Raw genomic sequence first — 227,826 nt, forward strand, 5'->3', positions numbered from 1 at the left:
CTGGAACGACGTCACGGCGAAGCAGTTCGAGCAGGCCGTTATCGGCGTCGCCAAGGGCCTCATCGCCTCGGGCATCGAACTGGGCGACCGGGTCGCCATCATGGCAGCCACTCGCTATGAGTGGACCCTGCTGGACTTCGCGATCTGGGCCGCCGGTGGCGTCACCGTCGCGATCTACGACAGCTCGGCCGCCGAGCAGGCCAAGTGGATCCTGCAGGACTCCGAGACCAAGCTCCTGGTCGTCGAGAACGACAAGCACCGCGCCACGATCGACGAGATCGAAGCCGGCTCGCTGCCCGCTCTGGCCGAGACCCTGCAGATCGACAAGGGCGCGGTCGACACGCTGACCGAGCGCGGCGCCGATCTCGACGACGCCGTGGTGCACGAGCGTCGCAAGCAGGTCGGCGCGGCCTCCCCGGCCACCCTGATCTACACCTCGGGCACCACCGGTCGCCCCAAGGGCGTCCAGCTGACCCACGCGAACCTGTATGCGGAGTCGCGGTCGGGCGGCATCGAGCTGTCCGCCTTCGTCTCCGAGGGCCAGAAGACCCTGCTGTTCCTGCCGCTGGCGCACGTGTTCGCCCGCGCGGTCGCGCTGATCGCCTTCGATTCCAAGGTGACCATCCGCCACAGCTCGGACTGGACGACCCTGGTCGAGCAGTTCGGCGAGTTCAAGCCGGACTTCATCCTCTCCGTGCCGCGCGTGTTCGAGAAGGTCTACAACTCGGCCAAGCAGAAGGCGCACGACGGCGGCAAGGGCAAGATCTTCGACGCCGCCGCCGAGACCGCCATCGCCTACAGCGAGGCGCTCGAAAAGGGCAGCCCCGACCTGGTGCTGAAGCTGAAGCACTTCGTCTTCGACAAGCTGGTCTACAGCAAGCTGCGTGCCGCGCTCGGTGGCCAGTGCCTGGCCGCGGTGTCCGGTGGCGGGCCGCTGGGCGCGCGCCTCGGCCACTTCTTCCGTGGCGTCGGCGTCACCATCTACGAGGGCTACGGTCTGACCGAATCCACCGCCGCGTTCAGCGTGAACACCCCGCAGCACATCCGGGTCGGCTCGGTGGGCCGCCCGATCCAGGGCCACGCGGCCAAGATCGCCGAGGACGGCGAGCTGCTGCTCAAGGGCTCGGTCGTGTTCAACGGCTACTGGGGCAACGCCGAGGCCACCGAGGAAGCGTTCGAGGACGGCTGGTTCAAGACCGGCGACCTGGGCGCCATCGACGCCGACGGCTTCATCACCATCACCGGCCGCAAGAAGGAAATCCTGGTCACCGCGGGCGGCAAGAACGTCTCCCCCGCCGTGCTCGAGGACTCCCTGCGCGCGCACCCGCTGATCAGCCAGGTCATGGTCGTCGGTGACGGCCAGCCCTTCATCGGCGCGCTCATCACCCTCGACCCGGAGGCACTGCCGGGGTGGAAGGAGCGCAACGGCGTCGCCGCCGACACCGCGATCGAGACCCTGATCGAGAACCCGACGCTGGTCGCCGAGGTCGAGGCCGCGGTCGCCGAGACCAACAAGAAGGTCTCCAAGGCCGAGGCGATCAAGAAGATCCGCATCCTCCCGGTCGACTGGACCCAGGAGGGTGGCGAGCTCACCCCGAAGATGTCGCTCAAGCGCGCCGTCGTCATGAAGCAGTACGCGGGCGAGGTCGACAAGATCTACTCGTAGTCCCCGCCTGTCCGGAAGGCCGGTTGCGTTCGCGCAACCGGCCTTCCGGCGTTTCAGGCGACGGCCGCGGCCCGTTCCCGCAGGACGCGCAGCCCGGCCAGACCGACGACGAGATCGGCGCCGATCTCGAACAGGGCGGCGAACCAGGAGAAGCCGGTGACGTTCGCCCGCGCGGGCGCGTTGACGAAACTGTCGCTGAGCGGGCCGAACCAGTCGGGCAGCAGGTGCACGACGAAGAAGCCCGCCGCGCTGGCGAACCCGACGATCGCCGCGGCGAGTGGCGCCGCGGCGTGGCGCCGGAACACCAGGAAGACGACGAGCAGGGCGAACAGGAGCTGGATCGTCCCGAGCGCGTTGACCAGGGCGGAGGTGACGTTCATCCCCCGGCGTAGATGGTCGGCGCCGTGGACGAGGAGCGCGACGGCGAACACGGCGGTGGCCGCGCGCAGGGTGGTCTCGGGGGCTGTGGTCTCGGGCATGGGAGCCTCCTGCCGAGGGCGGATTCAGTTCTACTACACAGTGTAGTTTTCAAGGGTGGCCGCCGCAGCCGTTCCGCCGCCACAGGTCGGTGTCGCCGCGCGCGACGTAGGCTCGCTGGTATGGCGTTGTTGCGGGTAGTGGCCGGAATCGCGGCAGCCGCGCTGGTCCTCGGCGTGGCCGAGCTGGTCGCGGTGTTCACCGGTACAGGGAGCGCGCCCGCGTACGCGCTCGGGGCGACCGTCGTCGATCACACCCCGGACGGCCTCCGCGAGTGGGCGATCCAGAGTTTCGGCCGCAACGACAAGGCCGTGCTGTTCGTATGCATGGGCATCGTGGCGGTCCTCGTCGCCGGTCTGGCCGGCTGGTTCGAGCGGGTCACCCGGCCGGTCGGATCGGTCGTGTTCGCCGTGTTCGGCCTGATCGCCGCGGTCATCGGAGCGGGCCGGGTCGGTGGGTTCGGCGGCGCGCTACCCGCCCTGATCGGCACCGCGGCAGGAATTCTCGCGTTGCGCGGGTTGACCCGGCGCATCGATGACGCGTCGACTCCGCCTGGATCGACGGGCGAGGCGGCGGCGGGAGCCGACACCGCGGGCGAGACAGTCGTCGGCGCCGGCGCGACGGCCGGTCCGGCGGCGATCAGGGCCGTCGAGTCGCGCGCGGCGGTGTCCGCCGGGCGGCGGCGGGTGCTCGGCGGGATCGCCGCGACCGGCGTGCTGGCGCTCGGGGCCGGACTCGCGGGACGACTGCTCGGTGGTGCGCGCGGTGACGTGTCGGCGGAGCGGGCCACCGTCGAATTGCCCGGTCCCGCAACGCCGTTGCCGGAGCTGCCCGCCGACGCCGACCTGCGAGTTCCCGGCCTCACGCCGTTTCTCACCCCCGCCGACGAGTTCTACCGCATCGATACCGCGCTGATCGTTCCCCAGGTGTCCACCGCCGACTGGTCACTGCGCATCCACGGCATGGTGGATCGCGAAATCGTGCTCACCTGGGACGATCTCGCGCGCCGGACCCCGGTGGAATACGTGGTGACGCTGGCCTGCGTGTCCAACCCGATCAACGGCGACCTGATCGGCAATGCCCGCTGGCTCGGCTACCGGCTCGACGAACTGCTCGCCGAGGCGGGCCCGCGGCCCGACGCCGATATGGTGCTGTCCCACAGCAAGGACGGCTGGACGGCGGGCAGTCCGCTGGCCGCGCTCACCGACGGCCGCGACGCGCTGCTGGCGATCGGGATGAACGGCGCTGCGCTGCCGATCCAGCACGGCTATCCGGCGCGGCTGGTGGTGCCCGGCCTCTACGGCTACGTCTCGGCCACCAAGTGGGTCACCGAACTGGAGGTGACCCGCTTCGACCAGGCCAGCGCCTACTGGACCCGGCGCGGCTGGTCGGCCCGGGGCCCGATCAAGACCGGCACCAGGATCGACACCCCGCGTGGCCGTGGCCGGATTCCGCAGGGCCGCACCACGATCGCCGGCGTCGCCTGGGCGCAGCATCGCGGCATCACCGGCGTCGAGGTGCAGATCGACAACGGCGACTGGCGGCCCGCCCGGCTCTCGACCGAGGTCTCGATCGACACCTGGCGCCAGTGGGTCTACGACTGGGACGCCACCTCCGGTCAGCACACCATCCGCGCCCGCGCCATCGACGACACCGGGGCGCCGCAGACCGCGGTCCAGCGCGACGTCATCCCGGACGGCGCGACCGGCTATCCCACCCTCACGCTCCAGGTCGCCTGACAGCGAAAGGCCGGTCGCGCCCGCGCGACCGGCCTTTACGCTCCGTTCCTAGAACCGCTGCGCCGCGAATTGTGCCGCGGTGAGGGTCATTCCGTTGACGCTGTAGAGGGTGTGCAGGGCATTGGGCTGGCCGAGCGGGGACCCGTCGCAGATGTTGTCCGCATCGATGCACAGGTCGATGGTCTTGCCCGTGTAGGGCGCGCCGATCACCAGGGCGGGCGCGCCCGCGTCGGCCAGGAACCGATCCGACGGTTTGCCGAACAGCGCGACCGCGGCGACATGCTCGGCCACCTCGGGCGCCAACGGCGCGGGCAGGTAGGACCGGTACTCCGCCGGGACACCCTCGGGCACCCCGGTGCCGGTGGCGAACCCGGCCACCGCCGCACCCTGGGAGTACCCGCCGAGCACGATCCGCGCGGCCGGGCAGTTGGCGGCGACGTACTCGACCCGTCGCTGGGCGTCGTTGATGCCACGCACCACGGTGCGCGCGAAGGCGAGCCGGTCGGCGAAGTCGCTGCTCGCGGGGTAGTCGACCCCGTAGGCGCCGACCGAACGGCCCCCGGAGTTCAGGCGGATCGCTTCGACGAAGGACGCGCCGGTGATCCCGAGCTCGCCACCGGGCTCGGCGGTGCCGCGAGCGAAGACCACCTCGATGTCGGAACACGACGCCGCGGACGCGGAGTGGATGGGCGTTACCAGCGGAATCGCGGCTGCCAGGAGTGCTGCAGACACGAATCGCGAAAGAGAACGTGCTGTCATTCCGGGCAGACTACCCACCCTGGCGGCGCACCAACACCCCTGGTCACCGGCGCGCCGCCGCCGGAAGTCGGCCACGGCCACCGACCGCGCGCTGACCGGCCCGGGTCGGCCGCCGACGCGCCGCGCCGCGGTGGAAAACGAGTGCTGCCCGTCTCGCGCGGGGCGAGACGGGCAGCGGTCGAACGATTCAGGCGCCGGCGTCGGCCTTCGCCAGCTCGGGCTTGGGGGCGGCCCCCGACGCACCGTGGCTGACGAACAGGGCCGAGGCGATCACACCGATGATCAGGATGGCGGCGGGCAACAGCATCGACTGGGCCAGCGAAGTGCTGAACTCGTCGAGGATCTGCGGCGGGAGCGGGCCGGTGGCCGCGCCCTCGCCGACCGGACCGCCACCGCCGAGACCGTTGGCGGTCAGGCGAGCCGCGATCAACGCGCTGATCGCGGCGCTACCGAGCACCGAGCCGACCTGGCGGGTGGTGTTGTAGACACCGGCGCCCGCACCGGCCTGGGTGACCGGCAGGTTGTGCGTGGCCGTGGAGGCCAACGGCGCCCAGATGCAGGCATTGGCCAGACCGGCGACGGCCGCGGCGAGCAGGAACCAGATGATCTGCGAATCCGGCGTCATCAGCGCGGCGAAGGCGAAGGTCGACCCGGCGAACAGGGTGAACCCGATCGTCGGCACCAGTCGCGGCGGCAGCCGGTCGGAGAACTTGCCGACGAACGGCGCGGCGAATCCGGTGACGATCGCCATCGGCGCGAACACCAGCGCCGAGACGGTCGGCGACATCTCGCGCACCGCCTGCAGATAGAAGTACGAGGGCACCATCATCGAGGTGACCGCGGCGCCCATCGCGGCGATGGCCAGGTTCGACAGCGAGAAGTTGCGGTCGCGGAACAGGCTCATCGGCACCAGCGGCTCGCCCCGGTTACGGGCCTGGTTGATCACGAACGCGATCAGCATGAGCACGCCGAACCCGATCAGCAGCCAGATCCGCAGCGACCAGTCCTGCGTGTTGCCCTCCTGGATACCGAAGACCAGCGCCGTCATGCCGATACCGCTGAGCACGACGCCGACGACGTCGAACCGGTGGTCGCTGGTCGGCAGCGCGGGCACCAGCCACACGGCCAGACCGAACGCGATGATGCCGACCGGGACGTTGACGAAGAAGATCCACTCCCAGCCCAGGTTGTCGACGAGCACGCCGCCCAGGATCGGCCCGACCAGCGTCGCGAGCCCGGCGACGCCGCCCCACAGGCCCATCGCGGCACCGCGCTTGTCCGGTGCGAAGGTGCGGGTGATGACGGCCATCGTCTGCGGGGTCATCAGCGCGGCGCCGATGCCCTGCGCGGCGCGCGCGGCGATCAGCATGCCGATGGAACCGGACAGGCCGCACCACAGCGAGGCGCCGGTGAAGATCGCCAGGCCGATCAGGTAGATGTTCTTGGGACCGTACTTGTCACCGAGGCGGCCGGTGACCAGCAGCGGCACCGCGTAGGTGAGCAGGTAGGCACTGGTCACCCAGATGACATTGGAGATATCGGTGCTCAGGTCCGTCATGATCGCCGGGTTGGCGACCGCGACGATCGTCATGTCCAGCAGGATCATGAAGAACCCGACCACCAGCGCGAACAGCGCTAGCCACGGATTACGTTGGGTGGTCATCGAATTCGTTCCTATCGGAAGATGAGCTCGGGATATCAGTCGCGGGCGGCGCCGGCCGCCCACCGGGGTCGTGGCGCGGCGTCGGGGTGATCCCCCGGCGGCCATTCGTGCGGGGACACGGCGTCGTCGGTGCGGCGTTCGCCGGTCTCTGGATCGAATTTCTCCCACTCGACGAGGCCACCGTCGAGGTCGGCGGCGAACCCCTCGATCCAGGTCAGTTCCGCCTGGATGGTCGCCTGGATGTACTCCAGGACGAACCAGTACCGGCGCGGGGTGTCGTGGGCGCGGGCCCAGCCGATCATGGCGTCGACATCGGCCAGCGCCTCGCCCAGATGCCCGGCCCGCTCGCGCAGCAGGGTGACGACCCGCTCGCTCGGCAGGGTGTGCGCCTCGGCGAGCGCGACCCGGAAGATCGGGAACTCCTGCACCGGGGTGCGCAGGAGATCGGTGATGCGTCCGCGCAGCGTGTCGCGGCCGATGTCGGTGATCCGGTAGGTGGTCCGTTCGGGCCGATTGCCCTCGCGCTCGGTGCCTTCGGCGCGCACCAGTTCGTCGGCCGCCAGCCGGGCGACCACGTGATACAGCGAACCCGGACGTACCTTGACCAGCAGGTCTTCCCGCCGAGCCATCAGCACTTGATACATCTCGTAGGGATGCATTGGCCGTTCGTCCAGCAGTGCGAGGACCGCGATGGCCAACGGTGTCATCGCGTTGCGACCCGGCTGCCCCACCGCTCCCACCTCCACTCCCGCGCCTGCGCGCAGGTCCGTGTTCCACACCAAATATTCCAGTAGGAATATACGGAGCGGAACAGAGACTGACAAGCGAACTTTTCAGCACAGTGGTGTCCGACCCGGGCGACCGCGTTGATCCAGAAGTTCATCCAGGAGCGACGAGGTTCCCATCGAGGACGCAACTTTCGGCAGCAAGGTCGACCTCCGGGTCACCCCGGCACGCTGAGGCTCAGCGTTCACCCATCGGAGCGCACGATGTGATCCACCTCTCGAAGGGCATCCAGGGTTCGCAGCATCACAAATTTTGAATTTCCGAATTCCGTTGATGTTGAATCGTCCCGTCTCAGAGAAATTCGATCGAAAGAATTAGGGGGGGACCATGACTCGTCGCCATGCCACCAGAAGGTTCAGCCGAGCGCTCGTCCTGTGCGCGCTGCCGGTGGCGATCGCGGTGACCGGTGCGGATATCGCCTCGGCGGCTCCGGTCGCACCGGTGGTCTCGAGCGCCGAACGCGCTACGAGCTACGACGGGCACGCCATCACGTTCGTCGACGATCGGACGATGACGATCGACGGCCACACCGTCACCGTCGACGACCAGCACGTGGTCCGGGTCGATGACCGCCAGGTCTCGTTCCGGCCCGTCGCGACTCCGGCCGAAGCGCTCATGTCCATCGACGCGCCGCTCGCCGATCCCGGCAAGGTGGGCACCGGAGCGCTGGTCGGCGCCGGAGTCGGTGCCGCGGCGGCCGGTATTCCCGCCGCGATCGTCGGCGCCGTGCCCGGCGCTGTCGTCGGCGGTGTCATCGGTGCCGGAGCCGGATTCCTGATCGGCATCGGCACCGTCGCCGCGGGTGTGCTCATCAGCTCGATGGTCGGCTGTGTCACCACCGGCTGCCTCATCGACGTGCCGATCTTCCTCGCCGGCCTGGCCGCGGAGGCGGTGATCGCGGCGCCGTCCATCGCCGTCGGCGCCGCCCTGGGGGTGGCGGTCGGCGCCGCCATCGGGGCGGGCATCGCCGGTTTGCCGGCTGCCGGAATCGGCGGCCTCGTCGGCGCGGGCATCGGCGCGGCCGCGGTGACGTTGAATCCCCAGCTGGTGCCCTGACCTCGCGCGGGTGTTCTCGTCGACCACCGGATAGCTGGGAGTCAGGGCACCCCGACGCGCTGTTGCTCGGTTCGGGGGTGCCGGTTCGGCGTGGTTGAATACTGCGGATTCGGAAGGCATCCGGGGGATGCGGGGGAGGAAATATCGTGCGGTACTGGGTTTTTGCTGTCCTGACGGGGATCGCGCTGGTGGTCAGCGGGTGTTCGGTGATCGAGCAGGCGACGAATTCCGTCGAGCAGGGCGAGTGCGTGCGGCAGGACGGGGAGGACTTCACCGAGGTGGGGTGTGCCGCGCCCGAGGCGAGCTTCGTGGTGTTGAAGAAGCTCGGGAGCGGGGAGTACTCGTGCAAGAACGTCGCCGGGGTGACCTACACGTACTACGAGGACTCGACGCAGATCTGCCTGGGAGACAAGGGCGCCGACCCCGCGCAGGCGGTCAATGCCGCGCAGCAGGGCGACTGTGTCACCGAGTCCTCGGACCGGGCACGCAAGCTGCCGTGCACCGACCCGGCGGCGGTGTACAAGGTGCTCGACCGCCAGGAGGGCGGCCTGGCGAACTTCGCCTGCGACAGCGTGACCGGCACCGAGGTGACCTACACCTGGGAGCTGAAAACGGTCGGCACCAGCACGATGCCCAAGCTCGGCCCCGACCTGATCTTCTGCCTGGCGCACAAGGAGGTCGACACCACGCGTTCGCTGGAGAACGCCGAAGCCGGTGACTGCCTGCGCCCGACCACGATCACCCCGAACCTCGAGATCGCCGACTGCGGCGGCCATGACGCGAAGTACCGCATCCTGAAGGTCGCCGCGAGCTCCGCCCAGTGCGCCAACGTCGCGGGCGCGACCTCGTCGTTCACCTACACCCCCGGTGGCATCCCGATCCCCCGCGTCTTCTGCGTGGCCGACCTCTAGGGGCCCGCGCTGCCCCGACGCCGGGTGCTGCGGCCGGGGTCGACCAACAGAACCGACGGGTGACAGTGGCTAGCTAGAGACCGTGGGCGTCGAGCCAGGCGCGGGCGGCGATGGCCGGGTCGGTGCCCGTCCGAACCTGGCGGACGAGGTCGGTGATCCCCTCGGTGGTCAGTTCGCCCGCCACGTAGTTGAGTTTCTTCAGCTGGACGCGGTCGAAGTGGCCGGAGCGGTAGAGAGCCAGGATGTTCTGGGCCCGCAGGGCGTATTTCGGGTCGTCCAGGACGACCAGACCCGCCGCGGCGTCGGCGGGCGGGCCGTTGACGATGCCCACCTGGATCTCGCCGTCGCGCAGGGCTTTTCCGAGCGCTTGCGGGTCCGGGTAGTGCCTGGTCGTGGCGAAGGCGCAGTCGGCGATCGTGGCGGGGGCCGGGGTGGTGCGGGGGAAACCGGGAAGTTCGGTGTAACCGGCGGTGAGGTCGGCGCAGCGCGGGGTCAGGGCAGCCAGCGTGCGGACGGTGTCGCGGGCGGCGAACTCCTCGGTGACCAGGAGGCGGGAGCGCAGGTCGGTGCCGTCGGCGGCGTCGGAGGCCGACAGGCCCTGCGGGAGCGCGGCGTTGACGGCGGCCACGACGTCCTCGGGGGTGCGGGCGGGGGCGGCCGGGTTCCAGCGGTCGAGCAGCGCGCCGTCGCGGGCGGGCAGGACCGCGATCCGGCCCGCGTCGAGGTCGGCTTGCGGATTCGCCGAGTCGCGGACGACGGCGGTCGGGGTGCCGGTGCGGGCCAGCGCCTGGGCATAGATCTGGGCGAGCACCAACGATTCCGCCGAGGAATCCGCACCCACCGCGACCACGTTCCGCGGCTCGTCGGCCCCACACGAAACGGTGGTGAAAGCCCAGGTGGTGACCAGTAGCGCAGCCAGCTTCCGGCGCACCGCTCCCGACACCATCCGGCGACACCAACTTCCTGTATTTGCGGTCAACCCACGCAATTCGGCGCGACGCGGGCAGTATGAACTACCAGAATGTACCTGCGGCCCCCGGGTCGCATGCACAGCGCACTGCCCGCCTTTGCCGGAAGGACACCAGTGAAAACCGCGTTCGCCTCCTCTTCGCACGGACAACGTCGACCGGCACGCCGCCTCGCGGTTCGGGCGGGCCGGGTGCTGGCAGCCGCAGTCGCGCTGGCCGCCGCCATGATCGTCTCCGCCTGCGGCAACTCCGACCCACTGGCCGCCAAGGGCGATTGCGCCAGCGACGCGCTGATCATCGGTTCGGCCAATTTCCCCGAGTCCGAGACCGTCGCCAACATCTACACCGAGGTCCTGCGGATCAACGGTTTCAAGGTCGACACCAAGTTCAACATCGGCAGCCGCGAGGCCTACATCCCCGCCTTACGCCAGTGCGCGATCTCGCTGATCCCGGAATACACCGGCAACCTGCTGCAGTATCTGGACAAGAATGCCACCGCCACCTCCGCGGCCGACGTTAACGCGGCCCTGACCACAGCGCTGGGCAGCGACCTGGCCATCGCGACGCCGGCCCCGGGGCAGGATTCCGATGCCGTGGTCGTCACCCGCGCGACCGCCGATCGGTGGAACCTGCAGAGCATCGCCGACCTCGCGCCGCATTCGGCCGAGGTGAAATTCGGCGCGCCCGCCGAATTCGCGCAGCGCCCCGGCGGGCTGCCCGGTCTGAAGAAGAACTACGGGCTCGACATCAGCGACGCGAATTTCGTGCCGATCGCCGACGGCGGCGGTCCGGCGACGGTGCGCGCGCTGGTCGACGGCCAGGTCACCGCAGCCGATATCTTCACCACCTCGCCGGCCATCGCCCAGAACAACCTGGTCGTGCTGGCCGATCCGAAGAGCAACTTCGCGGCCCAGAATGTGGTGCCGCTGTTCAACGCCGCCAAGAAGACCGACAAGGCGGTGGCCGTACTCGATGCCGTATCGGCGAAACTCACCACCACCGAACTGATCTCGCTCAACACCGCCGTCTCGGGCGATGCCAAGATCGAACCGAAGGCCGCCGCGCTCGCCTGGATCACCGCGCAGGGACTCAACTCCCCGATCGGCTAGGCGCGCGCCCACTAGGAGAATCCGTTGTCCGACATCGAATTCCGCGGTATCGACAAAACCTATCCGGACGGGACGCAGGCGGTTCGCGACCTGAATCTGCGGATCGAATCGGGCTCGTTCACCGTCTTCGTCGGTCCGTCCGGCTGCGGCAAGACGACCTCGATGCGGATGATCAACCGGATGGTGACGCCGAGCGCGGGCGCCATCAGTATCGACGGCCGCGACATCGCCACGGTCGATCCGGTGAAGCTGCGCCTCGGCATCGGCTACGTGATCCAGAGCGGTGGCCTGCTGCCCAACCGCAAGGTGATCGACAATGTGGCGACCGTGCCGATGCTGCTCGGCGCCTCCCGCAAGTCCGCGCGGGCCGCGGCGCTGGACGTCCTCGACCGGGTCGGCCTGGATCGCGCGCTGGCCGACCGGTATCCGGCCCAGCTCTCCGGTGGTCAGCAGCAGCGCGTTGGGGTGGCGCGGGCGCTGGCGGCCGACCCGCCGGTACTGCTGATGGACGAGCCGTTCAGCGCCGTCGACCCGGTGGTGCGGGCGGAACTGCAAGTCGAGATGCAGCGGTTGCAGGCCGAACTGCACAAGACGATCGTGTTCGTCACCCACGACATCGACGAGGCGATCACCCTCGGCGACAAGATCGCGGTGTTCGGGCGCGGCGGGGTGCTGCAGCAGTTCGACGCGCCCGAGCGGGTCCTGGCCCAGCCCGCCACCGACTTCGTCGCCGGGTTCGTCGGACGTGATCGCGGCTATCGCGCGTTGTCGTTCCGCACCGCCGAGGCCGTGACGCTGGCGCCGATCCGGACCGTCGAGGCCGACGGGGTCGCCGGGTTGCGGCTGGCGCGCGGCGAGTGGGCGCTGGTGGTCGACGCCGACGGCAAGCCGGGCGGCTGGGTGGACGTGACCGGCGCGGAAGCGGTCCGCGCCGGAAAACCGTTGGCCGCCAGCGTGTCCGCGGGCGGCTCGCTGTTCACACCGGACGGTGACCTGCGCCAGGCGCTGGACGCGGCGATCTCCTCGCCCTCGGGCATCGGGGTGGCCGTCGACGACGCCGGCGCGGTCCGCGGCGGCCTGCTGGCCACCGATGTGCTCACCCAGCTCGCCGAGCAGCGCGGCTTCGAGGACGCCGAACGGAACCGGGAGTTCTTCGACCAGGACGTCTCGTGAGGTACCTGATCGACAACTTCGCCGAGGTCATGGCGATCACCCGCACCCATCTGGTGCTCGCGCTGGTGCCGCTGCTGCTCGGCCTGCTCATCGCGATCCCGGTCGGCGCGCTGATCCGGGGCACCGGCTGGGCCAGGAAGATCACCACGACGGTGTCGAGCCTGGCCTACACGATTCCCTCGCTGGCGCTGTTCGTGATCATTCCGCCGCTGGTCGGTATCTCGGCCATCGATCCGCTCAATGTGATCATCGCGCTCACCGTGTACTCCACGGCGCTGCTGCTGATCGCGGTGCCGACCGCGCTGGACACGGTGCCCGCCGCCGTGCTCGACGCCGCCGACGCGATCGGGTTCGGCCGGCTGCGCCGGACCCTCACCGTCGACATGCCGCTGGCGCTGCCGGTATTCGTCTCCACGCTGCGCGTCGTGGTGGTCACCAATATCGCGATGGTGTCGGTGGGCGCGCTGATCGGGGTGGGCGGGCTCGGCAAGCTGTTCACCCAGGGCTACCAGCGCGACTATCCGGATCAGATCGTGGCGGGCATCATCGTCACGCTGGTGCTGGCGCTGGTCTTCGACCGGCTGGTGTTCCTGCTCGGCAAGCTCGCGACCCCGTGGACCCGCGCCGACACGCGCGTCGACCGGACAGGGGCACGCGCGTGAATCTGTTCGTCGACGCCTGGCAGTACCTGACCGACGGCGCCAACTGGGGCGGGTCGGCCGGGATCGACACCCGTCTGCTGCAACATCTCTGGTACAGCTTCCTCGCGGTCGCGCTGTCGGCGGTGATCGCGGTGCCGCTGGGTCTGGTCATCGGGCACACCCGGCGGGGCAGCGCGCTACTGGTCGGCTTCGCCAACGCCATGCGGGCGCTGCCGACGCTGGGCCTGCTCACCTTCCTGGTGCTGCTGCTCGGGCTCGGGCTGATCCCGCCGCTGCTGGCGCTGATCACCGTCGGTATCCCGCCGCTGCTGGCGGGCGCCTACGCGGGCATCGCGAACGTGCCCGCCGATGTCGTCGACGCCTCGCGCGCGATGGGGATGACCGAGCGCCAGATCCTGTTCCGGGCCGAACTGCCCAACGCGCTGCCGGTGCTCCTGGGCGGATTGCGGGCCGCGACCCTGCAGGTCGTCGCCACCGCGACCATCGCCGCCTACGTCAACCTGGGCGGGCTCGGCCGCTACATCTTCGACGGGATCGGTCTCTATCGCTACGACCTGGTCCTGGTCGGGGCGCTGCTGGTGGCGGTGCTCGCGCTGGTGCTCGACGCACTGTTGGCCGCGGTGGTCTGGGCCAGCGCGCCGGGCAGCGGGCGACTCGCGCGCGGGACGATCGTCGGCACCGACGTCTCGCCGGTCACGGAGTAGTTCGGCCGATCGGTGCGGGTCCGCCTGCTCGGCGAGGCCGCACCGCCGCGGTGCCGCAGCGGTGATCAGTCGTCGCCGAGCAGTGCCCGCAGGTGCGGATCGGCCGCCAGCACCTGCTGCATCCGGGCGCGCTCCTGGACCCGCTGGGCTCGCGACTGGATCCACTCCTGCACCGCCGTCACCACGGCCGCGTTCATCGACAGTCCATCGGCATCGGCGGCCGCGGCGAGCTGGGCGTGCACCTCGTCGGGGAGCTGCACGGAGATGGTGGTCATCTCCCGATGATCCCAGACAACGCGAGAGCGCCCCGTTCCGGGGAACGGGGCGCTCTCGGTCGATATCGCTGCGGATACTAGGCGACGCCCTCGGCGCGCGCGGCCTCGGCCACGGCCTCGGCGACGGCCGGAGCCACGCGCGGGTCCAGCGGGCTGGGGATGATCCGGTCGACGGCCAGCTCGTCGGCGACGACACCGAAGATGGCGTCGGCGGCGGCGACCTTCATGCCCTCGGTGATCCGGCGGGCACCGGCGTCGAGCGCGCCCTTGAACACGCCGGGGAAGGCGAGCACGTTGTTGATCTGGTTCGGGAAGTCGCTGCGGCCCGTCGCCACGATCGCGGCGTACTTGGCGGCCACCTCGGGGTGGATCTCCGGGTCCGGGTTCGACATGGCGAACACGATCGACTCCGGCGCCATCGAGGCGATGAGCTCCTCGGGGATCGTGCCCGCGGACAGACCGAGGAACACGTCGGCGCCGGCGAGGGCCTCCGCGGCGCCACCGGTCAGGCCGCGCGGGTTGCTGCGGGCGGCCAGCTCGGCCTTGACGCCGTTGAGGCCGTCGCGACCGGTGCTGACGATGCCCTTGGAGTCGAGCACGACCACATCGGGCACACCGGCGGCGAGCAGGATGTTGGCGCAGGCCACACCGGCCGCACCGGCACCGGACACCACGACCTTCAGCGCCGACATGTCGCGGCCCTGCTGCGCGGCCGCGCCCTTGAGGGCGGCCAGCACCACGATGGCGGTGCCGTGCTGGTCGTCGTGCATGACCGGGCAGTCCAGCGCCTCGATGACCCGCTGCTCGATCTCGAAGCAACGCGGCGCCGAGATGTCCTCGAGGTTGACCGCGCCGAAGCTCGGGCGCAGGTGGATCAGCGTCTGGACGATCTCGTCCGGATCGGTGGTGTCGAGCACCAGCGGGATCGAGTTCAGGCCGGCGAACTTCTTGAACAGCGCGGCCTTGCCCTCCATCACGGGCAGCGAAGCGCGCGGGCCGATGTCGCCGAGGCCGAGCACGGCGGTGCCGTCGCTGACCACGACCACGAGGCGGTCGGTCCAGGTGTAGGTCTTGGTGAGCGCCGCGTCCTCCGCGATCGCCCGGCTGACCTGGGCGACGCCGGGGGTGTAGGCGATCGACAGATCACGCTGGGTCTCGAGCGGGGAGCTGAGCTCGACCGACAGCTTGCCGCCGAGGTGACCCGCGAAGATCTCGTCGTGGGTGATGGCAGCGAGGCTCGCTGCGTCATCGGCCTTGGGCGCCGCGGTGGCATTCGGTGCGTCAGTCACAGGTGACACGATTTCACTCCTGCTCGAGTCGGACTCAACCGGGGGACGGTTACCGCCGGGTATATCGGGATTACGGAATTGCATGACGCTCATAGGGTGCGCAGCCAGGGCGAATGCCGGAGAAAACCGGACGCGTGGCGCGGCACTGATCCGCCGAGCGGAGCCGGACGGGTGGTCCGGTCGGACAAACGGGTCGACCCTCGGCCGCGACGGTGCGTCGCGGGGCGGAAGGCCGCCATGGTTCCCGAACCCGGCGGTGGCAAGGGAAGGGAATCCGCAACATTCTGCCAGCACGGCCGACCAGTTGCCAAACCGGTTCCGTGTGTCACCCGGCCGCGCGTCATGGATCGAGGGTAGCCGCGCCGAATTGCCATGGCGTTAGAGAAAACTCGCAGCTGAAGGGGAACATGCGGTGAACAATCACACCGCGGCGGGACGGCCCGCGGTGAGCTGACCGTCGAGCGGATCGTCCGCGACGGCCCGGCGGACCCACACCTCGTCCAGCCCACCACAGCGCAATCGCGACTGCCACTCCGGCACCGCCAGCGGGTGGTCGATGCGGCGGTGGATGCCGCGGCTCTCGGTCCGCACCAGCGCGCTGTACCCGGCCCAGCGCGCGACGGCGAGCAACGCCGCCGCCTGCCTGGCCCGCACCCGTTCGGCGCCGATGCCGCCCAGTTCGAACTGCGCGCCCGGCCACATGATGTCCAGCTCGGCGATGCTGTCGGCCAGGCTACCCGCACTGCGCCGGTAGCTGCGCCGCAGCGGCAGGGTGTGCTCCTGGACCAGTCCGATCACCGAGCGCGGATCGATGTGGGCGTGCAGGCCGAGACCGGCGCCCTCGACCGGACGCGCGCTGGTCGCCCGTTCGTTGGCCACCGCGAAGGCGGCGGCGCCCTCCCCCGCCCAGGTTCCCGAGGCCAGCGCCCACGCGCCGCTCAGACCACCGGTCGCGCCCGCGGCACCCGTCACGACCTCGCGTCCGGCGACGGCGCCTGCGGCGTACAGCCCGCGCACGGTGGTCGCGCAGTCCGGTCCGGTCAGGGCCACCCCGCCCGCGCCGAGGACGGTGCCCTCGAGGACCGCGCGCACCGGCACCCGGCCCGTCGCGTCGACCGCGCCGTGCCTGCTCAGCCAGTGCCGGACGGTGTCGGGCACCTCGTGCAGCGCCGCGAAGACCCGCCTGCCGTCGGCGAGCGCGGCCAGGGCCGCCGTGTGCCTGCCGGGGAGTTCGGCGCCCGCTTCGTCGTAGAGCGCGGCGAAACGCACCGAGAGTCCGGGGGCGACAGCCGGATTCGGATGCACTCGCGACAGCACCGGCGCCAACCCGTAGGCGCTGGAGAATTCCATCCCGGACAGCTCGGCGCCGGCCTCGGCCGCCATCAGCAGGCCCTCGCCGGTGTTCACCTCGGTCCCGGCGCCGCCGGACAGGAACGCGCAGCCACCGGTGGCCACCACCACCGCGCCCGCCCGGATGGTCCACGGCCGGAACCGGTTGTGCCGCTGGATGCCCGCGGCACCGACCACCGTGCCCGCCGGATCGACGAGCAGTTGCAGCGCCGGATGGTGATCGAGGATGCGCACGCCCGCCTCGAGCGCGCCCCGGCGCAGCCTGCGCAGGTAGCTCGCGCCGTCGAGGTGCACCACCGGCGGATCGACACCCGCGGTGTCGGGCACCCGGTTCCTGGTGCCGGACCAGACCCGCAGGCGGCGGTGGGTCTCGTCGGCGACCCGGTGCAGCCAGTCGGCGTCACCCAGGCCACCGCCGCGGACCAGCGCCGTGTCCACCACGTCGGCACGGCTGTGACCAGGAGCGACGTCCCAGATCATGGTGCTGCCGTAGACCGAGGGCCCACTCGACCCGCACCTGCTCTTGTCGACGAGGACGACCCTGGCCCCCGCGGTTGCGGCCGAGACGGCGGCCCAGAGCCCGGCGGGTCCACCGCCCAGGATCAGAACATCCGTCTCGATGTTGCTCACAAAGAGAAATATTCGGGGACAGTTCACCCGGGCGCAACCATTACGCGCTCGTCAACTCCACCATTGTGTCCAAAGCAGTACACCGGTCGTGATCATCACGACCGCCGAGGCGGTGAACGCGGCGACGCCCCGGCTCCGATCGGCGTAGAGCTGGGCGGCCACGACGACCACCGCCGCGAGCACATGCCAGGTCAGCGATTCGGCGCCCGGCCCGGGGAAGTCCCGGCGCGAACCCATCACCGCGGCCCCGATCACCACGCACAGCAACGCGACCACTCCGCCCGCGACCAGGCCGCTGAACCCGCGCACCAGCGTCACGGGGCGATCACCGGCACCCCGCTCGCCTTGCCGATCAGCGCCTCGAACTGTTCGGGATCGGTCCGGCAGGCGCCGATCTCGATGGTCTTGTTGCTGCCGTGGTAGTCCGACGACCCCGTGCGCAGCAGGCCGAGTTCGGCCGAGAGGTCGGTCAGGACCGCGCGATCGGCGGCGCTGTGGTCCGGGTGGTCGATCTCGAGACCGCCCAGGCCGAGGGCGGCCAGGTCGCGGATCTCGTCGAGGGCGAGCAGCCTGCCGCGCTTGCGCGCCCGCACGTGGGCCAGCACGCTGACCCCGCCCGCGGCCGCGATCAGTCCGACCGCGCGGGTCAGCGGGGTGTCGGCCTTCTCGGCGTAGTACGGGCCGTGCGGGGCCAGCAGTTCCTGGAACGCGGCGTCGACGCTCTCGACCACCCCGGCCTCGACCAGCGCCCGCGCCAGATGCGGACGACCGGCCGCCGGGCCCGCGCCGGCCAGCACCGCGTCGGGATCGATGGGCAGCCCGTCGGCGACCATCTTGTCGGCCATCGCGCGCACCCGGGCCACCCGCTCGGCGCGCAGGCGTTCGCGTTCCTCGGCGAAGCCGGCGTCGGCGGGATCGAACAGGTAGGCCAGCAGATGCACCGGGACGGGCCAGCCGTCCTCGCCCATCCCCTGGCACGACATCTCCATGCCGCGTACCAGCGTCAGCCCCGGCGGGCGCGCCGCCTCGGCCTCGGCCCAGCCCGCGGTGGTGTCGTGATCGGTGATCGCGACGACGTCGAGGCCGGCCGCGGCGGCGTTGCGCACCAGCTCGGCCGGGCTGTCGGTGCCGTCGGACGCCGTCGAATGGGTATGCAGATCAATGCGCACACCCTCAGTCTTACAGTGCCGTCTCGACCGGCGCGCGGTCCTCCACCGAGACAGCGCTGGCCGTAGCATCCACCTCGTGCCTTCGCTACCGCAGATGCCGTCGTTCCGTGGGCCGAGCCGGGCCGGTCCGGCGCGGCCGCGGATTCCCGTGCCGACCGCGCGGGCCATCGTCGACTGCGGGGTCTACGTCGACGGGAAACGGCTACCGGGTCACTTCACGCCACAGCAGGCGCTGGCCGAGGCGAGCAAGACCGAGACCGGATTCGTCTGGCTCGGGCTGCACGACCCCGACGAGGGACAGATGAACGAGGTCGCCGCGATCTTCGGCCTGCACCCGCTGGCGGTGGAGGACGCGGTGCAGGGCAGGCAGCGTCCCAAGCTCGAGCGCTACGACAACACGCTGTTCCTGGTGCTGCGCACCGTCAGCTATGTCGAGCACGACATCCACGCGATCAGCGAGATCGTCGAGACCGGCGACATCATGGTCTTCACCGGACCGCATTTCGCGATCACCGTGCGCCACGGCGAGCACACCGGGCTGGCCGGGGTGCGCCACGACCTGGAGGGCAAGCCCGACCAGCTGCGGCTGGGCCCGTGCTCGGTGCTGCACACCGTCGCCGACCACGTCGTCGATTCCTATGTCGACGTCTCGGAATCGGTCGAGTCCGACATCGACGAGATGGAGGAGGCCGTGTTCACCCCCGCCTCCAAGATCGGCATCGGGTCGATCTACCAGCTCAAGCGCGAAGTGGTCGAATTGCGCAGGGCCGTCTCACCGTTGGGGCAGCCGCTGCAGATGCTCGTGCACAGCCAGGACATTCCGGTGCCCAAGGAGATCCGCCGCTATCTGCGCGACGTCGCCGACCACCACACCACCGTCACCGAGCACATCACCTACTTCGACGAATCGCTGAGCGGCCTGGTCAACGCGGCGCTGGCCAAGATCAGCGTCCAGCAGAACACCGACATGCGCAAGATCGCCGCCTACGCCGCCATGGCCGCCGTGCCCACCATGATCGCCGGCGTCTACGGCATGAACTTCGACTACATGTGGGAACTGCACCAGCCGTGGGGCTATCCGGCGGTGCTGATCATCATGGTCGTCGTCTGCGGGGTGCTGTTCCGCAGTTTCCGCCGCAGCAAGTGGATCTAGAGGTTCACCGCACCGCGCGCGGGGTCGCGGATGTCGATGCCCGCTTCGGCCCACGCGTCGCGCAGGGCCTGGGCGCCGCGGACGCGGACCCAGGCGGCTTCGGTCGCGGTGATCGGGGTGACGCTGAGATACCGCACCGGCTCGGCGGGTTCGGGCAGGGCGATCTCGGTGATGTCGCTCTCGCCGAGCAGGACCGCGGTGAAGGTGGCGTTGTGCCACAGCGGTTCACCCAGGTCGAGCAGCGCGTCCGCCTGGAGCACAACGCCTTCCACCGACGGGGTTGCGACGAGCACGCCCAGCGAGCGCGCGACGCCCGCCTGCGGGCCCGCGCTCAGCAGCAGAGTCAGCACCAGTTCGGCGCGCGGGCCGCGGACGGGGTCGGCCAGCAGATCGGCGGGATCGCCCATCGGATGGCGTGATCCGCCCAGCGTCGCGTAGTGCACCGCGTCGTCGCCGGGGATGCGCAGGATCTCGATCGGTTCCAGGCCGAGGAAGGTCACCGAGGCCGAGTCGACCCGGGCGCGCTCCACGCCGTAGTGGTCCAGCACCGCGGTGCGGACCGTGTCCACCACATCCATTGCGTCACAGGGCCAATCGGGCCAGCATGTCGCGGGCGCGCTCGGCGGTCTTCGGGTCGCACAGCACGTCGTAGCGGCCGGCCACCAGCTGCATGGTCGAGGCGAAATCGCGCTGGCCCTTGGTGGCCGCGTACGGGATCGAGGTGGTGATCACGCCGAACACGATGCCGCCCAGCAGGCCGACGACCAGCGGGCCGAGGGCGCCGCCGGTGGTGGTGAACAGACTCAGCAGCAGGCCGAGGAACAGGCCCAGCCACGCGCCCGAGACCACGCCGCCGCCGATGACCTTGCCCCAGGTCAGCCGGTACAGCACCCGCTCGACCTGCATGAGGTCGACGCCGACGATGGTCACGTCCTGCACCGGGAACTGTCCGTCGGCCAGGTAATCGACCGCGCGCTGTGCCTCGGCGTAGGTCGGATACGAGCCGACCGGCCAGCCCGACGGCGGCGTCGGCAACGCCTGCCGTCCGCGATTCGGGTTGCCCAAGGGATTCGTCATAGTCCCATTCTGCTAGTTCTGGACCGGCTGTGGCGGAGTGAAACGCGTTGTGCGCGTCATTCCCGCAGCTCGCCCCTTCTCCGCTATGACCTGCGCCATCTTCGCGCTGGCTTCGTCGATCATCTCATCTCCCAGCATGACGGCGCCACGAGCGCCGCCGGCGTCGGAGGTGTGGAAGGCGTAGGCCTCCAGGATCAGCTCGGCGCGGTCGTAGTCGCCCTGGCGCGGGCTGAAGATCTCGTTGCAGGCGTCGATCTGATCGGGGTGCAGCACCCACTTGCCGTCGAAGCCGAGCGCGGCGGTGCGTCCGGCCGCCCGGCGGAATCCGTCGACATCGCGGACCTGCAGGTAGGGACCGTCGATCGCCTGCAGGCCGTGCGCGCGGGCGGCGAGCAGGATGGTCATCAGGATGTGGTGGTAGGCGTCGCCGACGTCGTAACCCACCGGCTGCTCGCCCACCACCAGCGTGCGCATATTGATACTGGCCATGAAATCGGCCGGGCCGAACACCAGCGCCTGCACCCGTGGGCTGGCCGTGGCGATCGCGTCGATATTGCGCAGGCCGAGCGCGTTCTCGAGCTGCGGTTCGATCCCGATCCGGCCGACCTCGAGCCCGCTCGCCTTCTCCAGCTGGGTGAGCAGCAGGTCCAGCGCGTGAACCTGGCCCGCGTCGGTCACCTTGGGCAGCAGGATCGCGTCGATCGCCGCGCCCGCGCCCTCGACGACGCTGATCACGTCGGCGTAGGTCCACTCGGTCGACCAGTCGTTGACCCGGACCACCCGCAGCTGCGCGCCCCAGCCCGGTTCGTTGAGCGCGGCGACGATATTCGCCCTGGCCGCGGTCTTGGCGCCGGGCGCGACGGCGTCCTCGAGGTCGAGGAAGACCTCGTCCACCGGCAGGCCCTTGGCCTTGGCGATCATCTTCGGATTGCTGCCGGGTACGGCCAATACTGAGCGGCGGGGCTTCATGGGCCCTCCTCCTTCGTTCGTCACACCGGCCGTGGCGTGTGGTGACCGGCCGTTGTGGACCGCCTAGCCTGAGGGTCATGGCAACCACCAGGGTGTACGTCGCCCGGCTCGCCGGCCTGACGGTGCTGGGTCCGGACGGGGAGTCTATCGGCCGGGTCCGCGATGTCGTCGTGGCCGTGCGGCACGGACGGCAACAACCACGGGTGCACGGCCTGGTCGTCGAATTGGTCACCCGGCGGCGGATTTTCGTGCCGATGCTGCGCGTCACCGCGATCGAACCGGGCATCGTCACCCTCAACACCGGCACCGTCAGCCTGCGGCGATTCGCCCAGCGGCCCGGCGAGATGCTGGCGCTGGCCCAGATCGTGGACTCGCAGGTGCGGGTGAACGATCCCGGACTGCCGGATCTGGACGGCGTCGACGTCCATGTGGCCGACCTGGGCATCGAGCAGACCAGGACCAGGGATTGGGTGATCGGCCGGGTCGCGGTGCGCGGGCACCGGCGGATCGGGCGCAGGCGCACCGTGCACGTGGTGGACTGGTCGCAGGTCGAGGGCCTGACCCCGGCCGAGGTCGGCAGACCGGGCCAGGACGTCACGACGCTGCTCGAACAGTTCGAGGGGTTGCGCGCGGCCGACGTCGCGCACCGCCTGCGGGAGCTGCCGGAGAAACGCCGGGTCGAGGTGGCGATCGCCCTGGACGACGAACGCCTCGCCGATGTCGTCCAGGAACTGCCCGACGACGATCAGGTCGACCTGCTCGGCCACCTCGAGGTGCGCCGCGCGGCCGACGTGCTCGAGGCGATGGACCCCGACGACGCCGCCGACCTGCTGGGCGAGCTGCCCGAGAGCGAAGCCGAATCCCTGCTGGCCCTGATGGACCCGGAGGAATCCGAGCCGGTCCGCAGGCTGCTGGCGCACTCCCCCGATACCGCGGGCGGTCTGATGACGCCCAAACCGGTCGTGCTCAGCCCGTCGACCACCGTCGCCGAGGCGCTGGCCCGGGTCCGTGACCCCGACCTGACCCCGGCGCTGGCCTCGATGGTCTTCGTCGTTCGCCCACCCACGGCGACCCCCACCGGCCGCTACCTGGGCTGCGTGCACATCCAGCAGTTGCTGCGGGAACCGCCGGCGCACCTGGTCGGCGGAATCGTCGACACCGACCTGATGCCGCTGGCGCCGGAACTGCCGCTCTCGGCGGTGACCCGGTACTTCGCCACCTACAACCTGGTCAGCGGCCCGGTCGTCGACGCGGAGAATCATCTGCTCGGTGCGGTGACCGTCGACGACGTCCTCGATCACCTGCTGCCCGAGGACTGGCGCGAAGAAGAAGAGCAGACGTTCGCCCATGCCGAAAGGGTCCCGCGTGAGTGAGAAGAACCCGGCCCGTCAGCGGCTGGAAACCCCGGTCGGCTCCCGGTTCACCCTCGACTGGGACTCCGAGGCGTTCGCGCGCAGCAGTGAGCGCGTGGCACGGTTCCTCGGGACCGGGCGATACCTGGCGATCCAGACGATCATCGTCATCGTCTGGATCGTGCTCAATGTGTTCGTGGTCGCGCTGCGCTGGGACCCGTACCCGTTCATCCTGCTCAATCTGGCCTTCTCCACGCAGGCCGCCTACGCGGCGCCGCTGATCCTGCTGGCGCAGAACCGCCAGGACAACCGGGACAAGGTCTCGCTCGAGGAGGACCGCAGCCGGGCCGCGCAGACCAAGGCAGACACCGAGTTCCTCGCCCGCGAGCTGGCCGCGCTGCGGCTGGCCGTCGGCGATGTCGCCACCCGCGACTACCTGCGCCGCGAGCTCGAGGAGATCAAGGACGTGCTCGACCGCATCGACGCGGTCACCACGCCCGACGGCGCGCCGAAGCCGGAGAAGAAGCGAAAAGCCGTCCGCAAGAAAACCTCCGGTCAAACGCCCTCTGCTGCCCCGGTTTCGCCAGGTGGTTCAGACGAGTAACCGGAAATGCTCTACAACTTCCTGACCGGTAGGTAACCTGGATCACGTTGTTCCGGGCGGGCCGGAGGGGGACTCTGCGGTGCCGCTGCTTCGACGTAAAGGGTTGGTGTGGCCGTGCGAATCTCTGCTCCGATAACGATGTCGGCCCTTGTCGTCGCTGGACTCGTCGCCTCCGGGTCGGCCGTGCAGACCGCGACGCCGAGCACCGCCCCCACCGCGCCCGAGGCTCTGCTCGCCGCGACCGCGAGCACCACCGAGGACACCCCGGAGACCGATCCGTCCGAGATCGTCGGGCTGCTGCCGATCGCGCAGGAGGCGCCGCGCAAGCTGCGCGCGCTGTCCCCGTCCGCGAACAGTCTGGCCCCCTTCGCCGGGACGGTTCCGTTGCAGAGCATCTCGCTGCCCACCGGCAGTGGCGCGCTCGGCATCCCCGAGATCGTGCTCGCCGCCTACCGCAACGCGGAGCTGGCGCTCGAGACCGCTCAGCCCGGCTGCGGGCTCACCTGGAACCTGCTGGCCGGCATCGGCCGCATCGAGTCCGGGCACGCCAGCAGCGGCCGCACCGACGCCGCGGGCACCTCGACCACGCCGATCTTCGGCCCCGCGCTCGACGGCACCCTGCCGGGCAACGAAATCATCAAGGAAGCCGACGGCGGGTTCGTGCGGGCCGTCGGCCCGATGCAGTTCCTGCCGAGCACCTGGGCGCTCTACGCCGCCGACGGCAACGGCGACGGCACCGCCGACCCGCACAATGTCTTCGACGCCGCGCTGGCCGCGGGCAAGTACCTGTGCTCGGGCGGGCTGAACCTGCGCGACGCCTCGCAGGAACTGCGCGCGGTGCTGCGCTACAACAACTCGATGTCCTACGCGGCCAATGTGCTCAGCTGGTCGGCGGCCTACCGCACCGGTGGCGCGCCGAGCTCGGTCGCCATCTCCCCCGACATCGTGCCGCCGGGCAGCGCGCCGATGGTCTCGCCGAATGTGCTGGCCGCCTCGACCGACGCGCCGGTCACCGCGGCGCCGCCGTCGACGACCAACCAGCTGCCGCCGAACACGCCGAAGGTGACCACGCCAACCCAGGTGATGATCACCCTGCCCGGCCTGCCGCCGATCCCCTGCGGCATCTTCTGCCCGGCTCCGGTCGCACCGGCTCCCGAGGTGTGTGTGAGCGATCCGGCGCCGGCCCAGATGCCGAACCCGCTCGAGCCGGCCAAGCCCGTCGAGCAGACCTTCGGCGCTGCGGCGCCGAAGGATCCGGCGCAACCCGAGCAGACCGACCCCGCGCAGCAGGCGGCCGAGCAGCAGGCCACGGCGCCGGTGTGCACCCCGGCCCAGACCGCCGAGCCCGCGCCCGCCGAGTCGAAGGCCCCCGCCCCGGAGAAGACGCCGGAGCCCGGCATCGAGCCGACCGAGGCGCCCGCGCCCGTCGAGCAGGCGCCGGCGGCGCCCACGCCGCCGCCGGGGATCACGTTGCCGTTCAACATCGTCATCCCGCTGCCGCCCGGTCCGGCGGTCCCCTAGAAATCAAACCGAAATACAGGTCACGGAGGGGTAACAAAAAGGTCTCGGGTGCGGTAATCTCTTCTCATCCAACACGGTTGAGGAGGGCACCACACAGTGGGTCGTCATCGGAAACAGCCTGCTACGACGGTTCGACGTAGCTCGCTCATCGCACTGACCGGATTGGTCCCCGCCGGACTCGTGGCCGTTACCGCCGCCGCGACCGACGCGACCATCGCCAGCAACGCCGCTGTCGAGCACGACCTGCCCGGCGCCGACGCCGAGGCCGCGCCGGAGCTCGTGGCCGCACCGCAGGCCGATATCACCGAGGTCGCCCACGCCGAGGCGCGCCAGTCGCCCTCGGCCGCGCCGGTCGTGAAAACCGTTGCGCTGCCGGATGATCGCGCGGCCGCCGATCTCCCGGCCGGCCCGCTGGGCATCCCGGGCATCGCGGTCGCCGCCTACCAGAGCGCCGAACAGCAACTGGCCGTGGAGAATCCGACCTGCGGGATGTCCTGGTCGCTGCTGGCCGGCATCGGCCGGGTGGAGTCCACCCACGCGTACGGCAAGGCCGACGCGGACGGCAACCCGATCAAGGCCGTCTACGGTCCGGTCCTGGACGGCAGCCTGTACGGCAACAACGTCATCCACGACAGCGACGGCGGTGAACTCGACGGCCTCGGCGGCTACGACCGCGCCATCGGCCCCATGCAGTTCCTGCCCGAGACCTGGCACCGCTACGCCGCCGACGGCAACGCCGACGGCATCGCCGACCCGCAGAACCTGTTCGACGCCGCCCTCACCGCGGGCCGCTACCTCTGCGACGGCGGCCTCAACATGCGCGACCTCTCCCAGCAGTCCAAGGCGATCCTGCGCTACAACAACTCCATGGCCTACGTGGCCAACGTCATGGCCTGGTCGACCTCCTACTCCAGCGGCCTCGCTCCCAAGCCCTCCGACCTCCCCCGCATCTGACCTGAGAGGACATGGCCCCGCCGAGGGCGCTCGAATGAGCAGCAGCATAAAATCGGGCATATGCCAGTGATTACGGAAGCGGATGTGCGGGCCGCGCTCGCGAAGGTCGACGACCCGGAGATCCGCAAGCCGATCACCGAGTTGGGCATGGTCAAGAGCATCGCCATCGCCGACAGCGGTGACGTGCACGTCGAGGTGTATCTGACGACGTCGGGCTGCCCGCTGCGGACCGAGATCGTCCAGCGGGTGACCAAGGCCGTCGCCGATGTACCCGGCGCCGGTGCGGTGACCGTGGATCTCGACGTGATGAGCGACGAGCAGCGCACCGAGCTGCGCAAGTCGCTGCGCGGCGACTCGGCCGAACCGGTGATCCCGTTCGCCCAGCCCGGATCGCTGACCCGCGTCTACGCCGTCGCTTCCGGCAAGGGCGGCGTCGGCAAGTCCAGCGTCACCGCCAACCTGGCCGTCGCGCTGGCCCAGCGCGGCCTGTCGGTCGGCGTGCTCGACGCCGACATCTACGGCCACTCGATCCCGCGCATGCTCGGCACCGACGCCCGTCCGACCCAGGTCGAGCGGATGATCATGCCGCCGATGGCCTACGACGTGAAGATGATCTCGATCGCGCAGTTCACCCAGGGCAACACGCCCGTGGTGTGGCGCGGTCCGATGCTGCACCGCGCGCTGCAGCAGTTCCTCGCCGACGTGTTCTGGGGCGACCTGGACGTGCTGCTGCTCGACCTGCCGCCCGGCACCGGCGACGTCGCGATCTCCATCGCGCAGCTGATCCCCAGCGCCGAGATCCTGGTCGTCACCACCCCACAGATCGCCGCCGCCGAGGTGGCCGAGCGCGCGGGCGCGATCGCCCTGCAGACCCGTCAGCGGATCGCCGGCGTGGTGGAGAACATGTCCTGGCTGGACCTGCCCGACGGCACCCGGATGGAGCTCTACGGCTCCGGCGGCGGCCAGGTCGTGGCCGATCGGCTGACCCGCGCGGTCGGCTCGACGGTGCCGCTGCTCGGCCAGATCCCGATCGAGCAGGCCCTGCGCGAGGGCGGCGACGCCGGTACCCCGATCGTCCTCGGCGACCCGGACAACCCGGCCGCCAAGGCCCTGCGCGAGGTCGCCGACAAGCTGGCCGTCCGCAAGCGCGGCCTGGCGGGCATGTCACTGGGCATCGATACGACCCGGCACCTCTGAGCCTGGGGTTGTCGGTGGGGGTGCTTAGGCTGTCTGCATGCTGACGCTGCTGCTCTATGTGCTGATCGTCGGACTGGTCGCGGCCATGTTGTTCCTCGTGGCGAGCGCGGTGTTCGGCCGGTCCGAGGAACTCGGGCCGCTGCCCGAGGGCACGACGGCCACGGTGCTGCCCGCCCACGGCGTCACCGGCGCCGACGTGCGCGCGTTGCGGTTCCAGCAGGTCGTGCGCGGCTACAAGGCCGGCGAGGTCGACTGGGCGCTGGGCAGGCTGGCCGAGCGGATCGACGAACTCGAACTCGAGCTGGCGCAGGTGCGGCAGTGGCAGGCGCAGGTCGCCGCGGGCCAGGACCGCCCGTGACCGAGCTCGCCGACGACGGGTACGAGCGCTGCCCCTGGTCGACCGGCTCGGCGCTGTATCGCGACTACCACGACACCGAGTGGGGCAAGCCCCTGCACGGCGACGACGCACTGTTCGAACGGCTGTGCCTCGAGGCCTTCCAGTCCGGCCTGGCCTGGATCACCATCTTGCGGAAGCGGCCCGCGTTCCGCGCGGCGTTCGCCGACTTCGAGATCGCGAAGGTCGCCGAGTTCGGCGACGCCGACCGCGAGCGACTGCTGGCCGACGCGGGCATCGTCCGCAACCGCGCCAAGATCGACGCGGTGATCGCCAACGCTCGGGTTGCTCGGGACCTGCCGGTGGGCTTGGACGAGCTGCTGTGGTCCTTCGCCCCCGCGCCACGCCCGCGGCCGGCGACGATCGCGGATGTGCCCGCCACCACACCCGAATCCATTGCTCTGGCAAAGGAATTGAAGCGCCGAGGCTTCGTCTTCGTCGGCCCGACGACGGCGTATGCCCTCATGCAGGCGACCGGGATGGTCGACGATCACCTGGAGGTTTGCTGGGTGCGCCAGGCCGCGAACGGAACCGACTCGCGAGTCACATTTCGTACTCAGGTGTCCGTCCGAGACGGCAATAGGGAAGAATAGGACCGGTGTGGCCCGCCGAACACCCGGCGAGCCCGCTGGTTGGCGACAACCGGCAGACGAGAATCAGTGCGCAGACAGACCGCGCAGATCTGGAGGGAGCAGAGGATGGCGGCCATGAAGCCCCGTACCGGGGACGGTCCCCTCGAGGCAACCAAGGAAGGTCGTGGAATCGTCATGCGGGTTCCACTCGAGGGTGGCGGGCGTCTGGTCGTCGAACTCACACCGGACGAGGCTGCGGCGCTCGGTGACGAATTGAAGAGCGTCACCAGCTGACGGCACTCACCGAGGTGGCCGCACTCCTGGCCTGCCCGGAGTGCGGTGACGAACTGCAACCGCGCGATCGCGCGCTGCGCTGCGGTACCGGCCACAGCTTCGACATCGCCCGACAGGGCTATGTCGGGCTGCTGACCGGCGCAGCGACGAAGATGACCGGCGACACCGCCGATATGCTCGACGCCCGCGCCGCTTTCCAGGGCGCGGGACACTTCGCCCCCATCGCCGCGGCCGCGACACATGCTTTCACCGCGGCACCCGCGCCCGACCTGCCCGACGCCCAGGTGATCCTCGAGGTCGGCGCCGGCACCGGCTACTACCTCGCCACGATCCTGGCCGCCGAGCCCGGGTTCGCCGGCATCGCGCTCGATGTCGCCAAGCCCGCCGCGCGCCGGGCCGCTCGCGCGCACCCGCGCTTGGCCTCGGTGCTGGCCGACGCCTGGCGCGGTCTGCCGATCCGCGACCACTCCCTGGCCGGCGTGCTGTCGGTGTTCGCCCCGCGCAACCCCACCGAGGTCGCCCGGGTGCTCGCGCCCGGTGGCAGCTTCGTGGTGGTCACGCCCACCGTCGACCACCTGAACGAGCTCGTCGGCCCGCTCGGCATGGTCCGCGTCGACCCCGACAAGGAGCGCAGGCTCGCCGATTCGCTCGCAGGGCTGTTCACCCGCTCCGCGCACACCCGGGTCGAGTTCGGGATGAAGCTGTCCCGGCGCGACGTCACCGACGTCATCGCGATGGGCCCCTCGGCCTTCCACGGCACCCCGGCCGACGATCCCCGCATCGCGGCGCTCCCCGACGTCACCGAGGTCACCGCCGCGGTCACGGTCTCGACCTACCGTCCGGCGAGCTGACCGCACTCGACGGGCCGACCGCCCGGGATCGCGACCGCTGCGCGACGAACCGCGCCGCGGCTACTTCAGCACGCTGCGATACACCTCGACGGTCTGCTCGGCGATTCGCGCCCAATCGAATTCCGCGATGGCGCGCGCCCGCCCGGCGTCACCGTAGCGCCGCGCCAGCTCCGGATCGCCCGCCACCGCGTTGACGGCGGCGGCCAGTCCGCGTTCGTACTCCGCCGTCGACCCCGCGTCGTAGTGCACGAGCCGACCGGTGACCCCGTCGTCGACGACCTCCGGGATGCCGCCCACATCGGAGGCGACGACCGCGGTGGCACAGGCCATGGCCTCCAGGTTGACGATGCCGAGCGGTTCGTAGACCGAGGGACAGACGAACACCGCGGAGGCGGTGAGGATCTGGCGGACCTGCTCGGTCGGCAGCATCTCCTTGACCCAGAACACGTTGCCGCGCTCGCGCTGCAACCCGTCGACGGCGGCGGCGATCTCGAGTTCGAGTTCCCTGGTATCGGCCGCACCGGCGCACAGGACCAGCTGGATGTCGGGATCGAAATCGGCGGCCGCGGCGAGCAGGTGGCCGACCCCCTTCTGCCGGGTGATCCGCCCGACGAAGGACACGATCGGCAGCTCGGCACGCACCCCGAGCCGTTCCAGCACGGGGGCCTCGTCGCCGGCGGGCGCGCCCGGATGCCAGACCGTGGCGTCGATGCCGTTGTGCACCACGTGGACCCGGCCCGGGTCGACCGCCGAATAGGCGTCGAGCACGTCGTGGCGCATGCCCTCGCTCACCGCGATCACGGCGTCGGCGTACTCCATCGCGTTGCGTTCCGACCAGGACGAGAGCCGGTACCCGCCGCCGAGCTGCTCGGCCTTCCACGGCCTGCGCGGTTCCAGCGAATGCGCGGTGAGGATGTGCGGAATGCCATAGAGCGCGCCGGCGAGATGGCCCGCGAGCCCCGCGTACCAGGTGTGCGAGTGGACCACGTCGACGGCGCCGACCGCGTCGGCCATCCGCAGCTGCGCCGACATCATCTGCAACGCGGCGTTGGCGGCGTAGAGCTCGGGGTCGGGCCGATGCACGACGGCGCCGGTGCGCGGCGCGCCCATACAGTGCACGGTCACCTCGGCCAGCGCGCGCAGCCGGGCGGTGAGTTCGGTGACATGAACTCCCGCACCGCCGTAGACCTCGGGCGGGTATTCCCGGGTCAGCATGGCGACCCGCAGCTGTTGCGCCGGCTCCTGGTCGCTGTCGGTGCCATAACTCACTGGTCCAAATTAGACCCTCGGGTCGACATGAGCCACCGTTGTGCCGCCCAGCCTGTACTTTGAGCAGGGTGAGGAGCCAGCCGCACGTACTCGGGATCGTGCTCGCCGGTGGCGAGGGCAAACGACTGTTTCCGCTCACCGCAGACAGGGCCAAGCCCGCGGTTCCGTTCGGCGGCGCGTACCGGCTGATCGATTTCGTCCTGAGCAATCTCGTCAACGCGGGATACCTGCGCCTGTGCGTGCTCACCCAGTACAAGTCGCATTCGCTGGATCGCCACATCTCGCAGACCTGGCGGCTGTCCGGTTTCACCGGCGAGTACATCACCCCGGTGCCTGCCCAGCAGCGCCTCGGGCCGCGCTGGTACACCGGCAGCGCCGACGCGATCATGCAGTCGCTCAACCTGATCTACGACGAGGACCCCGACTACATCGTCGTCTTCGGCGCCGACCACGTGTACCGGATGGACCCGGAGCAGATGGTCGCCAGCCACATCGCCTCCGGCGCCGGTGTGACCGTCGCGGGCATCCGGGTGCCGCGCAGCGAGGCGAGCGCGTTCGGCTGCATCGACTCCGACGAGTCCGGCCGGATCACCCAGTTCCTGGAGAAGCCCGCGCATCCGCCCGGTACCCCCGACGACCCGAACGTGACGTTCGCGTCGATGGGCAACTACGTGTTCACCACCCGGGTGCTGGTCGACGCGATCCGCGCCGACGCCGAGAACTCCGACTCCGACCACGACATGGGCGGCGACATCATTCCCGCGCTGGTCGCCGCGGGGAAGGCCGCGGTCTACGACTTCGCCGACAACGAGGTGCCCGGCGCCACCGAGCGCGACCGCGGGTACTGGCGTGACGTCGGGACCATCGACGCCTTCTACGACGCGCACATGGACCTGGTCTCGGTGCACCCGGTGTTCAACCTCTACAACAAGCACTGGCCGATCCGCGGCGCCGCCGAGAACCTGCCGCCCGCCAAGTTCGCCAGGGGCGGGCTGGCGCAGGAGTCGATCGTGGGGGCCGGCTCGATCCTGTCGGCGGCCACCGTCCGCAATTCGGTGCTCAGTTCGAACGTGATGATCGACGACGGCGCCACCGTCGAGGGCAGCGTGCTGATGCCGGGGGTGCGGATCGGGAAGGGCGCGGTCGTGCGGCACGCGATCCTGGACAAGAACGTCGTGGTCGGCGAGGGCGAGATCATCGGTGTCGACCTGGATCGCGACCGGGAGCGGTTCGCGGTCAGCCACGGCGGGGTGGTCACCGTCGGCAAGGGGATCTGGGTCGGCTAGCAGCGCGAAGCGCAGAGCAGCCCGTCACCGATCGGGATCAGCACGCTGGTGAGGTCGGGGTTCTCCGCGATGGCCCTGGTGGCCGCCCGCACCGCCTGCGTGGCCGGGTCGCGCTGGGATTGGTCGGGCACGCGACCGCCGAGCAACGCGTTGTGCAGGATGAACGCGCCGCCTTCGCGCAGCAGCCGGACGCCCTGTTCGACGTAGTGCGGGTGTTCCATGGGGGCCGCGTCGACGAAGACGAGGTCGTAGGCGCCGTCGGCGAGCCGAGGTAGGACGTCGAGAGCGCGGCCGTTGATCAGCCGGGTGCGCGCGGGCGGGATCTCCGCGGTGCGGAAGGCCTCCTTGGCCGCGCGCTGATGCTCGGGCTCGGAGTCGATCGTGGTGAGCGTGCCGTCCTCGCGCATGCCGTCGAGCAGCCATAATCCGCTCACCCCGGCGCCGGTGCCCACCTCGACGACCGCGCGGGCGCCCAACATCTGCGCGTACATGCTCAGCAGGGCGCCGACGGAGGCGGGCACGGGCACCGCGCCCAGCTCGGTGGCCCGCTCGCGCGCGTCGAGGAGGATTTCGTCCTCGACGACGGACTCCTCCACATAGGCCAGGTTCCGCTCCACGTTCGATGCCACAGCTATGAGGCTAGGGCACCGGAGGGGTCTGTGTATTCAGCGAATGCGCCGATCGCCCCGAGTGTCGCGCACCGATCGAACAATTGCCACAAGTTTGCGGAAAGGTCACGAAGGGGCTGGAACTGCTGCTTTCCGCGTGCCGGCGGGACTAGGGTCGGCATCGATAAGGATTCTCAGGACACACTCAGGATCTCCACATCTGACCCATATCGGGGCAGGAAATAGTTGCCCTACGCAAGACCAGCCGATCGCGGCGGGTACGAGACGCGGGAACAACCTCACACAGTTGCTGGTTGATTCCGATAGCAAGGTTCGCTGACCCGGACCGGCGTGGTTTCGTGCCAGCGGTCCCGAGTAGGAGGTGTCCCATCCCGATGGTAGACACGGCGCGTCACGCCACACCGACCGATCAGACTCTCCCCGCCGACCTCCTCGCCGCCGACGGCGAGCAGCTCGACGCCGAACTCACCGGCACCGCCGCCTTCGACGCGACCGGTGACCGCACGGTCATGCCCTCCTGGGACGAACTCGTCCGCGAACACGCCGACCGGGTGTATCGCCTGGCCTACCGCCTCTCCGGCGACGCCCAGGACGCCGAGGACCTCACCCAGGAGACCTTCATCCGGGTGTTCCGCTCGCTGCAGAACTATCAGCCGGGCACCTTCGAGGGCTGGTTACACCGCATCACCACGAACCTGTTCCTGGACATGGTCCGCCGCCGCAACCGCATCCGCATGGAGGCGCTGCCGGAGGACTACGACCGGGTCCCCGCCGAGGGCCCGACGCCCGAGGAGTCCTACCACGACGCCCGTCTGGATCCCGACCTGCAGAAAGCCCTGGACTCACTGGCGCCGGAGTTCCGTGCCGCCGTGGTCCTGTGTGACATCGAGGGCCTGTCCTACGAGGAGATCGGCGCGACGCTCGGCGTGAAACTGGGCACCGTGCGCAGCCGGATCCATCGTGGGCGGCAGGCACTGCGCGAATACCTTGCGCATAATGGAACTGAGCAGCGGTACTCCGCTGACGCCTACGCAGGGTGACGCAGTTGTCGGCGTCACCGGGCCTCTCGGTTGATGTCGGTCGGAAGGAAGAACTCCGCATGAGCGTGGACCCCAGTGCCTCAGGTCGTACCCCGCGCTTTCAGCCCACCGAGCACCTGGCCAGCGAGGCGATCGCGGCCTATGTCGACGGCGAGCTGCGCATGAACGCGTACCTGCGCGCCGCCCAGCATCTTTCGGTGTGCCCGGAATGCGCGGCCGAGGTCGATGCCCAGCAGCAGGCGCGCATCGCGCTGCGCCGGGCCGCCGAGGTGGCCGTGCCGCGCAGCCTGCACGACAGCCTGACCAGGATCCCGCTGGCCGAACTGCCCGGCACCACAGCCGAGCCGCCGCGCCGTAACGAGGCATTTCTCGGATTCATCACCGATTCCTTCACCGCGACCCGGTGGACAACCTGGCGGCGCAAGTAGAGTCACGGGCGTGACAGGCGAATCGACGAATTCCGGATCGACCGAACACGCGGATTCGGCGGCCTACCGGGGGAACCTGCGGCCGTCGGACGCGCCGAACCTCGGCCCGCGCCCGGTGTACCGGCCGCACATCGACAGTCATACCGCGCGCGCGTTCCGTCGCCCGAACGGTCAGACCGGCTCGTTCGCGCCGCACGACCCGCAGCGACCCGGCCCGGCCGCAGGCGCCGATCAGCTCGTCAGCCAGCGCCCGCCGGACGGCGTGCTGGCCGAGGCATTCTCCCGCCCCGAAGGTTCCGACGAGCTGCTGCAGCGCGAACCGGGCTCCGAGGAGCCGCGCACCGTCGTCGCGGGCCCCGTCGATCCCTGGCGCGATCCCGCCGCCACCGCGCGCCTCGGCGCGCCTGCTGTCGAGACGCCCGCGCCCGAGCGCCTCCCCGCCGCCCCCAAGCTGACCGCCCGCGAGGTGCTGTTCGGCTCCCGCGTCGCGCCCAAGGCGCTGGCGCTGCTGGCCGTGCTCGCGCTCGGGATCGCCGTGCTCGGCGGCCTGGTCGGGCGGATCACCGCCGAGACCGCCTCCACCCTCACCTCCCGCAAGGTCACCCTGGACCAGACCGCGGGCATCGAGGAACCGCACAGCCGCATCGCCGCGGTGGCCAACGCCGTGCTGCCCTCGGTGGTCTCCATCCGGGTCACCGTCGGCGACAACGGCGCGACCGGTTCGGGCGTCGTCATCGACGGCGCGGGCTACGTCGTCACCAACAATCACGTCATCTCGATGGCCGCGACCGACAAGTCCGATCGCGCCGCCATCCAGGTGCAGTTCTCCGACGGCACCCGGGTGCCCGCCGAGATCGTCGGCCGCGATCCCAAGACCGACCTCGCCGTGCTGAAGGTCGAGGCCAAGAACCTGACCGTGGCCAACCTCGGCAAGTCCTCCGACGTGCAGGTCGGCGACGACGTGCTGGCGGTCGGTTCGCCGCTGGGCCTGAGCAAGACCGTCACCTCCGGCATCGTCAGCGCCCAGCACCGCCCGGTGAAGCTGGCCGGTGAGGGCAGCGACACCAACGCCGTCATCGACGCCGTGCAGACCGACGCCGCGATCAACCCCGGTAACTCCGGCGGCGCGCTGGTCGACATGCAGGGCCGGGTGATCGGCATCAACACCGCGATCCGCAGCGAGACCGGCGGTTCGGTGGGCCTCGGCTTCGCCATCCCGGTCGACGTCATGCAGACCGTCGCCCAGACCCTGATCCGCGACGGCCAGATGCACCACCCGGTGATCGGCCTGAGCGCGCGCACCAAGACTGTCGCCAACGAGGTGATGAGCGGTGCCGCCGTCGCCGATGTGAGCCCAGGCAGCCCCGCCGCCAAGGCCGGCATCGTCGAGGGGGATGTCATCGTGAAGATCGGCGACCGCGAGGTCACCGGACCGGACGAGCTGGTCGTCGCGGTGCAGGCGCGCAAGATCGGCGAGACGGTGAACGTGCAGTTGATCCGCGATGGCAGGCAGGTGGACGTCCCGGTCACGCTCGAATCCGACTGAGCCGCGACCGCGCCGTCCAGGTAGCCTGGACTGCGTGTTCAGCAACATCGGGTGGAGCGAGATGATGATCCTGCTCGTCGCCGCCCTCGTGATCCTCGGCCCGGAGCGCCTCCCCGGCGCGGTCCGCTGGACCACGCGTTCCCTGCGCCAGGTGCGCGACTACGCCAGCGGCGCCACCTCGCAACTCAAGCAGGAGCTGGGGCCGGAGTTCGACGAGCTGCGCAAGCCGCTGGCCGAGCTGAACGAGCTGCGCAACATGAGTCCGCGCGCCGCGGTCACCAAGCACCTGCTGGGCGGTGACGATTCGGTGCTGCGCGGGCTGGAGAGCGCGGTGCCCGACAAGCAGCAATTGTTCGGCACGAGCAGTGGGATGCCGGGCGGATCGGGGTCGTCCTCGCCCTCGCTGTCGAAGCCGCTGGGCCACAACGAGCGCCCGCCGATCGACTTCGACGCGACCTAGACCCCCGGATCACACCGCACGGTCGGCATTTGCCACGAGGTCGCGCGCTCCGGACACAGCCGCGGCTACCTCGAAAGATTGTGATAGCCGACAAGTCGGACATGATACGCGTTGTGCCGCAATACAGTTCGATGTCAACCGATATAGACACGGAATGCTGTCGAGCTGTCTAGACTTCGCACATGTCGGCCGATGACGTGGCACGAGTCTTCGCGATCGAGGACAAGGTCGAGAGACTCAAAGCAGCCACCGACGGGGTGGCGGCTGCCCAGCAGACCATCAACGAACTCACCAGGATCAGGCGCGCCGTGATCCGCGAACTCCACGCCGAGGGCTGGACGTTCGCCCGGATCGGGGCCGCCGCCGGCCTCTCGCGTGCGCGCATCCACCAGGTGAGCACCCAGGGACCGGTCCCCGAGGGCCTGTTCTTCGGGCACGGCACGCTGACCGTGCTCGCGCCCGAGGTCCGCGCCGGGCGGCTACTGGGCGCCCCGGACCCGGCCGCGGCCCAACGGCTGACCGAGCTCCTGCGTCAGCTGGGTTTCGTGGCGAATGTGGAGACCTTCCTGCCCGGCAGGCCGGTCGACCTCAATCGCGACGGCCTGGTGATCCTCGGCGGCCCCGAGCTCTCCCCCAGCCTGCGCCAGCTGGTGGTCGCCGATCCACGCCTGCGCCGGACCGTCACCCGCGCAGGCGACACCCGTCGCGGCATCGAGGACCGGGCCGCGCGGCGCGTCTACCGACCCGGCGGCACAGAGCCGCACGACATCGCCTACCTGGCCCGGCTGCCCCGCCCCGACCGGCGCGGCAGCGTCATGCTGATCGACGGACTGCACCCGCCGGGGTCCCTGGGTGCGATCCGATTGCTGGCCACCCGGCTCGCCACCCTGCACGAACGCGCGAGCAGTCACTTGTTTTCGGTACTCATCGCGGTCCGTTACGACCGCACGTCGGGCGAGCCCGTAGATGCCGACCTTCTCACCCCGGTTTATCGGCACGAAACCGACCCAAGGTTGGCTACGACCCGGGTTCGTCCATAGTTAGATCTAAACTGAGCTCACTTTGTGATCTGCATCACGCTATTGTTATGCAGCACAGAATACCGACGATGTTTAGATTGCTAGCGAGTAACCGAATGTGAGTAGGTGAGCGTCACATGTTCTCGTCTCCCGAGGCCAGCGCGTGCCGGGTCCTGCCCGTGCGGGCGGCAGGCACCCAGGATCCCCGACCCGTGCCCCCGTTCGAGGCCGAGTCGACCGCCGCCGACGTGATCGTCGCGACCCATCGCCTCACCTACAGCGACCGCCTGAAGGTCTTCATCGGCCCGCACGAGGACGTGGACAGCTTCCTGCGCCCCCTGCGCCGGATGGACGGCAGGCAGCGTTACGCGCTCGATCTGACCGTGCTGCCCGAGCCGATGCCCGCCACGGAGGTCACCACGGCGGTGAGTGGCGCCCGTGGCGATCTCGCGCTGCGCTGCGCGGGCTCGGCCGACGCGATGACCCTCCAGCTACGGGTGACGGTCGACCACATCACCCGCCGCTACACCCTCGGGTTCCCCGGCGGCAGGCTGGGCCTGCCGACGGTCTACCTGCCGCACGGCGACGACGACACCTACGTCTACCCCGAAGAGGTGTTCACCGCCGAGCGCGCGGCCGCGGTCTTCCGTGGCTTCTTCCACGACGGCGCGATCGGCGCCGATCTGCAGCACCGCGAGATCCTCGACTGACCGGCGCTCACCGCGCGCCAGTGCTGCGCGATAGCTAGGCTGGTCACAACGGTCACAACGCCTCGGTGACTGTGGAGAGGCCGGTGGGCGATGCGGGAGCTGTTCGACGAGATCCTCGCGCTACTGGCCGTCCAGCCGGTGGCGCTGGCCCGAATCGTCGACCGGACCGGCACCGGACCGCGCGACACCGGCGCCGCGATGGCGGTGGCCGCCGACGGGCGGGTCGTCGGGTCGCTGTCGGGCGGATGTGTCGAGGCGGCCGTCGTCACCACCGCGAGCCAGGTCCTGCGTGACGGGCACGCGAGTACCGAACGCTTCGCCGCGGCCGACGAGTTCGCGGTCGGCCTGCCCTGTGGCGGCGAGATCGAGGTCTTCGTCGAACGCCTCGACGCCACCGATGCCCCGCTGTTCGGCGCGCTCGTCGCCGCGCTCGCGGCGCACGAGCCGGTCGCCTACGCGACCACCCTCGAATCCGCCCCGGATCGCCGGCTGCTGCGGCCCGGGCGCGTGGAGCCGTGGCGCGAGCTCGACCGGGACGCGGCCGCGCTCCTCGCCGCGGGCCGCAGCGGCCTCATCGGCGCGCAGGACTGCACCCCGGCCGCCGCCGACAGGCCACGCACCTTCGTCCAGGTCTTCCGCTCCCCCGCGCGCCTGATCCTGGCCGGGGCCAACGACTACACCCGCGCGCTCGGCGTGGCGGCGGCCCAGCTCGGCTACCACGTCACCGTCGTCGACGCCCGCGAAACCTTCACCACCCCGGCCCGTTTCCCCGCGGCCGACGCGGTGGTCCTCGACTGGCCGCACCGGTACCTGGAGGCGGAGCGGCGGGCGGGCCGGATCGACGAACGCACCGTCGTCTGCGTCCTCACCCACGACGCCAAGTTCGACGTCCCGATGCTGGCGAGTGCGCTGCGCCTGCCCGCCGTCGCCTTCGTCGGCGCGCTCGGGTCCCGCCGCGCCCACGCCGACCGCACCGCGCGCCTGCGCGACGCGGGGCTCACCGAGGCCGAGATCGCCCGCGTCCGTAGCCCGCTCGGCCTCGACCTGGCCGCGCACACGCCTGAGGAGACCGCGATCTCCGTCCTCGCGCAGATCCTCGCCGAGCGCGGTGGCGCGTCGGCGCGGCCGCTCGCCGACCTCGACGGGCCGATCCACCGCCCCTGACTCGAATCGGGTCGCCCCTCTTGTTCTTGCCGCGCCAATTTCGATACAGTTTGTTTCATAGATTCGAAACAAGCTGTCTCGCAAGGAGGTTCTGTGCGACCACCCGATCCCCGTACCGTGCGCAGTCGTGAGGCCGCGCTCGTCACGGCCAGGCAGCTACTGGTCGAGCAGGGCCTGGCCGGGCTGACGCACGGCGCGATCGCGGCACGCAGCGGAATCAGCCGGGCCACGCTGTACCGCCTCTGGCCGGAGCCGACCGATCTGGTGCGCGCCACCATCACCTGGCACATCGCCCTCGCCCAGGCACCGCCCACCGGGAACCTACGCGCCGACCTGCTGACCGCACTGGCGGGCACCCACGCGATGTTGCACGAGCCTGCCAGCGAACAGGCGATACGGGTGCTGATCGAAAGAGCCGCTGTGGACCCGCAATTCGCGGCCGTCAAGGAGTCGGCGTACCGGTCGGGAACCCGGGTGGTGCGCACAATCCTCACCGCCGCGGTCGAGCGCGGCGAGCTGCCCGCCGATCTCGATGTCGACCTCGCCGTCGACCAGCTGCACGGCCCCCTGTTCTTCCGCAGGCTGGTCGCCCACCGCACCTTCGACCTCGACTACGTCCGGGCGGTCGCCGACGACTTCCTGCGCCATCGCCCGACGAATCCGCCCTCCCGGCAAGGACCTTCGTGACATGACGAGCACCACCCCCGTAACCCGCTCCGCCCCACGCCTGCTCGCCGCCTCGATCGCCCTCGTCACCGTCTTCGGTGCGCTCCTGGCCGATGTCGTCATCCCCGCGAGCGCCGACCAGCACCTGGCCAACGACGCCTGGCCGCCACACGCGAAATTCCATGACGCCCAGTACATCGTGATGTCGATCCTGCTCGGCGTGCTCGCCCTCTACCTCCTGCGCGGCGACGTCACCCGCTCCCGCCTCCGCACCGCCTGCGCCCTGCTCGCCACCCCCTGGCTGGGCCTGCTCGGCGCCTTTCTGTTCCCCGGCACCGCCGTTCAAGACCCCGAATTCCACAATCCCGCGCCCCTGGGCCTGCACCCCCAGGTCCTGCTGGCCGTGGTCGCGCTGATCGTCCTGGCCGTCGCCACCACGCTCGTCGCCCGCGAGGACTCGCCCGGTTGCGCGGGCCGACGCAGCGGGTGACGACGAACGGCGGACGAAGCCGCAGAACGGTCCCTCGGTGGTCTCTACCGCGCTCGCAACCCGGACAGTGGACGGGCGCCCCGTCGACGTGACGAGGCGCCCGGTGGGTGGGAGATTACGCGGCGACCTGTTCGGGGCGCAGGGTTTTCATCGGGGGGCGGTCTTCGAGGGAGACCTCGGTGGAGTGGGCGATGAATTCGCCGCCGATCATCGGGAACTGGGTGAGCGCGGCGCCGGAGTCGATGACGCCGCTGCGGCCCAGGGCGGTGCCGAGGATCTGGCGGCTCATCACGCCGAGATCGGCCAGCGGGCGATTGCGGTGGGTGCGCACGCCCAAGTTGACCTGGGTGATGGCGTCCAAGCCCATCTGGTCGTAGGTGTCGAGCAGCAAGCCGATCTCGACACCGTAGCCGGGGGCGAAGGGGACGGCGGTGAGCAGTTCGCGGGTGCCCGCGTACTCCCCACCGAGTGGCTGCAAGACCTGGGACAGTTCGGGCCGCAGGGCCGCCAGCAGCGGCCGGGCGACGAGCTCGGTGACCCGGCCGCCGCCGTTGGCGTCGACGGACTCGCCCTGGCGCAGCGGACGGCGGTAGTAGGCCTTGGACAGATGCGTGCCCGGCATGGTCAGCAGCGGGCCCAGCAGCTTGGGCACGAAGTCGGGATCGGGGTCGATCAGATCGGAGTCGACGAAGGCGATGAGATCGCCGGCGGTACAGGCCAGCGAGCGCCACAGCACCTCGCCCTTGCCGGGGACCGGTTCGAGCTCGGGAACGGCTTCCTCACGGGTGATCACCTCGGCGCCCGCCGCGCGAGCGCGTTCGGCGGTGGCGTCGGTGGAGCCGGAGTCGAGCACGATCAGTTCGTCGACCAGTGTGCCGAGCAGGGGCCGGATGCTGGCCACCACCGCGGCGACGGTGTCTTCCTCGTTCAGCGCGGGCAGCACCACCGAGACGGTGCGACCCGCCTTGGCGGCGACCAGTTCGCCGACCGTCCAGTCAGGGGTGTCCCAGGTATGGGTAGTGGCCCAGGCGGGCTCGCGGTGTTGGATTTTCATGCCAGACCTCGCAGAGTTCGTGCGGGGGGCCGGATGCCCTGGATCGCGGCGATCATGTCCACCACCCGCCGGGTTTCGGCGACCTCGTGGACCCGGAAGATTCGAGCGCCCGCGGCGGCCGACCACGCGGTCGCCGCCAATGTGCCCTCGACCCTTTCGGTCAGACCGACACCTAAAGTCTCCCCGATAAAATCCTTGTTGCTCAGTGCCATCAAGACTGGCCATCCGGTTTTTACAAGACCGTCGATTCCGCGCAACAACTCGAGCCCGTGATAGGTGTTTTTCCCGAAATCATGGGTGGGATCGATCACGATGCCATCGCGGCGCACCCCCGCGGCCGCCGCGTTGTCGGCCGCGGCGACAACGGTCGCGGTCACCTCGGCGACCACATCGGCATAGCGGACCCGGTGCGGGCGGGTGCGCGGAATCGCGCCGCCGGTGTGGCTGCAGACGATGCCCGCGCCCGTCTCGGCGGCCACGTGCACCAGCTCGGGGTCGGCTCCGGCCCAGGTGTCGTTGACGAGGTCGGCCCCGGCCGCGACCGCGCTGCGGGCGACATCGCCGCGCCAGGTGTCCACACTGATCAACAGGTCGGGATACTTCGCGCGGATCGCCGCCACGAACGGCACCACCCGCCGCGTTTCCTCGGCGGCGTCGACCGTGGCGCCAGGTCCGGCCTTGACCCCGCCGATATCGACCAGGTCGGCGCCCTCGTCGACCGCGCGGGCCACCCGGTCCATGGCGGCCTCGTCGCTGAACGTCGCGCCGCGGTCGTAGAAGGAATCGGGCGTGCGATTCACGATCGCCATGACCAGGGCCCGGTCCGTCTCCACCGGCCGCCCGCACAAGGTGGGGCCGGGCCGCCCCCGCGCGATTTCCGCCGACGGGTCGGAACCGCTACTGCTGGCGCTGCGGGCAGGCGGTTGTTCGTGTGGTCGGGGTTCGGGCGTGCCCGACGAGGTACCCATGTTCATGCGAGCTCAGACGTTACCTTGCTAGCGCGGGGCCTGACCGGCCGCGACGTCGGCCGCGTAGCCGTCGTAGGCGGGGACGTAGCCGGTGGCCGGGCCGGACAGGACGTAGAGCCGACTGTCCGGGTCCGGGGTGTAGCCCTGTTTGCGCAGCTCCACTTTGCGGCTCTTGAACGTCGAGGTCTGCTCCAGTTCGGCCACCACCCGGACGAACAGCGGGATCGCGTAGATCGGCAGACGCTGGTAGACCGTCGCGGCCAGCGACTTGCCGTCGAATTCCCCGCCGGGGCGCAGGGTGACCGCGGCCATGCCCGCCTTGCCGTCGGTGCCGGGGATGTCGACGCCGTAGACGACGGCCTGCTCGATGTTCTCGTCGTGGTCGAGCGCGCCCTCGACCTCGGTGGTCGCGACGTTCTCGCCCTTCCAGCGGAAGGTGTCGCCGAGCCGGTCGACGAAGGCGATGTGCCAGAAATGCTGGTCGCGGACCAGGTCGCCGGTGTCGAACCAGCAGTCGCCCTTCTTGAAGCCGTCGCGGACCAGCTTGGACTCCGAGGCCCGCTTGTCGGTGTAGCCGTCGAAGGGCTGACGATCGTTCACCTTCGCCAGCAGCAGGCCGACGCCGCCCGAGCGCACCCGGCGCAGCTTCCCGTCGCGCCCGCGCTTGGCCTTGCCGGTCTCGTCGTCGTACTCGACGACGGCGTAGGGCAGCGGGCACAGACCGGCGGTGCGATCGAGGCCGAAGGCGTTGACGAAGGCCAGCGGCGCCTCGCTGGACCCGTAGAACTCGACCACCCGGCCGATCCCGAACCGGCTGCGGAACTCGTCCCACAGTTCCGGGCGCAGGCCGTTGCCGACGGCCAGGCGCACCCGGTTGTCGCGCTCGGCCTGCCGCACCGGCTGGTTGAGCAGGTAGCGGCACAGTTCGCCGATGTAGATGAACGCGGTCGCGCGCTCGCGGGCGATCTCGTCCCAGAAGCCCGAGGCCGAGAACTTGCGGCTGAGCACGTAGGTCGACTCGCCCGCCAGCACCGCCGACAGCGCGACCGTCAGCGCGTTGTTGTGATAGAGCGGCAGACAGCAGTACAGACCGTCGTCGGCACGCAGCCGGACCCCGAGGCCGCCGAGCCCGGCCATGCTCTTGGTCCAGCGGTGGTGGGTCATCACGCTGGCCTTGGGCAGGCCGGTGGTGCCGGAGGTGAAGATCAGGAACGCGCGTTCGCCGGCGGTCACCCGCGCGCACACCGCCGGGTCGGCATCCGGTGCGGTGCGGGCGGATTCGGCCAGTTCCTCGGCGGCGAGGACGTGCTCGGCGGGCGCGGGCAGCGAGGCCAGCGCCTCCCCGCACTCGGCGCCGACCACGGTGAGCACGCTGTCGAGCAGGCCGATGCTGTGCGCGAGCACCTGATCGCGCTGGTTGTAGTTGAGCAGGCCGACGGTGCCGCCGAGCTTGAGCACCGCGAGCACGGTGAACAGCGTCTCGGGACGGTTGGTCATCAGCACGCCGACCACGTCGCCGCGGCGCACCCCGCGCCCCGACAGCACCGACGCGTACCGGTTGACCTCGCTGTTGGCCGCGCGATAGGTGTAGGAGCGGCCCTCGAACCGCAGGAACACCCGATCGGGCCGCCGGTGCGCGACGCGCTGGAAGTACAGGCCGATGGAGGCTTTGTCCTTGGGCCCCACCAGCATTCCGCGCGCGTTGCGCAGCATGCCGGGCGCGTCGAGCGCCATGGCGGGCAACGCCTTGGCGAGATCGAACACGCTGACGGTCGAGCGGGCGTCGTTGCTCACGTCGAATTCTCCTAGCCCTGAGCCGGTTCCAGCGCAGCGAAGGCGGCGGGCAGATCGGCGACCACGGTGATGCGGTCGCGCGCCTGCCGCGTCACGATTCTGCGTTCGTACAGTTCATCGATCCAGCGGAAGAGCCCGCCGTAGAAGCCGTCGGCGTCCAGCACCACCACCGGTTTGGCGTGTTCGCCGAGGTAGCCGCCGGTCCAGGTCTCGAACAGTTCCTCGAGCGTGCCGACCCCGCCGGGCAGGGTGAGGAAGGCGTCGGCGCGGGCCTCCATCAGCTGCTTGCGCTGACGCATGGTGTCGGTGACCAGCAGTTCGTCGGCGTCGACATCGGCGACTTCCTTGTGCACCAGGTGTTTCGGGATCACCCCGATGGTGTGCGCCCCGCCCGCGCGGGCGGCGGTGGCGACCGCGCCCATCATCGACACATGGCCGCCGCCGGAGACCAGTTGCCAACCGCGCCGGGCGATCTCGGTGCCGACGCGGGCGGCCAGGCTGATCAGGTCGGGATCGGTGGTGCTGGCCGAGCAGTAGACGCAGATCGAGTACGGCGCGCTCACCACTCGTCCTCGGTGCCGAGCCGCTCGATGTTCGCGTGATCGCCGGTCTCGCCCTGGATGATCCGCACGACCTCCTCGACGCTGTCGGTGAGCTGGATCAGGTCGAGGTCTTCCGCGGCGATCTTGCCCGAGCCGGCCAGCGACTCGCGCAGCCAGTCGACCAGGCCGGACCAGTACGCGGTGCCGAACAGGATGATCGGGAAACGGGTGATCTTGCGGGTCTGCACCAGGGTCAGCGCCTCGAACAGCTCGTCGAGGGTGCCGAACCCGCCGGGCAGGCAGACGAAGGCCTGCGAGTACTTCACGAACATGGTCTTGCGGACGAAGAAGTACCGGAAGTTGATACCGAGATCGACCCACTCGTTGAGGCCCTGCTCGAACGGCAGCTCGATGCCGAGCCCGATCGAGTAGCCGCCCGCCTCCGAGGACCCGCGGTTGGCGGCCTCCATCGCGCCGGGCCCGCCGCCGGTGATCACCGCGAAACCGGCCTTGGTGAGCGCGGCGCCGATCGCCATGCCCGCCGCGTATTCGGGATGGTCCTTGGACGTGCGCGCCGAACCGAACACGGTCACCGCGGGCGGCACCTCGGCGAGCGCGCCGAAACCCTCGACGAACTCGGCCTGGATCCGCAGCACCCGCCACGGATCGGTATGCACCCAATCGCTGTCCTGGCGGGTGTCGAGCAGATTCCGGTCGGCGGTCCGCACACCCTGCTTGCGTTCGCGGCGAAACATCACCGGCCCACGGAACTTCGCCGTCGATTTGACCTTCCCAGCCTGATCAGCGGAATCGGTAGACATGCCCCCACGCTACTGGGTCGGGTCGAACACCAGTCGTCAGCGGGCTGACAGGTAGGTGCGCAGCATCGCGGTGACGGCGGTGATCTGGCTCAGCGGCACGTGCTCGTCGCGCTTGTGCGCGAGGTTGGGATCGCCGGGGCCGAAGTTGACCGCGGGGATGCCGCGCGCCGCGAAGCGGGAGACGTCGGTCCAGCCGTACTTGGCCCGGACACCGCCGCCGCCGTGGGCGTTGACCGAGTCGATCAGGGTGCGCGCGGCGGGCGCGGTGAGGCCGGGCAGGGCGCCGGGCGAGGAGTCGGTCACCACGAACTCGACGTCGAGCCCGGCGACGACCTCGCGCACGTGCGCAACGGCCTGCTCGACGGTCCGGTCGGGCGCGAAACGGAAGTTCACATCCACCTCGGCGACATCGGGCACCACATTGCCCGCGACCCCACCGGAGACCCGCACGGCCGACAGCCCCTCGCGGTACACGCAGCCGTCGATGTCGACCTCGCGCGCCTCGTAGGCCGACAACCGCGCCAGTACCGGCGCCAGCCCGTGGATGGCGTTCTCGCCCAGCCAGGCCCTGGCCGAGTGCGCGCGCACGCCGGAGGTCGTCAGCCGGACCCGCAGCGTGCCCTGGCAGCCCGCCTCGATCCAGCCGCCGGAGGGCTCACCCAGAATCGCGAGGTCGCCGTCGAGCCACTCGGGCAGCTCGCGCTCGATCTGGCCGAGGCCGTTGAATTCCGCGGCGATCTCCTCGCCGTCGTAGAAGATCAGCGTCAGATCGTGGGCCGGGTCGGCAATAGTGGCCGCCAGATGCAGGAACACCGCGTCGCCGGACTTCATGTCGACGGTGCCGCAACCGAACAGCACCGGCTCCCCACCGACCTCGTCGGGCCGGCTCGGCACGTTGTCGGCGATCGGCACGGTGTCGAGATGACCGGCCAGGATCACCCGCGTCGGCAGCCCGCGGTTTGTGCGCGCCAGCACCACGTTCCCGTGCCGCAGCACCTCGAACCCGGTGGTCTGCTCCCGCAATGCCTGCTCCACCAGATCCGCGATCTTGGCCTCGTCGCGCGACACACTGGGAATGTCGACCAGGGCGGCGGTCAGCTGGACGGGATCGGCACGCAAATCGAGAGTCACATCTCGACAGTAGTACGGACGCCGCCCCGGCTCGCCGCGTTCACCGGGCGGCGCGTTCGCACGAAGCGGCCACTCGACGTCGGGCAGCCGAGAACGCGGCCACTGCCGACGCTCTGCCCTGAACCGGTGGACGCCCGGGTCTGCGGACGATCGCCGTCCGCACACCCGGGTTCGGTGTCCGGCCCGGGGGTGGCCGACACAAAGCGTCGCGGACCCGGCAAAATGAACTCCGTGAGCATTCAGGGAGCAACCGCAGTCGGTATCGCCAACGTGACCTCGGACGGCACCGTCCTCGACACCTGGTACCCCAGCCCCGAGCTGGGCGAATTCACCGAGACCGGCTCCAAGCGCGTCGACGCCGCCGAGGCGGGCGAGTTCGCCGAGCTGCTCGGTGTCGACGCGGCGCGCGGCGTCGAGGTGATCGCGGTGCGCACCACGATCGCCGACCTGTCGGCCGCCCCGGTCGACGCGCACGACGTCTACCTGCGCCTGCACCTGCTCTCGCACCGCCTCGTGCAGCCGCACGGCCTGAGCCTCGACGGCCAGTTCGGCCTGCTCAGCAATGTGGTGTGGACCAACCACGGCCCGTGCGCGGTGGACGGCTTCGAGCAGACCCGGCTGAAGCTGCGCGCCCGCGGCCCGGTCACCGTGCTCAGCGTCGACAAGTTCCCCCGCCTGGTCGACTACGTGGTGCCCTCGGGCGTCCGCATCGGCGACGCCGACCGGGTCCGCCTCGGCGCGCACCTGGCCCCGGGCACCACCGTCATGCACGAGGGCTTCGTCAACTTCAACGCGGGCACCCTGGGCAATTCGATGGTCGAGGGCCGCATCTCGGCCGGTGTCGTGGTCGGCGACGGCACCGACGTCGGCGGCGGCGCGTCGATCATGGGCACCCTGTCCGGCGGCGGCACCCAGGTGATCTCGGTGGGCGAGCGCTCGCTGCTCGGCGCCAACTCCGGCCTGGGCATCTCGCTGGGCGACGACTGCGTGATCGAGGCGGGCCTCTACGTCACCGCGGGCACCAAGGTCACCGGCCCGGACGGCACCGTGGTCAAGGCCGCGACCCTGTCCGGCCAGAACAACCTGCTGTTCCGCCGCAACTCCACCACCGGCGCGGTCGAGGTCGTCCCGCGCAAGGGCACCGGGATCGAGCTCAACGCCGCGCTGCACGCGAACGACTGAGCCGGGCTTTCCGGCGGCCCCGCACTCGCGCGAGTGCGGGGCCGCTGCTGTTTCCGGACCCACGTCCGCGACCGCCCGATCGACAGTGACGAGCGTCACCATCACAACCGGGCGTCCACCCGCATCCCATGGTCGACCCAGTTCTTTCCGGCAGGAGGCAGACGATGGACATCGTGGTGATCGGCGCAGGGTACGCGGGCACAGGGGCGGCGAACCGGCTGGCGAAGAAGGTGCCGACAGCCCGGATCACCGTGGTCAATCCACGGCCCGATTTCGTTGAACGGGTGCGGCTGCACGAGCACCTGGCCGGCACGGGCACGGCCGCGACTCCCCTCGCCGAGATGCTCGTGCCCACCATCGCGACCCGGGTGGCGGGCGCGGACAAGATCGGCGACGGGACCGTGACCCTCGACGACGGGACCGAGCTCGATTTCGACTACCTGTTCGTCGCCGTCGGCAGCACGGCCGCGCCGCTGCCCGGCGCGATTCCGGTCGGCACGTGGGAGGGCGCCGAACAGGCCCGCACGGCGCTGGCGGCGCTGCCCGCCGACCGGACCGTCACCGTCGTCGGGGGTGGGCTCACCGGCATCGAGACCGCGGCCGAGCTCGGACAGGCCCGACCGGATCTGCGCATCCGGCTGGTGGGGGCCGAGATCGGCGCGAGCTTGTCGGCGGGCGGACAGCGGCGGGTGCGGCGCGGATTGGCCAGGCTGGGCGTCGAGGTCGTCACCGGCGCGGTCGAGCGCGTCGGCGACGGCACGATCGAGCTGAGCTCGGGCGCCGCGCTCGCGTCGGACCTGACGCTGTGGGCGGTGGTGTCGGCCGTGCCCGACCTGGCCGCGCGCAGCGGGCTCGCGGTGAACGCGGGCGGTAGGGCGCTGGTGGATCCGTACCTGCGCAGCGTGACCGATCCGCGGGTGTTCGTCGTCGGTGACTGCGCCGCGGTGCCCGGCGCGCGCATGGCCTGCGCGACCGCGGCGCCGCAGGGCGCGCACGCGGTGGATACGCTCGCCCGGATGATCGAAGAACGCGAGCCGCAGCCGTATTCGATGGGATACGGCGGCCAGGCGCTGAGTATCGGCAGGCGCGACGCCGTCGTCCAGGCCTCGCGCCGCGACGACAGCCCGCTGCCGGTCTCGTTCGACGGTCGCGGCGCGGCGTTCGCCAAGGAGCGCATCGTCCGCTACGCCGCGTGGGCCGCGCGCACCGGCAACAGCGTGTGGTTGAGCGGCCCGAAACAGTGACCACCGAGCCCGAGCGGGTGTTCGCCGAGAACCGCAGACTGCTGTTCTCCATCGCCTACGAGATCCTCGGCTCGGTCGTCGACGCCGAGGACGTGCTGCACGACAGCTACCTGCGCTGGCGCGAGGCCGACCACGCGAGCGTCGAGAATCCGCGCGCCTACCTGGCCCAGATCGTCACCAGGCAGGCGATCGGCGTGCTGCGCTCGGCCGCGCGCAGGCGCGAGGAGTACATCGGGCCGTGGCTGCCCGAGCCGCTGGCGGCGGCGTCCGAGGGTGGGGTCGAGCATGTACTGACCGGCGAGGCGGTGACCACCGCGATGCTGCTCGTGCTGGAGACGCTGACGCCGGTACAGCGCGCGGTCTTCGTGCTCCGCGAGGTCTTCGCGTTCAGCTACGCCGAGATCGCCGCGGCGGTCGGCAAGTCCGAAACCGCGGTGCGGCAACTGAATCAGCGGGCCAGGGATCGCGTGCACGAGAAGCGGCACACCGCGATCGCGACCCCGGCCGAGGCGCAGTCGGTGGTGGAACGGTTCTCGATCGCGGCGGCCACCGGCGATGTGCAGGCGCTGATGGACGTGCTCGCGCCCGATGTGGTCTATATCGGCGACGGCGGCGGCGTGGTCAACGCGGTGCGCAGGCCGGTCCTCGGCCCGGACAAGGTGGCGCGCTTGGTCATCGGCCTGCTCGCCAAGGGCGACCGAATGGGCGAGGTGGGCGTGCGCGTCGGCGTCTTCAACGCGATGCCCGGCGTGGCCGTGACGATCGACGGCGTCCTGGACCAGGTGACCTCCATCGAGGTCACCGACGGCGTCGTCACGGCGGTGTACTGCGTGCGCAACCCCGAAAAGCTCAGCGCGGTACGGATTCCGGGGTGAGACCGAAGGCGATGACCCTGGTCGGGTGGATTCGGATGAGCGCGTCGGGGCGCTCGGTGATGTAGGACTCGACCTCGGTCAGCGCCTCGGCGGTGCCGCGGATCTCCAGACAGCGCACCCGCCACGGCCGCACCGAGGCGATGTCGTCGACGACGAACGCGACGTGGTCGTTGTCGGCGAGATTGCGGAACTTCTTGGAGGCGGCCATGTTCCAGCCCGCGATGTCGATGGTCCCGAGCTCGGCGTTGTAGCGGAAGCCGACGGGGTTGTTCTGCGGGGTCCCGTCGGCCCGCACGGTCGCCAGCCTGCCCAATTTCTGGGTGGCCAGGTAGTCGAGATGCTCGGGCGTCAGCGTTGCGCTCATGCCCCGACCGTAGGACCTGAACCGCACTCGAGGTCAATCCCCGGCTCTCGACGACGGCGCCGACCCGCGCTAGGCTGCCAGTTATACGGAACCGTATAAATGGAGGATCGTCATGGCACTTCCCCCTGGTCAACGCGCGGTCGAGGGCTTCCCGCGCTTCGGCACCCACCTCCACCACCCGCCGCCACCGATCCCCGCCGATCCGGGAATCGAGCTCGGCGGAGCGCTCACCGACACCGTCACGCTGTCGCCGGCCGCACTCGCGGAGCTCCCCCGAACGCAGATGCTGGCCGACTTCCACTGCGTCGCCGGATGGTCGGCGACCGGGCTGCGCTGGGAGGGCATCCCCTTCGAGACCTTCTACCGGCTGCGGGTCGAACCACTGCTGCGCCCGGACGCGCGGATCAGCCACGTCGTCTTCGCGGGGCTCGACGGATACCAGTCGATCGTGCTGCTCGACGACGTCCTGACCGGCGACGTCCTGCTCGCCGACCGGCTCGACGGACAACCGCTCGACAGCGACCACGGCGCGCCGATCCGGCTGGTGAGCCCGAGCCAGTACGGCTTCGTCAATACGAAACACCTGTGCCGCATCGAGTTCCACGTCAGCGAGCCGCCCGATCCCGAACGGTTCTCCCCGCTCGCGGCCCACCGCAGGGCGCGGGTGTGGGCGGAGGAACGGCATCGCTATCTGCCCGGCCGCGCGGTACGGCCCATCTATCACGCGCTGATCGGACCGATCCGGAAACTCAGCGCGCGCGGGAGCACCACACGGCCCCGCTGAGTCAGCCGAGCAGCTTCTTCTGCACCTTGCCCATGGCGTTGCGCGGCAGCGCGTCGACGAACCGGACCTCGCGGGGCCGCTTGTGCGCCGAGACCTGGGCGCCCACATGGGCGATCAGCTCGGTGCCGAGCTCGGCGGAACCGCCGTCGCGCGGCACCACGAAGGCGACGATGCGCTGGCCCAGGTCGTCGTCGGGCAGGCCGACCACCGCGACCTCGGCGACCGCCGGATGGCCGAGCAGCGCGGTCTCGATCTCGCCGGCGCCGATCCGGTAGCCGCCGGACTTGATCAGGTCGATGGACTCGCGTCCGACGATGCGGTGGAATCCGTCGGCGTCGATGACGGCCACGTCACCGGTGCGGAACCAGCCGTCCTCGGTCCAGTCCGCCGCGGTGGCATCGGGACGGTTGAGGTAACCGTCGAACAGCATCGGACCGCGCACCTGGAGCGCGCCGATGCTCTCGCCGTCATGCGGGACCGCGGCGTCGGATTCGTCGCGCAGCCGGGTTTCCACGCCGCGCACGGGCGTGCCGACCCAGCCCGGCCTGCGCTCGCCGTCGGCGCGGGTGGACAGGGTGATCATGGTTTCGCTCATGCCGTAGCGCTCCACCGGCGGCTGCCCGGTGAGCTCGGCCAGCTTCTCGAACACCGGCACCGGCAGTGGCGCGCTCCCCGACACCAGCAGTCGCGCCTTGCCCAATTGCCGTGCCGAATCGGGCTTTTCGACGATCCGAGACCACACCGTCGGCACCCCGAAGTACAGGCTGCCGCCCGCCGCCGCGTAGGCCTCGGGCGTCGGCTTGCCGGTGTGGATCACCGGGCTGCCGACCCGCAGCGGCCCGAGCAGGCCCAGGATCAGCCCGTGCACGTGGAACAGCGGAAGCCCGTGCACGAGGGTGTCTTTCCAGGTCCAGCCCCACGCCTCGGCGAGCGCGTCGAGGCCGGCCGCGATGGCAGCGCGGCTGAGCATCACGCCCTTGGGCGCGCCGGTGGTCCCGGAGGTGTAGAGGATGAAGGCCGTCGACGCGGGATCGGGTTCGGGGTAGGTGTGCCAGGACCGCGCGTGCAGCCGCACCGGCACCACCGGCAGCCCGGTGCCCTCCGGCGCCGCGCCGAGCCAGGCCTGCGCACCGGAATCGCGCAGGATGTGCTCGAGTTCGGCCGCACCGGAATCGGGCGGCACCGGCACCACCGTCACGCCGGCGATCAGACAGCCGACCACGGCGAGCACGGTGCGCACGGTCGGTTCGGCCAGCACCGCGACCCGGTCGGCGCGCGCGATCCGCTCGGCCACCGAGGTCGCCGCACCCAGCAGATCGGAGCGCGACAGAGTGGCATCATCGATGGTGACGGCGTCGGGAATGTCGGCACCGGCGGCGACGGCGACCGGATCGAGCGAGGCGAGCAGCAGCGGCGGACCGTAGGGCATCCGTCCACGCTAACGCGGCGCGGTTGGGCCCGCGCGCGCCGCCGTCCGTTGACTCCCCGACGACATGATGAGACATTCATCATATAGTTCTCTCACCGATGAAGGGGTCAACGATGACCATCCTTGCTCGCGCACGTTCGGGTCACACCGAACCGGCCGAATTCGACATCCGGGACTACGTGGACGGTTCGACCGCCTTCTGGGGCGCGACCGCGAACGTGATCATGCAACTCAGCCTGGCGCCCGTCGGCTACGGTGTCGCGGAATCCCGAGTCCACAGCGGCAGCATCATGCGGCATCCGGTGAAACGAACACGCACCACCCTGACCTATCTCTCGGTGGCCCTGATGGGCGATGACGCCGATCGCGCCGCCTATCGGACCGCGATCAACGGCGCGCACAAGTACGTCCGCTCGACCGCGGACAGCCCGGTGCAGTACAACGCCTTCGACAAGAACCTGCAGCTGTGGGTGGCTGCGTGCCTGTACTGGGGCGCGGTCGACGTGATGGCCCGCATCTACGGCCCCGCCGACGACGACATCGCCGACACCTTCTACGAATACGCCCACCACCTGGGCACCACCTTGCAGGTCCCGAGGCAGATGTGGCCGGCCGATCGCGCCGCCTTCGACGCCTACTGGACCGAACATCTGCCGCAGGCGCACATCGACGCCACCATCAAGGCCTACTTCGACGACCTGCTCGATCTGAAGATGATCAGCCCGGCCCTGCGGCTGCCGTTCGCCCGGTTCCACCGCTGGTTCACCACCGGCCTGCTCCCCGCCCACCTGCGCGACGAGATGGGCATGACCTGGACCGACCGCGACGAACGCACGCTCAACCGGCTGATGCGGGCGAGCGGCACGGTGACGGGCCGGCTGCCGCGGGTGATCCGCAACTTTCCGTTCAACCTGACTCTGGCCGACATGCGCCGCAGACAGCGCCGGGGCAAGCCACTGATCTGACCGGTCCTGCCGCGCGCCTTCCGCGCCGACCTGCGACGTTCGGGTTTCATACCCACGATCGGTCCGTCGCACAGAACTGGAGGACGCTCATGAGCAGGCGAACAGTCATGTGGTGCGTGGCGGCGGCCGCCGCCGGTCTGCTGATCGGCGCGCCCGCCGCCAACGCCGACGAGGACCCGGCCACCGTGCCGTCGCGGACGGCGCTGTCGGTGCGGACGCCCGGCGGATTCGCCTGGGGCACCGCCAACGAGCACGAATCGCGGTCGGCGCTGTCGATGTCGAAGCTCTACATCGTCGACTACGCCCTGCGCCACGGCGACGGCGCGCCGGAGGACCGCGCGCTGGCGGAACGGATGATCCGCGACTCCGACGACGGTGCGGCCACCCAGCTGGCGAACAAGTATCCCCAGGCCATCGAGGCCACCGCGAGCGAATACGGGCTGCGCGCGACGCACGGCAGCGCCGACTGGGGCCGGTCCAGCACGAGCACCGCCGATCTCACCGAGTTCCTGGTCACCAAGCAGCGCACCGATCCGGGCTCGCCGATCTTCGGCTGGATGGCGGGCGCGAGCAACACCGCCGCCGACGGCACGCCCCAGAACTGGGGCACCGCCCAGCTGCCCGGGGTGCAGGGCAGCAAGTGGGGCTGGTCGGACCTGGACACCCCCGAGGTGGCCTCCGCGTCCTTCGGCACCGGGTTCTCGGTCGCCGCCCACACCTACGGCACCCCGGCCGAGCAGTCCGCCGATGTGCTCGACGCGCTGCCCGCGGTGCTCCTGCGGCTGGTCAGCGGGCGCTAGTCCATGTGCGGATAGCGGTAGCCGGTCGGCGGGACGAAGGTCTCCTTGAGCACGCGCGGGGCGACCCAGCGCAGCAGGTTCAGCGGAGAGCCCGCCTTGTCGTCGGTGCCGGAGGCCCTGGCGCCACCGAACGGCTGCTGACCGACCACCGCGCCCGTGGGCTTGTCGTTGATGTAGAAGTTGCCCGCCGCGTAGCGCAGTGCGGCGGCGGCCTTCTCGATCACCGCGCGGTCGCGGGCGAAGACCGCGCCGGTGAGCGCGTAGGGCGAGGTCGAATCCACCTCGGCCAGCAGCACCTCGAAGGCGTCGGGCGCGTCGTCGTCGTAGACGTACACCGAGAGGATCGGCGCGAAGTACTCGGTCCGGAAGGCCTCGTCGTGCGGATCGTCGGCGAGCAGCACCGTCGGCCGGACGAACCACCCCACGCTGTCGTCGTAGGTGCCGCCCGCGGCGATGGTGATCCCCGCGTCCCTGGCGCGCTCGATGGCGGCCACCGACTTGTCGTAGGCGCGCTGATCGATCAGCGCCCCACCGAAATTCGCGAGATCGGCGACATCGCCGTAGGTCAGCTCCCCCACCGCGGCCAGGAACTTCTCGCCCATCGTCCGCCACAGCGATCGCGGCACGTAGGCGCGCGAGGCGGCCGAGCACTTCTGGCCCTGATACTCGAAGGCGCCGCGAATCATGGCCGTGGACAACGCCTCCGGATCGGCGGAGGGATGGGCGAGAATGAAGTCCTTGCCGCCGGTCTCCCCGACCAGGCGCGGATAGCTGTGGTAGCCACCGATATTCGCGCCGACCTGCTGCCACAGGTGCTGGAAGGTGCGGGTCGAGCCGGTGAAATGGATACCGGCCAGGCGCGGATCGGACAGCGCGATCTCGGAGAGGTTCCTGCCGTCGCCGGTGACCAGATTGATCACCCCGGGCGGCAGGCCCGCCGCGATCAAGATCCGCATCGTGACCCACGCCGCCAAGGTCTGGGTGGGCGCGGGCTTCCAGATCACGGTATTGCCCATCAGCGCGGGCGCGGCGGGCAGATTGCCCGCGATGGCGCTGAAGTTGAACGGGGTGATCGCGTAGACGAAGCCCTCCAGCGGCCGGTAGTCCATCCGGTTCCAGACACCGGGCCCCGATCGCGGCTGCTCCTCGAGGATCTGCCGCGCGTAGGCGACATTGAACCGCCAGAAGTCGACCAGCTCGCACGGCGCGTCGATCTCGGCCTGCACCGCCGACTTGGACTGCCCGAGCATGGTCGCCGCCGCCACGGTCTCACGCCACGGTCCCGACATCAGATCGGCCGCGCGCAGGAAGACCGCGGCCCGCTCGTCGAAGGACAGGTCGCGCCACTGCGGCGCCGCCAGCACCGCCGCCTCGATCGCGTCGCTCGCCTCCTCGTGCGTGGTGTCGGTGTAGGTCCCCAGCACCAGCGATCGCCGGTGCGGCGCCACGATCCCGTGCCGCTCACCGTCGCCGCCCCGCTCCTGTCCCCCGATCACCAGCGGCACGTCGACGCACTCCCCCGCGATCTCGGCCAGCCGCGCCCGCAGCCGCTCCCGCCCCGCCGTCCCCGGCGCGTACGACTGCGCTGGCTCGTTCGCGGGCACCGGAACCACCGTGACAGCGTCCATACTCCGAGGCTATCGCCGCGGCCCCGAGATCGCCCGGATCGAGATGTCGCTCGGCGCGTGGCGGATGGCTACAGCGGCGCCCACAGGTACCAGTTGAGCTGGGTCGATTCGAACGAGCCGCCGGGCGCGGCGACCTCGACGATGACCGGCTGGCCGACGCCGTCGACGGCACGGCGCACCGCGAGGGTGAACGGCTCACCGGCGCGGGGACGCCAGGCCGTGACGGTGGCGTTGGCGCCGACGGCGGCGCCCCGGGTGGTCGTGGGGTCCGCCGTGGCGTGCCGGTCGAGATAGGCGTCCGCGTCGGCGGACGTGGCGTACTGGGTGTACCAGGAGGTGACACCCTGGGAGTCGGTGCAGGTGATCTGCCGGATCGGCACCGGATCACCGGTGTGCACGACCAGCGCGCCCGTGGCGAAACACGTCGAGTCCGACCAGCCGGTGGCGGTCGGGTCCTTCGGCAGGATCTGGGAGAAGTCGTAGAGCAGCGAGCGGTGCTCGCCCCACGACGCCACCGGCGGCGGCGCGATCCGGCCGGGTCGCACGAACTTCCAGTAGATCGCGCCGATCCCGACCACGCCGATACCGGCGACCATGGCCAGGACCAGCAGGGCGACCGCGAGCGCGCGCCAGCGCGACGACACCGCCTTGCGCGGCGCGGCGGATCGCGCGGCCGGATACGAGCCGTAGCCGGGCGGTCCCGCGCTCCAGCCGGGGCCACCGGCGATCGGCAGCCGGGCTCCAGAGGGTGGCGCCGTCACCAGGGTCGCCGTCGAGCTCGACGTCGGCAATGCGCCGGCTCGCTGCGGCGCCGAGCCTCCCGGGCCGGGGGCGCGCACCCCCTGCGATGCCGGCGCATGCGCCGCCGGCGCAAGGGCCGACAGCACTGGATGATTCGGCGCGGACGTGGCCGACGGCTGTGCCGACGCGCCGGTCACACCACCCAGCGCATCCACCGCCGCCTGCGCGAACTCCGCACAGCTGCCGAACCTTTCGGCCGGGTCCTTGGCGAGCGCCCGGGCGATCACGGCATCGATCCCGGGCGGCAGGGTCGGCACCGTCGCGGACGCGCGCGGCACCGGCTTGCTCAGGTGCGCGGCCACCACCGCGCCGGGATTGTCGGCGGGGAACGGACTTTCGCCGGTCAGCAGGGTGAACAGAGTGCAGCCCAGGGAGTACTGGTCGGAGCGGTGGTCCACCGGCGCGCCGGAGAGCTGCTCCGGGGAGGCATAGGCGAGGGTGGCCAGGAAGGCCCCGGTGCGGGTCAGCTGGCGAGCGTCACCGCGCAGGCGGGCGATGCCGAAGTCGGTGAGCAGCACACGGTCGCCGGCGCGGGCGGCGGCCAGCAAGATGTTGGCGGGCTTCACATCCCGATGCAGGACCCCGCGCTCGTGGGCGTAGTCCAGCGCCTCGGCGGTCTGGGCGACGATGTCGATCGCGCGCGCGGGTTCCACCGGCGAATTCCGGAACACCGACGCGTCGGTGCCGTCGACGTACTGCATGGAGATCCACATCAGCCCGTCCTCGACGCCGCGGTCGAGCACCGACACGATGCCGGGATGGTCCAGGTGCGCCGACACATCGGCCTCGCGTTCGAACCGCCCGCGCACCTCCGGGTCCGACGACAGTTCGCGATTCAGTAGTTTCAGCGCCACCTGACGCGGCAGCCGCGGATGCGCCGCCAGGTAGACGGTTCCCATCCCACCCCGGCCGAGCAGTCGTTCGATCCGATACCCGGCGAAGACCGTACCCGCGCCGAATTCCACCCCGTGCATCCGTGACGAGCCTTTCGATCCCAAACCGCTCCGACTGCCGGACCCTAGCCGATCCGGCAGCCGGAACGCGAGATCAGCGCAGATCGTCGGCGATGATCCGCTCGATATTGCGCTCGGCCAGCGCAGTGATGGTGACGAACGGATTCACGCTGGTATTGCCGGGAATCAGCGCGCCGTCGATGACGTAGAGGCCCGGATAGCCGTGCAGGCGACCGTAATTGTCGGTGGCCTCGTTGAGCACGCAACCGCCCAGCGGGTGATAGGTGAAGTCGTCACCCCAGGTCTTGTAGACGCCGAACAGATCGGTCCGGTAGATCGTGCCCTCCTTCTTGTTGATCTTGTCGAAGATCCGCTTGGCCGCGTCGATCGAGGACTGGTTCCAGGCGGTCTGCCAGTTCAGATCCACCTTGCCGGTGCCGGAGTTGAAGGTGAATTTGCCCCGGTTCGGGTTCTTCGTGATCGCCAGGTACAGGCTGACGTAGGTCTCGATGCCGGACGGGAACGGCGCGACCTCGGCGAAGGCCGGACCGCCCGCGTCGGCCCAGTTGTCGATGCCGAGGCAGGGCATGGCCGACTGCAGACTGCCGGTGGCGTCCCACATGTGGTTGGCCCGGCCGACCATGACATTGCCGTTGTTGCCCCACTTCTGCCCCACCGCGTCGGACAGATTGCGCAGCTGCCCTTTGGCTTTCAGCGCGACCAGCAGCTTGCTGGTACCGACGCTGCCCGCCGCGAAGAACACGCGGTCCGCGACGACCTTCTTGGTCGAGGTGGTCCGGCCCTGGGTGTCGATCACGGCCATCTCCACCTCGTAGCCGCTGCCGCTGGGCGTCACCGAGGTGACCATGTGCTGGGCGGCGATGGTCACCTTGCCGGTGCCGGTGGCCGCCGCCAGGTAGGTCTTGTCCAGCGAGCGCTTGCCCGCGTTGTTGCCGTAGATCACCTCACCCGCCAGCGCGGAGCGGCGCACCGTGTTCGCCTGTTCCTTCTTCATGTACTCGAAGTCGTAGACGTTGGGCACGAAAGTCCAGCCGAAACCGGATCTTTCGGCATGTTTGCGGCCGACCCGCGCGAACTGGTAGCACTCGGCCGACTCGAACCAGTTCTGGTCGATGGTGTTGACTCCGAGCGCGCTGTTGGCGCGTGGGTAGTAGGTGGCGTACATCTCGTCGGCATTCACCGAGGGCAGGATGGCGCCGAAGTTCTCCCGCTTGGGCGTCACCGCCATGCCGCCGTTGACCAGCGAGCCGCCGCCGACGCCGCGGCCCTGGTAGACCCGGATGCCACCGAAGCCCTCGGAGTCGAGCACGCCGGTGTAGCGGTCGATGTCCTTGTTGTAGGACCCGCCCATGAAGTACCCCACCGGCTGATCGGTGGTCTCGCGCAGCCAGTAGGACCGGCCGTCGGGCTTCAGGACCGGACAGAAGATGTCGCCGTCGGGCCCGGGTTTCGTCCAGGACATGCCCATCTCGGCGACGAGGACGTCGACGCCTGCCTGGGCCAGGCGCAGCGCGGCGACCGAGCCGCCGTAGCCGCTGCCGATCACCAGGGCGGGCACCTTGTCGCCGTCGGCCGCGGGCGCTGCTGCGGCGACCGCGCGACTCGCCAGCACGGCCGCCCCTAGCGTGAAACCTGTTGCAGCTAGGAACCCGCGGCGTGAAATACCCCCGGTGTATTGGTACTGACCTGGCTTTTCATACAAGAATTCACGCACCGAGCGGCTCCTCATCGAGACTGCAATGAGAACCTGTTATACCGAGACTTTCAGTGAAACAACCGCGTTTCGAACAAACGAAACCCCGGGCACGTGGGTGCCCGGGGTTTGCGGAAGCGGTGGGTCAGGCCAGCCGTTCGGCCGCGGCGGCCACCCGTTCGTCGGTCGCGGTGAGCGCGATGCGCACATGTTCCGGCGAGCGCGGGCCGTAGAAATCACCGGGCGCGGCGAGGATTCCACGCTCGGCGAGCCAGTCCAGGGTGCGCCGGCACGACTCCCCGCGGGTGACCCACAGGTACAGCCCGGCGTCGGAGAAGTCGATGCGGAAACCGGCCTCCTGCAATGCCTTTCGCAGGATCTCGCGACGGGCGCGGTAGCGCTCGCGCTGGCGCGCCTCGTGCTCGTCGTCGCTCAGCGCGGCGGTCATCGCCGCCTGGATGGGGAACGGCAGCATCATGCCCGAGTGCTTGCGCACCTCGAGCAGTTCGGCGACCAGCTCCGGATCGCCCGCGACGAAGCCGGCGCGGTAGCTGGCGAGATTCGAGGTCTTCGACAGCGAGTGGATCGCCAGCAGACCGGTGTGGTCGCCGTCGCACACGCGCGGGTCGAGAATCGAGACCGCCTCGCCCTCCCAGGTCAGACCCAGGTAGCACTCGTCGGAGGCGACGATCGCGCCGCGCTCGCGGGCGAACGCGACCACCTTGCGCAGATGCTCGATCCCGAGCACCTTGCCGGTCGGGTTCGACGGCGAGTTCACGAAGATCAGCGCGGGCTTCTGCGGGCCGATCTGGGTGAGCCCGTCCGCGCGCCACGGCTTCGCCCCCGCCAGCAGCACGCCGACCTCGTAGGTCGGGTACGCGATCTCGGGAATCACGACCAGATCCTCCGAGCCCAGCCCGAGCAGACGCGGCAGACCGGCGATGAGCTCCTTGGTGCCGATCACCGGCAGCACGGCGGCCGGATCGACGCCGGTGATCCCGAACCGGCGCGCCAGCGCCGCCACGGCGGCGGCGCGCAGCTCAGGGGTGCCGTGCGTGGTCGGGTATCCGGGTACCTCGGCCACCGACCCCAGCGCCGCCTGGATCAGCGGATCGACCGGGTCGACCGGCGTGCCGACCGAGAGGTCGACGAGCCCGCCGGGATGCGTGGCCGCCTTCTCCTTGACCGCGGCGATCGTGTCCCAGGGAAAATCGGGCAGCAGGCTGCTGACCCTCATTCTTCTGCCATGGGGGGCAGCGCCTTGATGAAGGCCGGGTCGAAGTCGACCTTGCCCACCTTGGTGGCGCCGCCGGGGGAACCGAGCTCGTCGAAGAAGTCGACGTTGGCGTTGATGTAGCCGCTCCACTGGTCCGGGGTGTCGTCCTCGTAGAAGATCGCCTCCACCGGGCAGACCGGCTCACACGCACCACAGTCAACGCACTCGTCGGGTTGGATGTAGAGCATGCGGCCACCCTCGTAGATGCAATCCACGGGGCATTCCTCGATGCACGCCTTGTCCTTCACGTCAACGCACGGTTCAGCGATGATGTACGGCACTGCCGTTCTCCTAGTCTGTCCTCACCTGCGGTGGTACTCCGCCACCGAAACCCTATCCCGAGACCGCACCTCAGTCCCAGGTCAGCCTGCCCTAACTCACACTCTCGATCAGCCGATCACTCTTTCCCTCCGGCGTATCGGGCCCTGGATTCGGGATCAGCCGATCGACAGCGGCAGCGCCACCGGCTTGGGTGGCACCTGTCCGTAGACGGTGGTGCGTTCGCGCACCGGCCGGTCGATGCCCGCGGCGATCTCGGTGAGTTCGGCCACAGTCTTGGCCGAGCCGTGCTGGGAGCCGGCCATCCGGGAGATGGTCTCCTCCATCAGGGTGCCGCCGAGGTCGTTGGCGCCGCCGGTGAGCATCACCTGGGTGCCGACGGTGCCGAGCTTGACCCAGCTGGTCTGGATGTTGTCGATACGGCCGTGCAGCATGATCCGGGCCAGGGCGTGCACCGCGCGGTTGTCGCGGTTGGTCGGGCCCGGCCTGGCCGCGCCCGCCAGGTAGAGCGGGGCGCTCTGGTGCACGAACGGCAGCGGGACGAACTCGGTGAAGCCGCCGGTCTCGTCCTGGATGCCGCGCAGCACCCGCAGGTGCCCCACCCAGTGCTTCGGGTTGTCGACGTGGCCGTACATCATCGTCGAGCTGGACCGGATGCCCAGCTGGTGCGCGGTGGTGATCACCTCGATCCAGGCCGAGGTGGGCAGCTTGCCCTTGGTGAGGACCCAGCGCACCTCGTCGTCGAGGATCTCGGCCGCGGTGCCCGGAATCGAGTCGAGCCCGGCCTCTTTCAGCGCCGCGAGCCAGTCGCGGATGCTCTGGCCGCCGCGGGAGGCGCCGTTGACGATCTCCATCGGGCTGAACGCGTGCACGTGCATCGACGGGACGCGGGCCTTGATCGCGCGGACCAGATCGGCGTACCCGGTGACCGGCAGCTCGGGATCGATGCCGCCCTGCATGCAGATCTCGGTGGCCCCGTCGACGTGCGCTTCCCAGGCGCGGTCGGCGACCTCGTCGGTGCTCAGCGTGAACGCGTCGGCATCGCCCTTGCGCTGGGCGAACGCGCAGAACCGGCAGCCGGTGTAGCAGATGTTGGTGAAGTTGATGTTCCGGTTCACCACATAGGTGACGTCGTCGCCGTTGACCGTGCGGCGCAGCGAATCGGCCAGTGCGGCAATGGCGTCCATGTTCACGCCGTCGGCGGTGGCCAGCGCGAGATACTGGTCGTCGGTCAGGCCGGCCGGATCCCGCTCGGCGGCGCGCAGGGCGGCCAGGACGTCGGAATCGAGCCGCTCGGGCGCGGTGACGGCCAGGTCGCGGGCGTGTTCGCGGATGGTCTCCCAGTCGCCGAAGGCGCCGACGACTTCCTGACCGAGGCCGGAATCGCTGCGGCTCTCGGTGTTTCGGCCCTCGGTGTCGATGGCGGTGTTCAGGTCGACGCGCCCGACCGAGTCCCACGATTCGTCCGGCTCCTGCCACGGCAGGCCGACCGGCAGCGCGTCGGGCCTGGCGAGCCCCGTCGCCGGGTCGGTGAGCGCGGCGACGTGCGCGCCGATGCGCGGATCGATCCACGGGTGCCCGGCGCGCACGTATTTCGGGTGCGCGGAGGTGCGCTCCACCAGCGTGAAGCCGGCCGCCTCGGTGATCTCGCGCAGGGTGTCCAGGTTCGGCCACGGGCGTTCGGGATTCACGTGGTCGACCGTCACCGGCGACACCCCGCCCCAGTCGTCGATGCCCGCGTCGATCAGGGCGCGGCAATCGCTGTGCGAGACCAGGTTCGGCGGCGCCTGTACCGGAACATCCGGTCCCAGCAGCAGTCTCGTGACCGCGACGGTGGCCAGGAACTCGGCGACATCGGCGTCGGGGACATCGCGCATGGCGGTGTCGTCCTTGGCCCGGAAGTTCTGCACGATCACTTCCTGGATGTGCCCGAACTCGCGGTGCTGCTTGCGAATCGCCATGATCGACTCGGCGCGCTCGGTGAGCGTCTCGCCGATGCCGACCAGGATGCCGGTGGTGTAGGGCACCGAGAGCCTGCCCGCGTCGGTGATCGAGCGCAGCCGCACGGCCGGGTCCTTGTCGGGGCTGCCGTAGTGGCACTGGCCCTTCTCGGTGAACAGCCGCGTCGAAGTGGTCTCGAGCATCATCCCCATCGACTGCGCGACCGGCTTGAGCCGGGCGATCTCGGCCCAGCTCATCACGCCGGGGTTCAGATGCGGCAGCAGGCCGGTCTCCTCGAGCACCAGGATGGAGACGGCGCGCAGGTAGTCCAGGGTGGAGTCGTAGCCGCGCTCGTCGAGCCACTGCGCGGCCTCGGGCCAGCGGTCCTCGGGCCGGTCGCCCAGGGTGAACAGGGCTTCCTTGCAGCCGAGCGCGGCGCCCTCGCGGGCGATCGCGAGCACCTCGTCCGGTTCCAGGAACATGCCGTGGCCCTCGGCGCGCAGCTTGCCCGGCACCGTCACGAACGTGCAGTAGTGGCACTTGTCCCGGCACAACTTGGTGAGCGGGATGAAGACGTTGCGCGAATAGCTGATCGTGCGCGGCCTGCCCGCCGACTCCAGGCCGGCGTCGCGGACCCTGGCCGCGCTGGCGCACAGATCGGCGAGATCGTCGCCGGTCGCGTGCAGCAGGACGGTGGCCTCGTCGACATTGAGGGTGACACCGTCGCGTGCCCGGCGCAGCGCCCGGCGCATGGCGGCGGGACTCGGCGGCGGCAGGGGAACGCTCGGGTTCGGAAGCTCGGTCACCCCGTCGATCATGCGCTACTTCTTTCCCGAACGTGCGGTCGGCTGGTCACGGGCCCGGATGGGCACGAGTTTGTCGTCCTCGTCGCACGACAACCCTCCGCACGACCCCGCGTATTCCCGAGGGGGTGAACTCACCGGCCGCGCATGCAACCATGGCCTCATGTCGCTGCCGCGTTCCACCATTCTGGCCGAACCGGCCTGGCGTCCGAGTGCCAAGGCCAAGCTGCTGTGGGCGCTGGAGAACGCGATCGCGGTCGCGGTGCTGTGCGTGGTGCTCGTCGGGTGGGCGCTGCTCGACGCCGACCGGCGCAGGTGGCAGTTGGTCGCGGCCGTGCTCGTCGTCGCCTGCGCGGTGCTCGGGGTGGTCGTGGTGCCACTGTGGCGCTACGCGGTACATCGCTGGGAGGTCACCGACGAGGCCGTGTACACCCGGGTCGGGTGGCTGGACCAGGAGTCGCGGGTCGCGCCGATCTCGCGGGTGCAGACCGTCGACACCGAGCGCGGGCCGCTGGAGCGGATACTCGGGCTGGCCACCGTCACCGTGACCACGGCGTCCTCGGCGGGCGCGGTGAAGATCAGCGCGCTGGATCTCCCGGTCGCCGAACAGACCGTGGCCCGGCTGGCCGCCATCGCCGCACAGCATCGCGGGGACGCCACGTGAGCACCCCGCCCGCGCCGCAGGCCGAGTGGCAGCGGCTCGACCCGCGCATGCTCATGGTCTATCCGATCAACGAGATCATGAAATACATTCCGGTGCTGCTCGGTTCGATCATCGTCGGCACCACCAGCGGCAATCCGCTCTGGAGCCTGATCCCGGTGACCCTGGTCGCGGGGTTCGGCGTCGCGCGCTGGTTCACCACCTCCTACCGCATCGACGCCGATCACGTGCAGCTGCGCAGCGGGATCGTGCAGCGCCGGACCCTGTCGGTGCCGCGCCCGCGCATCCGTTCGGTGGACGTGGAAGCGCCGCTGCTGCACCGCGCGCTCGGGCTGGCGGTGCTGGCGATCGGCACCGGCAAGCAGACCGACAAGGGCGAGGAGTTCAAGCTCGACGCGCTCGACACCAGCCGTATCCCCGCGCTGCGGGCCGAATTGCTCTCGCACACCGGGCAATTCCCCACCGACCAGCCGGAGTCACCGGGCGTCCCGCATGTCGCCCCGCACGACGCCGCCGCCGAATCGGGGGTCGAGATCGGGCACTGGCGGGCCGCGTGGGTGCGCTACGCGCCGCTGTCGCTGACCGGGCTGGCCGTCGTCGCGCCGATCGCGGGCCTCGGCGCGCAGTACGGGCTCATCGACATCCTGTCGGAATCACCCGCCGTGCAGCACCTCGACGACGACAGCCCGCCCATCGTCGCGATCGTCATCACCGGACTGACGCTGCTGTCGGTGGCGCTGGTGAGCCTGGCCGCCTGCGCCCAGTACCTCGCGACCTGGTTCGGGCTCAGGGTCATCGACAACGGCGCCACCCTGCACCTGCGCCACGGCCTGTTCACCACCCGCCAGATCACCCTGGACCTGGCCCGGTTCCGCGGCGCGACGCTCAACGATCCGCTGCTGCTGCGCGCCGCCAAGGCCGCGCAGCTGGAGATGATCATGACCGGGGAGAACCCACGACAGAAGATCCTGCCGCAGGCGCCGCGGACCGCGGTCGAACGCACCCTCGACGAACTGCTGCGCACCCGCCGCAAGCCCGACGGGCCGCTCGACGCCGACCCGGCACCACCGGATTCCGGTGCCGAGCCGTCCCGGCCCACGTCAGCCGCGTCGCCGTCGTCGACGAAACAGGCGGCACCGCAACCGATCACCGGCACCGCCCTGGGCACGATCGAGCTGATGCGGCACGGTCCGGCGGCGCGGCGGCGCCGCTACACCAAGGCGGCGTGGCCGGTCGGCGGGCTGGTCGTCGTGCTGCTCGCCGTCGCCCTGAGCTTCGGCCCGCTGCCGGGCTGGCTCTGGGGCCTGCCGGTGGTGTTCGCCGCGATCATGGCCGCGCTCGCCGAGGACCGCTACCGCAGCCTCGGCCATCGGGTGCTGCCCTGCAGCACCGGACCGACCTGGCTGATCACCCGGCGCGGCAGCCTCGACCGCAATCGCGACTGTCTGGAGGCACCGGGCATCATCGGCTGGACCATCCGCCGGACCTACTGGCAGCGACGGGCCGGGCTGGCGACCGTCGTCGCGGCGACCGCGGCGGGCAAGAAGGCCTACCTGGTGGACGACATCCCGTTCGACCAGGCCGTCGCCCTCATCGAGGCCGTCACGCCCGGGATGCAGGGCAGCCGCTGACCGGCGCGGCGCTGCCGCCGACCCCGGGCGGCACCGAGTGTCGGCCCCCACGCACGCCCGCGCGCGGCGTAGCGTTTCCTCTGGAGCCGAGGGCGGACGGAGGGTGGTTGGTGTGGAGTTCACCGAGATCATCGAGACCGCGGGTCAGGCGCTCGACGGCGCCGGCGTGGCGGCGATCGTCATCGGCGGGCTCGTCGGGACCGTCAAGTTCCTCCGCGCGCTGGCCGGGCACACGGAGTTCGACCTCGCCTACCGGGTCTACCGGCGCGGCCTCGGCCGAGCCATCCTGCTCGGGCTGGAATTCCTGGTCGCCGCCGACATCATCCGAACCGTCGCCATCGCACCCACGTTCACCAGTGTCGGGGTCTTGGCGCTGATTGTGCTGGTCCGGACGTTCCTGAGCTATTCGCTGGAGCTCGAGCTCACCGGCCGGTGGCCGTGGCAGCAACCGCAACCCGCGGACGCGCCGACTCCGCGCCCGGTGACCTAGACGGCCGCCGCCTCGAGCTCCGGCTTCGGCTCCCCCGCATCGGCTTTCGCATCCCGCATCAGGAGGACCGCGAGCCCGGCGGCGGCGACCGAGGCCAGCGCACCGACGCCGAAGGTGACCTGCATGGCGGTGCAGAAGGCATCGCGGGCCAGCCCGATGACGGTGCCGTCTCCGGTGCCGAGCGCGCCCGCGATCGACTCCTTGGCCACGGCGGGCGCCGAATCCGGCATGGCGCCGGCGAAGGTGCCCGCCAGCACCGCGCCGAGCACCGCGACACCCAGCGCCGCACCGGCCTGCTGAATGGTGTCGTTGAGGGCCGAGCCGACGCCGGCGTGGTCCTCGGGTACCGCGCTCATCAGCGCGCCGATCGCGGCGGGCATCGCCAGGCCGCCGCCGGCGCCGAGCAAGGCCATCGCGACGGCGGGCAGAATGAAGCTCGCCCCGGCGTCGAGGGTGGCCAGTACCGCGAAGCCCGCGGCGACGACGAACAGACCGGCGATGGTGACGATCCGCGCGCCCAGCTTCCCGACCAGCACCGCGCCGATGCCGTTGGCCATCAGCAGGGTGACCGCCATCGGGGTGAAGGCCAGCGCGGTCCGCATCGGCGAGTAGTCGAGCACGAACTGCAGGTACTGGGTGAGCACCAGGACCAGACCGCCGTTGGCGAAGGTCACCAGGACCAGCGAGAAGCTGGAACCGGTGAAGGTGCGGTTGCCGAACAGCTGCAGCGGCACCATCGGTTCGTCGGTGCGCAGTTCGCGAATCACGAAGGCGCCCAGGGCCAGGACCGTGACGGCGAAGCCGACCAGCACGTCGCGATCGGTCCAGCCCGCGTGCGGCACCGAGATGATGGTCCACACCAGCGCGGTCATGCCGATGATCGAGGTCAGCATGCCGGGCAGGTCGGGCCTGCGCCACGGCCCCTTGGACTCGGGCATCAGCACCAGCGCGGCCACGATGGCGACCGCCGCGATCGGCACATTCATCACGAACACCGAACCCCACCAGAAATGATCGAGCAGCACGCCGCCGACGATCGGGCCGCCGACCATGCCGACCGTGGCCACCGCGCTCCACGCGCCGATCGCCTTGGGTCGTTCGTCGTCGTCGAAGACGGTGATCAGGATCGACAGCGTGCTTGGCATGATCAGCACACCGCCGATGCCCATCAGCGCCCGGCCCGCGATCAGCAGTTCGGCGCTGCCCGCGTAGGCGGCCAGCAGTGACGCGCCGCCGAAGAGGACCAGGCCGATCACCATCACCAGCTTGCGGCCGAACCGATCCGACAGGCTGCCCGAGGTGAGCAGCAGGCCGGCGAACACCAGCAGGTAGGCGTCGATGATCCACTGGATCTGCTGTGCGCTCGCGTCGAGATCGGTGGCGATCTGCGGGATGGCGACGGTGAGGACCATGTTGTCCACCACCAGCACCAGCGAGCTCAGGCACAGCACGATCAGGATCAGCCACCGGCGGGGGTTGCGGACCACCGGGTCCGCCGAAGGTGTTGCGAGCGCGTCCATTCTGCTCTCCTCTCGACTATCGCCGCACACTGTGCGGTCATGTCGAACACTGTACGATCACTGAACGTCGTACGCAACAGGAACGCCGTTCGAAATCCGTACAGTGTTCACAGCGAGCTATGCTGTGCGCACACGCGACGTGGAGACCGACACATCACCAGCACAGGAGGCAGCGATGGCCGCGGGCAGCACGAACTCGACCGAGATCGCATCGGTGTGGACCAGGCCGACCCGCGAACGCCGAGATCAGCCCGCGCTGAGCCGAGATCAGATCGTCGCCGAGGCGATCGCGCTGCTCGACGAAGAAGGCTTCGACGCGCTGAGCATGCGCAAGCTGGGCGCCCGGCTCGGCGCGGGCGCGACCTCGCTCTACACCCATGTCGCGAACAAGGACGAGCTACTCGAACTGGTCGTCGACCAGGTCATCGGAGAGGTCCCGTTCCCGGAGCCGGACCCGGCGAACTGGCGGGCCACGGTGCACGAACAGGCCGACGGCCTGCGCGCGACCCTGCTGGCCCACCCGTGGGTCACCATCGTGTTCGGCAACGCGGCGCTGACCTACCTCGGCCCCAACATGATGCGGCTGACCGACTCGATGCTGTCGCTCGTGGAGGCGGGCGGCTTCCCCGACGACGTCGTCGACGTCACCACCAACACGGCCTTCCGGTTCATCGTCGGCTCGTGCGCGAACGAGGCCGTGATGCTGACGACCATCGCCCGCAGCGGACTGCCGCCGCAGCAGTGGGTCGACCGGGTGATGGCGGCCAGCGCCGCCGCGTCGCAGCGGTACCCGCGCCTGCACCGGCGCTATGTCGCCCAGCGCGAGCAGGTCGTCGCCGAGGCGGCGGGCGGGAAGGTGAGTCAGTTCTCCGAGGCGATCGATCTGATCCTGGACGGCGCCGAGACCCGGCGCCGCTGACGCCTCAGCTCCGGAACAGGCCCACGTTGGAGCGGTAGTAGAGGTAAGCGGCCGGCGCGAGCACCCCGCAGGCGAGCAGCAGCAGGGTGCGACCGTCGCTGCCGAGCAGCACGTCGCCGCCGGGTCCGCGCGAGGCCGCCACCAGGAATCCGAAGACCCACACCACGATCGGCGCGAAGGCGAAACCGAGCCGGGAGGTCACCGATTCCATCCCGTAGACCAGCGCCACATTGATCGGGGCGGCCAGCAGCGCCGCCACCGGCAGCGCGACGGCACCGACGTAGAGCGGCAGGAACAGCACCTCGACGGCCAGCGTGATCAGCGCGTCGACGAGCAGCAGCACCACGATCAACCCCGAGATCACCGGGTCGAACCGGGCGGGCAGACGCACCGACCGCAGCACGGCGGTCGGCGTGCCTGCGGGCTGAGCGGAGTCGGTCACCATGGGGGCGAGTCTATTCGGCCGAACCGGTCGACCGGGCCGCCCGCACGCGTGGCCCGGCGATGCGCCAGCCGATCAGCAACGCGGGCACGATGAGCACCAGGCTCGCCACCGTCCAGGTGCCCACCGGCCGGTCGATCGCCATCAGGACCAGCACGGTGAACAGGAACGCCAACGTCAGCAGGCCGGTGTAGGGCGCGCCCATCATCCGGAACGCGGGGCGCTCGATCCGGCCCTGTCGCCACAGCCGCCACATCTGCAACTGACACAGCACGATGGTGCCCCAGGAGGCCAGGATGCCCAGCGAGGCCAGGTTCAGCACGATCTCGAACGCCTGATCGGGGACGACGCCGTTGAGCACCACGCCGAGCAGGGCGATGCCGAAGGTGAGCAGGATGCCGCCGTAGGGCACGCCGTGGCTGCTCATCACGGCCGTGAACCGGGGCGCGCTGCCGCGCACCGACATCGAGCGCAGGATTCGGCCGGTCGAGTACAGCCCGGCGTTGAGGCTGGAGAAGGCGGCGGTGAGCACCACGATGTTCATCAGCGAACCGATTCCCGGCACGCCGAGCGCGGCGAAGAAGGTGACGAACGGGCTCTCGCCCGCGTGATAGGCGGTGTAGGGCAACAGGAGTCCGAGCAGCAGCAGCGACCCCACGTAGAACACCGCGATCCGCAGGATCACCGAATTGATCGCCCGCGGCATCAGCTTCTCGGCGTCCTTGGTCTCTCCCGCCGCCGTGCCGACCAGCTCGACGGCCGCGTAGGCGAACACGACCCCCGAGGTGACGGTGACCAGCGGCAGGATGCCGGTCGGGAACAGCCCGCCGTACTCGGCGATCATCGGCGGCCCGGTCGGCTCGCCGCGGACGGTGAACCGGCCGAGCAGGAACACCGTGCCGACGACCAGGAACGCGCACAACGCCGTCACCTTCACCAGCGCCGCCCAGAACTCCATCTCCCCGAAGGCCTTGACGCTCACCAGGTTCACGATGAGCACGATCACCAGCGCGATCAGCGCCAGCAGCCACTGCGGCACCACCGTCAGCGGCGACCAGTAGTGGAAGTACAACGCGATCGCGGTGGAGTCGGCGATGCCGGTCATCGACCAGTTCAGGAAGTACATCCAGCCGGCCACGAAAGCCGCCTTCTCCCCGAGGAATTCGCGGGCATAGGAGACGAAGGAGCCCGAGGTCGGCCGGTGCAGCACCAATTCGCCCAGCGCCCGCAGGATGAAGAACACGAACACACCGCAGACGGCGTAGACGATCCACAGCGACGGCCCCGCACTGGCCAGCCTGCCACCGGAACTCAGGAACAACCCGGTCCCGATCGCGCCGCCGATGGCGATCATCATCAGCTGCCGTTTGCCCAGGGACTTGTGGTAACCCGCGTCCTCGTCTTCGAGTTCCGGCCGATCACCCACTACGGTCATGACGCCACCCCTTGTGCTGAGAACACCCGGATACGCGGACATCGGAAACCTACCGGTCGACCCACCCGGCAGGCACGGCAACCCCGTGGCTAGCGACTCAGTCGAGGCCGGCGAACAGGTCGTGCTCGAAGCCGTCGGCGCCCACCTGGCCGCGCGTACCGCGCACGAGCGTGAAGTGTTCCTCCGGCAGCACCGGCAACGCGATGTTGTTGGACAGGGCGAACTCCCGGCCACTGGGCGCGACGGTCACCTGGGTGGCGTGCGCGCGCATCGCGGCGCGCTTGGCCGAGACGGCGTCGGAGACGTCGACCACGGTGGTCACGCCCGTCGTCGACATGGCGGCCAGCTCGGCCTCCACCGGCAACCGCCAACCGGCGGGCAGCGCGCCGGGCAACTCGTCGACGGTGCGGCGGGCCAGCGCGGCGGTGTGCTGGCGCAGCAGGTCGCCGTCGGTGACGGTCCAGTAGAACTTGGGCACGTCCCAGCCCCGCTCGGCCGCCGCCGCGACGGCCGCGGTGGTGATCTCGTGCGCGCGGATGTGGTCGGGGTGGCCGTAGCCGCCGCGCGGATCGTAGGTCACCACGACCTTCGGCTTCAGCTCCAGCAGCACCTCGACGAGCGCCTCGACCGCGGCGTCGCCGGAGTTCACGAAGGCCCGTGGATGCGCGGCCGACGGCGTGCCCGCCATGCCGGAATCGCGCCAGCGGCCCGCGCCGCCGAGGAACCACGGCGCGCCCGCGTCCAGCGCGTCCAGCGCCGCGGTGAGTTCGGCGATGCGGTAGCCGCCGAGCTGGTCGGCCTCGGCGGCGATCAGGCCCGCCCAGCGCGCACCGATGACCTCGCCCTCCTCGCCGAGGGTGCAGGTCACCACCGTCACCGGACGGCCGCGCTTGCGATAGTGCGCGATCGTGCCACCGGTGGTGAGGGTTTCGTCGTCGGGGTGGGCGTGCACCAGCAGCAGGCCGCCGGTCTCGCGGGTCGAATGCGTCACGGGATCCTCCGCCATTGCGCCGTGTCTGCGAAGATGCCGACCTGGATCGCACCGGCCAGCGAGACGCCGTCCACCCGCGGGCCCGCCGCGGCGACGACGTTGTCCTGCACGATCGGCAGCACCGTCGACAGTTCCCACAGCTTGGGCTCTGCCTCGGCCAGCACGCGCGGCACCTCGACCCCGCGCAACGCCTCGTCGATCGAGGGTTGCAGGGTCGGGTCGCACACGCCGCCGATGTTGCTGGGCGCCTTGCGGTAGGCCTCGGCCGCCGCCAGCGCCTTGCTGTCGGCGCCGGGAAGCTCCGGCGGGGCGCAACCGTAGCGCGAGGCCAGCACCGTCGCGGGGTCGTCCCCGGCCAGCTCCCAGCCGACGATGGCGTCGATCGCGGATTCGGTGAGGTCCTTGCCGTACAGCTCGTCGGCGGGCACGCCGCGCACGGTGGCATCGATGCCCGCGCTGCGCAATTGGTCGGCGGCGGTATTGGCCACGGCCAGCGCGGCCGCGTCCTCGTTGACGGCGCCGATCCGCACCGACAGACCCTTGCCGTTGCGCGCCACCGAGCGCGGGCGCGGCGCGGGCGAGGTCGGCGAGCCGGTCTGCGGCGTCTCCGGCGCGCGGCCGAAACCGGCCTCGGCCAGCAGCGCGAACGCCTCCTCGGTGCTCAGCCGGGGCGGCGCGGTCGGGACGTAGCCGGGACTCGACGGCGGGAGCACCTGGGCGCGTGCGGGTTCCACCCAGCCGCCGGTCTGCGCGCCGACGGTGGCCAGCAGCGCGGGATCGAGCAGCGCGAGCACCGCCTTGCGCACGCGCACGTCGGTGAGGTCACCCGAGCGGCCGTTGAGCGCCAGTTGCAGCTCGCGGGCCTGCGGCATGATCGTGGTCCGCACCGACGGGATCGCGGCGAGCTGGGCCTGGGTCGCGACGCCGCCGTGCACCAGCGCCATCTGCGCGTCGCCGGTGCGCAGCGACTCGGCCAGCTGCGAAGGCGTACCGCCGCGGCGGAACAGGATCTGGTCCGGCGCGGCCGGGGTGCCCCAGAAGCGGTCGTTGCGCTCGAGCAGGATCTCGTCGCGCCCGCGGTCGACCGACTTGATCGTGAAATTGCCGCCCGAGACCGGAATCCGGTCGACCAGGCCGCTGGTGAACCCGCCCGGCGAGTCCTTCACCAGGTGCGAGGGCAGCAGGTTCGAGAACAGTTCGCGCCAGGCCGGATACGGCTGGGTCAACGTCACGGTGACCGTCTTGCCGCCCCCGGACGACGCCACGTCCGAGATCAGCCGGTAGCCGGCCGGGTCGACCACGCCGGGCTGGGTCGTCATCTGCTGCCACAGGAACCGGAAGTCCTCGGCCGCGATCGGGGCGCCGTCGGACCAGTTGGCCTGGTTGCGCAGCGTGTAGGTGATCGTGAACGGCTCCTGCGCGGTGACATCGGCCGACTCGATGAGCGAGGCGTCGGGCACCCAGTCGACCACGGCCGGATGCGCCTGCGCCGCCACCGGCCGGAACGGGCTCGGCAGCACCATCGAACTCACCGCGTTGGTGGCGGGCGACTGATCCGAGCGCAGATGCGGATTGAACCCGATGCCGATGTCGTCGATCGCGACCACGACCGTGTTCTTCCCCGGCTTGGCCTGGGTGGTCTTGGGCGAATCGGTGCTCTCGATCGGCGGCGGTGGATTCGCGGTGCAACCGGCGAGGACCGCCGTCGAGGCCGTCATCACCATCACCGCCACGCGCCACCTCGCGCGTCTGACCCCCGAACTCACTCTGGCACCCTACCTCGCCCATCTGTCCGGATCACGGCACCGGTCTCTGCGGAAACGACAGTGGGACGGTACCGAAGTACCGTCCCACTGTCAGAACCTGATCAGGAGTTGCTCACCGCGCGGTCGCGGGCCTTGCGGCGCGACAGGTCGCGCGCACGCTCGTTGGCGCCGAGCACCACCTTGCGCACACGGACGACCTCGGGGGTGACCTCCACGCACTCGTCGCCGGCGCAGAACTCCATCGCCAGCTCCAGGTCGAGCTGCAACGGCTTGGCCATGGTCTCGAACGTGTCCGCGGTCGCGCTGCGCATGTTGGTCAGCTTCTTCTCGCGGGTGACGTTGATGTCGAGATCCTCGGCACGCGGGTTGATGCCGACGACCATGCCCTCGTAGGTGTCCGAGCCCGGCTCGACGAAGAACTGACCACGGTCGGCCAGCTGGATCATCGCGAACGGGGTGACGGTGCCCGCGCGGTCCGACACCAGCGAACCGGTGTGGCGGGCGCGGATCTCACCGGCCCACGGCGCGTAGCCGTGGGAGACGGCGTTGGCGATGCCGGTGCCGCGGGTCTCGGTGAGGAACACGGTCCGGAAGCCGATGAGGCCACGCGACGGGACGATGAACTCCATGCGCACCCAGCCGGCGGCGTGGTTGCTCATCTGCACCATCTTGCCCTTGCGGGCGGCCAGCAACTGGGTGATGGCGCCCAGGTACTCGTCGGGGCAGTCGATGGTCAGCTCTTCGAACGGCTCGTGCACCTTGCCGTCGACGGTCTTGGTGACCACCTGCGGCTTGCCGACGGTCAGCTCGAAGCCCTCGCGGCGCATCTGCTCGACCAGGATGGCCAGCGCCAGCTCACCACGGCCCTGCACCTCCCAGGCGTCGGGACGGCCGATGTCGAGCACGCGCAGCGACACGTTGCCGATCAGTTCCTGGTCCAGGCGCGACTTCACCATGCGGGCGGTCAGCTTGTGGCCCTGCACCCGGCCGACCAGCGGCGAGGTGTTGGTGCCGATGACCACCGAGATGGCGGGCTCGTCGACGGAGATACGCGGCAGCGCGACCGGGTTCTCGGTGTCGGCGAGGGTGTCGCCGATCATGATGTCCGGGATACCGGCGATCGCGACGATGTCACCGGCGACGGCGACCTCGCCCGGCTGACGCTCGACACCGATGGTCTGCAGCAGCTCGGTGATCTTGACCTGCTTGGCGCCCTCGGCGTTGATCCAGGTGACGTTCTGACCCTTGCGCAGCTCACCGTTGTGCACGCGAACCAGGGCGAGACGGCCGAGGAAGGCCGAGGCGTCGAGGTTGGTGACGTGGGCCTGCAGCGGCGCCTCCGGGTTGCCCTTGGGCGCCGGGATGTTCTCCATGAGCACGTCGAACAGGGCGTCGAGGTTCTCGGCGTCGGGCGCCGAGCCGTTCTCGGGACGCTCCTTGGAGGCCTTGCCCTCGCGGCCGGAGGCGTACAGGACCGGCAGGTCCAGCGCCAGCTCGGCGGCTTCGGCGGCCTCGTCGTCGAGGTCGGAGGCCAGGTCGAGCAGCAGGTCGTGCGACTCCTCGACGACCTCCTCGATCCGGGCGTCGGGGCGGTCGGTCTTGTTGACGACCAGGATCACCGGCAGCTTGGCCGCGAGCGCCTTGCGCAGCACGAACCGGGTCTGCGGCAGCGGGCCCTCGGACGCGTCGACGAGCAGCACGACACCGTCGACCATGGACAGGCCGCGCTCGACCTCACCGCCGAAGTCGGCGTGGCCGGGGGTGTCGATCACGTTGATGACGGTGACGGAGCCGTCGGGGTGATGGCGGTGGACCGCCGTGTTCTTGGCGAGAATGGTGATGCCCTTCTCGCGCTCCAGATCTCCGGAGTCCATGACCCGGTCGACCAGTTCGGCTCGCTCAGCGAACGCGCCCGACTGACGAAGCATGGCGTCGACCAGCGTCGTCTTGCCGTGGTCGACGTGGGCCACGATGGCGACGTTGCGAAAATCGCGTGTAGACGACACGCCTCAATCCTCCTGCTGTTGGTGTATTGGCGCGCATTCATCTGGCATCGCGGCCTGTTACACCCTACCGGTACCGGAGTGGCACGCACGTGTCAGGCATTGTACTTAGGGTACGCTAACCCTCATGGGCAAGGTGAAGGCGAAGAAGGTGTCGAGCCTGAAGCCGAAGAAAAAGTGCTGCAGAAAGAAGACGCGCTGCTTCAAATGCCCCGTCGTCATCATGCGCATGAAGAAGGCCGAGGCCGCCGGAGTGTGCGGTAAAGATCTCAAAAAGGCGCTCAAACACGCGCGTGCGGCCTGAGGCGGATGACCACGGGCGATGCGTGCCGCCCGAAGCAGGCGTAGAACTGCAGGTATGGGTACTCCGAAACCGGCGTTGCTCTCCGATCCCGAGATCACCATCGCCCTGGCCACCCTCCCGCAGTGGTCACGCGACGGCGACGCGATCACCCGCACGGTGCAGGCGGAGTCGTTTCCGGCCGGCATCGAACTGGTCCGCAAGGTCGCCACGGCGGCCGAGGCGGCCGATCATCATCCCGACATCGATATCCGATGGCGCACACTGCGATTCACCCTGAGTACACACTCGGCCGGCGGCCTCACCGCCAACGACACGACCATGGCGCACACCATCGACGACCTCGTCGGCGGCTGAAACCTCAGCTCGCGGCGGGCACTTCGGCCCGGCGACCCAGCCCACGCGCCTGCGCGCGCAGGGTGTCGCGGCCGTGCCAGATCAGCCAGCCGAGCAGCACGAACACCCCGATCACGTCGACCGCGCCGAGCCAGGCCAGCGGCCACGGCCGGGGGATCGTCCAGATGGTCGGCTGTGCGAACGACAGCACCCAGGGCACGCCGATCAGCATCGTCAGCACCCAGAATCCGGCGATGATCCGCGCGACGCGCTGCTCCCGCAGCGGGCCGTAGAGCAGCCACAGCACCGTCGGGATCAGCCAGACCCAGTGGTGCGACCAGGAGATCGGCGAGATCATCAGGCCGAACAGCTGCACCAGCACCAGGGTGCCGAGCCGGTCGTCGGGGCCCAGCGTGCGCCAGGCGAGGACCGCCAGCACCGCCGTGACCAGGACCGCGGCGAGCCACCACGGCCCGGACTGCACGTCGTAGCCGAGGATCCGGCTCAGCGCGCCGCGCAGCGACTGGTTCCACACCGACCCCACCGGCCCGATCCGGTCCGCGTCCCCGAGCAGCGTGCCGAAGTACCGCTTCGCCTCGTGCGCGTTGATGAGAAAGCTCACAGCGACGGTCAGCCCGAAGGCCGCCGCCGACCACAGCACCGTCGCCCAGCGGCGGCGGGCCACGAAATACAGCCCGGTGATCGCGGGCGTCAGCTTGATGCCGGCGATCACGCCGACCAGCGTGCCCGAGATCCACCACCGCGCACTGCGCACCGCCAGCATCGCGCCGAACACCAGGAACACATTGACCTGGCCGTAGTCGATGGTCGTGCGCACCGGCTCCAGCCAGACGCCCAGCGCCGTCCAGCCGACCGCGGCCGTGATCCACCGCGTCCGCTTGGCCCGCTCCGCGCCGAGCAGCAGTTCGAAGCTGATCCGGATCACGCCGTAGAGCGCGGCGACGGTGGCCAGCATCCAGCCGACGGCGACCGCCGCGAACGGCAGATAGTGCAGCGGGAAGAAGACCAGCGCGGCGAACGGCGGATAGGTGAACGGCAGCGGGAAGTCCGGCGTCTTCTCCGCGTAGGTGAAGTCGTAGAGGCGATCGGTGAGCAGCGCGGCCGAGCCGTCCACATACACGTGCAGATCGACGACATTGAGGCCGTTCTTCGCGAACAGCATCCAGCCCAGCCTGGCGAGCACGGACAATCCGAGCAGCGCGAGAGCCCATCGGAGGTGTCGGTTCAATGCCAGGCTTTCGGTCGAGTGGGCGGCGTCGCGGTGCTTTCCTCACCTTAACCGGGCGACCACGGACAGCCGCGCGCACGGGTTCGCGCGAGGGCGCGCGACACCATCGGTAACATTTGCATCAACATCCCCAGCTGTAACACCAACGGGGGTTAGCGTCGATGAACACGGCCGCCGGTTCGCCGCCAGCGGCCGGGCGGCTGTACAACACGGCAGCGATGTCCTTAGAGTGACCCCGACATCGAAGGGCTCGATACCCCTCGCCCCATCGCAACACCGAGGTAAGGACGGCTGGACAAGTGCTTCGTAGCCGAGGATCGCGGATCGCAACGACCGCATTCGCCATTGCGGCAAGCGCCATGCTCGCCGCGCCGGCGTCGACCATCGCCGCTCCGGCACCTGCTCCGCAGGCCGCGCCGATCAGCGTTCCGATGGTGCCCGAGGGCGTCCCGGTCGACGCGCTGGCCGCCTTCGCCCCCGCCGTCGCGGGCCTGATCGCCGGCCCCGCCGACGTCGCCAGCCCGCAGACCGCGCTGCTCGATCAGGCGCGCGCCCTGCTGGCCACCCTGAACCTGCCGCCGGCCATCAAGTCCACGCTCGAGCGGATCATCACCTTCCTCGACGGCAGCGGCGGCGGTGGCCCGGAGATCCCGCAGGACGGCCCGGTCATCGCGCAGTTCCTGTACCCGACGATCGGCAAGGGCTGCATCGGCGACGGCGCCGACTCGGTCGGCACCGCGCTCGCGGTCGCGGGCCCGGCCCAGCTGCCCCCGCCCGGCGTCGCCGCCGGTCAGGCCGGTTTCGTGTTCACCGCGCTCGGCACCAAGGCGCCGACCGCCGAGCAGAACCCGCCGATGACGGTGCAGTGGCTCAACCTCGACACCCGCCAGTCCGCGATCCAGACGCTGACCGACGAGGCCAAGATCAACCCCGGCGGCCCGGCCACCCTCTCGGCCATCGCCAGCACCGGCCACGGTCGCGTCGTCGCCGTCGTCTCCGGCTCGCTGACCACGCAGGCCGAGGGCGCCGCCCCGCGCACCTGCACCTTCATGCCGACCCTGGGCTTCTTCACCGTCTAGGTCCGCGACGCACCGAGCCCGGTCCGTTCCCTCGGGAACCGGCCGGGCTCTGTCGTTGTCGGCGGGTTCCCGCGGGCATCGCGATGTGGTAGACCGAGAACCATGGCGACCACGCAAGGTTCATCCCGCGCCGCTCGGTCGATCCGCAGCAGGCGGTCCAGCCGTTCCATCCTGTCCTACCGATCCGAGGGTTCGATCCTGTCGATCGGCTCGGCCTATTCGATCCTGTCGATCGGCAGCGTCGGCTCGGTGCTCTCGATCGGCTCGGTCGGCTCGTTCGGGTCGGCGATCTCCTCGGGCTCGTTCGCGAGCCTGGGTTCGGCGCTGTCGGGTCTGTCGCGCTGGTCGTTGCTGTCGTGGCGCGGCGTGCTCGCCGAACCCGAAGGCCGGGCCGCGCTGCGGGTCATCCCCGACGACGAGCCGGATCTCCGGCTCGCGCCGACCTGCCACTGCCAGACCTAGCTCACCACTGGCCGTAGTCGGTGGCCAGCACCCGGTTCAGATCGACGCCGATGCCGTCGATATCGCGCTTGTCGATCTCGAACTGGTGCAGCTGGGCGGCCGGGTGCACATAGCCCTTCGGCGTGCCCCAATTGTGCTGCCAGAACCAGGAACCCAGCCCGGCGTCGAGCGCGCGGTCGATGGTGGGGGTGTTGGCGTAGATGCCGACGAGATCGGCGCCGAGCACCGACTGCCACCCTTCGATGTAGGGCGCGATCATCTCGTCGAACTCCTCCTCGGAGGGGTTGTCGTCGATCGAGGCGTAGATCGGCGCGGTGTCGGGACCACCGGCGGCGGTGTGCAATTCCCAGCCGCGCTCGGCGTGCTGCTTGCCCGCTTCCAGGCCGCCGCGCCAGTCGGCCGTCGGGCCCTTGCCGAACTGATAGTTCGACACGATCGACAACCCGGCCGCCCACAATTGCTCGACCTCGGCCGCCAGCAGCGGCTTGCCCGCCATCCACTCCGCGCCGGGCCTGCGGTCGGAGACGTAGCGGATCACGCCGATGTGCCCCGCGTCCCTGATCGCCTCGGCCGAGGGCACGCCCGCGGCGTAATCGACCAGGGTGCCGAAGGATTGGGCGGCCGCGGGTGCGGCGGAGGTGGCGGCCAGGCCGAGCCCGACCGTGGTCGCGGCAGCGGCGAAGCCGAAGAACTCCCGCCGGGTCACCGGAACAGAACGCATCGCAGAGCTCCTTCGCGCAACCCGACCTTCAACCGGCAGCGTGCCCGGCGCGCCTTCCCCGAATCCCGCGCGCCGGGAGCCTCGAACGTGCACTCATTTCACCACAACCACAGGGGAACCGCCAGAACCAAAGGTCACTTTCGTCCCAGCTGTCACACAGGTCAGGTGGCGCTGTCGATGGCCGCGCCCACGTCGATGGTGCGGCCCGACGGATCGGCCAGCTCGGTGCTGACCACGGCGACGACCTGTGCCATCACCTGCTTCTTGATCCCGGCCAGCCGGGCCAGGGTGGCCGCGCGCAGCCCCTTTGCGGTGAATTCCATCGAGATGTCCTCGAGCGCGGGCGGCGGCACGTCGATGACGATCTGCAGCGGCTCGGCGGCCCTGGCCGTGAGGACCAGCGGAATCTCCAGGTCGGCGCGGTAGTGATTGGCCTTGAGCACGTCGACGGTGATGTCGAGGCCGACGGGCAGCGTCATGTCGAACACCCGGGGATCGCCCGGGGCGCCCATCCCGCGGTCGATCACGCGCGCCTGCTCGATCGCGCCGCGCACGGTCACCGTGGCCGCGCCCCGCGGACCCTCCGAGAGCGGGCCGACCACGATCTCGCTGCCCGCCATCTGCGCGACCACGTCGTGCACGCGTTCCCTGGTGACGATGTGGGTGAAGAAGCGCAGGCCGAACTCGCGGAAGTCGATCCACTCGAAGACGGTGTCGTTGCGATGCGGCGAGCGGTAGCCGTCGAGGATGGCCTCGATGTCGAAGACCCGCTCGGAGCGGACCTTCGGGTCGCCGACGATGGCGTTCACCCGGTTCGCGACCTCGCGCTGCACCAGGCCCGCGATCGGGTCGAGCAGCATCTCCCAGGCGGTGTCGATGGCCTCGGCGCGCAGCGTGAAGCTCACGTCCTTGGCGGTCACGGGGGCCACGTCGATCACCACCAGCAGCGGTTGCGCGGTGCGCGCGTGCAGCGTCAGCCCGATCTCGACGACGGCGGCCAGGCGTAGCTTGCGTCCGCCGAGCACCAGGTTCACCGCCAGCGTCAGCGGTATCCGGACACCGAAGGCCAGCGCGTCACCGGAATTGCGGGTGACCACGGGTGTCCCGAGGGTGCCCTCGGCGACGAAGCCGGCGAGTCCGGCGGGGCCGAGGGAGAACGGGCCGATCGTCACGCCGCGGCCGGTCATGCCCGCCACCGCGGCGGCGATGCGCTCCTCGGTCACCGCGTAGGCGACGAAGCGCTCGCCGAAATCGGCGTACTCGATCCACTTCGGGTCTCGTCGAGCCTGCTCGGTCACCTTCGCGCGCACATCGGACACCGTACGTGACGCAGGGAAACCCCCGGTTGATGGCACAACACCCCCGTCCTGCCGATGAGGGGGAAGCAGGACGGAGGGGTCGGCCGGGGCGCTGCCGGGCGCCACCGCTTCCATCGTACGGGTACCCGCGTGGTACCGCCGTCCAGCTTCATGGCAGTTGTCTTGAGCGACAATCGATTTCAGAAACGTCCATAACCGACCAGATCAGCGGTTTCGGCCGGTCGGATGGTGCGCACCCGTACCCCGCCCAGCTCGTTGCCGCCGATCGTGGTGATCGTGTCGCCCTCGGCTTTCAGCACGATGTTGGTGTGCTGGCCGAGCGGGCTGGCCGGGCCGTAGAGCACCACGTCGCCCGTGCGGGGCCGGTAGCCGACGTCACCGGGGGTGAACCGACCGACCTGCTGGTAGTACTCGGTCAGGGTGTAGACGCCGGGGATACGCCAGGAGCCGGAATTCGGATTGGCCAGCGGTCTGCCCGCCGCGCGCATCGTCCAGCTGACGAAATCGGCGCACCAGGCCTCCTCGACGCCCTCGGCGTACTTCGTTCCGGCGCCGGGGCGGTCGTATTCGCGACGCAGCACGTCGACCAGGGCGATCTGCTGTTCGTCGAGGTGTTCGCTGTCGAGCGCAGGGAACTGCTCGCCCCAGTCGTGCTGCCACCACACCAATCCGACGACGACCACGGCCGTCACCGCGAGCAATCCCGAGATGCCGAGCGCCCAGCGCCCCCGGCGACCGGTACGTTCGGCTTGCACTAGCGTCATCGCCCCCCGCTTTCGATCTGTCTTCTGATCTCTAAGACGAACCGGAGACGGCCGCGGTTCCCGAAACGGGCCGCGAATATTGCGTGCTCCGGAGCGGGCCGGGTGGGAGACGATCACCGGGTGGACCCCTGCGCCACCCGGGTATCGGCTCGCTACCGCGCTCTCGGCGCGCATCCAGCGTGCGTGCCGTCCCCTCCGGCGACGTCCACGCGCGGGGCGCGGACGTGGTTTCGAACACGTACCGCTCCGGAACACACAGTCTTGACCAGCGCGTACTCCGGCCTGGATCACCGTGCCGCGATGGACTGACAGCCGGGCGCTGTCCCGTCCGGCTGTGAGAATTTTTGCGAACGCTTTACTGTCGGTCAAGCTAGACGACTGTCCCAGTTTGTCCCAGTACGGCCAGAAAGGCGGGATCGCCCAGGTGGAGGACGCCCACGTCTCGATCGCCCGATATCTCCGCGAACGTCGCGAATCGTCGGGCCTGACCAGGGCGGCATTGAGCCAGGCCGCGGGCATCTCCCCCGCCCTGATCCAGAAGATCGAACAGGGCACCCGCACGCCGACCCTGGAGGCCCTCGCGGCGCTGTTCGACGCGCTCGACGTCCCCGAGCTGTTCCGCAGCCACATCATCATGATGTCGCTGTCGCATCGCTTCGACAGCCCGCTGCCCGCCACCGCCCCGGCGGTCCCGGCGGCGGACCGGCTGCTGATCGACAGCCTGCCCTATCCGGCCAGCCTGCAGGAGTATCCGGCGTTCGACGTGCTGGCCGTGAACGAGGCGTGGCGCAAGCAGTTCCCCGGCCTGCTGCCGGGCATCACCGTGCTCGAGTGGATGCTGCTGCACCCGACGTCGCGCGCGGTGATCCACGACTGGGAGCGCCACATCCACCTGAGCGTCTACGCCTTCCGGCTGATGGGCCCCAGCTCGATGCCGCAGGCGCGAATCGACGAATTGATCGCGATCCTGTCCGCGGCGCCGGAATGGGAGTATTTCTGGACCACCGAGCCGCCGGGGCCGCACGCCCTCGACGACCCGGAAGTGACGGTGGTGCACGCCGAGACCGGCGAGCCGACCACCCTGGCCATGCACAATCTCGATTTCGCGCTGCCCCGGCGGAACTGGTCGATGATCACGTTCACGCCGAAGGCGACCGACTAGCCGAAAGAGCACCCGACGTGGAGAACCCGCATCCGCCGATCGCTCGGTACCTGCGCGAACGCCGCGAATCGGCGGGACTGACCCGGGCGGCGCTCAGCGCCGTCGCCGGCATCTCGCCCGCGCTCATCCAGAAGATCGAACAGGGCACCCGGCCGCCGACGCTCGAGGCGCTGACCGCGCTGTTCGACGCGCTCACCGTCCCGGACGTGATGCGCGATCACCTGATCTCGCTGGCGATCGCCGCGCGCTACGAGTCCGTGCCGCTGCCGCTGGTTCGACCGACCGACCTGGTCCTGCTCGACGGGATCACCCATCCGGCCAGCCTGCAGATGCACCCGACGTTCGACGTGGTAGCCACCAACGCCGCGTGGCGGCAGTGGTTCCCCGGCCTGGAGGCGGGCGCCTCGATGCTGGAGTGGATGCTGCTCGACCCGCGCGCCAGGACCGCGCTCGTCGACTGGGATACCCAGACGCACCTGTGCGTGTACGGGTTCCGGCTGATGGGGCCGGGCCTGGCCCCGCAGCAGCGGATCGATGAGATCGTCGAGACCTGCGCGCAGGCGCCCGAGTGGACGAAGTTCTGGACCAGCGACCCGGCCGGGGCGCACAGCCTCGACGGGCCGCGCATGTATCTGCGCGATCCGGCGACCGGCGCGACGACCGCGATGACCGTGCATTCGCTCGGCTCGTCGCTGGTGCCGCGCCGGGACTGGTCGCTGGTGGTCTACGCGCCGATCCCGGCGGACTGAGCCCTCAGTCGGCCTTGCGGATCGGGATGAGCGCGGTCAGCACGATCGCGACCGCCGCGCCCGCCATCGCGATGAAGAAGGCGGTGTGGAAACCCTCGCGCGAGGGCAGCACGTGCGGGCCGAGCTGCATGGTCATGTGCGCGAGCACCACGCTCATCACGGCCGCGGAGGTGGAGGTGCCGATCGAGCGCATGAGCGAGTTCAGGCCGTTGGCCGCGGCGGTCTCGCTGATCGGCACCGCGCCCATGATCAGCGCGGGCATGGCGGCGTAGGCCAGGCCGACACCACCGGCGACGATCACCGCCGACAGCACGATCTGCCAGACGCTGTCCATCATCACCACCGCGCACAGGTAGCCGATGCCGATCACCGCCGAGCCGAGGGCCAGCGTCAGCTTGGGGCCCTTCTTCGCCGACAGCCGCGCCGAGACCGGCGAGAGCAGCATCATGACCAGACCGGTCGGCGCCATCGCCAGACCGGCGACCACCATCGACAGGCCGAAGCCGTAGCCGGTCGCCTCGGGCGCCATCAGCAACTGCGGGAAGGTCAGCGACATGCCGTAGAGCGCGAAACCGACCGCGATCGAGGCCAGGTTGGTGAACAGCACCCGCGGTCGCGCCGAGACCCGCAGGTCGACCAGCGGCGCGGACTGACGCAGTTCGTAGACACCCCAGAGCAGGAAGCTCGCCAGCGAGACGGCGAACAGGATCAGGATGGAGGCGCTGGCCCAGCCCCAGTCGGCGCCCTTGGTGATGCCGATCAGCAGCGTCAGCAGCGCGATCGACAGGCCCACCGCACCGCCGAAGTCGAACCGCGACGGCGTGCGCACCGGCGATTCCGGCACGAAGACGAACACCAGCACCGCGCACACCGCGCCGAGTCCGGCGGCGGTCCAGAACAGCACGTGCCAGTTCGCGTTCTGCGCGATCACGGCCGCGAACGGCAGGCCGATCGCGCCGCCGACGCCGAGGGTCGCGCTCATCACGGCCATCGCGCCGCCGACCTTCTCGGCGGGCAGTTCGTCGCGCATGATGCTGATCCCCAGCGGGATCGCGCCCACCGCGGCGCCCTGCAGCGAGCGGCCGACGATCTCGGGCAGCAGCGAGGAGAAGCTCGCGCAGATCACCGAGCCGACGATCATGAAGCCGAGATTGACGACGAGCACCAGCCGCTTGCCGAACATGTCGCCGAGCTTGCCCGAGATGGGCGTGGAGACCGCGCCGGCCAGCAGCGTGGCGGTGACCACCCAGGAGGCGTTGGACGCCGAGGTGTTCAGCAGGCCGGGCAGCGACGGGATGATCGGGATGACGAGCGTCTGCATGAGCGAGACGACGACGCCGACAGTACTGAGCACCGCGATGAGCACGGCCGGCGTGACGCCGCGGGTTTCGGGAGAGGCCGGCGTGACGTCGGCCGCGGTAACAGACACATTATGCACCGTACACAGCATGTGTATAGTACACAATTTTGATTCGCGGTGATCCACGCGACATAGTTGGCATATGTCCGATTCCGGCCCCGCCGACGACACCCCGTTCACCCGCCTGGTGTTCGAGCTGAACCTGATCTCGCGCCACTTCCCCACCACGACGCGGCGCAGGCCCGGGTTCGCGCTGGACCGCTCCGCGTTCCTCATCCTCACCCGCCTGGACCTGGGCGAACCGCTGAGCCTGCGCGAACTGTCGGAAGCGTTCCAGCTGGACATCTCCACCATCAACCGCCAGGTCGGCGCGATGCTGAAGCAGAACCTGGTGGAGCGGGTGCCCGATCCGGACGGCGGCGTCGCCAGGAAGGTGCGCGCGACCGCCGAGGGCAAGGCCGCGCTGGCCGCCGATCAGAAGCACCGGGCCGCGGGCATCGGCGTCGTCGTCGCCGACTGGGATCCCGACGACGTGGCCGAATTGAGCAGGCTCATGCAGAAGTTCAACCACTCGGTCGAACGGATCGAGGAAAACCCGTGGCCCAGACCTCCGCGCGCGCACGACTGAGCGCGCTAAGCTCCGCCGCGTGGTCACTCAACGGTCTGCCCGCCCGAGCTGGCTCGCCTGGGACAACTACTTCGTCGGCGTCGGCGGATTGGTCCTCGGCCTGTGCTTCGGCACCTGCGCCGCGCTGATCGCCGGCCCCGGCCGCAATCTCGCGGCCATCGTCCTGGTCGTTCTCGCCGCGATCTGCGTGCTGCCCGCGCTGCTGCGCGCCGTCGCCGAACTCAGCGTCTGGGTCCGGCTCGCCGTGCTCGTCATCGGCTTCGCGCTGCTGCTACCCGCGATCGCGCTCAGCCCCGACGTGCGGGACTGGGCGGCGGAACGCTGGGAACGGGCCTGGAAGTAGCCGCCCTACAGCTGATTACGCGGCACGGCGAGCAGCATCTGGATCGCCTTCTGGATGAACTGCGCCGACTGCCAGGTCAGGTAGGCGCCGGCGGCGCCCGCGGCACCCGCGCTCGAGGACCCGGAGGCCGAGCCCGAGGCCAGATCCGCTGACCCGGTGGCCGATCCGGTCGCCGAGCCCGAGCCCGGCAGCGCCGACGCGGGCGCGGCGGCACCGAGCAGCCCGATCGTCATCGCGACGCCGACCACCGCGGCGCGCACTGCGTACTTGGACGTTTCACGACCGGACACCATCAGCTGAATCCCACTCTCCGAAAAGCACTGCGAACATGCAGTATTCACGCCGAATGCGCCCGCCAAACCCGATTCGCGTGGATTGCCCACTTCGCGCGGTTCTCGGCGTGCATTTTTCGGCGATACGGCCCGACCCGTGTTCATTCTCCGCCGGGTCGGGCACCGGTGACAGACCACGGATCTCGGGGCAGCCCCGGCACCGTGGTCCGGCCGTCAGTGGGTCGCGGCCCGGCGTTCCCGCGCCGCCTCCTCGAATCGCTCCGCCCGCTCACGCACGACGTCGGCCGCGTGCGCACCCCGGGTCAGGGCGACATCGAGCAGGTGCGCGCCGCGCTCCTTGGCGGCTTCGGCCAGCACCGGCCCCCGCTCCCTGGCCACCTCGGCCAGCTGCGTTCCCCGTTCCTTCGCGGCTTCGGCCAGCACCGGCCCCCGGTCCTTGGCGACCTCGGCCAGCTGCGCGCCGCGCTCCTTGGCGACCTCGGCCAGCACCGGGCCGCGCTCCTTGGCGACCTCGGCGAGCTGCACGCCGCGCTCGCGCGCCGCCTCCGCGATCTGCGGGCCCCGATCGCGGGCGATCTCGGCCAGCTGCGCGCCCTGCTCGTTGGCGACCTCGGCGAGGTGCGCGCCGCGCACCTTGGCCGCGCCGACGAGGGCCGCGCTCTCCGCCGCCACCCGCGATTCCCGGCGCGACAGCGCCTGCCTGGCCCGCCAGCCCAGTGACGGCTTGCCCGCGGTATCGGACGCGGCGATCAGCAATCCACCGAGCAGCCCCAGATCCTTGAGGAACCCCGCCAGCTTGGCCGCGCGGCGATCCGGGTCCGGCTCGGCCCAGAAGTCCTGCTCGGTGACGGTGCCGGGGACCACGGTCGCGGCCAGCACCAGGGCGGCCGGTCGCGGCGCGCGGCCGCTGGCCAGCAGCACACCACCCGCGATCTGGGCCACGGCGTTGACCTTGACCAGGCGGCCCGGGTCGTCGGGTATCCGCGCGGCCAGCGAATCGGGCAGCGTCGCCCTGCTCTGGTCGGCGAGTGCGGTCGCCGCGGCGGCACGCGGTTTCGGGTGCATCAACGCGTTGACACCACCGGCGACGAATGTGGTCGCCAACAGAGTGCGGGCAACACGGCGGACTGGCTTCATCGGCATCGTCTGATCCCTTCGTCTACGACTGGGGAGAACGGCTCCTCCCCATTCGACTACCCGGGACCCCACACCACAAACGATCCACACAACGATCCGGTCACACCCGCCCGCTACCGTCGACGCCGTGTCCGACACCACCGTCCGCACGGCCTACGCCGCGATCCACGAGCTCTACATCGATCTGTTCGGCAGCCCCGACGACCTGCATCCCGACGACGCCGACCTGGTCCTGCGCCGGCTCACCGACGTGCCCGGTCCGATCCTCGATCTGGGGTGCGGCCCCGGCCACTTCACCCAGCTCCTGCACGCCGCCGGCGTCACCGTCACCGGCGTCGACCTGGTCCCCGAATTCATCGCCCACGCCCGCTCGCGCTACCCCGACCTGGCGTTCCGCGTCGGCTCCTTGCGCGCGATCGACGCGCCCACCGCCTCGGTCGGCGGCATCCTCGCATGGTTCTCCCTGATCCACTTCACGCCGGCCGAGTTGCCCGCCGTCCTGGCGGAATTCGCCCGGGTGTTGAGGCCCGGCGGCCGGCTGGTGCTCGGCTTCTTCGACAGCGCCGAACAGGTCGAGACGTTCCCGCACAAGGTGACCGCGGCCTATCGCTGGCCGGTCGACGAGCTGGCCGAGGTGCTTCGCGCGGCCGGCTTCACCGAACTCGAACGGCGGCAGCGTCCGGCCGAGGGTGACATCCGCCCGGTGGCCGCCCTCGCCTGCTCACGCGCTCATCGGTAGTTCGGGTGGGGCGGGCAGTCGCACCGAGGTCGCCCGCACCACGCGGAACTGCCCCGGTGTCATGCCGGTCTCGTGCTGGAAGACCCGGTAGAACTGCCGCGTCGAGGAGAACCCGCTGGCCTCGGCGATCCTGGCCACCGACCGCGCCCGGTCGCGCAACAGCAGCTGACGGGCATGGCGGACCCGCATCCGGCGCAGCATGGCGGCCGGACTGGTGCCCAGCAGGGTCTCGAAGGCGCGGTGCAGGGTGCGCCGGGAGACCAGGCACCCGCGCGCGATGCCGTCGACGGTCAGCCGCGGATCGGTGAAGTGCCTGCGCAGGAACACCAGCAGCTGTCCACGCGAGAGCGCCCGCGCCTGTGTGACGACCGTCCGGCGCGCCGAGGCGGCGACGATCGATCGCACCAGGTCCAGACCGCCCGCCGCCAGCGGCCCGGCCTGCTCGGGCCGCGGCAGCGCCGCGACACCCGCGAAGAACCGGGCGATCACCTCGCCCGCGCCCGCGGCCGGGACGTGTAGCGGCAGCGCCGCCCAGAACGCCGGACTGGCGGCGAACACCTCGACCGGCAGCCGCAGCACGACCTGGGCCCAGTCGCCGTGCATCGCCCACCGGAACGACTCGCTCGCCCGGTAGACGACGAGATCGCCGGGGCCGAACGCGATCCTGCGCCCGGATTGCTGGATCTCCCCGGTCCCGTCGAGCTGAATGCTCACCAGCAGCTCGTCGCCCCGCGCGGCCGACTCACGCCGCCGCAGCGTCTGGCGTCCCGCCCGCAGGATCGTCAGCTCGAAGCCGGTGAATCGATGTGATTCGATCCGCCCCGGCGTGCGCGGCTCCGTGCCGTATTCCACCCGAACCGGGGCGAGAGCCTGCGATACCCGGCGCACCCAGTCCTCATCAGCGCCCATCTCAGATTCCCCCTGACCCGACACATTTCGCGTCCTGAACGGATTTTCGAAGACTTATTCCTCGAGATCACCTCTGCGCCAAAGGTTTTCAGACGAAGGTGACGCACACCAACCGAGCGGCCGGAATGCCTTCTCCGGGGATAGTAAAATCTTCAACGAATAGCCCCCCGACATCACTGTTCGCGGTGCGGACAAATAGCCTCGGCGCACCCGATGTGATCGACATCAACCCGGTAATATCCGCGCCATGGCGGACGAGCGTTCCCGCTCGGCGAACGAGAGCGACAACGAACTGACGCCACGGGAGCGACTGGCTTGGCGTATCTACCTCGCCGGAAAGTCCGATCTCGACGAGGTCGTCAACCGCCAATTGGAACAGGGCTACAACCTGAGCTTTCCCGAATTCCGGATTCTGCTCGCCCTGCACCGCGCACCCCATCGCGCCCTGCGCATGAGCGTGCTCGCCGACCGCGTCCACGTCTCCCGTGGCCAGCTCACCCACCTGGTCCGTGCCCTGGAGTCCCGCGACCTGGTGCTGCGGCGGCCCGACCCGCACGACCGCCGTGGCGTCGTCGCCCACCTCACCCCCGCGGGCACCCGCACCGTGGCCGCCGCCCTGCCCGGCCACGAGAAAATAGTCCGCGACCACTTCGTCGAACCCGTCACCGACACCGCGCTCGATACCGTCGCCGACGCCTTCGGACGTATCGTCCGAAATACGAAGGAATTGTCGTCAGGGACCGGAAAGAGCTCCGAAAAGGCCCGCCCGGAACCCACTGATTCGAATAATTGAATAGAAAGTCGGCCGAGTTCCGTTAGTGCGCGGCAGCGCTGATGACGCCGCGCACGACGCTTTCCAGCGCCTCGGCGGTCCGGTCGAGCGGCCGGATATCGCGCTGCGCCCGGCACAGGGCGACAGTGCCCTCGAGCGCGGCGACGATCAAGGTGGCCGTCCGCTCGGCGGCGCCCTCGGCCGCCCCGTGCGCGCGCAGCGATTCGGCGAGCAGGACCGTCCAGTGTCCGAACGCCTCGGCGGCGGCCCGGCGTGGCTCGTCGTCCTCGTCGGGCTGATCCTCCACCGACACCGCCAGCACCGGGCAGCCCGCCTGGAAATCACTGTCCACCAAGATCTTTCGCCACATGGCGACAAACGCGCGCAGACCGGACACCGGACCGGCCGACAACTCGGCGGTCAGTTTGCGCACGGTCAGCGCGTCGGCCAGGCGCACCGCCTCGGCGGCCAGTTGCGATTTCCCGCCGGGGAAATAGTGATAGGTCGAGCCCAGCGGCGCACCGGAATGCTTGGCCAGCTCGCGCACGCTCGTCGCGTTCAACCCGCGCCGCCGCAGCATGTCGGCGGCACCGGCCACCAGTCGATCGCGCGCGTCCGACTGCGCCATCCCGCACCTCCTTGCCCATAACGACCGTCATAGCGTACCGTCCATGATTTATAACAGTCGTTATAACGGAGGCGTTCCCATGCCGATGATCCAGCTCACGCTGCCCGCGGGCGTCCTGACCGGTGAGGCCCGGCAGCGGTTGCAGAAGACGCTCGCCACCACCCTGCTCATCTGGGAGGGCGCTCCCGACACGGCGTTCTTCCGGGCCCAGGCCTGGTGCCTGATCACCGAGGTCTCTGCCGGCGCCTTCGGCACCGCCGAAGACGAGTTGCCCCGCTTCCGGGTCGACGCCACCGTCCCGGAGGGCGCGCTGTCGGACCGCCGCAAAGCCGGTCTGGTCGAGCAGGTGACCGCCGATGTCCTCGCCGCCGCCGCTCTCACCGAGGCCGACGCGCTCCGAGTCTGGGTCCTCATCCACGAACAGCCCGAGGGCACCTGGGGCGCGGCGGGCAACATCATCCGCTTCGCCGAGCTGAAAGCGCTCGCGGCCCAGGCTCGCGGCTGATGCGCGAACTGCACCTGGTCCGTGCTCATCACCTCGCCTGGCGCGAACGACCCGACCCGGTCCTGCGGGGGCCACGCGACGCGCTCGTCCGTCCGTTCGTCGCCGCCAGGTGCGACGGCGACACCATGCCGATCCACCGGCACGTCTCCCGGGCCATGCAGCTCGGCCTGCGTGCCGGATTCATCGACCCGGTGGTGGCGAGCATTTGCGGTGACGTGCCGTTCCGTGGTCCGTTCGGCATCGGCCACGAGTGCGTCGCGGAAGTCGTCGAGGTGGGCCCCGAGGTCACCGGCTTGGCCCCCGGTGACGTCGTGGTCGTGCCGTGGGCGGTGTCGTGCGGGGCATGCCCGGAATGCGCGCGCGGGCTGACCGCCAAGTGCGCGACGACCCGCACCGGCACGCTGGCCGCGTTCGGTTTCGGACCGGCCAGCGGACCGTGGGGCGGCATGGTCGCCGATCTGCTGCGCGTCCCGTTCGCCGACCACATGCTCGTGCGCGTGCCCGGCGGAATCGACCCACTGCGCGTCGCCGCCGCCAGTGACAATCTCACCGATGCTTGGCGCTGTGTCGTCGGCCCGCTCGCCGAGCGCCCCGGCGGTTCCGTGCTCGTTCTGGCCGGCGCCGCGCAGAGCATCGGCCTCTACGCGGCCGGGCTGGCGGTCGCGCACGGCGCCGAGGTCGTCGACTACGTCGATCACCGCCCGGAACGCCTGGCGATCGCCGAAAACTCGGCGCCCGCGCGCATCCGATCGCCAAGGGCAAGCTCCGCCGCACCGACCTTCCCGCCCGGCACTACGACATCGCCGTCGAGTCCACCTCCACCGCCGCCGGCGTGGACGCGGCCCTGCGCGCCCTCCAGCCGGGCGGAATCTGCACCCCGGTCGGCTACTACCTCGCACCGGGCACGAAGGTGCCGCTGATGCACATGTACGCCAACGACGCGACGCTGAAAATCGGTGTGTCCCATGTCCGTCCGCATCTGCCGGACCTGCTCGACTTCATCGCCGGTACCGAGTTCCCCGCCGAGACCGTCACGACCCTGCTGGCGGACTGGGACGACGCGCCCGAGGCCTACCGAGCCCACACCACCAAGCTCGTCCTGCACCGGCCGCCGCTGGGGCCGGCCGCGTAGCCGGGCGCGGAGGTCAGGCCGCCAGAGCCAGGCTCTCGACATCGAGGCGGTCGGCGCTCGCCCGGGCGACCAGCCGCGCGACGGCCTCGGCGACCCGCGCGGGCTGCTCGAGGATCACCGAGTGGCCGGCGCCGTCGATCAGGACGAAATCCGCGAAGTCGACGGCGGCGGCCATGGCGACCGAATGCGACGGCGGCGTCATCAGGTCGGCCGAGCCGCACAGCACCAGGGTGGGGATCTGCGACAGCACGGGCAGCGCGTCGGTGCGGTCGAACGCCTTGAAGGCGCTCAGGAAGGTCGCCATCGTGACGATCGACGTGGCGTTGTGCATCGCCTCGGCCAGCGCCAGCACCCGCGCGCTGACCGTGCGATCACCGAACTCGGCGGCCCGCACGACCGGCGCGAAAACCTTGCATGCCAGCACCTTCACCTGCTGCATCAGCCGCGGCGCGCGCCGGACGGCGGCCTGGAAGACGGCGATGATCGGGTTGCGCAGCAGCCGCCCGAAGCCCGCGTCGGCGAGCCCGTTCGCGGCGGTCGCGACCAGCCCGACGCCGACGATGCGGGTGCCGATCTCCGCGCGGTACAGGTCGGCGTAGGTCAACACGGTCATGCCGCCCATCGAATGGCCGACCAGCACGACCGGCCCGGTCGGCGCGACGGCGTCGAGCACCTCGTGCAGGTCGCGGCCGAGCTGTTCGAGGGTGTAGGTCTGGCGCGGCGCCGTCGCCGAGTCGCCGTGGCCGCGATGGTCGTAGCAGACGACCCGCGCGCCGGGATGATCGCGCAGCAGGGTGTCGCGCACATCGGTCCACGACTCGGTGCGCAGGCAGTGCCCGTGGATGAGGACCACGGTGAGCTCGGCGTAGCGGCTGCCGTATTCGCGAACCGCGAGCTCGACTCCGTCACCGGTCGTGACCGTGACCCGACGCTCCGAGTGGGCGGTGATGCTGCTCGACATCGGAACCTCCGGATCGCTGACGGTGACAGGTTCAACTCTGCGCCGAATCCGTCCCCGTCATCAGGTCCCCGAGTGCTGGCGCCGAACCCCCGAGGGTGCGCAGAACCCCACCTTGGTGCACCGGGGCTACCGCGGCGCGGCCCGCCGCTTCGGACGCATGCCGTCGACTTGGCCACCCGAACGCACCCACCTCTTCATCGCCGATCACTACGCCGACCCGCTGGCCCCCAGCCTGATCACCCGTGCCGCCCTCGACCCCGACAGCGCAGGCGCCTACGTCATCGGCGGCCTACGCCACGGCATCGCCCAGTGACTCCGCACGACACCCCACCGGCCAGCACCTGGCAACCGACCGCCTCTGGCACCTGACCCCCGCTACCCTCGGAATCACCAGGAGCCAGGGGGGCACATGACAAACGACCGGACAGCCGCGACCGCACTACGACAGCGATCACGAACCTTCCGAATCGCCACGGACATAACGCAAGTAGTCCTCGGCATCGGCGCCGGCTATCTGATCAACTGGGCAACCCTGCTCGGCACTCTGAACCTCCTGATCGCCGCCGAGTGGGAACTCCCCTGGCTGCTCGACATCTGGTTCGTCCCCCTCGCGGTGACCTCCGGCCTCGCAGCCACCCTCTGGTTCACCCGCCCGACGATCAGGCCAGCCCTGATCGCAGCAGCGACGAGCTCCCTGCTGACCACAGCCACGTTCGTCTGGATCTTCGCGACGTGGTAGCACTCAGCATGCGACGCCAGGGAGACACGATCGTCACCGACCGGTTCGTCATCTGAACAGCCAGCTCGAAGATGCCCGATATGCGGTTCAACAGCGCTGTGGCCGGCAGTCGTATTCGCCGGACGGCGGCGGCATGTGCGGATGTTCGCTCGTGAGGCACTCCAGCGCGCAGGAGGCTTCGATGGAGTGGACGTCCGACTGACCGCGATCGTCGGATTTATATGCGACTCGTGGATACGCATATTTCCTACATCGAGGAGGATCACGATGCATGCGACCGAACATCCTCTGGCGAACCGCGAAACCGGCGTTATTCCGCGTTCTTCCCTGGTTCTCCGGACTGGCGATCCGCGCGACCAACCGTCCCTTCACACAGCCGGGCATGCTGAAGCCGCACGTCGGCGGGCATCGGTACGGGTGGACCCACTACGGAGTGATGATCCCGGATCTGCCTGAGCCGCATCGATATTTCAGCACCATGGTGATCGCCGGACTGCCGGGCGCGACCGCACTGGACAATGACCACGCGGTAACCACCACTCCCCGTGACACCGTCACCGTATCGGTGTCGACGGCCGCGCCCGGGGCGGCCTTCTATCGGGCGTATTCGATGACCGAACAATGTCGACTCGAAGCGGACGGCTCGCTGCTGGACTTCGGTGGCGGCGACGTCGTCATCGAGGGCACCTATCCCGACTTCCGGGTGTCGGTGCGGACCGCTGGATTGACCGCCGACCTGCGACTACACGCGACCGGCCAGGTCGCTTGGTTCGCGCGCATACCGGCCTATGACCACTTGAGCCTGTGTGTCGAATACGACGGCTGGGTCGCTGCCGGCGGCGAGCGCACTGCGGTCTCAGGGATCGGCACCTTCGAATACGCCGCCTGTGTCGGTCTCCACGGTCTCATTGATCGACCACTGAGCGCCGCATCGAAAGCGCCGGTCGACTTCTTCAGCTACCAGGTGATCGCGATAGACGACCGCACACATCTACTGCTGGCCGACGTACATGCAGTGGGCGAACCGCTGTTGACCATGGCGTACCACCGCTCCGTCGACCAGCCCACCTGGGTGACGCACCGGGATGTGCGGTTCGAGGTCACCGAATATGCTGCCGAAACCACGACCGACCCGTACGGCAATCAGATGCGTCTCCCGATTCGATTCACTTGGACCGCGGGCGAGGACCTTGTCGTTCACGGCACGGTCGACTCGCCTCCACGTTTCGGTGTCGGCCGCGGATACATCATCGGCTACCGCTGTCACGGCAATTTTCAAGGCCGAGAGTTCACTTCGCGAGGCTACATGGAGTACATCGACAACGAGCCAGCCAATCGGGCAGCTGCGAGCTTCCTCGACCAGCTCGCAGAACCGATCTGATCGAGTTCCGAGTATTCCGAGTTCGCGGTCATCGACAGCAGCGGACGACTATGCCCTGTGCGGGTGAGACGGTGTGGATGCCACCGGCGGCCGTGGGCGGGGTGGCCGATGGACTCCAGCAGCTCAACGGGTCGATGTACCCGGCGACCTCGAGAACCCGACGGATCTCGAACGGAACATCGACGTTCGACAGATCTCACCGAAAAGGGTTCGAAGCTGACTCCTTCGATTCACCCCAGGCGCAACGACTTACACGTTGAAGCGGAACTCGACCCACTTGACAGCCCACTTGCTTGCCATGTGCCACACCTCCGCGTCAGCCATGCGGTGACAGTATCAGCCCCCGGAACACGCTGGCACACAACCAGTTCATCGATCCGCGCTGGACCACCGCCCAGCGTCGGGCCGTGTCAGCTGAGGTTGAATCGTGACACCGACATGACACTGACACTGACACTGACACCAGCAAGGCGCGTGGGCAGCAGAAGGGCCGGACTCAGCTGACTTCGTCCGGCGACGCCGGACGCCTTCCCATTAGCTCGATGTACCTATCGGTCATCCCGTACAGGAGATCCCACGCGACCTGTATCCCTTGGAGCAGATCCTCACCTTGTGGGTTCCAGATCGACAACTGACGACCCTCGTCGGTCGTCGCCTCGACCACCGACATGCGCGCGGCCCAACTCAACCCGTGGGCGTGGGCGCTCATAGTCCGCCATCGGAGCAGAATCTCGCTCTTGGCGCCGAAGTCGGCGTAGTACGCGTGCGGTGTGACGAGAGCAGCGGCAGCGCCGATGATCTCGGTGTCGGCCGGCTTCTCCTTGATGTGCTTCTCGATCGTCTCTGCGGTCGGGCTGTCGCCTACCCCAATACGGACAGCGTCAGCCACAATCGCGTCGAGTTGAGCGTTCAACTTCTCGATCGTGCCGAGCGCGGAGTCTCGGCGCGTGTTGTAATGCTCGTTCTCCGGCGTGGCATCCCGCTCGGAGTGGTTGTTGACGAGTTCACGGGCGGCAGTTCGGTTGTTCTTTGCCTCGTGGTACGCCACGCAGAGCGTCCGGGACTGCCGTTCCTTCTCCGTCTCGGCAGCGAGAATCCACCCGCCGAGTCCAGCGGCAGTGATCGCCGACCGAACGAGAGTGAAGGTCGAGAACGTCGAGATCTGACGTGCGCGCAGCACACCCCTGGCAGCCATTTGCAGGTGGTCGAGCGCGTTCAACCCGATGACAGGGATGGTTGCCACAGTCGTCTGCGTGGTCAGCGCCTCGAAATCGGACGCCAGTTGGCTGCCTGGCATAGGGTGGCCCGCATCGCAGTAGAAGTCCGCCAGCTCCTCGATTTTGGGAGTTAGCGCCTCCAATCGCTCTCGGGTCTCATCGTCCAGCGCGACCAATTCCGTAACTGTCGTCCTCTGCGTCATGCCGCCGAGCCTAAGCACCCACCCTGACAATGCGCGGCTCGGTGACCGACACGACCGCTCCCCTGACCGAGTGGGGCTGCGGCCCCATCCCTGGCCTGGAACCGTCGTCCAAGCCCTCACCGACCCGGCCGCCGCAACGGATCTGGCCGGCGTAGATGGATTGCAGCAAGAGTCTGGCGGCGTGGAGGGCGGAAGGAGTTGCATGGCTCCTGCCTCCTCGTGGCCCGATTGTCTGACTTCTGCCGAATCAGTGGAACAAGGTCGCCCGGAGCGTGCGCTCCGGCCACCAATTCATCGCACCCGCCTACTACACGCAGACCCTCGCCGATCCCTAACCGGGGATCCGATGAGGTTCAGCGAGACTTCTACCAGCAGTTGAAGCGAGATACCTGAACCAGGCTCCACGACGACTCGTGACCACCTGCGGGGGGTGTCCGAGGTTCTCACGCATCGGAGCACAGAAGAGCCACCGATCATTCATAATATCCTGATGGATGCTGCTCCAAGCGATCTTAATGGTAGAGGGAATCGCGTTGACGAGCCGAGCGACGCAGTTGTCGTCAGGCCACTGCCATGGAGGTCCCGTCTCTCGGCTATGCCGTACCTGCCTGGCGGCGGGGGGCGACAGATCGTCATTTTGCGCGAGCTGCTGCAGGCTGTCCTCGCACACGATGGACTGTTGACGGTCGCGATCAGCGACGGGAGCGGCCAAGAGCGATCGCTACGCGACGCGTTGAAGCCGTTGTCATCCGCTGGGTTCGTACAGCCGGTCGACCGTACCCACGTTGCGGTCGCTGACGAGGCACTGGCTTGGCTCGAGTCGGGCGATGACGCCGCACTTTTGGCGATCTTCCACCGCCACGTCAGGTATGTGGGCGAGTTGTTGGACACCCTTCGACCAGGCCCACTCTCGGTGCGCGAACTCATGGAGGCAGCAGCTACCCGGTATGACCTCATGTGGACCACGGCCGATCAGGCGCGACGGCGTGTGACTTGGCTTTCATGCATGGGCGCAGTCGAGTACCGGACTGCAACACTCGTGGCTCTCACCGACCGCGGCGAAGAGTTGCTATCTAGCCTCGCTCTCGACGGCCCAACAGAGGTAGATAATTCCCCGGCGCAGCCAGTAGAGATTAAAGACCCACCAACCGCCATTGCGGACCTCCTTGCCGACCTGACACCGACGGCGCTCGAATCCCGGAATCAGATTCTTGGGTACGTGCCGCGCGGCAAGGGAGAGACCGACGTCGTCCAAGCCCTGCAGGCGTTGGTCAATGCCGCTTCTCCTTCCGTTAGTAAAGCTCAACTGCTCACTTTTGCCGAAAAGCACTTTGGGGTGAGTGAATCTTCTTTTGGCGCGATCCTCACAACGCTCACCAAGTCCGGCCTGATCGAACAAACATCGTTAAATGTCTACGAGCCCACACCCGCTGCCCGTGCTTGGCTGGAGACGGCAGAGCCGCTCGACTTGGCGCTTGCAATGCACACCCGATACCTGTTCATGCTCGAAATCATCCCCATGCTGCGGGAGCACGATCGAGCACCGGATCTCGCTCGCGCGGCCGTGGAGAACTACGGGCTTCGCCGTGCCGATGTAGGTGGCGTCCGAACACGCCTTCAGATCCTCATGGCGGCTGGGCTGATCATGGAGCGGGCGAACTGGCGCTACCAGTCGACCGCTCTCGGTGAGGAAATCGCAGCCCGGTATCCCCTGCAAACACCACGCGACGTTGCAGAGACCAGCGGGTCCGGCGAGACGGGCGTGAGCGAGACCTGCGAACCGACGGGCGAGACCCAGCTACAGCAGGCCGCGGACATCGGCCGCGATTTGATGAACGGGGGCAGGGATTCCGATAGCCCAGTCCGGCTCGAGCAAGCCGTAGCGCGCGCGTTTCAATTTCTCGGTTTCGAGGCCCGCCATATCGGTGGCGGCGGCAAGACAGATGTACTGGCGACTGTGGACAATAACGAGCTAAAGCCAGTGAGAATCATCGTGGATGCCAAGTCTGCGAGATCAGGATCTGTAAACGAGGGGGCGGTATCATTTGATACGCTGCGCGAGCATCAAGCCAAGCACCGAGCCGACCATGTCGTCCTGGTTGGACCCAGCTTCGATACAGGGCGGATACGAACGCGAGCAGAGCAAAATGGTGTCGCCCTGATCACGACGGCCGAGTTGACGGAAGTCCTTGCACGCCACGCTAATTCGCCGCTGTCGCCCTATCATTACCTAGGTCTAATCACCGGCAAAGAGGACGACCGACGGCGACTCGACCTTCGCTGGTCCGGTGCCGAACGTCGAATAGACCTTCTGGCTCAGATCATCACTGTGCTCGCGGAAGAGGCACGCGACACCGATGAGATCACACGCGGGGCGCTAACCAGCGATCAGATCTACTTGATTGCACGCGAGGGAAGCACCGGTTCTCGCCCACACCCCACAGATATTGAGGCGACGCTCGACTTGCTGCAGCATCCGTTGATTGACTCGGTCCGGACGGTGCGTGCCGATCGCGGACGACCGGTCGCCTATCACCTCGTTGACAGCCCAGCGCTTGTCCGAGCTAAGCTCGCCACTCTCGCGCGAGCCTTAGACCTCCTCGATGAAGAAGCGCCGGACTAGCATTTAGAATGACCGAGCATCGAACGCGCACGAGCAACTATCCGGGGCTCGACGCCGACTAAGGAATCCGGCCGCACAATCGACCCGGGTGCTACTTCTTCCCAGAGGCTAGTCCGCTTCGGAACTCGACGACGTCGCCGTCCTATTTCTGCACGTCAAACGCCCCACTCACACGTCGACTCGTATTCCGGAACCGAGTAACCTCAGCACCTGCTCACACTCTAATCACTCAGCAGCACAACCATACTTGGCCATGTCGAATGCTCTGCCATGTGGGCAAGTCATAGGACGATTCTACATGCAGATAGGTCATAAATAGAGGCCATGACGTTTCTAAATCGACTAAAATAGGTTCTCCCGCACCACTTCTTCAACAGTTCTTGATTAACGTCGATGTCGATATGACCCCAGATCCGATTCCACGAGAGCCGATCCACGAGGCCGCTGGCCGCTCCCTCAGCGGTGATTGTGAGCCGCCTCCGCGCCTACCTTATGTACGAAAGCGCGCTGATAGGTCGCCAGTATATTGGCCTTATTTGGGAGGGTGCGCCACCTCGACGAGCAGATAACGCACCGTGACGAACAGACGGGCGCGGCGGCCGCATGACCCACTATCCGGAAGCCGCCGGACGCCTCAAGACCCAAGATCGTGGAGCAGAGCCCCGGCGATCCGTGCGACTGCGTGGTCAAGTTTTAGGATGTCGACTGTAAAGACATCAACTGAGACGCCCGTCGTAGATACCCCAAGGCTAATATGACCGAAACTGGTCGAGGGATACACCAAGAACGCGGTATTAGAGCTCAATGACGTCGCGTGAGCAAGCAACTGGTAGAGATCACTTGCCCTGGGTTTCCCTTCAAGGTTCTTGTACTTCACGTCTCCAACAATCCGAGTCTGGCTACCAATCCGAGTCAGAATCAGGTCAGGGGATACATTCAGATGTGAGACCGCAGGAAAGAGGTAGGCGTGATCCCGCCCTTTCTCCACTCGCCATACCCCCTTGAGGAATTCAGTAAATGCCTCCCGGACGCCTACCTCGAAGGCGTCCTCCAGATTGATGAACCAGGTGATCGGCAGATGGCCTGCGTCACTTCCCAATGGATCCATGCCTGCGCCGAACAGTAGTATGGCCGCCAGGTGGAGCAGTTGTCCGGTCTCGCCTCCTACAGTTTCAGCAAGATCAACCGCACGTTGTGCATGCCGCCTAGGTGCCCCGAATAGCACATCGGCTGTGTTGTTGTCATGAAAAAACGGTGCGAGCACCCTGGCCTCAGCTATCGCGGACTCTCCGAGCAGACCGGCGTGATACAGGTCCTCCGTGACACGAAGTGCTGCTGCGATGCACTGATTTGCGGGCGTAATATGAGTGATGTGCCGCTTTTCGAATGCCGCGATTTGAGGCCGCCCGCTTGCCCGCAACGCTAACGTTTCTCTAATCAGCAACCGGCCACCAATTACCGAGCCTTTCCGCCGGAAGTTCTCGTAAGCCCAACCTCGTCCGCCCTCCACATAGCGAGTGACTGCAGCTACGAATAGAGTTACTACACGATCTATTAGCGTGTCCTCATGCGTGAACATTCCAGGGAGCGATATAGTTTTCACTCCAGCGAGGCGTCTGCTGAGTAGAGCTTCCAGCGCTCCAGGCACCTTCTCCCGGACTCGAACAGTTAGGTCGCCGCATCTTGCAAGTCCCACGCTGCTGCCCGCGCTAATGGTAACTGAGCCGTCACGGCGGCTGCTGGGGTTGATAACTTTCCGTTCGACCAACGACCAGAATGTCTCGTTGGCGGACAATCTTCTCCATGTCGTGGCGCTGACATGAGCGATACCTCGCTCAGTCACAGAGACGTCATCTGTCACGCCGACTGATCTCCGATAGTGCTAGCCTCGGTGCCATTGCCGGCCGATATCGCTGAACCCCGGTGTTCCTGATGTTTTGGATCAGTCCATGGATATGCCGCCTCTATGGCATTCGTGAGCGGGTGCGGCGCGACGAGAGGCCTCCTGAGCATATGACGAATTCGCGACTGCCAAAGGTCATGCAAGTCGGGTACCTCGGTGTTGACCTCCGCAAAAATGCCGTGCCCAAACGGCATCTGATGCTCGTACAACTCTGGGTGGGCTGCACGAACTGCAGGGAACAATTGCGTCAGTCTTTTTAGTGCAGCGACCGACAGTCGACCAGTAAGCATCTCCGCTAGTTGAGTCTCGTCGGGCGGGAAGTCAACGATGCGCAGTCGGCGCAGCAAGGCATTATCGATATCGAGAGCTGAGCGATCCGTCGGGTTGAAGGTCACGATGATGCGCAGGTTCTCGGCGATCCGCACAGGGCGGCGACTATATGTCGGGGTGAACGTCCTGCTACGATCCTCGACAAATGTCATCACCTCGCCCAGAACGGCAGAGACATCCGCGCGGCTGAACTCGTCAATTAGGACTACCCAGGTTTCGTCTGGATTGGCGGCAGCCAGCTCATTCCATTCAAGGAATGCTCCATTTGCGGGACTAATCCTGCCGTCGTGCTCGACACGCATCCCCTCGACAAACTCCTCGTAGCTACTGGAGGGGTGGAACTGCACCTCAAGAACGCGTTCCGGTGCATCGGCGAGCCGTTGGCTAGCGATGCGCCCGACGTATGACTTCCCCGTCCCTGGAACGCCGGCGAGTGCCACAATCGACGAGTCCCCATAGCGTTGGGCGGTTGCAATGACCTCGCCAATTTTGACCTCGGTCTGTGGGCCAAAGCTGCTATGCATGGATTTAAGGGGCGGTGGTTCGTCGATCATCGCAAGTCCTTCGGAAGTGATGCCATCTTCGAAATATGCTCAACATACTCAGATACGTTTGCGTACTCGTGGACTGGATAATCGGCCTTAGCTGCGGCCTCGACCACACGGCGAGTCTCGGGGCGTAGCTTGTAGAACGCCTCACCTGTCTCACGTTTATCCTGGATGAATGTGAAGCCGAAGGAACCTGCCGCGACTAGCGGAATCAGCCGGTCGTTCTTGCGGCTGCCGGTCTCAACCTCAGCAAGCAGCGTGCCTGCAGCAGGATCCGCGCGATGTCGTCGTATTCGTTCGATTGCGCACGCCAGGCCCTCGTCGTCAAGCGCATACAATAAGGCTCTGTTGATCTCTTCCGAATATATGATGTCGTCGAGCTCAAGCATCGCCCGCCACAGATATACAAACGGACGTGCTGTAACGCCTGCACCGTAATTTACCCGCTTTCGCATCGGATTTCGAAGGGTGCAAGCGGCCAGAGCATATGCGGCATGACGTCCCAACGCGGCTGCGTTGGACGGCCTGAATTCAGGTAGCCAACGCAGCGTCGCTCGCCCGAGTTCCGTTACTCGTAGCACACTGGAGGGATCCTCATAAGCCAGACCCATGCTTTGGACTACTTCTCTAGCATCGCGATACCGCCGCGAGTCTGGAGTACCTGAACCCGCCCCCCGACTGCGAGCACTGTCGTACGGCAGTGAAGCGAGCACCTCTGAGTCACTCAGCCCATCAGCCCGTAGAACTGCCTCTAGCCACGGACTAACGTTGCCAAGGATTCTCACAGATAGATGAAGTCCGACGCTCCATGTCTCCTCAACTACAGGCATGGCACTCAATTCACGTTATCTGCAGCTGGCTGCACACCGATAATGTGGTCAGAGATCGCCGCGCCGACACGAGCGGCGACAAGCGGCGGGACCGCGTTACCGATTAGAGCTGCGATTTGTTCGCGATTTCCGTAGAACCTAAACTCGTCCGGGAAGGATTGCAGTCTGGCCCCCTCACGCAGCGTGATATTCCGATCCTCTGTCGGGTGGGCGAAGCGACCTCTCGTGAAACTGTCGAACCTTGCTGTAATAACGTTTGATGGACGATCTGGATGGAGTCTTCCGTAGACAGCGCGGTGGCCGATCTTCGAAGCGCCATTGCGGTGGCAGTCAACCCGCAACTCGATCGGCAGGTCCTCGAAACCTCCTCCAGGAGGAATATGCTGCAAGCGCTCACGATTCTTCTCGGACAACCTGCTCTCGACGTGCAGCGGATCTTCTGCGTCCACTGTGCCCGGCGCGGCAGCAGGCGGGAGGCTAGCCAGGGCCTCAGCGACAGTAACGGGCCGATGCGCAAGGCCGCTGAGTCGGAGGCCAGGATCATCGAGACCCCGGCGCCATCCATAAACCAGCACTCTGGGGCGTCGCTGGGGGACCCCGAACTCGACCGCGTCGACACGTAACACGTCGTACTCGTAGCCACCCTCGCTGATGACATTGACAAACCTTGCGAATGAATCCCGGCCCCGCCGACCGAGCAGACCAGGTACGTTCTCCATCAGAAACGTCTTCGGCCGAGTACCTACAATGAGCCTTCCGAAGTGCACGACGAGATCGTTGCGAGGATCTGCGTCCTCACCAATCCTCTGGATTGAAAAACCTTGGCATGGCGGTCCACCTGCAAGTAAATCGAGCGTACCTGCCGGCTGGCCGATCAACTGAAGGATGTCCTCTGGCTGCGCACTTCCCAAGTCGATTAGATGGGCATCATGGCCGAAATTCTGGGAGTAGGTGGAGACCGCGGACTCCCAATTGTCGAATCCAGCAAGGACTTCAAATCCTGCATTCTGGAGGCCCAGGCTCATACCCCCTGCGCCGCAGAACAGATCAACTGCCGTGAGTTTCATACGTCCTCGCACTTGGTTGCCAGAGACTCAGTCGAGTAGGACGCCAGGCACCGCGTTCCCGCCTTCAACGCTGGGATGAGTCGTGAGAAACTTGCGCCCACTGGCTTCTTGATACCGGTTGCGACGCTACCCAGTGCGTCCGCATGAGCCAACCACGCCGGTTGGCTCGTACCCTGGGCATGGTGTGCGAGCACGCTGATTGCCAAGTGGGCAGCGAAGACCGGCGGCACAGCGTTCCCAATCTGGCGGAATGCCTGGTCGAGAGTCCCCTCAAAAACATAGTCCCGCGGAAAACTCTGTAAGCACGCCGCCTCCCTAATCGATAGCCCGCGGTCCTGCTCAGGATGGACATAGCGCCCACTGGCAGGATTCCGGCTGTAGGCCGTGATCGTAATCGCAGGCTTGTCCCACGCAAGCCGACCGTAAACATCTTCGTAGCCGGATTTTCCCTGCCGCTCCGCAAGCGTCTGGAGACTTTTCGGACCCGTGCCAGCCAGACGACTACCCCCATCACGAGGGACTGCGCGAATAGTCTCAATCGTCGACGCACGATGACCAGCCGTCCGGTGCATCGTGTCTTGTGGATCCGTGGATCCGGCCTGGATCGGTGGCAAATCCGCGATCGCCTCACGCACGGTGCTGAACTTATCGCGGTGCCGAGTCGGGACTGGGCCATGGAACGGCGTTCTGGCAGCAGTCAAAACAGCCCGAAAGCGCTCCTGCGGTACCCCGAATTCAGCCATGTTGTGCGCGGTCAGGTGAGTGTAGTAACCAACTTCTTGGAGAATCTCTCGCGCACGCTGGACAACCGGCCAATACCGTTCCGTTAGAATCTCGGGAACATTCTCGACGATTACGTAATCCGGCTGCATCCGCGCTGCGATATGGGCGAAATCGATGAATAAGTTGTTTCGCGGATCGTTCGGCCCAGCGCTATTGCGATGGGATGAGAATCCTTGGCAAGGAGCACACCCAATTAGAACCAAGGGATTCTCAGGCCGACGACCACTGCCGTCGATCAGCGTGTCAAGCCTTTCAGGTTCCTGTGCCAACTGGTGAATATCGGCCTTTACTGGCGTCAATCCGATGTTCCTCAGATAGGACCGATTGGCGGGCTCATCAATGTCGATAGCGAGAACGTGACGGAACATAGGAGCGGAATGGTCCGAGATCTGATTGATATGCTTGAACCCGGCCGACATGCCGCCGCACCCGCTGAACATATCAATTACGTCGATCGCCCTGCTCACGATTCCGGCATGATCTGCGGGCTGCGAGACCCCGAGGCGAGCACCCAGTCGCTCCCGCAGGCCCGCAAACACGTCCGTAGGATCGCGCAAGTCTACTGAGGGGGGGACCGATCCTCTGGGCTCAGTGCGTGCTGCGAATGACATGCCTGTAACTCTAGACGGTACGTCCGACTACTTACTGAGTGCCGCTCCATGTGGGCTGACAGAAGCGCGGAACGGCTGCAACTGTCCTGCTACTTCCTGGCAGAGGCTAGTCCACTGCGGAACTCGACGACGTCGCCGTCGGCCATGACGTAGTCCTTGCCTTCCATGCGGACCTTGCCCGCGGCCTTGGCGGCCGCCATGGAGCCCGCCTCGACCAGGTCGGTGAAGGCGACGAGTTCGGCCTTGATGAAGCCGCGTTCGAAGTCGGTGTGGATGACGCCGGCGGCCTTGGGGGCCGTGTCGCCCTGGTGGATGGTCCAGGCCCGGGCTTCCTTGGGGCCTGCGGTGAGGTAGGTCTGCAGGCCGAGGGTGTGGAAGCCGGCGCGGGCCAGGGCGTGCAGGCCGGGTTCGGTCTGGCCGATGGACTCGAGCAGTTCGAGGGCGGACTCGTCGTCGAGTTCGAGGAGTTCGGCTTCGACCTTGGCGTCGAGGAAGACGGCGTCGGCGGGGGCCACGGCGGCCTTGAGTTCGGCGACCTTGGCCTCGTCGGTGAGCACCGATTCGTCGGCGTTGAAGACGTAGAGGAAGGGCTTGATGGTGAGCAGCGACAGTTCGCGCAGCAGCTCGCCGTCGACCTTCTTGCCCGCGGCGAACAGGGTGGTGCCCTCGTTGAGGAACTCCTGGGCGACCTTGGCGGCGTCGAGCAGCGGCTTGCGGTCCTTCTTGACCTTGGCTTCCTTCTCGAGGCGCGGGATGGCCTTCTCGAGGGTCTGCAGGTCGGCCAGGATCAGCTCGGTCTCGATGACCTCGATGTCGGCGGTGGGATCGACGCGACCGTCGACGTGCACCACGTCGTCGTCGGCGAACACGCGCACCACCTGGCAGATGGCGTCGGCCTCACGGATGTTGGCCAGGAACTTGTTGCCCAGGCCCGCGCCCTCGGAGGCACCCTTCACGATGCCGGCGATGTCGACGAAGGACACCACGGCGGGCACGATCTTCTCGGAACCGAAGATCTCGGCCAGCTTCTCCAGGCGCGGGTCCGGCAGCGGGACCACGCCGACGTTGGGCTCGATGGTCGCGAACGGGTAGTTCGCGGCCAGCACGTCGTTCTTGGTCAGCGCGTTGAACAGCGTCGACTTTCCGACGTTGGGCAGGCCGACGATTCCGAGGGTGAGGCTCACGAGGAGCAGAGTCTACGCGGTGCGACCTGTCGCCGAACCACCGGAACCCGCCCCGCACGGGCGGGGCGGGCCGACAGTGATCACGGGACCAGGACGACCTTGCCCAGGTTGGCGCGCTGCTCGATGACGGCGTGCGCGGCGGCGGCGTCATCGAGGGCGAACTCGGCGTGCACGACCGGGTGCAGCAGTCCGGAGGCGTAGAACTGCCAGACCTGCTGGCGCAGGTCCTCGTAGCGGGCGGGGTCGCGCTGGGCGAGGCGACCGATCCGGAAACCGGACAGCGTCTTGCCGCCGGCCAGCAGATCCTCGGTGTCGATGAGTCCGCCGCCGGTGCCGTAGGTGACGACCCGGCCTCCCTCGGCGAGCGCGCCGATCGCGGCGCCCAGACCGGTGCCGCCGACGCCGTCGAGGGCGAAGTCGGCCTGCTTGGCGGCCTGCAGCCGGTCGTAGGTGACGACCTCGTCCGCGCCGAGCCCGGCCACGAATTCGGCCTTGGCCTCGTCGGACACCGCCGCGACGACCCAGCCCGCGCCACGGACGCGGGCCAGCTGCACGGCGAGGTGGCCGACGCCACCGGCGGCGGCGGTGATCAGGGCGGTCTCGCCCTCCCGCGGCGCCGCGGTGTCGAGCGCGCCGAGCGCGACCAGACCGCTGCGCATCAGCGCGACGGCGTCGACCGCGGACGCGCCGTCGGGAATGGCCGAGGCCTGGTCGGCGGGGAGCACGACGTACTCGGCGTAGGCGTCGGCGCACAGACCGACGACGCGGTACCCCTCCGCGTAGTCGTCCACTCCGTCACCGACCGCGACGACCTCACCGGCCACCTCGGCCCGCAACTCCTGCGGACCGTTGATGCGCCGGATGGCCGAGAGGGTGACCCCGATGGCCTCGACCTTGACCAGCAGCTCACCGGGACCGGCCACCGGCACCTCGGCCGCGACGACCTCGAGCACCTCCGGACCACCGCTGCGCTCGTACCGAACTCGCCGCATGACACCTCCTGAGATTGGGCGAAGGCGCAACGGTAACCGGCTGAGTGCGCGTAACCACAGCTCACGGACCTGTGAGTGCTAAATCTCACCGCCGTGCGCACGGCACGGAGAGCACCTTCACAGCACGATTACCCCGCGACGGCGCAGCAGACGCGTGCGTCACGCCACACCGGCCGGATCGCCCGCCGCCCGAGCTCTTGCGCCGAGCACGCACTCTCGCGATCGCCATCCGCCCGCCGTACCTCGGGCCCACTGCGCCACACGAGTCCGCACCCTCGCGCCCCCGCTCCTCGGACCCACTGCGCGCCACCAAGCCCGTGCGCTCCCTGCCGTGGCGATCAGCGCGCCGCCCCACAGCCCTGGTCGCCGGCACCGCCCCCGGCGTAGCGTGACCGTATGGAGGCGACCACGGAGGTGGTGACCGCGACCCCCGCGCCGATATTGGCGGCATTCATCGACCGCTATATCGGCTACCGGCTCGCGGGATTCGAACCCGGCCTGCACCGGGGCCTGCCGTCACGGCACATGACCTTCATCGTCGCCATCGGCCCGACGATCGACGTGGTCGAGCACACCGACCCGCACCAGGCGCCGGGCAGCTACCGCTGTGTCCTGAGCGGCCTGCAAGCGAGCCCGGCGACCATCGCGCACACCGGTTTCCAGGAGGGCATCGCGATCGAACTGACCCCGCTGGGCAGCCGGGTCCTGTTCGGGATGCCGGCCAGTGAACTGTGGGACATCTCGATCGAATGCGCCGACGCCGGTGGCCCGTTGGGCGATCAGCTCGCCGATGCCGTGCAATCGCACGCGGATTGGCCGAGCCGCTTCGTCGCCTGCGACCGCGCGCTCACCGCCGCCGCCCGCACCGACACCCTCGCCGGTCCCGAATTGTCCTGGGCATGGCGCACTCTCGTCGGCACCGGCGGCACCTGCGAGATCACTCCGCTGGCCGAGCGGATCGGCTGGAGCCGTCAGCATCTGACCCGCAGGTTCACCGCCGAGTTCGGCGCGAGCCCGAAGCTGGCCGCGCGGATCATCCGGTTCGAGCGGGCGCGCCGGATGCTGGCGAATACGCCGTCGTATGTCTCCATCGCCCAGGTCGCCGCTGCCTGCGGCTACTACGACCAGGCGCACCTGAACCGCGACTTCGCCGAGCTGGCCGGCTGCGCCCCGACGACCTGGCTGGCCGAGGAGATTCCATCCGTCCAAGACCCGAACGCCCCCGCGGCGGGAGGCTGAACACATGGACACTTCAACCAATACCCAGACCACGGTCTGGCCCTGCCTCGCCTTCGACGACGCTCGCGCCATGATCGAATTCCTCACCACCGCCTTCGGTTTCGAAGAGGTCGCCGTCTACGCCAGGGACGACGACGCTTCCGTCGTCGAACACGGCGAACTGCGCTGGCCGGGCGGCGGCGGCATCATGTTCGGCTCCACCGGCCGCGACGACAGCCCCTTCGGCACCCGCCCGGCCGGCGTCGCCTCGCTCTACCTGGTCACCGACGAACCCGACGCACTGCACGCGCGGGCCACCGCGGCCGGCGCGCGCCTCATCCGCGACCTGCGCGACGAGGACTACGGCTCCCGCGGTTTCAGCGCCGCCGACCCGGAGGGCAACCTCTGGAGCTTCGGCACCTACCGGGGCGAGTAACCGCGCTCCCAGCCACGCACGCCCCGACCTCGAGGAGGGGCCCGCCGCGCAGCGGCGGGTCGCGGCCGTCCAGGGGCCGCGACCTCGAGCGCGCCAGCGCTCCATCCAACTCTGAACAAAATTTCATCTTGGCCGCGACGGTGGGTGATCCTGTCCGGCGCGCTGGGCCGATCGGCTACGTTGTCGATGTTTCACCCGAGGCTCTGCGCGTTATACCAGGAGAGTTGGCACATGGCGACCATCGAATATCTGCGGACCGACCCGGACTTGCCTCCGGTCGGTGTCGTCGATCGCACGCCGATCACGACCGCCAAGAAGGCCGTGTTCGCGGGGATCGCCGTGCTCGGCGCGATCGCGTGGGCGATTGTCGCGTTCGTACGCGGTGAGTCGGTCAACGCGGTGTGGATCGTCATCGCGGCGGTCTGTACCTACATCATCGCGTACCGGTTCTACGCGCGGTTCATCGAATGGAAGATCACCAAGCCGCGCGACGATGTCGCCACGCCCGCCGAGCTCTACGACAACGGCAAAGACTTCATGCCGATGGACCGGCGGGTGCTCTACGGTCACCATTTCGCCGCCATCGCGGGCGCCGGGCCGCTGGTCGGCCCGGTGCTCGCCGCGCAGATGGGTTACCTGCCCGGCACGATCTGGATCGTCGTCGGCGTGGTGTTCGCCGGCGCGGTGCAGGACTACCTGGTGCTGTGGGCCTCGACGCGCAGGCGCGGGCGCAGCCTCGGGCAGATGGCGCGCGACGAGCTGGGCGCGGTCGGTGGTGTCGCCGCGATCGTGGCGATCCTGGCCATCATGACGATCCTGCTCGCCGTGCTGGCGCTGGTCGTCGTCAACGCGCTCGGGGAGAGCCCGTGGGGCGTGTTCTCCATCGCGATGACCATCCCGATCGCCCTGTTCATGGGTGTGTACCTGCGGTATCTGCGGCCGGGCAAGGTCGGAGAGGTCTCCGCGATCGGCATCGTGCTGCTGCTGGCGGCGATCGTCGGCGGCGGCTGGGTGTCGGAGACCGAGTGGGGCGCCGACTGGTTCACGCTGTCGCGCACCACCATCGCCTGGTGCCTGATCGCCTACGGCTTCTTCGCCTCGGTGCTGCCGGTGTGGCTGCTGTTGGCCCCGCGCGACTATCTGTCGACGTTCATGAAGGTCGGCACCATCGTGCTGCTGGCGGCGGGCATCCTGATCACGATGCCGGTGCTGAAGGCGCCCGCGGTCTCCGAATTCGCGCACAGCGGAACGGGTCCGGCGTTCGCAGGCAGCCTGTTCCCGTTCTTGTTCATCACCATCGCCTGTGGCGCGCTGTCGGGCTTCCACGCCCTGGTCTCCTCGGGCACCACGCCCAAGCTGCTGGCCAAGGAATCCAACGCCAGGATGATCGGCTACGGCGGCATGCTGATGGAGTCGTTCGTCGCGGTGATGGCGATCATCACGGCCTCGATCATCGATCAGCACCTGTACTTCGGCATGAACGCGCCGCTCGGTCTCACCGGCGGCACCCCGGAAAAGGCCGCGGCGTACACGAATACGCTCGGCCTGTCCGGCCCGCCGGCGACGCCGGAGCTGTTCGCCGACGCGGCCGCCGACGTGGGTGAGAAGTCGATCATCTCGCGCACCGGTGGCGCGCCGACGCTGGCGGTCGGCATCTCCGAGGTCTTCCACAAGTTCCTCGGCGGCGAATCGATGAAGGCCTTCTGGTACCACTTCGCGATCATGTTCGAGGCGCTGTTCATCCTCACCACGATCGACGCGGGCACCCGGGTCGCGCGGTTCCTGGTCTCGGACGCGCTCGGCAACTTCGGCGGCGGGTTCAGGAAGTTCCGTGATCCGTCGTGGCGGGTCGGCGCGTGGCTGTGCTCGCTGCTGGTCGTCGCGGGCTGGGGCAGTGTGCTGCTGATGGGCGTCAACGATCCGTTCGGCGGCATCAACGCGCTCTACCCGCTGTTCGGCATCGCCAACCAGCTGCTCGCCGCGATCGCCCTGACGGTGGTGCTGACCATCATCATCAAGCGCGGACTGCTGAAATGGGCCTGGATTCCCGGCGTTCCGCTGGTCTGGGATCTGCTCGTCACGATGACCGCGTCCTGGCAGAAGATCTTCTCCGCCGACCCCAAGCTCGGCTACTGGAAGCAGCACAGCCTGTGCCAGGCCGCCAAGGAGGCGGGCACCGGCTGCCTGACGGCGAAGACGCCCGAGCAGGTCGACATCGCCATCCGCAACACCTTCATCCAGGGCACGCTCTCGATCGTGTTCGCGGTGCTGGTGCTGATCGTCACCGTGGTCGGCGCGATCGTGTGCGCCAGGGCCGTTCGCTCGGGCACGGTGTCGAGCACCGAGTCCGAGGAGCAGCCGTCGAAGATCTTCGCGCCCAGCGGTTTCGTCTCGACCGCCGCGGAGAAGGACGTGCAGAAGGAGTGGGACGCGCTGATCGCCGAGGGCAAGGTGACCGCACCCGGATCGGCGCACGTGTCATGAGTGTGTCGCGGGACGGGGACGGCCGGTTCACCGGATCGGCCGCCCCCCGCCCTGCGGCCACGGCGCCGCGCCCGACCGCGCGAGTGCTGTTGTCGCGGGTGTGGGCAGGCGCGCGCGGGGTCGCCCGGTGGTACAGCGCGATCAACGGCGGTCAGGACTACCAGCGCTACGTCGATCACCTGCGACGCGACCATCCCGGCTGCCCGGTCCCCAGCGAGCGCCAGTACTGGCGCGACCGCTATGCCGAGGCCGAGCGAAACCCCACCACCCGCTGCTGTTGAGGCCGCCGCGCGGCGCGAGAATTTCCGACCGCCGAGGCCCGGGATAAGTGGCCGATTTCCGCTAGCAGCCCGTCCGGTCTGCGGGCATTGTGGAATCCGTGACGATCACGGCTTTGGACTTCGAGCGCTGCTACCGGGCGGTCTCGACCCGGGATTCCCGATTCGACGGGCAGTTCTTCACCGCGGTGCGCACGACCGGCATCTACTGCAGACCCTCCTGCCCCGCGATCACGCCCAAGCGGGCCAATGTCTCGTTCCTCCCCACCGCCGCGGCGGCGCAGCAGGCCGGGTATCGCGCCTGCCGCCGGTGTCTACCCGACGCGGCGCCGGGCTCGCCGCTGTGGAATGTCCGGGCCGATCTGGCCGCGCGGGCGATGCGGCTGATCGGGGACGGGGTGATCGAGCGCGGCGGCGTTCCGGCACTCGCCTCGACCCTCGGCTATTCCCAGCGACAGCTCACCCGGGTGCTCACCACCGAGCTCGGCGCCGGCCCGCTGGCCCTGGCCAGGGCGCATCGCGCGCACACCGCCCGGCTGCTGATCCAGACCACCGAGATGCCGATGTCCGACATCGCCTTCGCGGCGGGGTTCGCCAGCATCCGCCAGTTCAACGACACCGTCCGCGAGGTGTTCGCGGTCAGCCCGACGGCCATGCGCGCCGAGTCGCGGCGCTCACCGCGTTCGGATGTGGTCGCGCCCGCCGCGCCCGGTTTGCTCACGCTGCGTCTGCCGTACCGGGAGCCGATCGACACCGGGTGGCTGTCGTGGTTCCTGTCGGCGCACACCGTGCCCGGCATGGAGCTGTGGGAGGACGGCGTCTACACGCGCGGCCTGCGAACTCCGCACGGGCACGCCACCATTCGGTTGTCGTTCCAGTCCGGGCACGTGCGCGCCGAACTGGCCCTGCGGGACATGCGCGATCTGGCGCCGACGGTGGCGCGGGTGCGACACCTGCTCGACCTGGACGCCGATCCGGAGGGCATCGACGAGGGTCTCGGCATCGCCGTCCCGCCCGCGAACGCCGGACTGCGCGATGTCGCGACGGCGGTGCCCGGCGATCGGTTCGGTCTCGGCATTCGCGTGCCCGGTTGCCTCGACGGCCCGGAGTTGTTGCTGCGCACCATGATCGGTCAGCAGATTTCGGTCCAAGCCGCGGCGACGCACACCGCGCGATTGGTCGCCGCGCTCGGCGAACGGATCGACGGCCCGGCCCCCCGGCTGTTCCCCACCCCCGCAGCGGTCGCCGAGCGCGGCGCGGACGTGCTGACCGGACCCGCCCGCCGGGTGGCGGCCATCGTGGCGGCCGCGCGGGCGATCGCCGACGGCGACCTGGTCCTGCACGCGGGCCGCACGGCGGCCGAGCTTCGCCGCGACCTGCTCGCGCTGGCCGGCGTCGGGCCGTGGACGGCCGACTACGTCACCATGCGCCTGCTCGCCGATCCCGACATCCTGCTCGGCACCGACCTGGTCGTGCGCCAGGGCGCGACCCTGGCCGGCCTCGATCTCGATCACACCACCCGCTGGGCGCCCTGGCGCTCCTACCTGTCCATGCACCTGTGGAAGACGGCGCTCGAACATCGCGGTGTGATCGCCGCGCCCCGCCGTACCCGACCCGTCAACGGAAGCGAAGCATCATGACCGACACCAGCATTCGACGCGCCGACGTCGCGACCGTCGCCACCCGCATCGGCCCGTTCACCGCCGTCGTCGATGCCGACGGCGCGGTGCTCGCCTCGGGCTGGACCGCTGATCCGGCCGAGCTGACCCGCGTCATCCACCCCACGTTGCGTCCCACCGAGCTGCGACAGCGGGATTCGCTCGGCGCGGTCACCCGGGCGGTGACCGACTATCACGCGGGTGAGCTCGCCGCGATCGACGCGATCCCCGTCCGGCAACGCTCGGGCGAGTTCCTCACCCACGCGTGGGATGTCCTGCGCACGGTGCCCGCTGGCGAGCCGATCACCTACACCGAGTACGCCGGGCTGTCCGGTCGACCGGACGCGACCAGAGCGGCCGCGAACGCGTGCGCGCGCAATGCGGCGGCGCTGTTCGTGCCGTGTCATCGGGTGCTGCGGATCGGTGGCGCGCTGGGCGGGTTCCGCTGGGGACTGGACGTCAAGCGGTGGTTGCTCGCGCACGAATCCTGAGGCGGGGCGCACCGGGCCGAGCGCGCGGCCGGACGGACAGTGGGCGCGCACACCGAGTAGACCGCTGGATTGCCGGGCTGATGATGAATAAGGCCAGTACCTCGCAATTGGCTCTTTTGGGCGGTCCAGTTGGCCTGGATGCTGATACCCATGCTCACTCGTCGCCTGATCGCGCTCTACACCGGTCTGTGGTTGTACGGGACGTCGATGGCGGTGATGATCCGGGCCGGGCTCGGGCTCGATCCGTGGGACGTCTTCCACCAGGGTGTCGCCGCGCACGTGCCACTCAGCTTCGGTGCCGTCACCGCCGTGACCGGTGTCGTCGTGCTGCTCGCGTGGATTCCGCTCCGGCAGCGCCCCGGCCTCGGCACGGTCAGCAACGTCATCGTGATCGGGGTATCGGTCGACGCCGGACTGTGGCTGATCCCCGAGGCCGACGCCCTCTGGACGCGGGTGGCGGCGATGGTGCTCGCCGTGATCGTGAACGCCGCGGCGACCGTGCTCTACATCGGCGCGGGAATGGGTCCAGGCCCCCGCGATGGACTGATGACTGGACTGGTCGCCCGGACCGGGTGGCCGGTCTGGTCGGTCCGCACCGGCATCGAGGCGACGGTGCTGATCACCGGGTGGCTGCTCGGCGGCAGTGTCGGGATCGGCACGCTGGTCTACGCCTTCGGCATCGGGCCGCTGATCCAGCTGATGATCCCGTATGTCGACGGGTGGTTGCCAGGGTTCGCACCGAAGGCCGGTGGCGAGCTCCGGGCCGACCCGGTGCCCGAACCGACCGCCTGATCGGCGTGGGTCCAGGGCGGAACCATCGCCGGATCGGCGTGGGTCCGGGGTGAAACCACCGCTCATCGGCCCACCCCGAGGTGAAACCATCGACCGATCGGCGCAGGTCCGGGGCGCAGCCATCGCCGGATCAGCAGCTACCCAGGGTGAGCCGCGCTCCGGCGTCAGGCGACAGTTGCTTGAAGGTGCGAGCCGGTCCGGCCGCGCACGACGTGCAGTCGGCTGGGAATCCGCTGGCGCATCTCGTCGACATGGCTGACCACGCCGACCACGCGACCGCCGGCCCGCAGTTCGTCCAGGACACCCATTACGGCGTCGAGGGTGTCGGCGTCGAGACTGCCGAAGCCCTCGTCGATGAACAAGGTGTCCAGGACCAGGCCGCCCGCCTCGGCAGCGACCACATCCGCCAAGCCCAGCGCCAACGCCAGTGAGGCCATGAAGGTTTCACCGCCGGAGAGGGTCTTCGCGGAGCGGACCGCGCCGGTGTAGTCGTCGCGGACGTCGAGGCCGAGACCACCGCGCCGGCCACGCGGGCCCGCCTTGTCGGAGTGCACGAATTCGTACCGGCCGCCCGACATCCGGCGCAACCGCAGCGACCCCGCGACCGCGACCTCCTCGAGCCGCGCGGCGAGCACATAGGAGCGCAACGACATCCGGCGATTGTTCTCGCCCCGCCCCGCGACCACGTCGGCCAGCGTGGCCAGCTCGTCGAAATCGCGCTGCTTGGGCGCGATCCGCTCGACCTCGCCCCAGAGCTGAGTCCCCAGCTGTTCGAGCTGCGCGACCCGCTCGGCGGCCGCCGACTGGGCCGCCACCGCCGCGGTGAGCGCGGACTGGGCGTCGGCGAAGCGCTGCTCCAGCGCGGCCAGGTCGGCCGGGACCTGCTCGGCCACCGCCTGGATCTGCGGTTCGGCGAGGACGGCCTCGGCGTGAGCGCGGGCCCGGTCGGCCGCGGTGAGTTCGGCCTCGATCGCCGACTGCTGCGCCGCGGTGCGGGCGAGCGCGGTGACGAGCTGGGCGTACGCCGTGAGCAGGGCGATGTCGTCGCGCTGCGGTGCGGGCTCGGGCGCCGGTTCGGGTTCGTCGTCGATCGGGTCGTCGTCGAAAAGGTCGAACAGGGTGGGCATCTCGGGCTCGACGCGCACCGGGCGCGCGGCTCGTTCGGGACGAGATCGCGGTTTGTCCGCGCTGTCGGCGGATTCGTCATCGGCCCGCACGTCGACGTCGCCCGACGACTCCCCCGCCCCGCCTCCACTGTCGGCCGGCGAAGATCCACTGCCGTCGACTGCACCGTTCGCGGGTGCCGGAGCCACCACACCGTCGTCGGATGCCAACTCTCGAGCATCATCGGCGGTCGACGACTTCGTCTCCGGCCCCACAGCGTCGACGGCCGTCGAACTCGCACCGGAACCGTCGGCAGCCGGGGCACTCGCGGCTGTGGTGCCGCCGTCGCCGGTCGCGGCCGTGCCGGCGCCACCAGCAGTCGCAGCTGTGGCGCTGCTGTCAACAGTCCCCGCGGTGGCGGCGGCGTCAGCCGCCGCAGGTGTGACGCTGCCGTCGGCGGTCACAGCCGTGGCACTACCGTCACCGACTACGGCGGTGGCCGCGCCATCGGCCGTCGCGTCGTGCGGCACGGTGGCCGGCCCAGTGCCCGTCCGTTCGTCGCCCTCGGGCACGAAACCAGCTGCCTGGGCGAGGTTTTCGACGCGGGTGGCGATATGGCGGACGGCGTCGCGGGCGGTGGTCTCCTCGGCGCGGGCGGCGCGCAGGGCGGTGGCGGCCGCGATGAGGGATTCGAGGCGGGTGGTGCGGGCGTCGACCGAATCGTCGGCGCCCGCGGCGGTGCGCAGGCGGCAGGTGAGTTCGTCGAGGCGGGTGCGGGTGGCCGCGATCGTCGCGGTGACGGTGCCGAGGCGGGCGTCGAGGTCGCGGGACTGCTCGTGCAGGGCGGCTTCCTCGGCACGCAGGGTGTCGAGGCGCGCGGTGAGGGCGGTGACACGGGCGGCGCTGTCGGCGGCGTCGTCGAAGCGGTGGGTGGCGGTGCGGACGGCATCGGCCAGGGTGACCGGATCGGCGTCGCCGCCACGGGCGATCAGCGCCTCGATCTCGCGTTCGATGACGCCGATGCGCTCGGCGATCCGGTCGCGCGCCGCCTCGGCCGCCTGCTCGGCGGCAGTGGCGGCGTCCTCGGCGTCCTTGGACACCGCGTCGTCGGTCGGGCGCGCGGGATCAGGATGCTCGGCGGAGCCGCACACCGCGCACGGCGCGCCTGCCGACAGCGCACCCGCGAGTTCGGCGGCCATGCCCGCCAAGCGGCGCGTGCGCAGATCGAGCACGCGCTCCCTGGCGTCGAGATGGGTCCGGCGCGCCGCGTCGAACTCGGTCTGTGCCCGGTCCAAGGCCGGTCGCTGCTCGGCCAATTCGACGGCGGCCGCCGCGGACTCCTGCCACTTGCCGAGCGCGGTCCGCAGCCCGGGCAGCGCGGCGGCGGCATCGGTGGCCTCGCGCAACTGCTCCCCCGCCGCGGCGATCACGGCGGGCAGATCGGCACGGCGCCGGGCGAATTCGCCCGCGCGCTGGGTCAGGCGCGCGGCTTCGGCCTCGTGTTCGGTGAGATCGGCGGCGAGCTGACGAGCGATCTCGGCGTCGGCTCGGACTTCGCCGAGCACACCGAGCAGGGCGTTCCACTGACTGACCGCACCGTCGAGGTCACCCTCGACATCGCGCACACGGCCGAGATCGGCACGCCGCACACCACGTCGTCCGGTGCTCTCCAACGATCGGCTGTCGGCGCCGACAACGTCGTCCGGTCGCGTATCCGCGACGCCATCAGCGGAATTCGACCTCGCACCGGACTCCACGGCAGGTGCGTCATCGGCGTCGTCGAAGACCACCGTCAGCAAGTCGAGTCCGGCGATATCCGCGGCCGCCTCGGCACCCAGCTGAACGGCGAGCTCACCGGCGACGGCCCGGGTCGACGCCTCCGCCCGACGCAGCGCGCGCACCGCCGAGCGCGCCTCGTCGATGGCGTGCACCACCGGCTCGGCCCGGCGCGCCTGTTCGAGTTCGCGTTCCAGTTCGGCCCGGCGCGCGGCGTCGGCGGCGTAGTCGGCCAGTTCCGCGCGGGCCGCCGCCATCCTGGCGTGCAGCCCGGCCACGCGACGCTGCTCTTCGGCCTCGGCGCGCGCTTCGGTCGAGTCCTTCTGGCGGAGTTCGGCATTCACGTTCGCCTCGGCCAGCTCGGTGCGCGCGGTGGCCAGCAGGTCCTGGGACCACGCCACCGCGTCGGGCAGCCCGACCGATTCCGCGCCGCCGTAGCCCGCCGCCATGCCGACCTTGGTGATCAACCGATCGATGCCCTGCGTGCGCGCGGTGAGGTCGGCCTCCGCGGCCCGGCGTCGGTCCGCCAGCCAGGTCTCCGCGGTGCCGAATCGCTGCGTGTCGAAGAGCTTTTCGAGCAGCTTCTCCCGGTCCTCGTTCTCGGCGCGCAGGAACTTGGCGAAATCGCCCTGGGGCAGCAGCACGACCTGAAAGAACTGGTCGGCGCTCATGCCGAGCAGGCGCACGACCTCGTCGCCGATATCGGTGAGCCGGGACAGATTCTCGCCCGACCCGTCGAGCCATTCCAGGGTGCCCTTGGCCTGCACCTCCGTGAACCGGGTGCTGTCGCGGCTGCTCGGCCGCTCGAACGCCGGGCTGCGGGTCAAGCGCAGGCGGCGACCGCCCAGGGTCGCGTCGAGGATCACCTTCGGCGGCGTCTGCGCGTCGGCGTGATCGGAATGCAGCCGCTTGCCCTCCCCGCGCGCGCCGGGCACCCGCCCGTACAGCGCGAAGGCGATGGCGTCGAGGATGCTGGTCTTGCCCGCGCCGGTGTGACCGTGCAGCAGGAACAGGCCGTCCGCGCCGAGCACATCGAAATCGACGACGGTGGACTCGGCGAAGGGACCGAAAGCGACCATCTCCAGGCGATGCAGTCTCACGCCGCACCGCCGAGCACGCCGCCGGGCACCGAACTCACGCGGTCACGTCCATGGCGTCGAATTCGTCGGCGACGCGCCGGGTCTCGGCCCGTCCGGCATCGGGTTCGCGCACGGCGGCGGCCAGCGCGCGCTCCACCCACCTCATCTCGCCTCCCGTCGGCTCCCCACGCACATCGGTCAGAAAACTCGCCGCGACTTCGACATCGCGGCGGCCGTGCACCCGCTCGCGGTAGTGCAGTTCCGGATTGCCCTCGGGGCGTACCCATTCCACGTGGACCGCGTGCGGAAACCGCTCGCGCAGCTTACGCATCGGGTCGACCGGGCGAGCGCTGTCGGTGAGCGTGGCGGAGACGTAATGCGCTTCGGCGTCGGCGAATCCGGCCTCGGTGAGCAGCTCGTCGAGGGTGCCGGTGAGCTTGCTGAGCCCGCGCACCAGCGGCAGGTCGTGGCGGTGCACCGCGGCCAGGCCGTCGGCGTCGAGGTCGACGATCCAGACCGCCTTACGATGGGAGTTCTCGGCGAAGGAGTACGGCAGCGGAGAACCGCTGTAGCGCACCGATTCCGAGAGGGTCTGCGGCGAATGCAGGTGGCCCAGCGCCACGTAGTCGATCCCGTCGAACGCCGACATCGACACGGTCTCCACCCCACCGACCGAGATCGACCGCTCCGAACCGGTCGCCTCCCCGCCGACGACGAACGCGTGCGCGAGCACGACGGTGCGCGTACCGGGACGGCCGGTGAGATCGGCGCGGATGCGGCCCATCGCGGCGTCGAGGATCTCCGCGTGCGAGCGGGCCTGCGGCACACCGAGTTCGACGCGGGTGATCTCGGGCTCCAGATACGGGATCCCGTAGAACGCCACCTCGCCGTCGTCGTCGGCCAGCAGCACCGGCCGATCGGCATCGGCGACCCGGGTGCACAGATGTAGCCCGCCCGCCGCCGCGAAACTGGCGCCCGCGCCGAGCCGGGCGGGCGAATCGTGGTTGCCCGAGGTCGCGACGATCACCGCGCCCGCGGCCCGGATCGCCTCGAACCCCCGGTTGCAGACCGCGATCGCGTCGGCGTTGGGGATGGACCGGTCGTAGACGTCACCCGGCACCACGACCACGTCGACCGACTCCGCCGCGACCAGCTCCGCGATCGATGCCAGCACCGCCGCCTGGTCGGCTAGCAGGTCGACACCGTGGAAGGTGCGCCCGATGTGCCAGTCGGAGGTGTGCAGGATCCGCATGCCGCGAAACTTAGGCCACACCCCCGACAGAATTCAATCGACGCACCCCACGGGCGTCGCGCACCGGCGCGTCACCACGCCCGGGTTGCTCGGTGATTGCGAGTTTGTCGGTGGCTTGCGGCACTATCGCCGCTATGACCGCCTCGATGCTCGTCGCGCTCGTCTTGGTATTCGCCGCCGGATTCGGTCTCGGCTGGTTGGGGCATTCCGCCCGGGGCGGGCAGCGTGCCGCCGCGGCGGAGGCCAGGCTCGCCGCGGCCGGGGACAATCAACGGTTGCTGCAGCAATCGCTGCACGCGGCGAACGAGGATGCGGCGCGCAGGCATTCGGCCGCGATCGGCGCGATGGTCGATCCGCTGCGGGATGCCGTCGACGCGCTCGAACAGCAGATCCGCCAGGTCGAGCACCACCGGATCGACGCGTACTCGGGGCTGCGCGAGCAGGTCGCCGGGATGCAGCGCACCTCGCACCGGCTCTCCGACCAGACCGGGCAGCTGGTCGCGGCGCTGCGCGCGCCGCAGATCCGCGGCCGCTGGGGGGAGATCCAGCTGGAGCGGGTCGTCGAGCTCGCGGGCATGACCAGGCACTGCGATTTCGACACCCAGGTGCACCGCGCGGGCGCCGACGACCGCGGCGGGGTGCGGCCGGACCTGGTGGTGCGGCTGGCGGGCGGCAGGCACATCGTCGTCGACGCGAAGGTCCCGTTCGCCGCCTACCTCGACGCGGCGACCACCGACGACCCCACGGCCCGCGACCAGCTGCTGGCCCGGCACGCCAAGCACCTGCGCGCCCACGTCGACCAGCTGGCCGACAAGGCGTACTGGGCGGCGTTCGATCCGGCGCCGGAGTTCGTGGTGCTGTTCGTGCCGGGCGATCCCTTCCTCGACGCCGCGCTCACCACCGACGCGGGGCTGCTGGAGTACGCGTTCGGGCGGAACGTGATCCTGGCAACCCCCACTACGCTCATCGCGCTGCTGCGGACGGTCGCGTTCAGTTGGCGGCAGGAAGCGCTGTCGCGCGATATGGCAACGGTGCAGCAATTGGGCAAGGAGCTCTACACCCGGGTCGGCAAGGTGGCCGATCACCTGGACAATCTCGGGGTGAATCTCGGTAAGGCAGTAGCGGCTTTCAACGCCACCGTCGGCTCGGTCGAGTCGCGGGTGCTGGTCACTGCGCGCCGGATGCACGATCTCGGCATCGGCGATCAGGAGCTCCCGGCAATCCGGTTGACCGAGGCCAGACCGCGGGCCGTGGCCTTCGCCGACGCCGAGGATCGCCGCTGAGATCCCCGTGCCGCAGCGCCTGACGGCGCGTTGTGCGGTTAGTGTCATAGTGTGGCTGCTTCCCAACGTGCGCGACCCCGGGTGCCCGCGCCGCAACGTTCGATCCTGCCCTCGGTGCCCGGCATCCCCGCCTGGGCCGCGATTCTGCTTGCCGCGGGCATGACGATGTTCGGGTTCGTGATCGACGCGATCGGCGGCGAGACCTACCCGACGGGCACCTTCTCGGCGCTGTATGTGCTCGGCTGTGTGCTGGCGGTGTGCGCCGTGCGGTTCCGCGGACTGTTTTCCACCATGGTCATGCCGCCGCTGCTGCTGTTCGTCGCGGTGCCGGTGGCTTGCCAGCTGCTGGGTGGGCGCGCCACCACCTCCATCAAAGACGTGCTGATGAACCTGATCATCCCGCTGGTGGAGCGCTTCCCGACGATGATGCTGGCTACCGTGCTGGTGCTGGCCGTCGGCGGCGCGCGGATCGCGATCGCCAAGCGCACCCCCGCCACCGCCCAGCCGCTGTCCGCCGAGCGCCGGACCGAACGCAAGGCCGAGCGCAAGCCGGCCAAGCGCCGCCGCCCCGAGACCGCGGGCGACACCGGCCGCCAGCGCGCCCGCCGCGCCACCGCCGTCCTGGACGACCCGGCCACCGAGGTCGACCTGGCCAGCCCGGCCCGCCGCGCCCCCCGCCCGGCCGAGCCCAAGCGCGCGCCCGCCGCGGCCCGGACCAGGGAACCCCGCGGCGGCCGCAACGCCGCCCCGCGCGAGGCCGAACCCGCGCGCACCCCCCGACGCAGGCCCGACCCGCAGCCGCACCCCCAGCCCACGGTGCGCTACCGCGATCGCGCCGACACCGGCCGCACCGAACGGCGCAGGCCCGACAACGTGTGAGTAAAGGAATCCCCCGCCGCGACCACGCGACGGGGGATTCCTTTTGTCTATCGGTCCTCGGGTCAGCCCTGGGTCGCGGCGTCGCGACGCGACGCGCGCAGCTCACGCGGCAGCGCGAACACCAGGGTCTCGTTGGCCGTGGTCACCGGCTGCACCTCGCCGAAGCCGTGCTCGGCCAGCAGATCGAGGACACCGGTCACCAGGATCTCCGGGACCGACGCGCCCGAGGTGATGCCGATCGTGCGCACACCCTCGAGCCAGGCGAGGTCGACCTCGCGGGCGTAGTCGACCAGGTACGCGGCCCGCGCGCCGGCGCCGAGGGCGACCTCGACCAGCCGCACCGAGTTGGAGGAGTTGCGCGAGCCGACCACGATCACCAGATCGCATTCGGGCGCCATCGCCTTCACCGCGGTCTGCCGGTTGGAGGTGGCGTAGCAGATGTCGTCGCTGGGCGGATCCTGCAGCGTCGGGAAGCGTTCGCGCAGCCGCTGGACCGTCTCCATCGTCTCGTCGACCGACAGCGTGGTCTGCGAGAGCCAGATCACCTTCGACGGATCGCGCACGGTGACCTTGTCCACCGAGTCGGGACCGTCGACCAGCTGCACGTGCTCGGGTGCCTCGCCCGCGGTGCCCTCGACCTCCTCGTGGCCTTCGTGGCCGATCAGCAGGATGTCGTAGTCGTCGCGGGCGAAGCGCTTGGCCTCCTGGTGCACCTTGGTGACCAGCGGGCAGGTGGCGTCGATGGTCCGCAGGTTCCGCTCGGCGGCGGTCTCGTGCACGATCGGCGCGACACCGTGGGCGGAGAACACGACCAGCGCGCCCTCGGGCACCTCGTCGGTCTCGTCGACGAAGACGACGCCGCGCTCACGTAGCGTCTCCACCACGTGCCGGTTGTGCACGATCTCCTTGCGTACGTAGATCGGCGCGCCGTGCTTTTCCAGCGCCTTCTCCACGGTCTCGACGGCGCGGTCGACGCCTGCGCAGTAGCCGCGCGGCTCGGCCAGCAGCACGCGCTTGCCACCGGCAGCGGACGCGCCCGCGGAGCGCGTGATACCGACGTTCAAGGGAATTGCCGAGGTCATAGTCCACAGCTTACGTGCGCCGCGCGGGCGGGATCAGGGCGGATGGAGGGGCGAAAGTCACATCAGGGCGGTCTGGACCTTTGCATCACAGGCGGTTTGCGGCAGGCTGGGACCATGTTCCGTCCTCCGTACCTGGCCCGGGTCGCCGCCGGTGCCGCTGTCTACGCCGTAGAAGAGACCCGGCGGCTGCCCGTCGCCGCGGTCAACTTCCCGATCACCGCGCTGAGCCGCGTGCTGCAGACCACCATGCACGTGCAGCAGTTCGTCACCAGCCTCGCGCTCAAGGGCGACGGCCTGTTCGAACGTCTGGGTTCGGCCCCGCAGGAGCAGCCCGCGTGGGCCACCTTCGACGAGGACGTCGCGCCCGAGCCGACCGTGGCCACCAACGGCCACGCCAGCCGCTTCGATCTGTTCGCCGAGGAGCTCCCGGCCGAGCAGGCCAACGGCAAGGTCACGCCCGCGTCGCTGCTGGTGCTCGAGTCCGAGGAGCCCGCCGAGGAGCCCGCGGCCGAGCCGGAGCCCGCGGAGGTGCAGGCCCCCGAGGTCGCCATCCGCTACGACTACCCGGCGATGACGCTGGCCCAGCTGCGCGCCCGGCTGCGCATGCTGACCGTCGAGGAACTGGCCCAGCTGCTGGCGTTCGAGCAGCAGACCCGCGCCCGCGCCCCGTTCGTCACCATGCTGACCAACCGGATCGCGACGGTCCAGGCCCAGTAGCCGCTCCCGCCTCCGCAGCGACCGCAATCCGCGCCGACGCGCCGGTTGCGGTCGCTTTTGTTTGTGTCGGTAGCGCCGCGTATACCTGACGTATGACTGAGGACGGCTCCGGCGCTTCCGCTCCGGCGGGCTCCGCCGAGGGCGCACCGGGCAGTTCGGCCGACCAGCCGTGGCCGGTGCGCTCGATCGCAGTGAAGGTCGCCCAGTGGATCGACCGGCTCGGCAGCGTGTGGGTGGAGGGCCAGGTCACCCAGATCAGCCTGCGCCCCGGCACCCGGACGGCGTTCCTGGTGCTGCGCGACACCTCGGCGGATATGTCGCTGTCGGTGACGTGTGATCCGGAGTTGTTGCGGCGCAGTCCCGTTCCGCTCACCGAGGGCAGCCGGGTGGTGGTCTACGGCAAGCTGCAGTTCTTCACCGGGCGGGGCACGCTGTCGCTGCGGGTCACCGAGATCCGGCCGGTCGGCATCGGCGAACTGCTCGCCCGGATCGAGCGACTCAAGGCGCTGCTGTCGGCCGAGGGGCTCTTCGATCCCCGACTCAAGCGGCCGTTGCCGTTTCTGCCCGGCACCGTCGGGCTGATCACCGGGCGCGCGAGCGCGGCCGAACGCGATGTGCTGACCGTCGCCCAGACCCGCTGGCCCGCAGTGCGTTTCGTCGTGAAGAACACGGCGGTGCAGGGGCCGACGGCGGTACCGCAGATGCTGGAGGCGCTGGCCGCCCTGGATCGCGATCCGGCCGTCGACGTGATCGTGCTCGCCCGCGGCGGTGGCAGCACCGAGGACCTGCTGCCGTTCTCCGACGAGGCGCTGTGCCGGGCCATCGCGGCCGCGAAGACCCCGATCGTGAGCGCGATCGGGCACGAACCCGACGCTCCGCTGAGCGATCTCGTCGCCGACGTGCGCGCCGCGACCCCGACCGACGCCGCCAAGCGGATCGTCCCCGACGCCGCCGCCGAACTCGCCGGTGTGCGCGAGATGCGGGCCCGCTCGGCCGCCGCGCTGCGCGGCTGGGTGCAACGCGAGACCCACATCATCGCCCAGTTGCGTTCGCGGCCGGTGCTCGCCGATCCCCTGCGCGAGCTGCGGCACCGCCACGACGAGGTGGAGCGGCTGCGGGTCGCGGCCCGGCGAACCGTCGAGCAGACGCTGCGCACCGAGTCGACCGCCACCGCGCACCTGCGCGAGAAGCTCACCGCCGTCGGCCCGGCCGCGACGCTGGCCCGTGGCTACGCTGTCGTGCAACGCGTCGCCGGACCGGAACGTCACGTGGTTCGCGCGATCGAGGACGCCCCCGCGGGCAGCCAGCTCCGCATCCGCGTCGCCGACGGCGCGGTCACCGCCGCCGCGCTCGGCACCCAGCGCCTGACACCCGCCACCGACGACAAGGGGAAATGATCGTGCCCGACGCCGGAACCGAGCCCACCGACACCCTCGCCGAGATCGCCGCCTTCGGCTACGAACGCGCCCGCGACGAACTCGTCAACGTGGTCAAGATGCTCGAGCAGGGCGGTCTCGATCTCGACGACTCACTCGCCCTCTGGGAGCGCGGCGAGGCCCTGGCCACCCGCTGCGAACAGCACCTGGCCGGCGCCCGCAAGCGGGTCGAGGACGCCATCTCGCACGCCGACGACGCGAGCGAGTAGCCGGGCAACGCCGCCTTTACGGCGACGAAACACGGTGCGGGCACCCTGGTGCGCACGTCTCGACAGCACTGGGAGGCACCGCGATGTCACGCACCGAAGCGCTGGCCCGACTGCGCACCGAACTCGGCGCGGTCGACCATTCCGTCGACACGCGCAGGCTGCGCACCAAGAGCCGGGACCGGTTCGCCCAGAGCCCGGTCCTGCGGGATCTGCTGCGCGGGCGCAATGCCGAGATCTTCATCGCCCCGCGCACCAAGGAGGAACTGCGCGTCGCCGTCGCGGCGTGCGCGCGGCATCGGGTCCCGATCACGGTGCGCGGCGCGGGATCGGGCCAGTTCGGTCAGGGCGTGCCGCTGTCCGGCGGCGCGGTGATCGATGTGACCGCCATCGCCGGTGTCGTCGGCTGGCACGGTGACCGGGCCAGGCAGCCACCCCGCAGCGTGCGCGCGCTGACAGGCACCGTCGTCGCCGACATCGACGCGACGATCCGCCCATCCGGCTGGGAGCTGCGCATGCACCCGTCGACCGCCCAGCAGGCCACGATCGGCGGCTACATCGCCGGCGGCCACGCGGGTGTCGGCAGCTGCCAGTGGGGCATCCTGCGCGACGCGGGCAATATCACCGCGCTCGAGGTGATGACGGTGGAGGAACAGCCTCGACTGGTCGAGCTGCGTGGCCGCGAGGTCAACACCGTGCACCACGCCTACGGCGCCAACGGCATCATCACCGAGGTCGAACTTCCCGTCGCGCCCGCCTGGGAATGGCACGAGCTGGTGATCTCGTTCCCGGAATTCGAGCAGGCCGCCCGGTTCTCGGTCGACCTGGGCACCAGCGACGGCGTGCTCAAGAAGGTCGTCTCCCCGCACGCGCACCCGCTCCCGCAGTACTTCCCCGGCCTGGCCGGGCTGGTCCCCGACGGCGCGGCGATGGTGCTGGTGCTGGCCGCGGTGCAGTCGGTGCCGAACGTGGAGGATCTGGTGCACGCGTGCGGCGGGCAGATCCGCTACCGCTGCCTCGAGGGCAAGGGCGTCTACGGCGTGCCGCTCTACGAGTTCACCTGGGGCCATTCGATGCTGCACTACCAGCGCCGCAACCCGAAGCTCACCGGGTTGATGGCGCTGTTCCCGCCCGCGGACCTCTACGAATCGATCGTGCGGGTGCACCGCGAGTTCGCCGACCTCGGACCGCTGCACGTGGAGATGAAGCGGATCGACGGCGGCCTGTCCTGCCAGGGCTCGCCGGTGTTCGAGTACGAGAGCCGGGCGCAACTCGCCGCGATCACCGAGCGGTTGCAACGGGCCGGGCTCTCGATCGCCAACCCGCACACGCCGGTGCTCGGCGCGGGCGGCATGAAGCCGTGGGGACCGCGGGAGATCGCGACCAAACGCGCCTTCGACCCGCACGGCCTGCTCGCCCAGGGCAAGGTCGACGACGTGCTCGCCACCGATGTCATCACGACCTCGACGGCCCTGCCCACCTCCGGCTGGACCTATCGGCTCAGCGACACCTCCCGCCGCTGAGCTACTTCGACAGCGGCTGCGCGGCGGTGATGGCCCGCGCCAGCGTGGTGAACGCGGCCTCGTTGCCCGCGCCGGTGATCAGGATCCGGACGCCGCCCAGATCGGTGATCCAGGCGGTCTCCTCGGTCGGCTCGGTGTAGACGACCCACTTCTGCCCGTCGACGTCCTGGGTGCCGGTGGCGTAGCGCGAGCCGAGCACATGCCGGGACAGGGCTTCCTCGGAAGCGGAGGTCTGCGAGTACCGCATGTAGGCGCCCTGCGGGGTCAGGAAGCCGACGGTGCTGACCGGGCCGCCGCCCGCGGTGACGATCGTGTCGCGGCTGCCCGAGTTGGACACCCAGTCCTGCGGCAGGTCCGGCTTGCGGATCGCGAACGGCAGGGTCTTGGCATCGGACTTCAGCGCCGCGTCGACGTCGAAATGCGGCACCTGACCTTGGGTCGGACCATTCGTCGCGACCGTGCACTGGCTCGCCACGCCCGCCAGCACGATCGCGATCAGCACCAGCGGAATCAGCGACCAGAACAGGTCGCGATAGTCGTTGAAGATCCGGTGCTTCTGCTGGGCCACGGCTACCAGTATCCACTCGGGCTCTGACCAGGCCGCCGACGGGGCAGCGCAGGTCGTGCACGGGCGTGCCGATCCTAATGCGACAATTGCCCCCGTACACCAACGCCCAAGGAGGCACTTCGCAATGACGGCATCATCGCCCGCCCCCAGCCGCCGCGAGGCACCCGACCGTAACCTCGCACTCGAGCTGGTCCGAGTCACCGAGGCAGGCGCGATGGCAGCGGGCCGCTGGGTCGGCCGCGGAGACAAGGAAGGTGGCGACGGCGCGGCCGTCGACGCCATGCGCCAGCTCGTCAGCTCCGTCTCCATGAAGGGCGTCGTCGTCATCGGCGAAGGCGAGAAGGACGAAGCGCCGATGCTGTACAACGGCGAGGCGGTCGGTGACGGCACCGGTCCCGACGTCGACTTCGCCGTCGACCCGATCGACGGCACCACGCTGATGTCGAAGGGCTCCCCCGGCGCCATCTCGGTGCTCGCAGTCGCCGAGCGCGGCGCGATGTTCGACCCGTCGGCCGTGTTCTACATGCACAAGATCGCCGTCGGCCCCGACGCCGCCGGTTCGATCGACATCACCGCCCCGATCGGCGAGAACATCCGCCGCGTCGCCAAGGCCAAGCGGTCCTCGGTCTCCGACCTCACGGTCTGCATCCTGGACCGCCCCCGCCACGCCGAGATCATCCAGCAGACCCGCGACGCGGGCGCCCGCATCCGGCTCATCTCCGACGGTGACGTCGCCGGCGCCATCGCGGCCGCGCGCCCCGAGTCCGGCGTCGACATCCTGGTCGGCATCGGCGGCACCCCCGAGGGCATCATCGCCGCCGCCGCGCTGCGCTGCCTCGGCGGTGAACTCCAGGGCATGCTCGCCCCCAAGGACGACGAGGAGCGCCAGAAGGCCATCGACGCGGGCCACGACCTGGACCGCGTCCTGTCCACCACCGACCTGGTCGCGGGCGAGAACGTCTTCTTCTGCGCCACCGGCGTCACCGACGGCGATCTCCTGCGCGGCGTCCGCTACTTCGGCGGCGGCGCCTCCACCCAGTCGATCGTGATGCGCTCCAAGTCCGGCACCGTCCGCATGATCGACGCTTACCACCGCCTCACCAAGCTCCGCGAATACTCCTCCGTCGACTTCGACGGCGACGACAGCGCCAACCCGCCCCTCCCGTGATGTGACGGGCCGCGCACCCCGGTGCGCGGCCCCGTCCTTGATCGGTCCCTGCACGGTTCACTACGGTGGCTCGCAGGGGTACCAGGGGATGGGGGAACCGACATGAGTGTCATCGACGTGGATTCGGGGCGATTACGCTCGGAGATCGCCGCGTTCTACGCCGGTTTCGGGGCACCGGCCGAGCTGACGGCAGCCTTCGAATCCTCGGCCCTGCTCGTGCCGTTGATCGGCCCCGACGATCGGGTCTACACACTCGAATCCGGTGGGTTGCAGTGGTTGTGCGCCTTCACCGGCGTCGCCGAATACGCGCATTTCCTGACGACTCGCGGCGTCCTCGCCGAGCAGGAATACCGATTCCATACTTTCCTCGGCAGCCGCCTGCGTGATTTCGCCGCAGCTCGAACGGCCCCGAACGGCGTCGCGATCGACATGCTCTCCGCGGCACCCATGGTCTTCCCGCCGCCGGCATCCGAAGAATCGACGACCCAGCACGGGCACGGCTGATGTCGGACCTGAATGTCGACCCGGCCCTGTTGAACCAGGCCGCGGCCGGCATCACGAGCATCATCAGCGAGCTCTCGGAACTGGGCGTCGGCGAGACCGGCGCGGTCGGCCGAGGATTCTCGCAGTTGACGATGTCGGCCATGGAAGCGGGAAAAGCGAACGTGCAGGCCACGTTCGAGACCTTCACCGAGCGCTGGTCGTGGGGCGTCCGCGCGCTGGTGCAATCCGGCAACGCGATCGCCGAGGTGCTCGACCTGTCCGCGGGCCGCTACTACCTGATGGACCAGCAGGCCTCGAACACGCTCAAAGAGATGTTCACCCACCTCGCCGGTAATCCACACCTCACCGATGAGGAGATCGACAAGAAGTCCTGGGACCAGGTCCTCAGCGAGAACACCTGGAACCTCGCCGCCGATCCCAACTACAGCGGAGCCTCGTTCTCCGAAGCGTTTTCCCACATGGGTGACAACGTATCGACATTGGGCCAGGTCGGGCAGTATCTGGCGACCAATCCGGACAAGGCGTACTCCCTCGACACGGGCGTGGCGGCCGAGGTCACCCAGATCAACGAAGACAGGCAGAAGGCCGGGGGGCAGTAGTTCATGGGTATCGGCGATTTCCTCAACGACCTCGGTGACAAGATCGAAGACGGGCTGGAAACCGCGACCGAGAAGGTCGGTCAGGCCTACAACACCGTCCTCGATGCCGAGTCCAAGGTCGCGAAAGCCGTTGGCGCCGATGGGTTGTCGAACTTCCTCGACGACTTGGGCGACAAGATCGTCGATGCGACCGGCGGGGCGGTACCCGAGAAGGAACTCGGCGAGACCACCGATCCCAAGGAGCTGATCCGCGGTGACGTAGCCAAGATCAACGAGGTCGCCGAGCATCTTGGCACCATCGGCACCGCGATCGATCAGACCGGCGACGCGCTGCGCAAGATCGATGTCGCCGACTGGTCGGGTTCGGCGGCCTCCGCCTTCCACGACGAATACTCCAAGCAGCCCAAGTTGTGGTGGGACGGCGCGGACGCGATGGGCAAGGCCAAGACCGCGTTGGCCGCCTGGTCGGCCGAGGTCACCGCCGCGCAAGCCAAAGCCTCCGACGCCATCGCGAAGTGGGAAGCCGCCGACCGCGAGGAACGCGACCGCAAGAACGAGTGGAACGCGAAATCCGACGAGGACCGCAAGGGCAAGAACCTCACCGACACCTGGACCGATCTCCGCAACGAGGCCCGCGCGATCCTGACCGGCGCCCGCACCCAACGCGACAACGCCGCGAACACCGCCGTGACCGCGATCGCCGCGGCGACCGAGACCGCGCCCACCGAACCACCATTCCTGTCCCGCTGGGGCAGCAATTTCGAGGACCTCGGCGCGGCACTGGACCAGGCGAAACTGAACTTCTCGTCCGGCCTGCTGACCTCACTGACCGGCATGGTCCAGTTCGTGCGATCGATCTCACCGATCGACGCCTACAACGTCACCCATCCCGCCGAGTACCTGTCGAAGATGTCGGACCTGGGCACCGGCATGGTGCTGGCCGCCGCCGACCCCAAAGCGACCGCCTCGGCCATGCTGTCCGGGTTCAAGACCAACCCGTCCGAAGCGCTGGGCGCACTGACCGGTGACGCGCTGATGACCGTCGCGACGGGTGGTGCCGGCGGTGCCGCCAAAGCCGGCGCGAGTGTGGTCGACAAGGCTTCCGAGGCCGCGCGCCTCGGCAATGCGGGCCGCAATGTCATCGACGACACCGCCGGTGCTGCTTCCCGAAACGCGCCGCACAACGTTCCCGAGTCACCCAAGACCCAGCCCGCGGCCCATGCCCCCGAGAACCCCGCGGCTCCGGCGAACGACGCCCCGGCGGCGAACCCCGGCCCGGAAGCACCGACCAACCCCGCCGGGCACGGCGGTGACCCGGATGTGCCTGCACGAGACGGCGACCCGGCCGGCCCTGCCAGTCCCGAATCACCGGACAACCTGCGCGCCGACGATCCGGATTCCCCGAAACTCGACGACAGCGCGCCCGTCCCCCGCGACGGCTCACCCGAGTCACCCGCGACGTCGCCGGATAACCCGGGAGCTGGGACGAACCCCGACGCGCCGCCCGTGCGCGAGGATGGCACTCCGCACAACGGCGATGCGGACAACGGTCCCAAGCCCGATTCGGATTCGCCGGGAGCGACATCCCCGGATCCCGACAACGCGCCTCCGCCCGCAAACCCCGACAACGCGGCCCCCTACCCCGACGACGCAGGAAATCGTCCGGGTGACACCGACGGCGATACCCAGCCCGGTGCGCACAATGGTCCCGACGGCGGCGCCCCGCACAATTCCGACACCCTGATCGACCGGGACGGCAATGACCGAGGCGGAGAGGGAAAGCCGAGTGTGGGCGACGACGCCCAGACCGACGGACCCGCGAAGACCGCCACCGACGACCAGACACCGAAGGCCGGCGACCCGGTCAAGATCGCCACCGGCGATTTCCTCCTCCCCTTGACCGACATCGATCTCCCCGGTGTTCTGCGGCTGGCCCTCAAACGAGCACACCACTCCAACTACCGGTTCGGCCGCTGGTTCGGCCCTTCGTGGTCCGCCACTCTGGACATGCGCGTCGTCGTCGACGACGACTGCGTGACGGTCGTCTTCGAAGACGGCATGCTGCTCGCCTATCCGCACGCGGAAGTCGGCGTCGGGGTCGAACCGATCACCGGTGGACAGCGCTGGAAACTCACCCGCACCGACACCGGCGGGTACCGGCTCTGGGATCCGGATCGCGAACTGGTCTGGCATTTCGCCCCCGAACCCACGCTCGACGGTCTCGATACGCTGCTCGGCAATTTCGCCATCTCCGCGATCACCGACCGTCACCACAACCGGATCCGCTTCCACTACAACGACAATGGCGAGCCGGTCGAGGTCACCCACTCCGGCGGCTATCGCGTCGCCCTCGACTCCGCCGATGGCAGGGTCACCGCGATGTCCGTCGTCGGCGAGCTCGACGGCGTCGAAAGCTCGACTCTGGTCCGCGAATTCGCGTACGACAACGGCGACCTGACCACCGTCACCAACGGCATCGGTGGCGTCACCCGCTTCGACTACGACGACGAGCACCGCATGCTGTCGTGGACCGATTCCAACGGCAGTTGGGTCACCAACACCTACGACGAATTCGGTCGGGTGGTCTCCCAGCGCGGCACCAACGGAGTCTTCGACGCCGAATACGAGTACCTGGAATTCGGCAACGGCACCGGCCGTCTGACCCGCATGACCGACTCCCGAGGCGCGGTCACGGGCTACGGATTCGACCGCGACCTCCGGCTGCGCGATCTCCGCGCACCAGACGGCGGCCACCGGCACATCGACTACAACGCGGCCCGAAAGCCGCTCTCGGTGACCGAACCGGACGGCGCGACAACCACTTACAACTACACTTCCGACGGCGATGTAGCGGCCATCATTCGCCCCGACGGCCGCCAGATCACCATCGAGTACGCCTATCCCAACCGCCCGTCGACCATCACCAACGCCGACGGCACGACACAGCACCGCGAGTGGGACAAGGCAGGCAACCTCGTCGCGGTCATCGACCCCGCCGGCGCGCGAACCGAGTACCGCCACCACGAAGGCGGCGCGGTCGCCGAAATCCGCGACCCCGACGGTGCCCGCACCCAGATCGACGTCGACCCCGCTGGCCTGCCGATCAAGGTGACCGACCCCTACGGCGCATCCACCGAAATCCACCGCGACGCCTTCGGCCGCCCCATCCAGGTCACCGACCAGCTCGGCGCCGTCACCCGCTACGAATGGACACCCGAGGGCCGGCCCGCCCGCCGCATCGACCCCGACGGCTACTCCGAATCCTGGACCTACGACGGAGAGAACAACCTCCTCACCCACACCAACCGAGCCGGCCACGTCACGTCATACACCTACGGCGGCTTCGACAAGGTAGCCACCCGCACCGACCCCGACGGCTCGGTCCACCGCTACCTCTACAACACCGAACGAGCCCTCACCGCCGTCATCAACCCCCTCGGCCAACGCTGGACCTACGAGTACGACCTCGCCGGCCGCCTCGAAGCCGAAACCGACTACACCGGCGCCACCACCCGCTACACGTACACCCCCACGGGCCGGGTCGCGACGGTCACCCCGGCCACCGGCGTCACCCGCCACCACACCTACGACAACCTCGGCAACCTCCTCGACATCACCGCCGACACCGGCGAATACATCCGCAACACCTACGACCCCGCGGGCCGCGTCCTCACCGCCGTCAACGGCACCGCCGAAGCCATCACCCACACCCTCCGCTTCACCTACACCCCCACCGGCCAGGTCGCGACCGAACAACTAGACGACCAGCCCCCGATGCGCAACGACTACGACCACCGCAGCCGCCGCATCCGCCGAACCACCCCCAGCGGCGCCGTCACCACCTGGAACCACGACACCCTCAACCGCGTCGCCAGCCTCGACGCCGACGGCGAACGCATCACCTTCAGCTACGACCCGACCAGCCGCCTCACCGGCTGGCGGATCGGCGAAGTACAGGTCGACCGCACCTTCACCCCCACCAACCACCTCGCCACCCAAACCGTCACCGGCTTCCCCTCCATGGGCCTGAACCTCGACCTCGGCAACACACCCCCACGACCAGACCCCTTCGTCATCCGCCACGACGAATACGCCTACCGCACCGACGGCTTCCTCACCACCCAAATGACCGCAACTCCCGACACCCCTCCAACTCGCTGTCGCTACGACCTCGACCTAATCGGCCGAGTCACCACTATCACCGAGAACGGCGCCATCTCCGAGGCCTATACCTACGACTCCCACTCCAACATCACCTCTGCTCTCACCTCACCCTCACCCAACGGCCCTGCCACCACCGACCGCCGCGAATATCGCAACAACCTCCTTGTGCGCGACGGCCGAAACCACTACTACTACGACTCCTCTGGTCGGCTCATCCGCAAAGTCTCCACCGGACTCTCCCGACAACCGGAGGTATGGCACTATCGCTACAATGCGTTCGACCAGCTGACCGACATCTACACGCCGCAGCAGCAGTGGTGGGAATACAGTTACGATCCCGCGGGTCGTAGAGTGTGGAAACTTCGCCGAATATCGCCATCCAAGACGGAAGAGAAAACTACCTTCACATGGGATGGAACTACCCTTGTCGAATCGATTAATCGCGAAAATCATCGACTTTGGCACTACCATTCGAACTCCCACTCGCCAATAATACAGACAGATAAGCGAGCCGAATCGAAGCAATCCTCCCTTACTGTATGTCAACCAAACGGATCACCCGTTGAATTGATCAACCACCACACCGGCGAGTCAATTGCAACGACGAAGTTAAAACTCTGGGGCGAACGACAGCTTCTCAACGATCGGGAAACACCGCTCGGTTTCGCTGGACAGTACTTCGACCACGAAACAGGCTTCTACCAAAATCACTATCGATACTACGATCCAGGAACAGGTCGATTTACCTGCGGAGACCCACTCGGGCTCGCTCCCGATACGAATAGCTATTCATATCCACGAAATCCGACTCGTTGGGTCGATCCATTGGGCCTCACTCCCTACGACCCAGCGACACCGAGACCCGGAGAAGCTGTCGTCCACCTGGACACCGATAACAAACACGCCCTGATCTCCGTGACCGACAGCGACGGCACGCTTCTTCGCACCGAGCAGTGGGGTGGCGTGAGAAATCCCGACAACGGAGTTGGCGAGTTTGACATCAACAGCTTGGGTTCCTCCATCCACCTCAGATTCGAGCTCGATAGCCCGAGCGGCGCCATGGCATACGCCGAAACGATGATGACGCGAAGCGTAGGAAAAGGCACGTATCCACCATATGACTTAGACTATCAGAGCTGCGTCACCTACTGCGCAAATGTTCTCCGCGCAGGTGGATTGAGCATTCCCGACGGAATGAACACACTAAAGCTCACAGAGTGGTTTTGGGCCAATTCTAAGTAGCCGATCACGCAGATACAACTAAGTTTTGCAGCACGACGCAAACTTCACCGACGAAGAGGAGTAAGAATGAGCGAAGGACCGGGTTACAGGCATCCAGTCGGAGCCGAGCTCAACGGGAAAGTGGAATCACTCACAGACATGAAGGCCATCATCGACCTAAATCCCGACGGAGCCGGCGAGATTCGACCCCCATACCTGGACACTTTCTCGTCGCAACCTGGTGAAGAGATTGCAGTAATCGTCACAGGATTCCACACCGCTACCAACCGATACGCGGTCCGCCCCAAAGGTGACATACCGATAGAAACTCGAGTCGAGCTCATGCGAGAGCATACAGACTCCGTTACTTCCATGATCGGAGATGGCGCTTCTTTGAGTCGCATCATCGACACGGTTTCAAAAGATGTTCCATTCTCATTGAATATTCGGTTCCTCAGGATACTTCTGTCGGGCGCGGCGTCAATCGACGCTTGGGATATCGGTACACTCACAATGGGGTTCGACAGCAACCAAGCACTCTCCCATTCCGTGATAGACGAGCTGGAAAAACGATGGTCGAATCTAATTGGCGATCAGACCACTAGATAGCAGAAACATCTAATGCACAGTCGATCTCACAGAGTGAAGCGGGTCTTCACCGAACGCCTCTATGACGTGACCATGGGGGGAGGAGCATGCAGACCCTCCACCGCACAGGCAGAACTCTTACGACCGATACGGGTCCACCAGACTGATCGGGGTTCGGGCCGTCTCCAGTACGTTCTGCGGAAAGCTTTCCCCTGCAATGTAATAGCGTGCCCTCGTACGCCCGACTGGCTGCAAGATGCCGCGCTGCGCCAATGCCTTCAGATCTCGCTGGGCCTGCTGCACGCTCAGCCCTTCGCTCAGTCCGTACCGCGACCTGCGAACTCGGCCTGCCATCGCCACATCATGGAGCGCGGACAGGGTCCGTTCGTCGAGTCCGGTTTTCGCCGCGAACTCCGACGATTGTTCCCACACCCTCCCTGATCGCTCGAACCTCGCGTGCACGGTTTGTGCCTGCTGGTGATAGGCGAGCAGATTGAAGGTGATCCATTCGGAGACGTCCTGATCCGGTCGGTAGCGCGCCCCGCGGCGGTCCAGCACCTGGTAGTACTCCCAGGTGTTTCCCGGGCGGCCGAGCCACGCCTCGATCGACGAGAATTCCGGCGCAAGTACACCTTCCCGTGCGATCAGCAAGGTTTGCAGGGACCGCGACATCCGGCCGTTGCCGTCACACCAGGGGTGAATCGATACCAGGTTGAGGTGCGCCATGGCGGCGCGCACGAGGGCGTGCGTGTCGTCAGGGCTGTTCAGCCACGCCACCAGTTCATCCGCAAGAGCAGGTACCTCGACGGCATCGGGAGCGGTGTAAGCCGCGATACCGGGGTCCCGCGCGTCGGTGACATAGACCGGACCGGAACGCCACTGACCGGCGGGCTTGCGTGAAGTGTGCCGGTGGCCCTGCAGGATCCAGTGCAGTGCGTTCAGCTGCCCCTTACTGAAACGGAAGTCCGGGGCATCATGCAGCGTTTGCAGGTAGGTCATCATCCGCTGGTAAGCGAGCGTCTCCTCGCGATTCTCGTCGGACACATCGACGTCCTGCTCACCGGCCATCAGGTCCTCGACGTCTACGGTGGAGACCTTGAATCCCTCGATCGAGTTCGATGCCGCCACCGCGTCAGCGGTGAGGAATTTCCGCAGCCCGCCGGTCCACTTCGCCGGAACGGCCTGCACCTGGTGCCGCAGTCGTTCCCGCATGCTGTCGACCTCGGCCAGCACCTTCTTGTCCTGGTCGTTCAGCTGCGGCGTGGGGAACAACATCACTCAATGATGCATTGACGCGATCATTACGTCAAAGCTGGCCATGTACCGAGCTGCAATGCGCGGCCGATCTCGCGCCTGGACCAGCATCGCCCACCGGATATTCCGCACAGGTGTGTGGGATTTTCCGCTGGTGTGCCGACACCATTCGCACTGATCTCGTCCTAGGGTCGAGGCATGGCTGATGACGACGTGCAGTACCGCATCGAGCACGACACGATGGGTGAGGTTCGGGTTCCGGTCGACGCGCTGTGGCGGGCGCAGACGCAGCGGGCCGTGGAGAACTTCCCGATCAGTGGGCGAGGGTTGGAGCGGGCGCAGATCCGGGCGCTGGGGCTGTTGAAGGCCGCTTGTGCGCAGGTCAACAAGGATCTGGGGTTGCTGGATCCGGGGAAGGCGGAGGCGATCATCGCGGCGGCGAACGAGATCGCCGCGGGGCGCCACGATGATCAGTTCCCGATCGATGTGTTCCAGACGGGGTCGGGGACCAGTTCCAATATGAACGCCAACGAGGTGATCGCCTCGATCGCGGCGCGCAACGGGGTGACCGTGCATCCCAACGACGACGTGAACATGTCGCAGTCGTCCAACGACACCTTCCCCACCGCCACGCATCTGGCCGCCACCGAGGCCGTCATCACCGATCTCGTGCCCGCGCTGGAGCATCTGCGGCTGGCGCTGCTGGACAAGTCGGATCAGTGGCGCACGGTGGTGAAGTCGGGCCGCACGCATCTGATGGACGCGGTGCCGGTGACGCTGGGGCAGGAGTTCGGCGGGTACACCCGGCAGATCGAGGCGGGGATCGAGCGGGCGCTGGCCACACTGCCACGGCTGGGCGAATTGCCGATCGGCGGTACCGCGGTCGGCACCGGGCTCAACGCGCCCGCCGGTTTCGGCACGAAGGTGGTCGCGGAACTGGCGCGCGCCACCGGGATCGACGCGCTGCGCGAGGCCAAGGACCACTTCGAGGCGCAGGCCGCGCGCGACGGGCTGGTCGAGGCCTCCGGTGCGCTGCGCACCATCGCGGTCAGCCTGACCAAGATCGCCAACGACATCCGCTGGATGGGGTCGGGTCCGCTGACCGGGCTCGGCGAACTCCAGCTGCCGGACCTGCAGCCGGGTAGCTCGATCATGCCCGGCAAGGTGAATCCCGTGCTGCCCGAAGCGGTGACGCAGGTCGCGGTGCAGGTCGTCGGCAACGATGCCGCCATCGCCTTCGGCGGCGCGAGCGGCGCCTTCGAGCTCAATGTCTACATCCCGGTGATGGCGCGCAACCTGCTGGAGTCGATTCGCCTGCTGGCCAACGTCTCTCGGTTGTTCGCCGACAAGTGCGTCGCCGGCCTGGTCGCGAACGAGGAGCACCTGCGCACCCTGGCCGAATCGTCCCCGTCGATCGTCACCCCGCTCAACTCGGCCATCGGCTACGAGGAGGCCGCCGCCGTCGCCAAACAGGCGCTGCGCGAGAAGAAGACGATCCGCCAGACCGTCATCGACCGCGGCCTGACGCCGGACAAGCTCTCGGTCGAGGAACTCGACAGCAAGCTCGACGTGCTGGCGATGGCCAACGTGGATCGCGACTCCTGACACGGCGAAGGGCCGTCACCTCGTCGAGGTGACGGCCCTTCGTCCGAAAGATCAGGCCAGGTGCGCCAGTTCGGCGCGGGCCTTCTCGCCTTCTTCGCTCAAGTCGGTGCGGGTGAAGATGCTCCAGCGCTGCAGCAGCGGCTTGAACACCAGCTCGCCTTCCTTGGCGGGATCGTAGATGCCCGCTTCGGCCAGCGCTTCGTCGCTGGAACCGCCGCCGGGCAGGTCGACGTGCGGGACCCGGAAGGCGGCGACCTGGTCGGCGATCGCGCGCACGCCCTGGTCGGGGACCAGGTCGAGGGCGGCGCCGACGAGGACGGCGAAGAACTCGGCCTGCAGTTCGTCGTCGGCGGCCAGCTTCTCGGCCAGCGCGGTGACGATCGGGTTCTCGCCGAGCGCGGCGGTGTTGCGGTGCCGGACGGCGGCGGCGAGCTCTTCGAACGCGCAGGTGGCCAGCACCTCGATCAGGTGCAGCGGCGGGCGGTTGAAGCCCTCGGTCATGTGCGCCATGCGGGCCCGCTCGAGCGCGACCGGGTCCACCGCGCGAGTCACCATCAGGTAGTTGCGGATCAGGATCTCGTGGCGGTTCTCCTCGGCCGTCCACCGGCCGACCCAGCGCCACCACGGACCGGTGCGCAGATGCTTGCCGAGCTCCCGGTGGTAGGACGGCAGGTTGTCGGCGACCAGGACGCTCACCGTCAGCGCGAGCTTGGCGGTGTCGCTCAGCTCGGACTGCTCGGGGGTCCAGTCGGTGCCGCCGAGGAAGGCGAAGTTGCGGCCGTCCGCCCAGGGCACCATGTCGTGCGGCTGCCAGCCCTCGGCCGCCTCGATGTGCCGCGCCAGGTTGGTTTCCACCACGTCCGCGAGCGAATCCAGCAGCTCACGGTCGGTCAAAGTTTTCTGCACCCCGACAACATAGTGGTTCGGCCGTCGGCGCGGGGACCTACGGGGCGATCGGGTCCCCACGCCGGGCCGGACGCACGAGCTACTTCTTGGTCACCGTGGTCTCACCGTTGACCCAGACGATGGTGCCACCGGTGAACTCGCTCTGCTTGCCGCCGTTGGCGGTGTTGGTCTCGTCGGTGGTCGGGTAGCCGAGCGGACCGTTGGCGCCGCCCTCGTCCTCCCAGGTCTCCCGGATGTCGCCCCAGACGATGTGGGCGCCGGAGTCGCTGCTCCAGTAGATCGTGCCACCGGTGAAGTCCTGGTACTGGCCGCCGTTCGGGCCGCTCTCCTGGGCTTCTTCCGGCATCCCGAGCGGGCTGCTCGCGCCGCCGGCGGCGACGTACTTCTTGTAGACCTCGCCGGAGACGGTGATGTCGCCGTTCGGGGTGGAGATGGTGGTCGAGCCACCGGCAGCCGTCGCGGAGGTGCTGGGCGAGCCCGCCTCGGGCGTCGTGGTCATCCCGCCTTCGCCGGGCGTGGTGGTCATCCCGCCTTCCCCGGCGGTGGTGGTCGTCCCGGCGCCGCCCATGACCGAGGTCACGGTGCCGACGGTGTCGTTGGCCTTGTCCTTGTCGTCGTCGCTGCAACCCGCGGCGAGCAACAGTCCGGCGGCGGCGAGGATCGCGGCGCTTCCGGCGGCAGTACGTCGAGCGAAGTGGTTCATATCCATCCTCTCGCGAGTGGCCCCCCGGGGGCACGCCCCCGGAATGGAGCCTGGCCGACATCCGCAACGGCCCGGCGGAACGTTGTTCGCCGAGCCGTTGCTGGATTGGTGTCGCCGCGGATAATACCCACAGTTCGCCGTAATCAAACGGATTCAGGCCGTGACGCGGCCCGATTGCCGGCGGATCAGGCGTTCGGTCCGTACTCCTCGAGCATCTCGGTCACCAGCGCCGCGATCGGCGAGCGCTCGGAACGGGTGAGCGTGATGTGCGCGAAAAGCGGGTGTCCCTTGAGCTTCTCGATCACCGCGGCGACGCCGTCGTGCCTGCCGACCCGCAGATTGTCGCGCTGGGCGACATCGTGGGTGAGCACGACGCGCGAACCGGTGCCCAGCCGGCTCAGCACCGTCAGCAGCACGTTGCGCTCGAGCGACTGCGCCTCGTCGACGATCACGAAGGAATCGTGCAGCGAGCGCCCCCGGATGTGGGTCAGCGGCAACACTTCGAGCATGTCGCGGCTGAGCACCTCCTCCATCACCTCGCGGCTGGCCAACCCGTCGAGCGTGTCGAAGACGGCCTGAGCCCACGGGCCCATCTTCTCGCTCTCCGAACCGGGCAGGTACCCCAGTTCCTGGCCGCCCACCGCGTACAGCGGCCGGAACACGACCACCTTGCGCTGGGTCCGCCGCTCCAGCACGGCCTCCAGACCGGCGGTCAGCGCCAGCGCCGACTTGCCGGTGCCCGCCCGGCCGCCCATCGACACGATGCCGATGCTCTCGTCGAGCAGCAGATCGAGCGCGATCCGCTGTTCGGCCGAGCGGCCGTGCAGGCCGAACGCCTCTCGCTCACGGACCAGCTGGACCCGCTTGTCGGCGGTGACCCGGCCCAGCGCGCTGGAGCTGCTGCCCAACAGCCGAATCCCGGTGTGGCAGGGCAGTTCCCGCGCCTCGTCCAGGTCGATCACCGAATCGGCGTAGAGCTGGTCGATCTGGGAGCCCGCGACGTCGAGTTCGACCATGCCGCTCCACCCCGAGGTCACCACGTCCTGGGCGTGGTACTCGTCGGCGGACAGGCCGACCGCGCTGGCCTTGACCCGCAGCGGGATGTCCTTGGACACCAGCACCACGTCCTCGCCCTCGGCCGAGAAGTTCAGCGCGCAGGCCAGGATGCGGGAATCGTTGGTTTCCGAACGGAATCCGGCGGGCAACACCGACGGATCGGTGTGGTTGAGCTCCACCTGCAGGGTGCCGCCCTCGGTGCCGATCGGCAGTGCCTGGTCGAGCCTGCCGTGGTTGACCCGCAGGTCGTCGAGCATCCGCAGAGCTTCCCTGGCGAACCAGCCGAGTTCGTGGTGGTGTCGCTTGGCCTCCAATTCACTGATCACGACCAGCGGTAGAACCACCTTGTGTTCGCCGAACCTGGTGACGGCCCAGGGATCCGAGAGCAGAACCGAGGTGTCGACGATGAAAGTCTTGCGACCGGAACGCGAGGGGCGGACCCCCTTCTTCGAGGCCGAGGCCGTGTGCATCGCGGGGGCGGAAACGGAGCGTGCAGCAGTCACGGTGGGCTCCTTATGTGTTCGCACGGCACCCGCGCGAACGATCTCGCTGGACCGGTCCGTCCTGGTAGGCGGTGACGCGCTGGTCAACCGCCACGAGGGCCGGGTGCCGGCCCTCTCGCACTGAGTTGCTCAGTCACGGTCAGGACCTCCCGTACGAGTCACACCGACGCGACCCGCATCACCGACGCTACCGTCCAACTCCCGGCCGCGCTGCCGGACAGCCGGACGTGTCCGTGAATTTGTCGTTAACCGGCACCGACGCGACGGATCCGCGCCAGGTGAGTCGCCGAGCGCTAGAGTCGAGACATGGCCGAAGACCAGGATCTGGAGAAACTGTCGTCGAAGGAACTGCACGATCGCGCGGTGAAGACGGCCGTGCGGCGCGGCGACGTGAAGTTCCTGTGGAACCTGCTCAAGTCGATCCCGGCGGCCCAGGCCGAAGCGGGCGACCTCGGCGAGAGCGAGGCCGACATCAAGTACGTGCTGCCGATGATCGACGACTACATCCACGCGGGCGACGGCAAACTGGCCGACGTTCTGCGCCCGACCTACCTGGACTACCTGAGCAAGCACGGGTAGCCCCGGGTGGGACTCAGCGGCGCAGCACCGCCCGCGCCGCGCCGACGACCGTGCCGCGCAGCACGTTGCCCATGCTGAAGTGGTCGTCCCACAGCACGATCCGGCCCGCGCGCAGTTCGAAGGTGCCGCTCACCCAGAAGCCGATCTTCACCGGTCCCGCGCGCAGGTAGTCGGTGCGGTCGGTGAGCACGATGTCACCGTCCGCGGCAATGTGGTGCATGTCCGCCGAGAACCCCAGCTGCGGCCGGCTCAGGCCACGCAACACCGCGGCGACCCGGTCCTTGCCGCGGACCGACGGCAGGCCGGTGTTCTTCCAGACGATCGCCGGATCGAGCAGCTCGAGCGCCTCGTCGACGGCGTCGAGTTCGAGCGCGCCGAAGAACTCGCGCACGACGGTGACAGCATTGTCCGGCAGTCCCGGTTCGTCGGTCATGAGGCGAGCCTAGGGGGTTCGCGGTTCCCAGACCAGACCCCGGCGCTACCGATCGATCCGCTGCGCGATGAGCACTTCGAGGCCGTCGAGGATGCGGTCGACGCCGTATTCGAAGGCGGCACCGGGCGCGGCCGAGGCACCGGCGCCCGTCGCGACTTCCTCGGCGAAGGCCGTCGTGACGGCGGGGAAGCGATCACCCGCGGCGGACATCATGGCGGTGAACTGGTCGGTGAACCGCTGCGCCGCCTCGCCGCCGACCGATTCGACCAGCTGCGCCAGGCTGCGCGCGTGCCCGTTGAGCAGCACGATGGTGTCGAGCCGCTCGGGGCCGGTCAGCCCGGTGCCGTCGAGGGCGGTGAGCGCGGCCTCGGTCCAGCTCATCTCGTTGGGGCCGATCGGCCGGACACCCAGGGTCAGTTCGATGGCCCAGGGATGGGCGCGGTAGCGCTCGAAGATGGCCTCCACCCAGGCGCGTAAGCCGGTGCGCCAGTGCGCCGGCGCGGCGCCCGGCGCGGGCGGGTCACCCATCGCCGCGTCGAGCATCAGAGCCGTGAGCTGCTCTTTTCCCGGCACGTACCGGTACAGCGACATCTTGGTGAAGCCCAACCGTTCGGCCAGCCGCTGCATCGACAGCGCGGACAGCCCTTCGGCGTCGGCCAGCGCGATCGCCTCGGCGACGATCCCGTCCAGGGTGAGCGCCGGCTTGGGGCCGCGCTTGGGGCGCTGGGCGGTGCCCCACAACAGTTCGACGGTGGTCGGCGGCGGCATCGGTCCATCCTCTCGAGAATTCCGGTTGACGCAGAACTGTGTCTACCATACTCTTATTCGTGTCCATCGGATACAGATTCCGCCGGACACAGATTCCGATCCGAGGAGCAGACCATGCGCAACCAGACCGTTCTCATCTCCGGCGCGAGCATCGCGGGCCCCGCGCTGGCCTACTGGCTGCATCACTACGGCTTCACCGTCACCGTGGTCGAGCGCGCACCCGCGCTGCGTCCCGGCGGCCAGGCCGTCGACTTCAAGGGCACGACGCATCTGGCCGTGCTCGAGCGGATGGGCATCCTCGACGAGGTGCGCGCCCGCCGCACCGGCACCACCGATGTCGCCTTCGTCGACGAGCACGAACGCGAACTGGCCTTCCTGTCCGGCGACTTCACCGGCGGCGACATCGAGATCCTGCGCGGCGACCTGGCCGAGGTCATCTACCGGCGGACCGAGCAGCACTGCGAATACGTCTTCGGCGACACCGTCACCGCGCTCACCGACACCGCCGACGGCGTACGGGTGGAGTTCGAGCACGCGGCGCCGCGCACCTTCGATCTCGTCCTGGGTGCCGACGGAATCCATTCGCGGGTACGGAAATTGGCGTTCGGTCCCGAGGCCGAGTACGTCCGCCATCTCGGCTACTACTACTGCGTGGCGGGGGCGAGTCCGTGGAGTGATGCCGACCGTCCGCGCGAGCGAGCCCGCGGTGTCGCGTACAACTCCCCCGGCAAGCTCGCGATCGACGGCGGCTCCAAGGCCCAGCAGTTGTACATGTTCGCGTCCGCGCCGCTGGCCTACTCCCGCGAGGACACCGCCGCCCAGCGGCGCATCATCGAGCAGACCTACGCCGGCCTCGGCTGGCACGTTCCCCGCATGCTGGCCGAGCTGGCCGACTTCGACGACATCTACCTCGACTCGATCAGCCAGGTGCGGATGAAGGGCGCCTACACACGCGGCCGCGTCGCCCTGGTCGGCGACTCCGCCTACGGCAACACCCTCGGCGGATTCGGCACCGGCCTGGCCGTCGTCGGCGCGTACGTGCTCGCCGGTGAACTGGCCCTCGCCGACGGCGACCATGTCACCGCGTTCGCCGCCTACGACCGAATCATGAAGCGCTACGCCAAGATCGCGGGTAACAGCAATGCCGGGCCGTTCCTCGCCCCGAAGACCGCGCTCGGCATCGGGGTCCGCAACCGGTTCCTCGGTTCACGTGCCTTTTCGCTGATGCTGAAGTACGGCGACAAGGCCGCCAACGACATCGATCTGATCGACTACCCGGCGCGGGTGGCGGTCGCCGAGACGTCCTGAATCCGGCCTTGACTTGGAGTGCACTCCAAGTCCTATCGTCGCTGCTATGAGCATTCGTCTCGGTTACCAGATGCCCAATTTCAGCAACACGTCCTCGGTGCGCGAGCTGTTTCCCACGGTGATCGCGCAGGCCAGAGCGGCGGAAGCGGCCGGCTTCGACGCCGCGTTCGTGATGGACCACTTCTACCAGCTACCCGGCATCGGCGCCCCGGACGAGCCGATGCTGGAGGCCTACACGGCGCTCGGCGCGCTGGCCACCGCGACCGAGCGAATCCAGTTGTCCGCCTTGGTCACCGGCAACACCTACCGCAATCCGGCCCTGCTCGCCAAGACCGTCACCACCCTCGACGTGGTCAGCGGCGGGCGGGCCGTGCTCGGCATCGGCGCTGGCTGGTTCGAGCTCGAACACCAGCAGTACGGCTTCGAGTTCGGCACCTTCACCGAGCGCTTCCAGCGGCTGGAGGAAGCGCTGCGCATCATCGCCCCGATGCTGCACGGACAGCGCCCCACCGTCGACGGCGCCTGGTACCACACCGAGAACGCCATGAACGAGCCGCGCGTGCGCGACGACCTGCCGATCATGCTCGGCGGCGGCGGCGAGAAGAAGACCTTCGCGCTGGCGGCCCGCTTCGCCGACCACCTCAACATCATCAGCAACGCCTCGCTGCTGCCCCAGAAGATCGCCGCCCTGCACCAGCGCTGCGCCGAGGCCGACCGCGACCCGGCCACCCTCGAGACCAGCTTCCTCGCCTTCGTCATCGCCGACGAAGACGGCGACCGCGCCCGCAAACTCCAGTCCGATATGCTCGCCCGCGCCGGCATCGACCTGTCCGCGCTGTCACCCGAGGAAATCCGCAACAGTCCCGCCGACCGCCAATTCGTCGGCACCCCGGACGAAGTCGCCGAACAGATCCAGACCCGTGTCCTCGACCACGGCATCGACGGTGTCATCGTCAACATGATCACCAACGGGCACGAGCCGGGGGTCATCGAAGCGGCGGGCCGGGCGCTGAAGCCCCTGGTCGGCTGAGTTCAGGCCGCGGTGCCGGTGGTTGCCGGCCGGGTGCCCCACCTACCGGCACCACCCGTCTGATCAGTGTCCGGTCTGTGGCGACCCGGCTCCGATGGAACCGAATCGGCCGGAACCGAGGAGCGTAGACGACCGAGTTCCTTATCCTCGGCTTCGACCCGATATCCGGCGATACAGCCCAAGCCGACACCCTCAGTACGAGAGTCAGGGCCGCGACTGACGCCGTCACCGAGGCGAAGTCCCTCCTGACCCGCCTTCGCAACAGCAACGACGAGGTATGGCATGACGGGGTGGGTGACGCCTTCCGCGCCAGCTTCCGCCCCTGGATCTCGCCTCTGCCTGAGCATCACCGCAGCAGGTGAGGACTGTGGTCGGTAGGTGGCACACCGATGTGATTGCCGTCCACTTGCCGACGCCCAGTCCCGGCACAATGCCACTACCGCCCAGGTGTCCTCGGCGACGACCGCCGTCACCAACTGCCAGAGCGCGATCGACGCGACCATGACCTCCGCCAAGCACTTCCAGACTTTTTGCGCCGCCAAGGCGGCTACCGCGGTGGCCGCTACCTTCCGGGCAAGCGCATCTGGGACAAGCCGGGTGACGGGATCGACGAGAACCGCGAAGCAATCCACGAGGTCCTGTCGACCACGGCAACGATCGGCGGCATCCTGACGCTCGTCACTCCGCCTCCGATCAGCGCGATCGCGCTGGGCTCGCTGGCGGCAGGAGCCGATGCCTTGCTCGCGTCTTCCGGCGCCACCACCGGTATGCGCTCAGCGAGGCAGCTCACCGGCGCAAAGGGTAAACCCTTCATGCAGGCGAGTCCGGCCACCGCGCTCGCGATACCGCAGCGAATGACCGGCGCCTCGCACACATCGATCGACGCCTCCACCGGGATCGGGTTTGACAGTGCACGCCACACCGACGGCGGCATCGATTTCGGCAGTACTGCCGGGTGGCTTTCACGAGCTACCGCCTACTCACATTCGTGACTCCGGCGAATCGGCCGAGGTGGCCGACAACTCGCCGAGGCGCCGTAGGCCATCGCGGATATGCTGACCGGGCTGCGCCCCAACAACTCCTGCTACTGCGCCATCGAGCAGCATGCCGCTCTGGGCGGCCTCCGGTGACGTCGTGGCTGCCCCCCCCTGTCGGGGGTCGACCGTGGCCGCACTCGGAATCCCCCGGCTGACTACCGCCGAACTGACCACCGAAAGATCCTCCGACGACCGCGACGCGCATATTGGCATCTCCGAGGACGGCGATCGGATCACGACCGCGGTGTAGTCGACCGCCGATGTGGCCTGCGGGGCCGAGTTTCAGCCGATGATGTCGCACTGACCTCGATGACGTCCGCCTCGGTCGTCGAGCACGAATTCGCCCTCGCGCTATGACCGATTCCGGAGCGGGTCTGCCACGTGCGTGGCGTACGCCCGCGACCCTGTGGACATTGGTATCGACGACGGCGCGCGCATGGCTGTTCGCGCTGCGGGTTCGCCTGCATGCCGCTTCGTCGATTTCGTCGACGTGAGCGATTCGACGACCGGATCCGCTGCTCACACTGCCGACAACCGGGCGATGGTCGCGTTTCTGGCTTTCCTGCCGTTCACGATGACGGTCTGGTCATGCTGCGCACCTCGCTGCGCCGATGGATCGCAGCGCAGAACCGCTGGCAGGTGTGTCGATCGAGCACTGCCGCAACGGTATACAGGAATGAGTCCACCTCGTCGACGCGCAGGGAGCGATCACGGGGACAATGACGTCGCGAAATAGACCGCGCCCGATTCGGACCCGACGACCAGTTCGTGTGGTTCGCCGATCGGCCGGACAAGGCCGGCTGATCGCGGCGCCCGGTGGTGCGCGGACTCAGCTGGCGTATCGGTCGCTGTTCTACACACCACCGCGTTTCGGTACTTCACTGTTCGCCCCGGGCGGCCATCCTGATCGGACAGACCTGGCGAACAATGTCATTGCGGATGCCGCACCGAAGTGCACGCGCGTGCTGCGCGGCGGACTCGACGTTCCCGCGTTCCCCACACCCGCGCAAGCCGGGCCGGAAGCTGGCCTACTTCTCGACGTTGTCGTGCACCTGTCCATCGGCTTCGGGGCCATGGTCCTCACCGACAAGATCACACAGCAGGCCGTGCTGCACCAGGACTGGAATGATCAGCGCGTCCATCGGTGGACGATCGTGAGAGTCTTCCTGCTCGCCTCGTTCGTCGATCGGGTCCTGCTCTAAGCGGTGTAACCCACGGCGCCCGGTGCGGCCGCTGCGGTCTCGTCGTCATCGACCACGGTACCCGTCGATGCCCCCCGGCCGAGTGGATCGGCCGGGGGGGTATCGACCACATTATGCCTGTCAGCCGGACGCCGATGCCGGTGACAGCGAAGGGGCCACCACCGGCATCGGGATCACACGGTCACACGTCGACGCGTTCGCGCCTGGTCGCCGCCGCGGCGGCCAGCGCCGCCAACAGCAGCCCGAGTGCCGCCATGCTGAGTCCGGTGAGCGGCACCGGTGCTGCCTCCGTGGAAGCAGGCGCCGGAGCGAGTCCGCCAGTACCAGCGTGCACCGGGTACTCGGTGATGTCGGCAGAGCCCACACCCGAGTCCTCCGGCTGAAGCGGGCCACAATCACGCCCACCCGGTACCGCATTCTCCGGCTGAAGCGGGCCACACCCACACCCGCCCGGCACCGGAACCTCCGGTCGGGACGGACTCTCCACGCCACAGGAGCCACCGCTGAGCAGCTCGTGCAGTGCCTCGAGCCCACCCTCGATATCGACCTCGGGGATCTGCCCGTCTCGGCGCGGCACGACCGCTCCCGCGGTGATGCCGACACCGAGCCCGGTCCACGCTCCGATTCCGGCGGCGAAGACGCCGAGGAGGTACGACCGGAAGATGGCTCGCGCGACCGCGGTCGACACGATCGAGAGAATCGCGCCGAGCACCGCGACCGGGACACTGCCCGTGACCGCGCCGACAATCCATCCGACTACCGAGCCTAGGAGCACGCCGGGAACCGCCCCGAACAGGTTGAGCGGATTGATCAGCCCCAGCATCGCCCCGAGCACTCCACCGCTCACCGCAGCCGGGATCGCCACCAACGGGGCGGCCATCAGTCCGGCCAGTGCGCCGAGCACCGCACCGACGACGACACCGACCGGGATCGTCACCAGCGCCGCGACCACGTCGATCGCCGTCATCACACCCGCCCCGATCACCACGCCGACCGAGAGTGTCGACACCAGCGCCGCGCCGAGACCAACCACCGCGAGCAGACCCGCAATGGCCATGATCGGTAGACCGACCAGCGCCTCGAAGGCAAGGTAGGTCGCGATCGCCAGCGGAATGCCGATCACCAGCATGAATCCGACCGCGATCGCCCCGACAGCCAAAGCGATTCCACCGACCACCGCCATGTAGATCACCAGGGTGATCAGGATCGCGGGAACCGCGAAGGGACCCGCGATCGCCGCAGCGATGAGCCCGATGACCACCAGGATCCCCATGATGATCGTGAACGGAATGGCGATGACAGCCACGATCGCGCCGATAATCAATGCCGGGATGATCAACGGTGCCACCAGCGCCATCAATGCAGGCAGGAGTCCCGCGACCAGTGCGATGCCGACAGTGGCCAGGAACGGCAGGAGCACCGCCACTCCGAGGACACCCAGGGTCACCACGAAGGAACCCAGCGCCGCCGCCACGCCAGCGCCGGCTCCGACAAGCGCACTCAGGATCGAGGCGACCCCGGCACCGAGACCGGCCCCGAGTAGACCACCGGTCACTACCGATGCCAAGATCCCGGTCACCAGCCCCAGAATCGTCCCAGCGGTGGCAGTGACTATCGAGTCGATGATCGACGTGCCGATGTAGGTGAGGATGCCACCCAGCACTCCGCCGGGCAGAGTGCCGACCATACCTCCGGCCAGCATCCCCAGGACCGAGCCCGCGAGCACGCCGGGAATCCCCGGCAACAGGTTCAACGGACTGAGCAGTCCCGAGCCAAATCCCACGACAGCGCCGAGCCCGCCGGCGACGAATACGCCGACGACGAAGCCGACCACCGCACCGATACCGGCGTTAACCGGATCGAGCCGACCGCGGAACCACGCGTCGATGACCGATGCCACCTTCGAGATCGACCCCTGGTAGCAATCGATGACGCCGCCGAGCAACCGCTTCAGGTTGCTGTGGTGCCACGCCGACCAGGCGGCACCGATCAGGCTGTCACGCTGGTGCTGCGCACCGATTGTGAGGCTCGCCCAACCGGACACGGTGCCCGAGATGAACACCATGGCCGCCACTAATGCGACCAAGGCCGCCCACGGCAGTCCGGCGAACAGAGCGGCCAGGCCACCGACGAACGCACCGGGGATCGCACCGACGACGAAGCCGACGATCGCTCCCATCATGGACGACAGTAGCTGCGCCGCAAGCACACCGGTTGCCATACCGATCATCGAACCGAGCGCTGCGCCGATCGTGGCTCCAGCGAGAAGGCCGATCAGCGAACCAGCCGCGCTACCGATCAGCGCACCGATCAGGTTCAGCGGGTTCAGCGCACCGAGCACAGCGCCGATGACGGCACCGATCGGGGCGGTGATCAACACCACCAACGGGATAATCGCCAGCGCGAGCAAGCCGCCGACCACCATGCCCGGCGCAGCCACCAGAAGCAGCAGCGGCGCCGCGACCAGCAGTACCCCGATGGCAAGAGCGCCGCCGATCGCGCCGAAAAGCGCGAAGGCGAGGCCCGCCAGGACGGCGACGGGCAGCATGAGGACCATCGACCCCAGGTAGACCACCGCGGCGATCGCCGCGGTGACTGCCAGAAACAGGGCAGCGAGAATGGCTGTGAAGAAAACGAATTCTACAGGGGCCAAGAACAGCGCCACGACCAATCCACCCAGCACCAACCCCAGGCCCGGCCAGATGACGATCAGGAAGGGAATCCCGATTGCCGCAGCGATCAGGCCCAGACAGATTTTCGTCAGCAGAACGTACCCGAACGCGAGTAGCGGCACACTCACCAGTGACAACAACAGCAGCGGCACCGCGATGGCCAACGCAGGGATCAGTGGAATCAGGATCAGCGGTAGCGCCAACAACAGCAGCGGCAACCACACCGGCGCGGTCAGCGCGAGCAGAGCCAGTGCGAGCCCACCGAGCACCAGCACCGGCGCGAGGACAAGTGCCGATACCAGTCCGCCGAGCAGAACCGCGCTCCCCATGGTCAACAGCGCGGGCCCGACCGCTCCCAGCAGGCCACCCAGTACGCCACCGATTCCGACACCACCGACGGTGGCGAGCAGCCAACCGATGAGCGCACCGCCGACGCCGCCGGTCACGCCGCTGAGAGCGGCGCCCGGCACCAGACCGAGGACTGCACCGACCAGCGTGCCGACGGAGCCGCCAACGACAGCAGATATGGGATTCGACAACCCGAGTAGCGCACCGATGGCCGCACCGGGGATACCTATCGTCAGGCCGCCGAGAACCGAGCCGAACATCGCTGTCCCCACCGGCACCGCGGCGCCTACCGCCACGGCCGACACCAGGTTGCCGAGGACTGGAGCGACCCGACTATCGAACAACACTTCCACACAGGCGGCCAGCGCGGGCCCCCCGACCGCCGACGCGGCGGCGACGAGCGCTTCGCGCGGAGCCACCATCAGGCTGCCAGGAGCGAGCATGACCGTCGCGCCTTCACGAACCGCGCCGACGGGATCGGAACGGAAGTTCTCGATCGCGGGGTCGATCGCCGCGTGCAGGAAGCCCACCGGGTCTTCGCTGAACCGACCGAGAGCCGCATCGGCCCACAGGGCAAGATCCAGCGCAGCGGAGCCGACATGATTCTCACAGCCGCCCGCGGTACATGCCGAATTCGGTTCCGGCACCGGTGATCCGAGGTCGAAACGCGGCGACGGCAGTGGCCGGCCGACCTCACCCTGTTCATCCGGACCACGAGGCGACGCGTCATAACGCGGGCCGTCGCTCCCGCCGATCACGCTGTCGACCAGGGGCCGTACCACCGTCTCGAGTTCGACTCGCCGCTGATCGATGGCGCCGGCAATCAGTGGCAAGTCAGGAGCGGGGCTCTGGTTCACCGGTGCCGGGGTATCGTGGCGATTCCGATCGACGAAGACCGCCGCGACGCTGTCTCCGAGATCTTCCAACTGTTGCCATATCGGCACCACATCCGGATCGGGCCGCGGCGGATCACCGATCGGTTCCCGCTGTGCCTCAACGCCGTTCGGGTGTGCTGGGCCGACCGCATCGACCACGGCACCGAGATCGAACCCTGGACGATCCGGGATCTGCGCTCCCGCCTCCGCCCCACCGACAAGGAAGTATCCGAGTATCGGCAGACCCAGGGCGAGCGCGCGCAGCACCCAGGCCGCTGTTTTCCACCCCCTCTCCCGCGTCGTGAAATCAGCAACGTCGTTCATGTAACTCTCACCCTTCGCAGATCTTGTTCAGCATCGATGGCAGATTTGATACAGGCTGTGACAGGGCGGACTTCTCCCCTGCTTTCCCGTCCGGGCGATTCCCTGGGATCGAGCGAGCGGCGCGCTCATATCAACCCCAGCCGAGCGTGACGCCGAGGGCTATCAATGCCTGCATGACCGGACGGGATGCCAGAATGGCGATGAGCAGGGCCACCAAAACCCAGACCGCCGTTCGACGTAAACGGTCGGCTTGTCGAGGTGAAATTGCTGACATAGTGAACCTTTCGTATATCCATGGACTCAGGTAAGGCCGTAAGCGCGTCCTAGGCCATCGGAATCGAACGCTCACTGCCGGGCCTGATCGCGGGCAAGCGCGCGATCGCGCTGTTCCTCGAAACGAGGAATCTGCACGTCCCGAAGATTCCCCAAAAATCGATCCAACCGCTCGCGCGCTTGTTCGCCCCGGGCGGTGAAGTCTTCGCGACCGAAGATGTTCCATTTCCGCATGACAGGCTGCAGTACGTCCTCGAGGTGCTGCCGAAGGTCATAGACGCCGTATTTCGCCATCAGCACTCCGTTGCGCCGGAAGTCCGGCATGCCGGAGCCTGGCATGCGAAAGTTCTCTACGATGTTGTCGATGGCGACGATCGCTTGATCCGGCGCGAGGTCGAGGGCCGCACCGCACAGCGTGCGGTAGAAGATCATATGGAGGTTCTCGTCCGCGGCCAGCTGCTGCATTATTCGGTCGGCCACCGGGTCACCGCAGAATCTGGCGGTGTTGCGGTGGCTTATCCTGGTGGCCAGCTCCTGGAAGCTCACATACGCCACCGAGTACAGGAAACCTTGTTCGCGAAGATCGCCCGAGTCGGCCACAGGTGGATTGAACCCGTTTGTCATGTGGGTCATGCGTGCCCGCTCCAGCGCCACGGGATCGACACCACGGGTTACCACCAGATAGTCACGCAAGACGACGCTGTGCCGCTGTTCCTCAGCTGTCCACCGGCCGACCCACGTCCCCCATGCACCATCCCGGGAGAAACCCTCCGAGATCTCACGATGGTAGGAGGGAAGGTTGTCCTCGGTCAGTAGGTTCGTGACCAGAGCCGCTTTCGCGACATCGCCCAGATGGGATTGGCCGGGCTCCCAATCACTGCCACCGAGAAATGCGAAGTTCTGGCCTTCTTCCCACGGAACATAGTCGTGTGGATGCCACTCCTTCGAGCGAGCGAGGTGATTGTTCAAAGCCGCTTCTGCCACTGGCTCCAACTCACATAGCATTTCACGCTGCGTCAATTCACGGTTCATCTTCGAGCCACCTCTCATCGCCCGTTTCCTCGGCCGTGCCACGACGCACGCCGGAAACTTCTTTGGTACCTCACCGACTACACCACGCGTCCCGATCGAACAGAAGTGCCAGATGTCCCGCTTTCCCGCGTTCGAGTTTTCGGGATTCGCGTGTCCGGTGACCCGTGCCGAGTGTTGCTCACTCCGGGACATTCGGCCCTGTCACCGCACACGGAGATGAACCACAATCGCCGCAAATCAACTCACCGATACCCAAGCGAGAGGATTCGAAAGAATGCGCACAAGATGCGGTCTCGCTGGGCGACTGTCTTCGGCGCGACACCCGGTTACCGATACTGATATCGATGCCTGCGCCACGACGGAGGTCTCGCGGCCGACTTTGCCGAGAGGAGTGTGCTAGTTCATGTACCGGAGGGAATCGACTGCGGCGGACATCGACCGCGGCGTGACAGTCCGGACCACGGGACCGGTGCCCGCAGTAGTGGTGGCGCGCATGGTCTACGGTGCGAGCCGCGTGCTGCGCACCCTCGACAGCGTGGCTATCGCGCACCTCAGAATCACCCGGTACTGCGGCGCAACCGAAGTCGCGGTGTTCCAGATCAACGCAAGCATCGATGGCAGACTGTGCCGGGTCCAGCTTCTCGGCGACGACGCCTCGGGGCCGCGCAGAATCATCGATCGGTTCGACCAGCAGCTCGATCAGATTCTGACGCCGGGCAGACACGGCCCTTGGGCGCGCAGCGCGCCACAAAATCTGGCGGCGATCACCGAAATACGTCCGATTGCGCGACGCAAGGTATTTCGAGCACAAGTGCTCGCACCGGCGGCCGCGAGCGCGATCATGGACACGATGGACTACGACGCATATCTGTTCCGCGACAGCGATACCGGCGAGGACGCCATCGTGTACCGCGCTGGAGGCGGCGTGCGATTACTCCGGCACACTCGGCTCGAGCTTCCCGCCGCGCGCGACAACCAGATCGCTGTCGATCTGACTCCGACACAGACCATCCCCGACATCGTGGCAGCGAAACGACTGTGCCGAAACGGCTTGCCGTTTCTGTTTTCCGTCGACCCGGCGACGGCCCGCGGCCGACTTCTATACCGGCGATACGACGGGAATCTCGCTCTTGTCACGACGACCCCGGACCATCAGCGCCGATGATCACAGGGGGACGGTCGCTAGTCGGCATGTCCGCTGTTGTTCGCCGTCAACCGAGAGACTCGGCGATCACCACAGTGTTGGCCTCGCTAGCGCCGACGACCTGATCGAACCGCCCATCGCAGGTGATCAACGCGAGACCGGAGACAGCTCGGTGCGCGGACAGAATTCCGCTGAGTGCGGCGGAGTCGGACTTGGGAATTCCCGCGATGACCTCGCGTACACGAAACCCCGCCGCCCAGCCTGACCATGCCGGGCGCACCTCGAGGTGGTCTCCGGGCGCCAGATCACCGAGGTGGTCGAAGACGCCATGACCGTTGACCTGTGTGTGCCCGAGAACGACCGCCAGGCCCGGTTCGCCCGGTCGCGGACCGTCCGACCACCAGGTCGTGGACTCCATATCGACCGGGACGCCGAAACTCTCGACCTCGCGACCGAGGAACGGATCGAACTCGACGGTCGTCGGCGCAGGCGCCATCGGCGCGTCGATGTCGAGCGCGGGAACGACGAGTCGCGCCAGCTCGGCGGCGTCGATCCGCGGGGGCACAGACAGTCGCGGAGCCACGGAGTGCGCGGGGTAACCCGCGCCGACTCCGGCCGCGGTTTCGTCGCCGCTGACGTTCGATATGACCAGCAGCAGCGAGATCGCCAGCAGGCACACCGCGACAACTCGCAGCGACAGGACGGCGGACGCCGTGATCCCCCGGCGGTTTGCCGACTTCTGTCGGCCGTGGGCATGTTCCTCCATCGGTTCCTCCCCACTGATCATGCGGCTGCGGGGCCACATACTTCGGCGGCGTGCAGAGCGTCGAGGGTTTCCTGGTTGGCTATCGGTAGCCGTGCCAGGACATCGTTGACCGTCGCGGCTAGCACCGTGAGCTGATACCCGATGGCGTCGTTGGCCCCTCGCAGTTCCGCCGTCGCGGCATCGGCATCCCAGCGCTGCGCCGCGTGCAACCGATCCTCGATACCGTCGACCGAGTTCGCCACGTCGCCGAAGGCACCACTGGCTCGATCTCGCAGCTTCACCCACGTCGCCGCGTCGGTACCGGGCGTCAGCACTCGATCCGTGGCGGGGACCGCGACGGCGGCGACGAAGTCGTGCGCATCGCGTGCGGCATGCCCGATCACCGCCAGATCTGTCCGCACAGCACCGAAAGCGGCGTCGATGGGCATCGTCTCGTCGCTCGACGCCGGAAGAGCCGCACGGAACGCCTCGGTCGCCGAGCACAACGATGCCGCGAAGGTGACCATGTCGGTATGCACGTCTGCTTTATGTTCCGCGAAGTACACTCGATCGGCTGCGGCCTGGGCTGCCGCGCGGAGCTGTTCCGCATTCTCGCGACTCGCTTCGGAATTCTCGTCGAGCAATCCACCGTCGAACTCGCATTGAGCGAGAATGAGTATTACCGTCAACAGGGTCGTCACGATCAGCAGCGCTCGAATAACTCTCGTGCGCCATACTGCAGTATTGGGCAATTTGCTCATTCGAACCACCGTGTGCACAAATGCTTGCTTCATTATTCCTCGTCCGCGTTCTTTTTCCCAAGTCCAGGAAAACACCGCGATGCAGTGCCATCAAGAGCCGAATGTCCCGGGCAATCGTCACTCGACGGTGATCGGGACGAAGCCGGTTGCCCTGCCGTAACCATCCAGCACTCGCCCCATACGCTTCAGGGTGGCGGCCGTGAGGTCACGTTCCCGGATCTCGGCCTGCGGAAAGCTGCGAGCGATCTCGGATTCCAACCGCAACGACCGGTCGATCGTCGGCAGCCAGGCGACCATGAGCAGATTCGTTTCGCCACCGAGCATCGGAACACAGACGCGGACCGCACTCCATTTCGTGGTCGTAGCGCCGAAACGATCGAGGTCGGCCGGTGGTACGCGCAATCTGTAGGTGACGAGAATCGGCCAGCCGGCCGCCTGCCGCGACATTTCCGCTCGGAGAATCAGTCGACCGGCACGAGTCATCTCCGTCAACCGCCGCCGAATCGATGTCGCGCTCATTCCGGTGTCGCGGGCGAGATCGACGACACTGCGACGGGCATCCGCGCCGAGTGCGGCCACCAACCGCCGGTCCGACAATCGCCCGGAGTCTCTGGGCCGGACAGCCGGTTGATCCGCATCTCCGAGGGCCGCGCGCTCATATTTGTCCAGCGAGCCCGCTCGCCAATCGCTGCCGTCGGCATAGACATTCACACCAACACTGGTTCGCACCTCGACGACGCCGGGGAGTGTACCGATCGAACTCGTCACGAAGTCGTCGAGCGCACCGAGACCGCCCGCGGCGACCCAGAGTTCGAGCTGGAAGTGGCCCGTCGTTCGCTCCACAGAGTAAATGGACGGGTAAGTGCACACCGCCTCTGACACCTGCCGGATTCGGTTCGGTCGGCACTTGAGCTGCACGATCGCGAAGAGCGAATATTCTGGGGCGTACGCGGTCGTCCAGGCCAGCCCTTCGGCAGTCAGACGCCGCCACCGTCTGGCTGCCGTCGCCGCGTCCATCCCGAGAGCAGCGCCGACGCGCGCCCACGACGCCCGAGGCGCGATTTGTAGCGCGTTCACCAGGTTCAAGTCGTCCTCGGTGAAGACGGGTTCGGACCGCGACCCGGGTACGCGCGACTCGCGGGCGCCCATGTGATCTCGTTCCACGAGACTATTGTGTCGAACCGATCCGCACGTTCTAACCAATCGGAGCCGCGACACGCGCCGATCAGCTCGCCGGGGACGTATCCACAACGCCGATCTTGACGGCCAGCGCCGCGGCCTGCACCCGGCCGCTGACTCCGAGCTTCGCGAACAGCACGGTCAGCGAGTTGCGAACCGTCTTCTCGGCGATGAACAATCTTTCGGCCATCTGGCGATTCGTCAGGCCTTTGCCCAGCATCGCGAACATCCGACACTCACGGGGGCTGAGCTGGTCCAGTACGGCGGTCCGCCCGACCCTGGTTCGCAGTTCTCGGACTACCCGCGGATCGTACGAAGTCCCGCCGGCATCGACGATTCTGATCGTCGCGGCGAGTTCGGGACCGACGACATCTTTGACGACATACGCACTCGCTCCGGCCACCATCGATTCAGCGAGTCGATCGGGGTCCGTACTGGCGGTGAGGACGACGCACCGCACCCCGTCGAACCGGGTGCGCAGGAGACGGCACAGATCCAGGCCACGGCCGTCGGGCAGGTCCGGGTCGATGATAACCACGTCCGGCGCGTGATCGCCCTGGATTCGCGCCATCGCCTGCAGGACGTTCACCGCCTCACCGTCGATGCTGATGTCGGGCTCGCCGCCGAGTGCGACATTCAGACCGCGGAGCACGATCTCCTGACGGTCCACGAGAAACACCCGGATATCGGTCGCCGCGGGGGACTCGCCGCGCGGCAGTCGCTCTGCCAACGTTCGACCGGATCCCCGGCGACGCGATTCGGTCGGTGTGCCGTCACCGTGGCCTGACGAGATCGCCATGGCCTTCCCGCCACGGCACAGTTGCCCGGGACCGGGTAGCTCTGCTCGGTAGCCTTGTTCGGTTCTCGATCGCATCTGATTCTTCTCCACTTGGCGCGAATTGTCGGTCATGACCGGGACGCACACAGCGAACCGGCAAACCCAGTCTCTGATGTCGATGCCAGATGGCTAGAAGTTGCCTCAGATTCGCCACATTTGATGGCTATTTGCTGGGAACCGCCAGACCTGGACCACGATAACCACACATCCCGCCACGGCGAGTACGCGACCCGGAGTACCTGCCGAATGAGCAGAATGTGAGATCCTCGCACGAATTCATCGGTCGTGACTCAGCCCACAGTTGCGCCGCGGCTGGCCACCATGGTCTCACAGCTGGGCGAGCCCAGCTGAAATGCGTGGGTGGGTTTCACCGCGATAGCTGGAAGCCGGGCGAGGAGTCCGTCATCACAACGCCGACCAGGACGTCCGGCCCTTTTTTCGAATCGACGAATCCGAATAGATTCGGATGCGCCGGAGATGAATTGATACCCGAGATCAAAGGTCCTGAATATGACATTCGAGATTTGCGCGAGTTCCGAACCGCAGAAAGCAACAAATTCTTCGCCGCACATCGGCGCCGCCAACGGTACCCGCACGGCGCACCCCGCTCGCCCATGGACGCAGCGCACCCACGTCCCGCTGCGGACACAGTGGGTCTGACATGGTGTGGCGAGATGCGCCAGCACGGGAGACATGGCCGGGTTTGGTGGTTCGCACGCACGGGGCAGTGCCGGCCGCGGACATGATGCACACGATCGCCGGTGTCAGCCGAGCGCTACGGGCGGCATCCGCATCGTCCACCGGGTGTGTGCGCATCTCTCGGCGCCACCTTCGAGGCGTCCTTTACCAGGTCAACGCGGATATCAACGGTCGGCCGTGCCGAGTGCAAATCATGGGACCAGCGTCGGCGGCGGTCGAGCGATTCAGCCGTCATGTCGACGGTGTACGCACCGGTCGAGCCGCCCGGTACCTTCCTTATCCGGAGAACAGCGTTCTGCACACAGCTACACCGCCGCAGCCTGTCGTCCGACGAAAGGCAGTCCAGCTGCTGACTTTGGACCCGGCCGCGGCCAGTGAGGTCATGTACCGGATGGACTTCGCCACGTTCCTCTTCCGCGACGCGGACACCGGCGACAGCGCCGTGGTGTATCGAACAGGCGCTCAGCAGGTCGGGTTGATCCGTCGGACCCGGGCCTGCTTGCCCTGCACCGATACGTATCGAATCGCTGTCGACAACAGCGCTGCCGAGGCTGTTCCGGAATCCGTCGCCGCAGAACGACTGTGCCGCAACGGCCTGCCCTTCCTGTTCTTCGCCGATCCCCGGACGGCACGCGGACGGCTGCTGTACCGGCGATTCGACGGGTACCTGGCCGTTCTAGAACCACACGATCGCCCATGACATCGACGACCACAGTTGTCGTGGTGGACGGTTGGGCGATCGCGCAGCAAGGGCTCCGCAGCCTCTGCGTACAGTCGGCGAATCTTACGCTCGCGGGTGTCGCGAGTTCCATGAGCGCGGCGCTAGAGCTGATCAACCGGGTCCAGCCGGACGTTGTCGTGATCGATCCGCAGTCTTTGCGCGGCGAAGTGGTCAGCACGGCAGCAGCGCTGGCGGCGCTGCCACCGAACATCGGTTGCCTGATCTTCACCGAGAACCCCAGCCACCGAACGATGGTGTCTGCAGTGTCCAGAGGGCGCACCGCGGTACTGTGCAAGTCGGCAACGATGGCCGAGTTGACCGCACTCGTCGAACGACTCGGTTCGCCCTGCGCGCTGCTCGATGACCGGCTCAGCGAAACCGTGATCAGCGAGGTCCGCCGCCATCGTGACATCGAGACGGTCAGGTTGACCGAGCGGCAACGACAACTGCTGGCCATGCTCGGAGCCGGATTGACCAACCGGCAGATCGCGGCTCGGCTCTTCCTCAGCGAGAAGACGATCCGCAACGCGGTCTCCGGATTGCTTACCCGGCTGGACCTGCGTAACCGTACCCAAGCTGCCGTGGTCGCCCATGCACTCGGCCTCGGAGCCGAGGACTTCCCGCTCATCCGGAGGTCGGTATGACCAATCCCAGCCGCTGATCATACCGGCGGTAGAGCAGGCGCCCGCGCGACCAGCAATCGTCGATGAAGAACAGCGACGCCAGACCTTTCTCACACAGCTCACGCATTGCCGCCGCCTCCGTCATCACGCTCGCGGGGGCGGCTACAACGAAAAGGTAAGGCGCGGGGTCATCCACCGGTTGCCGTCGTGCTCGCCGACGCTGCAGAACCAGCGCCGAGGGGTCCGCAGACCGGCTGCCCGGACGGAAGACAACGGCGTCCTCGCCCGTATCCGAGTCGGTGAAGAGGCGGGCGCTGTAGTCACTCGCTTCGAGATCACACGCGGCATCGCACGGCGCGCATCGGCGCAGGCGAACCAGTTTGCGGCGCACAATCGGCTTCGTGTCGCTGGCACAGCTCAGGCGCGGATCTATCGAACCAGACCACCACGAAGGAATCCCGTCCGCAGCGCTGACAAGCTTCCGCTCGAGACGTCCGACGAGTATCTGGACGACCGAGTCCGTTGCCGCCACCAGCTGCACCCGGAGCACGCGAACACCGCATTGAACCGTCGCCTCGGCCAGCGTCTCGTTCCGGGCTCGGCCGGTGAACCGAATACGCACTCGCTCGACATTTTCCAAATGTGTACAAAGATCCACTGCGGCAGCTTTCGCAGCGACGACGATCCGCATGTCTGTATATCGACACCACTCGATGTCGATAGGGTCTTCTCTGATTCGACGCACTCGCACAACATCACCCTCGAGGTAAGTAGCTTTTCCGGGACATCCACCCCTGCCCCTCTGGTATTACAAATGATTCGATCAACATGACTTCGATGCACAACAGAATGGAATCTTGATGGCAAGAAATGAGTGGATCAAGAAGGCCAACTGCCGATCCGTGCCCCCCGAGATGTTCTTCCCTTCCCTGCAGACAAGAAAGCTCACCATCGCGCGGACACGGGGAGTGTGCCTGCACTGCCCAGTCATCAAGGAGTGCGCGCGATTCGTCCTCGACGAGAAGATAAAATGCGGCATCTACGCGGGCGTCCTGATCGGTTACGGCGCCGATCCGCGACCGGCCGCAATCGAAGCGCTCAGACAGATCGCGGGCACCGACGACAGCGGACCACCGAGCTGACCACCGCCAGGCCCGTGCTCGGGCAGCAGCGCGACGCCGGTCCGACCGCGCATCGGACCGACGCCACCCCACGCTCAACGAGTCAGCAAGTCCCGCTCACTACCCTTGCCCCGGCGACGCACTCGCGGGCGGCTCGTCCGCTCGCGTACTCCCGGAACTGAGCAGTCCTGCCAGCGCCTTCGCGGATGAGCTGCCCAGTCCCACAGCGGGAAGCAGCATGCCCACCCCCTCCGACGCGATCCCGCTGCCGGTGCCCAAGATCTCGCCACCGACCGAACTACCCGCTTCGGCCAATTCCGCCGCTGCCGGACCTCCCGACCCGGAATCGGCATACGCCACCGAGGCACCCACCGCGGGAACACCCATTCCGACAGCGAGGGCGACCGCTACCCAACCGACGCGCTTCCTTTTCATGGTCCACTCCTCTGCGATGTACCGGATTTCACGACACACGTTTCCTGGCCGCCTGAGCAGCCCCCGATGCCGCCTTGCGAACATCCGGTGTGATATCCGGATGAACATGCCGAACGCTAACTACAATTCAGCGCCGAAAAAAGGACCGCCTGCCCGGACGGGACACTCGCCGGGCAAGTAGGGACAATTGTCATTTCTTCGGACCTGATTACCGGTGGCCGATCAGATCGACCCAAGAAGCCAGTAATTCGAGCATCGAACCTGCAACAGAACTACCGCCGGACACCACGGCGCCCCCGCTCTCGACAAGCTGTGACAACAACTTCGAAGCGTCTGATGCCGCCGCACTGCCCGAGCTCACGATCTGCGCACCAAGTGATATTCCGGAGCGGGCCGAACCCGTTCCCGCATCCACGAGTTCCGACGATCCGAATGCGCCGACGTCGGCTGCAGCAAGCGCTGGTCCCGCACCCGACAGCAAAATTCCCCCACCGATCAGAATCGCAACAGAATTCCTCAACATTCGCGCAATAACCATGCGACCACCCTTTCCATGAATAGCCATCCAGGCCGTGTGACCGGATTCGGCGACAATTCGGTGGCGTCTACAGCGCCGAGCGAAAACTATCAATACGTTCGCAGCCGCGAACATATTCATCGGTCACACGGGGACAGTCGCCGGGCCGCTCAGGACGAAAGACCCGGCAGTAGCTGATCGCCGAGGTCGCTCCGGCCGGTGCTCATGTCACTGAGAGCCAGGACGTTCGTGCCGAGCTCCGGCGCGTCCAGCCGACGGTCTCCATCGTGATCCGGCCAGCACGCGGCCTGACCAGCACGCGAAAAGCGCCCTCGGTGGGCGAGTGGCTCGCTCACCGAGGAGGCTTCGATGCGGGTGGGTGCTCAGCCGAGCAGGCGCCAGTCCTCCAGGCCCTGGTAGAGCGGGACGCTCTGGGCCAGCTTGGCGACGCGGGCGCGCAGCGAGTCGGTGTCGGAGGTGCCGGCGAGAGCGGCGGCGATGATGTCGGCGACCTCGGTGAACTCGGCGTCGCCGAAGCCACGGGTGGCCAGCGCGGCGGTGCCGATACGCAGGCCGGAGGTAACCATCGGCGGGCGCGGGTCGAACGGGACGGCGTTGCGGTTGACCGTGATGCCGACCTCGTGCAGGAGATCCTCGGCCTGCTGGCCGTCGAGCTCGGAGTTGCGCAGGTCGACCAGGACCAGGTGCACGTCGGTGCCGCCGGTGAGGACGGACACGCCCTTGTCCTTGACGTCGGCGCCGGTCAGACGCTCGGCGAGGATCCGGGAGCGGAAGCGGCCGGCTTCGACGCCGCGTTCGTGATGGACCACTTCTACCAGCTACCCGGCATCGGCGCCCCGGACGAGCCGATGCTGGAGGCCTACACGGCGCTCGGCGCGCTGGCCACCGCGACCGAGCGAATCCCGGTACCGCGGGTTCCCGCTATGTTGACTCCCTGGATCACGTGACCCGTCGGTCCGTCGCCGCAACGCGATGGAACCGAATCGTCGCTTCGTGCGTCCAATCAACAGAACGAGGAAACGGGGAGGGTAGATGACCGGGATTCTCCAGGTGGACATCGATGTCCTGGGCAAGACCGTCCAGTTGCTGCGCGGCACGGAGCAGGTGCTCACCGACGCCATGAACGCGCTGTCCAAGGACGGGAATTCCGACATCGGAACCGCCAAGCTGAACGACGCCGCCGACAACTTCCAGAGCAAGTGGAAGTACGGCATCGAACGGATCTGCGAGTCCGCGACCGTCACCGCCGACGGAATCGCGCAGTGCCACACCGCCTACCAGCAGCTCGATACCGCGGTCGCGCAGGCACTCGCCCAGGCGGGCGCGCAGACCGATCCACAGGCGGTCACTCCGGGGACCCCGAATTGACCGACAACCCCTACCCGAATCTCGGTTTCAACCCCACCCCGGGGGACGCCACCGAAGTCGCCGCCCTCGGCACGAAGGTCAAGACCGCTGCCGACGCCGTCACCGAGACCAACACGCTGCTCACCAGCATTCGCAACAGCAACGACGAGGTGTGGAAAGGCGAGGCGGGCGATGCCTTCCGCGCCGGCTTCGACGCCACGCTCGCCCAGGACCTCGGACTCGCCCAATCCTCGCTGCAGCAGGCCAACACCGCGATCGCGGCCTGGCACACCGATCTCGTGGCCTTCCAGGACACCGCGAAAGGTCTGGAGACCGAAGCCGCCACCGCCAGGGCCAACCACGCCCAAGCGGTCACCGCGCTCCAGCAGGCCAAGGCCAATCCCGACCTCGGCCTGGCCAACAAGACCTTCTCCGACGCGTCCGAGCTGGCCGACGCCCAGTCCCGGCTCAACGCCGCCAACGCCCAGGTGACCTCGGCGTCGACCGCGGTCGACAACTGTCAGGCCGCGATCGACGCGATCATCGCTCGCGCGAAAGATCTGGAGATCGCGCACAACGCCAAGGCCACCACCACGGCGAGCGAACTGGAGTCCGCCGCGAACTTCGCACCCAGCGAACCGGACAAGAGCTGGTGGGACAGTCTCACCGATTGGATCGATGAGAACCGCGACGCGATTCACGAGGTGCTGTCCACCACCTCCGCGATCGGCGGCATCCTGGCGCTGGTCACCCCGCCGCCGATCAGCGCGATCGCATTGGGCATCTCGTTGGCCGCGGGCGCGGGGGCGCTGGCCCTGACCGCCACCAACGACGAACTGCGCGACGACCTGGTCAACGGCAGCTGGACCGAGAGGCTCGGCGCCGCCGCGACCGTCGGCGGTGACCTGCTGAGCGTGGTGCCCGGCGCCTCGGGGGTGTTCAAGGCGGGCAAGGTGGGCCTGATGGGGGGCGGCGCCGATGATCTCGGCAGATTCGGGATGATGGCGCAGACCTGGGGGGAAGCGGCGAATGATCCGGGTCTCGTCGCCCGCGTCTTCACCGACAAGAACGTCTTCGGCGTGTCGGACAAGCTCACCTCCTCCGGCGCGACGACCGGTGTGCATTCGCTGCTGCAGCTCACCGGAGCCGAAGGCAAGCACTTCATGCAGGAGAGTCCGGCGACCGCGCTGGCGGTGCTGCAGCGGATGACCGGCGCCTCGTACAAGTCGATCGATCTGTCCCAGGGAGTTGGAGATTGACAGCCCACACCATGCCTGGCGGGTCGACCACCTCGCTGTCGGTCGTCCTGCCGCGCGGCTACTACGAATTACCGCTGGACACGATTCATGAAGCGGTCGAGTCGGCCGAGAGCATCGTCGAGTTCCTGCCGACCGAGGTCGCCGACGTCTTTCCCGAAGTGGCGACGGCCATCGCCGACCTGCTGACCGTCCTGCGCGCCAACAACGCCTGTTACTGCGCGATCGGTCAGCACGCCGCCGCGGACGGCACACCGGTGACCTCGTGGCTGACCATCTCGCTGCTGGATCGCGGTCGCGCCCAGAACCCCCGGGTGACCATCGCCGAGCTGGCCGCGGAGAAGGCGACCGACGGCCGCGACGCACACATCGAGCCGGTCGAACTCGGCGGGCGCACTGTCCTGTTCATCGAATCGACGACAACCTATGCCGTCGTCGACGATTCATCGCGGGCGGAGTCTCCCGGTCGCGCCGTCCATCAGATCGAGGCGATCGTCGTCGCCGACGACGGCGCCCGGATCGCCGTCGCCGTGCTGTCGACCGCCGATGTGGCGTACGGGTCCGATTTCGGGGCGATGATGGTGCTGCTGGCCGGCTCGATCACCTTCGACACCGTTGTCCATCCACAATTCACGCTCGCGCTGTGAACGGAACCGACGTCCGGACGGCGCGGGCCTGGAGCACACCGCGCACCTTGTGGACGCTTCTCTGGACGACTGTGCGCGCGCTGGTCGTGCTCGGGCTCGGCTTGGCGTGCGCGGTGGCGTTCGTCCACTTCGTCGAGGTGTCGCAGACGGAGACAGGACGGACGGCGCAGGACGCCGACCGGATGGCGCTGCTGTGCTTCTTCGCGTTCTTGCCACTCACCGTGACGGGAATCGTCATGACCCGAACCGCGTTTCGGCGATGGTTGTCGGCGCGGCATCGCTGGCAGGTGTGGCGCATCGAGACGCTGCGAACCGGCATCCAGGAATGGGTCCATCTGATAGACGACCGGGGAACCATCGCCGGCACCCTGGTGCTGCGCAAGTGGACATCGCGCACGTTCAGCGGCGACGACGAACTGGTGTGGTTCGCCGGGGTGCCGAACAAGGCAGGCCTCATCGCGAAACCGGGCGGCGCCCGCACACAGCTGGCCTACCGTTCGCTCTTCTACACGCCGCCGCGCTTCGGCACCTCGCTGTTCGTCAAGAGCGAGCCATCGGCTCCGATTCCGCAGCCGCGCAGCGCTTCTCCGGCGACAACCTCCGAACCTCCCGGCAAGCACGGTGGATGGGACGATCCCGCGTTCCCCTCACCGCGCAAGCTTCGTCGAACGTTGGCCTACCCGCTCGACGTCGCCCTGCATCTGGCGATCGGTGTCGGTGTCGTGTTCTTCACCGACGAGGCGACGCGTCATGCCGTGACACACCAGGAGTGGAACAGTCCCCAGATCAAGTGGTGGACGATGATCGGATGCTTCCTGCTCGCCTCGTTCGTCGACCGGGTCGTCTTCCAAGCCGTGACGAGGACGACGCTCGGCAAAGCCGTGTTCGGGCTGGTCATCATCGACCGCGACACGGGCCGCGCTCCCCGTGCGCGCCGACTGCTCGCGGCCTGGCTGATCGGGGTGATCATGCCGCTGCTGGTCCTGGGAGACAGCTCCGTCCCGGAGCGCCCCGAGCGCTACCTGCTCCCGGCGGTGCGCCGCACCGATGCCCGCCGGGTGATCAGGCAGGCTGCCTGAAAAACGACGAAAAGCCCTCGCCGGCTGAATGACTCAGCAGGCGAGGGCCCTCGGTCAGGAATCGGCTCAGCCGAGCAGGCGCCAGTCCTCCAGGCCCTGGTAGAGCGGGACGCTCTGGGCCAGCTTGGCGACGCGGGCACGCAGCGAGTCGGTGTCGGAGGTGCCGGCGAGAGCGGCGGCGATGATGTCGGCGACCTCGGTGAACTCGGCGTCGCCGAAGCCACGGGTGGCCAGCGCGGCGGTGCCGATACGCAGGCCGGAGGTAACCATCGGCGGGCGCGGGTCGAACGGGACGGCGTTGCGGTTGACCGTGATGCCGACCTCGTGCAGGAGATCCTCGGCCTGCTGGCCGTCGAGCTCGGAGTTGCGCAGGTCGACCAGGACCAGGTGCACGTCGGTGCCGCCGGTGAGGACGGACACGCCCTTGTCCTTGACGTCGGCGCCGGTCAGACGCTCGGCGAGGATCCGGGAACCGGACAGGGTGCGCACCTGGCGGTCCTTGAACTCCTCGGTCGCGGCGATCTTGAAGGCGGCGGCCTTGGCGGCGATCACGTGCATCAGCGGGCCGCCCTGCTGACCCGGGAAGACCGCCGAGTTCAGCTTCTTGGCGAATTCCTGCTTGGCCAGGATCAGGCCGGAGCGGGGGCCGCCGAGGGTCTTGTGCACGGTGGAGGACACCACGTCGGCGTACGGGACCGGCGAGGGGTGCAGACCGGCGGCGACCAGACCGGCGAAGTGCGCCATGTCGACCCACAGGTAGGCGCCGACCTCGTCGGCGATCTCCCGGAACTTGGCGAAGTCCTGGTGGCGCGGGTAGGCCGACCAGCCGGCCACGATCACCTTCGGCTTGGACGCCTTGGCGATGTCGCGCACCTCGTCCATGTCGATGCGGTGGTCTTCCTTCGACACACCGTAGGAGTGGACGTCGTAGAGCTTGCCCGAGAAGTTCAGGCGCATGCCGTGGGTGAGGTGACCGCCGTGGGCCAGGTCCAGGCCCAGCAGGGTCTCGCCCGGGTTCATCAGCGCCATCAGCACCGCGGCGTTGGCCTGCGCGCCGGAGTGGGGCTGCACGTTGGCGAACTCGGCGCCGAAGAGCTCCTTGGCGCGGTCGCGCGCCAGGGTCTCCACCACGTCGACGGCCTCGCAGCCGCCGTAGTAGCGGCGGCCCGGGTAGCCCTCGGCGTACTTGTTGGTGAGCACGGAACCCTGCGCCTGCAGGACCGCACGCGGCACGAAGTTCTCCGAGGCGATCATCTCGAGGGTGTCGCGTTCGCGGGCGAGCTCGCCCGCCATCGCGGCGGCCAACTCGGGATCGAGCTCACCGAGAGACTGGGTATTCACCGAAGCGGTCGTCTGCGTCACGACCCTCAGTCTATGGGCCGGGCGCGGACGCCCGAGCACGGGGATAGCGCAACACCGACGGGGCCGCCACCCGGGAGACGCAGCTCACAGCCCTGCGGCCGCGCCGACGACCCCCATCGAGCAGCACCGGCGGCCGTAACAGCCGCCCCGCCGGTGACCGATGACACAGTCGTGGACCTCCTCCCCGTGACACCGGCCATCGCACCGTCCAACCCGATCGAAGCGCTGCTGCTCCAGGTGAGTTACCTGATCTGCTCGCTGTTCAACCCGGGCGGCTGCGCCGTCATCCTGTAGTTCACACCGGCATCCGCCGGATCGCGCCCGGGGTGAGCGGCTCGTCGAGCAGACGGCCGAACCGCTCGACCCGATCCTGCGCGTCGACCGCGCCGTCGAGCCAGCCGCCGAGCAGGCGGTAGCCCTCCACGTAGGTGCTGATGTAGGCCCGCCACAGCGGCGAGGACAGGAACCGCAGCGATTGGCGCGCCCGCTCCGGCGTGGCCAGGCTCCACCGCTGCAGGAAGGCCGCGACCTCGTCCTCGCCGCGCCGCTGATCGTGCAGCAGCAGCGCCGCGTCCTGGCGCACGCTCAGCAGTTTCGCCGACGCGGTCGAGAAGCGCTCGGCCCGTTCACCGTCGAAGCGCAGCCCCAGGTCGGCGTAGATCTCCTGGGCCCACAGTCCCCAGCCCGGCCCGATGATCGACTGCAGCGCCAGGTCGGCCAGGCCCTCGGCCATCAGGCACTGCGGGGTGTTGACCAGGAACAGCGTCTGTTCGTCCTCGCCCGCGGCGACCAGCCCGGCTTCCTTGCGGCAGTGTTCGGTGTGATGGCCCGGGTAGGCCTCGTGCGCGATGAGCGCGGGCAGGTGCGCCATGTGCTGCTTGAGGTCGGAGTTGATCGCGACCTTGGAGTGGAAGTTGCCCAGGTAGTAGTTGAATCCGGACCACGGCTTGTCACCGACCACCTCGTAGGTGACGGTCTCGTGGTCGGGCAGCGGGTAGCGCTCGCGGACCCGCTCGCGCAGCGCGCTGGAGAACGCCTCGACGCAGACCGCGAGCTTGTCCGGCGGGATCTCGTCGCCGCGCCGGTAGGCGGCGGCGCGCTCGGCCAGCGGGCCCTCCCCGCCGAGCACCTCGTCCATCCGGCGGTGTGCCTCGCGGTAGTCGTCGGGGTCGCCGGGCGCGATGTCGACATCGAAGTAGGCGCGGACCTCGTCGACGAACCCGATCTCCTCCCCGGCGAACTTGCGCGCCGAGCACTCCATCGCGACCAGGTGGGCGTCGAGGAATTCGGTGCGCCGTGCCGACAGCCCCGCATCGGCCAGGCCGGCGCGCAGGTCGACGGCCCGCTTCACCAGCTCCGCCGGGTCGGGGACCGGCGCGTTCTCGATGTCGCGACGCAGCTGCGGGTCGCCGGTGTAGGCGTCGACGAAGCCTTCTTCGAGCCGGTCGAAAGCCAGTCCGAGCCGCAGGTATTCAGTGACGAGTGGATGTGACCCCATGCCGTCCGACCTTACGGGGTAATTCGGAAAAGCGGGTCCTACCTCGGTGTTGTCGCTCGTTACCGACGGGTAGCCAAACCCCCTGTTGCGCGCCGACGGCCGGGACGGAGCACAATCGCGGCATGCGGTCAGAGTTATCCCGGATCTCACTGGACGGGCAGCCCAGCTGTGCGTGTGCGCCCGGACGGAGCGTCGGGTAGGTGGCACGGATGAGCGAGCCGAGCCCGTATGTGGAGTTCGACCGGAAGCAGTGGCGCACCCTGCGCAAGTCGACTCCCCTGGTCCTGACCGAGGAGGAACTGACCGGCCTACGTGGTCTCGGCGAGCAGATCGATCTCGAGGAAGTCGCCGAGGTCTACCTGCCGCTCGCCCGTCTCATCCACCTGCAGGTCGCGGCCCGCCAGCGGCTGTTCGCCGCCACCGCGACCTTCCTCGGGGAGAAGCATCCCGACAAGCAGGTGCCGTTCGTGATCGGCGTCGCGGGCAGTGTCGCGGTCGGCAAGTCGACCACCGCGCGTGTGCTGCAGGCGCTGCTGGCCCGCTGGGACCACCATCCCCGGGTCGACCTGGTGACCACCGACGGTTTCCTCTACCCCACCGCCGAACTCACCCGCCGCGGCATCATGCACCGCAAGGGTTTCCCCGAGAGCTACGACCGGCGCAAGCTGCTGCGGTTCGTCACCGAGGTGAAGTCCGGCGCCGAAGAGGTGTGCGCGCCGGTCTATTCGCACAAGTCCTACGACATCGTGCCCGACGAGAAGCACTGTGTGCGCCAGCCCGACATCCTCATCGTCGAGGGCCTCAACGTGCTGCAGACCGGTCCGCGGCTGATGGTGTCGGACCTGTTCGACTTCTCCATCTACGTCGACGCCAGGATCGAGGACATCGAGAACTGGTACGTGCAGCGCTTTCTCGCGCTGCGCGAGACCGGCTTCGCCGACCCCGACGCGCACTTCCACCACTACGCCGGGTTCAGCGACGAGCAGGCCACCGCGGCCGCGCGCGACATCTGGAACTCCACCAACCGGCCCAACCTGGTGGAGAACATCCTGCCGACCCGCCCGCGCGCGACCCTGGTGCTGCGCAAGGACGCCGACCACACCATCAACCGGTTGCGGCTGCGCAAGCTCTGATCAGCGGTGCGTCGCCCGCACCTCGATCACCTCGCGCAGCACCGTCTTCCCGTCGACGGTCAGGTCCCCGGCGATGGTGCCGAACGGCGCCGCCGCGCCGGTGTGGCGCAGCTCGACGGCGAGCGGATCGGTGAGGACGCGCAGGGCCGGGTCGGCGCCGGCCTGGGTCCAGCCGTCGCGGTAGCGCCACACCGTCGAGGACCCGAGCTGCTGCGGTTCGTCGCGGTTCCAGACCAGGTGGGTCAGCACGACATCCGTGCCGTCGCCGCGGATGTCGGCGATCGAGCTGCACGACGGGAACGGCGGGCCCACGGAATCCACTGTCCCGGTGGCGAGATCGAGCCGGTGCACCGAGGCGGTACCGCAGGCGACATTGTCGCGGCTGTAGCCCGCCACGACGACCGAGCGTCCGCCGGGCGCGATCGCCGCCTGCCGGAACGGCGTGTTCACCTCGGCGATGCGGCCGAACTGCCGCACCGCACCGGAATTCAGGTCGACGACATAGAGGTGATTGATGCCCCAGTTCGCGCCGGGGACGGATTCGATCCGGGTGAGCACGGCGCGGTCGCGGTCCAGGGCGATCAGCTCGGTGCCGGTGAGGGCGGCGCCCTCCCCCAGCGGATCACGCGGCGTGGGCAGCGAGATCGACCGCAGCACAGTGGGATCGGGGGTGCGCAGGTCGGCCTGCATGATCGCGCCGTCGCGCCACCAGCCGACCACCGCGTCGTGCAGCGGGAACACCCGGGCGCACCGGCAGTCGATGCGGCCCGAGGCGACCAGCAGCTCGGCGACCTCCAGCGCGCTCACCACACCGGCCCCGTCGACCGCGTAGGCCAGCGAATTGTCCTGGCTGAAACCGATATCGCGATAGTCGCCGACCCGGTCGCCGCGCATCCCCGAGGCATCGGCGATCCCCATCCCGGTTGTCGTGCGCACCGCGAACAGCGGCGCCGATTGCGGTGCCGCCGTCACGATCTGCGGCCCCTGCGGCGTGGCGGGCGCGCATCCCGCCCCGAGGACCGCGACCGCCGCCGCGGCGACGACCATCCGTAACCCACTGATCCGCATCACTACCTCCGGCGCTCCCCCGCCTCGGCGCCACCGTGCAGCGCCGATCGGCCGGGCACTGTGCCCGGCGCGCGGGTATACGGACCCGACGCCGCAGTGGTTCGATCGGCTTCCGAAGCCGGGACTCGTGCCTGGTAAGCGATCGCCGTCGCGCTCCAGCACTACCCGGCAGCGCGGCGGAACCGCCCGCCGGGGTCGCGGTCGATCACCACGGCCGAGGCCGTGACGGCGCGGAGCCACCCGGATCGGTCGAGCCAGCGGCGGATCGTGGGGCCGATCTACCTTCGGGTCGCGGCAGGCGCGCCCAGCGATACCACCTGGGTGGCGAGTTCGGTACGCGTGCCGCCCTTTTCGACGACGAGCACCCCGCGTGGGGTGTCGCGTGCCGCCGTCGGATCACCCGCGACGACCTGGATCACCGATTCCTGCGCGCGCGGCAGCATGTCGACCACCGGCTGCTCGCCGACCGGCGCCCAGCCCTGGGCCGCCGACTGCAACCGGTCGACGGCGCTCGGCGCGCCGGCCAGGTCGGCCCACTTCCTGGTGGCGACGGTGATCGTGCCGTCGCCGCCCCAGCGCGGGCTGTAGGCCGACGAGCACTCGCCCGGCAGCGCGGGCAGCGCCTGCACGGCGTTGGAGCGGGCGTCGATGGTCGCCACGTGGCCGGTGCCGCAGGACGCGCTGCGTGCGGTCGTGCCCGCCAGCACGAAGGTATGGCCGTCGGGTCCGGCGGCGGCCGACAGGTTGGCGTCGAGACCGGGCACGCGACCCAGCGGCAGGATCGCCTCGGTGCCGATCGCGTAGAGGTGGCTCTTCTCCCACCACAGGCCGCGCGACTCGACCCGGGCCAACAGCAGGAACTCGTCGGTCGCCGCGACCAGCCTGGCCCCGTCCCACGAGCCGCCCGAGAGCGGACTCGGCGAATCCGGCAGTGTCACATCCTGTTCCGGTGCCGGGGGCGCGGTGCCGGACAGGTCCATGGTCATGATCTGCCCCGGTTCCCGCCACCACGCCAGCACCGAGCCGCGCACCGCGACAGCGTCGGTGCAGTCGCACTCGACCCGCGACACCGCCCCGTCGGCGGCCCGGACCGTCACCAGCGTCTTCGACCCCGACTCCACCGCGAACGCGAACTCGCCGTTCCTGGTGAAGTTCACCGCGGCCGACGAATAGCCGAAGCTGCCCGGCGCGCGGAAGGTGTCGGCCCCGCGCACCACCGCCAGCTCGGCCTCGGTGCGATAGGCGAACACCGCGCCCGACGCCTGTGGCTGGTCCTCGGGCGTGATCCGGGGCGGTGCCGTCCGGTCGGCGCCGCAGCCCGCGACGAGCAGCACGGCACTGGCCACCGCGCCGAGCGCCGCGATCCGCGCGCGCCGACTCGATCCCGGCTTGGTCACAACTCCCACAGCTCACCCCTGCACGTGTCGTCGGGCCTGGTCTCGCGCAGCAGCGTAGCCCGCGCGCGCCGGGGATCGGGGCGACTCTCCTACAACTCCCGGACCGCGTCGATCCGCTGGTCGTGGTGCGCGAGCGCGAGGACCTCACACGCCGAAGCGACGGTGCCGCGCGGCGTAATCACGCAGCGCGCGCAAGAAGTCGACCCGGCGGAACTCCGGCCAATACGCCTCGGTGAACCAGATCTCCGAATAGGCGCTCTGCCACAGCAGGAATCCCGAAAGCCGCTGCTCACCCGAGGTTCTGATGACCAGGTCCGGATCCGGCTGACCCGAGGTGTAGAGATGCTGCCCGATCGCGTCGACCGTGATCGACTGCACGAGGTCCTCACCCGACTCGCCGGCGGCGATCTCCTGGCGCACCAGCGAACGCACCGCGTCGGTGATCTCCTGGCGCCCGCCGTACCCGACCGCCACATTCACGTGCACACCGTCGCGACCGCTCGTGCGCTCGGCCGCCACCCGCAGCCGCTTCGCGATCAGCTCGGGGAACCCCGCCAGCGAGCCGACGATCCGCACGCTCCAGTTCTGCTCCGGCGCCGACAACTCCTCCACCACATCGGTGATGACCTCGAACAGCGTCTCCAGCTCGTCCGGATCCCGGCGCAGATTCTCCGTCGACAGCAGATAGACGGTCACCATCTCGATGCCCTCGTCCGAGCACCAGCCGACCAGCTCGGCGATCTTCAGCGCGCCGACCCGATGACCGTGGCTGACATCGGTGAACCCGTTCTCGCGCGCCCAGCGGCGATTGCCGTCACACATCACGGCGACATGGCGAGGATGCTGCTTGTCGGCCAGCTGCTTGGACAGCCTGGCTTCGTAGATGCGGTACGGCAGACCACGCACCCGACCGAGAAACTCCACGCCCGCACCCTACGCCTGGACCGCCTCTGCGGGTATTTCGCCGGTCGCGAGGGGGACGTGGATCGCTGTGGGGGTGGGCACGTTTGTGGTGGTTGGGGTGGGTTCTGACGTACTGTGGACGATAACTTACGGTACCGTAGGTTTGGACCTTGGAGGATGCGTGGAGGCTGTGCGGGCTGGAGTCGAGGAGCCGGTCGTGCTCGGCAAACCGCTGCTGCGGGGGTGGATTCACACGTGGGCGGTGGGGGTCGCCGCTGTCGCGGTGACGGTGCTCGTGGTGTTCGGGTTCCGGGAGTCGCCGACCGCGGGCTGGTCGACGCTGCTCTACGGGGTCTCGGTGTGCGCGCTGTTCGGGATCAGCGCGGTCTATCACCGGGTGACCTGGCGCAGCGTGCGGGCGCGGGTGCGGATGAAGCGGGCCGATCACTCGATGATCTTCCTGTTCATCGCCGGGAGCTACACGCCGTTCGCGCTGCTCGGGCTGCCCGGGTCGACCGGGCTGACCTTGCTGGCCGTCGTGTGGGCGGGCGCGCTCGCCGGGGTGGCGCTGAAGCTGTTGTGGCCGACGGCGCCGCGCTGGGTCGGGGTACCGCTGTACCTGCTGCTGGGGTGGGCGATCGTGCCGGTGGCGCCCGAACTGCTGCACAATGTGGGTGTCTTGCCGCTGGTCCTGCTGGCCGTGGGCGGGGTGATCTACAGCGTCGGCGCGATCCTCTACGCGACGAAGTGGCCGAACCCGTGGCCGACGCACTTCGGGCATCACGAGTTCTTCCACGCCGCCACCGTGGTCGCGGCGCTGTGTCATTACGTTGCGATCTGGCTGGTCGTGCTGGGCTGAACGGCGCGTGCGCGCGGTGGGCGCGGCGGAGCCTTCTATGCTCGATATTCGTGTCACCCGTCAGCGCAGCTCGTGATAGCCGGGCGTTTCGGCGCGCCGGACCCGGGCGTGCGCGATGAACCGGCTGGTCCGCTGGGCGCTGCGCAGCTACTGGGGCCTGGCGCTGGTCGTCATCACCGCCAATATCGTCGGCCTCGCGGCCATCTTCCTCATCGCCTGGGCCGACGGCGTCTTCAGCCGGGTCGGGCCGAACTGGCAGGAAGCGGCCTCGCTGCTGGCCATCTATCCCACCTTCGCCGTCGGTGTCGGCATCGCGATGGCCATCTACGACCGGCGCCGCTATCTGCGCTGGCTCGACGACGGCCGTAAGCCGACCCCGGAGGAGGCGCGGCGCCTGATCGCGCTGCCCGCGGCGATCACGGTGCGCGCGGTCGTGCTGTGGATCCCGGGCATCGCGCTGACGGTCTGGCTGGTCGACCGGTTCACCGACTACGACAACAAAGCGGTCGTGATCGCCGGATTCGCGCTGGGCGCCCTGGAATCGGCGGGCGCGACGTACTTGATCCTGGACCGGCTGATCCGGCCCGCCGTCCCCATCATCACCGCGGTGCTCGGACCCACCGTGCATCCGAGCTCGACCGTGCTCGTGCGGGTGCTGGTCACCTGGGCGGTGTCGAGCGCGCTGCCCGGCCTGATCATCATCACGGTGCTCAACGACCCGGCCACCCCGGCCGAGGACCGGGTGCGCGCCGCCTGGATCTTCACGCTGGTCGCCCTCGCCGTCGGTGCACTCGCCACCGCGCTGCTCGCCCGCTCGGTCGCCACCCCGATGCGCACGATGTACCGGGCGCTGGACCGGATCACCCGGGGCGAACTCGACGTCCGGGTGCCCGTCGGCAGCGCCAGCGAGATCGGCAGGCTGGAACACTCCGTCAACGAGCTGGCCGCGACCCTGCAGGACCAGCAGCACACCGAGGACATCTTCGGCAGGCACGTCGGCTCGACCGTCGCCGAACGCGCGCTGTCGGGCGGTTCCGGCCTGACCGGCGACGTGCGGATCGTGTCGGCGCTGTTCGTCGATGTCACCGGATCGGTGCAGCTGTCGGCCGAGATGGCGCCGGAACAGTTCGTGCACAAGCTCAACCGGCTGCTCGCGACCGTGGTGGCCGCCACCGAGGACAACGGCGGCCTGGTCAACAAATTCGCCGGCGACGCCGCCCTGTGCATCTTCGGCGCCCCCTCCGCCCTCGACGACAACGCCACGCCCGCCCTGCGCGCCGCCCGCCGCATCCGCGACGAGGTCGTGGCTACCGGCGAACTCGATGTCGGCATCGGCGTCGCCCGCGGCCAGGTCTTCGCCGGTGACGTCGGCGCCGACACCCGCCTCGAGTTCACCGTCATCGGCGACGCGGTCAACGAGGCCGCCCGGCTCACCACCATGGCCAAGACCGTCGACCGCCGCGTCCTGGTCAGCGACGCGGTCCTGCAGGCCGCGACCGCCACCGAGCGCGCCCGCTGGAAGCGCTACAAGGACCTGCGCCTGCGCGGCATCCCCGGCCGCACCCGCACCTGGACCGATATCAAGCCGGGACGGTAGCCCGAGGCGTCAGCCGCGCAGGGCGGCGGTCAGCGCGGTCGGGTCGGTGACCGGGAGGTCGCAGACCGAGCCGCGGCAGACGTAGGCGGCGGGAGCGTCGTCGACCAGCGGGCGGTCGGCCAGCAGCGGCGCGGAGTCGGGCGGGCCGGCGAGCACGATCGCGCCACCGGGAGCCGAGGTGCGCGCGGCCGCGAGGAGTTCGGTGGCGGCGGAGGACTTCTCGGTGGCGGTGATCGCCACCTGAAGGGGGCCACGCAGCGCGGCTTCGGCGACCGAGAGCCAGTGACCGGCGGTGCGCGGGGCGCGGGCGAGCAGGACCGCGCCGCGGGCGAGGGTGTGCTCGGCGAGCTCGCGGTAGCGGACGGCGCGCTCGGTCTCGGCGACGGCGGAGGCGGTCAGCAGGGCTTCGGCGAGGGCCGAGGAACCCGCCGGGGTGGCGCCGTCGACCGGGTCGCGCGGACGGGCGACGAGGGTCTCGGCGTCGTCGGCGGTGTCGAACCAGCTGCCGGGGCGTTCCGGATCGGCGAAGTGGTCGATCGCGCTGTCCAGCAACACCTGTGCGGCGGCGAGCCAGTCGGGCTCGCCGGTGGCCTGGTAGAGGGCGAGCAGGCCGGTGGTGAGCCAGGCGTAGTCCTCGAGGACGCCGGGCGGGGTGCCCGCGACGCCGTCGAGCGAGGCGCGGCGCAGCCTGCCGTCGACCAGGTGGATATCGAGCAGGAAGCGCGCGCAGCGGACCGCGGCCGCCACCCACGACGGTTCCTCCAGTGCCGCACCGGCTTCGGCGAGCGCGGTGATCACCATGCCGTTCCAGGCGGTGACCACCTTGTCGTCGCGGGCGGGCTGCGGACGCTGGGCGCGCAGTTCCAGCAGCCGGGTGCGCAGGCGGTCGAAGCGGGCCGACTGTTCGGCGTCGACGGGATCGCTGCGGCGGGTGAGCACCGAGGTGCCCTGTTCGAAATTACCGCCCGTGCTGACGCCGAAAGCCTCTGCCGCCCAGACGCCGTCGAGCGGGCCGAGGTCGCCGATCAGTTCCGAGGGCGTCCACACATAGGTGGCGCCCTCGACCCCGGGGCCGCCCGGTTCCAGGTGGGTGTCGGCGTCGAGCGCCGAGGCGAACGCGCCGTCCGCGGTGCCGAGATCGGCGAGCAGGAATTCGACCGTCTCGCGAGTCACGCGGTGCGGCAACGACTCCAGCGGCGTCGGGGGCACGCGGCGGGCGAGATGAGCGTAGGCGCGCAGCAGCAGGGCGTTGTCGTAGAGCATCTTCTCGAAGTGCGGGATGAGCCAGCCCGCGTCGACCGAGTAGCGGGAGAAGCCACCGCGCAACTGGTCGTAGATGCCGCCGCGGGCCATCGCCTCGGCGGTGCGCTCGACCAGGTCGAACACGGCCTGATCACCGGTGCGCTCCCAGTGCCGCAGCAGACCTTCCAGCAGCGCCGACGGTGGAAACTTCGGCGCCCCACCGAAACCGCCGTGCTCGCGGTCCTCGTCGGCGGCGATCGCCAGCACCGCCTTGTCGAGAAGTTCCGGTACGACGGCGAATTCGGCGTCGGGCAGCCCGGTCGCCTGCGCCCGCAGCGCGTCGGTGACCTGCTCGGCCGCCTTGTCCACGTCCTCGCGCCGGTTGCGCCAGGTGTCGGTGATGGCGCTGAGCAGCTGGGTGAACGACGGCATCCCGCCGCGCGGCTGTTTCGGGTAGTAGGTGCCGCAGTAGAACGGCGCGCCGTCAGGGGTGAGGAAGCAGGTCATCGGCCACCCGCCCTGCCCGGTCATGGCGACGGTCGCGTTCATGTACACCGCGTCCAGGTCGGGCCGTTCCTCCCGATCCACCTTCACGCACACGAAGTCGGCGTTCATCTGCTCGGCCGTGGCCGCGTCCTCGAACGACTCGTGCGCCATCACATGGCACCAGTGACACGACGCGTAGCCGATCGACAGCAGGATCGGCACATCCCGCTCGGCCGCTTCCGCGAGCGCATCGGCATCCCACTCCCGCCAATGCACCGGATTGTCGGCATGCTGACGCAGATACGGCGAAGTCGCGCTACCCAACCGGTTCACAGTGCCAGCCTTCCAGATCGGTGAGACCTCAGCCTAGTGCTGCCCCGTTTCCCGGAGAGTGACCCATGCCACTGGTGGACCCTGTCAGGAAATCCGGAGCTGTCTCGTTCAAGGAGCACACGAAGCAGACAGGGAGCCAATCATGAAGCACCGCATCGTCGTCCTCGGAGCCGGTTACGCCGGGGCCTTCACCGCCGGGTATCTGGCCCGTCAGCTGCACACCGCCGACGTCGAGATCACCGTCGTCAATGCCGCACCCGATTTCGTCGAGCGGCTGCGTCTGCATCAGCTCGCCGCCGGGCACGATCTTCCGCACCGGCCGTTGACCGAGATCTTCGCCGGCACCGGCATCGAGCTCCGCGTGGCCCGGGTGACCGGCGTCGACGTGGACCGCCGGACGGTGACGATCACCGACGACGTGGGTACCGACCGCCTCGGCTACGACACCCTGCTCTACACGCTCGGCAGCACCGCCGCCGAGCACGGGGTTCCCGGCGTCGCCGAACATGCCTTCCACGTAGCCGCCCGGCAGTCCGCACTGCGCCTGCGGGCCCGCTTGGACGAACTGACCGAGGACGGGCAGGTCCTGGTGGTCGGCGGCAATCTGACCGCGATCGAGACGGCCACCGAGATCGCCGAAGCCCGTCCGGGGCTCCGCGTCGGTCTGGCCACCAGCGGTGAGCTGGGCGGCTGGCTGGGGCCGAAAGCGCACGAGCACCTCCGGCGCGCCTTCGACCGGTTCGGCATCACGGTCCACGAGCACACCGAGATAGCGCGGGTCGAACAGCACGGAGCCGTCGCCGTCGACGGAACCGTGCTCGCCGCCGACGCGACCGTGTGGGCCGCCGGGTTCGCCGTCGGGCCGATCGCCGCCGCCAGTGCGCTGGCGGTCGAGCCCGACGGCCGGATCACGGTCGACCGGCAGATGCGGTCGATCTCGCACCCGGAGGTGTACGTGGCCGGCGACAGCGTCTTCGTCCTCGGCGAGAACGGGCTGCCCCTGCCGATGTCGTGCGCGTCGGCGGGATTCACCGGCGCGCAGGCGGCGGCGGCGATCATCGGTGACCTGACCGGGCGCAAGATCAAGGCGACCAAGCTGTCCTATGTCGGCAACCATGTCAGTCTCGGGCGCGAGGACGGCATCTTCCAGCTGGTCGACGGCCGGGCACGCGCCAAGTCCGGTGCCCTGCGCGGGCGACCGGCGGCGCGGGTCAAGGCGGCGATCGTGGCGACCAGCGCCTGGGCGATCAGCCGCCCGACCTTCGGTAGGCCGAATCACCGATACCGCTTGGCCACCGACCGCGCGGTCTCGCCCCGGGTGGTCCCCGCCTAGGGTCGTGCGCATGGACCTCGTCGCCGTGGAGCACTTCGAGGCCAGCCGGAACCGGCTGGCCTCGTTGGCGTACCGCCTCCTGGGTTCGGCCGCCGACGCCGAGGACACGGTGCAGGACGCGTTCCTGCGGTGGCAGGACGCCGACCGGGAGTACGTCGACGTGCCGGAGGCGTGGTTGACCAAGATCGTCACCAACCTGGCGATCGATCGCCTCCGCTCGGCCCGGGTACGCCACGAACGCGCGGTCGGCGCGTGGCTGCCCGAGCCGCTGCTCGACGGCGATCCCATGCTGGGTCCGGCCGAGACCGCCGTACAACGCGAATCCGTGACGCTGGCGGTGCTGCTGCTGATGGAGCGGCTCTCGCCGGTCGAACGGGCCGTCTACGTACTGCGCGAAGCCTTTTCCCACAGTCATGCCGAGATCGCCGGGATTCTCGGCATCACCGAGTCCGCGAGTCAGCAGCATGCCCACCGGGCCCGGCGCCGAATCGCCGCCGCGGGCAACGAGACCGGCACCGACCAGGCGGCCGCACGGCGGATCGTCGAGGCGTTCGTCGCGGCCGCGACGTCGGGCCGGACCGAGCGCCTGGTGGCCCTGCTGACCGACGACGCGACCGGCGTCTCCGACGGCGCGCTCGGCCTGGCCGGCACGCTGATCCGGTACTCGACCCCGGCCCGGCTCGCCGCCGCGGTGCGGATCGGCTTCACGCCGACGCCCGCCAAGCACGAACTCGTCGGCGGCTCGCCGTCGATCCATGCGGCCGTCGTCAACAGGTGCCCGGCCATGCTGTTCACGCTCGACGATCGCGTTCTCGGGGTGGCGATCCTGGAGATCCGGGACGGCAAGATCGCCGGCGTCGGCAGTGTCTCCGCCCAGGCCCGGCTCGGTCGACTCACCGAGCGATGGCGACAGCGCCCGCACGACGCCCCCTTGATCGAATCCTGGTGAACACGAACAGGTCTCACACTTCCCCAGCGATCGCGACATAGGCCGCGATGGCGCCGACGGTCAGGCGGAACGGGGAGTACACCGCCAGGTCCCATCGGGTGAACAGGGTGCGCTCGGCGAGCGACCCCGAGTAGACCGGACCCAGGGACCCGCGGAGCAGGAGGCCGCCGGCGATGGTGGCGACGGCCGCGCGGCCGAGGCGGGCGGGCAGCGGGCAGCGGTGCCACGGGAGCCGTCGGGCGGCAAGGATCTCCTCGCGAACCTCAGCCGACCGGGGACAGCGGCGCTCGCCAGGCCGGCCTGCGCCCGATGGTCACCCAGCGCAGCAGCCACTCGGCGGGCCCGTATCGATACCAGCGCAGCCACAGCGCGCTCACCCACAGCTGCACCGCGAAGATCACCGCGGCCAGCGTCATCGTCTCGAGCGGAGACAAGCGCCCGGCCAGGCCGAACCCGACCCCGGTGAACAGGACCAGCCCGATCGCGGACTGGCCGAGGTAATTGGTCAGGGCAATCCGTCCCGCCGGCGCCAGCGCCGAGCGGATCCACGCGGTGCGCGGACTGTGCATCAGACGCAGCAGCGTCGCGACATACGCGGCGGCGAGCAGCGGCGCGGTGGCCACGCTGACGGCGACGGCCACCGTATGCCCATTGCCGCCGCCGAAGGTGTACGCCAGACCACCGGCCACACCCACCGGAAAGCCGATCCACTGGACGCGCCGCAGGATCGGTTCGTCGCCACGCACCCGCGCGAGCACCTTCCGCCGACCCGCGACCAGGCCGAGCAGGAACATCGCGAGCGCGGTCGGCCCCTGCAGAGTGAGCGCTTGCAGGATCAGCAGCCACAGGCCGTCGAGGTGCCGGCCGATGATCTCGCCCCAGCCACCCAGCATCGCCGCGGTCGACTGCTCGGCGGCGGCACGCGCCTGCTCCGCCGACGGCAGCACGGCCGACGCGTCGAGGAACAGCCCGCTCGACACGAGGCCCACCAGCACGACGCCGTACAGCGCGGCGGCCACCCGCAGCGCGGTGCGGTCCGCGCACCCCCGCATCCAGAACAGGACCAGACCGGCCACCGCGTAGGTCGTCAGCACATCCCCGCCGTACAGGAACACGATGTGCAGCACGCCGAGCAGGAACAACCCCGCGATCCGGCGCAGCATGCGCGGCTCGAAGGCGGCCCCGGCCGCGGCCGCCGATTCCATCTGCAAGGTGAAGGAGTAGCCGAACAGGAAGGAGAACAGCACATAGAACTTCATGTCGACGAACACCGACGACACGCCGCGCACGACCTCGTCGAGACGCGAGGTGAACTGCGGGTCGACGACCAGATTGCCCGGATACCCCGAGGCCATGAAGGTGATGTTGACGACGAAGATCCCCAGCAGCGCGAAGCCGCGCAGGGCGTCCACATCGTGCACCCGGGACCCGGGAGCGACCAGTTGATCGGTCATGAGATTGCCCGTCTCGTAGATAGTGTCTAGGAGATAGTATCTCAGGGAGACTAACTATGGCGATAGTATTCCCGCAGCGGCCGAGCCGACGCCGCCGAACTCCGAGGAGGTAGTTGCCGTGACGGCCGACGAGGCGATCCCCGCCGACCTGGCCAGGCTCTGGCGACTACCCACCCCGGCCCGGCTCGGACGACCGGCCGAACTCGATGTCGACACGGTCGTGCGCACCGCGGTGGACCTGGCCGACCGGGGCGGCCTGGACGAGGTGACGCTGACCAAAGTCGCGGCGGCCCTGGGCTTTACGAAGATGGCGCTCTACCGCCACGTCGGCTCGAAGGACGAGCTGTTCGAGCTGATGGCCGACTTCGCGCTCGGTCCCGCGCCGACGTGGACGACCCCGGCCCAGTGGCGCGAGGGACTCCGCCGCTGGGCCCACGCCCTGCTCGCGGCCTACGCCGCGCACCCGTGGGTGCCGCAGCTGCCGATCGCCGGGCCGCCGCGCGGACCCCACGCGATCAGCTGGATGGATGCCGCGCTGCGCCCCCTCGCGGCGACCCGGCTCGACTGGGCGACCAAGGTGGGCGTCGTGATGCTGGTGAGCATGCACGTCCGGCAGGCGAGCCTGCTCACCCAGCAATTGACCGACGGCAGAGCGGAATCCGGCCTGAGCGAGTCCCAGGTCAACCAGAACTACGGCGCCGCGCTGGCCCGGCTCGTCGACGCGGAGCGATTCCCGGAGGCGGCCGGACTCTTCGCCGCGCCGGTCTTCCGGTCGCCGTCGGACCAGCCCGCCGACAGCGACTTCGTCTTCGGTCTCGAACTGATCCTCAACGGCGTTGCCGCGGAGATCGGTGCGCCACAAGACGATCGGTGAGGAACTCGACCATCTGGGCCCGCGCGGCCTTCGCCTGGGAAACCAGTCCGGGCAGGGTGAGGAAGGCGTGCGGCGCGCCGGGATGTTCGGCGAGCCGCACCGGGGTCCCGGATTCGCGCAGCCGCTCGGCGTAGCGGCGGCCTTGGTCGGCGACCGGATCGACCGTCGGGATCAGGACGAGTGCCGGGGCCAGCCCTGCCAGCTCGGCGTAGAGCGGCGAGACCGCGCGCGCATCCGAGCCCGGCGGAACGGCCAGCCGCTGGAACAGATCGAGGCGTGGGCGGGTCAGCATGGGGCTGTCGGCGTGCTCGGTCATCGAGGGATAGTCGAACATCGTAGCGGTGAGGTCGACGGCCGGATTGACCAGGATCTGCGCCCGGAGCGGGAATTCGGTGGCCGCGGCCCGGATCGCGGCCATGGCGGCGATCAGGCCGCCGGTGCTCTCCCCGGCCACGGCGACCCGCGCCGGATCGATGCCCCAGTCCTCGGCGTGCGCGACCACGTGGCGCAACACATCCCAGCCGTCGTCGACGGCCGCGGCCAGCGGAGTGCCCGGCGCGAGCAGCCGATGCTCGACCGAGACGACGAGCGCGGGCAGACGGGCGGCGAGATGACTGTTGGCCCAGTCGCATTGGGTCGCGGTGCCGACGAATCCACCACCGTGGACGTGCACGATCAGCGGCAGGGGCGTGGCACCGTCGCGCACCGGCCGATACACCCGCACCGGGAGCACGCGATCGGGCAGGACCACTTCCCGCCAATCGATCGCGGCGCCACGATCGGGAGAACCGGTGATCACGCGGGCGAGACGGGCGGAGGCCTTGCGGTTGGCGGCATCCCGGACGACGACCAGCTCCTCGGGTGTGAGCGACGGCCAGTCCGGCTCCTTCTGTAAGGCGTGCAATAGCCGTACGCCCCGGGGCGCTCGTTCGCGTGCGGTCATGTCGATCCTCCTCGCTCACGCCGCGTCACCGATGACGCGGTTTCGGATACGACACACAGCATCGGCCGTAGGCCGATCGAGGTATTGGACAAATATTCCCGTCGCGGATCCCGTGCCACGTCCAGGTGTACCGGGACCTGTCGCCTCCGGCGGACGCACTCGTTCGCGGCGCGACGATCGATCAGCGATGTCGCCGCCCAGCGGATCAACCGACGGTCGCGGTCGCGTACGGCCGACCGGCCCACGCGACATCGTCGACCGAGAGCCACGGCGCGCTCGCCGGCGCCGCCGGTGTCAGCCCGGTGAAAGCCCCGCCTCATCACCGGCGTCGACGAGAAACCCGTCCCCGACATCGAGGAAGACCGTCACCGCCGGATACGGCACCAGCCGCAGCTCGACATCCGTCGTGGCCCGCCCGGCGAACCCCGCCATCGCCACCCCCGGCAGCGACGACCCCGGGACCGCGACATCCACCGCGGCCCCGGCGATCCGAACCGGCTCGACAGGCACACCGCCATCGGACGAGCGGTCGACGAGGCCGTCGTCCGCCCTCGAAAGTGCTGCTCAGCGGGCGGAGGTGGGGCATGATGAGAGGTGCAGACCGTATCGTGCAATCGAACAGGAAGACGCGAAACCGCTGATGGCATCGCAGCTGACACTCTCGGCACAGCGCGCTGCGCTGGAGCGGGAGTGGGCGCAGTGGGTGCCCGCGGGGGAATCGGCGCTCGGGCGCAGTTCGGCCGTGCGGACCGAGGTGGCGCAATCGTGGCTGCGGTCGTTGCGGACGGTGGATCCGGGGCGGGACTGCGCCCCGGAGAGCGAGACCGACATCGGGCCGCGATGGGCGGAGTCGCCGCTGCGCGGGCCGGTGACCGAACTCAAGGAACAACTGCACAGCGTCGCCGACGACGCCGGATACGTCGCCGCGGTGACCGACGCGTCGGGCACCATCCTGTGGACCTACGGCGGACCGGTCATGCGCAGGCGGGCCGAGCAGGTCAACTTCGCGCCAGGGGGCCGCTGGGACGAGGCGCACATGGGCACCAACGCCCTGTCGCTGGCATTGCGCACCGACCAGCCGCACACCGTGTTCTCGGCCGAGCATCTGGTCGCCGCCCTGCACGGCTGGGTCTGCTACTGCGCGCCGATCCGCGCCGCCGACGGCACCCTGCTCGGCGTGCTCGACCTGTCGACCACATGGAAGCGCTCCCATCCGCTGGCGATGGCGACCGTGCGCACCATGACCACGGCCATCGAATCCAAACTGCACGCGGCGCTGCCCGCGCCGGCGGGCATGCGGCTGACCTGCCTGGGCACCGGCCGGTTGATGCGCGACGGCACCCCGATCCGGCTGCGCCCGCGCCAGCTCGAGATCCTCACTCTGCTCGCCCTCGACGACGACGGCTACAGCCACGAACGCCTGCACTACGCCGTCTACGGCGATCGAGCGGTCGGCGCGAGCACGCTGAAATCGGAGATGTCCTACCTGCGCCGCGCCACCGGCGGCGACATCACCAGCCGCGTCTACCGCTTCACCACCGCCCTGTCCTGCGACGCCGTCGACGTCGTGCGCGCGCTCGAGACCGGCGACCTCGACACGGCCGTCCGGCTGTATCACGGTCCGCTGCTGCCGGATTCGGACACGCCCGGCATCAGCGAATGGCGCGACTACCTCGAGGTCGCCATGCGCAATGCCGTGCTGGCCAGCCCCGACGCCGACCACGCGCTCACCTACGGCGAGGCCGCCCCCGACGACATCGCGGTGCACGAACACGCCCTGGCCCTGCTGCCCCCGCGTGACGCGCGCCGCGCCGTCGCCGCGGCCCGCCTGCACAGCGCACTTCGCGCCTGATCGGTCCGGCTTCAACGTTTCATCAACCCTCGCGGCGGATAGTGATGGGCGTCACGCTTCACCGGAATCAGCGAGGAGCCTCCGCACATGATCTACGCCAAGCCGGGCACCGAGGGCAGCATCGTCAGCTACGCGCCGCGGTACGACAATTTCATCGACGGCAAGTGGGTCCCGCCTGTCGAGGGCCGGTACTTCGAGAACACCTCGCCGGTGGACGGGCAGCCGTTCTGCGAGATCGCCCGCTCGACCGCGGCCGACATCGAACTGGCCCTCGACGCCGCCCACCGCGCCGCCGACGCCTGGGGTGCGACCTCCGCCGCCGAGCGCGCCAACATCCTGAACAAGATCGCCGACCGGATCGAGGCGAACCTCGAGGCGCTGGCCGTCGCCGAGACCTGGGACAACGGCAAGCCGGTCCGCGAGACCCTGGCCGCCGACCTGCCGCTGGCGGTCGATCACTTCCGCTACTTCGCCGGCGTGCTGCGGGCGCAGGAGGGCGGGATCAGCGAGGTCGACGCCGACACCATCGCCTACCACTTCCACGAGCCGCTCGGCGTGGTCGCCCAGATCATCCCGTGGAACTTCCCGATCCTGATGGCGACCTGGAAGCTGGCGCCCGCGCTCGCGGCGGGCAACGCCGTGGTGCTCAAGCCCGCCGAACAGACCCCGGCCTCGATCATGAAGGTGGTCGAACTCGTCGCGGATCTGCTGCCGCCGGGTGTGCTCAACGTGGTCAACGGCTTCGGTGTCGAGGCGGGCAAGCCGCTGGCGTCGAGCCCCCGCGTCGCGAAGGTCGCCTTCACCGGTGAGACCACCACCGGCCGGCTGATCATGCAGTACGCCAGCGAGAACATCATCCCGGTGACGCTGGAGCTGGGCGGCAAGAGCCCCAACATCTTCCTGCCCGACGTGATGGCCGCCGACGACGACTTCCTGGACAAGGCCGTCGAGGGCTTCGTGATGTTCGCGCTCAACCAGGGCGAGGTCTGCACCTGTCCCTCGCGCGCGCTGATCGCGTCCTCGATCTACGACGAGTTCATGGCCCGCTGCGTGGAGCGCACCAAGGCGATCGTCAGCGGCAATCCGCTCGACGAGGCCACCATGATCGGCGCGCAGGCCAGCAACGATCAGTTCGAGAAGATCCTGTCCTACATCGACATCGGTAAGAAGGAAGGCGCCGAGGTCCTCACCGGTGGCTCGGTGCGCGCCGTCGACGGGCTGGCCGGGGGCTTCTACATCGAGCCGACCATCTTCAAGGGCAGCAACGACATGCGCGTGTTCCAGGAGGAGATCTTCGGTCCGGTCGTCGCGGTGACCACCTTCGACTCCACCGACGAGGCGCTGAAGATCGCCAACGACACCCTCTACGGCCTCGGCGCCGGCGTGTGGACCCGCGATATGAACACCGCCTACCGGCTGGGCCGCGGGATCAAGGCGGGCCGGGTGTGGACCAACTGCTACCACGCCTACCCGGCGCACGCGGCGTTCGGCGGCTACAAGAAGTCCGGCATCGGCCGCGAGAATCACAAGATGATGCTCGACCACTACCAGCAGACCAAGAACCTGCTGGTCAGCTACTCGCCGCAGAAGCTCGGCTTCTTCTGATGGCGCGACGCTGATGGTAGGGCGAGTAGACCTCACCGACCAGGCGGCGACGCTGCTGCGGGAACTGACCGGGCAGCACGGCCCGGTCATGTTCCACCAATCCGGCGGCTGCTGCGACGGCAGTTCCCCGATGTGTTACCCACGCGGCGAGTTCCGCGTGGGCGCCTCGGACGTGCTGCTGGGATATCTGCCGGGCGAGACCCCGTTCTGGATGAGTGCCGACCAGTTCGAGTACTGGAAGCACACCCATCTCACCGTCGACGTGGTGCCCGGCCGGGGCAGCGGCTTCTCGCTGGAAGCCCCCGAAGGCGTGCGGTTCCTGATCCGCTCGCGCCTGCTCACCGACGACGAGGTGGCCGCGCTGGAATCCCAGCCGCCGCCGCCCACCGGTGACACCGTTCAACAGTGATGTGAAACACGCGCAATCACATCGTTTCCGCAGGTCGGCGGCGCTCGATACGCGCCGCTGACCTGCGGGTTCCACGGCCGTAACAGTCGTCAACCATTCTTCAACCCTCGACGATCACCGTTGCCGTCGCTACGCGCTTGTTTGTTGATGAGGAGATTTCCCTGTGAGTACCGACGCGATTCCCGCCGCGGGGTCGGACACCCCCGCCGACGACTATCTCGCCAAACGCACCCTGCGCTCCGGCTCGGCCGGCTGGGTGCTGCTGGCCGGCCTCGGCGTGAGCTATGTGATCTCCGGTGACTACTCCGGCTGGAATTTCGGCCTCGCCGAGGGCGGTTTCGGTGGTCTGCTGATCGCCGCGATCGTCATCGCGGCCATGTATCTGGCCATGGTGCTCGGCATGGCCGAGCTGTCCTCGGCACTGCCCGCGGCAGGCGGCGGCTACACCTTCGCCCGGCGCGCGCTCGGACCGTGGGGCGGATTCGCCACCGGCACAGCGGTTCTCATCGAGTACGCGATCGCGCCCGCCGCCATCGCCACCTTCATCGGCGCCTACGTGGAATCGCTGAACCTGTTCGGGATCACCGACGGCTGGTGGGTGTACCTGGCGGTGTACGCGCTGTTCATCGGCATCCACCTCGGGGGCGCGGGCGAGGCGCTCAAGGCGATGTTCGTGATCACCGCGATCGCGCTGGTCGGCCTGGTCATCTTCGCGATCGCCGCGCTCGGCAAGTTCGACGTGGCCAACCTGACCAACATCGCGCCCGACCCCGACGCCGCCGGTTCCTCGTCGTTCCTGCCGTTCGGCTACCTGGGTGTCTGGGCAGCGATCCCCTTCGCCATCTGGTTCTTCCTGGCCGTCGAAGGCGTGCCACTGGCGGCCGAGGAGGCCACCGAGCCGGAGAAGAACGTGCCCAAGGGCATCATCGTCGCGATGCTGCTGCTGGTGGTCACCGGCGCGGTGGTGCTGTTCCTGGTGACCGGCGCGCTCGGCGCCCAGGGCGCGTCGTCCTCGGGCAACCCGCTGGTCGAGGCGCTCGGCGACAGCCCGGCGGCCAAGGTGGTCAACTACATCGGCCTGGCCGGTCTGGTGGCCAGCTTCTTCTCCATCGTCTACGCCTACTCCCGGCAGACCTTCGCGCTCTCGCGGGCCGGCTATCTGCCCACCAGCCTGTCGGTGACCAACTCCCGCAAGGCGCCGGTGCTGGCGCTGATCGTGCCGGGTGTCATCGGCTTCGCCCTCTCGCTCACCGGCGAGGGCGCGATGCTGCTGAACATGGCCGTGTTCGGCGCGGCCGTGAGCTACGTGCTGATGATGGTGAGCCACATCGTGCTCCGGGTCCGCGAGCCGAACATGCCGCGCCCCTACCGCACCCCCGGCGGCATCGCGACCACCTCGTTCGCCCTGGTCATCGCGGCGGCATCGGTCGCGGCGACCTTCCTGGTCGACCCGAAGGCGGCACTGTTCACCCTCGGTGTGTTCTGTGCCTTCATGGCCTACTTCGGCCTCTACAGTCGCAAACACCTGGTCGCCAAGTCGCCCGACGAGGAATTCGCCGCGCTGGCCAAGGCCGAACAAGAACTCGAGTAACCGCACCCCAGGCACCCGGCGGCGACGCGATCGCCGCCGGGTCACCGATCCCGCGAAAGGAGGCGGCACCCGATGACCGTGTACCGCAGTTCCGCCGGCACCACGACCTATACGTTCGACGGCCTGGTCGATCTCCTGGCCAAGGCCACCCCCGAATGCAGCGGCGACCAGCTCGCCGGCTGCGCCGCCGCGACCGACGCCGAACGGGCGGCCGCGCAGTGGGCGCTGGCCGACGTGCCACTGACCACCTTCCTCGACGAAGTGGTCGTGCCGTACGAGACCGACGAGGTCACCCGGCTGATCATCGACAGCCACGACCGCACCGCGTTCGGCCCGATCGCCCACCTCACCGTGGGCGGGCTGCGCGACTGGCTGCTCGCGGTCGCCGCCACCGACGACGCCGCGACGACGCTGGCCGCGGTGTCGCCCGGACTGACGCCGGAGATGGTGGCGGCGGTCAGCAAGATCATGCGCAATCAGGATCTGATCGCGGTGGCCAAGGCGACCGTGGTGACCGCGGGCTTCCGCACCACCATCGGCCTGCCCGGCCGGTTGAGCACCCGGCTGCAACCCAACCATCCGACCGACGATCCGCGCGGGATCGCCGCCGCCACCCTGGACGGGCTCCTGCTCGGCTGCGGTGACGCGGTGATCGGCATCAACCCGGCCACCGACTCGCCCCAGGCCACCGCCGACCTGCTGCACCTGCTCGACGAGGTCCGGCTGCGCTTCGACATCCCGACCCAGTCGTGCGTGCTCTCCCACGTCACCACGACCATCGGGCTGATCGAGGCGGGCGCGCCGGTGGATCTGGTGTTCCAGTCGGTGGCGGGCACCGAGGGCGCGAACGCCGGCTTCGGCGTGAACCTCGCGCTGCTGCGCGAGGGCAACGAGGCCGGACGCTCACTCGCGCGCGGCACCGTCGGCGACAACGTGATGTACCTGGAAACCGGGCAGGGCTCGGCGCTGAGCGCGAACGCTCATCTGGGCGTGGGCGATCGGCCGGTGGATCAGCAGACGCTGGAAGCACGCGCCTACGCCGTCGCCCGGGAGCTGCGGCCGCTGCTGGTGAACACGGTCGTCGGGTTCATCGGACCCGAGTACCTCTACGACGGCAAGCAGATCATCCGGGCCGGGCTAGAGGACCACTTCTGCGGCAAGCTGCTCGGCCTGCCGATGGGCGTGGACGTCTGCTACACCAACCACGCCGAAGCCGACCAGGACGACATGGACACCCTGCTCACCCTGCTGGGGGCGGCGGGCTGCGCCTTCGTCATCGCCGTGCCGGGCGCCGACGACGTGATGCTGGGCTACCAGAGCCTGAGTTTCCACGACGCGCTCTACGCGCGGCAGGTGCTGAACCTGCGCCCCGCACCGGAATTCGAGGCGTGGCTGTCCGGGCTCGGCATGCTCGACGCCAACGGCCGGATCCGCCAGGTGGCACCGCTGTCGTCACCGCTGCGCGCCCTGGCGGCGAACCGATGAAACCCATCGCGACCAAGCCCGTGCTGCGCATCGTGCGATCGAATACCGAGCCGAGAGGACACGTCGTGGGCGAGTCGACACCGGACGAGCGCGCCGAAGCCGCTGTGGCCCAGGAGTTCTGGCGCGATCTGCGGCGCAACACCCAGGCCAGGATCGGGCTCGGCCGCACCGGTGACGCCCTGCCCACCACCGAGGTCCTGGCCCTGCGGGCCGCGCACGCCGCCGCCCGCGACGCGGTGCACGTCCCGCTCGACGTGGAGATCTTCACCGAGCAGATCGCGAGCATGGGCCTGGGTGAGCCGGTGACGGTGACCAGCAAGGCCGCCGACCGCTCGGAATATCTGCGCCGTCCCGACCTCGGCAGGCTGCCCGCCGACCTGTCCGGCATCGACAACCACGGTGCCGACATCGGTTTCGTGCTCGCCGACGGGTTGTCCCCGCGCGCGCTCACCGACCACGGCGCGGGTCTGCTGGGCGCGCTGGCCGACGAACTCGCCGACCGCTACACCCTGGCCCCGCCGGTGATCGCCACCCAGGCGCGCGTGGCCCTGGGCGACCACATCGCCGCGGCGATGGGCGTGCGGACGGTCCTGGTGATCATCGGGGAACGCCCCGGCCTCTCGGTCGCCGACAGTCTGGGCATCTATCTGACCCACGCCCCGCGTCCCGGCCGCGCCGACGCCGAGCGCAACTGCATCTCCAACATCCACCCGCCCGACGGACTCACCTACCTCGACGCCGCCCGCGTCGTGGCGGGACTGGTCGCGGGCGCGCGCAGGCTCGGACGCTCGGGCGTCGACCTCAAGGACACCTCCCGCGCCGACAATCTGGGCGCAGATACCTCGACCATCGCCGCGGCGCTGGAGAACAAGGACCACTGACATGACGAAGGTCTCCGCCCTAGCGGCGGTGGCGATGACGGCTGCCCTGATGACCGCGACCGCCTGCGGAACCGACGAATCACGCTCGGTGTCGGAGGCCTGTTCGACCCTCGACGCGAGCCAGGTCTGGTACGGGGACAACAAGGAACGGATCGCGCGGTTCATCGAGGAGACCGGGCGGTGCGGCGCGGGCGGTACCGGCGCGGCGCCGCTGGCGCTGTTCGATTGGGACAACACGGTCGTGAAGAACGATATCGGCGTCGCCACGTTCTATTGGATGCTGGCCAACGACAAGGTATTGCAGCCCGTCGACCGGAACTGGGCCACTGTCGGCGCGCATCTGAGCCCGGACGCCGCGGGCGCGCTCGCCGCGGCCTGCGGTGCCGCCGACCCGAACACCCCGCTGCCCACCTCGACGAACACCGCCTGCGCCGACGAGCTGGTCGCGGTGGCCGACAGCGCCAAGACCACGTCGGGCAAAGCCGCCTTCACGCAGTACGATCACCGCCGCACCGAACCCGGCTACGCGTTGGTCGTTCAGCTGATGCGCGGCTACACCGAGGCCCAGATCACCGATTTCGCCCGCGCCGCCCGCGCGCAGAACCTCGCCGCGGCCGAAGGAGCCAAGCAGACCGTCGGCACCACGAAGGTCGACGGCTGGGTGCGCTACTACCCGCAGATGACGGACCTCATCCGGGTGCTGCGGGACAACGGGTTCGACGTGCGCATCATCTCCGCCTCGGCCGAACCGGTGGTCAAGGTCTGGGCCGAGGAACTGAACATCCCCGGTGACCGGGTCATGGGCGTTCCCCTGCTGGCCGACAACGGCGTCTACACCGGGCACCTCCCCGGCTGTGGCGATGCCGGGACCGACCAGGTGATCACCTACATCGACGGCAAGCGGTGCCGGATCAACGAGCAGGTGTTCGGCGTCCGGGGCGCCGCGGCCTTCCAGCAGCTGCCCGCCGACCGGCGCGCCGCCTTCGCCGCGGGTGATTCCGACACCGACGTGGTCTTCCTCGGCGACGCGACCGGCCTGCGCCTGGTCATCAACCGCAACAAGACCGAACTGATGTGCAATGCCTACGGCTCGGCGGACGGCACGTGGGTGGTGAACCCGATGTTCCTCGGCCCCAAGCCGCGCAAGTCCGATCCGTACCCTTGCGCGACGGCGGGTTACATCACCCCCTCGGGCGGCGGCGCGCCGTTGCACCGTCCCGACGGCAGCGTGATCCCCGATCAGCAGGACCTCGTGTTCGGGTGAGAGCCGGATCACCGGTCGACGAGGTGGCGAGTCACCCTAGAGTGATCTCCATGATCCGCACCGCCGCCCTCGCCCATGTCCGCGACCGCAGGCTGATCCAGACGCGCCCGGAGGGCAAGGACGTCTTCTACATGGCGGGCGGCAAGATCGATCCGGGCGAAACCCCCCTGGAGGCGCTCCATCGAGAGATCGAGGAGGAACTCGGCGTCGGGCTCTCCGGCGTCGCCGAACTCGGCATCTTCGAGGCCGAGGCCTTCGGTCACGGCAAGAACACCGGCCTGCACATGACCTGTTTCCTCGCCGACTTCACCGGCGAACCCCATGCCACCGGCGAAATCGCCGAATTCCGCTACTTCACCGTCAGCGAATACGCCGCCATGGACCACGTGGCCCCCGGCTCCATGATGGTCTTCCGCCGCCTCCACGAGCTCGACCTCATCGATTGGTGAGTACCAGGCGTTTCGGCGAAACATTGCGCGCCGGTGCGACGATCACACTCTCGTGACGGGGACAGAGGCACTACAGAGCACGGAGTTGACCGCGGCCGAGCGCAGAGCCGCGCTCCGCAGGCTCGTGGTCATCTTCGGGTTGATGAACAAGATGATCGAGCTCAGCGCGACCGGTGCGCCGCGGCAGCTGGCCGAGCACGCGGCCGCCGCCAGGGATCTGGTCGGCGAGCTGGTGACCGATATGGCGCAGCTGCCCTAGCTCAGTCGGTCTTCGGGGCCGGCGGGGTGCTGTCGCCGGCTTCCGGCTCGATGGCGCCCGGCTCGGTGCCCTCGTCCGCCTTCTGGTCCGGTTCCGGGTGCTCGGGCTCGAACGTCTCGGGCAGGCCCTTGAGATGCTTGTTCATCGAGCGCACGAGCAGCACGGTGCCCGCGAGCAGGATCAGGATGACCAGCAGGCCCAGCGGCGACGCCTTGCCGAACTCGGGTCCGGTCGGGGTGTTCTGAGCGAGGTAGACCAACATCACCGGTCGGCGTCCTCGATGCCGGCGAACAGGTCGGTCTCCGGGATGGCGGTGCTCACCCTCGTCTTGGCCAATTCGAACTCCTCGGTCGGCCAGAGCCGCTGCTGCATCTCCAACGGGATCGCGAAGAACGCCCCGTTCGGATCGATCTGGGTAGCGTGCGCGCGCAGGGCGTCGTCACGCTGGGGGAAGTATTTGGAGCATTCGATCTGGGTGGTGACCCGGCTCCACGAATCGCCGCGCTTGAACTGCTTCATCCGGTCCAGCCACTCCTGCAGCGGGAACGGTTCGCCGATGCGCTCGTACTCCTCGGCGAAGGCCTCCAGGCGCTTCATGCTGAAACCGTGGTCGTAGTACAGCTTGAGCGGGGTCCACGGCTCGCCCGCCGCGGGGAACTTCGCCGGATCGCCCGCCGTCTCGTACGCGGCGACCGACACCTCGTGGCACCGGATGTGATCCGGGTGCGGGTAGCCGCCGTTCTCGTCGTAGGTGGTGATCACGTGCGGCTTGAAATCGCGCACGACGCGCACCAGTGCCTCGGTCGACTCCTCGAGCGGCACCAGCGCGAAGCAGCCCTCGGGCAGCGGCGGCAGCGGGTCGCCCTCGGGCAGGCCGGAGTCGACGAAGCCGAGCCAGTGCTGGCGCACACCCAGCGCGTGGGCGGCCGCGGCCATCTCCTCGCGCCGGACCTCCTCGATCCGGTCCAGGACACCGGGGGTGTCCATCGCGGGGTTGAGGATGCTGCCGCGTTCACCACCGGTCAACGTCACGACCAGGACGTCGACGCCCTCGGCCGCGTACCTGGCCATGGTCGCGGCGCCCTTGCTCGATTCGTCGTCGGGGTGTGCGTGCACCGCCATGAGGCGAAGGCCACTCACGTCTCGTTCACCATCGCTCTCGCTCGCGGGTGTCAGAACTTCGTTCCCTATAGTTCCATCCGACCCCCCGTTTGTTCCGACCACCCCCGGGAGCGAGAAACCGATGACCGAGCCCGCACCGGACTCCGCGGCGACCTCGGCCGCCGCCGCAGCCCGACACGCCGACCGTTACGGCACAAAACCACCGGCGCGCCGGACGTGGGTGGTGGTCGTTCTCGGGATCGGTGTGCTGGTCGCCGGGGTCGGCGTCGCCTTTCTGGGGTTCCAGAAGTACGGCCCGAAGGCGATCGAGACCGAGCAACTCGGCTACGTGGTCGTCGACGACGCCACGCTGACGGTGCGGATGAAGGTCACCCGCGACGACCCGCGGCAGCCCGTCGTCTGCTTCGTGCGTGCCATGGATCGCGACAGCGCCGAGGTCGGCAGGCGGGAGGTGCTCGTGCCCGGCTCCGATTCCACCAGCGTCCAGGTGACCACCACGGTCAGGTCCTCCGCGCGCCCGTCGGCGGGCGATATCTACGGCTGCACCGACCAGGTCCCGGGCTATTTGCGCGCCGAATAGCAGGCTCGCCTAGCCTGACCTGCATATTTATGAGACATGCTAAAATGGCCTGATACACGGTTCCGGGGCTCGGAGCCGTGTTTGCTGCATTGGCGGCCAGCGGTGCTGTTTCCGGGTTACGGGTTCACCCCCAGGATCGCTCCAGCCGTCGGGCTGGTGCATGCCCTCCTCCGGAGGGTACAGCGCCGGTTTCAGGGAATCCCGGTGCGCCGGGAACAACTACTAGGGAGTGATCGAGATGACCGAGAATGTGACCTGGCTTACCCAGGAGTCGCACGACAGGCTCAAGGGCGAGCTGGACTCGCTCATTGCCAATCGTCCGGTCATTGCCGCCGAGATCAACGAGCGCCGCGAAGAGGGCGACCTCAAGGAGAACGGCGGCTACCACGCCGCGCGCGAGGAGCAGGGCCAGCAGGAGGCGCGGATCCGCCAGCTGCAGGAGCTGCTGAACAACGCCAAGGTCGGCGTCGCCCCCACCAAGTCCGGCGTCGCCCTGCCGGGTTCGGTCGTCACGGTCTACTACGACGGCGACGAAGACGACACCGAGACCTTCCTGATCGCGACTCGCGAAGAGGGCCTGGGCGCCACCAACCTCGAGACCTACTCGCCGAACTCCCCGCTGGGCGGCGCGCTGATCGACGCCAAGGTGGGCGAGACCCGCGAGTACACGCTGCCCAACGGCAACACCATGAAGGTGACGCTGGTCAGCGCCGAGCCGTACCACGGCTGATCCTGGCCTGACCGAGCCCGCACCAACCGAACCCGAACGCGAGCGGCCGCACCCGAACATCGGATGCGGCCGCTTCGTCATCTGTGGGGTCCCGGTCAGCTCAGAGCCTGCTCGACATCGGCGAGCAGGTCGCTGATGTCCTCGATGCCGACCGAGAGGCGCACCAGGTCGGCGGGGACCTCCAGCGCCGAACCCTCGGTGCTGGCGTGGGTCATCGCGCCCGGGTGCTCGATGAGCGACTCGATACCGCCCAGCGACTCGGCCAGGGTGAAGATCTCGGTGCGCGAGCAGAACTTCAGCGCGGCCTCCCGGCCGCCTGCCAGCCGCACCGAGATCATGCCGCCGCTGCGGCGCATCTGCTTCTGCGCGATCTGGTAGCCCGGATGGGTCGGCAGGCCCGGGTAGATCACCTGCGAGATGGCCGGGTGGTTGGTCAGGAACTCCGCGATCACCTCGGCGTTGTCGCAGTGCTTCTCCATCCGCACGGCCAGGGTCTTGATGCCGCGCAGGGTGAGGAAGGCGTCGAACGGGCCGGGCACCGCGCCCGCGCCGTTCTGCAGGAACGCGAACGCGGTGTCGAGCTCCTCGCTGTTGGTGATCAGGGCGCCGCCGACGACGTCGGAGTGCCCACCCAGGTACTTGGTGGTCGAGTGCACGACGATGTCGGCGCCGAGCAGCAGCGGCTGCTGCAGGTACGGGGTGGCGAAGGTGTTGTCGACGACCAGCTTGGCGTCGGCCTCATGCGCGATGTCGGCCAGCGCCGGGATGTCACCGATGCTCAGCAGCGGGTTGGTCGGGGTCTCGATCCACACCAGCTTGGTGTTGGGGCGGATGGCCGCGCGCACCTGGTCGAGATCGGCGATGTGCGCTGGCGAGTGCTCGATGCCCCACTGGCTGAAGACCTTGTCGATGAGCCGGAAGGTGCCGCCGTAGGCGTCGTCGGGGATCACGATGTGATCGCCGGGGCGCAGGGTGGCGCGCAGCGCGCAGTCGGTGGCCGCCATGCCGGAGGCGAAAGCCCGCGCGAAGCTGCCCGATTCGAGGGCGGCGAGGTTGCCTTCCAGCGCGGTGCGCGTCGGGTTGCCGGTGCGCGCGTATTCGTAGCCGCCGCGCATGCCGCCGACGCCGTCCTGGGCGAAGGTGGAGCTCGCGTAGATGGGCACGTTGACCGCACCGGTCTGAGGATCGGGTTCATATCCGGCGTGGATGGCCCTGGTCGAGAATCCCAGCTCACTCATGGCCTCAGACTAGTTGGCCGGTTTCCGGGCCGTGCGCAGGGGTATTCGCGGTGTACCGAGTGCCGGATTCCCCGCCGACCGTGCGGCTACGCTGGCGCCATGGTGACTGTCGAAGAGTTGTTCGCGATCGACCCGTTGCTCTCCCCGGAGGAGCGCGAGATTCGCGACACGGTGGCCCGTTTCGGCGAGCGCAGGCTGCGCCCGCACATCGCCGACTGGTTCGAGGCAGGCACGTTCCCGGCCAGGGAGATCGCGCCCGAACTCGGCAAGCTCGGACTGCTCGGCATGCATCTGGAGGGCTACGGCTGCGCCGGGGCCTCGGCGACCGCCTACGGCCTGGCGTGCCAGGAACTCGAGGCCGTCGACTCCGGCGTGCGCAGCATGGTCTCGGTGCAGGGCTCGCTGGCGATGACCGCGATCCACTTCTTCGGCTCCGAGGAACAGAAGCAGCGGTACCTGCCCGCGATGGCGGCGGGCGAGGTGATCGGCTGTTTCGGGCTCACCGAACCCGACTACGGCTCCAACCCCGGCGGGATGCGCACCAGGGCCAAGCGCGACGGGGACGACTGGGTGCTCAACGGGTCCAAGATGTGGATCACCAACGGCTCGGTCGCCGACATCGCCGTCGTCTGGGCCTACGCCGAGGAGCCGGGCGAGGCCAAGCCGCGAGTGCGCGGCTTCCTGGTGCCCGCCGGCACTCCCGGCTTCACCACCCGCGAGATCCACCGCAAGCTGTCGCTGCGCGCTTCGCTCACCGCCGCACTGGATTTCGACGATGTGCGACTGCCCGCCGACGCGGTGCTGCCCGCATCGGGCGGGCTGAGCTCCCCGCTGGCGTGTCTGAGCGAGGCCCGCTTCGGCATCGTCTTCGGCGCGCTGGGCGCCGCGCGGGACTGTCTGGCCTCGGCGATCGACTACGCGCGCACCCGCGAGGTGTTCGACAAGCCGCTGGCCGCCTACCAGCTCACCCAGGCCAAGCTCGCCGATATGGCCCTGGAGCTCGGCAAGGGCCAGTTGCTGGCGCTGCACCTGGGCCGGTTGAAGGACCGGCACGAGATCACCGGCGAGCAGATCAGCGCGGGCAAGCTCAACAGCACCCGCGAGGCCATCGCGATCGCCCGAGAGTGCCGAACCATCTTGGGCGCCAACGGGATCACGCTGGACTACCCGGTGCTGCGGCACGCGAACAACCTGGAGTCGGTGCTCACCTACGAAGGCACCGCCGAGGTGCACCAGCTGGTGATCGGCAAGGCGCTGACCGACGCGAACGCCTTCCGCTAGCCGGAACCCGGCCGGTCGGGGTCAGCGCCCGGTCGGCACCCCCGGCCCGCGCCCGGCTACCGGCGCGGGCCGAATCAGGCCGCCCGCGAAGGCGATCCCCAGCACCGAGACCACGACGGTCAGCACCGTGAGCGCGATCGGGACGGTGATCGCTGCCGGGATGCCGAGCACCGTGAGCGACGCCAAACCGCCGCAGCCCCACGCGAACGCGGCGACGAGCCTGCCGAGCAGCGGGGCGTACGGCGACCGGCGCAACGAGCGGACGACGCCCTCGCGCGCCAAATACCCTGCGACAGCAGGAAATACAGGGGTCATGCCGAGCAGCTGAATGGCCGGTTCGGTGACGTCCACTACGGGCCCCTTCGCTCGCCGTGCTGGTTAGCCGAAAGTTGTCTCGAGTCGGTGCTACCCGCTCAGAATCCACCCGGCGCCCCGTTGACGCAACTTCGCCGCACCCCGAGACCTACGATAAACCCTTGACGAGAGTTGTGATATGTGTCACAATTCTAACTGTGTTAGGTGAAACTACTCGCGATAGGCAGGCCGAACGCCGTGAGGCGACACGGCGGGAGATCCTGCAGGTCGCGTGGGAACTCGCCAGGGAGAACGGGCTGGCGCAGATCACCCTGCGCGATGTCGCCGCCAGGGTCGGCATGCGCGCGCCCTCGCTGTACACCCATTTCCCGGCCAAACTCGCGATCTACGACGCGATGTTCGAGCAGGCGTGGACCGAATACGAGCAGTACGCGGTCCGGGTGACCGCCACCCTGCCCACCGCGCCGCGGGCCCGGCTGCTCGCCCTCGCCTACGGCTTCTTCGATTTCGCGGTCGCGGACCTGGCCCGCTACCAGCTGATGAATCAGCGCACGGTGCCCGGGTTCGAGCCCTCGCCCGCGGCGTTCGCACCGTCGGTGCGGGTGGTGCGCGCGGCCGTCGCCATGTTCGCCGAGGCAGGTGTCACCGATCGGGGTGACATCGAGATCTGGTTCAGCCTGATCGGCGGCCTCATCGACCAGCAACTCGCCAACGATCCGGCCGGCGACAGCAGACGCAGGCTGATCGAACGCGCGATGACCATGTGGGCCGACAGCGTCGGCCTGCCCCCGGAACCGAGGGATCCCCCATGACCACGACAACCCCGGCGCCGACCACACCGCGCCGCAGCGCCCTGCCCCGCCCCGAGTCGATGACTCTGGCCGCGACCGAATACGCCCGCATCGCCGGCGCCGTCGCGGCGCTCGACCCCGCCGACTGGGATCGGCCCACCGATTGCCCGGACTGGACTGTGCACCAGTTGATCTCGCACGTCGTCGGGATGGCCGCGATGACCGCGTCGATCACCGAGATGATCCGGCAGAACCGGGTCGCCGATCGACGGCCGAACGGCGAGGAACAGCGCATCGACGCGCTGACCGCCTTCCAGGTCACCCGCTACGGCGTCCGCTCCCCCGCCGAGCTCACCGCCCTGCTCGCCCGCCTCGGTCCGCGCGCCGCGGCCGCCCGGCGCAGGCTGCCCGGCTTCCTGCGCAAGCTGGCGATGCCAGGGTCCGAGCGGGTCAACGGTGTCGACGAGCGATGGACGGTCGGCTACCTGACCGAGGTGATCCTCACCCGCGACCCGTGGATGCACCGGATCGATCTGAGCCGGGCGACCGGGCGGCCGCTCGAACTCACCGCCGAGCACGACGGCCGCGTCGTCGACGATGTCGTCCGCGAGTGGGCCCAGCGCCACGGCGCCCCGTACCGGCTCACCCTGCACGGCCCGGCGGGCGGTACCTGGGCGAGCGGCGCGGCCGATGGCCCGATGCTCGAGCTGGACGCGATCGAGTTCTGCCGCATCCTGTCCGGCCGCGCGAGCGGCTCCGGGCTGCTCACCACCGAGGTGCCGTTCTGAACCGCTAGCCGATCGCGGGCAGCTCCAGGTTCTCCCGATAGGTGCCCGCCAGGTAGTCGGAGTCGACCAACCCGCGGCGGCGCAGTTCGGGAAGCAGGCCGTTGACGACGAAGTCGCGGGTGCGCTCCTGCGCCAGGCCGCCCAGGGAGATCACGTCGAGCACGTCGGCCCGGTAGCGCTCCTCGATGGCGTCGGCGAGCTGCTCCGGGGTGCCCGCGGCGGCCCAGTGGCCGGTGTCCGCGGCGGCGACGACGAGTTCGCGCACGGTGGCGCCGGTGGCGGCGAGCTTGCTGAAGATCTTCACCCGGCCGCGTCGGCGACGCACCGTATCCAGCTGCGGGAGCAGGCTTTCCGGCAGCGGCTTGTCCAGCGGGAGGTCGGACAGGTCGATGTCGCCGCCGAGCATGTCCGCCAGCTGACGGCGGCCCGCGTCGAAGTCGGTGGCCTCGGCCGCCTCGCGGACGAGTCTGCGGGCCTCGGCTTCGGTGGCGCCGTAGGTCGCGTGTAAGGAACTGAAGATCAGCGGCAGGCCGTCCGCCCTGCCCAGTTCCGCGGCGCGGGTCCGGATCTTCTTCGTATAGGTGACCGCGTCTTCCAGCGTCGGCAGCGAGGTGAACACCACCTCGGCGAACCGCGCGCCGAGTTCGATGCCGCCCGCCGACTGCCCGGCCTGGAACTGCACCGGCCTGCCCTGCGGCAGCGGCGGGATGTTCAGCGGTCCACGCACCGAGAAGTACTGTCCCGCATGCTCGATCGGCCGCACCCGCGATTCGTCGAGCGTCGCGCCGCCGTGACCGTCGGGCCGCAGCGCGCCGGGCCGCCAGCTGTCGAACAGCGCGTTGACCACGGTCAGCACCTCGGTCGCGCGGGCGTAGCGCTCCTCCGGGCGCGGCAGATCCTGGTCGCCGTAGTTCTCCTCGCCGAGGGAGGAGGTCACCGCGTTCCAGGCCGCGCGGCCGTTGCTGACGTGATCGAGGGTGCCGAACAGCCGAGCCAGGTTGAACGGGTGCTGGAAGGTCGTGGTGACCGTCGCGATGAGGCCGACATGGGTGGTCACCGCGCTCAGCGCGGCCAGCTGGATCAGCGGTTCCTGCGCGCCGATCGTGCCCTGGGCGCCGAAGGCGAGCAGGTCGGCCGCGAACACCGCGCCGATCTTGTTGTCCTCGGCGATCCGGGCGATGCGCTGGGCCTCGTCGAGGGTGGAGCGAGTCGGATCGAGTGCGGCGGCGTAGACATCACGCGACCCGCTCACGCCCGTGACGGTCTTCAACTTGCGGCGTTCGGTGCCCATGCCGGCCAGTCCAGCAGAGCGGCGGCGGGCCCGACCATGGTTGCGCTCAACACAATTCGAGCGGAATGCGCGATAGCGCCGAGTTAGCCGTCGGCCGGATATTCGGGATTGTTACCATTTGGTGGTGTTTGCGCCCGGCCCCGCGTTGCTCGAATTATCGGCACGTCGAAATCTGCGACAACTGAATACCATGTACGGAGTTCCCGCGGCGGCCGCTGCCGCGCAGGCCCCCGGCCTGTCGGCTCAGCTCGACCAGCACGGCGCGGCCGTGCGGGACATTCTCGCTTTCGGCGTCGGCGGATCGGCACGTATTCCGATCGCCATCCTGCTGTCGGGGTATGCGCGCGGGCTGCTCGACCAGGTCGCCGAGGCGCTGCTCCCCGCGGCCCCGCACTCCTGGCACACGGCCGACTGGTGGCAGCTGCGCTTGGCCGCGGTCTGCCTGCACGCCGAACCGGCCTGAACACCGGAATCGGCGCTCCGCCACCGTGACGGTGACGGAACGCCGGCGCCGGTCGGTCAGCGTGCCGTGTCGCCGCCCCACTCCGGGCGACCCGGCTCCGGGTAGCCCGCGCCAGGGGTGACCCACTGCTGCGCGCCTTCGGCGGGCGCCGCGACCTGCCCACCCGCGCGCGCCGCGTCCTCACGGCCACGCTGGTAGGCCTCGGCATGACCCTTCATGGCGGGCATCTCCGCCTCGAGATTGCCGAGCCAGCTGTTCCAGCGCTGCTCCATGGGCCGGACCAGGCCGCCGCCGACACCGACCACCAGGATGCCGCCGATGGTCGCGAGCACCGCGATCAGGATCGGCGTGGTCACCGAGGTCGCGACGCCGATCTGGTTCAGCGCGGCGATGATGCCGATTCCCCAGATGAACACCGAGGCGATGCGGCCGAGCATCCGGCCGTAGGACAGCCCGCCGAGCACGGAGGTGACCAGCTCGCTCACCGCGTGCGCGATGGCCGCCGCGATCACCACGATCACGATCGCCACCGCCGCCTTCGGCAGCCAGGCCACGATGCCGGTGAGCAGATCGCTGACCGGGTTGGGTCCGAAGACACCGAAACCGATCTGCAGCGCGATCAGCAGGATGGCGTAGTAGGCGATCTTCGCGAGGAGATCGGAGGCGTCGTATTTACTGCGGGACATCATCTTCTGGAGCTGCCCGCGCTCGACCAGCCGATCGAATCCGACGCGCTCGAGCACCGCGTCGACGATCTTGGCGACCACTTTCGCGATGATCCAGCCGATCACCAGGATGGCGACGAACGCGGCCAATTTGGGGAGGAATTGCGCTACCGAACTCCAGGCATCGGTGAAACCTTGCTGGAAGTCGATCGCGATTACGGAGTTGTCCACAACACGTCCTTTCGCTCGTCCCACCCGGATGCCGTCCTTCGGTGGGTACCCGGGTTCTCGGAGCCGAATCGTCAATTTGCGAGAAATTTGCTCTTGCCGGAATCGGGTGTCGACGGCTGGTCGGACGGGGTCTTGCGCCCCGTGGTCTTCTCGGTCATCGTGTAAGTAAGTGGTTACTTACGACGGAGGGCATGTGACGCCGACATCGCGGGACCGGATCATGACCGAGGCCTTGCGCCTGTTCGGGGAACAGGGGTTCGCCAAGACCTCGGTCGCCCAGATCGAGCAGGCGGCCGGACTGTCCGGCGGGTCGGGGGCGCTCTACCGGCATTTCACGTCCAAGGACGAACTGCTGGTGCGCGCCGTGGCGACCCGGCTCGAGGATCGCGGCGAGTGGAATCGTTTCCTGTCGCCGGAGTTCTCCATCGCCGCGGCGCTGGATTCGCTCACCGCCGGGGGCGAGCTGGTCGAGAAGCTCGTCGCGCTGTGCCGGATCGGCCTGGCGCGCCTCGACCACGACCGGGACGTGACCCGGATCCTGTTGCGGGACAACTCGATCCCCGGCGAACTGCTGGAGGTGTTCCGGCAGCAGGAGTACGCGGTGGTCATGTCGGCGGTCACCCGCGGCTTGATCGAACTCGCCGGTCCCGGTGCGCGTGTTCGGGATTGGGATGCCACCGCCGCCGTCCTGGTCGGCGCGCTCGCGCACTTCTGGATGATGCGCGACATCTTCGACGGCGGACACCCGGCGAATGTCGACGCCGACCGCTATCTGCGAGCCACCGCAGAGCTGATCGCCGCCCGGCTCGACCGGGCGGGAACCGAGGGAGAGGACAGCTGATGCGTACACCCATCACCGTTGTCGGGGGCGGACTGGCCGGCCTGACCGCCGCGATCGCCGCGGCCGAGACCGGAGCACCGGTCGTGCTGCACGAGGCGCACCGCACGCTCGGCGGTCGCGGGCGGGCCACCCCGGCGCCGTACGTGGCGCACGAGGGCGCCCACGTGTTCTACGCCGACGGACCGCATTACCGCTGGTTGAAGGAACGCGGTTTCGTCGCAGGCCTCGGCTTCCCGTCGATCGGGGAGGCGGTGAAGATCGGTTTCCGCGCCGACGACCGGATCCGGAAGGCGCCGCCGCTGGGGATGCTGCGCGCCCAGTCGCGCAAGTGGCTCCAGGCCCCGGTCGACGTCGACTTCCACCGCTGGGCCGCCGAGCGCTGGGGCGAACGCACCGCCACGCAGATCGCCAACGCGATCAGCGTGGTCACCTACGACGCGAACACCGGCAGGCTCTCGGCCGCTTTCGTCTGGGACCTGTTCCAGCGGGTGCTCGGGCCCGCCGTGCCCGCGGTCCGCTGGGTGCGGGGCGGCTGGCAGCAGACCATCGACCGGATGGTCACCCGCGCCACCGAACTGGGCGTGGCGATCGATACCGGTTCGCGCGTGGACGCGGTGCCCACCGGCGGGCCGGTCATCGTCGCCACCGACCTGGACTCCGCACGACGGCTGCTCGGCGACGGCTCCCTGCGCGGCGTCAGCGGTTTCACCGCCCTGCTCGACCTCGGCGTGACGAAGGACCGCCGCGACCGCAACCTGGTCTTCGACCTGGACGCGGGCGGCTTCCACGAGAGCTACACGATGCAGGACGACACCATCGCGCCGACGGGCGAATCACTGTTCCAGCTCCAGATGCCGGTGCGCGACACCGAGTCCCGCGCCGAGGCGCACCGCCGCCTGGAAGCCTTCGCCGACGCCACCGTCCCGGAGTGGCGCTCGCGCACCACCTTCCACCGAACGGCGACGGCGAAGGGCCGCACGGGCGCTCTCGACCTGCCCGGCACCACCTGGCGCGACCGGCCCGCCATCGATCGCGGCGACGGGGTGTACCTGGTGGGCGACATGGTCGCGGCACCGGGAATGCGCGGCGAGATCGCCATCAACAGCGCCCTGACCGCCGCCGCGTCGGCCGTCGCCGGCCTGCGTACGGCGTCCAGCGCTGTGCCGGGCACCGACCCCGCCTAGCCGTCGGTGACCGATCCGATCGACGATTCCCGATGTCGGTCGGGTCGGGCCGAAATTCGGTTGCGCCGCTCGCCACCCGATTCCTAGGGTGAGCCACATGTCGTCTTCCATGTTCGCGTGCAACGTGTTCATTCGCATCCGCTCCGCCCGGGCTCTGGCCCGCTAGCGGACGCGGATACCTCATCGGCGTCCACCGGCGCGCCCAGGGCCCATCGAGCTCTCACCTACTCGATGACCCGAAGGGGCAACTGCCGTGGCGCAGGATTTTGCACACCGAAACTACTCACACACTCAGCGCAAGGTCACCGGGCGCGGCGGCGGCCGGACGCCGCGCGATCTGGCGAGAAGGACGCTCTCGCAGAACTTTCTGGTGGACCGGACGGCCGTCGACGCGATGCTGACGGTCGCCGATCCGGCGGGCGAGATACTCGAACCCGGCGCGGGGGAAGGCGTCCTCACGCGGGCGCTGGCCGGCCGTGGCGCGCGGGTCACGGCCTACGAGATCGATCCGCTGCTGGCGGCGAAGCTCTCGGCGCAGACCAGGGCCGAGCGCGGAATCCGCGTGGTGCGTGGCGATTTCACCAAGGCCAAGGCGCCGCGCACGCCGTTCGCGGTGGTCGGAAACATCCCGTTCTCGGTGACCTCCGAGATCGTCGACTGGTGCCTGGCCGCACCGGCGCTCACCTCGGCGACCCTGCTCACCCAGCGGGAATACGCGCGCAAACGCACCGGCGACTACGGGCGGTGGAGTCTGCTGACCGCGACGAGCTGGCCGTGGTTCGGCTGGCGGCTGCACGGACAGGTGCACCGCACCAGCTTCCGGCCGGTCCCCGCCGTCGACTCCGCCATCCTGCGGATCGACCGGCGTCCGGAACCGCTTGTCGCGCACCGGGACTCCTACACCGAACTGGTGCGCACCGGATTCTCCGGGGTCGGCGGCACGGTGCGCGCCTCGCTGCGCGCCCGATACCAGGGCGTGGACGCGGCCCTGGCCGAGGCGGGCATCGCCGCTGACACCGTGGTCGCCTACGTCCACCCGGAACAGTGGGTCGCCCTGCATTCCGCGCTCACCCGCTAGCCGGGCACCGCTGCCGCCCCGGCGCGCGGGGCGGCAGCGGGCTCAGTGGCCGATGGAGCCGGTGCTGAGGAAGCCGAGCAGGTCGTGGCGGGTGATGACGCCGACCGGCTTGCCGTCCTCGACGACCATCAGGGCGTCGGAGTCGGACAGCGCCTTGGTGGCGGTGGACAGCGGTTCGCCCGAGCCGATCAGCGGGAACGACGGGCTCATGTGCTGGGCCACCGAGTCGGTCAGCTGTGCCCGGCCCTCGAAGACGGCCGAGAGCAGGTCGCGCTCGGTGACACTGCCGGCGACCTCGCCCGCCATCACCGGCGGCTCGGCGCCCACGACCGGCATCTGCGAGACGCCGTACTCGCGCAGGATCTCGATCGCGTCGCGCAGGGTCTCCGACGGGTGGGTGTGGACCAGGTCGGGGAGCGCGCCGGACTTGCCGCGCAGCACGTCGCCGACGAGCGGTTCGGGCCCGGCCTCCAGCGGGGTGGTGAGGAAGCCGTAGGAGCTCATCCACTTGTCGTTGAAGATCTTCGACAGGTAGCCGCGGCCACCGTCGGGCAGCAGCACCACGACCACGGCGTCGGGATCGCGCCGGGCGACCTCGATCGCGGCGACCACGGCCATGCCGCAGGAGCCACCGACCAGCAGGCCCTCCTCGCGGGCCAGGCGGCGGGTCATCTCGAAGGAGTCGGCGTCGGAGACGGCGATGATCTCGTCGGGAACGCTCGGGTCGTAGGCCGAGGGCCAGAAGTCCTCGCCGACACCCTCGACCAGGTACGGGCGGCCGGTGCCGCCGGAGTACACCGAGCCCTCGGGATCGGCGCCGATGATCTTCACCTTGCCGCCCGAGACCTCCTTGAGGTAGCGGCCGGTGCCGGTGATGGTGCCGCCGGTACCGACGCCGGCGACGAAGTGGGTGACCTTGCCTTCGGTGTCGCGCCAGATCTCCGGACCGGTGGTCTCGTAGTGGCTGTCCGGGCCGCCCGGGTTGGCGTACTGGTTGGGCTTCCAGGCGCCCTCGATCTCGCGGACCAGGCGATCGGAGACGTTGTAGTAACTGTCCGGGTGCTCCGGCGGCACGGCGGTCGGGCAGACCACGACCTCGGCGCCGTAGGCACGCAGGACGTTGCGCTTGTCCTCGCTGACCTTGTCCGGGCAGACGAACACGCACTTGTAGCCGCGCTGCTGGGCGACCAGCGCGAGGCCGACACCGGTGTTACCCGAGGTGGGCTCGACGATGGTGCCGCCCGGCTTCAGCAGCCCTTCCTCTTCGGCGGCGTCGATCATCTTGACCGCGATCCGGTCCTTGGAGCTGCCGCCCGGGTTGAGGTATTCGATCTTGGCGGCGACCAGGCCCGCGTTCGGGCCGACCACCGAGTTCAGCCGAACCAGAGGGGTGTTGCCGATGAGGTCGACGACATGATCCGCGATACGCATACCCCCATCGTTGCAGAGCCGTAGCTCGACGTCGCGACCTGGTCGGATCCTGTGAGCAGTGGCACCACCGGCGGCGCCGCGCTCGGCCGGTCCGGCAGCTGCTGCGCGGCCGATTCGCGCCGTAGAATTTTCGGATGTGAGCGCACCTCGAATCAGCTGGCGGACCGCTGTCGTCACCGGGGCCACCACCGTGCTCGCCGGATCGAGTGCGGGCACCGTCTCCTGGGCGACGTATCGACTGCTGATGACGCAGGCCGGGGCGGCGCGCGCGGTCATCGGGCGCGACACCTCCAAGCCACCGGAGGCCGACGGCGTCTACGCTCCCGGCGCGCAGCTGCCCGAACCGTGGCGCAAGGGCGTACCCAGCGACCTGCACCTGATGATCTTCGGTGACTCGACCGCCGCCGGACTCGGCTGCCTGAGCGCGGCCGACGTGCCGGGCGTGCGGCTGGCGCGCGGGCTCGCCGACGCCACCGGCTCGCGCATCCGGCTCAGCACCAAGGCGATCTCCGGCGCCACCTCCAAGGGCCTGGCCGGGCAGGTGGACGCGATGTTCGTCGCGGGGCCGCCGCCGGACGCCGCCGTCATCCTGGTCGGTGCCAACGACATCACCAAGAAGCACTCCATCCGGGCCTCGGCGCGCAGGCTGGCCGCCGCGGTGTCGCGGCTGCGCGCGGCCGACGCGCTGGTCGTCGTCGGCACCTGCCCGAACCTGGGCACCGTCACCGCGATCCAGCAGCCGCTGCGCACGGTGGTGGCGAACTGGAGCGTGCGTCTGGCCAAGGCGCAGACCGTCGCCACCACGCTGGCAGGTGGTACCCCGGTGCCGATGGGTTCACCACTGGTCGCCTCGGAGTTCCGCGCCGCCCCGGAAATACTGTTCGCCACCGACGGATTCCACCCCTCCGCCGCGGGGTACGAATTGGCCGCCGCCCAGCTGCTTCCGGTCCTCGTCGAGGCGGTGCGCAGCCGACCTGCCCTTCCCGTCGCGCACGGCGAGACGTAGATTCACGAAAGACCGGCAAGGTAAACAGCCGTTCACAGAACCATCCGAAAAGGAGTCCTCATGCCCGAGGCCGTTATCGTCTCCATCGCCCGCTCCCCCATCGGCCGTGCCGTCAAGGGGTCCCTGGCGGGTATGCGTCCGGATGACCTGACCGCCCAGATGGTGCGCGCCGCGTTGGCCAAGGTCCCCGCGCTCGACCCGAGCACGATCAACGACATCATGCTCGGCACCGGCTCCCCCGCGGGTGAGGGCGGCTTCGGCATGGCTCGCAACGTCGCCGTGCAGCTGGGCCTCGACACCGTGCCGGGCACCACCGTCCAGCGCTACTGTGCGTCGTCGCTGCAGACCACCCGGATGGCCTTCCACGCGATCAAGGCCGGCGAGGGTGACGTGTTCATCTCCGCCGGTGTGGAGACCGTCTCCCGCTACGCCAAGGGCTCGGCCGACAGCTGGCCCGACACCAAGAACCCCGAGTTCGCCGAGGCCGAGGCCCGCACCAAGAAGACCGCCGAGGGCGGCGCGGGTCAGTGGCACGACCCGCGCGAGGACAACCTGCTCCCCGACGTCTACATCCCGATGGGCCAGACCGCCGAGAACGTCGCGACGCTGACCGGCATCTCCCGCGAGGACCAGGACCACTGGGGCGTGCGTTCGCAGAACCGCGCCGAGGAGGCCATCAAGAACGGCTTCTTCGAGCGCGAGATCACCCCGGTGACCCTGCCCGACGGCTCGGTCGTCAGCAAGGACGACGGCCCGCGCGCCGGCGTCACCTACGAGGCGGTCAGCCAGCTCAAGCCGGTCTTCCGTCCCGACGGCACCGTCACCGCGGGCAACTGCTGCCCGCTCAACGACGGCGCGGCCGCGCTGGTCATCATGAGCGACACCAAGGCCAAGGAGCTGGGCCTGACCCCGCTGGCCCGCATCGTCTCCACCGGCGTGTCCGGCCTGTCCCCCGAGATCATGGGCCTGGGCCCGGTCGAGGCCGTGCAGCGCGCGCTGGCGCTGGCGGGCAAGTCGGTCTCCGACATCGACCTGTTCGAGATCAACGAGGCCTTCGCCGTGCAGGTGCTCGGCTCGGCTCGTGAGCTGAAGATCGACGAGGACAAGCTCAACGTCTCCGGTGGCGCCATCGCGCTGGGCCACCCGTTCGGCATGACCGGTGCCCGCATCACCGCGACCCTGCTGAACAACCTGCAGACCTACGACAAGCAGTTCGGTGTCGAGACCATGTGCGTCGGCGGCGGCCAGGGCATGGCCCTCGTGATCGAGCGCCTCAGCTGAGATAGCACGAAAAGAGCGGCCCACCGAATTCGGTGGGCCGCTCTTTTATGTCTCGGCTGTCAATCCCGCTGGAAGTAGCTCAGCAGGCGCAGGATCTCGACGTAGAGCCAGACCAGGGTGACGGTCAGGCCGAGGGCGACGCCCCAGGCGGCCTTCTCGGGGGCCTGGGCGCGGATCAGCTGATCGGCGGCGTCGAAGTCCAGCAGGAAGCTGAACGCGGCGATGGCGATGCAGACCAGGCTGAACACGATCGCCAGGGCGCCACCGTCGCGCAGGCCGAAGCCGCCGTCGGTGAAGAAGCTCGCGATCAGGTTGCCCACCATCAGCACCAGCACGCCGACCATGGCGCCGAGCAGCATGCGGGTGAAGCGCGGGGTGACCCGGATCGCGCCCGTCTTGTAGACGACCAGCATGCCGAAGAACACGCCGAAGGTGCCGAGCACCGCCTGGCCGATCAGCGCGCTACCGCCCACGCCGCCGAAGGTCACGTCGGTGAACATCAGCGACAGCGCGCCGAGGAACAGGCCCTCGAACGCCGCGTAGGACAGCACGATGGCGGGGTTGTCCATCTTGCGGCCGAAGCTCGCGACCATCACCAGCACGAAGCCGATCAGGCCGCCGCCGATGACGAACAGCGGAGCCAGCGAGGGGTTGGCCGAGGACAGCGCGAACGAGGCGATCGCCGCGACGGTCAGCACCGCGAGGGTGATGCCGGTCTTGGTGACCACGTCGTCGATGGTCATCGCGCGGGTGGCGGGGGCCTGCTGGAATTGCTGGCCGTACTGCTGCCCGTACTCGCCGTACTGCTGCTGGTTGCCCAGCTGACCCGCGCCGGCCACGCCCGAACCGAAGTTCGCGTAACCGCCGACACCCTCCTGGCGAGGTAAGTTCTTGAACACCGGATTCGATGAGGTACGCACCGTGCGCCTTTCTTGGAGTGAATAGTCGCTGTTCGCCTGACGGCGGGCAACAGCTCCAACTGCCCTGTACAACGCGTCGTGATCGGACATAGTTCCCAGCGGATCGCCGCACCGCCCGACCGGACAAATCGGACTCTACCGCGTCCGACCGGCTCTATCGTTGTACGTCGCGCAGACCACGAACGGACCGCGTCACCGTGAACTTCTGGTTCCGGCCGATCACATCGGTGTGCCCGACCATCCGCTCGACCACGCCGCGATAGTTCAGGTGCGAGTTGTAGACCGTCCACAGCTCCCCGCCCGGCCGCAGCACCCGGCCGGTCTCGGCGAACATCTTGATCGCCGAGCCGGTGTGCACGGCCGCGCCGACGTGGAACGGCGGATTGCACAGCACCAGGTCGGCGCTGTTGTCGGCGGCCGAGGACATGGCGTCGTCGCGCACCACCGTCACCCGGTCGGCGACACCGTTGGCGGCCGCGGTCGCCCGGGCCGAGGCGACCGCCGCGGCGGACTGATCGGTGCCGACGACCCGCAGGTGCGGCCGCGACTTGGCCAGCGCCACCGCGAGGATGCCGGTGCCGCAACCGAGGTCGATGGCCTCGCGCGCGTCGGGCTTCATCCGGTCCAGATGCTCGAGCAGGAAGCGGGTGCCGATATCGAGGCGGGGCCCGGAGAAGGCGGCGCCGTAGGCGAGCACGTCACCGTCGATCTCGGCGATGCGCTCGGCCACCGGGAACCGCGACTCGCCGACCGGCTTCGGCTCCGCGACGACCAGCACCCGGGACTTCTGCCTGCCCCGGCCCGCGCGCACCTGCCCGAAGGATTCGGCGAGCACCTCGTTCATGGCCGGGGTGAGGTACTTGTCGCGCCCGCCCGCGAACACGACGACCTCCGGCGCGGCGTACCTGGCGACGGCCTCGGCGATCTCGGCCAGCCCCGACAGCATCCGGGGCAGGCGCATCAGCACCACCCGCGCACCGGTCAGCAACTCGGCGTCGAGGCCGTGCGCGGTGTAGCGGTCGGTCAGGCCGAGGTTCTTGGCGTTGCCCGCGAGCGCGAGTTCCCCGGTGAGCAGGTCCTGATGCACCCGCACACCGGTGAGGTCGTGGCGGGTGGCCGCGCCGATGGTGAGTGCGCCGTAGGCGTCGCCGATCACCGCAACCTCGCCGCTACCCACCGCCGTCAGGGCCTCGGACGCGGTGTCGAGGAGCAAACGGTCGGCGGCGTCGACGGCATAGAGGTTCGGCGCCTCCACGTCCGGATACCGGCGCAGCCGGGTGAATACGTCCTCGACTCTGTCCACGCGACAAGTGTGCTAGATCGTTGCCCCACCGTCACATCCGGCCCTGATATCCGCCGGTGGCCTTGCTCACAGTGCGTAATGGGAGTGGGTATTCCGATGGGCACGAACAGCTTCCGCCGATTTGCGACACCCTTGCAGACCGGCGCGAGCCGGCCGATCTCACGAATCCCGTTGTTCCCCAATGTTTCGGCCAGATGAACGAACAGAGACCGGCCCCGAACATCGCGGTGACGGCGGGCGGGCGGGCGGGCGAATCCGTCGCCACCGCGGGCCGAGCACGGCACCAGCGGCGATCGGGCCGCTCCGCGCGCGGTTCGGCACTCCAGCAAACTCACCGTAGCCCGAACACACCCACGTTCGTGCCCTCGTCACGGCGCCTGCCCTGCGTACCATCAGCCTCATGCGTAACGCTCTCGTGTTCGGATTGGTCGCCCTCGCCGCGCTGACACTGCCCGGCTGCGGCACCGACGACGCGCCGGCGGCTACGCCACCTCCGACGAGCACCACCAGCACCTTCGCCGACGCCACCGGCGCGGCGCCCAGCGACAACGCCCCCAAGTCCGGCGCGGCCTCGGCGGGCGCGGCCCTGACCGTGACCGACATCAGGATCGGCAAGCAGCCCGGCTTCGACCGGGTGGTCTTCGAGCTCGGCGGCACCGGCACCCCCGGCTGGCAGGTCGAGTACACCGATCGCGCGGTTCAGGACGGCAGCGGCAAGACCGTCGATGTGGCCGGTCGCTCGATTCTCGAGGTGCGCATTCTCGGATCGGCCTATCCGTTCGATTCCCCGGTGCCGCCCTTCGCCGGGCCCGACCCGGTGACCGACCCGAACGTCCCGAACATCACCGGCGTCTACAAGAAGATCGTGTACGAGGGCACCACCCAGTCGTTCATCGGTGTCGACGCCGACGCGCCCGCGTTCGCGGTCACCACGCTGACCGACCCGCCGCGCCTGGTCGTCGACATCGCGAGCCCGTAGCCGCTACCCCTACCGTGTGCGGGTATTCCGGGTCCCCCGATCGCGCTGGTTAGACTGGGCGTCGTGACCGACCAGCATTCGCGCGTGCGCGCACCCGGCATCGCCAGGGTGCTCGCGGTGTTGGCGCTGCTGGCCGGAATCGTCGCCATGCACTCGGCGGTCTTCGGCACCGCCCACGCCCACGACACCGCGTCCGAGTCGCATGCCCTCCCGGCCACGCTCGACACCGCCGCGGTGAGGCACGCCGCTCCGGCACCGAGCGACAGCGCGAACACCACGACCTCCGGTCTCGCCGACGGCCCGCCGAACCACGGCCTGCTCGCGGCCGCCCTCCCCAGCGACGACCCACTCGCCGCCACCGGCTCAGTCGACGCCGCCGCGCACCTCGCTTTCCCCGGCGAGGACCAGCTCACGGACACCGACATCGCACCCCCCGGCGACAGCCGGCTCGCGGCCGCCGCCGCAGGGTCCGACGCCACCCACATCGCCCGCCCCGGCGACGACAAGCACGCGATGGGATCCGGCTGCGGGGCATCGGGGTGCGACGAGCGCGCGGGTATCCACGGCTGTGTCTTCGTCTTGGCCGCGCTCGCCGCCGCCCTGACCCTGGTCCTGCTCTACCGGCTCACCGACGACGACTCGACCGGTGGCGGCGCCGCCGCCCGGCCCTGGCGGGGCAGGCGCGAGCGCCCGCCGCCGTGGACCGTCCTGACCCTGTCCCAACTGGCGATTCTGCGGATCTGACAGGTCCACCGCCCCGGCTTCACCGGTGGCGGGACCGAATCACATCCACATCGAATCCCCAGGAGGATCACCATGTCCATCAGCCGTACCCGCGCCACCGTTCTCGCCGTCACCGCCGCGAGCGCCCTGCTGCTCGCCGCGGGCTGTAGCGACGACAACGACACGGCCACGCACGACACCCACTCCGCGACGAGCACCACCAGCTCGGCCGCGCCGTCGGCCGCTGCCCGCACCGACTTCAACGACGCCGACGTCACCTTCCTGCAGATGATGTACCCGCACCACGCGCAGGCCGTCGACATGGCGAAGATGGTGCCGACGCACACCCAGAACGCGCAGCTGATCGCCTTGGCCGCGCAGGTGGAGAAGGCTCAGGCGCCGGAGATGCAGCAGATCACCGGCCTGCTGGCCGGCTTCGGCAAGCCGGCGCCCAGCGCGAGCGGCGGCCACGACGGGCACGCCATGCCCGGCATGATGACCGACGCGCAGATGAGCGCGCTGCAATCCGCCCAGGGCGCCGATTTCGACAAGCAGTGGCTGGAGATGATGATCGCCCACCACGAGGGCGCGGTCGCCATGGCCCAGACCGAGCTCGCCGGCGGCGTCAACCCGGAATCGCGGCAGCTGGCGACGGCGATCGTGGCCGATCAGCAGGCCGAGATCGCCACCATGCGCGGCATGCTCGGCCAGAGCTGAGCGGGAGCGGCGCCGGGGCAGCCGGTCCCGGCGCCGCGACCGGTCGACGTCTCGGTTGGTCATCGAAATCGCCACCGCGAGCTGACGTCACCCGCCTCCAGCCAGTACGGTCGATATGTTCGGCTCCGGCGCAATCCGCGGGCCGACGGTCCCGAGGGAGGAGAGGGAGACATGAGACAACGGGAACGAATGGGGGTCGGCACGGCGCTCGTGGCCGTGGCGACCGGCCTGGTCCTGGTCGCCTGCACCAAGCAGGTGCCCGGCGACGCGCAGGCCAACCAGACCGACCTCGCCTCTTACACTTCCGAGGTCGCCGCCTCGTCGGCGGCGCGGGTGGCCAAGGCCAACGACGCGGCCTGCGACGGCCTGCGCGCGGCCAACAAGAGCTCGGTGACCGCGTTCAACGCCTATATCGACGCCAGCAACACCAGGGCGGCCGACACCGACGCCAAGGCCAACGACGCGGTCACCACGCTGCGCAACAACGCCAAGGACCTGGGCCGCAAGATCACCAACGACGTGATCTCGACCCTGGCCACGCCGCTGCGCTCCTACCGCGACAACACCAATACCCTCGCCGACACGCTCGAGCGCCGCGCGCCGACCGACGAACTCAACGGCGTGATCGACACGTTCAACGCCGCCAAGGACACCGCGATCGACGTGTGCAAGCCATACGGAAACTGAGCACCCGTAACAAGAACGTGACTGTTCACGATTCACCTCCGGAATCTCTTTCTGGAGGGTGGAGTGCGCAGCTATCTGAAACATGTTGTGGCAGCGGCGGTTACGGCGCTGACGCTGACGTCGGGTGCACTGCTGCCCACGGTGGCGCAGGCCGAACCGGTGACCGCCAAGCAGTGTGAGGTCAGCTCGGGGCGCACGCCGCAGACCGCGACGCCCGCCGAGGCCGCCTTCGACCCCGCGCGGCTCGCCGACGCCATGAATCTGGCGATCGACACCACCCGGTTCAACATCCAGCTGTACCGGAACAACTGCCTGGTCGCCACGGGGCCGCGCAATGCCGAATCCGGCGGCGTGGCCTGGAATCTGTGGAGCGGGACCAAGAGCGTGGTCGCGCTGGTCGCGGGGCTGGCCGTGGACGAGGGCAGGCTGGACATCGACGAGCCGATCGGGCGCTATCTGCCCGCGGGTCTCGGCGACGAGGCGCACCGGTCGATCACCGTGCGCAACCTGCTCACCGAGTCCTCCGGGATGGAGGTCGCCGTCGCCGCCGAGGGCGCGACCGGGCTGGCCGCGCTGGATCCGAACGTCGTCGCCCAGGCGCTGGCGATGCCGATCGAGCGCCCGCAGGGCACCATGTTCCGCTACAGCCAGCGCGCGGTGGACCTGCTGGTCTATGTCATCGGGCAGTCCGTCGGCGAGGACTTCCAGAGCTTCGCGCAGCGAAAGCTGTTCGACCCGTTGGGCATCGCCCGCGGCGACTACTTCTGGGCCCGCGACCGCGCCGGGAACACCTACGGCCACGCGCATCTGATCCTGCCACCGGACGACTTCGCCAAACTCGGCCTGCTCGTGGGCAATCGGGGTCGCTGGAACGATCAGCAGGTGATCTCGGACGACTACATGCGCGCGGCGCTGTCACCCTCGGCGAGCATGCCCTGCTACGGCTTCCTGTTCGTGATCAACGGCGCGCCGTGCGTCCTCGAATTCCCCGGCCTGCCGCTGGACGCGGTGAAGATGTCGGGCATGCTGCGCAACGACAGCTACATCGTGCCCAGCCTGGGCCTGATGCTGAACTGGACCGGCGTCGCGACGCCGGGTGCCTCGTCCACCTACACCCACAATGTGATGCGCACGCTGGTCTCGGCCTTCGTCGACCAGCAACTCCCCGATCCCGGACCGTACCGGGAACGCCCGGACGTGAGCGTCACCGATCCGATGATCGCGCGTCCCGACGCGCTGCTGGGCACCTTCGGGATCGGGCCCTACGCCTACCCGGGGTGCAGTTTCCTCGACTGCCTGGGCGAGACCCCGAAGCCGCCGTTCTCCGACTGGCCGCCCGGTTGCGTCGTCCTCGGCTGCGTCGGCAACAACCCGGCCACCCCCGGCATCCGCTGACCCGCGGGTGGCGGCGACGCGCCGCCACCTGTGCCGTCCGGGTCCTGACGCGTACGCTGACTGGTACCCACCCTGAACAGGGTCAACGAAACACCCGACGACCGGCAATTTTCCAGCAAGAAGCGTGCTTCAATCGATCGCCCCACAACAGACGATCGATCCCTCTCCCCCTCGAGGTGTGCCATGTCATTCTGGGAAGTCATCTGGCTCATCATTGTGAGCTTCGCGTTCGTCGCCTACCTGCTCATGCTCTTCATGATCATCGGAGACCTCTTCCGCGATCACAAGACCTCGGGCTGGGTGAAGGCGATCTGGATCGTCTGCTTGCTCATCTTCCCGTTCCTCACCGCCCTGGTGTACCTGATCGTGCGCGGTCAGGGCATGGCCGAGCGCTCGAACGCCGAGGCCGCGAAGATCCAGCAGGCGCAGGATTCCTACATCAAGGAGACCGCGGGCACCAATCCCGCGGCGCAGATCGCCGACGCCAAGCGGCTGCTCGACGAAGGCTCGATCACCCAGGCCGAATACGAACAGCTCAAGGCCAAAGCGCTGTCCTGATCACCCGTTCCACCGCAGGCCCCGCACCGATACCCTCGGTCAGCGGGGCTTTCGGCGTTCCGGAGGAGAATTCCCTGGGCCGAGGGGTCGCCGTCGCGTATTCTCGAACACACCGGACAGGACCAGTAGGGACCGGTGCACCCTCACCGAAGGAGCCACCTTCATGCCCGCACCGCTGCGCGACAGCGCAGTGCCCAAACACGAACAGCTGCGCGCGATCCTGCTGCAGAAATGCACGCGCGAGCTCCAGCCGGGCGATCTGATGACCAGCGAACGCAACCTCATGCAGGATTACGGCGTCAGCCGGATCACCGTACGCGAGGCGATCGGGCAGCTGGTCAACGAGGGCTATCTGGTCCGGGTGCGTGGCAAGGGCACCTTCGTCGCGCACCGGCCGGTGCAGTCGCGGCTGCATCTGGCCTCGTTCACCGAGGAGATGCGCGCGCTCGGACATCAGCCGACCACCCTGGTACTGGTCGCCGAGGAAGCGGTGCCGCCGGAGGCCACCGCCCGCGCGCTGCGGCTGCCGCCGGACACGGACGCCTACCACGTGCGCAGGCTGCGGCTGGCCGACGAGGAGCCGGTGAGCGTCGACGACGCCTGGTTCAACCCCGAGCTGCTGCCCGGCCTGATCTCGCACGACCTCACCGGTTCGATCTACCGGACGACCGCCGATCGCTACGGCAGGCCGATCGAGCGGGCCGAACAGACCGTCGACGCCCAGGGCGCCGAGTCCGGCGTCGCGATGCTGCTCGGCGTCAAGAAGGGCGCTCCCGTCCTGCATTTCGACCGGGTGTCGTTCAGCGCGGAGGTGCCGATCGAGCACACCCACAGCTGGTATCGCGCCGACCGCTATCGCGTGCAGATGGAAGTCGGCCGTCGATCACAGGTATGAAACTGTCATATTTCAGATACTGTATGAGCGCTATCACAGCGAAGTGCTCGGAGGTATCACCCCATGTCCATTCGTAAGTCCACCACCCGGGCGGGCCTGCTGGCCGTGCTCGCCGCGGGAACCCTGCTCGGTGCGGGCGGCACCGCCAACGCCGCCGGCGGTCTCGATTGGGACCTGTGGCCCTCGGGCTCGGTCGAAATCGGCCCGCCGACAGGCAGTTCGATGGGCTCGGTCGACGCCGACTTCGGCAGCGGCACCGGCTCCTTCGACGCCGACCTCGGCTCGGCCGGACCGCGTCCGCCCTCGACGGGCTCCGCGGTGTTCCCCGGTTCCGCGGGCTGATCGACGGTCGGCGCGCCACCTAGGTGGCGCGCCGATCCCGCTCAGATCAGCGTGCCCACGTCGGTGCGGACCAGATTCTCCAGCGCGCGCTCGGCGACCGCGGCGATGGTCATCGACGGATTGCACGCCGCGGTATTGCCCGGCATGAGCGCCCCGTCGAGAACGTAGAGCCCACGCTGCCCGAGGACGCGACCGTCGAGATCGCAGACCGCGCCCATATTCGCCCCGCCGAGGGGATGCCAGGTCGAGGGGAACAGGGCGTTGGTGTCGATGAGCGTGCCGCCCGGGCCCGCGATGCGCCGCACCGCCGGATCGATGTGACCGTCCTGGATCGCCCGGTCACCGTCGCCGGGCCAGCGCAGGGTCGCGGTATCGGCGCCCGCGTCGTAGCCGAACTCGCCCCGCCCGGAACTGACGCCGTAGCCGACCAGCATGGTGGCGCCCGGGTCGACCGGCAGCGACGGGATCGACGCCTGGATGACGGTGAAGGCGGCCCGCGGGTCGTCCCAGTTCTTGCTGCCGTAGACCACCGGACCACCCTGTGCCGCACCGAATCCCGCCGATCCGTCGCGCCACACGTAGATCCGGTCGGCATTGGTCCCCCAGCCCCGGCCGAGCTCGTCGGGCAGATCGGGGATGTGGCCCAGCGCCTGGGCCCGCACGAGCATCCGGGTGGTGTTGAGGCTGCCCGCCGCCAGCACCAGCGCGCCGGTGGTGATGACCTTGTTCTCCAGTACGGTGCCCGCGGTGTCGACCCGGTCGACGCGCACCACCCAGCGCCCGTCGGCAGCGCGCTCGATCCCCGTCACCTCGTGCAGGGTGCGCACCTCGACCAGGCCGGTCGCTTCCGCCGCGGCGACATAGGTGACGTCGACGGAGTGTTTGCCGCCGTTGTTCACACCGAGCGCGCCGTCGCCGTTGGTATAGGACGGCGTCATCTCCCCACGCAGTTCGGCGAGGGCGTAGTTCCAGTCGATCGGCATCGGGATCTTCGACAGCGGCAGGCCCGCGCCACGCACGCGGTCGGCGAAGATTCTCGCGGCGGCGTAGTTCTCATGGGCGACCAACTCGTCCGGGGCGGTGGCGAGCCCGAGCATGCGGGCCACCCGGGGATAGTGGACCTGGTCCATCCGGCCCCAGTCCAGTCCCGCCGGGAAGTGCGTCTCGAACACCTCGCGCGCGGGTTGCAGCGACATGCCCTGGTAGATCAGGGAACCGCCGCCGAGTCCGGCGGCGCACAGCGCGGTCATCCCGGCGCCCGGAACCGCTTCCAGCAGACCGGCATACGGCTCGAACACCAGCGGTCGGCCGAACACCATCGGATCGGAGCGGTACCAGAGCATCCGCTTGTCCGGGCGGGTGGCCAGTGGGAACGTCTGGGAGTTCGGGCCCGTCGCCCAGCGCCTGCCGCGCTCGAGCAGCAGGACCGGGACGCCCGCTTCGGCCAGGCGCAGCGCGGTCACCCCGCCGCCGAAGCCCGAGCCGATCACGACGACCCGGCGGTCCTCGGTGGTGAGCGGGATAGCGCCGGTGCGGGCGGCGACGGGCCGCGCCCCGGCGGTGCCCGCGGCGGCCAGGGTCAGACCCGCGGCGGCCGCACCGGTCAGCAGGGTACGGCGGGAGAACTTCGACATTCGGCAAACCTTCATCGGGGTAGGGATTTTCGGGTGTCCGCTCACGCGCGACGGTCGAGCAGCAGGCCGAGCAGTCCGGCCTCGCGACCCTGGCCGGTGATCATGTCGCGGGCGGCGCGCTCGACCTCGCCGCCGTCGAGCAGCGCGTCGGCGGTGGCGGCCATCTCGATGCCGCCGTAGTGGTGGCGCCGCATGAGCCGCAGGAACAGCACCTCGGCCCGCGAACCGGTCGCGGCGGCGAGTTCGTCCAGTTCGCCGGCGGTCGCCATGCCCGGCATCACCGAGTCGTGGTGCGCGGCAGCGGTACCGGCGTGCCGATGCGCGCCGGGCGGCCGCATCCAGGCCATCGGGTCGGCGCCCGCGACCGGCGCGCCCGCCAGCCGCAGCCAGCCGAGCAGCATGCCCAGTTCGGTGCGCTGGGTGTCGGCGATCTGTCCGGCCAGCACGAGGACCGCGGGATCGACACCCCGATCGAGGCGCTGGACCAGGACGAGCGCCTGGCTGTGGTGGGCGACCATGTCCTGGACGAAACCGATCTCGGTCGCGGTGAGCACCGGCGACGCGGCGGGCGCGGGCAGCAGTGGGCGCAGTGCCGCACCCATCGCGAGCAGCAGCACCGCACCGCAGGCCAGCGCGCCCGCCCGGATTCCCCTGTGCCCGATCATGATCCGGTCGTCGAGGTCTGCCCCGCGGGTGGGGTGTAGACCTCGGGGGCCAGTTCCAGGGCGAGGAATCCGTTGTCCGCGCAGGTGGTCCACAGTTGGTTGCCGCGCCATTCCGGCGGCGAGAAGCACCAGTCGGTCGACAGATCACCGAAGGCCAGGGTGCCGGTGCGCGCGCTGATCGCCTGTTCGGGATCGAAGGCGCCCTGCAACATCGCCTGCGCGACGGTCGGCGTCGCCAGCAGCGGCGGACCGATGATCGAGGCGAGCGCGTGCGGGGAGTTCCACAGCTCGCTGTTCGCGCCGGTGCGGGCGGGCGGGTTGAAGTAGCCGATCTCCCGGATGGCGGCCGGGTCGCGCACGTCGAAGACCCGGATACCGGAGGAGGTCCAGCTGCACGCCAGCGCGGTCGGGTCCGCCGGGCGGTCGGCCGCGCAGTAGTGCGCGTCGTAGGCGAACAGCGAACCACCCGAGGCCGAGGCGAGCATGCTGTCCTGGTTCTCGGGCAGATTGATCGCGAGCTTGATCGAGCGCGCGATCCGGGGATCGCGCTCGTCGGAGACGTCGATGAGCTTGACCCCGCCCGAGCCCGCCTCGTCGACGGCGAACACGTAGGGCGTGCCCTGATAGGTCACCGGGACGGCGTGCTGGGTGGCCCAGCCGTCGGTCCAGGGCAGATCGGCGAGTTCGGGGACGTGCGGTCGCGGGTCGCGGCGCTGGACGGCGGCGACATCGAGGATCTTCAGGCCACCCATGTTGTTCGCCAGGTACATGCGGTTGCCGTCGGGCGAGAAGCCGAACCCGTGCATGGACAGACCCGGCAGGCCCTGCCAGAGGACTCGGGGATTCGCGGGGTCGGTGAGGTCGACCGCGCTGAGCAGGCCCGGCGCCGTTCCCGAGGCCCAGTAGGTCCGGCCGTCCGGGGAGAAGCCGCCCTCGTGCGCCGTGATCGGCACCGGCAGGGCGAGATCGGTACCGGGTCCCGGATTGAGCAGCCGGGGGTGCGCGCAGTCGGAGATGTCGTAGACCGAGAGCAGGCCGGCCCCGGTCAACGCCGGAACACCCGCGCCGACAAGGAGTTTGCGCGCGGCATTGACCTTGAGGCTTTCCCAGGTTCCGGCCAGCATCGCCGGCTCGGTGAGGGTGGTGGTGTGGACCGGCGCGGACGGGTCGGCGATATCGAGCACCCGCACCCCCTCGTCCGGGCCGAGCAGATTGCCGGGGAAGAACGTGCCGATGTAGGCGCAGTGGTCGAAGGTGACCGAGGTGATGCCGCCGCCGCGGCCCGGCGAACTGCCGAGCAGCCGCATATTGCAGCGGAATCCGTCGCGGGATCGGCCGCTGTCGCGGTCGCCGGCGGGGACGTCGCCCTGCAAGCCGGTCTCGGGCAGGGAGCCGGGCAGGCAGGCGGTCTGGCGGGTGGGTGCACCGGTCGCCGTCGGGGCGGCGGCGCCGAGCGGCAGCAGCAGCATCGCCACCGCGACGAGACCGCAGCGGCGGGCCGCACGGGGGAACAAACGAGTCATGGAGTTGTCGTCGGCCCCGCGAACGGGGCCGCCTTCCTGTGTCCAGCGAGCCCGCGGCGACAGCGGCGCCGGGGCTCGGGAGTGGTCGGGTGTCGCGTCGTGTGGACGAGGCGTGCACCGACCTCATCCAGCGGTAACTGGGTTACCGCTGGGCGACGCTACCATTTCACCCGTGAGCAGCGGAACGGAATCGGACGCATCGGCGAAGATCATCGCGGTGGTGCTGGGTCTGCTGAACACCGAGGGCTACGAGGCCGTGCAGCTACGCGCCGTCGCCGCCGAGGCCCACGTCTCGCTGGCCAAGATCTACCGGCTCTTCCGGACCAGGGACGAGTTGATCATCGCCGCGCTGGAGCAGTGGATGGCGACCAACGCCTACGCCGACGTGACCCCGCCGACGCCCGACGAATCCGTGCGCGACAGCCTGATCCGCGTGCTGCGCACCGTCTTCGAGCCCTGGGAGCGCAACCCCAAGATGCTCGAGGCCTACCACCACGCCCGCACCGGCCCCGGCGGCGAACGCCTCGATACCCAGGGCCTGACCGCGGTCCTGCCGGTCGCCGAGATCGCCCTGCGCGATCTCGACCCCGGCTACCTCGACGACCTGGGCCTGATCCTGGGCAATATGGCACTGGCCCTGATCGGGCGATTCGCCGCGGGCACCCTGCCGATCACCGGCATTCTGCCGACCCTCGAACGCACCGTCTACCGGATGACCGCCGACAACGAGTCGGCCGCCCGGCGCGGCACCACCGCGCCGCCCACCCACTGACCCGCAGATCCGTTCCCGCGCAACCGATACCTGTTTCCGATCGGCAGAACGGGGCATACGCCCCCTGTGACGTGCGATCCGGCACGTCACGACGTAGTACCCGTACCGAACAGGTGAGCTCCAATGATTCTTCTAGGCGCAGTACTCCTCATCGCCGGACTCGTTTTCGGCATTTCCCTGCTGTCCACCGTGGGTGTCGTCCTGCTGGTGGTCGGCGTCGTCCTCGCCCTGGCCGGCAGCGTCGGCCGCCCGGTCGGCGGCAGGCGTCACTACTACTGATCCCCGCCGGACCCTTCTCGAGGAGGAACAACATGTCGGCGAATCTGCCCCGAATAGTTTCGATCCTGGTGCTGGTGTGGCTGGTGATCGGCGTCGTAGCCGCGGCTCAGCGTGGCTACTTCACCGATCGTGAGCAGAACTGCGCGACCCTGGGCACCATCGCGGTGACGGTGCTGGCCGGGCCGTTGAACTACGCGGGCGTCAACCCCAAGGTCGACGACTGCGCCCTGCCCCAGCCCAGCCAGTAAGCAGGCTCAGCCCTGACGGGGCCATTGCCTGCCACTGTGGGACAACGTGGCCGGATCGGTGCTGCGCACGACTCCGCTCGTCGCGCGCACCGGTTCCGGCCGCGCCCGGTCCTCGGCATTGTTCTCCAGTTCGGCCAACCCGACCAGGATCACCAGTCCGGTGACCACCAGCGAGACGCTCGCGATCAACGGCAACAGCAATTGCACCGGCGCCACCCCGCCGACCGGTCGCTCGGCGCCGCTGTGGTGCGCGCTCATCGCGGCCATCGCGGTGTAGTGCATGCCGCACACGGCGATGCCCATGACCAGCGCCGCGCCCGCCGTCCGGACCAGACCGCGCACATGCAGCATGAACCACAGCGCCGTCGTCGCCGCGACCACCGCGATGACGATCGAGAGCGCCACCAGCGGCGGCCGATAGGCGATGACGGCTCCGCTGCGCATCGCCCGCATCCCCAGGTAGTGCATGGCGGCCACGCCGAAGCCCGTGACCGCACCGCCCAGCGGCAGGGTGAGCCATTCCCGCCGCCCCCGGATGACGATGGTCAGCCCGATCAGCACGACGCCGATCGAGATGACCGCGCTGAGCAAGGTGGTCGGCACGTCGTAGCGAATCGGCGCGCCATCGATGCTGAAGCCGAGCATGGCCGTGAAATGCATGACCCAGATCGCGGCCCCGCCGATCGCGACCGCCGCGGCGATCAACCACCCGATCGGCGTGGTCGAGGTTTTCGCGTGCACCGCGCAGCGCAACCCCAATACCGAGCCGATGAACGACAAACTGAACGCGAGAACCGGATTCATCCAGCCATTGTTGAAGTGCTCGATGTGCAGCACGTTGTCCCCCGGGGTCGATCATTTTCCGCATGCGCGATGGCTAGAGACTAGACCATTCGGCCCGACAATTCCGGCGATAACGACAGTTCGATATTCGTGATTCGAATTCTGTTCCAGCACATTCTATTTCGCCATTGTCGATTCGGAGCCAGCAATGTGCGAACATCGAAAACCGCGCCCCTGGAAATAGGGGCATTCAATTCGAACCGACCGGTCGCGACCCTGTGCTCAGGAGTTCTGCGCCCGTGCCCGGATCAAATCCGCCAGCCGATCCAGCGACTCCTGATTACGCGCGGCGAACGCCAGATCCTGCGCCACCCCCGGAATCAGCTGCGCGGGACCGCTCGACGCGCGCTCGGTCATCCGGATGGTGGTGCACCCCGGCGACGCCTCGGTCAGGGTCAGCCGGATCCAGGCCGACCCGACCGACCACAGCCGCGCCTCCAGCTCCAGCCGATGCGGCGGATCCACGGCGCGGACCACCGTGGTGTCGCTGATCAGCACCGGCCAGAGCCCGAATCGGTACTGGATGCGGCTGCCGACGGCCGGCCACTCGGGGTCGACCCGGCCGATATGCGAGGCGCCGACCACCCAGCTCGCGTACAGCCAGCCGTCGGCCAAGGTCGCGAAGGCCGCCGTAGGGTCGACCGGCACGGTCACCTCGGCAGTCAGCATGTCTGATTTCCTCGTCCGTCGCGGGAATCCGGCCACTCCAAGGGTAATTCGCGCGCGGGCCCGTCGCGCGGTGAGAACACCCACCCGAGACGGTGCGGCGCGCCGAACCCGCCATGATGCGGGAAAATTGCTGTACACCGTTCGGACATGGGATCGTTCCCCTATGTCCACCGAAGAAACGCGGCTCGGCGACCCGCCCGGCCCCGCCGACGAGGCCGCCGAACGTACCCTGTTCGGCCACCCGATCGGACTCACCAATCTGTTCGGTGTCGAGCTGTGGGAGCGTTTCTCCTTCTACGGCATGCTCACGATCCTGGGGTATTACCTCTACTACTCCACCACCGAGGGCGGCCTCGGCCTGGACCAGAGCACGGCGCTCGGCATCGTCGGCGCCTATGGCGGCCTGGTGTATCTGTCCACCGTGCTCGGCGGCTGGATTGCCGACCGGGTGCTGGGCATGGAACGCACCGTCTTCTACGGTGGCGTCGTGGTCATGGCGGGCCACATCGCGCTGGCCGTGCTGCCCGGGCTGGCCGGGGTCGGGGTCGGCCTGGTGCTGGTCGCGTTCGGCAGCGGCGCGCTGAAGGCGAACGCCTCATCGCTGCTCGGCACGCTGTACTCGCCGAGCGACGCGCGCGTCGACGGCGGCTTCACCCTCTTCTATCTCGGCATCAATCTCGGCGCCTTCACCGGCCCGCTGCTGACCGGTCTGCTGCAGCGCGAATGGGGCTTCCACGCCGGTTTCGCCGCCGCCGCGGTCGGCATGGCCCTGGGCCTGACCCAGTACGTGGTGTTCCGGCGCAACCTCGGCACGCACGGCCGCGATGTGCCCAATCCGCTCACCCGCCGCGAGCTCAACCCGGTGCTCATCGGCGTCGCCGTCGCCGCGGTCGCGGTGCTGGTGGCGGTACTGGCCGGGTTGCTCACCCTGGACAATCTGTCCGATGTCACCACCGGCGTCATCGTGGTCGCCTCGATCGTCTACTTCGCCGTGCTGCTCACCAGCGCCAAGGTGACCCCGGTCGAGCGCACGAGGGTACGCGCGTTCATTCCGCTGTTCATCGCCAACGCCGTGTTCTGGTCGCTGTTCCAGCAGATGTTCACCATGCTCGCGGTGTACTCCGACGAGCGCATCGACTGGCACATCTTCGGCTGGGAGGCGCCGGCCAGCTGGATCGGCTCGGTGGAGCCGGTGTGGATCATCGCGCTCTCGCCGCTGTTCGCGCTGATGTGGACCAAGCTGGGCAACCGGGCGCCGAGCACTCCGATCAAGTTCGCGCTCGGCGTCATCGGCATGGGCATCGCCTTCTGGATGTTCGCGCTGCTGAGCGGCTTCGAGGACAAGACCGTCCCGGTGCTGGCGGTGTTCGCGATCCTCGGTGGCTTCGCCGTCTCCGAGCTGCTGCTCTCGCCGATCGGTCTCGCGGTGACCACCCATCTCGCCCCCGCCGCGTACCGCTCGCAGATGATGGCCCTGTACTTCTTCTCGGTCGGTATCGGCACGTCCATGGCGGGCACCCTGGCCCGCTACTACAACCCCGACAACGAGGCCGCGTACTTCGGTATCAGCGGTGCCGCGGCCATCGTGGCCGGTCTCGTGGTGGCCGGGTTCGCGCCGTGGATCAAGCGCCATATGCAGGGCGTGCACTGACCTGCCTGCGGGTATCCCCCGAAGACGTTCGCACAGAAGGAGAAGACCGTGCCGACACCGGACGCCACGCCAGAGGCAGGCCGACCAACCGGCCGACAGAGCGGATTGTTCCGCACCAAGTCGGTCGAGCAATCGATCCTCGACACCGACGAGCCCGATTCCAAACTCCGCAAGGACCTGACGGCCTGGGATCTGACGATCTTCGGTGTCGCCGTGGTGGTCGGCGCCGGTATCTTCACGCTGACCGCGCGCACGGCGGGCAATGTGGCCGGGCCGTCGGTCTCGCTGGCGTTCGTGTTCGCCGCCATCGCGTGTGGCCTGACCGCGTTCTGTTACGCCGAATTCGCCTCGACCGTGCCGGTCGCCGGCAGCGCCTACACCTATTCGTACGCGACCTTCGGTGAATTGGTGGCCTGGATCATCGGCTGGGACCTCATTCTGGAATTCGCGCTCGCCGCGTCGGTGGTCGCCAAGGGCTGGTCGCAATATCTGGGCACCGTCTTCGGATTCGAGTCCGCCACCGTGCAACTCGGGTCGATTACCTTCGACTGGGGTGCGGTCACGCTGATCGCGGTGCTCGGCGTGCTGCTGGCCGTCGGCACCAAGGTGTCCTCGCGGGTGTCGGCGATCGCGGTCGCGATCAAGCTCGCCGTCATCGCGCTGGTGCTGGTCCTGGGCATCACCTATTTCAAGGCGTCCAACCTGAGCCCCTACATCCCGCCGTCGCAGCCCACCGA

At 68.9% G+C, this 227,826-nt stretch carries 222 protein-coding genes and 3 pseudogenes (2 of these 225 running past the window's edge); 129 read left to right on the forward strand and 96 right to left on the reverse strand.

Annotation, left to right across the window (positions count from 1 at the left end):
• Positions 1-1,666 carry the 3' portion of an AMP-dependent synthetase/ligase gene (locus Q7X29_RS28830; RefSeq protein WP_316575935.1) on the forward strand. It extends 128 nt beyond the left edge of the window, so 1,666 of the gene's 1,794 nt are visible here — the last part of the coding sequence; its start codon lies beyond the left edge, outside the window; the stop codon is at positions 1,664-1,666.
• A 53-nt stretch (positions 1,667-1,719) separates the two neighbouring features.
• On the opposite strand, the gene Q7X29_RS28835 is transcribed toward Q7X29_RS28830, so the two are convergent.
• Positions 1,720-2,145: a hypothetical protein gene (locus tag Q7X29_RS28835; RefSeq protein ID WP_316575936.1), complete on the reverse strand. Its 426-nt coding sequence runs from the start codon at positions 2,143-2,145 to the stop codon at positions 1,720-1,722.
• A gap of 120 nt (positions 2,146-2,265) precedes the next feature.
• Between Q7X29_RS28835 and Q7X29_RS28840 the strand changes: the two genes are divergently transcribed.
• The gene (locus tag Q7X29_RS28840) at positions 2,266-3,882 is read left to right on the forward strand and encodes a molybdopterin-dependent oxidoreductase (RefSeq protein ID WP_316575937.1); all 1,617 of its coding nucleotides are present in this window, start codon (positions 2,266-2,268) and stop codon (positions 3,880-3,882) included.
• Between the two features lie 48 nt (positions 3,883-3,930).
• Here Q7X29_RS28840 and Q7X29_RS28845 read toward each other — a convergent pair whose 3' ends face one another.
• From Q7X29_RS28845 to Q7X29_RS28855, 3 genes are all read right to left on the reverse strand, one after another.
• Entirely contained in the window at positions 3,931-4,641 is a 711-nt protein-coding gene (locus tag Q7X29_RS28845; RefSeq protein ID WP_394358746.1) for a cutinase family protein, read from the reverse strand.
• Between the two features lie 187 nt (positions 4,642-4,828).
• Entirely contained in the window at positions 4,829-6,304 is a 1,476-nt protein-coding gene (locus Q7X29_RS28850) for a DHA2 family efflux MFS transporter permease subunit (protein WP_218719919.1), read from the reverse strand.
• A gap of 35 nt (positions 6,305-6,339) precedes the next feature.
• A complete protein-coding gene (locus tag Q7X29_RS28855; protein WP_308248573.1) occupies positions 6,340-7,035 on the reverse strand; it encodes a PadR family transcriptional regulator in 696 nt (231 codons plus the stop codon).
• Positions 7,036-7,417: 382 nt separating this feature from the next.
• On the opposite strand from Q7X29_RS28855, the gene Q7X29_RS28860 reads away from it, so the two are divergent.
• Both Q7X29_RS28860 and Q7X29_RS28865 read left to right on the forward strand, forming a co-directional pair.
• Entirely contained in the window at positions 7,418-8,146 is a 729-nt protein-coding gene (locus Q7X29_RS28860) for a hypothetical protein (protein WP_255588196.1), read from the forward strand.
• A 146-nt stretch (positions 8,147-8,292) separates the two neighbouring features.
• The gene (locus Q7X29_RS28865; RefSeq protein ID WP_316575939.1) at positions 8,293-9,057 is read left to right on the forward strand and encodes an LppU/SCO3897 family protein; all 765 of its coding nucleotides are present in this window, start codon (positions 8,293-8,295) and stop codon (positions 9,055-9,057) included.
• Between the two features lie 73 nt (positions 9,058-9,130).
• On the opposite strand, the gene Q7X29_RS28870 is transcribed toward Q7X29_RS28865, so the two are convergent.
• Positions 9,131-10,003 (reverse strand): glycine betaine ABC transporter substrate-binding protein, encoded by an 873-nt coding sequence (locus Q7X29_RS28870; protein ID WP_316575940.1) that lies wholly within the window; start codon positions 10,001-10,003, stop codon positions 9,131-9,133.
• Positions 10,004-10,249: 246 nt separating this feature from the next.
• Here Q7X29_RS28870 and Q7X29_RS28875 point away from each other — a divergent pair, with 246 nt between their 5' ends.
• The 4 genes from Q7X29_RS28875 to Q7X29_RS28890 are packed head-to-tail and all read left to right on the forward strand — an operon-like array spanning position 10,250 to position 13,673.
• Positions 10,250-11,134 carry an ABC transporter substrate-binding protein gene (locus tag Q7X29_RS28875; RefSeq protein WP_255588235.1) on the forward strand — a complete coding sequence of 295 codons (885 nt, stop codon included), beginning with the start codon at positions 10,250-10,252 and terminating at the stop codon, positions 11,132-11,134.
• Between the two features lie 24 nt (positions 11,135-11,158).
• Positions 11,159-12,307, forward strand: a complete 1,149-nt coding sequence (locus Q7X29_RS28880; protein WP_316575941.1) for an ABC transporter ATP-binding protein — start codon at positions 11,159-11,161, stop codon at positions 12,305-12,307.
• Positions 12,304-12,969 carry an ABC transporter permease gene (locus tag Q7X29_RS28885; protein WP_308248572.1) on the forward strand — a complete coding sequence of 222 codons (666 nt, stop codon included), beginning with the start codon at positions 12,304-12,306 and terminating at the stop codon, positions 12,967-12,969. The genes Q7X29_RS28880 and Q7X29_RS28885 overlap by 4 nt, the downstream gene beginning before the upstream one ends.
• Positions 12,966-13,673: an ABC transporter permease gene (locus Q7X29_RS28890; protein ID WP_316575942.1), complete on the forward strand. Its 708-nt coding sequence runs from the start codon at positions 12,966-12,968 to the stop codon at positions 13,671-13,673. The genes Q7X29_RS28885 and Q7X29_RS28890 overlap by 4 nt, the downstream gene beginning before the upstream one ends.
• Positions 13,674-13,738: 65 nt before the next feature.
• Here Q7X29_RS28890 and Q7X29_RS28895 read toward each other — a convergent pair whose 3' ends face one another.
• The 5 genes from Q7X29_RS28895 to Q7X29_RS28915 all read right to left on the reverse strand — a co-directional run bounded on the left by Q7X29_RS28895 (position 13,739) and on the right by Q7X29_RS28915 (position 18,386).
• On the reverse strand, positions 13,739-13,948 hold the full coding sequence (locus tag Q7X29_RS28895) for a toxin-antitoxin system HicB family antitoxin (protein WP_218719913.1): 210 nt from the start codon (positions 13,946-13,948) through the stop codon (positions 13,739-13,741).
• Between the two features lie 77 nt (positions 13,949-14,025).
• A complete protein-coding gene (locus Q7X29_RS28900; protein WP_374104894.1) occupies positions 14,026-15,246 on the reverse strand; it encodes an NAD(P)-dependent malic enzyme in 1,221 nt (406 codons plus the stop codon).
• Between the two features lie 411 nt (positions 15,247-15,657).
• Complete coding sequence (locus tag Q7X29_RS28905) at positions 15,658-17,217, reverse strand: FAD-dependent oxidoreductase (RefSeq protein ID WP_218719912.1); 1,560 nt, start codon at positions 17,215-17,217, stop codon at positions 15,658-15,660.
• A gap of 51 nt (positions 17,218-17,268) precedes the next feature.
• Positions 17,269-17,535, reverse strand: a complete 267-nt coding sequence (locus tag Q7X29_RS28910; protein ID WP_218719911.1) for a hypothetical protein — start codon at positions 17,533-17,535, stop codon at positions 17,269-17,271.
• Positions 17,532-18,386, reverse strand: coding sequence for a PHP domain-containing protein (locus Q7X29_RS28915; RefSeq protein ID WP_218719910.1), 855 nt, complete (start codon positions 18,384-18,386; stop codon positions 17,532-17,534). Before Q7X29_RS28915 ends, Q7X29_RS28910 begins: the two co-directional genes overlap by 4 nt.
• Positions 18,387-18,480: 94 nt before the next feature.
• Between Q7X29_RS28915 and Q7X29_RS28920 the strand changes: the two genes are divergently transcribed.
• The gene (locus Q7X29_RS28920; RefSeq protein WP_218719965.1) at positions 18,481-19,539 is read left to right on the forward strand and encodes a magnesium and cobalt transport protein CorA; all 1,059 of its coding nucleotides are present in this window, start codon (positions 18,481-18,483) and stop codon (positions 19,537-19,539) included.
• Here Q7X29_RS28920 and Q7X29_RS28925 read toward each other — a convergent pair.
• From Q7X29_RS28925 to Q7X29_RS28935, 3 genes are read right to left on the reverse strand one after another with little or no spacing between them, the layout of a single operon-like run.
• Positions 19,536-20,117 (reverse strand): suppressor of fused domain protein, encoded by a 582-nt coding sequence (locus Q7X29_RS28925; RefSeq protein ID WP_218719909.1) that lies wholly within the window; start codon positions 20,115-20,117, stop codon positions 19,536-19,538. The two genes, Q7X29_RS28920 and Q7X29_RS28925, sit on opposite strands and share 4 nt — an antisense overlap.
• Positions 20,118-20,121: 4 nt before the next feature.
• On the reverse strand, positions 20,122-20,616 hold the full coding sequence (locus Q7X29_RS28930) for a general stress protein (RefSeq protein ID WP_019048869.1): 495 nt from the start codon (positions 20,614-20,616) through the stop codon (positions 20,122-20,124).
• A 12-nt stretch (positions 20,617-20,628) separates the two neighbouring features.
• Entirely contained in the window at positions 20,629-21,585 is a 957-nt protein-coding gene (locus tag Q7X29_RS28935; protein WP_218719908.1) for an HpcH/HpaI aldolase/citrate lyase family protein, read from the reverse strand.
• 77 nt (positions 21,586-21,662) lie between these two features.
• Between Q7X29_RS28935 and Q7X29_RS28940 the strand changes: the two genes are divergently transcribed.
• From Q7X29_RS28940 to Q7X29_RS28980, 9 genes are all read left to right on the forward strand, one after another.
• On the forward strand, positions 21,663-22,958 hold the full coding sequence (locus Q7X29_RS28940; RefSeq protein ID WP_218719907.1) for a magnesium transporter MgtE N-terminal domain-containing protein: 1,296 nt from the start codon (positions 21,663-21,665) through the stop codon (positions 22,956-22,958).
• A complete protein-coding gene (locus Q7X29_RS28945) occupies positions 22,933-23,541 on the forward strand; it encodes a DUF1003 domain-containing protein (protein WP_218719906.1) in 609 nt (202 codons plus the stop codon). The genes Q7X29_RS28940 and Q7X29_RS28945 overlap by 26 nt, the downstream gene beginning before the upstream one ends.
• A gap of 138 nt (positions 23,542-23,679) precedes the next feature.
• Positions 23,680-25,062 (forward strand): lytic murein transglycosylase, encoded by a 1,383-nt coding sequence (locus Q7X29_RS28950; protein ID WP_218719905.1) that lies wholly within the window; start codon positions 23,680-23,682, stop codon positions 25,060-25,062.
• 96 nt (positions 25,063-25,158) lie between these two features.
• Positions 25,159-26,016: a lytic transglycosylase domain-containing protein gene (locus tag Q7X29_RS28955; protein ID WP_316575943.1), complete on the forward strand. Its 858-nt coding sequence runs from the start codon at positions 25,159-25,161 to the stop codon at positions 26,014-26,016.
• A gap of 60 nt (positions 26,017-26,076) precedes the next feature.
• Positions 26,077-27,213 carry an Mrp/NBP35 family ATP-binding protein gene (locus Q7X29_RS28960; RefSeq protein ID WP_218719903.1) on the forward strand — a complete coding sequence of 379 codons (1,137 nt, stop codon included), beginning with the start codon at positions 26,077-26,079 and terminating at the stop codon, positions 27,211-27,213.
• A gap of 37 nt (positions 27,214-27,250) precedes the next feature.
• Positions 27,251-27,571 carry a DivIVA domain-containing protein gene (locus Q7X29_RS28965; RefSeq protein ID WP_218719902.1) on the forward strand — a complete coding sequence of 107 codons (321 nt, stop codon included), beginning with the start codon at positions 27,251-27,253 and terminating at the stop codon, positions 27,569-27,571.
• Complete coding sequence (locus Q7X29_RS28970) at positions 27,568-28,200, forward strand: DNA-3-methyladenine glycosylase I (protein WP_218719901.1); 633 nt, start codon at positions 27,568-27,570, stop codon at positions 28,198-28,200. Before Q7X29_RS28965 ends, Q7X29_RS28970 begins: the two co-directional genes overlap by 4 nt.
• 105 nt (positions 28,201-28,305) lie before the next feature.
• Positions 28,306-28,473 carry a DUF3117 domain-containing protein gene (locus Q7X29_RS28975; protein ID WP_011211259.1) on the forward strand — a complete coding sequence of 56 codons (168 nt, stop codon included), beginning with the start codon at positions 28,306-28,308 and terminating at the stop codon, positions 28,471-28,473.
• Between the two features lie 14 nt (positions 28,474-28,487).
• Positions 28,488-29,324, forward strand: a complete 837-nt coding sequence (locus Q7X29_RS28980) for a putative RNA methyltransferase (protein WP_218719900.1) — start codon at positions 28,488-28,490, stop codon at positions 29,322-29,324.
• 60 nt (positions 29,325-29,384) lie between these two features.
• Here Q7X29_RS28980 and glgA read toward each other — a convergent pair whose 3' ends face one another.
• On the reverse strand, positions 29,385-30,551 hold the full coding sequence (gene glgA / locus Q7X29_RS28985) for a glycogen synthase (protein WP_316576363.1): 1,167 nt from the start codon (positions 30,549-30,551) through the stop codon (positions 29,385-29,387).
• A 110-nt stretch (positions 30,552-30,661) separates the two neighbouring features.
• On the opposite strand from glgA, the gene glgC reads away from it, so the two are divergent.
• Positions 30,662-31,879, forward strand: coding sequence for a glucose-1-phosphate adenylyltransferase (glgC, locus tag Q7X29_RS28990; RefSeq protein WP_218719899.1), 1,218 nt, complete (start codon positions 30,662-30,664; stop codon positions 31,877-31,879).
• On the opposite strand, the gene Q7X29_RS28995 is transcribed toward glgC, so the two are convergent.
• The gene (locus Q7X29_RS28995) at positions 31,876-32,508 is read right to left on the reverse strand and encodes an O-methyltransferase (protein ID WP_374104893.1); all 633 of its coding nucleotides are present in this window, start codon (positions 32,506-32,508) and stop codon (positions 31,876-31,878) included. The genes glgC and Q7X29_RS28995 overlap by 4 nt on opposite strands.
• 374 nt (positions 32,509-32,882) lie before the next feature.
• Between Q7X29_RS28995 and sigE the strand changes: the two genes are divergently transcribed.
• The 9 genes from sigE to Q7X29_RS29040 all read left to right on the forward strand — a co-directional run bounded on the left by sigE (position 32,883) and on the right by Q7X29_RS29040 (position 40,031).
• Positions 32,883-33,548: an RNA polymerase sigma factor SigE gene (sigE, locus tag Q7X29_RS29000; protein WP_218719898.1), complete on the forward strand. Its 666-nt coding sequence runs from the start codon at positions 32,883-32,885 to the stop codon at positions 33,546-33,548.
• A 59-nt stretch (positions 33,549-33,607) separates the two neighbouring features.
• Positions 33,608-33,976 carry a zf-HC2 domain-containing protein gene (locus Q7X29_RS29005; protein WP_218719897.1) on the forward strand — a complete coding sequence of 123 codons (369 nt, stop codon included), beginning with the start codon at positions 33,608-33,610 and terminating at the stop codon, positions 33,974-33,976.
• Between the two features lie 10 nt (positions 33,977-33,986).
• Entirely contained in the window at positions 33,987-35,522 is a 1,536-nt protein-coding gene (locus tag Q7X29_RS29010) for a S1C family serine protease (RefSeq protein WP_316575944.1), read from the forward strand.
• Between the two features lie 34 nt (positions 35,523-35,556).
• Positions 35,557-35,982 (forward strand): Sec-independent protein translocase protein TatB, encoded by a 426-nt coding sequence (gene tatB, locus Q7X29_RS29015; protein WP_218719895.1) that lies wholly within the window; start codon positions 35,557-35,559, stop codon positions 35,980-35,982.
• Between the two features lie 182 nt (positions 35,983-36,164).
• Entirely contained in the window at positions 36,165-37,022 is an 858-nt protein-coding gene (locus Q7X29_RS29020) for a hypothetical protein (protein WP_316575945.1), read from the forward strand.
• Between the two features lie 116 nt (positions 37,023-37,138).
• Positions 37,139-37,711: a hypothetical protein gene (locus tag Q7X29_RS29025; RefSeq protein WP_316575946.1), complete on the forward strand. Its 573-nt coding sequence runs from the start codon at positions 37,139-37,141 to the stop codon at positions 37,709-37,711.
• A 90-nt stretch (positions 37,712-37,801) separates the two neighbouring features.
• Positions 37,802-38,875 carry an XdhC family protein gene (locus Q7X29_RS29030; protein ID WP_316575947.1) on the forward strand — a complete coding sequence of 358 codons (1,074 nt, stop codon included), beginning with the start codon at positions 37,802-37,804 and terminating at the stop codon, positions 38,873-38,875.
• A gap of 93 nt (positions 38,876-38,968) precedes the next feature.
• Positions 38,969-39,562, forward strand: a complete 594-nt coding sequence (locus Q7X29_RS29035) for a TetR/AcrR family transcriptional regulator (protein WP_316575948.1) — start codon at positions 38,969-38,971, stop codon at positions 39,560-39,562.
• A 1-nt stretch (position 39,563) separates the two neighbouring features.
• A complete protein-coding gene (locus Q7X29_RS29040) occupies positions 39,564-40,031 on the forward strand; it encodes a DUF6640 family protein (RefSeq protein ID WP_316575949.1) in 468 nt (155 codons plus the stop codon).
• Between the two features lie 115 nt (positions 40,032-40,146).
• Here the strand turns inward: Q7X29_RS29040 and Q7X29_RS29045 are convergent, their stop codons facing one another.
• The 6 genes from Q7X29_RS29045 to dapE are packed head-to-tail and all read right to left on the reverse strand — an operon-like array spanning position 40,147 to position 46,341.
• Positions 40,147-41,085, reverse strand: a complete 939-nt coding sequence (locus Q7X29_RS29045) for a glucosyl-3-phosphoglycerate synthase (protein WP_316575950.1) — start codon at positions 41,083-41,085, stop codon at positions 40,147-40,149.
• The gene (gene folP / locus Q7X29_RS29050; RefSeq protein ID WP_218719962.1) at positions 41,082-42,053 is read right to left on the reverse strand and encodes a dihydropteroate synthase; all 972 of its coding nucleotides are present in this window, start codon (positions 42,051-42,053) and stop codon (positions 41,082-41,084) included. The genes Q7X29_RS29045 and folP overlap by 4 nt, the downstream gene beginning before the upstream one ends.
• A gap of 27 nt (positions 42,054-42,080) precedes the next feature.
• Complete coding sequence (locus tag Q7X29_RS29055; protein WP_316575951.1) at positions 42,081-43,847, reverse strand: long-chain-acyl-CoA synthetase; 1,767 nt, start codon at positions 43,845-43,847, stop codon at positions 42,081-42,083.
• 11 nt (positions 43,848-43,858) lie between these two features.
• Positions 43,859-44,410 carry an LOG family protein gene (locus Q7X29_RS29060; RefSeq protein ID WP_218719887.1) on the reverse strand — a complete coding sequence of 184 codons (552 nt, stop codon included), beginning with the start codon at positions 44,408-44,410 and terminating at the stop codon, positions 43,859-43,861.
• Complete coding sequence (locus Q7X29_RS29065; RefSeq protein ID WP_218719886.1) at positions 44,407-45,210, reverse strand: LOG family protein; 804 nt, start codon at positions 45,208-45,210, stop codon at positions 44,407-44,409. Before Q7X29_RS29065 ends, Q7X29_RS29060 begins: the two co-directional genes overlap by 4 nt.
• Before the next feature lie 36 nt (positions 45,211-45,246).
• On the reverse strand, positions 45,247-46,341 hold the full coding sequence (gene dapE / locus Q7X29_RS29070; RefSeq protein WP_218719885.1) for a succinyl-diaminopimelate desuccinylase: 1,095 nt from the start codon (positions 46,339-46,341) through the stop codon (positions 45,247-45,249).
• 231 nt (positions 46,342-46,572) lie between these two features.
• Here dapE and dapD point away from each other — a divergent pair, with 231 nt between their 5' ends.
• From dapD to Q7X29_RS29085, 3 genes are all read left to right on the forward strand, one after another.
• Positions 46,573-47,523 (forward strand): 2,3,4,5-tetrahydropyridine-2,6-dicarboxylate N-succinyltransferase, encoded by a 951-nt coding sequence (dapD, locus tag Q7X29_RS29075; protein WP_218719884.1) that lies wholly within the window; start codon positions 46,573-46,575, stop codon positions 47,521-47,523.
• A gap of 164 nt (positions 47,524-47,687) precedes the next feature.
• A complete protein-coding gene (locus Q7X29_RS29080; RefSeq protein ID WP_218719883.1) occupies positions 47,688-48,767 on the forward strand; it encodes an NAD(P)/FAD-dependent oxidoreductase in 1,080 nt (359 codons plus the stop codon).
• Positions 48,764-49,642, forward strand: a complete 879-nt coding sequence (locus Q7X29_RS29085; protein WP_218719882.1) for an RNA polymerase sigma-70 factor — start codon at positions 48,764-48,766, stop codon at positions 49,640-49,642. Before Q7X29_RS29080 ends, Q7X29_RS29085 begins: the two co-directional genes overlap by 4 nt.
• Here the strand turns inward: Q7X29_RS29085 and Q7X29_RS29090 are convergent.
• Positions 49,617-50,006: a PPOX class F420-dependent oxidoreductase gene (locus tag Q7X29_RS29090; protein ID WP_316575952.1), complete on the reverse strand. Its 390-nt coding sequence runs from the start codon at positions 50,004-50,006 to the stop codon at positions 49,617-49,619. The genes Q7X29_RS29085 and Q7X29_RS29090 overlap by 26 nt on opposite strands.
• 112 nt (positions 50,007-50,118) lie before the next feature.
• Here Q7X29_RS29090 and Q7X29_RS29095 point away from each other — a divergent pair, with 112 nt between their 5' ends.
• Positions 50,119-50,790 carry a molybdopterin-dependent oxidoreductase gene (locus Q7X29_RS29095; protein ID WP_316575953.1) on the forward strand — a complete coding sequence of 224 codons (672 nt, stop codon included), beginning with the start codon at positions 50,119-50,121 and terminating at the stop codon, positions 50,788-50,790.
• A gap of 1 nt (position 50,791) precedes the next feature.
• Here Q7X29_RS29095 and Q7X29_RS29100 read toward each other — a convergent pair whose 3' ends face one another.
• Positions 50,792-52,219: an acyl-CoA synthetase gene (locus Q7X29_RS29100; RefSeq protein ID WP_316575954.1), complete on the reverse strand. Its 1,428-nt coding sequence runs from the start codon at positions 52,217-52,219 to the stop codon at positions 50,792-50,794.
• Between the two features lie 113 nt (positions 52,220-52,332).
• Here Q7X29_RS29100 and Q7X29_RS29105 point away from each other — a divergent pair, with 113 nt between their 5' ends.
• Both Q7X29_RS29105 and Q7X29_RS29110 read left to right on the forward strand, forming a co-directional pair.
• Positions 52,333-53,184, forward strand: coding sequence for an oxygenase MpaB family protein (locus Q7X29_RS29105; RefSeq protein ID WP_316575955.1), 852 nt, complete (start codon positions 52,333-52,335; stop codon positions 53,182-53,184).
• Between the two features lie 89 nt (positions 53,185-53,273).
• Positions 53,274-53,984 (forward strand): hypothetical protein, encoded by a 711-nt coding sequence (locus Q7X29_RS29110; RefSeq protein ID WP_316575956.1) that lies wholly within the window; start codon positions 53,274-53,276, stop codon positions 53,982-53,984.
• Here the strand turns inward: Q7X29_RS29110 and pruA are convergent.
• The 6 genes from pruA to Q7X29_RS29140 form a co-directional block, all read right to left on the reverse strand.
• The gene (gene pruA, locus Q7X29_RS29115) at positions 53,981-55,612 is read right to left on the reverse strand and encodes an L-glutamate gamma-semialdehyde dehydrogenase (RefSeq protein WP_316575957.1); all 1,632 of its coding nucleotides are present in this window, start codon (positions 55,610-55,612) and stop codon (positions 53,981-53,983) included. The two genes, Q7X29_RS29110 and pruA, sit on opposite strands and share 4 nt — an antisense overlap.
• 68 nt (positions 55,613-55,680) lie before the next feature.
• The gene (locus tag Q7X29_RS29120; protein WP_316575958.1) at positions 55,681-57,387 is read right to left on the reverse strand and encodes a serine/threonine-protein kinase; all 1,707 of its coding nucleotides are present in this window, start codon (positions 57,385-57,387) and stop codon (positions 55,681-55,683) included.
• Between the two features lie 73 nt (positions 57,388-57,460).
• Positions 57,461-58,999, reverse strand: coding sequence for a GMC oxidoreductase (locus Q7X29_RS29125; RefSeq protein WP_449411953.1), 1,539 nt, complete (start codon positions 58,997-58,999; stop codon positions 57,461-57,463).
• A gap of 226 nt (positions 59,000-59,225) precedes the next feature.
• The gene (dapC, locus tag Q7X29_RS29130; protein WP_316575959.1) at positions 59,226-60,317 is read right to left on the reverse strand and encodes a succinyldiaminopimelate transaminase; all 1,092 of its coding nucleotides are present in this window, start codon (positions 60,315-60,317) and stop codon (positions 59,226-59,228) included.
• Positions 60,314-60,637, reverse strand: a complete 324-nt coding sequence (gene fdxA / locus Q7X29_RS29135) for a ferredoxin (RefSeq protein WP_189026332.1) — start codon at positions 60,635-60,637, stop codon at positions 60,314-60,316. Before fdxA ends, dapC begins: the two co-directional genes overlap by 4 nt.
• A gap of 156 nt (positions 60,638-60,793) precedes the next feature.
• Positions 60,794-63,394 carry a bifunctional FO biosynthesis protein CofGH gene (locus tag Q7X29_RS29140; protein WP_218719873.1) on the reverse strand — a complete coding sequence of 867 codons (2,601 nt, stop codon included), beginning with the start codon at positions 63,392-63,394 and terminating at the stop codon, positions 60,794-60,796.
• Between the two features lie 148 nt (positions 63,395-63,542).
• On the opposite strand from Q7X29_RS29140, the gene Q7X29_RS29145 reads away from it, so the two are divergent.
• From Q7X29_RS29145 to Q7X29_RS29155, 3 genes are all read left to right on the forward strand, one after another.
• Complete coding sequence (locus Q7X29_RS29145) at positions 63,543-64,043, forward strand: PH domain-containing protein (protein WP_316575960.1); 501 nt, start codon at positions 63,543-63,545, stop codon at positions 64,041-64,043.
• A complete protein-coding gene (locus Q7X29_RS29150; protein WP_449411954.1) occupies positions 64,040-65,671 on the forward strand; it encodes a PH domain-containing protein in 1,632 nt (543 codons plus the stop codon). Before Q7X29_RS29145 ends, Q7X29_RS29150 begins: the two co-directional genes overlap by 4 nt.
• 112 nt (positions 65,672-65,783) lie before the next feature.
• Positions 65,784-66,161, forward strand: coding sequence for a DUF1622 domain-containing protein (locus Q7X29_RS29155; protein ID WP_316575961.1), 378 nt, complete (start codon positions 65,784-65,786; stop codon positions 66,159-66,161).
• On the opposite strand, the gene Q7X29_RS29160 is transcribed toward Q7X29_RS29155, so the two are convergent.
• Positions 66,158-67,681, reverse strand: coding sequence for an MFS transporter (locus Q7X29_RS29160; RefSeq protein WP_316575962.1), 1,524 nt, complete (start codon positions 67,679-67,681; stop codon positions 66,158-66,160). The genes Q7X29_RS29155 and Q7X29_RS29160 overlap by 4 nt on opposite strands.
• 175 nt (positions 67,682-67,856) lie before the next feature.
• Between Q7X29_RS29160 and Q7X29_RS29165 the strand changes: the two genes are divergently transcribed.
• Entirely contained in the window at positions 67,857-68,600 is a 744-nt protein-coding gene (locus Q7X29_RS29165) for a TetR/AcrR family transcriptional regulator (RefSeq protein ID WP_218719869.1), read from the forward strand.
• A 4-nt stretch (positions 68,601-68,604) separates the two neighbouring features.
• Here the strand turns inward: Q7X29_RS29165 and Q7X29_RS29170 are convergent, their stop codons facing one another.
• From Q7X29_RS29170 to typA, 5 genes are all read right to left on the reverse strand, one after another.
• Positions 68,605-69,045 carry a hypothetical protein gene (locus Q7X29_RS29170; RefSeq protein ID WP_218719868.1) on the reverse strand — a complete coding sequence of 147 codons (441 nt, stop codon included), beginning with the start codon at positions 69,043-69,045 and terminating at the stop codon, positions 68,605-68,607.
• A gap of 10 nt (positions 69,046-69,055) precedes the next feature.
• Positions 69,056-70,477: an amino acid permease gene (locus Q7X29_RS29175; RefSeq protein ID WP_316575963.1), complete on the reverse strand. Its 1,422-nt coding sequence runs from the start codon at positions 70,475-70,477 to the stop codon at positions 69,056-69,058.
• Positions 70,478-70,574: 97 nt separating this feature from the next.
• On the reverse strand, positions 70,575-71,483 hold the full coding sequence (gene mshB / locus Q7X29_RS29180) for an N-acetyl-1-D-myo-inositol-2-amino-2-deoxy-alpha-D-glucopyranoside deacetylase (RefSeq protein WP_218719866.1): 909 nt from the start codon (positions 71,481-71,483) through the stop codon (positions 70,575-70,577).
• The gene (locus Q7X29_RS29185; protein ID WP_374104891.1) at positions 71,465-73,186 is read right to left on the reverse strand and encodes an ABC transporter family substrate-binding protein; all 1,722 of its coding nucleotides are present in this window, start codon (positions 73,184-73,186) and stop codon (positions 71,465-71,467) included. Before Q7X29_RS29185 ends, mshB begins: the two co-directional genes overlap by 19 nt.
• 149 nt (positions 73,187-73,335) lie before the next feature.
• Complete coding sequence (gene typA / locus Q7X29_RS29190) at positions 73,336-75,240, reverse strand: translational GTPase TypA (RefSeq protein WP_218719865.1); 1,905 nt, start codon at positions 75,238-75,240, stop codon at positions 73,336-73,338.
• A gap of 124 nt (positions 75,241-75,364) precedes the next feature.
• On the opposite strand from typA, the gene Q7X29_RS29195 reads away from it, so the two are divergent.
• Entirely contained in the window at positions 75,365-75,541 is a 177-nt protein-coding gene (locus Q7X29_RS29195) for a hypothetical protein (protein ID WP_167456179.1), read from the forward strand.
• Between the two features lie 54 nt (positions 75,542-75,595).
• Positions 75,596-75,895 (forward strand): 4a-hydroxytetrahydrobiopterin dehydratase, encoded by a 300-nt coding sequence (locus tag Q7X29_RS29200; protein WP_316575964.1) that lies wholly within the window; start codon positions 75,596-75,598, stop codon positions 75,893-75,895.
• Between the two features lie 4 nt (positions 75,896-75,899).
• Here the strand turns inward: Q7X29_RS29200 and Q7X29_RS29205 are convergent.
• A pseudogene (locus Q7X29_RS29205) lies at positions 75,900-77,156 on the reverse strand (mannosyltransferase); the annotation flags it as partial.
• Between the two features lie 326 nt (positions 77,157-77,482).
• Here Q7X29_RS29205 and Q7X29_RS29210 point away from each other — a divergent pair.
• Both Q7X29_RS29210 and Q7X29_RS29215 read left to right on the forward strand, forming a co-directional pair.
• A complete protein-coding gene (locus Q7X29_RS29210) occupies positions 77,483-78,202 on the forward strand; it encodes an Rv1157c family protein (protein ID WP_255588181.1) in 720 nt (239 codons plus the stop codon).
• A 102-nt stretch (positions 78,203-78,304) separates the two neighbouring features.
• Positions 78,305-78,664 carry a hypothetical protein gene (locus tag Q7X29_RS29215; RefSeq protein WP_218719862.1) on the forward strand — a complete coding sequence of 120 codons (360 nt, stop codon included), beginning with the start codon at positions 78,305-78,307 and terminating at the stop codon, positions 78,662-78,664.
• 1 nt (position 78,665) lies between these two features.
• Here the strand turns inward: Q7X29_RS29215 and Q7X29_RS29220 are convergent, their stop codons facing one another.
• The 3 genes from Q7X29_RS29220 to Q7X29_RS29230 all read right to left on the reverse strand — a co-directional run bounded on the left by Q7X29_RS29220 (position 78,666) and on the right by Q7X29_RS29230 (position 81,468).
• Positions 78,666-79,385, reverse strand: coding sequence for a DUF1906 domain-containing protein (locus Q7X29_RS29220; protein WP_218719861.1), 720 nt, complete (start codon positions 79,383-79,385; stop codon positions 78,666-78,668).
• Positions 79,386-79,546: 161 nt separating this feature from the next.
• Positions 79,547-80,695 (reverse strand): hypothetical protein, encoded by a 1,149-nt coding sequence (locus tag Q7X29_RS29225; RefSeq protein WP_316575965.1) that lies wholly within the window; start codon positions 80,693-80,695, stop codon positions 79,547-79,549.
• 188 nt (positions 80,696-80,883) lie between these two features.
• The gene (locus Q7X29_RS29230; RefSeq protein WP_316575966.1) at positions 80,884-81,468 is read right to left on the reverse strand and encodes a CHAP domain-containing protein; all 585 of its coding nucleotides are present in this window, start codon (positions 81,466-81,468) and stop codon (positions 80,884-80,886) included.
• A gap of 388 nt (positions 81,469-81,856) precedes the next feature.
• Between Q7X29_RS29230 and Q7X29_RS29235 the strand changes: the two genes are divergently transcribed.
• Positions 81,857-82,630, forward strand: a complete 774-nt coding sequence (locus tag Q7X29_RS29235; protein ID WP_255588179.1) for a helix-turn-helix domain-containing protein — start codon at positions 81,857-81,859, stop codon at positions 82,628-82,630.
• A gap of 17 nt (positions 82,631-82,647) precedes the next feature.
• Positions 82,648-83,379, forward strand: coding sequence for a helix-turn-helix domain-containing protein (locus Q7X29_RS29240; RefSeq protein ID WP_316575967.1), 732 nt, complete (start codon positions 82,648-82,650; stop codon positions 83,377-83,379).
• Positions 83,380-83,383: 4 nt separating this feature from the next.
• On the opposite strand, the gene Q7X29_RS29245 is transcribed toward Q7X29_RS29240, so the two are convergent.
• Positions 83,384-84,829: an MFS transporter gene (locus Q7X29_RS29245; RefSeq protein ID WP_374104889.1), complete on the reverse strand. Its 1,446-nt coding sequence runs from the start codon at positions 84,827-84,829 to the stop codon at positions 83,384-83,386.
• A gap of 52 nt (positions 84,830-84,881) precedes the next feature.
• Between Q7X29_RS29245 and Q7X29_RS29250 the strand changes: the two genes are divergently transcribed.
• Positions 84,882-85,367: a MarR family winged helix-turn-helix transcriptional regulator gene (locus tag Q7X29_RS29250; protein WP_218719858.1), complete on the forward strand. Its 486-nt coding sequence runs from the start codon at positions 84,882-84,884 to the stop codon at positions 85,365-85,367.
• 19 nt (positions 85,368-85,386) lie between these two features.
• A complete protein-coding gene (locus Q7X29_RS29255; RefSeq protein ID WP_316575968.1) occupies positions 85,387-85,710 on the forward strand; it encodes a hypothetical protein in 324 nt (107 codons plus the stop codon).
• Between the two features lie 5 nt (positions 85,711-85,715).
• Here Q7X29_RS29255 and Q7X29_RS29260 read toward each other — a convergent pair whose 3' ends face one another.
• On the reverse strand, positions 85,716-86,003 hold the full coding sequence (locus Q7X29_RS29260; RefSeq protein ID WP_316575969.1) for a hypothetical protein: 288 nt from the start codon (positions 86,001-86,003) through the stop codon (positions 85,716-85,718).
• A gap of 213 nt (positions 86,004-86,216) precedes the next feature.
• On the reverse strand, positions 86,217-87,146 hold the full coding sequence (locus Q7X29_RS29265) for a DoxX family protein (protein WP_218719855.1): 930 nt from the start codon (positions 87,144-87,146) through the stop codon (positions 86,217-86,219).
• A gap of 121 nt (positions 87,147-87,267) precedes the next feature.
• On the opposite strand from Q7X29_RS29265, the gene Q7X29_RS29270 reads away from it, so the two are divergent.
• Entirely contained in the window at positions 87,268-87,879 is a 612-nt protein-coding gene (locus tag Q7X29_RS29270; protein ID WP_316575970.1) for a class I SAM-dependent methyltransferase, read from the forward strand.
• Here Q7X29_RS29270 and Q7X29_RS29275 read toward each other — a convergent pair.
• Positions 87,862-88,788 (reverse strand): helix-turn-helix transcriptional regulator, encoded by a 927-nt coding sequence (locus tag Q7X29_RS29275; RefSeq protein WP_316575971.1) that lies wholly within the window; start codon positions 88,786-88,788, stop codon positions 87,862-87,864. The two genes, Q7X29_RS29270 and Q7X29_RS29275, sit on opposite strands and share 18 nt — an antisense overlap.
• A 247-nt stretch (positions 88,789-89,035) precedes the next feature.
• Here Q7X29_RS29275 and Q7X29_RS29280 point away from each other — a divergent pair, with 247 nt between their 5' ends.
• Positions 89,036-89,581, forward strand: a complete 546-nt coding sequence (locus tag Q7X29_RS29280) for a MarR family winged helix-turn-helix transcriptional regulator (RefSeq protein WP_316575972.1) — start codon at positions 89,036-89,038, stop codon at positions 89,579-89,581.
• Positions 89,582-89,603: 22 nt separating this feature from the next.
• On the opposite strand, the gene Q7X29_RS29285 is transcribed toward Q7X29_RS29280, so the two are convergent.
• Entirely contained in the window at positions 89,604-90,188 is a 585-nt protein-coding gene (locus Q7X29_RS29285; protein ID WP_316575973.1) for a TetR/AcrR family transcriptional regulator, read from the reverse strand.
• Between the two features lie 79 nt (positions 90,189-90,267).
• On the opposite strand from Q7X29_RS29285, the gene Q7X29_RS29290 reads away from it, so the two are divergent.
• From Q7X29_RS29290 to Q7X29_RS29300, 3 genes are read left to right on the forward strand one after another with little or no spacing between them, the layout of a single operon-like run.
• Positions 90,268-90,693, forward strand: coding sequence for a tautomerase family protein (locus tag Q7X29_RS29290; protein WP_316575974.1), 426 nt, complete (start codon positions 90,268-90,270; stop codon positions 90,691-90,693).
• The gene (locus Q7X29_RS29295; protein WP_316575975.1) at positions 90,693-91,613 is read left to right on the forward strand and encodes an alcohol dehydrogenase catalytic domain-containing protein; all 921 of its coding nucleotides are present in this window, start codon (positions 90,693-90,695) and stop codon (positions 91,611-91,613) included. The genes Q7X29_RS29290 and Q7X29_RS29295 overlap by 1 nt, the downstream gene beginning before the upstream one ends.
• Entirely contained in the window at positions 91,613-91,825 is a 213-nt protein-coding gene (locus Q7X29_RS29300) for a hypothetical protein (RefSeq protein ID WP_316575976.1), read from the forward strand. The genes Q7X29_RS29295 and Q7X29_RS29300 overlap by 1 nt, the downstream gene beginning before the upstream one ends.
• Positions 91,826-91,838: 13 nt before the next feature.
• Here Q7X29_RS29300 and Q7X29_RS29305 read toward each other — a convergent pair whose 3' ends face one another.
• The gene (locus Q7X29_RS29305) at positions 91,839-92,786 is read right to left on the reverse strand and encodes an alpha/beta fold hydrolase (protein WP_218719848.1); all 948 of its coding nucleotides are present in this window, start codon (positions 92,784-92,786) and stop codon (positions 91,839-91,841) included.
• 22 nt (positions 92,787-92,808) lie between these two features.
• Between Q7X29_RS29305 and Q7X29_RS33155 the strand changes: the two genes are divergently transcribed.
• The 3 genes from Q7X29_RS33155 to Q7X29_RS29320 all read left to right on the forward strand — a co-directional run bounded on the left by Q7X29_RS33155 (position 92,809) and on the right by Q7X29_RS29320 (position 94,906).
• Complete coding sequence (locus Q7X29_RS33155) at positions 92,809-93,099, forward strand: hypothetical protein (protein WP_394358748.1); 291 nt, start codon at positions 92,809-92,811, stop codon at positions 93,097-93,099.
• Between the two features lie 96 nt (positions 93,100-93,195).
• Positions 93,196-93,525: a hypothetical protein gene (locus Q7X29_RS29315; RefSeq protein ID WP_316575977.1), complete on the forward strand. Its 330-nt coding sequence runs from the start codon at positions 93,196-93,198 to the stop codon at positions 93,523-93,525.
• A gap of 271 nt (positions 93,526-93,796) precedes the next feature.
• Positions 93,797-94,906: a DUF6670 family protein gene (locus Q7X29_RS29320; RefSeq protein ID WP_316575978.1), complete on the forward strand. Its 1,110-nt coding sequence runs from the start codon at positions 93,797-93,799 to the stop codon at positions 94,904-94,906.
• A 496-nt stretch (positions 94,907-95,402) separates the two neighbouring features.
• Here Q7X29_RS29320 and Q7X29_RS29325 read toward each other — a convergent pair whose 3' ends face one another.
• On the reverse strand, positions 95,403-96,326 hold the full coding sequence (locus Q7X29_RS29325; RefSeq protein ID WP_316575979.1) for a hypothetical protein: 924 nt from the start codon (positions 96,324-96,326) through the stop codon (positions 95,403-95,405).
• 595 nt (positions 96,327-96,921) lie between these two features.
• On the opposite strand from Q7X29_RS29325, the gene Q7X29_RS29330 reads away from it, so the two are divergent.
• A complete protein-coding gene (locus tag Q7X29_RS29330; RefSeq protein WP_316575980.1) occupies positions 96,922-98,949 on the forward strand; it encodes a restriction endonuclease in 2,028 nt (675 codons plus the stop codon).
• 634 nt (positions 98,950-99,583) lie between these two features.
• Here Q7X29_RS29330 and Q7X29_RS29335 read toward each other — a convergent pair.
• The 7 genes from Q7X29_RS29335 to Q7X29_RS29365 all read right to left on the reverse strand — a co-directional run bounded on the left by Q7X29_RS29335 (position 99,584) and on the right by Q7X29_RS29365 (position 107,197).
• Positions 99,584-100,744 (reverse strand): 5-methylcytosine restriction system specificity protein McrC, encoded by a 1,161-nt coding sequence (locus Q7X29_RS29335; protein WP_316575981.1) that lies wholly within the window; start codon positions 100,742-100,744, stop codon positions 99,584-99,586.
• A 62-nt stretch (positions 100,745-100,806) separates the two neighbouring features.
• Entirely contained in the window at positions 100,807-101,736 is a 930-nt protein-coding gene (locus Q7X29_RS29340) for an AAA family ATPase (RefSeq protein WP_316575982.1), read from the reverse strand.
• On the reverse strand, positions 101,733-102,119 hold the full coding sequence (locus Q7X29_RS29345; protein WP_316575983.1) for a hypothetical protein: 387 nt from the start codon (positions 102,117-102,119) through the stop codon (positions 101,733-101,735). The genes Q7X29_RS29340 and Q7X29_RS29345 overlap by 4 nt, the downstream gene beginning before the upstream one ends.
• 446 nt (positions 102,120-102,565) lie before the next feature.
• The gene (locus Q7X29_RS29350; RefSeq protein WP_316575984.1) at positions 102,566-103,627 is read right to left on the reverse strand and encodes a DNA cytosine methyltransferase; all 1,062 of its coding nucleotides are present in this window, start codon (positions 103,625-103,627) and stop codon (positions 102,566-102,568) included.
• Complete coding sequence (locus tag Q7X29_RS29355) at positions 103,624-104,877, reverse strand: DNA cytosine methyltransferase (protein ID WP_316575985.1); 1,254 nt, start codon at positions 104,875-104,877, stop codon at positions 103,624-103,626. Before Q7X29_RS29355 ends, Q7X29_RS29350 begins: the two co-directional genes overlap by 4 nt.
• A gap of 233 nt (positions 104,878-105,110) precedes the next feature.
• Entirely contained in the window at positions 105,111-106,205 is a 1,095-nt protein-coding gene (gene ychF / locus Q7X29_RS29360; RefSeq protein WP_316575986.1) for a redox-regulated ATPase YchF, read from the reverse strand.
• Between the two features lie 80 nt (positions 106,206-106,285).
• Positions 106,286-107,197: a quinone oxidoreductase family protein gene (locus tag Q7X29_RS29365; protein WP_316575987.1), complete on the reverse strand. Its 912-nt coding sequence runs from the start codon at positions 107,195-107,197 to the stop codon at positions 106,286-106,288.
• Positions 107,198-107,593: 396 nt separating this feature from the next.
• On the opposite strand from Q7X29_RS29365, the gene Q7X29_RS29370 reads away from it, so the two are divergent.
• The 7 genes from Q7X29_RS29370 (at position 107,594) to yczE (ending at position 114,554) form a co-directional block, all read left to right on the forward strand.
• Positions 107,594-108,436: an AraC family transcriptional regulator gene (locus Q7X29_RS29370; RefSeq protein WP_316575988.1), complete on the forward strand. Its 843-nt coding sequence runs from the start codon at positions 107,594-107,596 to the stop codon at positions 108,434-108,436.
• Positions 108,437-108,440: 4 nt separating this feature from the next.
• Positions 108,441-108,851: a VOC family protein gene (locus Q7X29_RS29375; protein WP_316575989.1), complete on the forward strand. Its 411-nt coding sequence runs from the start codon at positions 108,441-108,443 to the stop codon at positions 108,849-108,851.
• Between the two features lie 231 nt (positions 108,852-109,082).
• Positions 109,083-111,335, forward strand: coding sequence for a carbon starvation CstA family protein (locus Q7X29_RS29380; protein ID WP_316575990.1), 2,253 nt, complete (start codon positions 109,083-109,085; stop codon positions 111,333-111,335).
• 98 nt (positions 111,336-111,433) lie between these two features.
• Positions 111,434-111,616, forward strand: coding sequence for a YbdD/YjiX family protein (locus Q7X29_RS29385; RefSeq protein WP_308248579.1), 183 nt, complete (start codon positions 111,434-111,436; stop codon positions 111,614-111,616).
• An 89-nt stretch (positions 111,617-111,705) separates the two neighbouring features.
• Positions 111,706-113,253: an Ada metal-binding domain-containing protein gene (locus Q7X29_RS29390; RefSeq protein ID WP_316575991.1), complete on the forward strand. Its 1,548-nt coding sequence runs from the start codon at positions 111,706-111,708 to the stop codon at positions 113,251-113,253.
• Positions 113,250-113,762: a methylated-DNA--[protein]-cysteine S-methyltransferase gene (locus tag Q7X29_RS29395; protein WP_316575992.1), complete on the forward strand. Its 513-nt coding sequence runs from the start codon at positions 113,250-113,252 to the stop codon at positions 113,760-113,762. The genes Q7X29_RS29390 and Q7X29_RS29395 overlap by 4 nt, the downstream gene beginning before the upstream one ends.
• Before the next feature lie 150 nt (positions 113,763-113,912).
• Positions 113,913-114,554, forward strand: a complete 642-nt coding sequence (yczE, locus tag Q7X29_RS29400) for a membrane protein YczE (RefSeq protein WP_316575993.1) — start codon at positions 113,913-113,915, stop codon at positions 114,552-114,554.
• Positions 114,555-114,718: 164 nt separating this feature from the next.
• On the opposite strand, the gene Q7X29_RS29405 is transcribed toward yczE, so the two are convergent.
• Together Q7X29_RS29405 and Q7X29_RS29410 are read right to left on the reverse strand one after the other, a co-directional pair.
• Positions 114,719-118,534, reverse strand: a complete 3,816-nt coding sequence (locus Q7X29_RS29405; protein WP_316575994.1) for an AAA family ATPase — start codon at positions 118,532-118,534, stop codon at positions 114,719-114,721.
• 34 nt (positions 118,535-118,568) lie between these two features.
• Complete coding sequence (locus Q7X29_RS29410) at positions 118,569-119,765, reverse strand: exonuclease SbcCD subunit D (RefSeq protein ID WP_316575995.1); 1,197 nt, start codon at positions 119,763-119,765, stop codon at positions 118,569-118,571.
• A gap of 134 nt (positions 119,766-119,899) precedes the next feature.
• Between Q7X29_RS29410 and Q7X29_RS29415 the strand changes: the two genes are divergently transcribed.
• Complete coding sequence (locus tag Q7X29_RS29415; protein ID WP_218719827.1) at positions 119,900-121,048, forward strand: DNA recombination protein RmuC; 1,149 nt, start codon at positions 119,900-119,902, stop codon at positions 121,046-121,048.
• A gap of 51 nt (positions 121,049-121,099) precedes the next feature.
• The gene (locus Q7X29_RS29420; RefSeq protein ID WP_316575996.1) at positions 121,100-121,927 is read left to right on the forward strand and encodes a DUF6542 domain-containing protein; all 828 of its coding nucleotides are present in this window, start codon (positions 121,100-121,102) and stop codon (positions 121,925-121,927) included.
• Positions 121,928-121,989: 62 nt separating this feature from the next.
• Here Q7X29_RS29420 and Q7X29_RS29425 read toward each other — a convergent pair whose 3' ends face one another.
• A complete protein-coding gene (locus Q7X29_RS29425; RefSeq protein ID WP_218719572.1) occupies positions 121,990-123,009 on the reverse strand; it encodes a 4-hydroxy-3-methylbut-2-enyl diphosphate reductase in 1,020 nt (339 codons plus the stop codon).
• Between the two features lie 114 nt (positions 123,010-123,123).
• Here Q7X29_RS29425 and Q7X29_RS29430 point away from each other — a divergent pair, with 114 nt between their 5' ends.
• The 4 genes from Q7X29_RS29430 (at position 123,124) to Q7X29_RS29445 (ending at position 126,891) form a co-directional block, all read left to right on the forward strand.
• Entirely contained in the window at positions 123,124-123,726 is a 603-nt protein-coding gene (locus Q7X29_RS29430; RefSeq protein ID WP_316575997.1) for a lipid droplet-associated protein, read from the forward strand.
• 92 nt (positions 123,727-123,818) lie between these two features.
• Positions 123,819-125,123: an exodeoxyribonuclease VII large subunit gene (gene xseA, locus Q7X29_RS29435; RefSeq protein WP_316575998.1), complete on the forward strand. Its 1,305-nt coding sequence runs from the start codon at positions 123,819-123,821 to the stop codon at positions 125,121-125,123.
• Positions 125,120-125,371, forward strand: coding sequence for an exodeoxyribonuclease VII small subunit (locus Q7X29_RS29440; RefSeq protein ID WP_218719569.1), 252 nt, complete (start codon positions 125,120-125,122; stop codon positions 125,369-125,371). The genes xseA and Q7X29_RS29440 overlap by 4 nt, the downstream gene beginning before the upstream one ends.
• Positions 125,372-125,454: 83 nt before the next feature.
• On the forward strand, positions 125,455-126,891 hold the full coding sequence (locus Q7X29_RS29445) for an FAD-binding oxidoreductase (protein WP_218719568.1): 1,437 nt from the start codon (positions 125,455-125,457) through the stop codon (positions 126,889-126,891).
• 1 nt (position 126,892) lies between these two features.
• On the opposite strand, the gene Q7X29_RS29450 is transcribed toward Q7X29_RS29445, so the two are convergent.
• A complete protein-coding gene (locus Q7X29_RS29450; protein ID WP_316575999.1) occupies positions 126,893-127,459 on the reverse strand; it encodes a DUF4245 domain-containing protein in 567 nt (188 codons plus the stop codon).
• Positions 127,460-127,583: 124 nt separating this feature from the next.
• Here Q7X29_RS29450 and glpX point away from each other — a divergent pair, with 124 nt between their 5' ends.
• The 5 genes from glpX (at position 127,584) to Q7X29_RS29475 (ending at position 135,724) form a co-directional block, all read left to right on the forward strand.
• On the forward strand, positions 127,584-128,627 hold the full coding sequence (gene glpX, locus Q7X29_RS29455) for a class II fructose-bisphosphatase (RefSeq protein WP_218719566.1): 1,044 nt from the start codon (positions 127,584-127,586) through the stop codon (positions 128,625-128,627).
• 102 nt (positions 128,628-128,729) lie between these two features.
• Complete coding sequence (locus Q7X29_RS29460) at positions 128,730-129,131, forward strand: hypothetical protein (RefSeq protein ID WP_316576000.1); 402 nt, start codon at positions 128,730-128,732, stop codon at positions 129,129-129,131.
• Positions 129,131-129,730 (forward strand): hypothetical protein, encoded by a 600-nt coding sequence (locus Q7X29_RS29465; RefSeq protein WP_316576001.1) that lies wholly within the window; start codon positions 129,131-129,133, stop codon positions 129,728-129,730. Before Q7X29_RS29460 ends, Q7X29_RS29465 begins: the two co-directional genes overlap by 1 nt.
• Before the next feature lie 3 nt (positions 129,731-129,733).
• The gene (locus Q7X29_RS29470) at positions 129,734-135,136 is read left to right on the forward strand and encodes a putative T7SS-secreted protein (RefSeq protein ID WP_394358749.1); all 5,403 of its coding nucleotides are present in this window, start codon (positions 129,734-129,736) and stop codon (positions 135,134-135,136) included.
• A gap of 66 nt (positions 135,137-135,202) precedes the next feature.
• The gene (locus Q7X29_RS29475; protein WP_218719564.1) at positions 135,203-135,724 is read left to right on the forward strand and encodes a hypothetical protein; all 522 of its coding nucleotides are present in this window, start codon (positions 135,203-135,205) and stop codon (positions 135,722-135,724) included.
• A 117-nt stretch (positions 135,725-135,841) separates the two neighbouring features.
• Here Q7X29_RS29475 and Q7X29_RS29480 read toward each other — a convergent pair whose 3' ends face one another.
• Positions 135,842-136,978, reverse strand: a complete 1,137-nt coding sequence (locus Q7X29_RS29480) for a Fic family protein (protein WP_255588083.1) — start codon at positions 136,976-136,978, stop codon at positions 135,842-135,844.
• 177 nt (positions 136,979-137,155) lie between these two features.
• Here Q7X29_RS29480 and Q7X29_RS29485 point away from each other — a divergent pair, with 177 nt between their 5' ends.
• Entirely contained in the window at positions 137,156-138,562 is a 1,407-nt protein-coding gene (locus Q7X29_RS29485; protein ID WP_316576003.1) for a class II fumarate hydratase, read from the forward strand.
• Between the two features lie 51 nt (positions 138,563-138,613).
• Here Q7X29_RS29485 and Q7X29_RS29490 read toward each other — a convergent pair whose 3' ends face one another.
• From Q7X29_RS29490 to Q7X29_RS29500, 3 genes are all read right to left on the reverse strand, one after another.
• On the reverse strand, positions 138,614-139,468 hold the full coding sequence (locus Q7X29_RS29490) for an acyl-ACP desaturase (RefSeq protein ID WP_308248555.1): 855 nt from the start codon (positions 139,466-139,468) through the stop codon (positions 138,614-138,616).
• 79 nt (positions 139,469-139,547) lie between these two features.
• A complete protein-coding gene (locus tag Q7X29_RS29495; protein WP_316576004.1) occupies positions 139,548-140,171 on the reverse strand; it encodes an LGFP repeat-containing protein in 624 nt (207 codons plus the stop codon).
• Positions 140,172-140,356: 185 nt separating this feature from the next.
• The gene (locus Q7X29_RS29500; protein ID WP_218719561.1) at positions 140,357-141,730 is read right to left on the reverse strand and encodes a PhoH family protein; all 1,374 of its coding nucleotides are present in this window, start codon (positions 141,728-141,730) and stop codon (positions 140,357-140,359) included.
• 306 nt (positions 141,731-142,036) lie between these two features.
• Here Q7X29_RS29500 and Q7X29_RS29505 point away from each other — a divergent pair, with 306 nt between their 5' ends.
• The gene (locus Q7X29_RS29505; protein WP_218719560.1) at positions 142,037-142,309 is read left to right on the forward strand and encodes a hypothetical protein; all 273 of its coding nucleotides are present in this window, start codon (positions 142,037-142,039) and stop codon (positions 142,307-142,309) included.
• Positions 142,310-142,322: 13 nt separating this feature from the next.
• Here Q7X29_RS29505 and Q7X29_RS29510 read toward each other — a convergent pair whose 3' ends face one another.
• Together Q7X29_RS29510 and Q7X29_RS29515 are read right to left on the reverse strand one after the other, a co-directional pair.
• Positions 142,323-142,742: a limonene-1,2-epoxide hydrolase family protein gene (locus tag Q7X29_RS29510; protein WP_218719559.1), complete on the reverse strand. Its 420-nt coding sequence runs from the start codon at positions 142,740-142,742 to the stop codon at positions 142,323-142,325.
• 45 nt (positions 142,743-142,787) lie between these two features.
• Positions 142,788-143,510: a TetR/AcrR family transcriptional regulator gene (locus Q7X29_RS29515; protein WP_218719558.1), complete on the reverse strand. Its 723-nt coding sequence runs from the start codon at positions 143,508-143,510 to the stop codon at positions 142,788-142,790.
• Between the two features lie 114 nt (positions 143,511-143,624).
• On the opposite strand from Q7X29_RS29515, the gene Q7X29_RS29520 reads away from it, so the two are divergent.
• The 5 genes from Q7X29_RS29520 to Q7X29_RS29540 all read left to right on the forward strand — a co-directional run bounded on the left by Q7X29_RS29520 (position 143,625) and on the right by Q7X29_RS29540 (position 148,087).
• Complete coding sequence (locus tag Q7X29_RS29520; RefSeq protein ID WP_316576005.1) at positions 143,625-144,818, forward strand: FAD-dependent monooxygenase; 1,194 nt, start codon at positions 143,625-143,627, stop codon at positions 144,816-144,818.
• Positions 144,819-144,864: 46 nt separating this feature from the next.
• Complete coding sequence (locus tag Q7X29_RS29525) at positions 144,865-145,848, forward strand: LLM class F420-dependent oxidoreductase (RefSeq protein ID WP_316576006.1); 984 nt, start codon at positions 144,865-144,867, stop codon at positions 145,846-145,848.
• A gap of 530 nt (positions 145,849-146,378) precedes the next feature.
• Positions 146,379-146,840 carry a hypothetical protein gene (locus tag Q7X29_RS29530; protein ID WP_316576007.1) on the forward strand — a complete coding sequence of 154 codons (462 nt, stop codon included), beginning with the start codon at positions 146,379-146,381 and terminating at the stop codon, positions 146,838-146,840.
• Between the two features lie 172 nt (positions 146,841-147,012).
• Positions 147,013-147,135, forward strand: a complete 123-nt coding sequence (locus tag Q7X29_RS29535) for a hypothetical protein (RefSeq protein WP_316576008.1) — start codon at positions 147,013-147,015, stop codon at positions 147,133-147,135.
• 712 nt (positions 147,136-147,847) lie between these two features.
• Entirely contained in the window at positions 147,848-148,087 is a 240-nt protein-coding gene (locus tag Q7X29_RS29540; protein WP_316576009.1) for a hypothetical protein, read from the forward strand.
• Positions 148,088-148,268: 181 nt separating this feature from the next.
• Here the strand turns inward: Q7X29_RS29540 and Q7X29_RS29545 are convergent, their stop codons facing one another.
• Both Q7X29_RS29545 and Q7X29_RS29550 read right to left on the reverse strand, forming a co-directional pair.
• A complete protein-coding gene (locus Q7X29_RS29545) occupies positions 148,269-152,306 on the reverse strand; it encodes a hypothetical protein (RefSeq protein WP_316576010.1) in 4,038 nt (1,345 codons plus the stop codon).
• Between the two features lie 345 nt (positions 152,307-152,651).
• Positions 152,652-153,611 (reverse strand): acyl-ACP desaturase, encoded by a 960-nt coding sequence (locus tag Q7X29_RS29550; RefSeq protein WP_316576011.1) that lies wholly within the window; start codon positions 153,609-153,611, stop codon positions 152,652-152,654.
• Positions 153,612-154,104: 493 nt separating this feature from the next.
• Here Q7X29_RS29550 and Q7X29_RS29555 point away from each other — a divergent pair, with 493 nt between their 5' ends.
• The gene (locus Q7X29_RS29555) at positions 154,105-154,776 is read left to right on the forward strand and encodes a sigma 54 modulation/S30EA ribosomal C-terminal domain-containing protein (RefSeq protein ID WP_316576012.1); all 672 of its coding nucleotides are present in this window, start codon (positions 154,105-154,107) and stop codon (positions 154,774-154,776) included.
• A 46-nt stretch (positions 154,777-154,822) separates the two neighbouring features.
• On the opposite strand, the gene Q7X29_RS29560 is transcribed toward Q7X29_RS29555, so the two are convergent.
• The 4 genes from Q7X29_RS29560 to Q7X29_RS29575 form a co-directional block, all read right to left on the reverse strand.
• A complete protein-coding gene (locus Q7X29_RS29560; RefSeq protein WP_316576013.1) occupies positions 154,823-155,521 on the reverse strand; it encodes a class F sortase in 699 nt (232 codons plus the stop codon).
• A 17-nt stretch (positions 155,522-155,538) separates the two neighbouring features.
• Entirely contained in the window at positions 155,539-156,261 is a 723-nt protein-coding gene (locus Q7X29_RS29565; RefSeq protein WP_316576014.1) for a hypothetical protein, read from the reverse strand.
• A 117-nt stretch (positions 156,262-156,378) separates the two neighbouring features.
• Positions 156,379-157,425 carry an Lrp/AsnC family transcriptional regulator gene (locus Q7X29_RS29570; protein WP_316576015.1) on the reverse strand — a complete coding sequence of 349 codons (1,047 nt, stop codon included), beginning with the start codon at positions 157,423-157,425 and terminating at the stop codon, positions 156,379-156,381.
• Between the two features lie 61 nt (positions 157,426-157,486).
• Positions 157,487-158,350 (reverse strand): response regulator transcription factor, encoded by an 864-nt coding sequence (locus tag Q7X29_RS29575; protein ID WP_316576016.1) that lies wholly within the window; start codon positions 158,348-158,350, stop codon positions 157,487-157,489.
• Between the two features lie 655 nt (positions 158,351-159,005).
• On the opposite strand from Q7X29_RS29575, the gene Q7X29_RS29580 reads away from it, so the two are divergent.
• Together Q7X29_RS29580 and Q7X29_RS29585 are read left to right on the forward strand one after the other, a co-directional pair.
• On the forward strand, positions 159,006-159,677 hold the full coding sequence (locus tag Q7X29_RS29580; protein WP_316576017.1) for a sigma 54 modulation/S30EA ribosomal C-terminal domain-containing protein: 672 nt from the start codon (positions 159,006-159,008) through the stop codon (positions 159,675-159,677).
• Positions 159,674-160,342: a response regulator transcription factor gene (locus tag Q7X29_RS29585; RefSeq protein WP_316576018.1), complete on the forward strand. Its 669-nt coding sequence runs from the start codon at positions 159,674-159,676 to the stop codon at positions 160,340-160,342. The genes Q7X29_RS29580 and Q7X29_RS29585 overlap by 4 nt, the downstream gene beginning before the upstream one ends.
• On the opposite strand, the gene Q7X29_RS29590 is transcribed toward Q7X29_RS29585, so the two are convergent.
• Entirely contained in the window at positions 160,323-161,012 is a 690-nt protein-coding gene (locus Q7X29_RS29590) for a sigma 54 modulation/S30EA ribosomal C-terminal domain-containing protein (protein ID WP_316576019.1), read from the reverse strand. The two genes, Q7X29_RS29585 and Q7X29_RS29590, sit on opposite strands and share 20 nt — an antisense overlap.
• A gap of 169 nt (positions 161,013-161,181) precedes the next feature.
• On the opposite strand from Q7X29_RS29590, the gene Q7X29_RS29595 reads away from it, so the two are divergent.
• Positions 161,182-161,463, forward strand: coding sequence for a WhiB family transcriptional regulator (locus Q7X29_RS29595; protein WP_218719542.1), 282 nt, complete (start codon positions 161,182-161,184; stop codon positions 161,461-161,463).
• Between the two features lie 622 nt (positions 161,464-162,085).
• On the opposite strand, the gene Q7X29_RS29600 is transcribed toward Q7X29_RS29595, so the two are convergent.
• Together Q7X29_RS29600 and Q7X29_RS29605 are read right to left on the reverse strand one after the other, a co-directional pair.
• Positions 162,086-162,442, reverse strand: a complete 357-nt coding sequence (locus tag Q7X29_RS29600) for a hypothetical protein (protein ID WP_316576020.1) — start codon at positions 162,440-162,442, stop codon at positions 162,086-162,088.
• A 335-nt stretch (positions 162,443-162,777) separates the two neighbouring features.
• Positions 162,778-163,182: pseudogene (locus tag Q7X29_RS29605) on the reverse strand (serine hydroxymethyltransferase); the annotation flags it as partial.
• Between Q7X29_RS29605 and Q7X29_RS29610 the strand changes: the two are divergent.
• The 5 genes and pseudogenes from Q7X29_RS29610 to Q7X29_RS29630 all read left to right on the forward strand — a co-directional run.
• A pseudogene (locus Q7X29_RS29610) lies at positions 163,183-163,359 on the forward strand (LLM class F420-dependent oxidoreductase); the annotation flags it as partial.
• 88 nt (positions 163,360-163,447) lie between these two features.
• Complete coding sequence (locus Q7X29_RS29615) at positions 163,448-163,783, forward strand: hypothetical protein (protein ID WP_218719540.1); 336 nt, start codon at positions 163,448-163,450, stop codon at positions 163,781-163,783.
• A complete protein-coding gene (locus tag Q7X29_RS29620; protein ID WP_218719539.1) occupies positions 163,780-165,021 on the forward strand; it encodes a hypothetical protein in 1,242 nt (413 codons plus the stop codon). Before Q7X29_RS29615 ends, Q7X29_RS29620 begins: the two co-directional genes overlap by 4 nt.
• Positions 165,018-165,665 carry a hypothetical protein gene (locus tag Q7X29_RS29625; RefSeq protein ID WP_316576021.1) on the forward strand — a complete coding sequence of 216 codons (648 nt, stop codon included), beginning with the start codon at positions 165,018-165,020 and terminating at the stop codon, positions 165,663-165,665. The genes Q7X29_RS29620 and Q7X29_RS29625 overlap by 4 nt, the downstream gene beginning before the upstream one ends.
• Positions 165,662-166,744, forward strand: coding sequence for an RDD family protein (locus tag Q7X29_RS29630; protein ID WP_316576022.1), 1,083 nt, complete (start codon positions 165,662-165,664; stop codon positions 166,742-166,744). The genes Q7X29_RS29625 and Q7X29_RS29630 overlap by 4 nt, the downstream gene beginning before the upstream one ends.
• A 66-nt stretch (positions 166,745-166,810) precedes the next feature.
• On the opposite strand, the gene glyA is transcribed toward Q7X29_RS29630, so the two are convergent.
• Positions 166,811-168,106, reverse strand: a complete 1,296-nt coding sequence (gene glyA / locus Q7X29_RS29635; protein WP_218719536.1) for a serine hydroxymethyltransferase — start codon at positions 168,104-168,106, stop codon at positions 166,811-166,813.
• Positions 168,107-168,277: 171 nt separating this feature from the next.
• Between glyA and Q7X29_RS29640 the strand changes: the two genes are divergently transcribed.
• Positions 168,278-168,400, forward strand: coding sequence for a hypothetical protein (locus Q7X29_RS29640; protein WP_255588081.1), 123 nt, complete (start codon positions 168,278-168,280; stop codon positions 168,398-168,400).
• A gap of 1 nt (position 168,401) precedes the next feature.
• Here the strand turns inward: Q7X29_RS29640 and Q7X29_RS29645 are convergent, their stop codons facing one another.
• Positions 168,402-169,604, reverse strand: coding sequence for a DUF885 domain-containing protein (locus Q7X29_RS29645; protein WP_218719535.1), 1,203 nt, complete (start codon positions 169,602-169,604; stop codon positions 168,402-168,404).
• Positions 169,605-169,804: 200 nt separating this feature from the next.
• Between Q7X29_RS29645 and coaA the strand changes: the two genes are divergently transcribed.
• Positions 169,805-170,737 (forward strand): type I pantothenate kinase, encoded by a 933-nt coding sequence (gene coaA / locus Q7X29_RS29650; protein ID WP_218719534.1) that lies wholly within the window; start codon positions 169,805-169,807, stop codon positions 170,735-170,737.
• Here the strand turns inward: coaA and Q7X29_RS29655 are convergent, their stop codons facing one another.
• The 3 genes from Q7X29_RS29655 to Q7X29_RS29665 all read right to left on the reverse strand — a co-directional run bounded on the left by Q7X29_RS29655 (position 170,738) and on the right by Q7X29_RS29665 (position 174,126).
• A complete protein-coding gene (locus tag Q7X29_RS29655; protein WP_316576023.1) occupies positions 170,738-171,805 on the reverse strand; it encodes a hypothetical protein in 1,068 nt (355 codons plus the stop codon). It lies immediately after the preceding gene.
• A gap of 278 nt (positions 171,806-172,083) precedes the next feature.
• Positions 172,084-173,211, reverse strand: coding sequence for a hypothetical protein (locus Q7X29_RS29660; RefSeq protein WP_316576024.1), 1,128 nt, complete (start codon positions 173,209-173,211; stop codon positions 172,084-172,086).
• 135 nt (positions 173,212-173,346) lie between these two features.
• Positions 173,347-174,126: an isoprenyl transferase gene (locus tag Q7X29_RS29665; RefSeq protein WP_218719531.1), complete on the reverse strand. Its 780-nt coding sequence runs from the start codon at positions 174,124-174,126 to the stop codon at positions 173,347-173,349.
• Between the two features lie 169 nt (positions 174,127-174,295).
• Between Q7X29_RS29665 and trhA the strand changes: the two genes are divergently transcribed.
• Together trhA and Q7X29_RS29675 are read left to right on the forward strand one after the other, a co-directional pair.
• Positions 174,296-174,964 carry a PAQR family membrane homeostasis protein TrhA gene (gene trhA / locus Q7X29_RS29670; protein ID WP_218719583.1) on the forward strand — a complete coding sequence of 223 codons (669 nt, stop codon included), beginning with the start codon at positions 174,296-174,298 and terminating at the stop codon, positions 174,962-174,964.
• Positions 174,965-175,079: 115 nt separating this feature from the next.
• Complete coding sequence (locus tag Q7X29_RS29675) at positions 175,080-176,561, forward strand: adenylate/guanylate cyclase domain-containing protein (RefSeq protein ID WP_316576025.1); 1,482 nt, start codon at positions 175,080-175,082, stop codon at positions 176,559-176,561.
• Between the two features lie 9 nt (positions 176,562-176,570).
• On the opposite strand, the gene Q7X29_RS29680 is transcribed toward Q7X29_RS29675, so the two are convergent.
• Positions 176,571-178,622, reverse strand: a complete 2,052-nt coding sequence (locus tag Q7X29_RS29680) for a thioredoxin domain-containing protein (RefSeq protein ID WP_316576026.1) — start codon at positions 178,620-178,622, stop codon at positions 176,571-176,573.
• 142 nt (positions 178,623-178,764) lie between these two features.
• On the opposite strand from Q7X29_RS29680, the gene Q7X29_RS29685 reads away from it, so the two are divergent.
• Both Q7X29_RS29685 and Q7X29_RS29690 read left to right on the forward strand, forming a co-directional pair.
• On the forward strand, positions 178,765-179,955 hold the full coding sequence (locus tag Q7X29_RS29685; RefSeq protein ID WP_316576027.1) for an NAD(P)/FAD-dependent oxidoreductase: 1,191 nt from the start codon (positions 178,765-178,767) through the stop codon (positions 179,953-179,955).
• Positions 179,956-179,965: 10 nt separating this feature from the next.
• Positions 179,966-180,904, forward strand: a complete 939-nt coding sequence (locus Q7X29_RS29690; protein ID WP_316576028.1) for a sigma-70 family RNA polymerase sigma factor — start codon at positions 179,966-179,968, stop codon at positions 180,902-180,904.
• Positions 180,905-181,167: 263 nt separating this feature from the next.
• Here Q7X29_RS29690 and Q7X29_RS29695 read toward each other — a convergent pair whose 3' ends face one another.
• Positions 181,168-182,358 (reverse strand): DUF418 domain-containing protein, encoded by a 1,191-nt coding sequence (locus Q7X29_RS29695; RefSeq protein WP_316576029.1) that lies wholly within the window; start codon positions 182,356-182,358, stop codon positions 181,168-181,170.
• Positions 182,359-182,476: 118 nt separating this feature from the next.
• Between Q7X29_RS29695 and Q7X29_RS29700 the strand changes: the two genes are divergently transcribed.
• Positions 182,477-183,232 carry a TetR/AcrR family transcriptional regulator gene (locus tag Q7X29_RS29700; RefSeq protein ID WP_316576030.1) on the forward strand — a complete coding sequence of 252 codons (756 nt, stop codon included), beginning with the start codon at positions 182,477-182,479 and terminating at the stop codon, positions 183,230-183,232.
• Here the strand turns inward: Q7X29_RS29700 and Q7X29_RS29705 are convergent.
• Both Q7X29_RS29705 and Q7X29_RS29710 read right to left on the reverse strand, forming a co-directional pair.
• Complete coding sequence (locus Q7X29_RS29705; RefSeq protein WP_316576031.1) at positions 183,186-184,175, reverse strand: alpha/beta hydrolase; 990 nt, start codon at positions 184,173-184,175, stop codon at positions 183,186-183,188. The genes Q7X29_RS29700 and Q7X29_RS29705 overlap by 47 nt on opposite strands.
• Positions 184,176-184,469: 294 nt before the next feature.
• Positions 184,470-184,685 carry a hypothetical protein gene (locus Q7X29_RS29710; protein WP_316576032.1) on the reverse strand — a complete coding sequence of 72 codons (216 nt, stop codon included), beginning with the start codon at positions 184,683-184,685 and terminating at the stop codon, positions 184,470-184,472.
• A 130-nt stretch (positions 184,686-184,815) separates the two neighbouring features.
• On the opposite strand from Q7X29_RS29710, the gene Q7X29_RS29715 reads away from it, so the two are divergent.
• The 9 genes from Q7X29_RS29715 (at position 184,816) to Q7X29_RS29755 (ending at position 193,970) form a co-directional block, all read left to right on the forward strand.
• On the forward strand, positions 184,816-186,027 hold the full coding sequence (locus Q7X29_RS29715) for a helix-turn-helix domain-containing protein (RefSeq protein ID WP_218719523.1): 1,212 nt from the start codon (positions 184,816-184,818) through the stop codon (positions 186,025-186,027).
• An 87-nt stretch (positions 186,028-186,114) separates the two neighbouring features.
• The gene (gene adh / locus Q7X29_RS29720; RefSeq protein ID WP_218719522.1) at positions 186,115-187,632 is read left to right on the forward strand and encodes an aldehyde dehydrogenase; all 1,518 of its coding nucleotides are present in this window, start codon (positions 186,115-186,117) and stop codon (positions 187,630-187,632) included.
• Between the two features lie 13 nt (positions 187,633-187,645).
• Positions 187,646-188,041, forward strand: coding sequence for a DUF779 domain-containing protein (locus tag Q7X29_RS29725; RefSeq protein WP_218719521.1), 396 nt, complete (start codon positions 187,646-187,648; stop codon positions 188,039-188,041).
• A gap of 163 nt (positions 188,042-188,204) precedes the next feature.
• Positions 188,205-189,632, forward strand: a complete 1,428-nt coding sequence (gene eat / locus Q7X29_RS29730) for an ethanolamine permease (RefSeq protein ID WP_218719520.1) — start codon at positions 188,205-188,207, stop codon at positions 189,630-189,632.
• A gap of 72 nt (positions 189,633-189,704) precedes the next feature.
• Positions 189,705-191,117, forward strand: coding sequence for an ethanolamine ammonia-lyase subunit EutB (locus tag Q7X29_RS29735; RefSeq protein ID WP_316576033.1), 1,413 nt, complete (start codon positions 189,705-189,707; stop codon positions 191,115-191,117).
• Positions 191,118-191,221: 104 nt separating this feature from the next.
• Positions 191,222-191,998: an ethanolamine ammonia-lyase subunit EutC gene (gene eutC, locus Q7X29_RS29740; RefSeq protein WP_316576365.1), complete on the forward strand. Its 777-nt coding sequence runs from the start codon at positions 191,222-191,224 to the stop codon at positions 191,996-191,998.
• 1 nt (position 191,999) lies between these two features.
• The gene (locus Q7X29_RS29745) at positions 192,000-193,262 is read left to right on the forward strand and encodes an HAD family hydrolase (protein ID WP_316576034.1); all 1,263 of its coding nucleotides are present in this window, start codon (positions 192,000-192,002) and stop codon (positions 193,260-193,262) included.
• 50 nt (positions 193,263-193,312) lie between these two features.
• A complete protein-coding gene (locus Q7X29_RS29750; protein WP_218719516.1) occupies positions 193,313-193,711 on the forward strand; it encodes an NUDIX hydrolase in 399 nt (132 codons plus the stop codon).
• A gap of 52 nt (positions 193,712-193,763) precedes the next feature.
• Complete coding sequence (locus Q7X29_RS29755; protein WP_218719515.1) at positions 193,764-193,970, forward strand: hypothetical protein; 207 nt, start codon at positions 193,764-193,766, stop codon at positions 193,968-193,970.
• 1 nt (position 193,971) lies between these two features.
• Here the strand turns inward: Q7X29_RS29755 and Q7X29_RS29760 are convergent, their stop codons facing one another.
• A complete protein-coding gene (locus Q7X29_RS29760; RefSeq protein ID WP_218719580.1) occupies positions 193,972-194,232 on the reverse strand; it encodes a hypothetical protein in 261 nt (86 codons plus the stop codon).
• On the reverse strand, positions 194,232-195,092 hold the full coding sequence (gene mca / locus Q7X29_RS29765; RefSeq protein ID WP_218719579.1) for a mycothiol conjugate amidase Mca: 861 nt from the start codon (positions 195,090-195,092) through the stop codon (positions 194,232-194,234). Before mca ends, Q7X29_RS29760 begins: the two co-directional genes overlap by 1 nt.
• A 121-nt stretch (positions 195,093-195,213) precedes the next feature.
• Between mca and Q7X29_RS29770 the strand changes: the two genes are divergently transcribed.
• Both Q7X29_RS29770 and greA read left to right on the forward strand, forming a co-directional pair.
• Entirely contained in the window at positions 195,214-195,672 is a 459-nt protein-coding gene (locus Q7X29_RS29770) for a DUF4307 domain-containing protein (RefSeq protein ID WP_316576035.1), read from the forward strand.
• Positions 195,673-195,910: 238 nt separating this feature from the next.
• Positions 195,911-196,402, forward strand: a complete 492-nt coding sequence (greA, locus tag Q7X29_RS29775; protein ID WP_218719513.1) for a transcription elongation factor GreA — start codon at positions 195,911-195,913, stop codon at positions 196,400-196,402.
• A 95-nt stretch (positions 196,403-196,497) separates the two neighbouring features.
• Here the strand turns inward: greA and Q7X29_RS29780 are convergent, their stop codons facing one another.
• Positions 196,498-197,640: a cystathionine gamma-synthase gene (locus Q7X29_RS29780; protein ID WP_218719512.1), complete on the reverse strand. Its 1,143-nt coding sequence runs from the start codon at positions 197,638-197,640 to the stop codon at positions 196,498-196,500.
• Positions 197,641-197,739: 99 nt separating this feature from the next.
• Here Q7X29_RS29780 and Q7X29_RS29785 point away from each other — a divergent pair, with 99 nt between their 5' ends.
• Positions 197,740-198,921, forward strand: a complete 1,182-nt coding sequence (locus Q7X29_RS29785) for an acyl-CoA dehydrogenase family protein (protein ID WP_218719511.1) — start codon at positions 197,740-197,742, stop codon at positions 198,919-198,921.
• A gap of 21 nt (positions 198,922-198,942) precedes the next feature.
• Here Q7X29_RS29785 and Q7X29_RS29790 read toward each other — a convergent pair whose 3' ends face one another.
• Complete coding sequence (locus tag Q7X29_RS29790) at positions 198,943-199,272, reverse strand: hypothetical protein (protein WP_218719510.1); 330 nt, start codon at positions 199,270-199,272, stop codon at positions 198,943-198,945.
• A gap of 161 nt (positions 199,273-199,433) precedes the next feature.
• Here Q7X29_RS29790 and Q7X29_RS29795 point away from each other — a divergent pair, with 161 nt between their 5' ends.
• Both Q7X29_RS29795 and Q7X29_RS29800 read left to right on the forward strand, forming a co-directional pair.
• Positions 199,434-200,048 carry a TetR/AcrR family transcriptional regulator gene (locus Q7X29_RS29795; RefSeq protein ID WP_218719509.1) on the forward strand — a complete coding sequence of 205 codons (615 nt, stop codon included), beginning with the start codon at positions 199,434-199,436 and terminating at the stop codon, positions 200,046-200,048.
• Positions 200,045-200,815: a maleylpyruvate isomerase family mycothiol-dependent enzyme gene (locus Q7X29_RS29800; RefSeq protein WP_255588077.1), complete on the forward strand. Its 771-nt coding sequence runs from the start codon at positions 200,045-200,047 to the stop codon at positions 200,813-200,815. Before Q7X29_RS29795 ends, Q7X29_RS29800 begins: the two co-directional genes overlap by 4 nt.
• A gap of 4 nt (positions 200,816-200,819) precedes the next feature.
• On the opposite strand, the gene Q7X29_RS29805 is transcribed toward Q7X29_RS29800, so the two are convergent.
• Positions 200,820-202,106 carry an NtaA/DmoA family FMN-dependent monooxygenase gene (locus tag Q7X29_RS29805; RefSeq protein ID WP_316576037.1) on the reverse strand — a complete coding sequence of 429 codons (1,287 nt, stop codon included), beginning with the start codon at positions 202,104-202,106 and terminating at the stop codon, positions 200,820-200,822.
• A gap of 190 nt (positions 202,107-202,296) precedes the next feature.
• Between Q7X29_RS29805 and Q7X29_RS29810 the strand changes: the two genes are divergently transcribed.
• Positions 202,297-202,569: a DUF6401 family natural product biosynthesis protein gene (locus tag Q7X29_RS29810; RefSeq protein WP_255588076.1), complete on the forward strand. Its 273-nt coding sequence runs from the start codon at positions 202,297-202,299 to the stop codon at positions 202,567-202,569.
• A gap of 56 nt (positions 202,570-202,625) precedes the next feature.
• Here the strand turns inward: Q7X29_RS29810 and Q7X29_RS29815 are convergent, their stop codons facing one another.
• Positions 202,626-203,465, reverse strand: coding sequence for a mechanosensitive ion channel family protein (locus Q7X29_RS29815; RefSeq protein WP_218719506.1), 840 nt, complete (start codon positions 203,463-203,465; stop codon positions 202,626-202,628).
• Between the two features lie 193 nt (positions 203,466-203,658).
• Between Q7X29_RS29815 and Q7X29_RS29820 the strand changes: the two genes are divergently transcribed.
• The 3 genes from Q7X29_RS29820 to erm all read left to right on the forward strand — a co-directional run bounded on the left by Q7X29_RS29820 (position 203,659) and on the right by erm (position 206,568).
• Positions 203,659-204,306 (forward strand): TetR/AcrR family transcriptional regulator, encoded by a 648-nt coding sequence (locus tag Q7X29_RS29820; RefSeq protein WP_316576038.1) that lies wholly within the window; start codon positions 203,659-203,661, stop codon positions 204,304-204,306.
• Positions 204,306-205,490: an NAD(P)-binding protein gene (locus Q7X29_RS29825; protein WP_316576039.1), complete on the forward strand. Its 1,185-nt coding sequence runs from the start codon at positions 204,306-204,308 to the stop codon at positions 205,488-205,490. The genes Q7X29_RS29820 and Q7X29_RS29825 overlap by 1 nt, the downstream gene beginning before the upstream one ends.
• Before the next feature lie 337 nt (positions 205,491-205,827).
• Complete coding sequence (gene erm / locus Q7X29_RS29830) at positions 205,828-206,568, forward strand: ErmE/ErmH/ErmO/ErmR family 23S rRNA (adenine(2058)-N(6))-methyltransferase (protein ID WP_394358760.1); 741 nt, start codon at positions 205,828-205,830, stop codon at positions 206,566-206,568.
• 42 nt (positions 206,569-206,610) lie between these two features.
• On the opposite strand, the gene Q7X29_RS29835 is transcribed toward erm, so the two are convergent.
• Positions 206,611-207,999 carry a cystathionine beta-synthase gene (locus tag Q7X29_RS29835; protein ID WP_218719502.1) on the reverse strand — a complete coding sequence of 463 codons (1,389 nt, stop codon included), beginning with the start codon at positions 207,997-207,999 and terminating at the stop codon, positions 206,611-206,613.
• A 136-nt stretch (positions 208,000-208,135) separates the two neighbouring features.
• Between Q7X29_RS29835 and Q7X29_RS29840 the strand changes: the two genes are divergently transcribed.
• Complete coding sequence (locus Q7X29_RS29840; RefSeq protein ID WP_218719501.1) at positions 208,136-209,005, forward strand: SGNH/GDSL hydrolase family protein; 870 nt, start codon at positions 208,136-208,138, stop codon at positions 209,003-209,005.
• A gap of 60 nt (positions 209,006-209,065) precedes the next feature.
• Positions 209,066-210,286 (forward strand): acetyl-CoA C-acetyltransferase, encoded by a 1,221-nt coding sequence (locus Q7X29_RS29845; protein WP_218719500.1) that lies wholly within the window; start codon positions 209,066-209,068, stop codon positions 210,284-210,286.
• 59 nt (positions 210,287-210,345) lie between these two features.
• On the opposite strand, the gene Q7X29_RS29850 is transcribed toward Q7X29_RS29845, so the two are convergent.
• Together Q7X29_RS29850 and Q7X29_RS29855 are read right to left on the reverse strand one after the other, a co-directional pair.
• Positions 210,346-211,206, reverse strand: coding sequence for a Bax inhibitor-1/YccA family protein (locus Q7X29_RS29850; RefSeq protein ID WP_218719499.1), 861 nt, complete (start codon positions 211,204-211,206; stop codon positions 210,346-210,348).
• 154 nt (positions 211,207-211,360) lie between these two features.
• Positions 211,361-212,509, reverse strand: coding sequence for a class I SAM-dependent methyltransferase (locus tag Q7X29_RS29855; protein ID WP_316576041.1), 1,149 nt, complete (start codon positions 212,507-212,509; stop codon positions 211,361-211,363).
• 400 nt (positions 212,510-212,909) lie between these two features.
• Between Q7X29_RS29855 and Q7X29_RS29860 the strand changes: the two genes are divergently transcribed.
• The 8 genes from Q7X29_RS29860 (at position 212,910) to Q7X29_RS29895 (ending at position 218,805) form a co-directional block, all read left to right on the forward strand.
• Entirely contained in the window at positions 212,910-213,488 is a 579-nt protein-coding gene (locus Q7X29_RS29860; RefSeq protein ID WP_218719497.1) for an AMIN-like domain-containing (lipo)protein, read from the forward strand.
• A 63-nt stretch (positions 213,489-213,551) separates the two neighbouring features.
• Positions 213,552-214,232, forward strand: a complete 681-nt coding sequence (locus tag Q7X29_RS29865) for a hypothetical protein (RefSeq protein WP_316576042.1) — start codon at positions 213,552-213,554, stop codon at positions 214,230-214,232.
• Between the two features lie 72 nt (positions 214,233-214,304).
• Positions 214,305-214,928: a DUF305 domain-containing protein gene (locus tag Q7X29_RS29870; protein WP_218719495.1), complete on the forward strand. Its 624-nt coding sequence runs from the start codon at positions 214,305-214,307 to the stop codon at positions 214,926-214,928.
• Positions 214,929-215,099: 171 nt separating this feature from the next.
• Positions 215,100-215,615 carry a hypothetical protein gene (locus tag Q7X29_RS29875; protein ID WP_255588074.1) on the forward strand — a complete coding sequence of 172 codons (516 nt, stop codon included), beginning with the start codon at positions 215,100-215,102 and terminating at the stop codon, positions 215,613-215,615.
• 87 nt (positions 215,616-215,702) lie between these two features.
• Positions 215,703-217,010 (forward strand): serine hydrolase domain-containing protein, encoded by a 1,308-nt coding sequence (locus Q7X29_RS29880; protein ID WP_218719494.1) that lies wholly within the window; start codon positions 215,703-215,705, stop codon positions 217,008-217,010.
• Positions 217,011-217,193: 183 nt separating this feature from the next.
• Entirely contained in the window at positions 217,194-217,568 is a 375-nt protein-coding gene (locus Q7X29_RS29885; RefSeq protein WP_218719493.1) for an SHOCT domain-containing protein, read from the forward strand.
• A gap of 163 nt (positions 217,569-217,731) precedes the next feature.
• Complete coding sequence (locus tag Q7X29_RS29890) at positions 217,732-218,463, forward strand: GntR family transcriptional regulator (protein ID WP_316576043.1); 732 nt, start codon at positions 217,732-217,734, stop codon at positions 218,461-218,463.
• A 63-nt stretch (positions 218,464-218,526) separates the two neighbouring features.
• Positions 218,527-218,805 (forward strand): hypothetical protein, encoded by a 279-nt coding sequence (locus Q7X29_RS29895; RefSeq protein WP_316576044.1) that lies wholly within the window; start codon positions 218,527-218,529, stop codon positions 218,803-218,805.
• Between the two features lie 41 nt (positions 218,806-218,846).
• Here the strand turns inward: Q7X29_RS29895 and Q7X29_RS29900 are convergent, their stop codons facing one another.
• The 3 genes from Q7X29_RS29900 to Q7X29_RS29910 are packed head-to-tail and all read right to left on the reverse strand — an operon-like array spanning position 218,847 to position 222,627.
• On the reverse strand, positions 218,847-220,439 hold the full coding sequence (locus tag Q7X29_RS29900; RefSeq protein WP_316576045.1) for a GMC oxidoreductase: 1,593 nt from the start codon (positions 220,437-220,439) through the stop codon (positions 218,847-218,849).
• A 41-nt stretch (positions 220,440-220,480) separates the two neighbouring features.
• On the reverse strand, positions 220,481-221,104 hold the full coding sequence (locus tag Q7X29_RS29905) for a DUF305 domain-containing protein (protein WP_316576046.1): 624 nt from the start codon (positions 221,102-221,104) through the stop codon (positions 220,481-220,483).
• A complete protein-coding gene (locus Q7X29_RS29910) occupies positions 221,101-222,627 on the reverse strand; it encodes an LVIVD repeat-containing protein (protein ID WP_316576047.1) in 1,527 nt (508 codons plus the stop codon). Before Q7X29_RS29910 ends, Q7X29_RS29905 begins: the two co-directional genes overlap by 4 nt.
• A gap of 172 nt (positions 222,628-222,799) precedes the next feature.
• Between Q7X29_RS29910 and Q7X29_RS29915 the strand changes: the two genes are divergently transcribed.
• The 3 genes from Q7X29_RS29915 to Q7X29_RS29925 all read left to right on the forward strand — a co-directional run bounded on the left by Q7X29_RS29915 (position 222,800) and on the right by Q7X29_RS29925 (position 223,926).
• Positions 222,800-223,399, forward strand: coding sequence for a TetR family transcriptional regulator (locus Q7X29_RS29915; RefSeq protein ID WP_218719487.1), 600 nt, complete (start codon positions 222,800-222,802; stop codon positions 223,397-223,399).
• A 123-nt stretch (positions 223,400-223,522) separates the two neighbouring features.
• On the forward strand, positions 223,523-223,678 hold the full coding sequence (locus Q7X29_RS29920; RefSeq protein ID WP_218719486.1) for a DUF6131 family protein: 156 nt from the start codon (positions 223,523-223,525) through the stop codon (positions 223,676-223,678).
• Between the two features lie 32 nt (positions 223,679-223,710).
• Positions 223,711-223,926 carry a hypothetical protein gene (locus tag Q7X29_RS29925; RefSeq protein ID WP_218719485.1) on the forward strand — a complete coding sequence of 72 codons (216 nt, stop codon included), beginning with the start codon at positions 223,711-223,713 and terminating at the stop codon, positions 223,924-223,926.
• A gap of 6 nt (positions 223,927-223,932) precedes the next feature.
• Here the strand turns inward: Q7X29_RS29925 and Q7X29_RS29930 are convergent, their stop codons facing one another.
• The 3 genes from Q7X29_RS29930 to Q7X29_RS29935 form a co-directional block, all read right to left on the reverse strand.
• Positions 223,933-224,730, reverse strand: a complete 798-nt coding sequence (locus Q7X29_RS29930; RefSeq protein ID WP_316576048.1) for an MHYT domain-containing protein — start codon at positions 224,728-224,730, stop codon at positions 223,933-223,935.
• Between the two features lie 156 nt (positions 224,731-224,886).
• On the reverse strand, positions 224,887-224,964 hold the full coding sequence (locus Q7X29_RS33160) for an SWIM zinc finger family protein (protein ID WP_218719576.1): 78 nt from the start codon (positions 224,962-224,964) through the stop codon (positions 224,887-224,889).
• A gap of 27 nt (positions 224,965-224,991) precedes the next feature.
• The gene (locus Q7X29_RS29935) at positions 224,992-225,438 is read right to left on the reverse strand and encodes an SRPBCC family protein (protein WP_316576049.1); all 447 of its coding nucleotides are present in this window, start codon (positions 225,436-225,438) and stop codon (positions 224,992-224,994) included.
• A 163-nt stretch (positions 225,439-225,601) separates the two neighbouring features.
• On the opposite strand from Q7X29_RS29935, the gene Q7X29_RS29940 reads away from it, so the two are divergent.
• Together Q7X29_RS29940 and Q7X29_RS29945 are read left to right on the forward strand one after the other, a co-directional pair.
• Complete coding sequence (locus tag Q7X29_RS29940; protein ID WP_218719482.1) at positions 225,602-227,089, forward strand: peptide MFS transporter; 1,488 nt, start codon at positions 225,602-225,604, stop codon at positions 227,087-227,089.
• Positions 227,090-227,137: 48 nt separating this feature from the next.
• Positions 227,138-227,826: the start of an amino acid permease gene (locus tag Q7X29_RS29945; protein ID WP_218719481.1), read on the forward strand. The gene runs 820 nt beyond the window's last position; 689 of the gene's 1,509 nt are visible here — the first part of the coding sequence; it begins with the start codon at positions 227,138-227,140; its stop codon lies off the right edge, out of view.

This window comes from Nocardia canadensis (genome assembly GCF_032656385.1).
Taxonomy (GTDB): domain Bacteria; phylum Actinomycetota; class Actinomycetes; order Mycobacteriales; family Mycobacteriaceae; genus Nocardia; species Nocardia canadensis.

Coding starts and splice junctions, on each gene's coding strand:
- Q7X29_RS29265 (WP_218719855.1), bottom strand. CDS start 87,146: ATGCCGATGAAGCCAGTCCGCCGTGTTGCCCGCACTCTGTTGGCGACC.
- Q7X29_RS29525 (WP_316576006.1), top strand. CDS start 144,865: ATGAGCATTCGTCTCGGTTACCAGATGCCCAATTTCAGCAACACGTCC.
- Q7X29_RS29515 (WP_218719558.1), bottom strand. CDS start 143,510: ATGCCGCCGCCGACCACCGTCGAACTGTTGTGGGGCACCGCCCAGCGC.
- Q7X29_RS29520 (WP_316576005.1), top strand. CDS start 143,625: ATGCGCAACCAGACCGTTCTCATCTCCGGCGCGAGCATCGCGGGCCCC.
- dapC (WP_316575959.1), bottom strand. CDS start 60,317: ATGAGGGTCAGCAGCCTGCTGCCCGATTTTCCCTGGGACACGATCGCC.
- Q7X29_RS29785 (WP_218719511.1), top strand. CDS start 197,740: ATGGTGACTGTCGAAGAGTTGTTCGCGATCGACCCGTTGCTCTCCCCG.
- Q7X29_RS29220 (WP_218719861.1), bottom strand. CDS start 79,385: ATGCGTTCTGTTCCGGTGACCCGGCGGGAGTTCTTCGGCTTCGCCGCT.
- Q7X29_RS29655 (WP_316576023.1), bottom strand. CDS start 171,805: ATGCGGATCAGTGGGTTACGGATGGTCGTCGCCGCGGCGGCGGTCGCG.
- Q7X29_RS29750 (WP_218719516.1), top strand. CDS start 193,313: ATGATCCGCACCGCCGCCCTCGCCCATGTCCGCGACCGCAGGCTGATC.
- Q7X29_RS29645 (WP_218719535.1), bottom strand. CDS start 169,604: ATGGGGTCACATCCACTCGTCACTGAATACCTGCGGCTCGGACTGGCT.
- Q7X29_RS29460 (WP_316576000.1), top strand. CDS start 128,730: ATGAGTGTCATCGACGTGGATTCGGGGCGATTACGCTCGGAGATCGCC.
- Q7X29_RS29560 (WP_316576013.1), bottom strand. CDS start 155,521: ATGGAGGAACATGCCCACGGCCGACAGAAGTCGGCAAACCGCCGGGGG.
- Q7X29_RS28850 (WP_218719919.1), bottom strand. CDS start 6,304: ATGACCACCCAACGTAATCCGTGGCTAGCGCTGTTCGCGCTGGTGGTC.
- Q7X29_RS29295 (WP_316575975.1), top strand. CDS start 90,693: ATGCGCGAACTGCACCTGGTCCGTGCTCATCACCTCGCCTGGCGCGAA.
- Q7X29_RS29380 (WP_316575990.1), top strand. CDS start 109,083: ATGGCGACCATCGAATATCTGCGGACCGACCCGGACTTGCCTCCGGTC.
- Q7X29_RS29770 (WP_316576035.1), top strand. CDS start 195,214: ATGACCGAGCCCGCACCGGACTCCGCGGCGACCTCGGCCGCCGCCGCA.
- Q7X29_RS29325 (WP_316575979.1), bottom strand. CDS start 96,326: ATGACGCAGAGGACGACAGTTACGGAATTGGTCGCGCTGGACGATGAG.
- Q7X29_RS28950 (WP_218719905.1), top strand. CDS start 23,680: ATGTCGGCCCTTGTCGTCGCTGGACTCGTCGCCTCCGGGTCGGCCGTG.
- Q7X29_RS29315 (WP_316575977.1), top strand. CDS start 93,196: ATGACAAACGACCGGACAGCCGCGACCGCACTACGACAGCGATCACGA.
- Q7X29_RS29875 (WP_255588074.1), top strand. CDS start 215,100: ATGAGACAACGGGAACGAATGGGGGTCGGCACGGCGCTCGTGGCCGTG.
- Q7X29_RS29080 (WP_218719883.1), top strand. CDS start 47,688: ATGGACATCGTGGTGATCGGCGCAGGGTACGCGGGCACAGGGGCGGCG.
- Q7X29_RS29215 (WP_218719862.1), top strand. CDS start 78,305: ATGGCGACCACGCAAGGTTCATCCCGCGCCGCTCGGTCGATCCGCAGC.
- Q7X29_RS29550 (WP_316576011.1), bottom strand. CDS start 153,611: ATGAACCGTGAATTGACGCAGCGTGAAATGCTATGTGAGTTGGAGCCA.
- Q7X29_RS29935 (WP_316576049.1), bottom strand. CDS start 225,438: ATGCTGACTGCCGAGGTGACCGTGCCGGTCGACCCTACGGCGGCCTTC.
- Q7X29_RS29230 (WP_316575966.1), bottom strand. CDS start 81,468: ATGACGCTAGTGCAAGCCGAACGTACCGGTCGCCGGGGGCGCTGGGCG.
- Q7X29_RS29330 (WP_316575980.1), top strand. CDS start 96,922: ATGCCGTACCTGCCTGGCGGCGGGGGGCGACAGATCGTCATTTTGCGC.
- Q7X29_RS29780 (WP_218719512.1), bottom strand. CDS start 197,640: ATGAGTGAGCTGGGATTCTCGACCAGGGCCATCCACGCCGGATATGAA.
- Q7X29_RS28945 (WP_218719906.1), top strand. CDS start 22,933: ATGCCGAAAGGGTCCCGCGTGAGTGAGAAGAACCCGGCCCGTCAGCGG.
- Q7X29_RS29195 (WP_167456179.1), top strand. CDS start 75,365: ATGGGCAAGGTGAAGGCGAAGAAGGTGTCGAGCCTGAAGCCGAAGAAA.
- Q7X29_RS29185 (WP_374104891.1), bottom strand. CDS start 73,186: ATGACGGCCTCGACGGCGGTCCTCGCCGGTTGCACCGCGAATCCACCG.
- Q7X29_RS29575 (WP_316576016.1), bottom strand. CDS start 158,350: ATGACCGACAATTCGCGCCAAGTGGAGAAGAATCAGATGCGATCGAGA.
- Q7X29_RS29870 (WP_218719495.1), top strand. CDS start 214,305: ATGTCCATCAGCCGTACCCGCGCCACCGTTCTCGCCGTCACCGCCGCG.
- Q7X29_RS29375 (WP_316575989.1), top strand. CDS start 108,441: ATGGACACTTCAACCAATACCCAGACCACGGTCTGGCCCTGCCTCGCC.
- Q7X29_RS29120 (WP_316575958.1), bottom strand. CDS start 57,387: ATGCACGGGGTGGAATTCGGCGCGGGTACGGTCTTCGCCGGGTATCGG.
- Q7X29_RS29940 (WP_218719482.1), top strand. CDS start 225,602: ATGTCCACCGAAGAAACGCGGCTCGGCGACCCGCCCGGCCCCGCCGAC.
- Q7X29_RS29285 (WP_316575973.1), bottom strand. CDS start 90,188: ATGGCGCAGTCGGACGCGCGCGATCGACTGGTGGCCGGTGCCGCCGAC.
- Q7X29_RS29430 (WP_316575997.1), top strand. CDS start 123,124: ATGTTCCGTCCTCCGTACCTGGCCCGGGTCGCCGCCGGTGCCGCTGTC.
- Q7X29_RS29025 (WP_316575946.1), top strand. CDS start 37,139: ATGTTCTCGTCTCCCGAGGCCAGCGCGTGCCGGGTCCTGCCCGTGCGG.
- Q7X29_RS29545 (WP_316576010.1), bottom strand. CDS start 152,306: ATGAACGACGTTGCTGATTTCACGACGCGGGAGAGGGGGTGGAAAACA.
- Q7X29_RS29090 (WP_316575952.1), bottom strand. CDS start 50,006: ATGAGCGCAACGCTGACGCCCGAGCATCTCGACTACCTGGCCACCCAG.
- Q7X29_RS28935 (WP_218719908.1), bottom strand. CDS start 21,585: ATGAAGCCCCGCCGCTCAGTATTGGCCGTACCCGGCAGCAATCCGAAG.
- Q7X29_RS29800 (WP_255588077.1), top strand. CDS start 200,045: ATGACCACGACAACCCCGGCGCCGACCACACCGCGCCGCAGCGCCCTG.
- Q7X29_RS29350 (WP_316575984.1), bottom strand. CDS start 103,627: ATGAAACTCACGGCAGTTGATCTGTTCTGCGGCGCAGGGGGTATGAGC.
- Q7X29_RS29210 (WP_255588181.1), top strand. CDS start 77,483: ATGCTCGCCGCGCCGGCGTCGACCATCGCCGCTCCGGCACCTGCTCCG.
- Q7X29_RS29340 (WP_316575982.1), bottom strand. CDS start 101,736: ATGATCGACGAACCACCGCCCCTTAAATCCATGCATAGCAGCTTTGGC.
- Q7X29_RS29470 (WP_394358749.1), top strand. CDS start 129,734: ATGGGTATCGGCGATTTCCTCAACGACCTCGGTGACAAGATCGAAGAC.
- Q7X29_RS29925 (WP_218719485.1), top strand. CDS start 223,711: ATGTCGGCGAATCTGCCCCGAATAGTTTCGATCCTGGTGCTGGTGTGG.
- Q7X29_RS29585 (WP_316576018.1), top strand. CDS start 159,674: ATGACATCGACGACCACAGTTGTCGTGGTGGACGGTTGGGCGATCGCG.
- Q7X29_RS29165 (WP_218719869.1), top strand. CDS start 67,857: ATGGCCGCGGGCAGCACGAACTCGACCGAGATCGCATCGGTGTGGACC.
- Q7X29_RS29280 (WP_316575972.1), top strand. CDS start 89,036: ATGGCGGACGAGCGTTCCCGCTCGGCGAACGAGAGCGACAACGAACTG.
- Q7X29_RS29440 (WP_218719569.1), top strand. CDS start 125,120: ATGATCGTGCCCGACGCCGGAACCGAGCCCACCGACACCCTCGCCGAG.
- Q7X29_RS29745 (WP_316576034.1), top strand. CDS start 192,000: ATGACGAAGGTCTCCGCCCTAGCGGCGGTGGCGATGACGGCTGCCCTG.
- Q7X29_RS29480 (WP_255588083.1), bottom strand. CDS start 136,978: ATGTTGTTCCCCACGCCGCAGCTGAACGACCAGGACAAGAAGGTGCTG.
- Q7X29_RS29735 (WP_316576033.1), top strand. CDS start 189,705: ATGACCGTGTACCGCAGTTCCGCCGGCACCACGACCTATACGTTCGAC.
- Q7X29_RS29065 (WP_218719886.1), bottom strand. CDS start 45,210: ATGTCTACCGATTCCGCTGATCAGGCTGGGAAGGTCAAATCGACGGCG.
- Q7X29_RS29805 (WP_316576037.1), bottom strand. CDS start 202,106: ATGGGCACCGAACGCCGCAAGTTGAAGACCGTCACGGGCGTGAGCGGG.
- adh (WP_218719522.1), top strand. CDS start 186,115: ATGATCTACGCCAAGCCGGGCACCGAGGGCAGCATCGTCAGCTACGCG.
- greA (WP_218719513.1), top strand. CDS start 195,911: ATGACCGAGAATGTGACCTGGCTTACCCAGGAGTCGCACGACAGGCTC.
- Q7X29_RS29895 (WP_316576044.1), top strand. CDS start 218,527: ATGTCCATTCGTAAGTCCACCACCCGGGCGGGCCTGCTGGCCGTGCTC.
- Q7X29_RS29365 (WP_316575987.1), bottom strand. CDS start 107,197: ATGCGGCGAGTTCGGTACGAGCGCAGCGGTGGTCCGGAGGTGCTCGAG.
- Q7X29_RS29275 (WP_316575971.1), bottom strand. CDS start 88,788: ATGGGCGCTGATGAGGACTGGGTGCGCCGGGTATCGCAGGCTCTCGCC.
- Q7X29_RS29160 (WP_316575962.1), bottom strand. CDS start 67,681: ATGGACGCGCTCGCAACACCTTCGGCGGACCCGGTGGTCCGCAACCCC.
- Q7X29_RS28875 (WP_255588235.1), top strand. CDS start 10,250: ATGATCGTCTCCGCCTGCGGCAACTCCGACCCACTGGCCGCCAAGGGC.
- Q7X29_RS29395 (WP_316575992.1), top strand. CDS start 113,250: ATGACCGACACCAGCATTCGACGCGCCGACGTCGCGACCGTCGCCACC.
- Q7X29_RS29510 (WP_218719559.1), bottom strand. CDS start 142,742: ATGACCGACGAACCGGGACTGCCGGACAATGCTGTCACCGTCGTGCGC.
- xseA (WP_316575998.1), top strand. CDS start 123,819: ATGACTGAGGACGGCTCCGGCGCTTCCGCTCCGGCGGGCTCCGCCGAG.
- Q7X29_RS29495 (WP_316576004.1), bottom strand. CDS start 140,171: ATGAACCACTTCGCTCGACGTACTGCCGCCGGAAGCGCCGCGATCCTC.
- Q7X29_RS29930 (WP_316576048.1), bottom strand. CDS start 224,730: ATGAATCCGGTTCTCGCGTTCAGTTTGTCGTTCATCGGCTCGGTATTG.
- Q7X29_RS28940 (WP_218719907.1), top strand. CDS start 21,663: ATGGCAACCACCAGGGTGTACGTCGCCCGGCTCGCCGGCCTGACGGTG.
- Q7X29_RS29030 (WP_316575947.1), top strand. CDS start 37,802: ATGCGGGAGCTGTTCGACGAGATCCTCGCGCTACTGGCCGTCCAGCCG.
- Q7X29_RS29590 (WP_316576019.1), bottom strand. CDS start 161,012: ATGCGGATCGTCGTCGCTGCGAAAGCTGCCGCAGTGGATCTTTGTACA.
- Q7X29_RS29760 (WP_218719580.1), bottom strand. CDS start 194,232: ATGTTGGTCTACCTCGCTCAGAACACCCCGACCGGACCCGAGTTCGGC.
- Q7X29_RS29100 (WP_316575954.1), bottom strand. CDS start 52,219: ATGCCCTACGGTCCGCCGCTGCTGCTCGCCTCGCTCGATCCGGTCGCC.
- Q7X29_RS29290 (WP_316575974.1), top strand. CDS start 90,268: ATGCCGATGATCCAGCTCACGCTGCCCGCGGGCGTCCTGACCGGTGAG.
- Q7X29_RS29040 (WP_316575949.1), top strand. CDS start 39,564: ATGACGAGCACCACCCCCGTAACCCGCTCCGCCCCACGCCTGCTCGCC.
- Q7X29_RS28860 (WP_255588196.1), top strand. CDS start 7,418: ATGACTCGTCGCCATGCCACCAGAAGGTTCAGCCGAGCGCTCGTCCTG.
- Q7X29_RS28840 (WP_316575937.1), top strand. CDS start 2,266: ATGGCGTTGTTGCGGGTAGTGGCCGGAATCGCGGCAGCCGCGCTGGTC.
- Q7X29_RS29885 (WP_218719493.1), top strand. CDS start 217,194: ATGTCATTCTGGGAAGTCATCTGGCTCATCATTGTGAGCTTCGCGTTC.
- Q7X29_RS29140 (WP_218719873.1), bottom strand. CDS start 63,394: ATGATCGACGGGGTGACCGAGCTTCCGAACCCGAGCGTTCCCCTGCCG.
- Q7X29_RS29345 (WP_316575983.1), bottom strand. CDS start 102,119: ATGCTTGAGCTCGACGACATCATATATTCGGAAGAGATCAACAGAGCC.
- Q7X29_RS29505 (WP_218719560.1), top strand. CDS start 142,037: ATGGCCGAAGACCAGGATCTGGAGAAACTGTCGTCGAAGGAACTGCAC.
- Q7X29_RS29905 (WP_316576046.1), bottom strand. CDS start 221,104: ATGATCGGGCACAGGGGAATCCGGGCGGGCGCGCTGGCCTGCGGTGCG.
- Q7X29_RS29685 (WP_316576027.1), top strand. CDS start 178,765: ATGAAGCACCGCATCGTCGTCCTCGGAGCCGGTTACGCCGGGGCCTTC.
- Q7X29_RS29565 (WP_316576014.1), bottom strand. CDS start 156,261: ATGAGCAAATTGCCCAATACTGCAGTATGGCGCACGAGAGTTATTCGA.
- yczE (WP_316575993.1), top strand. CDS start 113,913: ATGCTCACTCGTCGCCTGATCGCGCTCTACACCGGTCTGTGGTTGTAC.
- Q7X29_RS29200 (WP_316575964.1), top strand. CDS start 75,596: ATGGGTACTCCGAAACCGGCGTTGCTCTCCGATCCCGAGATCACCATC.
- Q7X29_RS29170 (WP_218719868.1), bottom strand. CDS start 69,045: ATGGTGACCGACTCCGCTCAGCCCGCAGGCACGCCGACCGCCGTGCTG.
- Q7X29_RS29910 (WP_316576047.1), bottom strand. CDS start 222,627: ATGACTCGTTTGTTCCCCCGTGCGGCCCGCCGCTGCGGTCTCGTCGCG.
- Q7X29_RS29810 (WP_255588076.1), top strand. CDS start 202,297: ATGTACGGAGTTCCCGCGGCGGCCGCTGCCGCGCAGGCCCCCGGCCTG.
- glpX (WP_218719566.1), top strand. CDS start 127,584: ATGACGGCATCATCGCCCGCCCCCAGCCGCCGCGAGGCACCCGACCGT.
- Q7X29_RS29465 (WP_316576001.1), top strand. CDS start 129,131: ATGTCGGACCTGAATGTCGACCCGGCCCTGTTGAACCAGGCCGCGGCC.
- Q7X29_RS29320 (WP_316575978.1), top strand. CDS start 93,797: ATGCGACCGAACATCCTCTGGCGAACCGCGAAACCGGCGTTATTCCGC.
- Q7X29_RS29835 (WP_218719502.1), bottom strand. CDS start 207,999: ATGCGTATCGCGGATCATGTCGTCGACCTCATCGGCAACACCCCTCTG.
- Q7X29_RS29890 (WP_316576043.1), top strand. CDS start 217,732: ATGCCCGCACCGCTGCGCGACAGCGCAGTGCCCAAACACGAACAGCTG.
- Q7X29_RS28835 (WP_316575936.1), bottom strand. CDS start 2,145: ATGCCCGAGACCACAGCCCCCGAGACCACCCTGCGCGCGGCCACCGCC.
- Q7X29_RS28920 (WP_218719965.1), top strand. CDS start 18,481: ATGCCGTCGTTCCGTGGGCCGAGCCGGGCCGGTCCGGCGCGGCCGCGG.
- Q7X29_RS28870 (WP_316575940.1), bottom strand. CDS start 10,003: ATGGTGTCGGGAGCGGTGCGCCGGAAGCTGGCTGCGCTACTGGTCACC.
- Q7X29_RS29260 (WP_316575969.1), bottom strand. CDS start 86,003: ATGGTGTCCGGTCGTGAAACGTCCAAGTACGCAGTGCGCGCCGCGGTG.
- Q7X29_RS29105 (WP_316575955.1), top strand. CDS start 52,333: ATGACCATCCTTGCTCGCGCACGTTCGGGTCACACCGAACCGGCCGAA.
- Q7X29_RS29485 (WP_316576003.1), top strand. CDS start 137,156: ATGGCTGATGACGACGTGCAGTACCGCATCGAGCACGACACGATGGGT.
- Q7X29_RS29300 (WP_316575976.1), top strand. CDS start 91,613: ATGCACATGTACGCCAACGACGCGACGCTGAAAATCGGTGTGTCCCAT.
- Q7X29_RS29900 (WP_316576045.1), bottom strand. CDS start 220,439: ATGTCGAAGTTCTCCCGCCGTACCCTGCTGACCGGTGCGGCCGCCGCG.
- Q7X29_RS29110 (WP_316575956.1), top strand. CDS start 53,274: ATGAGCAGGCGAACAGTCATGTGGTGCGTGGCGGCGGCCGCCGCCGGT.
- Q7X29_RS29095 (WP_316575953.1), top strand. CDS start 50,119: ATGGCACTTCCCCCTGGTCAACGCGCGGTCGAGGGCTTCCCGCGCTTC.
- Q7X29_RS29005 (WP_218719897.1), top strand. CDS start 33,608: ATGAGCGTGGACCCCAGTGCCTCAGGTCGTACCCCGCGCTTTCAGCCC.
- sigE (WP_218719898.1), top strand. CDS start 32,883: ATGGTAGACACGGCGCGTCACGCCACACCGACCGATCAGACTCTCCCC.
- Q7X29_RS29595 (WP_218719542.1), top strand. CDS start 161,182: ATGGCAAGAAATGAGTGGATCAAGAAGGCCAACTGCCGATCCGTGCCC.
- Q7X29_RS29445 (WP_218719568.1), top strand. CDS start 125,455: ATGTCACGCACCGAAGCGCTGGCCCGACTGCGCACCGAACTCGGCGCG.
- mca (WP_218719579.1), bottom strand. CDS start 195,092: ATGGCGGTGCACGCACACCCCGACGACGAATCGAGCAAGGGCGCCGCG.
- Q7X29_RS28930 (WP_019048869.1), bottom strand. CDS start 20,616: ATGACGAATCCCTTGGGCAACCCGAATCGCGGACGGCAGGCGTTGCCG.
- folP (WP_218719962.1), bottom strand. CDS start 42,053: ATGGGTACCTCGTCGGGCACGCCCGAACCCCGACCACACGAACAACCG.
- Q7X29_RS29175 (WP_316575963.1), bottom strand. CDS start 70,477: ATGACCGTAGTGGGTGATCGGCCGGAACTCGAAGACGAGGACGCGGGT.
- Q7X29_RS29675 (WP_316576025.1), top strand. CDS start 175,080: ATGAACCGGCTGGTCCGCTGGGCGCTGCGCAGCTACTGGGGCCTGGCG.
- Q7X29_RS29615 (WP_218719540.1), top strand. CDS start 163,448: ATGACCGGGATTCTCCAGGTGGACATCGATGTCCTGGGCAAGACCGTC.
- Q7X29_RS29845 (WP_218719500.1), top strand. CDS start 209,066: ATGCCCGAGGCCGTTATCGTCTCCATCGCCCGCTCCCCCATCGGCCGT.
- Q7X29_RS29695 (WP_316576029.1), bottom strand. CDS start 182,358: ATGACCGATCAACTGGTCGCTCCCGGGTCCCGGGTGCACGATGTGGAC.
- Q7X29_RS29020 (WP_316575945.1), top strand. CDS start 36,165: ATGTCGGCCGATGACGTGGCACGAGTCTTCGCGATCGAGGACAAGGTC.
- Q7X29_RS29715 (WP_218719523.1), top strand. CDS start 184,816: ATGGCATCGCAGCTGACACTCTCGGCACAGCGCGCTGCGCTGGAGCGG.
- Q7X29_RS28845 (WP_394358746.1), bottom strand. CDS start 4,641: ATGACAGCACGTTCTCTTTCGCGATTCGTGTCTGCAGCACTCCTGGCA.
- pruA (WP_316575957.1), bottom strand. CDS start 55,612: ATGGACGCTGTCACGGTGGTTCCGGTGCCCGCGAACGAGCCAGCGCAG.
- Q7X29_RS28895 (WP_218719913.1), bottom strand. CDS start 13,948: ATGACCACCATCTCCGTGCAGCTCCCCGACGAGGTGCACGCCCAGCTC.
- Q7X29_RS29920 (WP_218719486.1), top strand. CDS start 223,523: ATGATTCTTCTAGGCGCAGTACTCCTCATCGCCGGACTCGTTTTCGGC.
- Q7X29_RS29860 (WP_218719497.1), top strand. CDS start 212,910: ATGCGTAACGCTCTCGTGTTCGGATTGGTCGCCCTCGCCGCGCTGACA.
- Q7X29_RS29305 (WP_218719848.1), bottom strand. CDS start 92,786: ATGTCGAGCAGCATCACCGCCCACTCGGAGCGTCGGGTCACGGTCACG.
- Q7X29_RS29415 (WP_218719827.1), top strand. CDS start 119,900: ATGACCGCCTCGATGCTCGTCGCGCTCGTCTTGGTATTCGCCGCCGGA.
- Q7X29_RS29475 (WP_218719564.1), top strand. CDS start 135,203: ATGAGCGAAGGACCGGGTTACAGGCATCCAGTCGGAGCCGAGCTCAAC.
- Q7X29_RS29245 (WP_374104889.1), bottom strand. CDS start 84,829: ATGCTGTGTACGGTGCATAATGTGTCTGTTACCGCGGCCGACGTCACG.
- Q7X29_RS29250 (WP_218719858.1), top strand. CDS start 84,882: ATGTCCGATTCCGGCCCCGCCGACGACACCCCGTTCACCCGCCTGGTG.
- Q7X29_RS29555 (WP_316576012.1), top strand. CDS start 154,105: ATGGTCTACGGTGCGAGCCGCGTGCTGCGCACCCTCGACAGCGTGGCT.
- Q7X29_RS28975 (WP_011211259.1), top strand. CDS start 28,306: ATGGCGGCCATGAAGCCCCGTACCGGGGACGGTCCCCTCGAGGCAACC.
- Q7X29_RS29725 (WP_218719521.1), top strand. CDS start 187,646: ATGGTAGGGCGAGTAGACCTCACCGACCAGGCGGCGACGCTGCTGCGG.
- Q7X29_RS29600 (WP_316576020.1), bottom strand. CDS start 162,442: ATGGCTATTCATGGAAAGGGTGGTCGCATGGTTATTGCGCGAATGTTG.
- Q7X29_RS29145 (WP_316575960.1), top strand. CDS start 63,543: ATGTCGCTGCCGCGTTCCACCATTCTGGCCGAACCGGCCTGGCGTCCG.
- Q7X29_RS28965 (WP_218719902.1), top strand. CDS start 27,251: ATGCTGACGCTGCTGCTCTATGTGCTGATCGTCGGACTGGTCGCGGCC.
- Q7X29_RS29825 (WP_316576039.1), top strand. CDS start 204,306: ATGCGTACACCCATCACCGTTGTCGGGGGCGGACTGGCCGGCCTGACC.
- Q7X29_RS29690 (WP_316576028.1), top strand. CDS start 179,966: ATGGACCTCGTCGCCGTGGAGCACTTCGAGGCCAGCCGGAACCGGCTG.
- Q7X29_RS28960 (WP_218719903.1), top strand. CDS start 26,077: ATGCCAGTGATTACGGAAGCGGATGTGCGGGCCGCGCTCGCGAAGGTC.
- mshB (WP_218719866.1), bottom strand. CDS start 71,483: ATGGCGGAGGATCCCGTGACGCATTCGACCCGCGAGACCGGCGGCCTG.
- Q7X29_RS29410 (WP_316575995.1), bottom strand. CDS start 119,765: ATGCGGATCCTGCACACCTCCGACTGGCACATCGGGCGCACCTTCCAC.
- Q7X29_RS29370 (WP_316575988.1), top strand. CDS start 107,594: ATGGAGGCGACCACGGAGGTGGTGACCGCGACCCCCGCGCCGATATTG.
- Q7X29_RS28925 (WP_218719909.1), bottom strand. CDS start 20,117: ATGGATGTGGTGGACACGGTCCGCACCGCGGTGCTGGACCACTACGGC.
- Q7X29_RS29045 (WP_316575950.1), bottom strand. CDS start 41,085: ATGAAAATCCAACACCGCGAGCCCGCCTGGGCCACTACCCATACCTGG.
- Q7X29_RS29705 (WP_316576031.1), bottom strand. CDS start 184,175: ATGACCGCACGCGAACGAGCGCCCCGGGGCGTACGGCTATTGCACGCC.
- Q7X29_RS29425 (WP_218719572.1), bottom strand. CDS start 123,009: ATGACCTCGGCAATTCCCTTGAACGTCGGTATCACGCGCTCCGCGGGC.